The organism is Paenibacillus sp. FSL H7-0940, from assembly GCF_037979415.1.
Lineage (GTDB): Bacteria > Bacillota > Bacilli > Paenibacillales > Paenibacillaceae > Paenibacillus > Paenibacillus amylolyticus.
Genome location: NZ_CP150280.1, coordinates 3,460,286 through 3,690,971, shown reverse-complemented (window position 1 = coordinate 3,690,971; position 230,686 = coordinate 3,460,286). Strand labels below are relative to the sequence as shown.

General features: G+C 45.7%; 203 protein-coding genes, 1 tRNA gene and 1 pseudogene (2 of these 205 cut by a window edge). 164 read left to right on the top strand and 41 right to left on the bottom strand.

Annotation, left to right across the window (positions count from 1 at the left end; translation table 11 throughout):
- From MHB71_RS16160 to MHB71_RS16085, 16 genes are all read left to right on the top strand, one after another.
- On the top strand, window positions 1–607 hold the 3' portion of the coding sequence (locus MHB71_RS16160) for a putative sporulation protein YtxC (RefSeq protein ID WP_051447153.1). It extends 347 nt beyond the left edge of the window; 607 of the gene's 954 nt are visible here — the last part of the coding sequence; the start codon falls outside the window, past its left edge; its stop codon occupies window positions 605–607.
- A 415-nt stretch (window positions 608–1,022) separates the two neighbouring features.
- Window positions 1,023–2,960, top strand: a complete 1,938-nt coding sequence (gene thrS, locus MHB71_RS16155; RefSeq protein WP_036610058.1) for a threonine--tRNA ligase — start codon at window positions 1,023–1,025, stop codon at window positions 2,958–2,960.
- A gap of 437 nt (window positions 2,961–3,397) precedes the next feature.
- Complete coding sequence (locus MHB71_RS16150) at window positions 3,398–3,928, top strand: 3D domain-containing protein (protein ID WP_340030182.1); 531 nt, start codon at window positions 3,398–3,400, stop codon at window positions 3,926–3,928.
- A gap of 112 nt (window positions 3,929–4,040) precedes the next feature.
- On the top strand, window positions 4,041–4,256 hold the full coding sequence (locus MHB71_RS16145; protein WP_036610057.1) for a hypothetical protein: 216 nt from the start codon (window positions 4,041–4,043) through the stop codon (window positions 4,254–4,256).
- A 198-nt stretch (window positions 4,257–4,454) separates the two neighbouring features.
- Window positions 4,455–5,483: a cell wall-active antibiotics response protein LiaF gene (liaF, locus tag MHB71_RS16140; protein ID WP_036610055.1), complete on the top strand. Its 1,029-nt coding sequence runs from the start codon at window positions 4,455–4,457 to the stop codon at window positions 5,481–5,483.
- Window positions 5,484–5,486: 3 nt separating this feature from the next.
- Entirely contained in the window at window positions 5,487–6,512 is a 1,026-nt protein-coding gene (locus tag MHB71_RS16135; protein ID WP_036669825.1) for a sensor histidine kinase, read from the top strand.
- A gap of 18 nt (window positions 6,513–6,530) precedes the next feature.
- Entirely contained in the window at window positions 6,531–7,193 is a 663-nt protein-coding gene (locus tag MHB71_RS16130; protein WP_017689597.1) for a response regulator transcription factor, read from the top strand.
- 148 nt (window positions 7,194–7,341) lie between these two features.
- A complete protein-coding gene (locus MHB71_RS16125; protein WP_100529498.1) occupies window positions 7,342–9,006 on the top strand; it encodes a trypsin-like peptidase domain-containing protein in 1,665 nt (554 codons plus the stop codon).
- Window positions 9,007–9,181: 175 nt separating this feature from the next.
- A complete protein-coding gene (locus tag MHB71_RS16120; protein WP_036610048.1) occupies window positions 9,182–9,871 on the top strand; it encodes a response regulator transcription factor in 690 nt (229 codons plus the stop codon).
- A 1-nt stretch (window position 9,872) separates the two neighbouring features.
- Complete coding sequence (locus MHB71_RS16115; RefSeq protein ID WP_340026912.1) at window positions 9,873–11,333, top strand: HAMP domain-containing sensor histidine kinase; 1,461 nt, start codon at window positions 9,873–9,875, stop codon at window positions 11,331–11,333.
- Between the two features lie 67 nt (window positions 11,334–11,400).
- Complete coding sequence (locus MHB71_RS16110) at window positions 11,401–12,354, top strand: 4-hydroxy-3-methylbut-2-enyl diphosphate reductase (protein ID WP_340026911.1); 954 nt, start codon at window positions 11,401–11,403, stop codon at window positions 12,352–12,354.
- 286 nt (window positions 12,355–12,640) lie between these two features.
- Window positions 12,641–13,705: a 3-deoxy-7-phosphoheptulonate synthase gene (gene aroF, locus MHB71_RS16105; protein ID WP_036610039.1), complete on the top strand. Its 1,065-nt coding sequence runs from the start codon at window positions 12,641–12,643 to the stop codon at window positions 13,703–13,705.
- Window positions 13,706–14,118: 413 nt separating this feature from the next.
- Window positions 14,119–15,543, top strand: a complete 1,425-nt coding sequence (gene glnA / locus MHB71_RS16100) for a type I glutamate--ammonia ligase (protein ID WP_036669830.1) — start codon at window positions 14,119–14,121, stop codon at window positions 15,541–15,543.
- A 362-nt stretch (window positions 15,544–15,905) separates the two neighbouring features.
- Window positions 15,906–16,994, top strand: a complete 1,089-nt coding sequence (gene serC, locus MHB71_RS16095; RefSeq protein WP_076318316.1) for a 3-phosphoserine/phosphohydroxythreonine transaminase — start codon at window positions 15,906–15,908, stop codon at window positions 16,992–16,994.
- A 96-nt stretch (window positions 16,995–17,090) separates the two neighbouring features.
- Complete coding sequence (gene trmL, locus MHB71_RS16090; protein WP_017689589.1) at window positions 17,091–17,558, top strand: tRNA (uridine(34)/cytosine(34)/5-carboxymethylaminomethyluridine(34)-2'-O)-methyltransferase TrmL; 468 nt, start codon at window positions 17,091–17,093, stop codon at window positions 17,556–17,558.
- A 167-nt stretch (window positions 17,559–17,725) separates the two neighbouring features.
- Complete coding sequence (locus MHB71_RS16085; protein WP_036610032.1) at window positions 17,726–17,980, top strand: AbrB/MazE/SpoVT family DNA-binding domain-containing protein; 255 nt, start codon at window positions 17,726–17,728, stop codon at window positions 17,978–17,980.
- Window positions 17,981–18,082: 102 nt separating this feature from the next.
- On the opposite strand, the gene MHB71_RS16080 is transcribed toward MHB71_RS16085, so the two are convergent.
- On the bottom strand, window positions 18,083–19,006 hold the full coding sequence (locus tag MHB71_RS16080; protein ID WP_340026910.1) for a serine hydrolase: 924 nt from the start codon (window positions 19,004–19,006) through the stop codon (window positions 18,083–18,085).
- A gap of 473 nt (window positions 19,007–19,479) precedes the next feature.
- Here MHB71_RS16080 and MHB71_RS16075 point away from each other — a divergent pair, with 473 nt between their 5' ends.
- The 6 genes from MHB71_RS16075 (at window position 19,480) to MHB71_RS16050 (ending at window position 27,143) form a co-directional block, all read left to right on the top strand.
- Window positions 19,480–20,244 (top strand): alpha/beta hydrolase family protein, encoded by a 765-nt coding sequence (locus MHB71_RS16075; protein WP_340026908.1) that lies wholly within the window; start codon window positions 19,480–19,482, stop codon window positions 20,242–20,244.
- Window positions 20,245–20,255: 11 nt separating this feature from the next.
- A complete protein-coding gene (locus tag MHB71_RS16070) occupies window positions 20,256–21,215 on the top strand; it encodes an ABC transporter permease subunit (RefSeq protein ID WP_017689585.1) in 960 nt (319 codons plus the stop codon).
- 18 nt (window positions 21,216–21,233) lie between these two features.
- Window positions 21,234–22,136: a carbohydrate ABC transporter permease gene (locus tag MHB71_RS16065; RefSeq protein ID WP_036610027.1), complete on the top strand. Its 903-nt coding sequence runs from the start codon at window positions 21,234–21,236 to the stop codon at window positions 22,134–22,136.
- 53 nt (window positions 22,137–22,189) lie between these two features.
- Window positions 22,190–23,785, top strand: a complete 1,596-nt coding sequence (locus MHB71_RS16060) for an ABC transporter substrate-binding protein (RefSeq protein ID WP_340026907.1) — start codon at window positions 22,190–22,192, stop codon at window positions 23,783–23,785.
- A gap of 98 nt (window positions 23,786–23,883) precedes the next feature.
- Window positions 23,884–26,049 (top strand): beta-glucosidase BglX, encoded by a 2,166-nt coding sequence (gene bglX / locus MHB71_RS16055; RefSeq protein WP_100529494.1) that lies wholly within the window; start codon window positions 23,884–23,886, stop codon window positions 26,047–26,049.
- Window positions 26,050–26,126: 77 nt separating this feature from the next.
- Window positions 26,127–27,143 (top strand): LacI family DNA-binding transcriptional regulator, encoded by a 1,017-nt coding sequence (locus MHB71_RS16050; RefSeq protein WP_100529493.1) that lies wholly within the window; start codon window positions 26,127–26,129, stop codon window positions 27,141–27,143.
- 298 nt (window positions 27,144–27,441) lie between these two features.
- Here the strand turns inward: MHB71_RS16050 and MHB71_RS16045 are convergent, their stop codons facing one another.
- Both MHB71_RS16045 and MHB71_RS16040 read right to left on the bottom strand, forming a co-directional pair.
- Window positions 27,442–28,506 carry a phosphodiester glycosidase family protein gene (locus tag MHB71_RS16045; RefSeq protein ID WP_036669840.1) on the bottom strand — a complete coding sequence of 355 codons (1,065 nt, stop codon included), beginning with the start codon at window positions 28,504–28,506 and terminating at the stop codon, window positions 27,442–27,444.
- Entirely contained in the window at window positions 28,503–28,913 is a 411-nt protein-coding gene (locus tag MHB71_RS16040; protein ID WP_051447152.1) for a uroporphyrinogen-III C-methyltransferase, read from the bottom strand. The genes MHB71_RS16045 and MHB71_RS16040 overlap by 4 nt, the downstream gene beginning before the upstream one ends.
- Window positions 28,914–29,352: 439 nt before the next feature.
- Here MHB71_RS16040 and MHB71_RS16035 point away from each other — a divergent pair, with 439 nt between their 5' ends.
- From MHB71_RS16035 to MHB71_RS16025, 3 genes are all read left to right on the top strand, one after another.
- A complete protein-coding gene (locus tag MHB71_RS16035) occupies window positions 29,353–30,009 on the top strand; it encodes a response regulator transcription factor (RefSeq protein WP_017689577.1) in 657 nt (218 codons plus the stop codon).
- Window positions 30,010–30,145: 136 nt separating this feature from the next.
- Window positions 30,146–31,369 (top strand): PLP-dependent aminotransferase family protein, encoded by a 1,224-nt coding sequence (locus MHB71_RS16030; protein WP_036610015.1) that lies wholly within the window; start codon window positions 30,146–30,148, stop codon window positions 31,367–31,369.
- A 191-nt stretch (window positions 31,370–31,560) separates the two neighbouring features.
- Window positions 31,561–32,187 carry an FMN-dependent NADH-azoreductase gene (locus MHB71_RS16025; protein WP_036610012.1) on the top strand — a complete coding sequence of 209 codons (627 nt, stop codon included), beginning with the start codon at window positions 31,561–31,563 and terminating at the stop codon, window positions 32,185–32,187.
- Between the two features lie 113 nt (window positions 32,188–32,300).
- Here the strand turns inward: MHB71_RS16025 and MHB71_RS16020 are convergent, their stop codons facing one another.
- Complete coding sequence (locus tag MHB71_RS16020; protein WP_076318322.1) at window positions 32,301–33,146, bottom strand: DUF2161 family putative PD-(D/E)XK-type phosphodiesterase; 846 nt, start codon at window positions 33,144–33,146, stop codon at window positions 32,301–32,303.
- A gap of 361 nt (window positions 33,147–33,507) precedes the next feature.
- On the opposite strand from MHB71_RS16020, the gene MHB71_RS16015 reads away from it, so the two are divergent.
- The 8 genes from MHB71_RS16015 to MHB71_RS15980 all read left to right on the top strand — a co-directional run bounded on the left by MHB71_RS16015 (window position 33,508) and on the right by MHB71_RS15980 (window position 45,156).
- Window positions 33,508–35,403, top strand: a complete 1,896-nt coding sequence (locus MHB71_RS16015) for a PrkA family serine protein kinase (RefSeq protein WP_036669848.1) — start codon at window positions 33,508–33,510, stop codon at window positions 35,401–35,403.
- A gap of 243 nt (window positions 35,404–35,646) precedes the next feature.
- Window positions 35,647–36,654: a globin-coupled sensor protein gene (locus MHB71_RS16010; protein ID WP_076318323.1), complete on the top strand. Its 1,008-nt coding sequence runs from the start codon at window positions 35,647–35,649 to the stop codon at window positions 36,652–36,654.
- A gap of 129 nt (window positions 36,655–36,783) precedes the next feature.
- Window positions 36,784–37,788 carry a LacI family DNA-binding transcriptional regulator gene (locus tag MHB71_RS16005; RefSeq protein ID WP_017689571.1) on the top strand — a complete coding sequence of 335 codons (1,005 nt, stop codon included), beginning with the start codon at window positions 36,784–36,786 and terminating at the stop codon, window positions 37,786–37,788.
- Window positions 37,789–38,085: 297 nt separating this feature from the next.
- Window positions 38,086–40,908, top strand: a complete 2,823-nt coding sequence (locus MHB71_RS16000; RefSeq protein ID WP_076318324.1) for an endo-1,4-beta-xylanase — start codon at window positions 38,086–38,088, stop codon at window positions 40,906–40,908.
- A gap of 265 nt (window positions 40,909–41,173) precedes the next feature.
- Window positions 41,174–43,654, top strand: coding sequence for an EAL domain-containing protein (locus MHB71_RS15995; protein WP_036610003.1), 2,481 nt, complete (start codon window positions 41,174–41,176; stop codon window positions 43,652–43,654).
- A gap of 284 nt (window positions 43,655–43,938) precedes the next feature.
- Window positions 43,939–44,523, top strand: a complete 585-nt coding sequence (locus tag MHB71_RS15990) for a restriction endonuclease (RefSeq protein WP_076318325.1) — start codon at window positions 43,939–43,941, stop codon at window positions 44,521–44,523.
- 117 nt (window positions 44,524–44,640) lie between these two features.
- Window positions 44,641–44,874: a hypothetical protein gene (locus MHB71_RS15985; RefSeq protein ID WP_047842290.1), complete on the top strand. Its 234-nt coding sequence runs from the start codon at window positions 44,641–44,643 to the stop codon at window positions 44,872–44,874.
- Window positions 44,875–44,877: 3 nt separating this feature from the next.
- Complete coding sequence (locus tag MHB71_RS15980) at window positions 44,878–45,156, top strand: type II toxin-antitoxin system RelE/ParE family toxin (RefSeq protein WP_047842291.1); 279 nt, start codon at window positions 44,878–44,880, stop codon at window positions 45,154–45,156.
- Window positions 45,157–45,295: 139 nt separating this feature from the next.
- Here MHB71_RS15980 and MHB71_RS15975 read toward each other — a convergent pair whose 3' ends face one another.
- Window positions 45,296–46,732, bottom strand: a complete 1,437-nt coding sequence (locus tag MHB71_RS15975; RefSeq protein ID WP_076252399.1) for a SpoVR family protein — start codon at window positions 46,730–46,732, stop codon at window positions 45,296–45,298.
- A complete protein-coding gene (gene yhbH / locus MHB71_RS15970) occupies window positions 46,729–47,898 on the bottom strand; it encodes a sporulation protein YhbH (protein ID WP_076318326.1) in 1,170 nt (389 codons plus the stop codon). The genes MHB71_RS15975 and yhbH overlap by 4 nt, the downstream gene beginning before the upstream one ends.
- A 309-nt stretch (window positions 47,899–48,207) precedes the next feature.
- Between yhbH and MHB71_RS15965 the strand changes: the two genes are divergently transcribed.
- The 10 genes from MHB71_RS15965 to MHB71_RS15920 all read left to right on the top strand — a co-directional run bounded on the left by MHB71_RS15965 (window position 48,208) and on the right by MHB71_RS15920 (window position 58,426).
- Entirely contained in the window at window positions 48,208–49,542 is a 1,335-nt protein-coding gene (locus MHB71_RS15965) for an MFS transporter (protein WP_076318327.1), read from the top strand.
- A gap of 424 nt (window positions 49,543–49,966) precedes the next feature.
- Window positions 49,967–51,235, top strand: a complete 1,269-nt coding sequence (locus tag MHB71_RS15960) for a sulfotransferase (RefSeq protein WP_076318328.1) — start codon at window positions 49,967–49,969, stop codon at window positions 51,233–51,235.
- The gene (locus tag MHB71_RS15955; RefSeq protein WP_036609989.1) at window positions 51,232–53,163 is read left to right on the top strand and encodes an asparagine synthase-related protein; all 1,932 of its coding nucleotides are present in this window, start codon (window positions 51,232–51,234) and stop codon (window positions 53,161–53,163) included. The genes MHB71_RS15960 and MHB71_RS15955 overlap by 4 nt, the downstream gene beginning before the upstream one ends.
- Before the next feature lie 65 nt (window positions 53,164–53,228).
- Window positions 53,229–53,363: a paeninodin family lasso peptide gene (locus MHB71_RS15950; RefSeq protein WP_179088635.1), complete on the top strand. Its 135-nt coding sequence runs from the start codon at window positions 53,229–53,231 to the stop codon at window positions 53,361–53,363.
- Window positions 53,364–53,416: 53 nt separating this feature from the next.
- Window positions 53,417–53,554 carry a paeninodin family lasso peptide gene (locus MHB71_RS15945; protein ID WP_174806426.1) on the top strand — a complete coding sequence of 46 codons (138 nt, stop codon included), beginning with the start codon at window positions 53,417–53,419 and terminating at the stop codon, window positions 53,552–53,554.
- Between the two features lie 138 nt (window positions 53,555–53,692).
- Window positions 53,693–54,640: a hypothetical protein gene (locus MHB71_RS15940; protein ID WP_053061507.1), complete on the top strand. Its 948-nt coding sequence runs from the start codon at window positions 53,693–53,695 to the stop codon at window positions 54,638–54,640.
- Window positions 54,637–54,936: a lasso peptide biosynthesis PqqD family chaperone gene (locus MHB71_RS15935; protein WP_017689560.1), complete on the top strand. Its 300-nt coding sequence runs from the start codon at window positions 54,637–54,639 to the stop codon at window positions 54,934–54,936. Before MHB71_RS15940 ends, MHB71_RS15935 begins: the two co-directional genes overlap by 4 nt.
- A gap of 4 nt (window positions 54,937–54,940) precedes the next feature.
- Window positions 54,941–55,423 carry a lasso peptide biosynthesis B2 protein gene (locus tag MHB71_RS15930; RefSeq protein WP_017689559.1) on the top strand — a complete coding sequence of 161 codons (483 nt, stop codon included), beginning with the start codon at window positions 54,941–54,943 and terminating at the stop codon, window positions 55,421–55,423.
- A 52-nt stretch (window positions 55,424–55,475) separates the two neighbouring features.
- Complete coding sequence (locus tag MHB71_RS15925; protein ID WP_256721285.1) at window positions 55,476–56,609, top strand: nucleotidyltransferase family protein; 1,134 nt, start codon at window positions 55,476–55,478, stop codon at window positions 56,607–56,609.
- On the top strand, window positions 56,609–58,426 hold the full coding sequence (locus tag MHB71_RS15920) for an ABC transporter ATP-binding protein (protein WP_179088658.1): 1,818 nt from the start codon (window positions 56,609–56,611) through the stop codon (window positions 58,424–58,426). Before MHB71_RS15925 ends, MHB71_RS15920 begins: the two co-directional genes overlap by 1 nt.
- 79 nt (window positions 58,427–58,505) lie before the next feature.
- Here MHB71_RS15920 and cysC read toward each other — a convergent pair whose 3' ends face one another.
- A complete protein-coding gene (gene cysC, locus MHB71_RS15915) occupies window positions 58,506–59,144 on the bottom strand; it encodes an adenylyl-sulfate kinase (protein ID WP_076318331.1) in 639 nt (212 codons plus the stop codon).
- 207 nt (window positions 59,145–59,351) lie between these two features.
- Between cysC and MHB71_RS15910 the strand changes: the two genes are divergently transcribed.
- Window positions 59,352–59,762, top strand: a complete 411-nt coding sequence (locus MHB71_RS15910) for a hypothetical protein (protein WP_036609973.1) — start codon at window positions 59,352–59,354, stop codon at window positions 59,760–59,762.
- 96 nt (window positions 59,763–59,858) lie between these two features.
- Window positions 59,859–60,638, top strand: a complete 780-nt coding sequence (gene pdaA, locus MHB71_RS15905) for a delta-lactam-biosynthetic de-N-acetylase (RefSeq protein ID WP_076318332.1) — start codon at window positions 59,859–59,861, stop codon at window positions 60,636–60,638.
- A 192-nt stretch (window positions 60,639–60,830) separates the two neighbouring features.
- On the opposite strand, the gene MHB71_RS15900 is transcribed toward pdaA, so the two are convergent.
- Window positions 60,831–61,679: a DegV family protein gene (locus MHB71_RS15900; RefSeq protein ID WP_076318333.1), complete on the bottom strand. Its 849-nt coding sequence runs from the start codon at window positions 61,677–61,679 to the stop codon at window positions 60,831–60,833.
- Window positions 61,680–61,784: 105 nt separating this feature from the next.
- Entirely contained in the window at window positions 61,785–62,255 is a 471-nt protein-coding gene (locus MHB71_RS15895) for a hypothetical protein (RefSeq protein ID WP_083669751.1), read from the bottom strand.
- A gap of 286 nt (window positions 62,256–62,541) precedes the next feature.
- On the opposite strand from MHB71_RS15895, the gene MHB71_RS15890 reads away from it, so the two are divergent.
- The gene (locus tag MHB71_RS15890; RefSeq protein ID WP_017689551.1) at window positions 62,542–62,928 is read left to right on the top strand and encodes a DUF423 domain-containing protein; all 387 of its coding nucleotides are present in this window, start codon (window positions 62,542–62,544) and stop codon (window positions 62,926–62,928) included.
- Between the two features lie 124 nt (window positions 62,929–63,052).
- Here the strand turns inward: MHB71_RS15890 and MHB71_RS15885 are convergent, their stop codons facing one another.
- Window positions 63,053–63,625 (bottom strand): hypothetical protein, encoded by a 573-nt coding sequence (locus MHB71_RS15885; protein ID WP_076318334.1) that lies wholly within the window; start codon window positions 63,623–63,625, stop codon window positions 63,053–63,055.
- A 269-nt stretch (window positions 63,626–63,894) separates the two neighbouring features.
- Here MHB71_RS15885 and MHB71_RS15880 point away from each other — a divergent pair, with 269 nt between their 5' ends.
- From MHB71_RS15880 to MHB71_RS15810, 15 genes are all read left to right on the top strand, one after another.
- A complete protein-coding gene (locus MHB71_RS15880; RefSeq protein ID WP_340026905.1) occupies window positions 63,895–66,615 on the top strand; it encodes a hypothetical protein in 2,721 nt (906 codons plus the stop codon).
- On the top strand, window positions 66,612–67,370 hold the full coding sequence (locus MHB71_RS15875) for a hypothetical protein (RefSeq protein WP_340026904.1): 759 nt from the start codon (window positions 66,612–66,614) through the stop codon (window positions 67,368–67,370). Before MHB71_RS15880 ends, MHB71_RS15875 begins: the two co-directional genes overlap by 4 nt.
- A gap of 146 nt (window positions 67,371–67,516) precedes the next feature.
- Window positions 67,517–68,278, top strand: coding sequence for a hypothetical protein (locus tag MHB71_RS15870; RefSeq protein ID WP_340026903.1), 762 nt, complete (start codon window positions 67,517–67,519; stop codon window positions 68,276–68,278).
- Window positions 68,279–68,297: 19 nt separating this feature from the next.
- Window positions 68,298–68,840: a hypothetical protein gene (locus MHB71_RS15865; RefSeq protein WP_340026902.1), complete on the top strand. Its 543-nt coding sequence runs from the start codon at window positions 68,298–68,300 to the stop codon at window positions 68,838–68,840.
- Window positions 68,841–68,904: 64 nt separating this feature from the next.
- The gene (locus tag MHB71_RS15860; RefSeq protein WP_340026901.1) at window positions 68,905–69,525 is read left to right on the top strand and encodes a hypothetical protein; all 621 of its coding nucleotides are present in this window, start codon (window positions 68,905–68,907) and stop codon (window positions 69,523–69,525) included.
- A 33-nt stretch (window positions 69,526–69,558) separates the two neighbouring features.
- Entirely contained in the window at window positions 69,559–70,131 is a 573-nt protein-coding gene (locus MHB71_RS15855) for a hypothetical protein (protein WP_340026899.1), read from the top strand.
- Window positions 70,132–70,135: 4 nt separating this feature from the next.
- Complete coding sequence (locus MHB71_RS15850; RefSeq protein WP_340026898.1) at window positions 70,136–71,254, top strand: discoidin domain-containing protein; 1,119 nt, start codon at window positions 70,136–70,138, stop codon at window positions 71,252–71,254.
- Complete coding sequence (locus tag MHB71_RS15845; protein WP_340026897.1) at window positions 71,254–73,518, top strand: hypothetical protein; 2,265 nt, start codon at window positions 71,254–71,256, stop codon at window positions 73,516–73,518. Before MHB71_RS15850 ends, MHB71_RS15845 begins: the two co-directional genes overlap by 1 nt.
- A gap of 63 nt (window positions 73,519–73,581) precedes the next feature.
- Entirely contained in the window at window positions 73,582–74,919 is a 1,338-nt protein-coding gene (locus MHB71_RS15840) for a LamG domain-containing protein (protein ID WP_340026896.1), read from the top strand.
- Window positions 74,920–74,979: 60 nt separating this feature from the next.
- On the top strand, window positions 74,980–76,107 hold the full coding sequence (locus MHB71_RS15835; RefSeq protein ID WP_340026895.1) for a hypothetical protein: 1,128 nt from the start codon (window positions 74,980–74,982) through the stop codon (window positions 76,105–76,107).
- Window positions 76,108–76,591: 484 nt separating this feature from the next.
- Window positions 76,592–78,187 carry a hypothetical protein gene (locus tag MHB71_RS15830; protein ID WP_340026894.1) on the top strand — a complete coding sequence of 532 codons (1,596 nt, stop codon included), beginning with the start codon at window positions 76,592–76,594 and terminating at the stop codon, window positions 78,185–78,187.
- A gap of 11 nt (window positions 78,188–78,198) precedes the next feature.
- The gene (locus tag MHB71_RS15825) at window positions 78,199–80,157 is read left to right on the top strand and encodes a DNRLRE domain-containing protein (protein WP_340026893.1); all 1,959 of its coding nucleotides are present in this window, start codon (window positions 78,199–78,201) and stop codon (window positions 80,155–80,157) included.
- Window positions 80,158–80,301: 144 nt separating this feature from the next.
- Window positions 80,302–80,562, top strand: a complete 261-nt coding sequence (locus MHB71_RS15820; RefSeq protein WP_340026892.1) for a hypothetical protein — start codon at window positions 80,302–80,304, stop codon at window positions 80,560–80,562.
- A gap of 635 nt (window positions 80,563–81,197) precedes the next feature.
- Complete coding sequence (locus tag MHB71_RS15815) at window positions 81,198–81,959, top strand: hypothetical protein (protein WP_101313324.1); 762 nt, start codon at window positions 81,198–81,200, stop codon at window positions 81,957–81,959.
- 367 nt (window positions 81,960–82,326) lie between these two features.
- Window positions 82,327–82,629, top strand: a complete 303-nt coding sequence (locus MHB71_RS15810; RefSeq protein WP_017689545.1) for a DUF1805 domain-containing protein — start codon at window positions 82,327–82,329, stop codon at window positions 82,627–82,629.
- A 127-nt stretch (window positions 82,630–82,756) separates the two neighbouring features.
- Here MHB71_RS15810 and mtnA read toward each other — a convergent pair whose 3' ends face one another.
- Window positions 82,757–83,830 carry an S-methyl-5-thioribose-1-phosphate isomerase gene (gene mtnA / locus MHB71_RS15805; RefSeq protein ID WP_036609936.1) on the bottom strand — a complete coding sequence of 358 codons (1,074 nt, stop codon included), beginning with the start codon at window positions 83,828–83,830 and terminating at the stop codon, window positions 82,757–82,759.
- Window positions 83,831–83,853: 23 nt separating this feature from the next.
- On the bottom strand, window positions 83,854–85,071 hold the full coding sequence (gene mtnK / locus MHB71_RS15800) for an S-methyl-5-thioribose kinase (RefSeq protein ID WP_340026891.1): 1,218 nt from the start codon (window positions 85,069–85,071) through the stop codon (window positions 83,854–83,856).
- Between the two features lie 296 nt (window positions 85,072–85,367).
- Here mtnK and MHB71_RS15795 point away from each other — a divergent pair, with 296 nt between their 5' ends.
- From MHB71_RS15795 to MHB71_RS15750, 10 genes are all read left to right on the top strand, one after another.
- The gene (locus MHB71_RS15795) at window positions 85,368–85,829 is read left to right on the top strand and encodes a Dps family protein (protein WP_017689542.1); all 462 of its coding nucleotides are present in this window, start codon (window positions 85,368–85,370) and stop codon (window positions 85,827–85,829) included.
- Between the two features lie 124 nt (window positions 85,830–85,953).
- Complete coding sequence (locus tag MHB71_RS15790) at window positions 85,954–86,529, top strand: DUF1802 family protein (protein WP_340026889.1); 576 nt, start codon at window positions 85,954–85,956, stop codon at window positions 86,527–86,529.
- Between the two features lie 379 nt (window positions 86,530–86,908).
- Window positions 86,909–87,691: a Fe-S cluster assembly ATPase SufC gene (sufC, locus tag MHB71_RS15785; protein ID WP_036609931.1), complete on the top strand. Its 783-nt coding sequence runs from the start codon at window positions 86,909–86,911 to the stop codon at window positions 87,689–87,691.
- 25 nt (window positions 87,692–87,716) lie between these two features.
- The gene (sufD, locus tag MHB71_RS15780; protein WP_036609929.1) at window positions 87,717–89,021 is read left to right on the top strand and encodes a Fe-S cluster assembly protein SufD; all 1,305 of its coding nucleotides are present in this window, start codon (window positions 87,717–87,719) and stop codon (window positions 89,019–89,021) included.
- Window positions 89,018–90,238, top strand: a complete 1,221-nt coding sequence (locus MHB71_RS15775) for a cysteine desulfurase (protein WP_047842300.1) — start codon at window positions 89,018–89,020, stop codon at window positions 90,236–90,238. Before sufD ends, MHB71_RS15775 begins: the two co-directional genes overlap by 4 nt.
- Window positions 90,228–90,659 carry a Fe-S cluster assembly sulfur transfer protein SufU gene (sufU, locus tag MHB71_RS15770; protein ID WP_017689537.1) on the top strand — a complete coding sequence of 144 codons (432 nt, stop codon included), beginning with the start codon at window positions 90,228–90,230 and terminating at the stop codon, window positions 90,657–90,659. Before MHB71_RS15775 ends, sufU begins: the two co-directional genes overlap by 11 nt.
- Window positions 90,660–90,679: 20 nt before the next feature.
- On the top strand, window positions 90,680–92,077 hold the full coding sequence (gene sufB, locus MHB71_RS15765; RefSeq protein ID WP_036669904.1) for a Fe-S cluster assembly protein SufB: 1,398 nt from the start codon (window positions 90,680–90,682) through the stop codon (window positions 92,075–92,077).
- A 301-nt stretch (window positions 92,078–92,378) separates the two neighbouring features.
- Window positions 92,379–93,728 carry a jacalin-like lectin gene (locus MHB71_RS15760; protein ID WP_340026888.1) on the top strand — a complete coding sequence of 450 codons (1,350 nt, stop codon included), beginning with the start codon at window positions 92,379–92,381 and terminating at the stop codon, window positions 93,726–93,728.
- A 209-nt stretch (window positions 93,729–93,937) separates the two neighbouring features.
- Window positions 93,938–94,657, top strand: a complete 720-nt coding sequence (locus MHB71_RS15755; RefSeq protein ID WP_340026887.1) for a M23 family metallopeptidase — start codon at window positions 93,938–93,940, stop codon at window positions 94,655–94,657.
- 150 nt (window positions 94,658–94,807) lie between these two features.
- Window positions 94,808–94,948 carry a hypothetical protein gene (locus MHB71_RS15750; protein WP_017689533.1) on the top strand — a complete coding sequence of 47 codons (141 nt, stop codon included), beginning with the start codon at window positions 94,808–94,810 and terminating at the stop codon, window positions 94,946–94,948.
- 132 nt (window positions 94,949–95,080) lie between these two features.
- Here the strand turns inward: MHB71_RS15750 and MHB71_RS15745 are convergent, their stop codons facing one another.
- Both MHB71_RS15745 and MHB71_RS15740 read right to left on the bottom strand, forming a co-directional pair.
- On the bottom strand, window positions 95,081–96,130 hold the full coding sequence (locus tag MHB71_RS15745; protein ID WP_091014614.1) for an HD-GYP domain-containing protein: 1,050 nt from the start codon (window positions 96,128–96,130) through the stop codon (window positions 95,081–95,083).
- A 123-nt stretch (window positions 96,131–96,253) separates the two neighbouring features.
- The gene (locus MHB71_RS15740; RefSeq protein ID WP_340026886.1) at window positions 96,254–97,000 is read right to left on the bottom strand and encodes a molybdenum cofactor biosynthesis protein MoaE; all 747 of its coding nucleotides are present in this window, start codon (window positions 96,998–97,000) and stop codon (window positions 96,254–96,256) included.
- A gap of 120 nt (window positions 97,001–97,120) precedes the next feature.
- On the opposite strand from MHB71_RS15740, the gene MHB71_RS15735 reads away from it, so the two are divergent.
- The 8 genes from MHB71_RS15735 to MHB71_RS15700 all read left to right on the top strand — a co-directional run bounded on the left by MHB71_RS15735 (window position 97,121) and on the right by MHB71_RS15700 (window position 104,458).
- The gene (locus tag MHB71_RS15735) at window positions 97,121–98,551 is read left to right on the top strand and encodes a 5'-nucleotidase C-terminal domain-containing protein (protein ID WP_340026885.1); all 1,431 of its coding nucleotides are present in this window, start codon (window positions 97,121–97,123) and stop codon (window positions 98,549–98,551) included.
- A gap of 73 nt (window positions 98,552–98,624) precedes the next feature.
- Entirely contained in the window at window positions 98,625–99,746 is a 1,122-nt protein-coding gene (locus MHB71_RS15730) for an HD-GYP domain-containing protein (RefSeq protein ID WP_036669909.1), read from the top strand.
- Between the two features lie 220 nt (window positions 99,747–99,966).
- Window positions 99,967–101,103 (top strand): radical SAM/CxCxxxxC motif protein YfkAB, encoded by a 1,137-nt coding sequence (yfkAB, locus tag MHB71_RS15725; protein ID WP_340026883.1) that lies wholly within the window; start codon window positions 99,967–99,969, stop codon window positions 101,101–101,103.
- A gap of 46 nt (window positions 101,104–101,149) precedes the next feature.
- Window positions 101,150–102,502 carry a hemolysin family protein gene (locus tag MHB71_RS15720; RefSeq protein ID WP_340026882.1) on the top strand — a complete coding sequence of 451 codons (1,353 nt, stop codon included), beginning with the start codon at window positions 101,150–101,152 and terminating at the stop codon, window positions 102,500–102,502.
- A 278-nt stretch (window positions 102,503–102,780) separates the two neighbouring features.
- Window positions 102,781–103,020, top strand: coding sequence for a spore coat associated protein CotJA (locus tag MHB71_RS15715; RefSeq protein WP_036609912.1), 240 nt, complete (start codon window positions 102,781–102,783; stop codon window positions 103,018–103,020).
- A complete protein-coding gene (locus MHB71_RS15710) occupies window positions 103,010–103,285 on the top strand; it encodes a spore coat protein CotJB (RefSeq protein ID WP_036609910.1) in 276 nt (91 codons plus the stop codon). The genes MHB71_RS15715 and MHB71_RS15710 overlap by 11 nt, the downstream gene beginning before the upstream one ends.
- 102 nt (window positions 103,286–103,387) lie before the next feature.
- The gene (locus MHB71_RS15705) at window positions 103,388–103,957 is read left to right on the top strand and encodes a manganese catalase family protein (protein WP_076252342.1); all 570 of its coding nucleotides are present in this window, start codon (window positions 103,388–103,390) and stop codon (window positions 103,955–103,957) included.
- Between the two features lie 192 nt (window positions 103,958–104,149).
- Window positions 104,150–104,458, top strand: a complete 309-nt coding sequence (locus MHB71_RS15700; RefSeq protein WP_076252340.1) for a hypothetical protein — start codon at window positions 104,150–104,152, stop codon at window positions 104,456–104,458.
- A gap of 145 nt (window positions 104,459–104,603) precedes the next feature.
- On the opposite strand, the gene MHB71_RS15695 is transcribed toward MHB71_RS15700, so the two are convergent.
- The 6 genes from MHB71_RS15695 to MHB71_RS15670 form a co-directional block, all read right to left on the bottom strand.
- Window positions 104,604–104,822 carry a hypothetical protein gene (locus tag MHB71_RS15695; protein WP_340026881.1) on the bottom strand — a complete coding sequence of 73 codons (219 nt, stop codon included), beginning with the start codon at window positions 104,820–104,822 and terminating at the stop codon, window positions 104,604–104,606.
- On the bottom strand, window positions 104,819–105,664 hold the full coding sequence (locus tag MHB71_RS15690; protein WP_340026879.1) for a YrpD family protein: 846 nt from the start codon (window positions 105,662–105,664) through the stop codon (window positions 104,819–104,821). Before MHB71_RS15690 ends, MHB71_RS15695 begins: the two co-directional genes overlap by 4 nt.
- A 297-nt stretch (window positions 105,665–105,961) precedes the next feature.
- Window positions 105,962–106,954, bottom strand: coding sequence for a 3-oxoacyl-[acyl-carrier-protein] synthase III C-terminal domain-containing protein (locus MHB71_RS15685; RefSeq protein ID WP_340026878.1), 993 nt, complete (start codon window positions 106,952–106,954; stop codon window positions 105,962–105,964).
- A 54-nt stretch (window positions 106,955–107,008) separates the two neighbouring features.
- The gene (locus MHB71_RS15680; protein ID WP_340026877.1) at window positions 107,009–107,359 is read right to left on the bottom strand and encodes a hypothetical protein; all 351 of its coding nucleotides are present in this window, start codon (window positions 107,357–107,359) and stop codon (window positions 107,009–107,011) included.
- Between the two features lie 186 nt (window positions 107,360–107,545).
- Window positions 107,546–107,914, bottom strand: coding sequence for a carboxymuconolactone decarboxylase family protein (locus MHB71_RS15675; RefSeq protein ID WP_017689521.1), 369 nt, complete (start codon window positions 107,912–107,914; stop codon window positions 107,546–107,548).
- A 12-nt stretch (window positions 107,915–107,926) separates the two neighbouring features.
- Window positions 107,927–109,558: a thiamine pyrophosphate-binding protein gene (locus MHB71_RS15670; protein ID WP_340026876.1), complete on the bottom strand. Its 1,632-nt coding sequence runs from the start codon at window positions 109,556–109,558 to the stop codon at window positions 107,927–107,929.
- 411 nt (window positions 109,559–109,969) lie between these two features.
- Between MHB71_RS15670 and MHB71_RS15665 the strand changes: the two genes are divergently transcribed.
- Window positions 109,970–110,941 carry a Gfo/Idh/MocA family oxidoreductase gene (locus MHB71_RS15665; protein WP_340026875.1) on the top strand — a complete coding sequence of 324 codons (972 nt, stop codon included), beginning with the start codon at window positions 109,970–109,972 and terminating at the stop codon, window positions 110,939–110,941.
- Window positions 110,942–111,120: 179 nt separating this feature from the next.
- Here MHB71_RS15665 and MHB71_RS15660 read toward each other — a convergent pair whose 3' ends face one another.
- Window positions 111,121–112,839, bottom strand: coding sequence for a methyl-accepting chemotaxis protein (locus MHB71_RS15660; RefSeq protein WP_100529464.1), 1,719 nt, complete (start codon window positions 112,837–112,839; stop codon window positions 111,121–111,123).
- Window positions 112,840–113,133: 294 nt separating this feature from the next.
- On the opposite strand from MHB71_RS15660, the gene MHB71_RS15655 reads away from it, so the two are divergent.
- The 8 genes from MHB71_RS15655 (at window position 113,134) to MHB71_RS15620 (ending at window position 123,132) form a co-directional block, all read left to right on the top strand.
- A complete protein-coding gene (locus MHB71_RS15655) occupies window positions 113,134–113,820 on the top strand; it encodes an HAD hydrolase-like protein (RefSeq protein ID WP_036610980.1) in 687 nt (228 codons plus the stop codon).
- A gap of 203 nt (window positions 113,821–114,023) precedes the next feature.
- The gene (locus tag MHB71_RS15650; protein WP_036609885.1) at window positions 114,024–114,914 is read left to right on the top strand and encodes a sugar ABC transporter permease; all 891 of its coding nucleotides are present in this window, start codon (window positions 114,024–114,026) and stop codon (window positions 114,912–114,914) included.
- A 22-nt stretch (window positions 114,915–114,936) separates the two neighbouring features.
- Complete coding sequence (locus tag MHB71_RS15645) at window positions 114,937–115,806, top strand: carbohydrate ABC transporter permease (RefSeq protein WP_051447142.1); 870 nt, start codon at window positions 114,937–114,939, stop codon at window positions 115,804–115,806.
- 104 nt (window positions 115,807–115,910) lie between these two features.
- Complete coding sequence (locus MHB71_RS15640; protein WP_338708282.1) at window positions 115,911–117,662, top strand: sensor histidine kinase; 1,752 nt, start codon at window positions 115,911–115,913, stop codon at window positions 117,660–117,662.
- 11 nt (window positions 117,663–117,673) lie between these two features.
- Complete coding sequence (locus tag MHB71_RS15635) at window positions 117,674–119,278, top strand: helix-turn-helix domain-containing protein (RefSeq protein WP_338708283.1); 1,605 nt, start codon at window positions 117,674–117,676, stop codon at window positions 119,276–119,278.
- 133 nt (window positions 119,279–119,411) lie between these two features.
- The gene (locus MHB71_RS15630) at window positions 119,412–120,809 is read left to right on the top strand and encodes a sugar ABC transporter substrate-binding protein (protein ID WP_338708284.1); all 1,398 of its coding nucleotides are present in this window, start codon (window positions 119,412–119,414) and stop codon (window positions 120,807–120,809) included.
- A 68-nt stretch (window positions 120,810–120,877) separates the two neighbouring features.
- On the top strand, window positions 120,878–121,213 hold the full coding sequence (locus tag MHB71_RS15625; RefSeq protein WP_036669940.1) for a cupin domain-containing protein: 336 nt from the start codon (window positions 120,878–120,880) through the stop codon (window positions 121,211–121,213).
- Window positions 121,210–123,132 carry an alginate lyase family protein gene (locus MHB71_RS15620; RefSeq protein ID WP_340026874.1) on the top strand — a complete coding sequence of 641 codons (1,923 nt, stop codon included), beginning with the start codon at window positions 121,210–121,212 and terminating at the stop codon, window positions 123,130–123,132. Before MHB71_RS15625 ends, MHB71_RS15620 begins: the two co-directional genes overlap by 4 nt.
- A gap of 62 nt (window positions 123,133–123,194) precedes the next feature.
- Here MHB71_RS15620 and MHB71_RS15615 read toward each other — a convergent pair whose 3' ends face one another.
- Genes MHB71_RS15615 through MHB71_RS15595 form a run of 5 tightly spaced genes read right to left on the bottom strand, consistent with a single transcriptional unit; the run spans window position 123,195 to window position 129,557 of the window.
- Window positions 123,195–124,373 (bottom strand): YheC/YheD family protein, encoded by a 1,179-nt coding sequence (locus tag MHB71_RS15615; RefSeq protein ID WP_127544307.1) that lies wholly within the window; start codon window positions 124,371–124,373, stop codon window positions 123,195–123,197.
- A gap of 35 nt (window positions 124,374–124,408) precedes the next feature.
- Window positions 124,409–125,515, bottom strand: coding sequence for a YheC/YheD family protein (locus MHB71_RS15610; RefSeq protein ID WP_338708286.1), 1,107 nt, complete (start codon window positions 125,513–125,515; stop codon window positions 124,409–124,411).
- Complete coding sequence (locus MHB71_RS15605; protein ID WP_036609869.1) at window positions 125,515–126,888, bottom strand: YheC/YheD family protein; 1,374 nt, start codon at window positions 126,886–126,888, stop codon at window positions 125,515–125,517. The genes MHB71_RS15610 and MHB71_RS15605 overlap by 1 nt, the downstream gene beginning before the upstream one ends.
- A 60-nt stretch (window positions 126,889–126,948) precedes the next feature.
- The gene (locus MHB71_RS15600; RefSeq protein ID WP_340026873.1) at window positions 126,949–128,139 is read right to left on the bottom strand and encodes a YheC/YheD family protein; all 1,191 of its coding nucleotides are present in this window, start codon (window positions 128,137–128,139) and stop codon (window positions 126,949–126,951) included.
- 50 nt (window positions 128,140–128,189) lie between these two features.
- On the bottom strand, window positions 128,190–129,557 hold the full coding sequence (locus MHB71_RS15595) for a YheC/YheD family protein (protein ID WP_076318368.1): 1,368 nt from the start codon (window positions 129,555–129,557) through the stop codon (window positions 128,190–128,192).
- Between the two features lie 237 nt (window positions 129,558–129,794).
- On the opposite strand from MHB71_RS15595, the gene MHB71_RS15590 reads away from it, so the two are divergent.
- The 3 genes from MHB71_RS15590 to MHB71_RS15580 all read left to right on the top strand — a co-directional run bounded on the left by MHB71_RS15590 (window position 129,795) and on the right by MHB71_RS15580 (window position 132,170).
- Window positions 129,795–130,142, top strand: a complete 348-nt coding sequence (locus MHB71_RS15590) for a YlbF family regulator (protein ID WP_036609862.1) — start codon at window positions 129,795–129,797, stop codon at window positions 130,140–130,142.
- 196 nt (window positions 130,143–130,338) lie between these two features.
- Complete coding sequence (locus MHB71_RS15585; RefSeq protein ID WP_085981456.1) at window positions 130,339–130,623, top strand: hypothetical protein; 285 nt, start codon at window positions 130,339–130,341, stop codon at window positions 130,621–130,623.
- A 212-nt stretch (window positions 130,624–130,835) separates the two neighbouring features.
- Entirely contained in the window at window positions 130,836–132,170 is a 1,335-nt protein-coding gene (locus MHB71_RS15580) for a DRTGG domain-containing protein (protein ID WP_036609860.1), read from the top strand.
- A gap of 143 nt (window positions 132,171–132,313) precedes the next feature.
- On the opposite strand, the gene MHB71_RS15575 is transcribed toward MHB71_RS15580, so the two are convergent.
- The 3 genes from MHB71_RS15575 to MHB71_RS15565 form a co-directional block, all read right to left on the bottom strand.
- Window positions 132,314–132,655 carry a YtpI family protein gene (locus MHB71_RS15575; protein ID WP_338708288.1) on the bottom strand — a complete coding sequence of 114 codons (342 nt, stop codon included), beginning with the start codon at window positions 132,653–132,655 and terminating at the stop codon, window positions 132,314–132,316.
- A gap of 81 nt (window positions 132,656–132,736) precedes the next feature.
- Entirely contained in the window at window positions 132,737–133,225 is a 489-nt protein-coding gene (locus MHB71_RS15570; protein ID WP_338708289.1) for a hypothetical protein, read from the bottom strand.
- Window positions 133,226–133,246: 21 nt separating this feature from the next.
- Complete coding sequence (locus tag MHB71_RS15565; protein WP_026081169.1) at window positions 133,247–133,576, bottom strand: YtrH family sporulation protein; 330 nt, start codon at window positions 133,574–133,576, stop codon at window positions 133,247–133,249.
- A gap of 171 nt (window positions 133,577–133,747) precedes the next feature.
- Here MHB71_RS15565 and MHB71_RS15560 point away from each other — a divergent pair, with 171 nt between their 5' ends.
- The 12 genes from MHB71_RS15560 to MHB71_RS15505 all read left to right on the top strand — a co-directional run bounded on the left by MHB71_RS15560 (window position 133,748) and on the right by MHB71_RS15505 (window position 147,527).
- Window positions 133,748–135,418, top strand: coding sequence for an AraC family transcriptional regulator (locus tag MHB71_RS15560; protein ID WP_338708290.1), 1,671 nt, complete (start codon window positions 133,748–133,750; stop codon window positions 135,416–135,418).
- Window positions 135,419–135,537: 119 nt separating this feature from the next.
- Complete coding sequence (locus MHB71_RS15555) at window positions 135,538–136,455, top strand: ABC transporter substrate-binding protein (RefSeq protein ID WP_338708291.1); 918 nt, start codon at window positions 135,538–135,540, stop codon at window positions 136,453–136,455.
- A gap of 1 nt (window position 136,456) precedes the next feature.
- Window positions 136,457–137,041 (top strand): nitroreductase, encoded by a 585-nt coding sequence (locus MHB71_RS15550; protein ID WP_076252315.1) that lies wholly within the window; start codon window positions 136,457–136,459, stop codon window positions 137,039–137,041.
- Between the two features lie 162 nt (window positions 137,042–137,203).
- A complete protein-coding gene (locus MHB71_RS15545; protein WP_340026872.1) occupies window positions 137,204–140,980 on the top strand; it encodes a DNA polymerase III subunit alpha in 3,777 nt (1,258 codons plus the stop codon).
- 151 nt (window positions 140,981–141,131) lie between these two features.
- The gene (locus tag MHB71_RS15540; protein ID WP_340026871.1) at window positions 141,132–141,344 is read left to right on the top strand and encodes a hypothetical protein; all 213 of its coding nucleotides are present in this window, start codon (window positions 141,132–141,134) and stop codon (window positions 141,342–141,344) included.
- Window positions 141,345–141,654: 310 nt separating this feature from the next.
- Complete coding sequence (locus MHB71_RS15535) at window positions 141,655–142,146, top strand: phosphatidylglycerophosphatase A (protein WP_036609851.1); 492 nt, start codon at window positions 141,655–141,657, stop codon at window positions 142,144–142,146.
- Window positions 142,147–142,430: 284 nt separating this feature from the next.
- The gene (locus MHB71_RS15530; RefSeq protein WP_017689496.1) at window positions 142,431–142,619 is read left to right on the top strand and encodes a hypothetical protein; all 189 of its coding nucleotides are present in this window, start codon (window positions 142,431–142,433) and stop codon (window positions 142,617–142,619) included.
- Between the two features lie 405 nt (window positions 142,620–143,024).
- Entirely contained in the window at window positions 143,025–143,918 is an 894-nt protein-coding gene (gene accD, locus MHB71_RS15525) for an acetyl-CoA carboxylase, carboxyltransferase subunit beta (RefSeq protein ID WP_036609844.1), read from the top strand.
- Window positions 143,919–144,950 carry an acetyl-CoA carboxylase carboxyltransferase subunit alpha gene (locus MHB71_RS15520; RefSeq protein ID WP_036669951.1) on the top strand — a complete coding sequence of 344 codons (1,032 nt, stop codon included), beginning with the start codon at window positions 143,919–143,921 and terminating at the stop codon, window positions 144,948–144,950.
- 105 nt (window positions 144,951–145,055) lie between these two features.
- A complete protein-coding gene (pyk, locus tag MHB71_RS15515) occupies window positions 145,056–146,483 on the top strand; it encodes a pyruvate kinase (protein WP_017689492.1) in 1,428 nt (475 codons plus the stop codon).
- Window positions 146,484–146,584: 101 nt separating this feature from the next.
- Window positions 146,585–147,121 (top strand): thioesterase family protein, encoded by a 537-nt coding sequence (locus MHB71_RS15510; RefSeq protein WP_076318369.1) that lies wholly within the window; start codon window positions 146,585–146,587, stop codon window positions 147,119–147,121.
- Window positions 147,122–147,128: 7 nt separating this feature from the next.
- Entirely contained in the window at window positions 147,129–147,527 is a 399-nt protein-coding gene (locus MHB71_RS15505) for an FxsA family protein (RefSeq protein WP_036669966.1), read from the top strand.
- 102 nt (window positions 147,528–147,629) lie between these two features.
- Here MHB71_RS15505 and ytvI read toward each other — a convergent pair whose 3' ends face one another.
- Window positions 147,630–148,748, bottom strand: coding sequence for a sporulation integral membrane protein YtvI (ytvI, locus tag MHB71_RS15500; protein WP_036609832.1), 1,119 nt, complete (start codon window positions 148,746–148,748; stop codon window positions 147,630–147,632).
- Between the two features lie 530 nt (window positions 148,749–149,278).
- Between ytvI and citZ the strand changes: the two genes are divergently transcribed.
- The 4 genes from citZ (at window position 149,279) to MHB71_RS15480 (ending at window position 153,349) form a co-directional block, all read left to right on the top strand.
- Window positions 149,279–150,391 (top strand): citrate synthase, encoded by a 1,113-nt coding sequence (citZ, locus tag MHB71_RS15495; protein WP_340030109.1) that lies wholly within the window; start codon window positions 149,279–149,281, stop codon window positions 150,389–150,391.
- 147 nt (window positions 150,392–150,538) lie between these two features.
- On the top strand, window positions 150,539–151,831 hold the full coding sequence (gene icd, locus MHB71_RS15490) for an NADP-dependent isocitrate dehydrogenase (protein ID WP_036609828.1): 1,293 nt from the start codon (window positions 150,539–150,541) through the stop codon (window positions 151,829–151,831).
- 15 nt (window positions 151,832–151,846) lie between these two features.
- Complete coding sequence (gene mdh / locus MHB71_RS15485; protein WP_036609827.1) at window positions 151,847–152,788, top strand: malate dehydrogenase; 942 nt, start codon at window positions 151,847–151,849, stop codon at window positions 152,786–152,788.
- A 141-nt stretch (window positions 152,789–152,929) separates the two neighbouring features.
- Entirely contained in the window at window positions 152,930–153,349 is a 420-nt protein-coding gene (locus MHB71_RS15480; protein WP_036610969.1) for a hypothetical protein, read from the top strand.
- Window positions 153,350–153,616: 267 nt separating this feature from the next.
- Here the strand turns inward: MHB71_RS15480 and MHB71_RS15475 are convergent, their stop codons facing one another.
- Window positions 153,617–155,176, bottom strand: coding sequence for a histidine kinase N-terminal 7TM domain-containing protein (locus MHB71_RS15475; RefSeq protein ID WP_340030108.1), 1,560 nt, complete (start codon window positions 155,174–155,176; stop codon window positions 153,617–153,619).
- A gap of 389 nt (window positions 155,177–155,565) precedes the next feature.
- On the opposite strand from MHB71_RS15475, the gene MHB71_RS15470 reads away from it, so the two are divergent.
- From MHB71_RS15470 to MHB71_RS15415, 12 genes are all read left to right on the top strand, one after another.
- On the top strand, window positions 155,566–156,438 hold the full coding sequence (locus tag MHB71_RS15470; RefSeq protein WP_340030107.1) for an SDR family oxidoreductase: 873 nt from the start codon (window positions 155,566–155,568) through the stop codon (window positions 156,436–156,438).
- 292 nt (window positions 156,439–156,730) lie between these two features.
- Entirely contained in the window at window positions 156,731–157,078 is a 348-nt protein-coding gene (locus MHB71_RS15465; RefSeq protein ID WP_338708294.1) for a cupin domain-containing protein, read from the top strand.
- A 43-nt stretch (window positions 157,079–157,121) separates the two neighbouring features.
- A complete protein-coding gene (locus tag MHB71_RS15460; RefSeq protein WP_036609824.1) occupies window positions 157,122–158,942 on the top strand; it encodes an ATP-binding protein in 1,821 nt (606 codons plus the stop codon).
- A 279-nt stretch (window positions 158,943–159,221) separates the two neighbouring features.
- Complete coding sequence (locus MHB71_RS15455) at window positions 159,222–159,950, top strand: response regulator transcription factor (RefSeq protein WP_091032528.1); 729 nt, start codon at window positions 159,222–159,224, stop codon at window positions 159,948–159,950.
- A gap of 152 nt (window positions 159,951–160,102) precedes the next feature.
- Window positions 160,103–161,284: a methyl-accepting chemotaxis protein gene (locus MHB71_RS15450; protein WP_340030105.1), complete on the top strand. Its 1,182-nt coding sequence runs from the start codon at window positions 160,103–160,105 to the stop codon at window positions 161,282–161,284.
- Between the two features lie 226 nt (window positions 161,285–161,510).
- Complete coding sequence (gene pstB / locus MHB71_RS15445; protein ID WP_036609821.1) at window positions 161,511–162,266, top strand: phosphate ABC transporter ATP-binding protein PstB; 756 nt, start codon at window positions 161,511–161,513, stop codon at window positions 162,264–162,266.
- A 63-nt stretch (window positions 162,267–162,329) separates the two neighbouring features.
- A complete protein-coding gene (phoU, locus tag MHB71_RS15440) occupies window positions 162,330–162,989 on the top strand; it encodes a phosphate signaling complex protein PhoU (RefSeq protein WP_101313351.1) in 660 nt (219 codons plus the stop codon).
- A gap of 233 nt (window positions 162,990–163,222) precedes the next feature.
- Entirely contained in the window at window positions 163,223–165,877 is a 2,655-nt protein-coding gene (polA, locus tag MHB71_RS15435; protein ID WP_340030104.1) for a DNA polymerase I, read from the top strand.
- A 118-nt stretch (window positions 165,878–165,995) separates the two neighbouring features.
- Window positions 165,996–166,823, top strand: a complete 828-nt coding sequence (gene mutM / locus MHB71_RS15430) for a DNA-formamidopyrimidine glycosylase (protein WP_036669994.1) — start codon at window positions 165,996–165,998, stop codon at window positions 166,821–166,823.
- 100 nt (window positions 166,824–166,923) lie between these two features.
- On the top strand, window positions 166,924–167,739 hold the full coding sequence (locus MHB71_RS15425) for a manganese efflux pump (RefSeq protein WP_340030181.1): 816 nt from the start codon (window positions 166,924–166,926) through the stop codon (window positions 167,737–167,739).
- Window positions 167,740–167,748: 9 nt separating this feature from the next.
- The gene (coaE, locus tag MHB71_RS15420; protein ID WP_307414009.1) at window positions 167,749–168,345 is read left to right on the top strand and encodes a dephospho-CoA kinase; all 597 of its coding nucleotides are present in this window, start codon (window positions 167,749–167,751) and stop codon (window positions 168,343–168,345) included.
- Window positions 168,342–168,905, top strand: a complete 564-nt coding sequence (locus MHB71_RS15415) for a lytic transglycosylase domain-containing protein (RefSeq protein ID WP_036609809.1) — start codon at window positions 168,342–168,344, stop codon at window positions 168,903–168,905. Before coaE ends, MHB71_RS15415 begins: the two co-directional genes overlap by 4 nt.
- Window positions 168,906–168,987: 82 nt before the next feature.
- On the opposite strand, the gene MHB71_RS15410 is transcribed toward MHB71_RS15415, so the two are convergent.
- Window positions 168,988–169,209, bottom strand: a complete 222-nt coding sequence (locus MHB71_RS15410) for an alpha/beta-type small acid-soluble spore protein (protein WP_017689472.1) — start codon at window positions 169,207–169,209, stop codon at window positions 168,988–168,990.
- Window positions 169,210–169,325: 116 nt separating this feature from the next.
- Here MHB71_RS15410 and nrdR point away from each other — a divergent pair, with 116 nt between their 5' ends.
- From nrdR to MHB71_RS15375, 7 genes are all read left to right on the top strand, one after another.
- Window positions 169,326–169,793 (top strand): transcriptional regulator NrdR, encoded by a 468-nt coding sequence (nrdR, locus tag MHB71_RS15405; protein ID WP_036609807.1) that lies wholly within the window; start codon window positions 169,326–169,328, stop codon window positions 169,791–169,793.
- Between the two features lie 183 nt (window positions 169,794–169,976).
- Window positions 169,977–170,049 (top strand) — tRNA-Ala (locus MHB71_RS15400).
- A 159-nt stretch (window positions 170,050–170,208) separates the two neighbouring features.
- Window positions 170,209–171,255: a tyrosine-type recombinase/integrase gene (locus MHB71_RS15395; protein WP_340030103.1), complete on the top strand. Its 1,047-nt coding sequence runs from the start codon at window positions 170,209–170,211 to the stop codon at window positions 171,253–171,255.
- Between the two features lie 152 nt (window positions 171,256–171,407).
- On the top strand, window positions 171,408–172,016 hold the full coding sequence (locus MHB71_RS15390) for a hypothetical protein (protein WP_340030102.1): 609 nt from the start codon (window positions 171,408–171,410) through the stop codon (window positions 172,014–172,016).
- 228 nt (window positions 172,017–172,244) lie between these two features.
- Entirely contained in the window at window positions 172,245–172,631 is a 387-nt protein-coding gene (locus tag MHB71_RS15385) for a hypothetical protein (protein ID WP_340030101.1), read from the top strand.
- A gap of 621 nt (window positions 172,632–173,252) precedes the next feature.
- Window positions 173,253–173,393, top strand: a complete 141-nt coding sequence (locus MHB71_RS15380) for a hypothetical protein (protein WP_340030100.1) — start codon at window positions 173,253–173,255, stop codon at window positions 173,391–173,393.
- 76 nt (window positions 173,394–173,469) lie between these two features.
- Window positions 173,470–174,267, top strand: coding sequence for a DUF4393 domain-containing protein (locus MHB71_RS15375; protein ID WP_340030099.1), 798 nt, complete (start codon window positions 173,470–173,472; stop codon window positions 174,265–174,267).
- A 212-nt stretch (window positions 174,268–174,479) separates the two neighbouring features.
- On the opposite strand, the gene MHB71_RS15370 is transcribed toward MHB71_RS15375, so the two are convergent.
- Window positions 174,480–175,265 carry an abortive infection family protein gene (locus tag MHB71_RS15370; protein WP_340030098.1) on the bottom strand — a complete coding sequence of 262 codons (786 nt, stop codon included), beginning with the start codon at window positions 175,263–175,265 and terminating at the stop codon, window positions 174,480–174,482.
- Window positions 175,266–175,296: 31 nt separating this feature from the next.
- Window positions 175,297–175,515: a helix-turn-helix domain-containing protein gene (locus MHB71_RS15365; protein WP_340030097.1), complete on the bottom strand. Its 219-nt coding sequence runs from the start codon at window positions 175,513–175,515 to the stop codon at window positions 175,297–175,299.
- A 231-nt stretch (window positions 175,516–175,746) separates the two neighbouring features.
- On the opposite strand from MHB71_RS15365, the gene MHB71_RS15360 reads away from it, so the two are divergent.
- The 19 genes from MHB71_RS15360 to MHB71_RS15270 all read left to right on the top strand — a co-directional run bounded on the left by MHB71_RS15360 (window position 175,747) and on the right by MHB71_RS15270 (window position 186,349).
- Window positions 175,747–176,049: a hypothetical protein gene (locus MHB71_RS15360; protein ID WP_340030096.1), complete on the top strand. Its 303-nt coding sequence runs from the start codon at window positions 175,747–175,749 to the stop codon at window positions 176,047–176,049.
- A 111-nt stretch (window positions 176,050–176,160) separates the two neighbouring features.
- Window positions 176,161–176,511, top strand: a complete 351-nt coding sequence (locus MHB71_RS15355; RefSeq protein ID WP_340030095.1) for a hypothetical protein — start codon at window positions 176,161–176,163, stop codon at window positions 176,509–176,511.
- A 155-nt stretch (window positions 176,512–176,666) separates the two neighbouring features.
- Complete coding sequence (locus MHB71_RS15350; RefSeq protein WP_340030094.1) at window positions 176,667–177,002, top strand: hypothetical protein; 336 nt, start codon at window positions 176,667–176,669, stop codon at window positions 177,000–177,002.
- A gap of 1,119 nt (window positions 177,003–178,121) precedes the next feature.
- Window positions 178,122–178,577, top strand: coding sequence for a hypothetical protein (locus MHB71_RS15345; protein ID WP_340030093.1), 456 nt, complete (start codon window positions 178,122–178,124; stop codon window positions 178,575–178,577).
- 21 nt (window positions 178,578–178,598) lie between these two features.
- The gene (locus tag MHB71_RS15340; RefSeq protein WP_340030092.1) at window positions 178,599–179,075 is read left to right on the top strand and encodes a hypothetical protein; all 477 of its coding nucleotides are present in this window, start codon (window positions 178,599–178,601) and stop codon (window positions 179,073–179,075) included.
- Window positions 179,076–179,381: 306 nt separating this feature from the next.
- Window positions 179,382–180,164, top strand: a complete 783-nt coding sequence (locus tag MHB71_RS15335) for a hypothetical protein (RefSeq protein ID WP_340030091.1) — start codon at window positions 179,382–179,384, stop codon at window positions 180,162–180,164.
- 107 nt (window positions 180,165–180,271) lie between these two features.
- Window positions 180,272–180,496: a helix-turn-helix domain-containing protein gene (locus MHB71_RS15330; protein WP_094939688.1), complete on the top strand. Its 225-nt coding sequence runs from the start codon at window positions 180,272–180,274 to the stop codon at window positions 180,494–180,496.
- Window positions 180,497–180,563: 67 nt separating this feature from the next.
- Window positions 180,564–180,776, top strand: a complete 213-nt coding sequence (locus MHB71_RS15325; RefSeq protein WP_340030090.1) for a hypothetical protein — start codon at window positions 180,564–180,566, stop codon at window positions 180,774–180,776.
- Window positions 180,777–180,933: 157 nt separating this feature from the next.
- Window positions 180,934–181,236 (top strand): hypothetical protein, encoded by a 303-nt coding sequence (locus tag MHB71_RS15320; RefSeq protein WP_340030089.1) that lies wholly within the window; start codon window positions 180,934–180,936, stop codon window positions 181,234–181,236.
- On the top strand, window positions 181,233–181,589 hold the full coding sequence (locus tag MHB71_RS15315) for a hypothetical protein (protein ID WP_340030088.1): 357 nt from the start codon (window positions 181,233–181,235) through the stop codon (window positions 181,587–181,589). Before MHB71_RS15320 ends, MHB71_RS15315 begins: the two co-directional genes overlap by 4 nt.
- The gene (locus tag MHB71_RS15310; protein ID WP_340030087.1) at window positions 181,589–181,924 is read left to right on the top strand and encodes a cold shock domain-containing protein; all 336 of its coding nucleotides are present in this window, start codon (window positions 181,589–181,591) and stop codon (window positions 181,922–181,924) included. The genes MHB71_RS15315 and MHB71_RS15310 overlap by 1 nt, the downstream gene beginning before the upstream one ends.
- The gene (locus tag MHB71_RS15305) at window positions 181,921–182,244 is read left to right on the top strand and encodes a hypothetical protein (RefSeq protein WP_340030086.1); all 324 of its coding nucleotides are present in this window, start codon (window positions 181,921–181,923) and stop codon (window positions 182,242–182,244) included. The genes MHB71_RS15310 and MHB71_RS15305 overlap by 4 nt, the downstream gene beginning before the upstream one ends.
- Window positions 182,245–182,293: 49 nt before the next feature.
- Window positions 182,294–183,166: a hypothetical protein gene (locus tag MHB71_RS15300; protein ID WP_340030085.1), complete on the top strand. Its 873-nt coding sequence runs from the start codon at window positions 182,294–182,296 to the stop codon at window positions 183,164–183,166.
- Window positions 183,163–183,450, top strand: a complete 288-nt coding sequence (locus MHB71_RS15295) for a hypothetical protein (protein ID WP_340030084.1) — start codon at window positions 183,163–183,165, stop codon at window positions 183,448–183,450. The genes MHB71_RS15300 and MHB71_RS15295 overlap by 4 nt, the downstream gene beginning before the upstream one ends.
- Before the next feature lie 17 nt (window positions 183,451–183,467).
- Entirely contained in the window at window positions 183,468–183,746 is a 279-nt protein-coding gene (locus tag MHB71_RS15290; protein ID WP_340030083.1) for a hypothetical protein, read from the top strand.
- Window positions 183,747–183,792: 46 nt separating this feature from the next.
- Window positions 183,793–184,110, top strand: a complete 318-nt coding sequence (locus MHB71_RS15285; RefSeq protein WP_340030082.1) for a hypothetical protein — start codon at window positions 183,793–183,795, stop codon at window positions 184,108–184,110.
- Window positions 184,100–185,614: a hypothetical protein gene (locus tag MHB71_RS15280; RefSeq protein WP_340030081.1), complete on the top strand. Its 1,515-nt coding sequence runs from the start codon at window positions 184,100–184,102 to the stop codon at window positions 185,612–185,614. The genes MHB71_RS15285 and MHB71_RS15280 overlap by 11 nt, the downstream gene beginning before the upstream one ends.
- 68 nt (window positions 185,615–185,682) lie before the next feature.
- Window positions 185,683–186,072 carry a phBC6A51 family helix-turn-helix protein gene (locus MHB71_RS15275; RefSeq protein ID WP_340030080.1) on the top strand — a complete coding sequence of 130 codons (390 nt, stop codon included), beginning with the start codon at window positions 185,683–185,685 and terminating at the stop codon, window positions 186,070–186,072.
- Window positions 186,059–186,349, top strand: coding sequence for a phBC6A51 family helix-turn-helix protein (locus MHB71_RS15270; protein ID WP_340030079.1), 291 nt, complete (start codon window positions 186,059–186,061; stop codon window positions 186,347–186,349). Before MHB71_RS15275 ends, MHB71_RS15270 begins: the two co-directional genes overlap by 14 nt.
- A gap of 929 nt (window positions 186,350–187,278) precedes the next feature.
- Here MHB71_RS15270 and MHB71_RS15265 read toward each other — a convergent pair.
- Window positions 187,279–190,899, bottom strand: coding sequence for an S-layer homology domain-containing protein (locus tag MHB71_RS15265; protein ID WP_340030078.1), 3,621 nt, complete (start codon window positions 190,897–190,899; stop codon window positions 187,279–187,281).
- A 389-nt stretch (window positions 190,900–191,288) separates the two neighbouring features.
- On the opposite strand from MHB71_RS15265, the gene MHB71_RS15260 reads away from it, so the two are divergent.
- A complete protein-coding gene (locus tag MHB71_RS15260) occupies window positions 191,289–199,337 on the top strand; it encodes an immunoglobulin-like domain-containing protein (protein WP_340030077.1) in 8,049 nt (2,682 codons plus the stop codon).
- A gap of 144 nt (window positions 199,338–199,481) precedes the next feature.
- Here the strand turns inward: MHB71_RS15260 and MHB71_RS15255 are convergent, their stop codons facing one another.
- The gene (locus tag MHB71_RS15255) at window positions 199,482–200,420 is read right to left on the bottom strand and encodes an FAD:protein FMN transferase (protein WP_340030076.1); all 939 of its coding nucleotides are present in this window, start codon (window positions 200,418–200,420) and stop codon (window positions 199,482–199,484) included.
- 9 nt (window positions 200,421–200,429) lie between these two features.
- Complete coding sequence (locus tag MHB71_RS15250) at window positions 200,430–201,359, bottom strand: LysR family transcriptional regulator (protein ID WP_340030075.1); 930 nt, start codon at window positions 201,357–201,359, stop codon at window positions 200,430–200,432.
- A gap of 180 nt (window positions 201,360–201,539) precedes the next feature.
- Between MHB71_RS15250 and MHB71_RS15245 the strand changes: the two genes are divergently transcribed.
- Window positions 201,540–202,154, top strand: a complete 615-nt coding sequence (locus MHB71_RS15245) for an NADPH-dependent FMN reductase (protein WP_340030074.1) — start codon at window positions 201,540–201,542, stop codon at window positions 202,152–202,154.
- A 13-nt stretch (window positions 202,155–202,167) separates the two neighbouring features.
- Window positions 202,168–204,609, top strand: coding sequence for a flavocytochrome c (locus MHB71_RS15240; protein WP_339188497.1), 2,442 nt, complete (start codon window positions 202,168–202,170; stop codon window positions 204,607–204,609).
- Between the two features lie 124 nt (window positions 204,610–204,733).
- Here the strand turns inward: MHB71_RS15240 and MHB71_RS15235 are convergent, their stop codons facing one another.
- The gene (locus MHB71_RS15235; RefSeq protein ID WP_339188495.1) at window positions 204,734–206,149 is read right to left on the bottom strand and encodes a PLP-dependent aminotransferase family protein; all 1,416 of its coding nucleotides are present in this window, start codon (window positions 206,147–206,149) and stop codon (window positions 204,734–204,736) included.
- 151 nt (window positions 206,150–206,300) lie between these two features.
- On the opposite strand from MHB71_RS15235, the gene MHB71_RS15230 reads away from it, so the two are divergent.
- The 4 genes from MHB71_RS15230 (at window position 206,301) to MHB71_RS15215 (ending at window position 210,653) form a co-directional block, all read left to right on the top strand.
- Entirely contained in the window at window positions 206,301–207,350 is a 1,050-nt protein-coding gene (locus tag MHB71_RS15230; protein WP_340030073.1) for an LLM class oxidoreductase, read from the top strand.
- Between the two features lie 463 nt (window positions 207,351–207,813).
- On the top strand, window positions 207,814–208,623 hold the full coding sequence (locus MHB71_RS15225; RefSeq protein ID WP_340030072.1) for a lysophospholipase: 810 nt from the start codon (window positions 207,814–207,816) through the stop codon (window positions 208,621–208,623).
- 46 nt (window positions 208,624–208,669) lie between these two features.
- Entirely contained in the window at window positions 208,670–209,191 is a 522-nt protein-coding gene (locus tag MHB71_RS15220) for a MarR family winged helix-turn-helix transcriptional regulator (protein ID WP_340030071.1), read from the top strand.
- 112 nt (window positions 209,192–209,303) lie between these two features.
- Window positions 209,304–210,653, top strand: coding sequence for an FAD-binding oxidoreductase (locus tag MHB71_RS15215; protein ID WP_253507168.1), 1,350 nt, complete (start codon window positions 209,304–209,306; stop codon window positions 210,651–210,653).
- Window positions 210,654–210,825: 172 nt separating this feature from the next.
- On the opposite strand, the gene MHB71_RS15210 is transcribed toward MHB71_RS15215, so the two are convergent.
- From MHB71_RS15210 to MHB71_RS15200, 3 genes are all read right to left on the bottom strand, one after another.
- On the bottom strand, window positions 210,826–211,122 hold the full coding sequence (locus MHB71_RS15210; protein ID WP_036609783.1) for a putative quinol monooxygenase: 297 nt from the start codon (window positions 211,120–211,122) through the stop codon (window positions 210,826–210,828).
- Between the two features lie 64 nt (window positions 211,123–211,186).
- The gene (locus tag MHB71_RS15205; RefSeq protein ID WP_036670026.1) at window positions 211,187–211,837 is read right to left on the bottom strand and encodes a nitroreductase family protein; all 651 of its coding nucleotides are present in this window, start codon (window positions 211,835–211,837) and stop codon (window positions 211,187–211,189) included.
- Window positions 211,838–211,864: 27 nt separating this feature from the next.
- On the bottom strand, window positions 211,865–212,284 hold the full coding sequence (locus MHB71_RS15200; RefSeq protein WP_036609779.1) for a MarR family transcriptional regulator: 420 nt from the start codon (window positions 212,282–212,284) through the stop codon (window positions 211,865–211,867).
- Window positions 212,285–212,705: 421 nt separating this feature from the next.
- Here MHB71_RS15200 and MHB71_RS15195 point away from each other — a divergent pair, with 421 nt between their 5' ends.
- The 12 genes and pseudogenes from MHB71_RS15195 to pfkB form a co-directional block, all read left to right on the top strand.
- Window positions 212,706–214,727 carry an AraC family transcriptional regulator gene (locus MHB71_RS15195; protein ID WP_340030070.1) on the top strand — a complete coding sequence of 674 codons (2,022 nt, stop codon included), beginning with the start codon at window positions 212,706–212,708 and terminating at the stop codon, window positions 214,725–214,727.
- Window positions 214,728–214,778: 51 nt separating this feature from the next.
- Window positions 214,779–216,380 (top strand): AraC family transcriptional regulator, encoded by a 1,602-nt coding sequence (locus MHB71_RS15190; RefSeq protein ID WP_340030069.1) that lies wholly within the window; start codon window positions 214,779–214,781, stop codon window positions 216,378–216,380.
- A gap of 108 nt (window positions 216,381–216,488) precedes the next feature.
- Window positions 216,489–217,469, top strand: a complete 981-nt coding sequence (locus tag MHB71_RS15185; protein WP_100528702.1) for an ABC transporter substrate-binding protein — start codon at window positions 216,489–216,491, stop codon at window positions 217,467–217,469.
- A complete protein-coding gene (locus MHB71_RS15180) occupies window positions 217,470–218,282 on the top strand; it encodes a (2Fe-2S)-binding protein (protein ID WP_036609771.1) in 813 nt (270 codons plus the stop codon).
- A 235-nt stretch (window positions 218,283–218,517) separates the two neighbouring features.
- Window positions 218,518–219,039, top strand: a complete 522-nt coding sequence (locus MHB71_RS15175; protein WP_340030067.1) for a TetR/AcrR family transcriptional regulator — start codon at window positions 218,518–218,520, stop codon at window positions 219,037–219,039.
- 74 nt (window positions 219,040–219,113) lie between these two features.
- A pseudogene (locus MHB71_RS15170) lies at window positions 219,114–220,073 on the top strand (NAD-dependent epimerase/dehydratase family protein).
- Window positions 220,074–220,424: 351 nt separating this feature from the next.
- Complete coding sequence (locus tag MHB71_RS15165; RefSeq protein ID WP_340030065.1) at window positions 220,425–226,691, top strand: hypothetical protein; 6,267 nt, start codon at window positions 220,425–220,427, stop codon at window positions 226,689–226,691.
- A gap of 111 nt (window positions 226,692–226,802) precedes the next feature.
- Complete coding sequence (locus MHB71_RS15160) at window positions 226,803–227,042, top strand: DUF896 domain-containing protein (protein WP_017689452.1); 240 nt, start codon at window positions 226,803–226,805, stop codon at window positions 227,040–227,042.
- A gap of 323 nt (window positions 227,043–227,365) precedes the next feature.
- Window positions 227,366–228,808 carry an NAD(P)-binding domain-containing protein gene (locus tag MHB71_RS15155; protein WP_340030064.1) on the top strand — a complete coding sequence of 481 codons (1,443 nt, stop codon included), beginning with the start codon at window positions 227,366–227,368 and terminating at the stop codon, window positions 228,806–228,808.
- 121 nt (window positions 228,809–228,929) lie between these two features.
- Window positions 228,930–229,415, top strand: coding sequence for a hypothetical protein (locus MHB71_RS15150; protein WP_340030063.1), 486 nt, complete (start codon window positions 228,930–228,932; stop codon window positions 229,413–229,415).
- Window positions 229,416–229,666: 251 nt separating this feature from the next.
- A complete protein-coding gene (locus MHB71_RS15145) occupies window positions 229,667–230,413 on the top strand; it encodes a DeoR/GlpR family DNA-binding transcription regulator (protein WP_017689448.1) in 747 nt (248 codons plus the stop codon).
- Window positions 230,414–230,415: 2 nt separating this feature from the next.
- A protein-coding gene (pfkB, locus tag MHB71_RS15140) for a 1-phosphofructokinase (RefSeq protein WP_339188464.1) crosses the window boundary here: on the top strand, window positions 230,416–230,686 show its start. Its footprint extends 641 nt past the window's final position; 271 of the gene's 912 nt are visible here — the first part of the coding sequence; its start codon is at window positions 230,416–230,418; its stop codon lies beyond the right edge, outside the window.

Here is a 230,686-nt window from a genome sequence, read left to right as displayed (position 1 = left end):
GCCACTTCTATTAAATGGTGATCTGGATCAGCCTGGACTTCGGGAGCGCCGCCGTACTACGTTAGCCAGTGGACTACGGCAGGACCTGGAGGATGTTCACTTTTTTCACCTTGAAGGCATTATCAACTTCCGCATACGGCCATATAAGCAGGAGCTTCAGGAATTAGTGGAGTATGCGCTGGATGAGTTCTGGATGGATCGGCAGTATGAAGAGTTTATGGGGTTGTTAAAATATTTTGTGTTTTTTCAAGAAGCCAAAGTACCTCTGGTTCATCTTGTACACAAGGGAATGCATGAATTTCAGGTCCTGGATGCTGGACTTAATCTGTTACCCGTGCAAAAGGATGAACAGGTCGTTGTGGAAATGCCGGGTCTGGAACTGGAGATGGATATTGAAGATATGATTGTAAGTACACTCATCTCGATCTCTCCTGAGAAGGTCATGCTCCATACACGTACCCCGGATCTGCCAATCATCTCGACCATATGCCAGATCTTTGAAGACAAAGTGCAAATATGTCATCATTGCCCGGAATGCGAAGTGCTGCGCTCAGGATTGTTGACAGGTCTTGACGCAAGTGATCTCGGCAATTATAATAACTGTTGATCCATGAATTTTTCATGTGAACCATTGAACCAAAAGCGTTGACAAAGACAACAACCACACGCAAGATCGGTGCAGAGAGAGGAACCAAGGCTGAAATTTCCTCCGGATATCACGTATGGTTTACCCCTTTGTAGCTGCAATTTTGAAAGTGGAGTTAGAATATCGCCTTTATTGGGGATTATCCGCGAGTAAGGATCTGCCGGGTCATGCCCGTTATCGTCATGCCAATGAGGGCTGTATTTCCGAATAGGGATGAATCAGCTGAATTAGGGTGGAACCACGAGTATATATCACTCGTCCCTTTGCCGGGACGGGTGTTTTTTGCGTTCCTTTGCAAAATGACTGGAATAGCAATAGATAATCAGTCCATAAATATCTGGACACAAAGGTTACATTAACAGGAGGAATGAGACAAATGGCAGTGAACATTAAATTACCGGATGGTTCGGTACGTGAGTACGCGGATGGCAGCAGCATTGAGGACGTAGCCGCTTCAATTAGCAGCGGATTGCGCAAAAATGCCGTAGCCGGCAAACTGGATGGTATCGTGGTGGACTTGTCCACAACACTTCATGAGGGAGCATTGGTGGAGATCGTAACTCTGGATTCACCAGAAGGACTTGAAGTGATGCGTCATAGTACAGCTCACTTGATGGCTCAAGCAGTGAAACGTTTATATGGTAACAAAGAGGTACGACTCGGTATCGGCCCTGTCATTGAAGATGGTTTCTACTATGATATGGACCTCGAACATGCGCTCAATCCTGAAGATCTGCAAAAGATCGAGAAGGAAATGGAACGTATTGTGAATGAGAACTTGCCAATTGTACGTAAGGAAGTTAGCCGCGAGGACGCGATCAAAACGTTCGAAGAAGTGGGCGATCCTTACAAACTTGAGTTGATTCGTGATTTGCCAGCGGACAGCGTGATTACGATTTATGAGCAAGGTGAATTCTTCGACTTGTGTCGTGGCCCTCACGTACCATCAACTAGCAAAATCAAAGTGTTCAAACTGATGAATGTCGCGGGTGCTTACTGGCGTGGAGATAGCAAAAACAAAATGCTTCAACGTATCTATGGTACGGCTTTTGTGAAAAAAGCACAGCTGGACGAGCATTTGCACTTCCTCGAAGAAGCTAAAAAACGGGATCACCGTAAGTTGGGTAAAGAGCTGGAAATGTTCACATTCTCCCAACTGGTCGGTCAAGGCTTGCCAATCTGGTTGCCTAACGGTGCGAAGCTGCGCCGTACTCTGGAGCGTTATATTGTGGATCTGGAAGAAAGCCTGGGATACCAGCATGTATACACACCAGTTCTGGGTAACGTGGAATTGTACAAAACATCTGGACACTGGGAGCACTACCAGGAAGATATGTTCCCGAAAATGGTAATGGATAACGAGGAACTTGTTCTCCGTCCAATGAACTGTCCTCACCATATGATGGTGTACAAGTCCAGCATGCACAGCTACCGTGATCTGCCAATCCGTATTGCAGAGCTTGGTATGATGCACCGTTATGAAATGTCGGGGGCGTTAACAGGTCTGCACCGTGTACGTGCGATGACACTGAACGACTCACACATTTTTGCACGCCCGGATCAGATCAAAGAAGAGTTCGCTCGTGTTATCGAGTTGATTCAAACAGTCTATAAGGATTTCGGTATCAACGAATACCGTTTCCGTCTGTCCTATCGTGATCCGCAGGATACTGAGAAATACTTCCAGAACGACGAGATGTGGGAAATGTCCCAACGCATGCTGCGTGAAGTTGTGGAAGAGCTTGACCTTCCATTCTATGAAGCAGAAGGTGAAGCGGCGTTCTACGGTCCGAAGCTGGATGTTCAGATCAAAACAGCTCTGGGCAAAGAAGAGACATTGTCTACGGTTCAACTGGACTTCCTGTTGCCTGAGCGCTTTGAACTTGAATATGTGGGCGATGACGGACAGAAACATCGTCCAGTCGTTATTCACCGCGGTGTAATTAGTACAATGGAACGTTTCACAGCATTCTTGCTGGAGAACTTTGCAGGAGCTTTCCCATTGTGGTTGTCTCCGGTACAGGCAAAAGTGATCCCGGTATCCGGAAACTTCGACGATTATGCGCGTGAAGTGGAAGCGAAACTGAAACGTGCGGGAATCTCTGCTGAAGCCGATCTGCGGAACGAGAAGCTTGGATATAAAATCCGTGAGGCGCAGCTTGAGAAAATGCCTTATATGTTTGTTGTTGGTGAGAATGAGCGTAATGCAGAAGCCGTATCCGTGCGTAAGCGTGGAGAAGGCGATCTGGGCATGAAACCGGTCGATGAAATTATCGCTCAATTGAAAGAAGAAATTGCAACACGTTTGGTATAAATGAACAAATGATCTATCAGATAACCAGTGCATAATTTGCGCTGATCACTCTGCATAACGTCTGGATAACATGGGATTGACCTATGTTATTCAGGCGTTTTTTCGTAGTGTTTGCAGTAAAAAGTATAGATTAATTGCTTTTTGGAAAACCTTTGCAGTGAGGGGGAGGTTATACAATGAAAAAGCAATTCTCAATTCAAAAGAAACATATACGGGGTTTATTGGTTGGCTGTGTGATGTTCGCCGGGATGATGATTAACCTGAATCAGGCGGATGCCTATACATTTGAAGAGGAAAGTACAGTACTGCATATCGAGAGTCAGAGCAGCGGCAGTGAAGGTCCGAAAATTGAAACATCGAGCAAGTCTGATCAAGAATTTCCAGAACAGGTTAGCCATCAATACAGCGACGAGGCCCAGCTGACGACCATGGTGTATATGGCTTTATTGTGGTCACCGCAACCGATGGTCATTCCAAGGCCTGAGCTTCCTGAGAAACAAGTGGCAGAACCGTCTATGCCGGTGCTTGCTCCGCGTTCAGAACAAATCCTGGGTACACAAAAGGTTACAGCAACGGGATATACGGCAGGTGTGGAGTCTACAGGAAAAGGACCCAAACATCCTCAATACGGAATTACGTATTCTGGTGTCAAAGTACGTCGTGATAAAGAAACAGTTTCCACGATTGCAGCTGATCCAAAATTGTTCCCAATGGGTTCCATTCTGTATATTCCAGGCTATGGTTACGGAATTGTTGCAGATACTGGTTCAGCGATCAAAGGTAATAAAATCGATCTGTATTTCCCGACAACCAAGCAAGTGTACAAAGAGTGGGGCAAAAAAGATGTGGAGGTACAGGTGATCAGGCAAGGCGCTGGAAAGTGTACAGAAAAGATGCTCAGCGAGTTGGCCGATGCAATCGATGTGTACAAATCTGTACCTGATTCGTGGTTGGACAAGGCCATTTAATTTCACATGTTGAACATGAATAACTGAAGTGCTCTCTTCACATAATACTGACTGGGGACGAACCCCGCGGTGCAGCAATGCATCGTAAATATGAAGAGAGAGGTGATTCGTTGTGGCTAAAAAATCACAAGGGTACCAAACGCCAAACGAGAAGTACAATGCAGAGTTTGGAGAAGAGAATGCAGCAGCAAAAGTGAAGCAATCCGCTCAAAACAAAGTACAAGATAATTTCCAAACACCTGATGAAAAATACAATGCCGAGTTCGGTGTAGAAAACACAGGCCAAACTGGCCAAGGTCAAGGCAAAGCATCAAAATACAAAAAATAATTGAAGATTCATTAATCAAATGATGATTCAGCACCCTGGAGCAGCAGCTCCGGGGTGTTTTACATATGCGAAGTTTTTTACATTAATATCCTCCCATCTCAGTCTCGAGACCGAGATGAATTCCACCTGCCGCCGCTGTTCTCATTGTCTTGTCTGAGTTACACTGATTACATAATACAGACAAAGGAGACATGAGCGATGAAACGATCGACGCGTGACCGCTGGTGGGTTGGCATACCTCTTATTGCTATTGGTGCGATGATCTTGTTCAGACAATTGGGATATGACATTGATGTAGGATATATTTTCAGAACATATTGGCCGTTATTTCTAATCTGGTGGGGGGTCAAAGGAATATCCGAGATTCGTCGCAACGGGGGTTACGCCTTTATTGGACCGGTAATTGTACTGGCGATCGGTGGTTACTTTCTTGCCCGTAACCTGGGATGGATTGATTACTCCATGGGGGAGTTCATTCGTTATCTGATACCGGTTATGCTGATTGGCGGAGGATTGTTTGTACTGATCGGGCCACGACGTCGTGATCGGAAACATCATGACAAGATGCAGCCACCTCCAGCACCTGAGCAACCTTATAAACCGTTGGCTCCGGAGGATCTGGAGATGCCATCGTCGTTTGACGAACAGTTCGAGAAAACATTTGGCAAACCAAAACAGGAACAGAAGAACGATGCGCATGGCCCTCATTTCACAGGATCAACGGATTCATCATCACAAGGGCATCAATATAAGAAGAAACATCAATCGTATAACTCTAACGATACCGGATATGGAGAACATTATGATGATGGCTACGGAAATGGTTATGGGGATTATGGCAGTGGCAATACCATTAATAAATCGGCGTTCATCGGTGATCTGTACATGGGGCAGGAAGTTTTCTCGTTGAAACCAATGAACATCTCGGCTTTTATCGGAGATACCGTAATTGATTTGACCAAAGCACAGATTCCATACGGTGAGACGAAGATTGTCATTTCTTCATTTATTGGGGATGTGAAAGTATTTGTTCCAGAAGATATGGATCTGGGTGTGACGGTGACGACAAATTCCTTCATTGGAGATATGTCACTGTTGAACCAGAAACGCGGCGGATTCCTGAGTAGTGCCCAGGCTGAAACTGCCCATTACCATGAAGCTAGCAAAAAAGTACGGATTATTGTAAGTGTGTTTATCGGAGACGTCAAAGTGAATAAGGTGGGTTAATGCATGATTCGAACAATTCTCAAGGCCAATAAATGGGAACTGATGATGTATTTTGCGCTAACTGGTCTGATTACGCTGGGCGGATTCTATCTATTGTATGGAGAGGTGTTGATGGGGGCTGGTCGTCAGCGGGCATGGACCTATGTTGCTGTTGTTGTGCTGGCCACCGTTATCACCGGATATATCGCTGCATTACGGCTCCAACGCAAGATCGACCTGCTTGATCTCAACATGTTGAAAGTGTCCAAGGGTAATCTGGCAGTGCGCATGCCTGAAGCGGATGACGCTTCGTTTGGTCGTGTCTATCAGGAGTTCAATGTCATGATGGATTCGATTGAGAAAAAGATGAGACTGCTTCAGCGCCTCGGTGAGCAGGAAGTCATTGAGAAGGAGCAAGCCTCGGAGCGGGCTGTGCTTGAAGAGCGCAAACGAATGGCAAGGGACCTCCATGACACGGTTAGCCAGCAGCTGTTTGCCATGCATATGTCGGCTTCGTCTTTACCGCGACTGCTGGAGATGAATCCGGAACATGGTGGTAAAGTACTGGACCAGTTGATCCAGATGTCACATATTGCACAGCGTCAGATGCGAGGATTGATTGCCCAACTTCGACCGGTGGAGCTGGAAGGGCGTGACCTCACCGCAGCACTGGATAGTTGGTTTCCTGATTATTGCAGGCAGAATGGTCTTAAAGGTGTGAAAGAGCTGGAACTGGATGGCGGAATCTCGGATGCCATTGAGCACCAGCTGTTTCTTGTTATTCAGGAGGCGGTTGCCAATGTCGTGAAGCATGCAGAGGCTGGAGTGGTTAGTCTGTCCATACGGGAGAGTGAACATCAGATCAGCATGAGCATCAGCGATGATGGTCAGGGATTTTTACAGCAAGCGGAGCGTCCGGGTTCATACGGGTTATCTACCATGCGTGAACGGGCGGAGAAGCTTGGGGGGCAAGTTCAGATTATATCGAAACCGGGAGCGGGAACGACGGTACGGGTATTGATCCCGAAATTCCCGAACGTTCCTGAGTGAACCAGAGGGGGAGACGCAATGAGTGGTAAAGTAAACGTGATGATTGTGGATGACCATGATATGGTGCGCATGGGGTTGAAAACATATCTGATGCTGGAACCTACTTTTCATGTGATGGGAGAAGCGGGCCACGGGCAGGATGCGCTTGATCAGTTACGTAAGTTAAATGATAGTGAAATGCCGGACCTGATTCTAATGGATCTGATGATGCCTGTAATGAATGGCGCTGAAGCAACAAAAGCCATCATGACTGAATTTCCAGGGATGAAAATTGTGATGCTTACCAGTTTCCTGGAGGATGATCTGGTTGTGCAAGCGATTGAAGCGGGTGCGGTAAGTTATGTACTGAAGACAGTCTCTGCTGAAGAACTGATCTATGCTCTGCAAGGGGCCTATAGAGGCATGCCTGTTATGACAGGTGATGTGTCGCAGGCGTTAACCCGGGGAATCAGACAACGTACAGCGAGAGAGAGTGAATCGGGTCTGACTGAACGGGAGAAGGAAGTGCTGCTGCTTATTGCAGAGGGAAAGACCAACAAAGATATCGGAGAAGAATTACATATCAGTATCAAAACCGTCAAAACACATGTGAGCAACCTGCTGATGAAATGTGAGATGGACGATCGTACACAATTGGCCATCTATGCGCATCGTCAGGGTTGGGTGAAAACGAAAGGGTAAAATGCTGTCGTGACGGGGAAAAGAGTCTATTCTTACGTGCTTTTATCTCCTTTTTAATTGTTTTTAAGGTACGGTTAAGGTTTAAAGTACAAAATAAGGACAGTTAAAGAATATCTCTTGGGAATAAGAGATTGGGAGGTAGAGAGGCATGGATGAACGCAACTATAGATCGAACCGTCAAGACGAGGAAAACGAAACCAAACAAACGGAGAACCGCAATTCTTCCGGAACGGACGAATCCTCCTATTATTATTCTTATGGACCTTTTCAGTCCGTGAATCAGGAAGATACAGCAAATCACATGGGAAGCAATAATCAACGTGAAGAAGGAAATGTAGAGATTACAAAACCTGATCCGGTGAGACCCGTACCTACTTACTATAATAGTGAATCATCTGAACAAGCGAAAAGATCATCATCAGGCGGTGGAAACGGCTCAGGTAACGGTGGAGATCAAGGGAATGGCGGCAAAGGCAACTGGAACTATAATAACCGCAAGCCACGTTCTTCCGTAAGATCACTTCTATTTTCCTTTATTGCCGGGATGCTGGTCATCACCGTTCTCATGTACACAGCTGATAGAACAAACATGTTCACACCGGAGACGGCACTTACGAACACGGACAATCAAAGTTCAGGACAGGAAGCGTCTACAAACACAGGCGGAGGCAACAATGTCACAGCGTCGTTACTGCCAACAGGCAAAGAAGATGTGTCTTCCGTAGTAACAAGTACAAGTCCGGCTGTCGTCAAAATCGAAACACTCGCGAAGCAGTCCTCACGTACAGGATTGGGTCAGGGTGGATCAAATACAAGTGATCCGCTGTACCAATACTTCTTTGGTAATGGCGGCGGAACGGAAGGCAATCAAGGCCAAAGCCAGCAACCACAAAGCGGTAATCAGCTTGTACCTATGGGCATTGGTTCCGGGTTCATTTTTGACAAAGAAGGATATATCCTGACGAATCAACACGTTGTTCAGGGTGCAGATGTAATCCAGGTAACGCTGGAGAACAACAGCAAACCTTATGAAGCTAAATTGCTGGGAAGCAGCTTTGATCTGGATTTGGCTGTATTGAAAATTGAGAAAAACAGTGGTGACGATGCGTTCCCTGTAGCTCCACTGGGCGATTCCAACAGTACTCAAGTCGGTGAATGGCTTGTAGCTATTGGTAACCCTGAAGGATTTGAACACACCGTTACAGCAGGTGTACTGAGTGCCAAAGAACGTACGATCAGCATTCCAGATGAAGAAACAGGAAAAACACGTGAGTACAGCCATTTGCTGCAAACCGATGCTTCGATTAATCCGGGTAACTCCGGTGGTCCGTTGCTTAACCTGAATGGGGAAGTTATCGGAATGAACGTTGCAGTAAGCGCAGATGCACAGGGTATTGGTTTTGCAATCCCGTCGAGCGTCATCTCTGAAGCCGTTAAATATCTTAAAGAGAACAAAGAAGTTCCCAAAGAGCCAGTACCCTTTATCGGTGCGTCTCTGATGGCTCTCACGCCTGAAGTTGCTAAACAAATGGGAACAGACGTTACCGAAGGTTCAGTTGTAGCCAGCACGATCTTCCAATCACCGGCTTACCAAGCAGATCTTCGTGCATATGATATCATCACAGGTGCCAACGGTACGCCTTATGCGACAAGTCAAGACCTGATTGATTTCATCAAGAAACAGAAAATCGGCAGTGAAGTGACATTAAACGTGGTGCGTGACGGTAAGAAAATGGATCTGAAAATCAAAATCGGCAATAAAAATGATTTTGATACTTCACAAACAACAGATACACAACAGCAGCAACCATAAATATAAGGTGAGGATTAACACAACGGAAGGGTTTGAAGGCCCTTCCGTTTTTTTGCCCTGATGAAGCAGGGTTACAATGGACCAGGACGGATTGGAGACGCCTACTTGAAGATGCAGATTGTGCTTCTGCCTGTTACAATGGGATAAAACGTTAGGATAAAGGAGAAAGACCACCATGCGCTCAACTATTTTGATTGTGGATGATGACGAAAAAATTGTATCCATGCTCCGCCGGGGGCTGGCTTTTGAAGGATATGAGGTACAGACGGCTTCCAATGGAGCTGAAGGCCTCAGCAAACTGATGGACAAGGAGCCGGACATCGTTGTGCTGGATGTGATGATGCCGCAGATTGACGGATTTGAGGTATGTCGCAGATTGAGAGAAGCAGGCAGTAAAGTGCCTGTGCTGATGCTGACGGCCAAGGATGAAGTACAGAGCCGGGTGACCGGACTGGACACAGGAGCCGATGACTACCTTGTAAAACCTTTTGCGCTGGAAGAATTATTGGCACGTGTCCGTGCATTGCTGCGCCGCAAGTCAGATAGTGCGGGTACGCCGGACAACCGCTTAATGTATGAAGATATCATTTTGGACAATGACTCACGTGAAGTATTGCGAGATGGGCAGCGTCTGGAGCTGACTGCCAAAGAATTCGAACTGTTGAATCTGTTCATGCAAAATCCAAGACGGGTACTGTCCCGTGATCTGATTATGGATAAAATCTGGGGTTATGATTACAGCGGTGAGTCTAACGTGCTTGAAGTATACATTGCCATGCTCAGACAGAAGACTGAAGAATACGGTGGCAAACGTCTAATCCAGACCATCCGGGGAGCCGGCTACATCCTGAGAGGTGACTCTTGATATGTCCATCCGGTTAAGACTAACCGCATGGTATTCTGGCATTTTGGCGGCTGTTCTTATCTTTTGGGGCGTTGTAATCTATGCCTTTGTTTATTTTAACTCCTATCAGGAAGTCGAACAGCAATTGAAGGTGAAGAGTACCCGGATTACGGAACAGATTGGTGTTAATCCTCTTTCACAGTCGTTGGATCTGGACCCATTTACAGAGAGTCAGCTTCAGGAGGCACAAATTTATATTCAACTCTGGGATTATCAGAGTCGCTCAGGCAGAATCTCGGGTAATATGGAGAAACTGCAGATTCAGTTTCCGGTATTAAAAGCCAATGAGATACTTAAAGACCGAGGCATATCCAAGATCTATGTGGATGGTACACCGTTTCTGGTGAATCAGCTTCCCCTTTCTCTTCAGGGAACCAATGAAGTACGTGGGATTCTTCAGGTTGGTGCGAATGTAAGTTCACAGGAGCGCTTGCTGGAAGCGTTGCTTAATATTTTGGTTTTTGGCTGGCTGGTAGCGATGGCATTGGCTATTACCTCAGGTCTCGTCTTGGCTCGCAAGTCGATGCGTCCGCTCGTGACTGTAATTGATGCCGCCAATCAGATTCAATCTGGAGATGACTTAAGTGTACGTATTCAATATGCCGGGCCGAAGGATGAGATCGGGCGTCTGATTGAAACGGTGAATAATATGCTTGAACGTACAGAATTGTCATTCCGTGGTTTGGAGGAGACGAATGCTGCTCAGCGCCGCTTTGTATCCGATGCATCGCATGAACTGCGTACGCCGCTGACCACCATTCGCGGGAACGTAGACTTCTTGAAGAAGCTGTGGGATCAGGAAGGAAGCGACCGACCGAATCTGGATGAGGAGACTGTCAAACAAATGTCGCTGGAAGCCATTGAAGACATGGCTGACGAGGGAAAACGTATGAGCAGGCTGATCAGCGACATGTTATCGCTGGCGAGAGCGGATACGGGTCAGAAAATTGAACTGAATCCGATCCCGCTGCAGATTCTCGTACAGGAAGTGGCACGCAGAGCACAATTTCTGGATCGTCAGGCAGACTGGCTTCCAGGAGATTTTTCCATCCTGAACGGCATTTATGTGAATGGGAGCAAGGACTATCTGCAACAGATGCTGTTTATTTTCATCGAAAATGCGTTTAAATACACACCTGAAGGCTCTGTGACGCTGGATGCCGTATTATACAAGGGCCAGGTGGGACTACGCATTAGCGACACCGGTATTGGGATGGATCGGGACGAAGTGCCGTTCATATTTGATCGTTTCTATCGGGCAGATGAATCCCGCGGGGCTACACCGGGCATCGGTCTGGGACTTTCGATTGCGAAGTGGATTATTGAGGAACACCATGGATCGGTTGAGGTTGTGACCAGACGTGGAGAAGGAACCACCTTTATTATCTGGTTGCCGGTTGTCTTTGCTCCGCCTATCGAATAAAGGTATAATAGACAGGACTGCAATTACATCGGCAACGTTGCCGAGAAAGAAAGCGGGTGGCAACCAAGTGGAAGTACTACGAATTTCGCCGCGGGGATATTGTTACGGCGTTGTGGATGCGATGGTGCTCGCGCGTCAAGCGGCACGCAATCTGGATTTACCACGACCTATTTATATATTGGGTATGATTGTGCATAACCAACATGTGACGGATTCCTTTGAAGATGAAGGTATTATTACATTGGATGGTCCGAACCGGATGGATATTTTGAGCCAAGTGGAGAGTGGCACGATTATTTTCACAGCTCACGGTGTATCTCCTGAAGTGCGCAAGTTGGCACGGGACAAAGGATTGACAACAGTGGATGCAACATGCCCTGATGTCACTAAGACCCATGATCTCATTCGGGAGAAGACGGCAGAAGGTTATCAGATCATCTATATCGGCAAAAAGAATCACCCTGAACCAGAAGGTGCCGTTGGTGTTGCACCAGATCTCGTTCATCTGATCGAGAAAGAAGAAGAGATCGAAGAGCTGAACGTATCTCCAGGCAAAATCCTTATTACAAATCAGACAACGATGAGCCAGTGGGATATCAAACACATTATGAGCCGTCTGCTGGAGAAGTTTCCGGGCGCAGAGATTCATAATGAGATTTGCCTCGCAACTCAGGTTCGTCAGGAAGCTGTTGCGGAACAGGCAGGTCAATCGGACCTAGTTATCGTGGTGGGTGATCCTCGCAGCAATAACTCTAACCGTCTGGCACAAGTGTCGGAGGAGATTGCAGGTGTTACGGCCTACCGTGTATCCGATGTTTCCGAGATTCAGCAAGAATGGCTGAAAGGTGTAAATAAGGTGGCGGTTACTTCGGGTGCATCAACACCAACACCGATTACGAAGGAAGTCATCCTTTACCTGGAGCAGTATGAACATGACAAGCCGGAGACGTGGGCGATCAAACGTACCGTGAACATGAGCAAACTGTTGCCTCCAGTTAGAGAAAAAACACGTACACCTTAGGAAATGTAAAAGTAAGTCTAAGTGTATGTGAATTAAAAACGAGATGTGAATGAGAAGAATCCTGTTATGCAGATCCGAATGTCGGAGCCTGTGGAGCAGGATTCTTTTTTTGTATATGGATAAGGAATGTGTACCTTGACGCAATCAGATAACTATGGTATATTCACTTTAACGGATAAAAGCTTAAAAGCGAACAAGCGTTTAAGCGCGACAGAGTTTTTATATTTAATCAGACGCACGTTAAGGAAATTATTGTGCTCTCATACAAGGAAGGATGGGAATTAATATGATCGTTATTGCAGGCAAAGCTACACCGGAGGAACAGATTCAGGATATCGTTGCAGTTATTGAAAAAGAAGGGCTTCAGGTGCATATCTCTCGCGGAGAGGATCGTACTATCATTGGTTTGATTGGTAAAGTTGAACCTAAAATGCAAGAGCATCTTCGCCAAATGAAAGGTGTCGAGAATGTCGTTAAAATCTCGAAGTCTTACAAATTGGCAAGTCGCGACTTCCATCCGGAAGATACGGTGATCTCCATCAAAGGTGTAGATATCGGCGGAAAAGAACTTGTTGTCATGGGCGGACCATGTGCGGTTGAATCCGCTGCACAGATTGATGAGATTGCAGGGCTTGTGAAAGCTGCTGGTGGGCAAGTGTTACGTGGTGGTGCATTTAAGCCTCGTACGGGTCCTTACAGCTTCCAGGGAACGGGTGTAGAAGGATTGATCATGATGGCGGAAGCAGGCAAGAAACATGATCTGCTGACCATTACAGAAGTCATGACACCTGAGTATGTGGATATTTGCGCCGAGTACGCAGATATTCTGCAAGTAGGCACACGTAACATGCAGAACTTTGACCTGCTCCGCAAATTGGGCGAGTGTGGTAAACCGGTATTGTTGAAACGTGGCTTCAGTGCGACATACGATGAATTGTTGAATGCGGCTGAATACATTCTTGCGGGTGGTAACCCAAATGTTATGCTGTGTGAACGTGGTATTCGTACGTTTGAATCCTACACACGGAATACGCTGGATCTGTCAGCGATCCCTGTTCTGCAGTCTCTGAGCCATTTGCCGGTTATTTCCGATCCGAGCCATGGTACTGGACGACGTGAACTGGTGGAACCGATGACAAAAGCTTCCGTTGCTGCGGGTGCCAATGGCCTGATCATTGAAATGCATACCGATCCGGATAACTCCATGACAGGAGATGGTGTGCAATCCTTGTTCCCTGACCAATTCGCCAACCTGTTGCAGGATCTGGAGAAACTGGCACCAATCGTGGGTAAATCATTCAGCACAGCCAAACAACCGGCAGAATTTTTCCCGGCACGTGTAGGCGTGTAATAAGAATTTCATAGTCAAGGTCTGGATCATCATCCGGGCATCTCCTCTGATCTCGTTCATTGCAACGGAATCAGATAGATGCTCGGTTTTTTGCATATTTTGCAGTTTTGAACGTATTTATTAATCAATAGTGATAAGAAATATTTATGATGTGAAGTTTTTCCCATGATTTAGGTTAAAATAGGGGTCGCTTTACCGCATTAAACCAGTTAAATGTATATAAAAATAGTTGTTATATGAATTTATGTTATTTATAAAGTGTGAGTATATCTAACATCCCTTCAAAAAATACCTTACATAAGTATTGACGATGTCATGTTTTAAAATTTATAATGACGACAGAAAAAAATTCGAATTTAGACATTTTCTTAGTGGGGTTGTTTAATGTTCGGAATATTTGGGAGGACGAATACATGTCGGTTGAAAACGTATTGAAATCAATTCAAGAGAACAACATCGAGTGGGTAGATTTTCGTTTTGTAGATTTAGCTGGTCGTGCACATCACATCTCGTTGCCAGCTTCGGCTGTTGATGCAGACACGTTCGTAAATGGAGTAGCTTTTGACGGTTCTTCTATCCAAGGTTTCCGCGGAATTGAAGAGTCCGATATGGTTATGATGCCAGACCCTGAAGCGACTTATGTCGATCCGTTCACTGCACACCCTACATTGAATGTTATGTGTGATATCTTCACTCCGGATGGCGAGCGTTATGAGCGTGACCCACGCAGCATCGCTGTTAAAGCAGAAGCTTTCCTGCAAGAAAGCGGCGTAGGTACAACAGCATTCTTCGCACCTGAATCCGAGTTCTTCATCTTCGACGATGTTCGTTATGAGAGCGGCACGAACAGCTCTTCCTACTTCGTAGATTCAGAAGAAGCTTCTTGGAATACCAACCGTCAGGAAGAAGGCGGAAACCTGGGCTTCAAAGTTCGTACTAAAGGCGGATATGTTCCAGTAGCACCAGTGGATACACAACAAGATATTCGTAGCGAAATGTGTCGCCTTTTGGAAGAAGCGGGCCTGTCGATCGAGCGTCATCACCATGAAGTGGCGACAGCGGGTCAAGCCGAAATCAACTTCCGTTTTGATACACTGAAGAAAACAGCAGATAACCTGCTTGCATACAAATACATCGTGCACAACACTGCACGTCAATATGGTAAAGTAGCAACATTCATGCCAAAACCATTGTTCGGTGATAATGGTAGCGGAATGCACGTTCACCAATCCATCTTTGATGGCGATTCCCCATTGTTCTATGACAAAGCGGGATATGCTAACCTGAGTGAAATGGCTCTGCACTACATCGGAGGTATTCTGTACCATGCTCCGGCACTGATCGCTTTGACTAACCCTAGTACAAACTCATTCAAACGTCTTGTACCTGGTTACGAAGCACCAGTTAACTTAGTTTACTCCAAAGGTAACCGTTCCGCAGCAGTTCGTATTCCGGTTGCAGCTGTGACACCAAAAGGTTGTCGTATCGAGTTCCGTACACCAGACTCCACAGCTAACCCATACTTGGCATTCTCCGCAATGTTGATGGCGGGTCTGGATGGAATCAAACGCAAAATTAACCCAACTGAGCTTGGATATGGTCCTCTCGATAAAAACATCTATGACCTGTCTGATGCAGATAAAGAAAACATCCGCAGTGTGCCAGCTTCCCTGGAAGAAGCACTTGATGCTCTGGCAGCTGACAACGAGTTCTTGACTGAAGGCGGCGTATTCACGAAAGACTTCCTTGATAACTACATCAACCTCAAACGTGATGAAGCGAAAGCAGTAGCGATCCGCATTCATCCGCACGAGTACAGCCTCTACTTCGACTGCTAATCGGTCGGGGTCGGAACAGTTCTTGTTCCAACTTAAAGCCTCCGGGACACGCTCTCGGAGGCTTTTCCTTGAATTAAACAATGTAGTGCTTTAACTTTGCAGGGTGATAAAGGAATTTGATGACCTGAATTCAACACTTCAGTGCATATTGCCCTTGAAGCAGATAGAGAATACTGATATCATAGCGATAATATTTACTTTGAGTGCATTTTGCACAAATCCATAGAGCGACTTTCAATAAGTAAGATATAGATCAAAATGTTTCAATTTGTCTATATCTTATACCCGTGAGCGATTCTAATCGAATTGTGCAAAATGCTGTTTGTATGTCAGAGTTACGGATGGAAAGGGCGGGGGATTTTGTGACAAAAAGAGCGTATAACTTTAATGCAGGACCTGCGGCGTTACCACTTGAGGTACTGGAGCGTGCACAGGCGGAATTTGTAGATTTTCGTAATACAGGCATGTCGATTATGGAGATGTCTCACCGTGGAGCGGTGTATGAGTCTGTACATAATGAAGCTCAGGAGCGGTTGTTGTCGCTTCTAGGCAATCCAAAAGGATACAAGGTCCTCTTTCTGCAGGGCGGTGCAAGCACTCAGTTCGCGATGTTGCCAATGAACCTGCTCGGTGCAGGGCAGACTGCAAGTTACGTGATGACTGGCAGCTGGGCGAAGAAGGCTCTGTCTGAGGCGAAGTTGATCGGCGAGACACATGTTGCTGCATCTTCAGAAGCAGAGAAGTTCATGAAATTGCCGGATGTTTCGAATCTGAGTTTGCCGGAACGTACGGCTTATGTACATCTGACTTCCAACGAAACGATTGAAGGTACGCAATTCAAGTCGTTCCCGGATACCGGTTCAGTACCTCTGATTGCGGACATGTCGAGTGATATTTTCTGTAAACCATTTGATCTTAATCAGTTCGGCATGATCTACGCGGGTGCACAGAAGAACCTGGGTCCATCCGGAATTACGGTTGTAATTGCTCGTGAGGAACTGGTGAGCGAATCGCCTAAAACGATTCCAACCATGCTTCGTTACAGCACACATGTAGATAACAATTCCCTGTACAATACGCCACCATCCTTCTCAGTATATATGGTGAATGAAGTATTGAAATGGATTGAAGAACAGGGCGGACTGGCTGGTATTGAGCAAAAAAATACGAAAAAAGCGGAATTGCTCTATAACACAATTGATGGTTCCGGTGATTTCTACCGTGGTTGTGTGGAACAAGAAGATCGATCCCTCATGAATGTAACCTTCCGTCTTGCTTCTGAAGAATTGGAGAAAAAGTTCATCAAGGCTTCGGAGGAAGAAGGATTTGTAGGTTTGAAAGGACATCGCAGTGTGGGTGGTCTCCGTGCCTCCATTTATAATGCTGCTCCTTATGAAAGTGTTAAGGCACTGACAGACTTCATGAGTCACTTCCAGAAGACAAATGGATAATTAAGTATAGGAGCCTTCCACATTGACGTGTGGAGGGCTTTTCTTTAAGATTAGAGGGTTGTCGTCAACATGAAATGAAAAGGAGATTGAACACATATGGCTTTACACATCGTTCTGGTTGAACCAGAAATTCCGGCGAACACAGGCAATATTTCGCGTACTTGTGCGGCAACCGGGACCCATCTGCATCTCGTACGTCCACTTGGATTTCGAACAGATGATGCTACATTGAAACGTGCAGGGCTGGATTACTGGCATGCTGTCCATATTGAATACCACGACTCATTTGCTGAGGTTCAGGAAAAATATCCGGAAGGTCGTTTCTTCTATGCAACTACGAAGGCCAAGAACCGATATAGTGATTTTAATTTTCAGGATGGGGATTTCCTCGTTTTTGGTAAAGAGACTAAAGGCCTGCCGCCTGAATTAATTGCTGCGAATCCCGATACATGCATGAAAATGCCAATGACTGGTGACGTTAGATCATTAAATCTGTCCAATTCGGCAGCAATTATTGTATATGAAGCGTTACGTCAGCTCAATTTCCCGGGGTTAGAAGGATAAATTTTGGTTATAAATGACGGCTAGAATTCGGAAAAAAAACATTTTTCAAAAAAAAGGACAAAAAATGTTTATTTCCAGCAGGATTCGACAAAATCTTGGCGAATCTATAAACATAGTACAAATGTACCTAGAAATTTAGAGTAAGATAGGAGAGGTGTGCCGTAGCTATGAAGCCAGCTGGAGTAGTTCGCAAAGTTGACCAATTAGGTAGGATCGTATTGCCTAAATCTTTGCGTAAAAGGTATCAAATGAATGAGGGAGATCCTGTAGAAATCTTAGTACAAGGGGACCATATTATCTTGGAGAGATATCGTCCAAAATGTATTTTCTGCGGATCCATCGAGGAAGTCAACGAGTTCAAAGAGCGTTACATATGCGCACAATGTTTAGATGAAATGACTCAGCTTCCACAACACGGATAAGAAATAACGTCATGGGGTCCATTGACCCCGTGGCGTTTTTTTTGTTTTATTCTCAATTGGATGGCATAATTGCAAATTGAAAAAAAAGATAAAATAAGTAGACTAACGCTGGGTGTAAAGGGGTAAAACCTCATTCCAGACGGCATTCAGGATGCCTTGCATATTTTCTTCCTCACTATTAATACATATGACAGCTTCCTTTGAGGGAATTACGATACACAACTGACCATAGGCGCCATCGGCGCGGTAAGCATCATGGGAACACATCCAGAACTGATACCCGTAACCTTTTCCCCAATCACCGTCTCCAGTCGTTTCGATCTGCTGGGACGTAGCCTGTCGAATCCAATCCGCAGGTACAAGCTGTCTGCCTTCCCAAAAGCCCTCCTGCAACAGTAACTGTCCAAATCGACTCAGTTCCTCATTGCTTATCCAAAGACCTGCACAGCCAAGCGTTACGCCGAGTGGAGAGGTTTCCCACTCTACATCATGGATGCCAAGCGGATCAAATAACCGTGGAGTCAGGTAATCTTTCACGGTTTGGCCGGTAGCAGCCTGTAGCATGGCTGAGATCATAAATGTATCCCCACTGCTATATGTAAATTGTTCTCCAGGTACCCGGTCCATAGGCAGAGACATATAATATTTCGCCCAGTCCTTTTCGGTCAATGAAGCTCGCTCATCAGCCCAAAGAGGGGGAGAGTCATGACCCGAAGTCATTCGGAGAAGATCACGCAGTCTCAATTCTTGCGGCGATGGGAGATTGCGCTGTGCGGCGGGTACATGATCATGATCATAAGAGAAATAATCACCAAGTGTCGCATCGAGATGTATCAGACCTTCTTCAAGCGCAAGACCAACGGCCATACACGTGAAGGATTTACTGATGGAATGTTGTACTCTGCGCTGATCCTTATCCCGGTCCCAATGGGCAAGCAGATGCCCTTTTTGTAATATGCGAATGGAAAAAACGTTCAATTGTTGCTCCGTAATCGTATGAATGAAACCTTTGAGTTGCTCAGACATATTAACCTCCCTAATATCAGGTGAAACCTGAGTAAAATCGGTTGGTGAAACGTTTCCGTAATTCGAATGCAAAATCAGAACCCATGTTAGTATAAACCTGGTTTGGTGTCAATTAAAGTTGTAATAGTACTTACTAAATTTTCATTTTTTCGTAATAATAGTGTCTTTGGACGCAAATTTAGACTTAAAAGAGCATTTTTTCGAGAAAAAAACGCGAAATTTGTAAAAAGGTTATTGACAGGATTTACTCATCGGGCTTATGATTTATTCGAAACGATTCGAAGAAATCGCTTCCACATTAAAAGTGTTGTAATGAATTCCATGTGAATCAACGTTGGCTATGTTTTGAAACGATTCGAGAAAATCGTTTCGATAACCCATCGTAATACAAGGGAATCTACAACAGCCTGCAATCCAACGCCAGAGAAACGAATGAGTAAAGACAGCAGGCGATGATGAGAGGGGTTACATTTATGGCACATATAACGATCGAAACTGGATCGCCAACCTTATGCATGAATACCAGCATACATGTTGTGTCCAGTGACTCCGGAGAGACTTCAGGCGGTACACTATATCTGTTGCACGGGGCAGGCGATAATGCGAGTACCTGGCAACGGTTAACCACAATTGAGATGTATGCAGCGCAATATGGCTGTACGATCATTATGCCGGAAGCGAATCGAAGCTATTACACCGATATGGAATACGGCCTGAATTACTTCCACTACATCACTCAGGAGTTACCTGAAATATGCAAGCGTCTGCTCAATCTGAATCCTGATCCGGAGAAAACATACGTTGCAGGTTTATCCATGGGTGGATATGGTGCACTGAAATGTGGACTAACTTATCCAGAGCGATATCGCAAAGTAGTGTCTCTATCCGGCGTAACGGATATCCAGACACGGCTTCATGATCCCCATATGCCAGCGATCATGATCAAGGAAATGAAAGCGGTTTTTGGAGAACGTTTACAGGTAAAAGCCGATCAGGATATTTACGCACTGTCGGCCAAGCTGCTGGAACAGGGTGTTCCTTTACCGGATATCCTCAGTTGCTGTGGCGATAGTGACCCCTTTGTAGAGATGAATCGCGACTATGCGAAATACATGCAGGGGACTGCCTTTGATTTTCGGTATGTGGAGACGCCGGGGGCTCATGAATGGAGATTTTGGGAGCACCACCTGAGAACGATGTTTGATTTTCTGTACAACGACAAGACCATAGTAGAGTGAGGAGATGCAATGTGAAACCTGCAGCCGAAGGACCTAGCAAAAAGCTGAAGGGAAACGTGAAGGGCAATTCGCTCTGGACTGAAATCTGGAAGCACCGAATGACATACACCCTGCTTATTCCGGGGCTTGTCTGGCTAATTCTGTTTGCCTACATGCCGATGGGTGGCCTGTCTCTGGCATTCAAAGATTACAAGGCCAACCTGGGCATCTGGGGAAGTCCATGGAGCGGATTCGAGAACTTCAAATATGTTTTCCGTGATCCAACCTTTATCGACGCAGTATGGCGTACGCTGTACATCAATATTCTGAAACTGATTATTCAGTTCCCGTTCCCAATTATTCTGGCGCTGTTGCTGAATGAATTGCGGATGCGCAGAGGGAAAAAATTGTTCCAAACCGTTCTTACGTTCCCGCACTTCCTTTCCTGGATCATCGTATCCGGGGTAGTCATCAATGTGCTGGCATATGACGGACTGGTAAATAGCGCGCTCGGATTACTCGGATTGCCAACGATTAACTTCCTGGGGTCTGAATCCAACTTTGTACCCATGTTGCTGTTGACTGATATTTGGAAATCAAGTGGATGGGGCGCGATTATATTCCTGGCTGCCATTTCCGGTATTGATCAGGATCAGTATGAATCAGCACAGATTGACGGGGCTTCCCGTATGCAACAGATGTTCAAAATTACTTTGCCGAACATCCTTCCAACCATCACAATCATGTTTATTCTCTCGGTTGGTGGATTGATGTCTTCCGGGTTTGACCAGATCTTCAACTTGGCAAATGCCGCTACCAAAAATGTATCGGAAGTACTCGATGTATATATCTATCGGATTACGTTCCAGTCATCTACCGATTTCTCATTCTCGACAGCGGTCAGCTTGTTCCGTTCCCTGGTGAATATGGCCTTGCTGCTTCTTGCTGACAGATTTGCCAAGTGGCTTGGCGGAGACGGATTGTTCCGATAAGAGAGGAGGAAAAATGAGATGAGCAAGAAAGCTAACAAAAAACCGAGAATTGGTACAGAAAAAATGACACTTCTCGATTACATTATTTTCGCCGTATTACTAGTGCTTGCCCTGATGATCCTGATTCCGTTCTGGAATGTCATCATGATTTCGTTTGCAACACAAAAAGAATATGCTGACAATCCATTTTTGATGTTCCCTAAAGAATGGACATTGGATTCCTACAAGGCATTGTTCGCTGACGGAACAATTCTGACGGGGTACAAAAATACAATTATATTGCTAGTCATCGGCTTGCCACTCAGCTTGTTCCTGACAACAAGCATGGCATATGGCCTTAGTCGCAACAAATTTCCGTTTAAGAAATTTCTCTTTTTCCTGGTACTGTTCACCATGATCTTTAATGGTGGTATCGTACCGCTGTACCTGATCATGAAATCACTTCATCTTACAGGTACGCTGTGGTCCGTTATCCTGGCGGGAAGCTTCAGTGCGTTTAACATGATTCTGATGATGAACTACTTCTACACCTTGCCTGAATCGCTGATGGAATCGGCGAGACTGGATGGAGCAGGAGAGTGGAGAATTTTGTTCTCCGTTGTTCTTCCGCTGGCTACACCAATTATGGCTACAATTACGTTGTTCTACGGTGTGGCTTACTGGAACAGTTGGTATGATGCGATGATATTCCTTCGAAAAGCGGATCAGTTACCGCTCCAGAATGTACTCCGAAATATTATCGTGACATCTACGACGAATGCATCCAATGCATCCAGTGTGGATGCTGCCCAGGCAAGCAACTTCTCAATGGGTATGAAGATGGCGGCCGTATTTGTCACCATGGTACCAATTATGTGTTTCTTCCCAATGCTGCAAAAACACTTTGCCAAAGGGGTATTAACAGGGGCAATCAAGACCTGATATACGTATAGGATACTGCAATAAAATTCTACTAAAAAACATGGGGGTAAAACATGAAAACGAAAAAAAAGTTGTCAGTAAGAGCTCTCTTTGCCATCACGCTTAGTGTAGTTATGCTGATGGTGACCGCTTGTTCCAGTCAAGGAGCTTCGGGTGGTAACGAAAAAGATGCAGAGGGAAATTACAAAGACAACCTGACCATCTCTGTAGCTAACCTGACAGAAATCAAAAACGGGAACCTGGATAATGACTTCCACAAGTTCTGGACAGACAAATTTAATTTAACATGGGACTACAACTATATCGATTGGGATTCATGGGGCGAGAAACTTCGTCTGTGGATCAACTCTGGCGACTTGCCGGATGTAGCGGTATGGAACTACGTACATGGCGATGCCATTAACAGCATTGAACAAGGTTTGTTCTACAAATTCCCGGATGACTGGAAAGAACGCTGGCCTAACGTGGCAGCAGCTTACAATTTGACGGGTCTTGGAGACAAGTTGGAAGAATTGACAGGTGGAACATATGTCCTGCCTAGACCAATCTATTTCGAAAACAAACCGGCTGACCCACTCACGAACCAAATTGGTGTCATTGCGCTACGTAAAGACTGGGCTGAAGCGGTTGGTTTTGAACTGAAAGATGCTTATACAACGACCGAATTGAACGAATATGCTGCACTAGTAAAAGAAAAAGATCCAGGCAAAGTGGGTAACAAACTTGTACCTCTGTCCTACAATGCGGCAGATGCCATGACAAACATGATTATGCCAAACAGTGTGCATGCCATGACTGACTCTCCGTTCTACAAAGGTGAAGATGGCCAATTCCACTGGGGACCAGCAGATCCTGAAACGCTGACAGGACTTAAATTGATGCAAAAAGCCTATAAAGATGGACTGCTCAATCCTGAGTTCTACACATGGAAAAACAATGAAGGTCAAAACAACTTCAAAGTAACAGGTACAGCTGCTGTAACAAGTCTGGGCGGACTGGCTTCGTACAGACAAGGTCTGGATTCCGATATGAAAAAAAATCTGGGTGTAGATAGTGATGAACTGGTACACACAGCAATCGTAGTAGGCGATGACGGTAAATACCGTAACATGGAACAAGCCAACTTCTGGTCTGCATTGATCTTCAATCCGGAGATTAGTGACGAGAAATTCGAACGGATCATGGATCTGATCGATTACTCCGCAACAAAAGAAGGACAGTTGCTCATCAACATGGGCTTTGAAGGAAAAGATTGGAAATATGATGAAAACAACGAACTCGTTAGCTTGTTGCCAGAAGGAACGGTATTGGAAGATAAATATCCAGCACGTTTCGAAGGTCTGTATCTGCTTGGTGACGACTTCAGTGTTGTAAACCCTGCAATCAAAAAAGATTACCGTGATAGAGCCGTGAAATTGTTCGAAGAAAAAGCAAAACTTGGTACAGAAGGCAAATCGCTTGCACCATACGATTGGGATGTCAACCTGTACGATTCCAAAGCTAAGAGTCAGGCTTCATTCGACTACCAGAATGAATATGCCAACTTGATCCTCAAAAACGGAGATCTAGAGGCAAACTGGAAAGAATGGGTAAACAGTAAAATGTCCCTGGTTCAACCTTATCTGGATGAGCTAAACGATAAATTCTAGTAATCATTCAGTAATTAATTTTGAACCCGGTGCGCGGTCTCTCCCCGAACGCAGCCGGGTTCTTTATTTCAACAACTTGTAGTGGAGGATACGATCAGATGAATAACGAGCAGTTGTTAGACCTGGTAAAACAGATGACGTTGGAGGAAAAAACAGCTCAGCTTCTTCAGTTGACTGCCAACTTTTATGAAGGAACAAATGTTGAAGGTCAGATCACAGGGCCGATGGAAGAGATGGGGATTACGGAGCAGTCCGTGGATGCCAGTGGGTCCATTCTGGGGTTGTCCGGTGCGCAGGCCATCATTGATGTACAGCAAGCTTATATGCAAAAAAGCCGTTTGGGCATTCCGCTTTTGTTCATGGCTGACGTAGTTCATGGATTCAAAACCATTTTCCCGATTCCACTGGCGATCGGTTGTTCATGGGACACAGAACTGGCTGAGAAAAGTGCTGAAATTGCAGCACGTGAATCAGCTGTATCCGGTTTGCATGTTACCTTTGCACCTATGGTGGATCTGGTTCGTGACCCGCGCTGGGGCCGTGTGATGGAAACGACAGGAGAAGATCCTTATCTGAACAGTTTGTTCGCGGCTGCGTTTGTACGTGGATATCAGGGCGACAGCTTGAAGGATGAGCCAGATCGTCTTGCAGCCTGTGTTAAACACTTTGCGGCTTATGGAGCGGCTGAGGGTGGTCGGGATTACAATACGGTGGACATGTCTGAGCGTAACCTGCGTGAGTACTATTTGCCAGCGTACAAAGCAGCGTTGGATGCGGGCGTGGAAATGGTCATGACTTCGTTCAATACGGTTGACGGTATTCCGGCAAGTGGCAATGAGAAGTTAATGCGCGGCATTTTGCGTGACGAGTGGGGCTTTGATGGTGTATTAATCTCGGATTGGGCTTCCATTCGCGAGATGATTGCGCATGGTGCTGCAGAAGATGATCGTGAAGCGGCATATCGTGCCATTCGCGCAGGAGTAGATATGGAGATGATGACACCTTGTTATGTACATCATTTGCCTGAACTGATTGAGAGTGGTGAAGTGGATGAGAAGCTCATTGATGAAGCCGTTCTGCGAATTCTGCAACTGAAAGAAAAGCTGGGATTGTTCGATAACCCACTTCGTGCAGCTGATCCTGAACGTGAACGTGAGATTGTATTCTCCAAAGAGCACCGTCAGGTATCGTATGAACTGGCAACGAAATCAGCTGTCCTGTTGAAGAATGATGAGAGCGTGCTTCCACTTCAACCTGACGCTAATGTTGCCCTTATTGGTCCTTTTGCACAGAGTCCTGATATTTTGGGCTGGTGGTCCTGCGAAGGAGTTAAGGAAGATGCAGTTAAGTTGGGAACAGCTCTGCAAGAACGCCTGACGGGTGGGAAAGTTCAATTTGCTCAAGGCAGTAATGTTCATACGATTACAGCTGAGCAGATTGCCGAAGCCCTGGAAGTGGCAAGCAAAGCAGATCTGATTGTCCTTGCTCTTGGTGAAGACTCCGAGATGAGTGGTGAAGGTGGCTCACGCACGGATATTCGTCTGCCAGCAGCCCAATTGGAATTGGTTAAACAGCTCAAAGCAGCGGGAAAACCGATTGCCAGCGTTATTTTCAACGGCCGTCCATTGGATCTGCATGGTGTAATCGATGAATCGGATGCGGTTCTTGAAGCCTGGTTCCCAGGCAGTGAAGGCGGAGCGGCGATCGCAGATGTTCTGACAGGTGTAGTGAATCCATCTGCACGTCTGACGATGTCTTTCCCGCAGTCCGTAGGTCAGATTCCGGTCTATTACAACCATTTCAATACAGGTCGTCCACTGAACCCGGAGAAGACGGAAGAACGTTATGTCTCCAAATACATTGACAGCCCGAATGAACCTTTGCTTCCGTTCGGTTATGGTCTCTCATACACTTCGTTCTCTTATGGTGATCTTGAAGTGTCAAGTAACGAGATGACTGCCGAAGAGTCCCTGAGCATTCAAGTACGTGTAACAAACACGGGTGAGCGCGCAGGCGTGGAGACCGTTCAGTTGTACGTTCGTGATGTAACGGGTGAAGTCGTTCGTCCTATGCGTGAGCTGAAAGGATATGTGAAGCTTGCACTGGCGCCAGGCGAGAGTGGTACAGCCACATTTACATTAAATGAAGAACAACTTCGATATCACCATTCCGACTTAAGCCACCGCAGTGATCGAGGTGAGTTCCATATTCTTGTGGGTGCAAACAGTCGGGATACTCAGAAGAAATCATTCAGACTTGTTTAATCCGGTGAATGGAAAGAGTAATGTGTCAGGCCTTTTGTTATGGAAGGCCTGATGAACATAACAGGGGAGCGAAGAATGTGGTCAGTATCAAGGATATCGCCAAACAGGCGGGAGTTTCCATCTCTACTGTGTCATATGCGCTGAATGGCAGCAACAAAGTGACCGATGAGACGAGTTCCAAAATTTTGGCCATTGCCAAAGAACTGAACTATGTTCCAAATGCCGCAGCAAGAACACTGAAGAAGAGGGAATCCAAAATTCTAGGTGTATTCTTGACCGATTTTAGAGGAGATGTGTATGGAGACTTGCTGAGTGGCATGAAAGCCGTATGTAATGCTCAAGGCTATGACCTGATCGTGTGCAGTGGTAAACAATCCCATCGCATGCTTCCAGAGAGAATGATTGATGGTGCGATCATTCTGGATCATACGTTTGCAAGTGAGGAACTAATGCAGTATGCCGATCGTGGGCACAAAATCGTTGTATTGGACCGTGAGATGGATCATCCCAACATTAATCAGGTTCTGCTGGATAATAAAGCCGGGGCGACACTTGCGATGGAACATCTGATTGAACAGGGACATAAGAAAATCTATGTGGTGACAGGACCGGAAGGTTCGTTTGACTCTGTGCAGCGGTTAAAGGCTGTGAGACAGGTTGCGGAACGTGAAGCCGATGTGGAATGGATTGAGATCACGGGAGATTTTGAGAAGAGTAGTGGAGAACAAGCCGCAGATCAGATTGTGCAGGTGTATGATGGACCCGCAGCGGTATTCTGCCTCAATGATGAGATGGCTATTGGCTTGTGTGATCGTCTGGCAGACAGTGCACTTGGCGTTGGTCAAGAGATTGATGTCATCGGATTCGACAATATTGAATTGAGCAAATACGTCCAGCCGAGATTGGCGAGCATTGATTATTCCAAGCGCAAGTGGGGATCACTCGCTGCTGAACAATTGATCAAAATTATTGCTGGAGAACCCGTTGATCATGAACGAATTTATGTGACATTAGTTGAGGGTGGGTCGGTGAGTGGGCCTATTCTGTCTGATTCTGTTATATCTATGCGGAATGACCGGGCGGTTAGCTATTGATCCCGAATACAGCAAGAGACAAGGCTTAGAAGAATCGAATCATTCTTTTAAGCCTTGTCTCTTGTTATTTCGAGGATGAAGCAATAGAAAAAGCCTCTCCGGAGAGAGGCTTGGCCTTTACAAGCCTTTTGTTTTGTCATTGTTGTAGGATGAAGTGAGAATGCCTGTAATGAAGAGAGTCAATACGATTGCAATAATCCAGAATGTCAGTGAAAATGACATGCCCTTCGCACCTCCTGCACAAGCTCATTTTCTTCTATTATAACCATTATAGGTAGAAAAGAAATGCTTCACCCTATTATTTGTAAAATAAAAAGTGTGTGGGCACTGGTCTGAGGCTGCCATCTGAAGGGTTATTCACAACCCGATTATTCAGAATAAGCGAGGATGATCCACCGCCATCCAGATTATAGGCGTCAATCACCCCAAGCTTGTACAACCGCCCTTGCAACTCTTCAAGGGTAGCACCGGAACTTCCGCCCTCATTATATCCGTCGACCACAATGATTAATAACTGATCATCCTTATAATTGCCAATGACTGTACGTGGTGCTCGTTTGGGTGATACTTTCCATTTGGCAGGAATTGTGGTTTTACGCCCATTCTGTAGCAGCACCGGAACAAACGTAGCCCCAAATTGTGGTTGCAGGCGATCCAGTGAGTTTTTGTCGGAGAACTTGCCTCCGACCAGTTTACCGGCATCGTTAAGTCCTACAAAAAACAGATCTTTGAAACTGGCCTGGAAACCATTCACGTATTTCCCGTCCATGACGGTTGTGCTAAGTGGATAACGTTTGCCGCCACTGTCAGCAAATCCACCTGCGTTAATCCCGGCAATTGCGCCGTTACGCTTCACAGCCTGCATGGTCGTCTCAGAACGCCCAGGTTCACTGTCTAGAGCCATCTGCATGGCTGTAGGGTCTTTTAGCTTGATCTTCATGGCATAGCCCTTATAGCTGCCAGGATTCACTCTGTACATTTCAATCGTTAGCCGGTCACTGTCTACCCGTTCAAATGGAACGCCAAGCTTGGATGAAATCCGTTTGTTGTAGATCGTTTCCGGACGATCCGCCTGGGTGGAAGCCTTCTGCACAAGTGTAGACATCGTACTAGTTGTTTTATTATAGAGCTGTGTCGTTCTTTTAATAGAAGAAGAAGTCTGGACAGCAGCATCTTTTGCCCCCGCAAGCTCTTGGCTAATTGCTTGGGTCCGGGGTGTAATCGTATCCTCTGACAGTTCGGTAGGCATCAAACCTCCGGGTTCAAGTGGAGGACGAAGCAGCAGCAGGCATAATATCAATCCAACAAAAGGAGCGAGTGCAAGCATAAAAAAACGATTAACCTGTTTGACGGGTGTAATCATTTGAGCAGGTCCATCTTTTTCTGGAGTGTCTCCAGTTGTTTTTTGACTTCGCTCAGCTGGGTATACAGTTTGTTGCTGTTATCCGTTTTGTCACTTGCATTATCCTTGGTGAAAGTCAGCAATTCATTGAAGGATTGAACCTGTCCCTGCAGGTCTTCTACTTCCTTTGATATCGTTGTTAGCTGATTTTCATAGTCGGTTTTTAGCGCTGCAATCTGCTGCTGATTATGGGCTTGAAGCTGGTTAATCATCTGTTGCTGGAGATGGTTACTATAATAGTAGGTTCCAACGACTCCTAGTGCAATGAGAACAATCCACATTACCAGAAACAGTTTGATTGAAGATCCAGCCTTGCCTTTGGCGCTCCGGGTGTGATGGATGTCAGAGGACGGGTCAGATGGTTTCATATCATCACTCCTGGTCATTTATAGGTACAAAAAAATTTCCAGTCCTCATTCTATCATGCCCCTATTGATTACGCAAAAATGAAATTCTTTACTTAATAGAGTAAAAAGAGATTGCATCGGAAGGAAGTCCTAGGATACAATTTCTTATAGATGCAATAAGTAGGAACTTTGGGCAGGTTTTTCGACTTTTTTAGATAGAAATGCAGGAAATTTATACTATATTTTGACCTTTCCGGGGATGGAAAGATGGACGTCATGGTGTTTTTATAACAAAATACAGTGGAAATAGAGCTTTTTTATCGGCTTCCTCCTGTATTTTTCTGTTTTTCGACATAATCCGACCTATGCTTCTTCTATACTCGGATTGTCGCATAGACGATGAAATCATCATGACAGAATTTAAAAGTTATTTGTCCAATACATAACAGGGGGAACAACAATGAAAAAAGTATGGCAGGTGGTCATCATAGATATCCACCCCACCAGCATGCTCGGTACAAAATTGATTTTGGAAGAGCAGCAAGATCTGACGGTACGTGGCATGACTTCGACCGGAACAGAAGGGCTCGATCTGGTGAATATTCACCAGCCTGATCTGATTCTGATGGATTATCGTCTTCCGGAGGGTCAGGCAGATCAATATATTGCCCAGATGAAGAATCTGTCAGCTCACAGTCACATCATTATTTTGACGGATGAAGACAATGTGAAGCTGTTTCGTCATCTGATGAGCCTTGGTGCAAGCGGCATGTTATCCAAACAGGCTTCCCCTAGCCAGCTGATTCATCTGATCTCTGGATTGCGTGAGGGCCATGTGTCCATTCCATTGTCGTGGTTAAACAGTGCGGAGTGGGCGCAACCTGTGGAGTCTCCGACAGAAGCACGTGTCATTGAATTAACAGAAACCGAAACTTTTATCATGGAAAGAATTGTTCAGGGTGTAACCTATGATAAAATAGCGAATGAGATCAACGTTAGCAGACGTTCCATTGATAATTACCTGCGTAAAATATACGTGAAGCTGGAAGTGAGCAGTAGAGCACAGGCCATTGAACGTTATGCCTTGCATGCAAGACAAGTGAAGACGGGATCCTGACGAAACAGGTCTGTTCTTCCCATGATCACAACAGTTCGGTATGCATCCGGTCATATTCGATGGCGAGCAGGAATAGGTTGTAGGGCTGCGGACTGCGAGTACAGTTTCGGAATAGGGACGAAAGGGGAACGGATCGATGAAATATTTCTTTGCTTCCCGTACCAACAGGCTTTTGTCATCACCACTGAGGGATATACGTGAGATGTCTGGCAGGGATTATTTCATTTCTCTGGCGGAAGAATTGCCTGCGGAGGAGTTGTTTCCTTTCAAATTGTTGGAAGAAGCAGCGGTGTCTGTCTTTAGTTCAGGCCCCTCCGCATTGCAATATGGAGAGCCAGCAGGCTACACACCCCTAAGAGAGTGGTTGAACAAAGACTGGAATGCACGCAAAGGCATACGAACGGTACCCGAGCAGATTCTGTTGACTACTGGTACCCAGCAGGCCATCGATCTGGTGATGCGTCTATTGCTTGAGCCAGGAGATTCTGTACTGGTTGAACATCCCACATCTCCAGGCTGTCTTGAGGTTCTGGAGATGCAAGGAGCCAAGATTGTGCCCGTAATGGGTGATCGGGACGGCATACTGCCAGACCTTTTAGAGCATCACATGCAGCAGGTTAGACCGAAGCTGCTTTTTGCTGCACCCAGTTTCTCGAATCCGACCGGTGCTTTGTGGAGTATGGAGCGGCGGGAGGCAGTCCTTGAGCTGTGTTCGCGCTATGGTGTACTGCTTGTGGAAGATGATTCTTACGGAGAGCTCCATTTCGATGGCCTTGAGCCAACGGAATTCTATCGTAAATATCCTTCACTCTTTGCACTGGATACTGCCGATCAGGGTGGACATGTTCTCTACATTGGTTCATTCAGCAAAACGGTAGCGCCCGCTCTTCGAACCGGATGGGCCGCTGGACATCCTGCGCTGATTCAGGCAATGGCCTCGGTTAAACGAATTGCAGATGGTCAGTCCAGTCCGATGAATCAGCGGCTGTTGTATCAATTGCTTGCCCATTCCCCATTTCGTTGGAGTGATCACCTATCGATGTTGAATCGGGAGTATAAGACAAGACTCAAACTGATGCTTGAACTGTTGAAGAGGCCGGGCTGGAAAGGGTGTCAGTACAACATCCCTGAGGGCGGAATGTATCTGTGGGTACAGTTGCCGGAAGGATTGGATAGTGGCGCTCTGCTTAAGGCGGCTTTGCCCAAAGGTGTATCCTTTCTTCCTGGATCACTATGCTCCACAGGTGTACAGGATCAACGTTACATCCGATTGAACTTTAGCCACCCGGGCCGGGATGAATTGCTGCTTGGCATGAACCTGATCAGTGAAGCCATTTCCGAATTTACGGCTCGTAGCTAAGTCAGATCAAAAATAGATTTTGTAGCAAAAATTAAAATTGGTTCATGACCAAAGTGATTACGTTATTGCATCCACTAACATTTTTATATATAATATGAATTAATGAGTTGTTGGTTTCTTTATATAAGCTACAATGGTGGCCAGTTCAGGAAAAGCACTCATATATTTTATTTAACGGGGGAAAATTCAACATGTCTAATATTTTATTTGTTAAAGCAAATGACCGTCCTGCAGATCAAGCAGTCAGCGTTAAATTGTACGATGCATTCTTGAGCGCATACAAAGAGTCCCACCCAGGTGACACAGTTACTGAGTTGGATCTCTACAATACAGAATTCCCATTCTATGGTAACACTGCTATCACAGGTACTTACAAAGCAGCAAACGGTTTTGAACTGACAGCTGACGAGCAAAAAGCAGCTTCACTTGCAGCACAATTGCAAGATCAATTCCTGGCAGCTGACAAAGTTGTATTTGCATTCCCACTGTGGAACTTCACTGTTCCAGCTCCATTGGTAAACTACATTGCTTACCTGAGCCAAGCTGGTAAAACATTCAAATACACTGCTGAAGGTCCTGTAGGACTTGCTGGCGACAAAAAAGTAGCTTTGCTTAACGCACGTGGTGGCGTTTATTCCGAAGGCCCAATGGCAGCTGCTGAAATGTCCCTGAACTTCCTGAAAACAGTTCTCGGCTTGTGGGGCATTCAAAACCCTGAAGTGGTTATCGTTGAAGGACATAATGCTTCTGCTGATCGTGCTGAAGAAATCGTTACTGCAGGTCTGAAATTGGCTTCCGAAGTAGCAGTAAAATTCTAATAACAATCTTCTATATAGAACACATCAAAACACCTGTAGTCTCCAGTGGAGATTACAGGTGTTTTTTTGCCTTCTCATTTTTTTTCACATCCGTTACTTCAGATGATTCCATATCAGATATGGCCTGTATTTTTTAAGTACTGCTCCGCTGTTTCAGCGATGTGTGCAAGGTCGTCCTTATTTTCACCAGATACAGAATACGTTACATCGAGTTCATTAATGGTTCGTTCAATCATATCATTATCCTCAAGCATGTGTGCATGCTCGGTTAACGCCTGTACTCCCTTAATCGTCAGAATATACTTTCCACGGGAGAGGCGTTCAAACCAGCCATAATAATTTTTTTGCAGAATTGCTGCGGCAGAACCTACGCCTGTCTGTCTGGCAAGGTTGGCTGGAGAGGCTTCTCCGTTCGTCCGTAGAGCGGATGCGACACGCAAAGCCTTCTCACGATATGCTGTGACCAGCTGTCTTCGTGTACTACCTCCCGTATTGTAGTCTCCGCTGCGTTCGTCGAATTCCTTGAGCAATCGCTTCCGCCGAACACCGCTTTTACGGGCAACCTGATTGGGGCCAGTGAGGGGGATCAGGGCGGAGGGCTCGCACAATACATCAATCAGGGGAGCTTTGGTTTTGTAAAATGTGACAGTCAGCAGCCCCAGACCGAGCTGTCTGCATAGTGCGGTCAGTTCGCTCCAGCGTTGGTTCACGGCTCCGCGTTTACTGCGATTGCGCTCGACGGCCAGATACACGAACGGGCTAAGTTTCAAGCGCTGCATGCCCTGCAGCAACAGGGAGAGATTAAATGTTTTTTTCATCTCCACAATGAGTGGTTCGTCCTGGTCTGATCTGACTCCGACGAGGTCACAATGTCTGATTTCCGCCTTGACGTCGAAGCCACGCTGCTCGAAGAAAGCCTTCACAGGCGAATATAATTCGGTTTCGTATTTCACTGCCATCGTCCGTGCTCCTTTCCAGAAGTGGCCTGTCTCTGACCATGTGTTGTCCGGTTTCCTGAATTTAGAACCCTCATTATATCATATTCGTTCTTTTTTTTCTGAAGGCACAAGATGTCTGATAGAACAGGGAAAAGCCAAAATTCGAAGTGGTTGATTGAAAAAAAGAGGTCAACTTATCCGAATTGCCGCATAGGTATGTAATACACTTTTCACAACAAAACAAGACGTTTGGACAGAGGGTGGCGGGACTACACAGGACCGCAAGATTGGTATTCAAGCAGGAGCCGCAATTCTATTGATTTCTTCATACCATTCGGAATGGTTGACAATCACACTAAAGGAGCCATGGGAGGTACCAAGCATGAATATTTTTGAACGCGTTGCGGAACATCGGGCAGAGAGTGACCGTTTGACATGGAACGGAACATTTGAAGATTATATTGCACTGCTGAGAGAGGACCCGACTCCGGCAATGACGGCTCACGCCAGAGTGTATGAGATGATTGAATCGTTTGGGGTGGAAGAAGTAGGTGGGCATAAGCGGTACAAGTTTTTTGAACAGGAGATCTTTGGGCTGGACCGTTCGATTGAAAAGTTGGTTGAAGAATACTTTCACTCGGCAGCACGCCGTCTGGATGTACGGAAGCGGATCTTGCTCCTGATGGGTCCCGTAAGTGGAGGGAAATCGACGCTGGTGACGCTGCTGAAGCGTGGGCTTGAACAGTTCTCGCGGACAGAGAAAGGTGCCATATACGCCATTGATGGATGCCCGATGCATGAGGAACCGCTGCATTTGATTCCGCTGGAGCTTCGTCCTGAAGTGGAAAAGGAAATTGGAGTCCGTATTGAGGGTAACCTTTGCCCATCCTGCCAGATGAGACTCCGTACCGAATATGGTGGTGATATCAGCAAGGTACCGGTGGAACGGGTCATTGTTTCCGAAGATAATCGCGTGGGAATAGGAACGTTCAGTCCATCCGATCCGAAATCACAGGATATTGCCGATCTGACGGGGAGTATCGACTTCTCCACCATTACGGAGTTTGGTTCCGAATCCGATCCACGTGCCTATCGTTTTGATGGGGAGTTGAACAAGGCGAACCGTGGGTTAATGGAGTTCCAGGAGATGTTGAAATGTGATGAGAAATTCCTATGGAATCTCCTGTCGCTCACGCAGGAAGGAAATTTCAAAGCAGGACGTTTTGCCTTAATCAGTGCGGATGAAATGATTGTGGCGCATACGAATGAATCGGAGTATAAGTCTTTTATCTCCAACAAGAAGAATGAGGCACTGCAATCCCGGATGATTGTCATGCCGATTCCGTACAACTTGAAGGTATCCGAGGAAGAGAAAATCTATGCCAAGCTCATTCAGCAAAGTGACATGAAGCATGTTCATATTGCACCGCATGCACTGCGGACTGCAGCCATTTTTTCCATACTTACCCGCTTGAAGGAAACGAAGAAACAAGGCATGGATCTCGTTAAAAAAATGCGCATGTATGATGGTGAAGAAGTGGAAGGATACAAAGAAGCTGATCTGCGCGAGATGCAAAATGAGTATCTGGATGAAGGGATGTCCGGCATTGATCCACGGTATGTCATTAACCGGATCTCCAGTGCTTTGATTAAGCAAAATCTTCAGTGCATTAACGCGCTGGATATTCTGCGGGCGATCAAGGACGGTCTGGACCAGCATGCTTCAATTACAAAGGAAGAGCGGGAGCGTTATCTGAACTTCATTGCTCTTGCACGCAAGGAGTATGATGAACTGGCCAAGAAGGAAGTGCAGAAAGCATTTGTTTACTCATTCGAGGAATCCGCAAGAACGTTATTCGAGAATTACCTCGATAACATTGAAGCATTTTGCAACTGGTCCAAGATGCGTGACCCGCTCACGGATGAAGAGATGGACCCGGATGAGCGTCTGATGCGATCCATAGAGGAACAGATCGGGATCTCCGAGAATGCAAAGAAAGCGTTCAGAGAAGAGATTCTGATCCGAATCTCGGCATACTCCCGCAAGGAGCGCAAGTTCGAATACAGCAGCCATGACCGTTTGCGTGAAGCGATTGAGAAAAAGTTGTTCACCGATCTGAAAGATATTGTCAAGATCACAACCTCAACCAAAACACCGGATGCAACACAATTGAAACGTATGAATGAAGTCATTAAACGTTTAATTGAGGAACATGGATACACCGCAGCCAGCGCGAATGAACTGTTACGTTATGTGGGTAGTCTGCTTAATCGCTAATCGGCAACGAACCATTCCGGATCAGGCTCCTGATGCCTGTTGTGAGGCTCCTTCACAGCAGGGTCAGGGCCTTTTTAATTACATGAAGGTCATATCAGTCTAAAAAGCTGACAAATAAGGTTAATTTTAAAGAGAATTAGTTCTAATGGTATATGTATATTTAGGTATTTTAGTCTATAATCAATACATATATTTACAATTTAAAGTAATTTAGTGTTTATTAAGGAGCTGACTGAACCAGATATGAGCAGTATTTCCGCAACAAGACAGAAGCAACTTGATTACATGGGATTAACCGCAGGGGATCTAAAACTGCTTGCCGATCATCGGCCTGTTTTTAAAAAAGTCGTTAATGAAGTGGTGGATCATTTCTACAATCATGTGGGGAATTATCCTGAATTGGTAGATCTGATCGCTCGATTCTCTACCATTGATCGTCTAAAAGAAACACAGAAGATGTACTGGTTATCAATGACGGATGGAATCGTGGACGACGCATATATTGAGCAACGGATTGCGATTGGACTTGTGCATTCACGGATTGGTCTGTCTGAAGATTATTATCTGGGTACCTATATGGTCTACCTGGATATTGCAACGAGCATATTCCAACAGGTTATCCCTGATTCCTGGCATCTTGTCATTCAAGCGCTCAGCAAAATGTTTAATCTGGATTCACAGCTTGTCCTTGAAGCCTATGAGAAGAAAGAAAAAGAAAAGTTACATCAGCTTGCCGATGACCAACAACATACATTACAGGCAATTACGCAGATTACCCAAGAGCTTACAGGCATGATTAGTGAATTAAATGAAAGTGCAATGGCGATATCAAGTGTAGCCAAAGAAACAGCGGCTTCTCAGGATCAGGCTCAGGTTATGCTTACCGAATTAACAGGAGAGATCCAGCAGATCGGAAAAATGGGTGAACTCATTCGCGAGATATCGGATCAGAGTCATCTTGTCGGCCTGAACGCAGCGATTGAAGCTGCTCATGCAGGAGAGTTTGGACGTGGCTTCGAAGTAGTCGCTAGTGAGGTGCGCAAGCTTGCAGCCAGTTCCCGGGATGCCCAGGGTAAAATTCAGTCTAATCTGGAGCAGATCATGAAGAAACTGAGCAGTGTGCAGCAGGAGTCGGATCATACTTCCAGAGGGGCACGTAGCCAAGCTTCACGCTCGGCTGAACTCGCTGTATTTGCAACAACAATGGAGAAACTGTCTCTGGATTTGAAGAAACTGGAACAGCAGGAATAGAGCTTAAAAGCATTAGGAACCTTCCATACCGTTTCAGGCTGTTTTAAGCTATAATGGGTAGACAAACCTGCCGATGTTATAGAAAATGCAGCCGGAGACAGGGGATTCGAAAGAGGTTGAGGTGATCAGATGGCTTCTATCCATGATGTAGCCAAGGAAGCGGGAGTATCTGTTGCAACCGTTTCCAAAGTGATAAACGATTATCCTGATGTAAGTGAAAAAACACGCAAAAAAGTCAATATAGCCATCGAATTATTGAAATATCAACCCAATGTGGTCGCACGTGGACTTGTCAAACGCCGTTCATGGACGGTGGGAGTACTGTTAACGGTTCCGTTTACGAACCCTTTTGTGTCCGAGTTGCTGGAAGGGATCAAGACAGCGCTGGAGAACAGTGGATATGACCTGGTCCGGTTGTCTACTCGATTCGATGATCCGGCGTACTCGTTCATCAAACATTGCCGCAGTCGTAATGTGGATGGCGTAGTAGTATTCGGGGAAGGCAGAGAAAACGCGAGTATTCAGGAACTGGTGGATGCAGAGATTCCAACGATGTTTGTTGATACGGACATGTTGGGCAAACGTGCCGGTTACATTACTACGGATAACGCGAACGGGATCTCGATGGGTGTCAAACATCTGCATGAGCTTGGGCACCGCAAAATTGCCTATATCTCAGGGACACTTGGACCTGCTGTAGCCAATCTGCGATTGGAAGGATATCGGGAAGGGCTGCGAGAATGCGGCATCCCGTATTCTACGGTATATCTGGAGATCTGCGATTATTCCTTCGACGGGGGAAGCAAGGCTGCCCGACGATTGCTGGCACTTCAGGATCAACCAACGGGAATTGTCTGTGCATCAGACATGTCTGCTTTTGGTGCGATTCATGAAATTGAAAAGCATGGACTGAGTGTACCAGAAGATATCTCGGTTGTCGGGTTCGATAACACGTATTATGCTGAGGTATTCAAACCGGGGTTGACCACGGTGAATCAGAATATCTATTCCATTGGCATTAAGTCCATTGAATATCTGATTGCCATGATCGAGAATCCATCTTATTCTCCTCCTGTGGTGACGGAACCTTCCAATCTGGTTATCCGTCAGACGACAGCACCTTTAAAAGCTTAAAAGCTTAAAAGCTTAAAAGCTTAAAAACGTAAATAGTAAAGATGTTTACACGAAGCACAGCTAATAAGCTGTGCTTTTTGTCGTTATATATCTCATTTGGAAACATATGGATTAGGGAGTGGTACAAGTCCTATAGTTTAACGGGTAAACAAAGTTTACTGGCAATCGTATAATGAAAGTGCTTACAATTTTCTGTCCATTTGCATCTATCCATCCTGTATAACGATCTTGTAAAGGGCTGGCACATGGCAGAGCAAAGGTTATTCTTCACAAACAACGAACCAAGGAGGAGATCGGATGCATTTGAGAAAATGGTGGAGCTTGTGCTTGTCGGCTGTATTGATCTTCAGTTTGTTCCCAAGTGTGGGAACAGGAGGGACACGTGCTTCGGCAGCGGACGTTAAGACTGGCGATGATGAAGTACTGTTCAAGGCTGATTTTGAAGATGGTGTGTTGGGACAATGGCGTCCACGTGCAAGTGAAAAGCTTGATATCGTAACGCAAGTAGGTCATGACAGTACACGCAGCCTGAGAACCTCTTCACGTACCGAAACGTTCCATGGACCCTTAATTGAGATGCTGGATCATGTACAGAAGGGCAGCACAGTTCATATTTCATTTTGGGCCATGTACGATGAAGGGCCGGACAGTCAGGTCCTTAACGGTGCACTCGAGAAAGAATACAATAAAGACGCTTCGAGTCTTGAATATGCTACCTTTGCCTCCGCTACCTTGAATAAAGGACAGTGGAAAAAAGTCGAGGCCGATGTGGTGATTCCCGAAGAAAATAGTGGTATCACCGGATTCCGCATGTATGTGGAGACACCATGGAAGACGTCAGCGGAAGTGACGCCGGCAGATACGATTTCATTTTACGTGGATGATGTTCTGATTACGGCTGCTCAGAAAATTGAAATAGAGAAGGATATTCCGAATCTGGTCGATATGGTGGGACAAAATTACGCAATGGGAGCTGCCATCAACCAGTCTGCACTAGACGCGGAAAACCAGCATTCCCAGTTGTTGACGAAACACTTTAATAGTATTACAGCGGACAATTTTATGAAAATGGATGCGATGCAGCCCAAGGAAGGAGAGTTTGTCTGGTCAGAGACAGATCGCCTGGTGAAGTTTGCCGAAGCAAATGACATGGAAATCAGAGGTCATACGCTGTTATGGCATAGTCAGGTGCCGAATTGGTTCTTTACTGATCCGAATGATGCATCGAAACCTGCCACGCGGGAACAGTTGCTTGCACGGATGAAAACCCATATTCAAACCATCGTGACCCGGTACAAAGGAAAGGTTCATACATGGGATGTCGTCAATGAAGTCATCTCAGACGGAGGCGGCTTGCGGAATGAGGCCAGTAATTCCAAGTGGAGAGATATTATTGGGGATGTGGATGGCGACGGAGATGACAGTGATTACATTGAGTTGGCTTTCCGTTATGCACGTGAGGCTGACCCCGATGCTGTACTGGTGATTAATGACTATGGAATGGAGGGCAATGGAAACAAGGTGAATGATATGGTGAAGCTTGTAGAGAAGTTGCTTGCCAAAGGAACACCGATTGATGCGGTTGGATTCCAGATGCATGTATCCATGTACGGACCGGATGTAAAGCTCATTCGTGAGGCTTTTGAGAAAGTGATCGCTCTTGGTGTGAATGTACAGGTTACAGAGCTGGACGTTTCGATCTATTCAAGTAATTCTGAACTGGAGATGCCTGTCACAGATGAATTAATGCTGCAACAAGCTTACCGTTATCGTGAACTGTTCGACCTGTTCGACGAGTTGGGAAAACGCGGTGTAATGGACAGCGTTACAGTCTGGGGACTTGCGGATGATGGTACATGGCTTGATAATCATCCAGTCAAAGGACGCAAAGATGCACCATTGTTATTTGATCGTAAATTAAAAGCAAAACCGGCATTTTGGGCACTGGTGGACCCTACCACCCTTCCGATCTATCGTAATGAATGGACAGCATTGAAGGCCAGCCCTTCTTTCCCGAATCACAAAGGACAGGAAGATATTCTTTGGGGTGCTGTGAAAGGACTCGAAATTAATCATCTGGCAGATGGTACATCTGCGGTTACGGGTGAGGCTCGTATGATGTGGGATGCCAAAAAGGTGAATTTACGAGTGGAAGTGAAGGATACCACACGTCGCAAAGGGGATCAGGTGCAGGTTTTCCTCGCGGAAGAAGTCAAGGGGACAGGCGCTGCAACTTCTGAAGCTGATCTGTCTGCCAAGAAGAAAAATCCGCCGTCTGCAAATGGTCAATATACATTTAAACGGGATGGCGCTAAAGGCAAAGATAAAAATACTTACAACGTACAGGAGACAAAAACCGGGTATGTTGTATACGCATCACTGCCTATGTCAGCTGCTTTACTTACCGAAGGCCAGGTCTTGTCTCTGGATTTTCGGATTACGGATGAACATGCTGCTGGAAAGACAGCGACCATTGTTTGGAATGATATTTCCAATCAACAGCCCGACAAACCAGCCAACCGGGGCAAACTGAAGCTCGGTTCTGTCTTGAAACAAACCAAGGTCACTTATGGCAAACCTGTCATTGATGCAAAAAAGGATAACGTCTGGAAAAAAGCTGCATCTGTTAAAACGGATGTCTGGGTGGTCGGAAACGCCGGTGCAACGGCGACTGCACAGCTGTTATGGGATGAGAAATACCTGTACGTATTGGCAGATGTGAAAGATCCATTGCGAAGCAAATTAAGTTCTAATGCACATGAGCAGGATTCGATCGAGATTTTTATCGACCCTAGCAAAGATCAGACGACATTCTATCAGGAGGATGATGCCCAGTACCGGGTCAATTTTGATAATGAGGCTTCTTTTGGTGGAAATGCACGGAAAGAAAGTTTCAAATCAGCTACCCGATTAACAAGCGGAGGGTATACAGTTGAAGTGGCAATCCCACTAGACAGCGTTCGTGCTGAAGGGCAAAGATGGATTGGGTTTGATCTTCAAGTTAATGATGATGGCGCGGGAGATGGCAAGCGAAGCAGTGTGTCCATCTGGAGTGATTCATCAGGTAATTCTTATCAAGATACTTCCGGTTTTGGCAGTCTGTTACTGACTCGTAAATAGAATATTTAGTTGTGAATTAGAATATGAGAATGTTAGTTATTCAATATTGTATATCTGGAAATAAGTGTTGATTTTAAAGGCTGGGACGTTTAGACTATATACATTCATATAAACGGGTTCCAATGTATGACAACGGCTTCAACTAAGTCTGTTGTCACGAGTCAAATGATGCGGAGGGAGTGCCTGTCATCCAGACAGCGCACTCGCTTCTTTTTTACATTTTTGCATACATACAAGGCATTTCCCGGTTGAAAGGACAGAGTGAGTGGAGCACCTACATGGCACGTACAACTTAGAACTTGTTATTTTATCCTATATTATTGCATCGTTAGCTTCATACGCTGCCCTTGACCTTGCAGGCCGTGTAAGTCAGGCTAGCGGGATGGCGCGGAATGTATGGCTTACCTGCGGTGCAGTATCGATGGGGCTGGGAATCTGGTCCATGCATTTCGTAGGTATGCTGGCTTTTGTTCTGCCTACGCAAGTCTCCTATTCCACCGGTAAGGTTGTTTTATCTGTTCTACTTGCTATTGTCGCATCGGGGGTGGCCTTGAACATTGCGGGTAGACAATCGGGCAGGATAAGCAAACTCATGATTGCTGGAGTACTGATGACCGCGGGGATCAGCTCGATGCATTATGTGGGAATGGCAGCGATGTCAATTCCGGTTACGTATGAACCAGGCAGAGTGGTGTTATCTATTCTGATTGCAGCGCTTGCTTCATTTGCGGCATTGTGGCTCATGTTTTTCTTCCGTTATCATCAATCAAGACATACTTGGGTTTACAAGATGGGCAGCGGTCTCATTATGGGTATTGGAATCTCTGGCATGCATTATACCGGGATGTCAGCGGCACATTTCCATCATTCACATGGCTCGATGGTAAGTTCAGGTATGCAGATTGAGCCAGGTATTCTCGCCTACTTGATCGCATCGGGCACATTTATTGCTTTGGGTTTGACGTTGTTTGGCATATTTATCAATCAGCGAATGTCACAGAAAGATCGACGGATTCATGAGAATGAGCAATGGTATCAGGCCCTGTATCATAACCATTCGGATGCTATTATTTCAGTGAACAAGGAAGGTATTGTTAAAGGGATTAATGCTGCTGTAACAACAATCACCGGATATCCTGAAAAAGAGGTCATGGATCGTTCCATTGATGAGATCGCTCAGCAAATCGATATAGAGTGGATAAGTGAATTTGATTCCATCGATTGGGATGATCATGGGCTGGAGCAGGCGCACTACATGGCCAAAATGAGAGATGTACAGGGTGAACTTCTGGACCTTAGTATTGTTGTAGTTCCTGTTGTCATTGATGGCAGACATGTGGGAAGTCACATTTTGATCAAAGACGTAACGGAGGAGAAGCAGGCTCAGGAGAAGATTCGTCACCAAGCTTTGCATGATCCGTTGACGGGGCTGCCCAATCGGCGCAAGTTGGATGATGTGCTGGCTTGTACGATTAACGATTCAGCAGAAAAAGGGAACTCTTTTGCCGTTATGGTGATGGATATAGATCGTTTCAAGATGATTAATGACTCGCTGGGACATTCCATTGGAGATGTATTTCTAAGAGAAGTGAGCAACCGGATCATGAAAGCCATAGAAGCTTCTGATCCCTTGGCTATGGAGAATGTCATGCTGGCCCGGATGGGCGGGGACGAGTTCACACTCGTTGTGACCCAGGGTCAAGCGACAGAAGTAAGAGTGGCAGAACTTGCAAAACAGATTGTTGAAGCCATTCAGTTACCTTATCGACTGAAGGAGAATGACTTTTACGTAACCGCCAGCATTGGAATTGCGATGTATCCGGATCATGGAGTGGGCGTGGATGCTTTGTTGAAACATGCGGACTCCGCCATGTATGAAGTGAAGAAAAACGGCAAAAATGGTTTCCAATTCTACACTGCCCAACTGGATTCGGAACTATATGAACGTATTGAGTTGGAGGGTTATCTTCGTAAAGCTTTGGAACGCGATGAGATGGTCCTGTACTATCAACCACAGATTCGTACTGAGGATAGCCGCATGATTGGTGTGGAGGCTCTTATACGTTGGAACCATCCACTCAAAGGTCTGCTCGCACCCAATGTGTTTATCCCGCTTGCAGAAGAGACAGGCATGATCTATGAGATTGGCAATTGGACGCTCCGGGAAGCATGCAGGCAGATGAAACTCTGGCATGCCAGTGGCGGACCACTCATTCCGGTATCGGTTAACTTGTCCAGCCAGCAGTTCCACCAATCCAACTTGGTAGAACAGGTCAAGAATGCACTCTTGGAGACAGGGCTGGATGCTCGATATCTGGAGCTGGAAATAACAGAGAGCATGATGATGGATGCAGCCGTATCCACGGCGATCCTGAATGAACTGACAGCACTGGGTGTCAAGATCAGCCTGGATGATTTTGGTACGGGATACAGTTCACTCAGTTATCTGAAGCATTTCCCGATTCACAAGCTCAAGATTGATCGTTCGTTTGTGACGGACATTACAGAGAGTCACAGCGATCAAGCCATTGTGGCGACCATTATATCGATGGCACAGAATCTCAAGATGGAAGTCATTGCGGAAGGCATTGAGACGAAAGGCCAACTGGATATACTGATGCAGAATGATTGCCGGGAGATTCAGGGCTATTATTTCAGTCGCCCACTGCCGGCAAGTGAAGTGGAGCATGATTTTTTTGTGCCGCTGCGATTGCAGGGTAATGGTACACCACCGGCACCATCCTAATTTTATGTATGCCAAGCAGCAAGTCCCCGTGTATGTCGGGAACTTGCTGCTTTTTTATTTCTTATGTTAGTCAGTTATACTTTTGAGGAAAAGTTAGATCCAATATTTAAGAAAATTCATTATATATTCCGAAAAAAAAGCATTTTAGTTAAATTAAATCGGAGGATGTCAGATGAGTTCCCTCCAATTCTGATAGGGGTTATCTGGTATCATCCCGACAAGAGACAAATTGATTGAAACGACAAAGCGTTGGATATGATGGAAATACAAAGGAGTGACAATAAATGACCATGTTATTCACTATGCTGCTTATTTTTTCGTGCTACCTTGTTTATCTGTGTTACAAACAAAAACAAATGTTAGATGAGTACAGCAGTGATGCCTCTGATACTTTGTCAGTGCATAAACATATGAAGGAGACTCTTCGAATCGGTTTGTATAACCGCTTTAAACGAGACCTGGAAGAGGAGAAAGAAGAAAATCCATTATTGTTCGAACGTTTTGTAGCAGAGATCATGTCATCTGTTCGAGGCGGTAACACATACGTGACGAAGAGCTCAGGAGACTTCGGCATCGATATTGAAGAGCAAACTGACGAAGGACTATACCTAGGTCAAGTGAAATGTTATAACGATATGAATTTAGTCGGTTTTGGTCCGATTGCGATAATTCACTCTCAGATGGTTAAGCAAGATGCTATTGGTGGTTATGTGATAACGACGAGCGACTTTACGAGTAACGCCCGTAACTATGCTGAAGGATTGGATATCGATCTGATTAATGGCACACAGTTGGTGGAGTTATGGTTGGAACATTTGGAGACTAAGAGTGAACGTGTTATAGTGCTGAATCCTGTTCCGCAAATGTAATCGACAAAAAGTAATGGTTTCATGGCTGGGCTGAGATGTCACCTAGTTGTATGCTATAATTCAGGTAAAAGTATGATTCACCAAATTTAGCGATATCATCAAAGGAGGTTGCGAAGGATGAACTTTAGTCTTAAGGCTCCTGATGGCACTGTCATTGAATCCTATGAGAAGGATCATAAGGAATTCATTCGTATTGCCGGTCTGGAATATGAAGTCTATAACCCGGTGGATGAGCTAGACTCCGATCCGGAGATACGGCAAATGATTGAAGCTTCTGAGAAAGACATAAAACAAGGCAAGCTGTATTCAACAGATGACTTGATTGAACTGGTGAAGCGTGGTGAGCTGTAATTGATGGTTCAATGGACCGCCACGGCAATGAACCGACTTCGCCAGATCAAAAGCGAACATTTTACAGATCAAGAAACGATGGAATACAAAATGAATCTCATTCGCCGTGTTGAAGAGAAGATCGTTACTATGGGAACAATGTTGCCGTCTCGTGAGTACCGCAACACGTACTACTGTTTCGTGGATCGATACGTTGTATCTTACAAGCTGTTGGACAACGGTGAGCGATATGTAATCACTTCATTTAAGCATGGTGCAATGAAACGTAATTTTAAATATTAATTATGAAATGCCAAGCGGCAAGTCCCCGTGTATGTCGGGGACTTGCCGCTTTTTTTATGTCTTATCTTTTATTAATCATTAAACTCATCCATGATAAGCACATTTATATTTTCGTTTCCTATAATGATAATCGAAAACCTTACATAAACTTGCGGTGGTGTTTCTTGCCATCATACGTAAACCAGATCGGTTTATCCTCGACACGTGTCTCCACATGCACGGTACGTCCCCAGAGGCGATACAGATAAGGCAGAGTGCGTTCCATATATTTCAGATCCAACTCAATGCCTTCATATTGATGCTTGAGCACGAGTTCCCCTGTCCGCAGATAATCAGCATCTTGCACGACCAAGTAAGGGGAGCCACCGTTGACACGTGAAAATACGAGCTGATCCCGTATGTTCTCCCAGGACTTGTCGGTGATTTTCCAGTCCGGGCCTTTTTTCTCAAATACGTAGAGGTCCAGATCCTCAGTTAATTGCTTGGTCATGTAATTGCGGATAAAGGAGGTATCGGAATCGAATTCACGCACCTCGAACATTTTGGCACGACCTTGGCCTGGTTTGCGGCCCCAACGTTCCTGTTCTTCACGGGTTGGGTTATCCCAGCGCCGTTCAATATCCTCAAAGATCTTCAGTCCCAAATAATATGGATTCAGACTTTGTTTGGATGGCTGCACCACGGAGGAGTTGAGTTTGGCAAATTCGATCGTATCCTCACTGTTCAGATCAAGTTCACGGATAATGCGTTGATGCCAGTAGGATGCCCAGCCTTCGTTCATGATTTTGGTTTCCATCTGTGGCCAGAAATATAACATCTCTTCACGCATCATACTCATGATATCCCGTTGCCAGTCGGTCAACACTTCCGAGAATTCCTGAATAAACCACATGACATCCTTCTCCGGTTCAGGCGGAAAATGATGAACCTGAATACCTTCAGCGGGTGCTTCTTCGGTCTGCACGTCATCAAGTGACCACAGATCATCATAGCGGCCTTCCGGCCGTGGTTTTTTCTCACCGCGCTGCTCCCGCATTTTCATCTCCATGTAGCGTTGTTTGTCCAAATGCCGGGGTTTAATCAGCTGTGGGTCCACATGTTCCTGAATTGCGATCACGGCATCGATAAATGCTTCAACCGCTTCCGTTCCGTATTCCATCTCATAATTGCTGATCCGATCCGCCGTAGCGGCCATGCTTTCGACCATATTACGGTTGGATTTAGAGAAGCGGGCATTGTTTTTGAAAAAATCGCAGTGTGCCAATACGTGGGCTACGATCAATTTGTTCTGAATCAGGGAATTTCCATCCAGCAAGAAGGCATAACAAGGGTTGGAGTTGATGACAAGCTCATAAATTTTGCTGAGTCCAAAATCGTATTGCATTTTCATCTTATGAAATGTTTTGCCAAAGCTCCAGTGGCTGAATCTGGTCGGCATGCCGTAGGCTCCAAATGTATAAATAATATCCGATGGGCAGATTTCGTACCGCATGGGGTAATAGTCCAGACCAAAACCATTGGCAATCTCCATAATCTCGGCAATAGCGTATTCTAGGTCGCGGATCTCATCTGTCATCTAACGCTGCCTCCTTCCCGTTTCTGGAAAAAGCTGCGCAAAGCTTTGTACACTTCGCCTTTTTCTTTGATCACATAATACATGAACTGATCCATCTTGATATGACGGTAAGCCGACATCAGTGTGCTGCTGCGGTTGTACTGATTCACTTCGCCGTATCCAAACATATTGCTACGTTTCATTAACTCGCCGATCAGCTTCACACACCGTTCGTTATCCGAGGTCAGATTATCCCCGTCAGAGAAGTGAAAAGGGTAGATGTTGTAGCTGGAAGGTGGATACCTACTGTCAATAATATCCAGTGCCTTCATATATACAGAGGAGCAGATGGTGCCTCCGCTCTCGCCACGGGTAAAGAACTCTTCTTCGGTTACTTCCTTGGCTTCCGTATGATGGGCGAGGAAAACAATCTCAACTTTCTCATACTGACGGCGTAGAAAACGGGTCATCCAGAAGAAAAAGCTGCGCGCGCAGTATTTCTCAAACGAACCCATGGACCCGGATGTATCCATCATGGCAATGATAACGGCATTGGATTGTGGAATGATTTTGTCTTCCCATGTCTTGTAGCGCAGGTCGTCTGGACTGATGTGGTGGATGCCTGGGTTACCAGTCGTTGCATTGCGACGCAGATTCTCCAGAATGGTACGTTTCTTGTCAATATTGGACTGCATGCCTTTTTTGCGAATATCGTTGAAAACTACCGTATGTGTCTCAATCAGGTCTTTGTCTTTCTGCTTCAGATCGGGTAATTCCAGCTCAGCGAAGAGCATATCTTCCAATTCCTCAATACTAACTTCGGCTTCCACAATATCATGACCAGGCTGATCACCAGCTTTTTCTCCTTTGCCGGGTTTCTGCGAAGCAGAGGGATCCCGACCGATGACGTCTCCGACCTGACTGTCACCGTCTCCTTGACCGACATGTTTTTGCTTCTGGTAGTTATACACAAAACGGTACTCATCCAGACTGCGGATTGGTACCTTGATGATTTGTTTTCCATCAGACATGATGATGTTTTCTTCCGTAATCAGATCAGGCAGATTCTGCTTGATGACATCTTTCACCTTTTGCTGATGGCGCTGTTGGTCCTGGTACCCTTTGCGGTGAAGCGACCAATCTTCCTTCGACACAACGAACGAGTAAGGCTGGTGTGAATTTGACATGTAGGCACCCCCCATTGATTACGCGGCACAGTTTGGCCTGTCGGTAATTAAGTATATTCACGGGCGAGGACGATATGTGATGAGAGTGGATATAAAATGATACAATTACGCAAGTTCACCTCAGAGGTAAGGTGAGTCGTAAGAACAGAACTGCACCATTTTTTACAGAAATAGTGAACAAGTGTGATATCCTTCCTTTACAATAGGAGAAAGACATCGATCTGGCATCTAATAGAGGTTGTTCAAAAAGTCCACTTAGACTTGTTGAACTCGCACTAATATAGAGATGCATGTAAAGGAAGGATTTATGTGAATAAAAAGGCGATCAAGGCTTGGATTATGTATGATTGGGCCAACTCGGCTTATGCAACAACAGTACTGGCCGCAGTACTGCCTGTATTCTATGCTTCGGTGGCTGCAGCAACACTGGATACGGACACCGCCGCCTCCTACCTGGCCTATACACACTCCATTGGCATGTTGTGCGTAGCTCTGCTAACACCGTTGCTAGGCACGCTAGCTGATTTGTCAGGACGGAAGGGCGACTTCCTGCGTGTATTTGCAATTATAGGCGTCCTTGCCACATTGGGATTCAGCGCAATCGGTGAAGGGGACTGGTTCCTTGCTTCCGCGTTGCTGGTCATATCTACGATTGGTTTTGCAGGTGGTAATACCTTTTACGATGCAATGCTGCCAGATCTGGTACCTGTGGAACGAAGAGACATGATATCCTCCAAAGGTTATGCCTATGGTTATATTGGAGGAGGTTTGCTGCTTGCGGTGAACCTGCTGATGATTCAGCAACCGGGCTGGTTCGGGATGAGCAGTACACTGGCAGGCACAAGACTTGCTTTTATCTCCGTCTCGTTGTGGTGGTTGCTGTTCTCGATACCGATCTTCCGCCATGCTCCGAGACGGCCTGCATCACCGGAGCTGCCCGGAACGTGGACAGGGTATGCTGCGGTGGGCGTGCGCAGACTGCGGCAAACCTTTCGTCAGATGCGGCGTTTTCCCCAGTTAATCCGCATGTTGGTGGCTTTCTGGTTTTTTAATGACGGCATTAATACCATCATTCTAATGGCTACGATCTATGGGACAAGTATAGGCATAGGCACAGCCGACCTGATGCTCGCGCTACTGTTAACCCAGTTCATCGGGTTCCCGTGTACATTGTTACTGGGAGCATGGGCACAGCGTTGGGGAGCAAAGCAGGTATTAATCGTTAGCTTATCGGTCTACATATGTATTGTGATTCTCGGTTATTTCATGACACAAGCGATCCACTTCTATGTGCTCGCCGGGCTGGTTGGTGTCGTGCAGGGTGTGAGTCAATCCACAGCGCGTTCCCTGTTTAGCAATCTGATGCCAGCAGGCAGAACAGGAGAGTATTTTGGTTTTGTGAATATTACAGGCAAATTCTCTTCAATCTTTGGTCCATTTGTGTTTGGTTATGTTGGGCAGATCACGGGTTCCACGCGTTGGGGCATTCTGTCGCTGATCTTCTTTTTCATCGCGGGCATTGCTGTATTGTTAACCGTGAAGGTACAGAGGGGGATGCAGGATGTTACACGGGCAGATCAGGAAGAAGAGCGAAATGGGAGCGTCGGAGCTCCTGGGAAAAGTTCGAATGTAAGGTTTACCTGATGGTTGTTCACCCGTTTTCATATTAAGTTTCTCAACGGATTACGTATGGCTTCAGGCATTGTTCCTCACAGAACATGTCTGGAGCTTATTCGCGTTTGTGCAATCAGAACATAATTGATCCATGAATAAGTGCTTAAATGACAGACAGCAGAATACAGTGAAAGAGTATCAATTTATGAAAAGGTGAAAATAAAAGATTGACATGATACATTTTGTATCATAGAGTAAAACTATAAATACATATTGTATCTGAGAGTTGTCGAATGTAATCATGTGTTTTGCTTCATTCCCGGGTGAACTTCCGACGGAATATTGCAAAATGCTGACCTATAGCGTGCATATTACTCGTTTTGCCAAACACAAAGGTAGAGTCTGGTCTATCCCAGCTACACATTTATACTAATGAACAGAGGAGAGGCTGCCATTGATCGATGCTCAAGGTAACGGACTTGTTTTCTTACTATGTGTTCCCCGTAGTGGTAGTTCCTTATCCACCGTAATGCTGCAAAATCATAGTCGTATATTTGCCACCCAGGAAATGTGGTTTCTGATGAATCTTGTCGATTTACCCAAGGCTGATTCACGTGCTTACGGTGGCAGCTCCATCATGCGCCAGTTCTACAATGCCATGGTATCTGAGGATGTCTTCGAGAAGGCGTGCAACAGTTTTGCTCTTGAAATCTACAATGGATTCCTGGAGGGGAGCGGAGCAGACTTCGTCGTTGATAAATCTCCGCGTTATTATTACATGCTGGAATGGCTGGATCGTCTGTTCCCACAGTCCAAGCGCATTCATCTCCAGCGTAATCCTCTGGCCGTAGCAGCATCATTCAAAAAGGTAAACCGCCATACAGGAGAAGGATTCGACCTGATTCATAGTCTGCAGAGTCCCAAATTAAATATGAAATCCGTAGATCTCACACTTGGGATGCTCCGCTTGAATGATTATTTTGCCAAACCCCACTCCAATGCGTATGAATTGCAATATGAACGATTGGTTTCCAATCCGCAAGAAGAACTTGAGAAACTATGTGCGTTTCTGGGAATTCGATATGAACAGGGAATGGAGCAGTATGGACAGTTTCTGGACAGTGCCAAGTCTGACATGTTCTACAGTATGGGCGTGGGTGATCCTTTCCTCTCTTCGCATCAAGAGGCACATCAGGGTTCTGTTAACAACTGGAAAAACATATTAGAACGACATGAAGTTGAACTGTATTGCCGTGTGATGGGGGCAGATCTGTTCCACCAGATGGGATACAGTGAACAGCTCGCAGAAGCCGAACAATGGACGGGTGTACATTATGATGCAAGTCCGGATCAAGAGGTCATTGACCGAATCACGCATCAGTTGACAGCAGCGACCGGTTGCCAGTGGCAACCACAATACCGAATGCAACCGGCAGATTCTGTCGTTCATGATCCGGTTGGGAATCGTAATGACCCAGTTGTCGAAGAACCGGAAAAGACAGACCCGACGCTAGCTGCACTGGTAACGATCAGACAGCTGCAAGCCGCATTACGTGCAGCAGATCATCGTCTGGAACGGGGTTACAGTGAGCGAGAACGCTTGAAAGTCCAGCTGGCTTCTGCTCAAAGCAAAATACAGCGTATCAAATCATGGGTACCATTTGGTCATCAGATCAGCGCATGGGCTTCACAGCGCAAGATTCTACGGGGAGGCAAGTCATGAGCGCCATAGCAGGAATTGTTCACAACGATGGTCAGCAGGCGCTATGGGAAGACAGCTGGCGTCTGTACGCAAGCCTGGGGCATGTCCCTGCGGATACAACAGGAGTGTGGAAAGGCAATGAGGCGTTCCTCAGCTGTCATGCCCAATGGATTACACCAGAATCGGTTAGCGAGAAGTTGCCTTTATATGATGAGGAAAGTGGTCTGACCATCACGGCAGATGCCATTCTGGATAACCGGGAACAACTGGCAGATCAATTACAAATATCTAGAGCTGAACTGGCTATGTTGGCGGATAGTGAATTGATCTTGCGTGCCTATCAGCGCTGGGGAGACGATGTAGCCGTCCGATTGCTGGGGGATTTTGTATTCGCGATATGGGATGAGCGGAATCGAAAACTGTATGCAGCGAGAGACATTACAGGCATGAGAGCTTTTTATTACCGACATGATGGTTCACGTTTTGCTTTCTGCACACTGATGAATCCGTTGCTCGGGCTTGAAGGGGTACATAAAGAACTTGATGAGACCTGGCTGTCCGAATTCCTTGCCATTCCTGACATGCATGATTCAGCAGATATCAATTCAACTGTATATCGGGGAATAAGCCAGCTGCCTTCTGCACATACACTTGTCTTCCGGGATGGGAGACTGGAGCTGAAGCAATATCATCGCTGGAATGAAGTGGAACCTCTAAGGCTTAAATCCGATGGCGAGTATGTAGAAGCGTTTCGGGAGGTCTTTGGGCAGGCGGTTGGATCACGATTGCGAACGCACAGACAGGTGGCTGCTGCATTAAGTGGCGGACTGGACTCGGGAGCCGTGGTTGGTTTTGCTTCCGGAACACTGAGAAGTCAGGGCAAACGGCTGCAGGCCTATAGTTATGTTCCCGTACCCGATTTCACAGATTATACGTCGAAAACGTTGCTCGCAGACGAACGGCCCTTCATACGTTCCACGATTAATCATGTCGGCAATATCACAGAGAACTACCTCGATTTTGAAGGCAGAAGTCCACTCAGTGAAGTAGATACCTGGCTCGACATTATGGAAATGCCCTATAAATACTTTGAAAATTCATTCTGGATTCGCGGATTCTATGAAAAAGCGAGCCAGCAAGATGCAGGCATCCTGCTCACAGGGGCACGTGGTAATTTCACCATCTCCTGGGGACCGGCTCTGGATTATTACGCCAGTCTACTGAAAAGTGGCCGCTGGTACCGCTGGTTCCGTGAGATGCAGCAGTATAGTGAACGAACGGGCATGCCTTTCTCACGTATAGCCAAGATCACCGGGAAAAAGGCATATCCGGATTGGTTCAAGGCTCAGTCCAAAGGAGCCAGCCAGGCCGCATCCGTACAATTGATCCATCCTGACTTTGCGCAGAGAACGGGTGTACTGGAAAGACTCAAATCCATTATTGTTCTGCAGGGCGGTGCCCAGGCTGATGCACTCAAAGTACGTGCCGAGAAATTCAATAACCTGGCCATCGCCAACAAAAACGGTGCTGTAGCTACGAAATGTTCTCTGCGTTACCGCGCTTGGGAACGTGATCCGACAAGTGATGCCAGAGTCATCCGGTTCTGTCTGTCCGTTCCGATTGAACAATATGTGAAACAAGGGACGGATCGTTCATTGATTCGCCGGGCTACTTCACCGGAGTTGCCTGACAAGGTCAGACTGAATCAGCGGGTACGGGGTGTGCAGCCTGCAGATTGGTTACATCGTATCATTCCGAATTGGGATGCCTTTACCGCTGAGTTACGTGCTTTGTGTTCTGACAGCAAGGTCGCTGGCATATTAAACACGGAGCGTATCAAATCCGCCCTGGCCAACTTTCCAAGTCCGAGACCAGAGCTTGCTTCACATCCAGATCTGCGATTGATGATGCATAGTCTGATCGTCTATCGGTTCATTCGGAAATTCTGATATAGCCCGGTGAACTGTGGGCCCGGATTTTTCTTACAATTGACTCATGATAGGAGGTGAATACGATGCAAATGGAAAAAAAGGAATGGCAAGAACCAGCACTGGAAATATTGGAAGTCAACCAAACAATGGCGGGCACAGGTTACAAACATATCGACTGGGTTACGGTTCACGATGCGGATCTCTACGGAACTAGTTAGAAAGCTTTACCATATGCCATCATACTTAGAAGTGCGAAAAGGAGGTGAATACGATGCAAATGGAAAAAAAGGAATGGCAAGCACCAGCTCTTGAAGTGTTGGAAGTCAATCAAACAATGGCCGGTACTGGCTACAGACAAATTGACTGGATCACGGTTCACGATGCGGATCTGTACGATCCAACTTCCTAAGTTGTTTAGTTTTATGAAGTGTCATCATACTTAAAGGGCGGAAATGCAACAAATCCAGCTTTTCGCCTCCGCCCTTATATTGAGCAACATGAATATAAGGGCTTTTTTTACATTTTATTACGAAGGAGGCGTCGTTCATTGTTGCCTGTGCATTATGTGGCGTATGGTCTGCGCTGGTCGAGTCAAATTCGAATGCCTGAACTACAGATCGCACCCAAGGATGCAGAGACTGATTTTGATGTCGTGGATGTGCACATCGAGTCTTCAGATCTGACCCTATTGTGGGAGGGTTGGGATGTAGGCAACGACAACTTTGTGGCACGAGAGGGCAGTCTTTTTTTCAAAATCGAAGATACAGGTCTGTTTCTAATGGAACAAGGAAAGCGCATTGTTGTATCCCCTCAGCCAGGAGCGGATGAGAAAAAGGTCAGATTATTCATCCTGGGCACCTGTATGGCGGTCATTATGATGCAGCGTGGCATCCTTCCATTGCATGGCAGTGCAGTGGTTATTGATGGCTGGGCTTACGCATTTGTCGGACATTCGGGAGCAGGCAAATCGACGTTGTCGGCTGCACTGGCATCACGCGGATATCCGCTTCTCACCGATGATGTTGTTGCACTGACCTGGGATGCCGGAGGAAGAGCTATTGTATCACCTGGTTACCCGCAACAGAAGTTATGGCAACCCAGTCTGGACGGCTTCGGCATGAAGGAGCAGGATTATGCAACGGTTCACGCGGAGATTACAAAGTATGCGATACCTGTTCAGCACTATTTTCATGAGATGGCCGTACCACTAGGTGGAATATTCGAACTTGCTCCACAACCGGAGGCAAACCATACATCTGTTCAACTGGTGGAAGTGACGGGGCTAGAACGACTGCATCTGTTATGCTCGCATACGTTCCGTGGTGGACTCGTTGCAAGACAGGGGCTGGCACAATGGTTGTTTGAGACGGCTTCAAGACTTTCAGCAAGTGTGGAGATTGGCAGATTGGTCAGAACGGGTGCTGAGTTTACAGCATTTGAGATGGTGGATCGGATCACAGATCATATACGTAAAGGAGTGCATACAGGACAATGACAGCGACTACGCCGATGAATGTGGAAGACCGGGTAACCCGGAAGGAAGGCAATCTGGTCAGTGATATGGGCAGTGAGAAAGTCATGATGAGCATTAGCTCTGGAAAATACTATAATCTCGGGAGTACCGGTGGACGAATCTGGGACCTGATCGCAGAAGAACGCACGCTGGGTGAAGTTGTTGAGGTACTTGCTGCGGAGTATGAGATTGAGCCAGATGTATGTCGTGAGCAGGTGGTGCAATTCCTGGAACATCTGTCCCGTGAAGGTTTAATCGACGTTACTCGCGGAGTGTAGAAACATGTTGCGAAAAATAAAGGCTTATCTCTCGCTCCCGCGGTCGATGCGTCGACTGGTATGGGAGGCCTATATCCTCCTTGGCTGGGCACGCATACAGAAGGCTATGCCATTCGCTAAAATCGCGCCAGGGCTGGGTACGCCTATGGTAGAAACACCGATGACAGGACTCGAACGCAGCGAGGTCATCACTATACGGAATATTTCCAAAGCAATTTCGCTCGCCAGCAAATATACGTTATGGGAAAGCCGCTGCCTTGTAATGGCGATTGCCGGGATGAAGATGCTTGAGCGACGCAAGATAGAGAGTACGTTATATATGGGGACTGCACGGAATAAGCAAGGACATATGATGGCTCATGCCTGGCTGCGAAGTGGTAAATTGATCGTGACCGGAGCTGATACTATGGACCAATATACGGTTGTCGGTGTGTTTGGCAAACGGTGTCCGGAGAAGGGATCTGGGGAGATTGTCTATGATACATGAAAGTGAACTCTATTCATCAGGGTTTCCGAAGGAGCTTAAGCTGATTTTGAGCATGATTAGAGGTGATCTGACGGCTCTATCCCCTGAAGAACTCAAGGCGGGTTTGCAAGGAACCGATTGGCAACTTTTTCTGCGGCTTGTCTATCATCACCGTTTATACTCTGTCCTTTATGTGAAAATGAAAGAATTCAACTCTGCAATCATTCCTGCAGATGTTATGGAGAGTCTGAGACAACAATATACGGTCAATACGTTCCGCATGTTACATCTAACAGCTGAAATGGAGCAGGTGTGTGGTGCTTTTCGTGAACGCGGTATCCGCAATATTACACTAAAGGGACCAGCGCTCGCCCATGATCTCTATGGCGATGTATCGATGCGAACCTCCAAAGACCTGGATATCCTGATTCCGTTTGATGATGTGGAAGCGGCTGAAGGCATTCTGGCTACCCTCGGATATGTATCCAAGGAAGGGGAGCGGGCACCTACGGTGCGCAGCTGGAAATGGCGGGAACATCATATCTGTTACATCCATCCGGTCAAAAGGACTCAAGTGGAGATCCATTGGCGCTTGAACCCGGATTCGGGCAAAGAAACCGATTTTGAATTGCTGTGGAAACGCAGCCGGTTCAGTTCATACACACAGACACCTGTCCGTATGCTCGAACAAGAAGACCTATGGGCTTATCTCGTAACCCATGGTGCACGACACGGCTGGTTCAGACTGCGCTGGTTACTGGATATCGACCAGATGATCCGCAGCATGCCACTTGATGTGAAGAAATTAGAGAGACGTCTGAAAGCGGAGGGGCGTTTATCGATCGGTTCGCAGGCTCTTCACTTAGCCTCAGATCTGTTGAATACGCCGCTGGATGTAGAGTACAGGTCCTTGATGTCCTTAAGTGACCGTACAGGCAAGCGATTAGCCAACGAAGGCGCAAAGTTCATGAACGACATGCTGGAAAGTCCGGCTGATATGAAGTCTTATCAATCGTATTTGTTTAAACTTCGAAGTACAAAACAGAAATGGTTTTTCTTTATTGAACGTTTATATCCAAGTACATGGGATGTGGATCAATTGCCACTTCCACGTTCTTTGTTTTTTCTATACTTTCCGTTACGTCCGTTTCTCTGGTTCTGGCGGCGAATTAAAAGGTATACGGTGACGGAAAGGGGTAAAGTATGATCTCGGAATTAAGGTATTTCATGCGAAAGTTGCATCATGTCACGGGGCCCATCTTATATTGGAATCTGCTAGGGATGATCTGTATCAGTCTCATGGAAGGGATCGGTATCTACATGCTTGTTCCGATGCTGAGTCTGATTGGCATATTTGAGATGGGCTCCACAGGCTTAAACATTCCCTGGATTGGCGAAGTACTGAATCGTTTTTCTGAAAATAGCCAATTGTTACTCGTATTGTTCACCTTTGTGTTGATTGTCTCCGGACAGGCCTGGATGCAGCGTCTCCAGACGATCCGTAATACTCGAATCCAACAGCAATTTGTACGAACGCTGCGCATGGAAACCTATGGTGCTATTATTATGGCGCAATGGTCATTTTTTCTCCAAAAACGAAAATCCGATTTTAACCATATATTAACGACTGAACTTGCACGTGTGAGCCAGGGAACGAGCATTATGCTGCAAATGGCAGCCTCTCTGATCTTTACGGGCATTCAGATCGGTCTTGCTTTCTGGTTATCCGCCAAGCTGACGGCACTTGTGCTGGTCTGTGGATTGGTATTATTTATCGTCTTACGAAAATTCGTCAAGCGCGCCAAGCAGATCGGGGACCAGACCTCTGAATTCTCGCAAAGTTATTATAACGGCATTACCGAGCATTTCAACGGCATTAAGGATATTAAGAGCAACATGCTTGAGCGCTCCCACATGAACTGGTTTGAGCGCATGTGCAGACAGATAGAACGCAATGTCATTCAATTTAGCCAATTGAACAGTGGAACACAGCTAATTCACCGGATGTCCGCGGCAATCATTATTGCGGCATTCATCTATCTTTCTCTCCGTGTAATGACGGTGCCACCCGCAAGCCTGCTGCTCATCATCCTAATCTTTTCCCGCTTATGGCCAAGGTTTACGGCAATTCAGTCCAATCTGGAGTACATCAGCTCCATGCTGCCTGCATTTCGGGTAGTCAGAGAATTACAAGCGCAGACGGCGAAGAGTCGTGAGATTAGTGAAGAGATTGCTTCGGCAGGAGACGTTGGAACTGATGGGATTCAACCTATGGAACTGAAGGGATCTATCACCTGTGAGGATGTCTGCTATCGCTATGAGGGAAGTGATGCTTACTCATTGAGAAATGTGCAATCTTCGATTCCAGCAAGGGGTATGACCGCAATTGTGGGGAAATCCGGAGCAGGCAAAAGCACGCTGATAGATCTGATTATGGGCCTTGTGAGGCCTGAAACTGGTCGTATTTTGATTGACGGTGTTCCTCTGTCAGAAGAACGATTATTGAGCTGGCGAAGTTCCATCGGATATGTCTCCCAAGATCCATTCCTGTTTCACACAAGTATTCGTGAGAATCTGCGTCTGGTTGATCCAAATGCAAGTGAAGAACAGATGTGGCAGGCTTTGCAATTTTCCTCCTCTGCGGCATTTGTACGGAAGCTGCCTCAAGGTCTGGATACGATTATTGGTGATCGGGGCATTCGTCTATCCGGGGGCGAACGTCAGCGATTGGTGCTTGCCCGGGCTATGTTGCGTAATCCTTCTGTATTGGTACTGGATGAAGCAACGAGTGCGCTGGATAGTGAGAATGAACAGTACATTCATGAGGCGCTGGAACGGTTAAAAGGACATGTGACCATTATTGTGATTGCACACCGATTGTCTACGATTCGGACGGCAGATCGTGTAATTGTACTTGATGAAGGTCGGGTGATTCAAGAGGGCGGGTACCAGCAGTTATCTACTGATCCGGTAGGGACGTTCAGCAAACTTTTGAACATGCAAGCAGGTGTTGTGGGGCAGTAAGTCGGTTATGACATAACGTAAAGAGGCGCGCCACGATGGGCGCGCCTTTCATGTAAGTAGTTAGTATAATGAGCAAGAATTAATGAACGAGGGCTGTTTTCGTAGGAAGTGGCAGTTGAAGAGCACCGATCTGCTCCAAATGCTGTACGATCTCTTGCACGGCTTCCTCAATGGACCATTGCTCTGTATCGATGATAAATGAAGGAGATTTGGGTACATCATAGGGGGCGGAAATGCCTGTGAAATGCGGGATGTCACCATTGCGTGCTTTTTTGTATAGACCCTTGGGATCACGCCGCTCACATTCTTGAATTGAACAGCGCACATAGATTTCAATGAAATCATCTGGTTCAAATAACTGTCTGACCATCTCCCGATCCTGTTCATGAGGAGAGATAAAAGCCGAAAGTACAAACAACCCGGCATCTACCATTAACTTTGATACTTCACCAATTCGCCGCAGATTTTCTTGACGATCCCCTGCTGTAAAACCGAGATCACGGTTCAGTCCATGACGTACATTATCCCCGTCCAGAACATAACAGCGTACGCCTTGATCGTAGAGATACTGCTCCAGGGCAAATGCAAGGGATGACTTTCCTGCACCTGATAACCCGGTAAACCATATGGCACGACTACGGTGCCCATTATGCTTCTCCCGGTCTTGTCTGTTGATGCTGGATGATTGCCAGGTTATGTTGCGCTCTTCCTTCGACATGAGTATCCCGCCTTTTCCCTACCATGATATGTATAATATTTTAACATATTTACAAGATTATATCACCTTACATATTTCTTCAAAATAAGCGTGAATCGACAAAATATCGGGTATAGATGTAGTACATACATAAGCATTATGCATATATCCAAAGAGTATTTTGAATCGAATGATGCAAAATGCTCACATTGCAGGAGGAACAATGTCATGAACAAAAACATACAAAACATACAAGTTGGATTTAAATGCCCGGATTGCCAGCAGGATATTCGAGCGGAATTTATAGATGAACAGGTCAGCACGGTTCGTTGTAAAGGTTGTGACAGAGCGTATACACTTTTGAAGCCAACCATCGGTGATGAGATTCTACTGGATTGGGAGCAGGAGGCTTTGTATCACAAGCTGAGGGCAGAGCGGTCCGAACTGGATAATCACAATATGTCGGCCTTGATTATCAAAGTTATCGAGTTGCTTACATGGCGTGATCGGGGAGATGGACAGACCCGTGCCATACAGACCGTGAGGGAATGGCTTGCTTCCAGTGGCAAACCTCAGACCTTACTTGAATTGTTCCATCAATCTCCGCCACAACCTGAAAATAAACGTTTCGATCGTTAATGATTTACATACATTAGCCGTTCCTGTGGCATATTACCTGAAGGTGTTCGTGTGTGCAAACGACTAACCGAATTTTCAGGAACAGGAGCGGATAGAATGAAGCGAATGGTTCTATATATACTGTTGGGACTGTTATCCATCAGTATGGTACCGGCACAGACTGAAGCATCACCGGTTACCGGAGCGTATCACTTTGGCTTCAAAAAAAGTCAAAACGGTCAACTGCCCTCCATTGATCAGGAAGGCTTTAAATCAATCTTACAACATAACGATGCCATTTTCCTGGGGGATACAAAACAGAAGGAATTGTATCTCACGTTTGATAACGGGTATGAGAATGGATTCACACCTGCCATACTGGATGTTTTGCGTACCAAGAAGGTGCCGGCGGCTTTCTTTGTGACAGGTCATTATCTAAAAGATCAGCCTGAGTTGGTCAAACGTATGGCGGCTGAAGGTCATATTGTCGGTAATCATTCATGGAGTCATCCGGATATGACCCGCATCTCCAATGAAAAGCTTAGAGAGGAACTTGAGAAGGTCAAGTCGGAGGTCAATCGGCTGACCGGTCAACAAGCGACCTTTTTACGGCCACCGCGCGGGATTTTTAACAATCGAACGCTTGCAGAGAGTCATGCCCAAGGGTATGTGAATGTGTTCTGGTCTGTTGCTTATAAAGATTGGGATACCAATGTGCAGCGTGGCGCACAATATGCTCATCAACAGGTGTTGAAACAACTCCATCCGGGCGCTGTCATTTTGCTTCATTCGGTATCCAAAGATAACACGGAGGCTCTTGGTTCCATTATTGATGAGGCCCGCAAGCAAGGATACGTATTCAAAAGTCTGGATGATCTGCGGACCAAAAGTTATTGATCCATTATTATAATGAGCAATGGACCAAATGTAGGTCATTCAAAAGTTTAGCAAAAATATTAAAGGGCATCCTGAGCGATTAAGCTCGGAATGCCCTTTTTAGTTATAACGGTATGCCAGTCCAACTATTGATGAACCACATACAGATTTAGAAGAAGGATTGGGTAATACGATACGATGTAACGTGTAATACTATAAAACAGTGTTATAGATGATTCCAATCGTTTTCGGGCCGCAATGACTGCATACTACACAACCAGCAGTGGTTAGTTCAACTCGGGCACCCGTCTGTTCCTGTAAAGACTTCTTCAAGTCAAGCGCATCCTCTTCAGCCATGGTGTGCACAACAATCAGCAGGTCTGGATCGATCTGATCCTTCTGGCTGAGCGTATTATTCAGCATTTGTTCCAGAGCTTTCTCCCGTTTGCCGCGCACTTTATAGGCAGGTGCCATCTTGCCATCTGTTACCCGGATGACAGGACGAATCTTCAACAGGCTTCCAATCAGGTTCTGCATGCCCGAACAGCGTCCGCCTTTATGCAGATACTCCAGTGTATCGATGACAAACTCCGTGCGTACATTTGATTTCATTGCCTCAATCAGATGTGTAATCTGAGTCAGGTTTTGCCCTTTATCAGCAGCATGTACAGCTTTCATCACCATCAGTGCAATTCCTGATGAGAGATTCTGTGAGTCAATGACCGATATTCGACCTTCCGGGAACTCGGAACTCGCTAGTCGTGCATTTTGATAGGTAGAGGAAAGTTCAGAAGATAAGCTGATATATAAAATCTCATCCCCTTGATCTATGTAAGGTTGAAATGCCGTTATGAAATCAGCGGGGGAAGGTGCAGCTGTTTTGGGAAGACGCCCATCTTGGCTAACACGTTCATATAGCTGTTCAGGCTTAATCTCAGCACCGTCTTTCAGTGATTCTTCACCGAACACGACATATAAGGGGATGATACCGATATCGTGCTGCTGGATCCATTCTGGAGCCAGATCACTTGTGCTGTCCGCAAAAATTTTGATTCGTGACATGTCAATCTCCTTTGAAAACAATAATTTTGGCAAAAAATATAGATTATCCTTATGTGTAAACCCATTCATTTTAATTATAAGGAAACATGACGCTGATGCAAAGCGTTACATCAGCGTCATGCCTACCAAGATAAGTCCAACGAATAACAGAATCATGATCCCATTTAATAGGGTTCCGATAATGGCAAAAACTTTCTTTCGATTCTTGAGGACAAGACCAATAATTCCGACGATGCCTCCGGCCAGATTGAGAATCAGGCAGACCAGGATGGCTAACGAAGCCAGAACCACTGCTGGATGCAAGGCGATCTCTTCTGTCTGCAACGGGGTTAGAACTCCGATGGACTCGTTTACAGCCATGGTGGCAATAAAGAATATCAGAATATAACCCAAGATTGCAACCAATCCAATGACAAAGCTGGCGATCCCAGGTCCGGAATGTTTCAGTGGTGCCATTGGTTGCCTCTCATGATCTGGCGGGTATGCTTCATACCCATTGTTATTGTATGGATCTGCATGGCCAGGATTCTGATCCGTGTTGTTATAACCTGAATTATAGGAATCGCGATTATCCATAATGTTGACTTGCCTCCCTTAATCATCGTACTGAGTGTTATTAACCTAATCGATGAGTAATGATTCTTTCTTAAAATACAACGATTACATACCTGTTTACTTTTCCATAAATATCGATAAAAATCAAGGATTTACGCTTGTTTCCTACAATTTATAGGGCAGGGATAGGATTGTTAAGTATAAACAGACATATGATCTTTGAAGCTCCGTCCCGACTGGTAAAGGAGGAGTGGATTCGCTACAATAATAGGAGTGAATTGTAGTTGAATTAAGGGAGAGAACTTATATGCAACGAAGATGGATGATGCTTGGAGCTGTAATGACCATGCTATCGGTGGCGATTGGTGCGTTTGGTGCTCATATGCTCAAGGATACGATTGGGCCGGCGGCCATCGCTACATATGAGACGGGTGTGCAATATCACATGATTCATGCATTGGCCTTGCTCATTATTGGTTTGACGGCTGGTCAACTTGGAGCATCGACAAAACTGAAGTGGGCAGCGCGTCTGTTGTTTATCGGAATTATCGTGTTCTCGGGCAGTTTGTATGTGCTTAGTATTTCTGGCATCAAGATTCTGGGTGCCATCACACCGATTGGTGGGGTAGCCTTCATTGCCGGATGGTTGCTATTGGCATTAGATGTATGGCAGCGAGGTAAGGATCGCTCCTGATCGGTCCAAACAAATCTCGGAGGGTTCAATTCTACATGAACCATAGAACTAAAAAAGCAACTTGCGTTAGAATGTCCCGTCATTCTAACGCAAGTTGCTTTTTGTTTTAATCCAGTTAGGTTAGTTACAGAAACTCATCGATTTCATTGGTTCGGAACGTATACACCTGTTTTTCATCGACATGGTAGATGCTCACAATACTGGTATCTCTATCAAAATTCAGAATACGGCAAGGAATGCTCTGATGTTTACCGTTCTTGTTATTGACAACAATACGGGTGAGTTTATTCTCCTTGATGAGCGTGTCAATCCACGCGTCAAACGAGTTTCCATCGGATACATTGGATGTTTGGGTGGCAGGCTTTTTCTCACTAACCGGTTGTTCTTGTAGATTCTGTGTTTTGACTGGAGCAGGTGAGGCAGGTGTCTGAGCTGCAGTGGACGCCTTCTGTGCTGCGTTGGCTTTTTTGCGTTCGTTGTGAAGTGTGACGAAAGAGTCCTTCTTGGACTGGAGTGTCGCTTCAATAATTTTGCCTAGCTCTATGCCGGATTGAATCCGAAAGTCCGCAATTTGTTCTTCATTGTTTATGAACTCCAACAGGGACTGCAGTGCCAATGCATTTGAGCGGCTCTTAATAAGTATATCGACATTAAATAAAAAGCCGATGTCCTCTTGATTGGATAAGGTTTCTTTCATTCATCCCAGCCCCGTTAAAAATTATGTCAGCTCAAAAAAACGCTTCAATTCACTATATCATTAAAAAGGAAATTATCATAGTGCTAGAGACGCAGAAATATGCCGATTCGAAATGAATCTAGTCCCGGAGTGCCCCTTAATTTCTCCCCAGAATAGAACAAATAATCTTCTTTTTTCATCCCCTGATCGTCCTGTTTGCCTGCGCCAGTCGTGCGGGTCTACTCTATAATTTATTTAATCAGGACAGGAAGCAACAGGGGGAATCGGGAATGGGCAATGCATATCAGGATCGATTGAGATACGTTTATAAAATTACATCTTCCAGAATTAGAAAAGCGGATTATGATCTGCATCTTACTTATCAAGAAGCGACAGTAAATGGAGAAGTGGCATCTATTGGAAACCATCAGGTGTTTCGTTTTATAGATCGTATTCGAGGCTACAAAGAGAGGGAACAAGATCTGGCTAGAATCAAGCTGGAAATAGAGCGATTAAAAGCCTTGAAAACCAATGCTGAACATAAAAGAGCAATGAAGAAATTGCATGAAGAACTAAAAAATTTGAAGTTTGCCGATGATTACTTGCTGGTGGTCATTGAAAATAATAAAGACTATGATCGGCTGAATTCATCAAAAGCTTTCTCCATCAACGGCAAGAAATACAAGCGGTTATTGGCTACGACAGGTGGAGCCAAAAGTTCGACGGTCATCTATGTGAGTGAGGATATTCATCCGCTGTTGGAGAAAAGATTGAATAACGGCAGAGATCCCAATAAAGAGCTGGTTCCTGCCAAACTGGAGGCATATAAGGCCTTGGCTTGCAGTACAAGCACGCCTGTGTCACATCCCGAACGGGTATTAGTTGTTCATGATTGTATAACTGAATTTGGCGCAGACATAATTCAGATTGATGATACCGAGACAGAATACCCTCGCATTGAGAGTAGGAAAAATGAGCCTATTCAGATGAACATGAGTGATGGGTTCGGTCTTATCTCTCCTGCACTTAGTGAACGATGGGCAACCGAGCTGGGACATGCATATATCCCGAGTGGATTTTGTATTCGTAATAGCTTCTGTAAAGGGATGGTCTTTACATTTGACTATCACGAATTTGCAGATCGAGTTGCAGGCAATTATATGGTGGACGATGCCTGGGGTAATCCTGTGGATATTCGAGAGGTAGACCTGATCATCACAACGTCCATGCTCAAACTATGGAGCTCGTACAACAGTATCGACGATTATCTGTTATGTTGCGGTTATTATGGCTACACGTTCAGCGTAACGAAGGTTACACCCGAAGAACTGGAGGATGAGCGTCATTTAAACTACCAGTTTATTCAGTCGCTCCAATTGGATGATAACGAGATTGGTGAACTTATTACTCCCACGGTGGACTCGATTAAGGATGTACTGGGTGAAGACTATCGCAAGGCACTGTTATTTCTCAAAGGAATTCACATCCATGAGAACGATTATAGAAATAGTCCAGATGATTATATCAAAGGGCTGATGGTAGACCCGCGACTTATAGATGATCCTTTTGTGCGCAACAAAATTCATACCTTAATACGTAAACGAATGAATGAAGCCAAGATCGGAGTTCTAAGAGTGAAAGGCAATTTCAGCATTATTTCTGGCGATCCCTACACATTGTGTCAGAGCATATTTGGCTTACCTTTAACAGGATTGCTGAGTTCAGGTGAGTTCTACTCCAGCTATTGGAATGAACGCCATGTGGACCGCGTAGCTTGCTTCAGAGCTCCGATGACTTGTCATAACAATATTAAGGTGCTTCGTTTTCGAAATACAGATGAGATGCAGCATTGGTATCGCTATATGAACACGGTCACGATCTTAAATTCATGGGATACGACGACACATTCCTTAAATGGTGCAGATATGGATAGTGATCAGGTCTTAACTACAGACAACCACACAATTCTTGGGGCAATTCAGGAGCTTGATGCGATTGTATGTGTACAGAAAACCTCAGCTCAAAAAATTCCGGATGAAAAGGATATGGTTCAGGCCAACAAAGACAGCTTCGGTGATCTGATCGGTTTTACAACGAACAAAATCACATCGATGTTTGATGTATTAGCCAATTATGAGGAGCATAGTGCAGAATATCAGGAAATGATGTACCGAATTCAATGTGGTCAGCATTATCAACAAAATGCCATTGATCAGGCTAAAGGTATTGAATGTAAAAAAATGCCGAAGCACTGGTATGATATTCGCGCTGCGGTAACGGACGAGTCTGCCTTGAAAATGGTAGCACACAAGAAACCTTATTTTTTTATATACAATGACCCGGAACAGAAAAAAGAATATACCACCTATGTAGAAAAAACGAGTCAGAAGTGCTTGCAGCTCTTTGGCATGACTGTGGACGAGTTGTATTCGAAGAAGGAGCTATCTCCGGATCAGGAACAGTTCCTGGCACAGTATGAACAGAGAATGCCTGTATCCACGGCACCATCTGTGATGAACCGGTTATGCCATCAAGTGGAAGATGAGTTCAACAAGTTAAAGCTAAAACAGTCCGAGAGCCCATTTGATCATACGATATTGATGAGTACCAAAAAATACTCACAAGCTCGTTATAAAGAGATTCAACGTTTATATCAGATGCATAACGAAGAGCTACGTAGCTATATGACTAACTTGCGCAAGAGTAAGGTGAAAAAGGAAGAAAGATCAGCCCGATGGCAGTTGTTTGTTTCACGTTTCAAGGAGCAGGCGCTGGAGATCTGTAATAACGAAGAAGATTTGTGCAATATGATTGTGGACATGTGTTATCGAAATGCGGAGAAATCAAAGCAATTTGTATGGGATGTGTCAGGAGATCAGATTATTCGCAATCTATTGCTCAGCAATGATCACATCATCCATTATCCGGTTAGAGAGCCGGACGGCGATATTGAGTATGCCGGAAGAACCTTTAAAATGACCCAAATGTATGTGAAGGAGCAGCGCCCTTGAAAATCATTCTGAATGAACGTCATCATGCCGAGCAAGCAATTGCACATGGGAAAATGGATAAGAAGCCAACCAAAACGTTGATTTGTTTAGCTAAATACGGGCTTCAACAAGGGAAGAACGCCGAAGATGCATATGCGTTGTTAAATCAGTTTATGACCAAGTATTATCCAGACTACAATGCTGTCCAGTGGGATACATTTCTCAATCGTATCATTAAGCAGTCTCAGAAGTATATCAAGATAAGGGAGGAGGCAAGCAAGAGCACGCTAATCGAGATTGATCATGTACCTGTAACGCACGAAGAACTTCAAAAGATCAAACAACTTAAAAGTAAACGACTCGAGAAATTGGCCTTTGTTTTACTGGTCTACAGCAAGATTAATAATCGAATCAATGAAAATGATACGTACTGGATTAATCATGAATGGAAAGAAATCTACGGTGATAGTCAAATGGCCGTAAGCAAAAAAGATCAGGGGTTATTGGTGCACAAACTTATTCAGTTAGGGTATCTCAAAGAAAGTCAACGTGTCGATTCAACTAACGTACAGGTTTTGTTCGCTGCGGAGCATGGTGAGGTTGCCTTCCAGTTAGTTCGCTTCGATGATTTTGTGTTGGAGTATTCTCGCTGGAAAGGAGAAAACATCAAAAATTGTACCGTATGCGGAAAACGAATGCTTGCAAAATCGAATCGAATGAAATACTGCAAGGAGTGCAAAAAAGCTGGCATTAGTCCAATTAGAAAACTTCTCTAAAGCCAGACACAGCAATGCTTTGCATGGTTGTTCAAGAATTTCTTTAATGATAAGCCAGAGACAGGTTTCCTAGTTATGGGGGAGGTATCAACTTGGAAACAGTCTTATAAAGAAAATATGCTACATAACGCTTAGGTAGGTGAATTATGTCAAATGGGATAACTTTAGCACATGTAGAGTCTTTAATTAGAGAAGCGGTGAAACATAGCGGTCCCGGGCAGCCAGGAGATCCTGGCGAAACTGAACTCGCTATCAAGCGGGCACTGGAGGCTGCTGGCGAAGCCTTACAGGCCGCCGGAAAAGCAAAAGAGGCTTATCAGACGACTCGACTTGTGTATCAGAGTCCAGTTGCTGATTTTGAGGAGTTAAGTATGCAATACCCTTCTCCTGAAATAGGCTGGACGGTGCAGACGTATAAGGATGGTAAAAGATATCGTTTTGATGGACAGACATGGGTAGAGATTGATGTATTTGGTCAAAACCTTCAGGTGGTTAATTCCGATATGGATGGGCTCATGAGTACAGCTGAACACCTGAAATTAAATGAGATTCCGTTGGAAGTACAGGATCGGGTTATAGTCTTTTGCAAAGAATCACGGGTGTACCCGGAAGTACTGGGGATTTTAGCCCCCTTTCCATTCGATGGCGAGATTTTACATGTAAAGGGCTACTGTGGAGTTTCTGGAGATACCGCGACTGAAATAAGAATTGAACGATCCAAGGATCTCATTCACTGGCAGGATGTGATGGGGAGTCCACTGAAATTTGAAGCATTTCAACATCAAGATGATGGTGAGGCTACATTTGAGGTGGGAAAAGTGGAGGCTGGAGATATCTTCAGAATCAACATCATCGAAGCCGGTCCAAACACTCAACATCTTACGATTCAATTAACGATCAGAACATAAAAAAAGGAGATGGATTATAATGACACAACCAATTATTTCATGGATGGATGCTACACATAGTAATGAGATTATTACCCCTTTTGACTACAAGGTTATTGATGCAGATAGCAAAAGTGATATCTTTATTTTCAATGTATGGAACAATAAAAATGGTGCTTCGGACGTATCTAAAATGGAAGATTGCACGATTACAACGCGAGATATGACTGGTGGTACTGGAGACACGGAGGCTCATGATGTAGAAGTGGTGAAGAATAACTGGTTCCACGTTCAGGTTGATTCCTTGGGGGAGACAGACCTGGAAGAGGAAAGTTCACGTATTGGCAGGGATTTTTCCAAACCCATCGGAACAACAGGCAAGACAACCAAAGATCATACAGGAACTGCTTATGCAACACCATTTGCACCGGGACCGAAAGAAATCCTGGGCGTTAGTAACAATGGAAATCCTCAAGATGCGGCTGGTAACTATGTAACGCTATCCATTCAATGTGTAGTGCCGCTGAACGCGAAAAGTGGCAAGCAACAGTTCAAGAAACGTATTTCCTACCGTTACGTGTAAAAAAAGAAACAGTTATGGGGCAGGCTATTGCAGCCTGTCCTTTTTATTAAAAGGGGGAAGTCCTGTGATTCTAGGTAATACACAATTTACGCGCTCACCTGTATCTCAAGCCTATGTATGGATTGCTGATTACTATGATGGTACTTATTTAAGCGAATTCGATTTGCAGACACAACAATCAAACAGTTTTTATAAAATTAACAAGGAAAAGTTGGTCTCTTTTGGATTGATCGGGCAAGGATCTCACGTGTATCACAACGTTGCCAACGGTGTATTTCATATTAATGCAGATAGGTACTCTATATCATACATATGTGAAGAACAAGAATACCCACTAACGGGTAGGACCTTTCTATACAGTGACATCATTCAATTCAAGAATGTTTCTTCAGATGTGAATATGAGTGGACATTCAGGTCCCGGAAATTCGGGGACTATTAATAATACGATTGAATGTTTTAACTTCGGTTACAAAAAAATGATGAATTTGAACGATGTGCAGATTAATTTTCAATGTGTGTGTTCCCTGCCGTTGAAAGAAACTGCGTTTCTCCAAATTAAAATCACCTCAGATCAGGACCTGCCTGGGCAATTAGTTATTCGTAAAAATGGCTTTGTCATAGATCAAATCGTAGCCCCTCTGAAGGCAAATCATGCAGGAATCATAAACTGGGACATTCGTTGAATTGGATTTTGAGATGAGATAGGTGGTGAAAGTATGGCGATTCAAGAAATAGCACTGGATATAGATCTATCCATAGGTGTTTTCAAAGATACGATATATCAGGCCCAGAAGTTGAAACTAAGAGAGTTGAGCCAAGATGCGGACGGGAATTCAATCTATCCTGGTAATGGATCTTGGGAGTCCACTCCCATTCGGATTCAGGATAAGATCACATCATTTAAAGGTGTGGCTGCAAGTGTAGACGTAGTGGGGGGAGCATCATACAAAATCTATTGGAGTACATCTGAGGATGGCTTTGAGTGGGGGGCGTATGAGGAAATTCTAGCAGATGTGACTGCTCCTAAGTCTCCTGCAAAGTATATGAAGGTGAAAATTGAGATTTTTGCAGAAAAGAAATATTCGAATTTCTACATAGACGATTTTAATGAGGATGGGAAATACAACAACTCCTTTGTTGAAAGCGATTCGGGTTCACTAGGCTTGAAGAGAATATATCAATTGAATATGGAAAGAGCATCGGACACTCCAGCAGGGATGGTGCTGAGGCAGAAGATTGAAAATACGAAATTCAAGAAATTAGATAGGATTAGAGTGAGTAAGGGGTGATTTTATGGCAGTTCCAGCGACTATAGGCGTATTGAGATCAAATATAAGTGATATGGAGATTGGCGATTATATTTCATGTAGTGCTATACGTTTAGGAACAATAAGCGCATCAACAGCATTTTATGATCTTGGTTATCCCAATTCAAATGAAGTAGCTTTGACTGGATTTGATGCAACCACTCAACAAACTGGAGTTTTTTATCTTGTCAAAGTTAATAAAGGCATTCTTGTGGCTGACCGAGTTGTTTTTAATATGGTAAGTTGGGATTTGCTTAATGCAAGAGGGCTGATAGAAGGTTATGCGAATTGGAATCCATTCGTTTTAACTCCAAAGATGACTAGCAATATTGCTCCTCATGGGGAAGCAAGTGCAAGTTCAGAAATAAGTACAAGGCAAGCTTACCAAGCTTTTGACAAAGTATATACTGGAAATAAATTTTGGCAAGCAAATGCAGCTACAGGGTGGATTCAATATAAATTTTTAGAAGGAAAAAGAGTGTCTAAGTATAGTTTGACTGGAATTGATACAGGACAATTCTCTTTACAAATCAATCCTAAAGATTGGACGCTTGAAGGTTCAAATGATGGTTCTAATTGGACAGTGTTGGATACAAGAGTTGACGAAAGTTTTACAACATTAGAGAAAAAAATATGCACCTTTAATAACACCGAAAAATTTACTCACTACCGTTTAAATATAACCAAGAATAATGGTATGGCTGGCTATGTTGCTCTAACTGAATTAGAGTTGATGGATAATATTGTTGGAACATTTCGAAGTCTTACAGGTGGAATTGCTTTTGCTGATTCGGATGGTAAAAAGTCTGCTTCAAAAACAGATTTGAATTTTGGCGCTTGGCCTAAAATCAACGAATGGGACAAGTACATTGTTAATTTCCCTATGGGTAAAATTCAAGCTGGCAAAACTCTAGACGATGTTTTTCACTGGAAAAACGTTTATTCATTTACACAGGACACTCCAGAGTTAAATATATCTTTCAGTGTTTCTAATTACAGAATGCCAAGAGGATCGACTACACCTCAAGGTACCTTAATATTACCTGCGGCATCAATCCATACAATATATGGGTATCGTCCTGTATTTGAATATAAGGAGGTGTAATGATGGCAACTGTAGGACAGCAATTACCAAAGCCCCAAACAGGATGGAAAAGATCCAATGCAATTTCCTCAGCAATTTCTTATGTAGGAACTTGGGAGAGATTTGAAACAACTATAGGCTCCTATCAGTTTACTGATAATGTTGGTATGTTCTCTATCACAGCAAACGATACAATGAAATTTAACTTTACTGGTAAAAAACTTATTTTGAAAGCATATGGAAATAATGATACAAGTGGATTTGTACTAATACTTGATGGAGTGAATCAGGGGAACATTAAGACTGCTTACGGAACTCCATCTACTGTGGTCGTTTATGAAAAAGACGATTTGGAAGATCGTGAACATAGCGTTGAAATAAAAGTCTTACCCTATACATCCGTTTCAGGGGCAACTAGGACAAGACTTTTGTTTGACTCCATTGATATTGATCAAGATAGGGATCTTGGATTGGTAAGACCAGTGGTAGGATCTAAATTAACAGCGCCAGAATCAGGATGGAAGAGATATGATGACAATATTTCCTCAATTAAATATGTTGGAAGTTTCACTAACGGTGCTGGTACAGGTGCATACAACGGGTACTCTAATTACACATCAATGATAGGCGACAAAATTGTCTTTGATTTTGAAGGAACTAAGCTAAGAATTATTGGAGCACGTTATACCAATCGAAGTGATTTAATTGATATTTACGTTGATGGAAAGTTGCATGGAACTCATTCACAACTAGGTTCGGAGCTTGCACAAGTACTTCAGGTTGAAATTGTTGGATTACCCGAAGCAAGACATCGAGTAGAAATGGTTAATAAATCCAGTCGATCAACGACAACTTTTATGGCTCTTGATGCAATCGACATCGATTCCGATGGTCGTTTATTTCATCCAGATGAAGTAGAAGATGTCTCTAAGCTCACTATTGGCAAGCGAATCAGGTGTAATTATGCTGTGACTTCAAACGGTGGAGAAGGTGTGTTCAGTGGTCTTGGGAAAGAAACAGACGACTTCATTATAACTTCTCCTACTGTCCCTGCAATCAATAAAGGTGACTTTTACTTTATTATGGCAGATGAATTCAACAACAAGAATATTCTGATTGCGGATAGACACATCCAAAGCTTTGTTTCGTGGGATCAATTAAATAGTTATGGTAGAGTTTTCGGTATTCCAGTTGATATGGGCATGGTAGAATTTAATTTCGTTGCACGTCTTTTGACAGGTAGTATAACATCTAATGATGATTATAGTGAATGGTATAAATACATTGTAACATCTACGTTAAATAACACTATTTCGCCAGGAGATAATAGTGTTTGGAATTGGAACAGTAGTAGTGCGTATAGTTGGACAACAACAACTGCATCAGCCAATTCAACTTATAGGGCAAGGAAAGGTTTAAGTGCAGTCAATGCGTTCAATGCTCCTGCTAGTAGTAATGCAACTTCAAACACTGGATATAGACCTTTGTTTGAAGTTGAAGTGCTTCCAATGAACAGATCGTTTATTAATCATAAAGGGGCGTATAAAAGGTTTTACGCTGGAACTCCTGAAATATCTGAAACGCATGCCACCACGGATAGTATTCCACCAATGATATCAAAATCTTCTCCTTCTGGATTCGCGAGTGCAAGCGCGTATTTTAGTACATATGACGCTTGGCAAGCTTTTAGCGATACACCTTCGGGTAACATGGCGTGGATATGTACTGCAAGGACCGGTTGGATCTGCTATAGATTTGATATACCAAAAGTCATAACAAAATATACTATATTACCACCTTCAGATAATACGTCTGTCCTAACAAGAAGTCCAAAAGATTGGATTATAGAAGGTAGTAATGATAGCACAAACGGTTCTGATGGAACGTGGGTTACAATTGACACTGTAATAGGTGTTACAGGTTGGGAAATGAATAAGAAGAAAAAGTTCACCTGCTCCAATATTAACAGTTATCTTTCCTATCGCATAAGAATTACATTAAATAGTGGAGACACCTCATACGTTTCAATTTGGCAGATCGAATTGATGGAAAGAATAACTGCTGTTCCTGCAATTCCTTCAATGTGGAATACAATTTCCGAAACTCTACCATCAGTAGACACATTTATTAATGACGGAATGGATGATCTATCCGTTGTAGATAGAAAAAACGAAAATTTCGTTCAGATTATGACTGTAAAGGGATCACTAGGATCAGGTAAGTTTTTCAAAGGAAGAATCGAACTGAAAAAATATTATGAAGTAACAAGTGTAAATGTGAAGTAGAGTATGTATACTCTACTTCTTTTGTTTTAAAATAATTATTTTATTTAGAAGGGAGATGATTGAATGGCATACATGACAACCCAAGAATTAATGGATTTATATGGTGTATCATGGTTTAAGATGGATGAAAATACTGGTACTTCATTGATTGATAGTAAGGGCAGTGCAGTAGCTAGTTTTACTGGAACACCATCTGTCATAGATGGTTTTTTAAACAAAGCCAAACAGTTTAGTGGAAGCGCTCAGTATATAAGGTTTAATGCTAGGATTATGCCAGTTGGAGCAAAAAGTATCCGTTTTAAAATAAAAACTACTGCCTTATCTGGAACGATCATCGCCAATCACGATAATAGTGCAAACTCTAGAAATGGTCTAGCAGTTACACTTACCAATGGATCTGTTGTTTTTACACTCCTACATGGAAACAATTCAACTTTTCCATTTCAAGTAAGAACAACAACATTGGTTAATGATGGAAAGTGGCATGATATTTTATTTACTTGGGATGGGACAACATCTAATAATGGTATCAAGTTATATGTAGATAATATGTACACTCCAGAGGTTATAGGAGCTTCTTATTATGTAGAGATCAATACACCACAGGATAACTTATCTATTGCTGGCTCTTATGCGGGTGGCACATTATTAAATGGTTCATTAGATGAAATTGAAATTTATAATCAAGCAATTACCATTTCTCCTCCACCAGTAAGTAAAATCTTACTTTCATCTGGTGATAAGTATTATTCAATTAAAGACAAGAGTGTTATCTACTCGGATAAAGCGGTAATCCCACTTTTAAGTACTAATAATTCTAATGTTACAAGTGACTATACTTTAAGTGCAGGAAGCAATTCAGATTTGGCTTATAGGGCGATACAAGGTGGGACAACTGCCTGGCAAGGTACGGGATGGTTTAGAACTGTTTTTGTTAAAAAATACAGATTGGGTGCATACTCCATTCAGGCTTGGAGTGCACCCAATCAAACCCCTTTAGCTTTTAGGCTTATGGGAAGCAATGACGGTGTAGTTTGGGATGAAATAAATAAACAGAGCGGTTTAAGTTGGACAGCCAACGAAATTAAACTTTTCCCTATCAACGCTTCCGTTGCATATACACATTATGAATTAAGAGACATGGCATCTTTAATCACTCCCTTAACATTAAGATCATTTCAGCTTTTTGAGTATATTGGGAAAAATATTTCAATGCTGATTACCGAAAGTGCTACTGAGGATCAGTTTATAAAATACGGAACAGATACCATAGCATTTAATAGTGAGATTAAAAGGGTTGTAGATGTTTTGTCACATGAAGTATTGTTAGGTTCAGGAAAAACCTTTGAGCACACAATTGACATGTCAAAACGCCGAGTACATAAAATTACGCTTGGCTAATTTTATGAGGAACACATCTATATGGTGTGTTCTATTTTATTTTGAAAGGAGATGCTTGAATTGGCGATTTACATCAAGCTAGAAGTTACGGGATCGCTAGGTGGAAGCCTAACTTATGAAACTTTTGATCTAATACAATTTTTTGACAATAATAACAATTTGATTTCAATGAATAACTCCAATTTAGTTTCTCACAATTATATCAATAGGGCTACAGCTACAGACACAGCAAAGTGGTTTGTTCCCAGTGATGGCTATGTACCTTATGACACTCCAAGTAATAAAGGTGTTATTATACTTAAATTTCCAGATGAAGTGAATGGTATAAAAAAAATTGTTGCCAAATCGTACTCAAATAATGGCGGTGCAACAAATATTGAAGTCTTTCATTCAAGTGATAACGGAACTAACTATACCTCTGTTGGAAAAATTATATTTACATCAATAAGTCAAACAAAAGAAATTGGGACTCGTATAGGTATATATGTTAATAAATTCTTAATTTCATCAGAAGACAAGCACTATAGCATTACAAATAAATACAAAGATAATGCTATTCCTGCAATGACATCTAACACTACTCCATCAGGTGTTGTTGATGCAAGTTCGACTTACACAACATTTTATCCATGGAGAGCATTTGATAGGATTGTTGATCCAAATGGATGGGTTGCCGCTAGTGGAATTTTGCTGGGATGGTTAAGCTATGAGTTTCCTCAGGCCAAATTGATAACTGCATATTCTATTAAATCTGGAACAACCCCAGTCAACAGACCTCCAAAAACCTGGACATTTGAGGGATGGGAAGGTACGAAATGGGTTATCCTTGACACCAGAATAAATGAGCCTAACTTTACTGGAGAAGAGTTCCGTCTCTACGGGTTTAAGAATAAAGTTGGATTCAAGAAATATAGAATTAATGTTACTGCCAACCAAGGGGCTGGAGACTTCTTGGCGATTGGTGATTTTGGCATGTATGAATCCGAAAGGTACATAACTTCCGTGGAAAGTTCAGAAGTAAGTATTCTTGAACATGGGATGAACAAAGGAATGATTATTGATTTGGAGGATGAATTCAGCGAGAGAAGGTCATTGGTTAAAGAAAGTGAAAAAATCGGTTCAGGGAAAGTCTTTAAGAAAAGCATCGACACTAACAAAGTGCCAATCAAGAAAGCATCAATTATTTAAATCAGTTAGATGAAATTGTTTTATTTATATTTAGAAAGGAGATGGGATTATGGCAAAGCTTGTGAATATCGTACCACCTATGACATCGTATACTTCACCTTCAGGGGTAGTAAGCTACAATGGTCAAAATGGTGCATATCACGCTTATAAAGCCTTTGATAGAAGTCAAGGTACGTTCTACGGAACCTATCGTGTCACTAATACATGGGTTTCTTACAGGTTTCCAACCTCTATAAAATTGGCAGGGTACTCGATATATTGCTTGGAAAACAACTCGCCACCTCGATCTTGGGTTCTGGAAGCAAGTAATGATGCAGTTACATGGGATCTAATTGACACAAGAAATGATTATGTAGTCGCATCATGGACAAACAATAGAAAAGTCACTTGCAATATCGCTCCCACTAAAGCCTATCTCAACTATAGAGTACGGGTAACAAGAAATAACACCTCTGAAGTAATCAATATCCATGAGATTGAATTTATGGATTGGGTCTATGACAATAAGTATTTAGTGCAAAATGGCTCAACCTACAAGTATTACGCAAGTGAACAATGGCAAGTAATTTCAGGTTCACCCACCGAGCAGGACTATTTAAACTATGGTATGGACGACATCTCCATCATATCTGAATTCGCATGGTCACAACTTCAAGGTGAAGTAGAACTATGTTACTACACGGACGACCCAACCAAAACAGAAGCATCCTTTAACATAGAAACCGAACCCTTCACCCTAGCCGAAGAATGGGAAGACAAAGAGATCAAAATCATTGAATACACCGATGACCCAAATCAAACCGAATCAACGATTACAATCGAAACCGAACCGTTTACCCTCTACGACGAGTTGGGTGATAGTGTAGACGTTTTATACTACACGGACGATCCAACCAAAACATCAGCGGAACTAAATATCACGGCTAACTACTCCCTATTGGATGAACTTGAGGGAGATTTTGACGTGGTTACGTGGACGAATGATGAAGAGGTTATTGCCGGTAATCGGGACATGATGCTGACGTATAACGCGCTACCGTTTGAGCAATTAATTGTGCAACCAACAGACATAGCGTTATATGGAGACGTGAAAAAGGTTGTCGCTACGAAAGTAACGGAGAACAGTCCGGAAGGTATATTAAGAATGGCTGCTTCGTTCGACTCAGGGCTCACATGGAAGACATACCGTTTCAACAAGTGGCTTGATCTGGATATCCAGGATACAACGTTATTCAAAAGAAAAGGAATGAACCTGGACACACTCAACGCCATCCCTGAAAAGGATCTAATAGCTTTAACTCGAATTGCCTACTACTTCGATAGCAGTAAGCACTATGAAAACAGCTATTCGCTTGACGAAGTGAAAATGGTCGTTGATGCACCGCGACATGCAGTGGAGTTTAGAGATATGTCACTGCAACTGTTAAACACCACAGCCACAATCGACCTGACCTTCTCTGGTAACAAACTTACAGGTGTGCTGGATGATGCAGATCAGGGCAAGGTTAAATACCGCGTCTTGTTGAACGGTAAAACGTATTATCCGGCGGATGGCAATTTTACACGACTAGCAGCATCTCCATTCAATATTGAACTCAATATTGACGAGAGAAATGTTAATTTTGGCGAAGAGAATACATTGAAGGTTGAATTTCAGGATTATTGGGGTGCCGTAGACTCACGGGAAATCAAGTTTATCGGATCGTATTCAGGATTAATGTTTATGGACGAGTCTGGAGATTTTCTTTCAGATACCTTTGGTGGTATTTTGAAAAAACTTGATTATGGGGTGATCATTGCCGGACAGACGACGTTAACAAAGAAAGTCAGAATCAAAAACTTGCTTGGTTATGCTGTGGATCATGTTTACCTGGAGATGGATAAGAAATTCGAAACGGATGGTGTTGAAGTCCAATTATCCAGACAGGCCGACCCGTTTCTTCCGATCGATTATCTGACCTATGGTCTGATTCAACCGGAGGATAGCATCGATTTTTATATTCGTATCGCAACGGATATTCATGCCAAGCCGAATCCTAATGGCAATTTTGAAATGAAAGTCACAGCAGACCGGGTGTAGCTCTCAATACAATGAGACAGGAAGTGAGTGGAATTAATAACGGGGAGACTCTATTAGATAGTTATATACATATTAAAAGTCCGGAAAATCGTTTTGCAGCAAAGTATATCCTGTACAATCAGGTGGATGAAGAACTGTCTTCAACCCTAATAGCTGCTACAAGAAAAGTGTCCGAGATCGTCTCTAGTGTATCCGTACGTGTCAGACGGTCACAGGAATTGAGCAATTCGCTATCGGTGATGTACAGGTCGCAAGGAGATCTGGGCGCAACCATTCAAGCGGCATCCAAAGTTGATCTTGAAGGCATGTTGTACGTTCGCCCACATAACCGTGCACACGGCAAATATGAATTACTGGAAGCACCGCGTGTAACTGTTAATCTTAAGCCTGTTGCTGATGCGACCACACGAAGCCAAACTCACCTGCAGACGCTCAACTTTGGTGATACACAGCGTATGATGATCGGTAGAGACGAGATAGAGCAATTCGAATCGTTTATACATTTCGGTGATTTGGATACTAGAATACCTGATCTGTTATATCTGGAAGACGCTAAATTGAGGTTATATTACACAGGAACCCTGGCACCTGGAGCACACATTGAGCTGCATCAGCCTGATACGTTGTGGCGTGAGTACGGGATTACGTATGCGAACAGACCTCAGTCCATTCAGCTCTTATCGTCCAGTTATATCCTGGATACGACTGAACGTTATGTTGAGTTTGATATGATGGCATTGCTTCGAATGTGGAGAGAAGGTATTCTTTCGAATGTTGGACTGATTATTCAGTCTAGCGGTAACACGCCGATTTATTTCAACACTCGAGAGTCTTCCAAACCACCTGTTTTGCAGATCAAATATATCACTTCTCAAATCTATTCTATCGGTCGAACCGAAATCGAAAGTGAAATTTTTATTTATGGTGCAGGTCACAAGGACATAGCTTCAACGTTAGTTGTACACAGTGATATTGGGCTGGACTGGCTCAAATCTCAGTTGTACGTCCACCGTTATCAGGATCACATGCATCATGATATACCTCAAGTAATCGCGGTCAGCCGTCCGGACGTGGATGTAGATCTGATAGTAGCTAAACGTATAGATGCAGAACTGGATTCGAACATTTCTATTGCTGAAAGTAGGACAGAAGAGAAGGAAACATGGGTTTCTATTTCTAAGCCCGAGCTTCATTCGCAGTTCATTACTGCTATACGAACAACTAAGGGTACAGACGGTAATCTTGCCGTTAGAACAGGTCTGGACGACGAAAAAACTGTAGAAATCGCAGTGTCTCATCCTGACTTACCTTCAGTTATTACGGTAGATAGACAAATGTCTCTAGTCAGTACGTTAACGATATCACAGCTGCTCGATGATGGACGGGATACGAGTTTAATTGTATCCGTACCAGATCTTCATGCTTCATTGGAAGTCTCCAATTATATAAAAGCAACTTCAACGTTGGGGTCTTTGCTTACGGTCATGTACGACGGTGATTCGATTGTGATTTCGGAGATTACGGTTAATAAGCCTGATCTGAATAGTGTTCTTCAAGTCAGAGCATTAAATCATGATGAGAGGGCAGGCAGTCTTGAGATTCCTTATTTGGCAGAACAGCTTGGGCAATTATATATTTCCAGACCTGATGTGCTTTCCAGCATTGAGGTCAAGTATATGGATGTTTTGGATGCACATATTAGTATCAAGGAAAGAGAATACTTGGATAGCTATCTTCAGGTGCGAGAGTGGAAGGATATGCGGTCTACAGTAGATGTGAGACAGATTGTCGATATGGCTACTGAAGTGACAATTTCCAAGCCTGATCTGGCCGCGTATGTCTTACCAAGAGTTATTGCGAATGTAGAGTTAGATTCGATCACAAGTATCCGTAAACGGGATGCCGGTGATTTAGTGACCACAGTAATTGTGAAGAGTCCAGGAAATCAAGCGTATTTTTACATTTTATAAAATGAGTTAATTATCAAAGGGGGCATTGGCCCTCTTTTTTTGCGTTTAGGCTTTGCCCAACTCTATGCATCTGTACTTTATTGTGTAACAGTCATCTTCTCGTTATGATACAATGTGTTCATCATACATTAAGGAATGAAGACCATGCAACAAGGGGACAGTGTATTTGAACAGATTATGAAGCAGAAAAGATTGAAGCCTATCAAGCCTGAAACTACAAAAGTTCTAGTTAAACCAATACATAAAAAGAAACTAGCTCAGGAGCAATTAAGTGATTTGGATGTCCAGTTCAAAAAGTCGGTAGCTGAATCAATAGATAGAAGTGTACTTCATAGACGTGTACTGGGAATTAGAAGAGAGTTAACGGAGATAAGGCGATTAAAGAATGATGAGCATACGTTTTAAGGTAGGCCCAATTCGACTCACCTTAGACGACGCTTTAATCCGTTTTCATATGGTGTGAATTCCATTTATAGTATATTTTAACCAGTTAAATTTATGATAGCAAAGACGTAGAAAAAGATATAGACGCCGATGCGGTTGCTTTTGAATCTAATTGGGTGAGGGTCAAAAATAACCATCTCCACCTCCTGAAACAGAGATAGTTGATTGATGATAGGTGGTGATTATATACTTGCGCCCTCTGTTTTTTATTTTCTTGCGATATATTGATGTATTGATTATTTCTAATAGCTTTATCTGAAAGTGGAGAGGAACGAACAACAGGTTCTCTATTGCTACTACAGTCTTTTTTCGGTGATATCTTTTGTTGTTTTCTACATCCACAACCATGTTTAGTATTGGTCTTCGTGTTCGTACTTAAAGTTGTTAGAGGAGAATCTGCCTGAATCTTATAATAATAGTTATATGGTTTAAAAGAGATAAACGTAAAGAAACAAATTGAATCTAAAATGAAAGATTAATTCTATGCTGGTATTTAAGGCCTATTTCAAGCGGGATGAAATGGCAATTATTTAAAGACATTAGTCATTATTTACTATATAATTAGCAATGTAAATAATACATTAGGAGGTAGTGTTTTGAAGTTGTTAAGAATTTTAGCTTGGTTATTCGTTCCTTTCATTATGATTTTTGTCTCATGGAAGAAGCTTGGCAAGGTTGCGAAAATCGGCGGTGCTATATGGGCTGGCTTTATTTTATTGATAATTGTGATACCAACTGAGGAAAAGCCAAACGTGACAGCAACCGTAGAAACAGATGCAGTGGCCTCACAGGAAAAAGCACCAAAAGTGGAAAAGGCAGTTGCTGTGGTTGATACAAAAACCGAGAAAAAAGATGATCAAAAGGCTAAAGAAGAGGCTAAGCTGAAAAACGAAACTGACGCTGCTGCTAAAAAAGCCAATCAAAAAGAAGTATTAGCATTTGAAAAATCTGTTTATGCATTAGAAGAGACTATGTCTCCAATTATGAATACATATCAAGAAGCTATGACAGGCTTAGGAAATGGTACGGTTGACATCTATACTGTCTATGAAGCAACAGAAAATGCACAGAAGGCCGCCAAACACTTGCAGAGCAAATTCTATAATTTAGATGTTCCAGAAAATCTCCCTAAAGATGTGAAACAAATGTTGAATGCAACGGCTTCGAACTTGAGTACAGCCTATTATTCTAAAGGTAAAGCATTCGATGCAGTTCTTGAGTTCTTGGACGATCAGAAGCCCAGTCATATGTCCAAATTTAAAGAAGAAATCTCTATGGCAGATTCATTTGTTATGAAGGGTATTTTGAAATTAATGGAAGCGAAAACTGCTGTTGGATTAGAGGTAGATTCAAAATAGGTTAATATTAGAATAAAAATGAGATGCCCGTTATAGGGCATTTTTTCATTTTTAAAAGATTAATTTTAACAGTAACTAAGCAGTCCTAATAGATCTCTTTTTTTATTTTATGAGAAATTAAAAAGAAGTCCAGTTCGTACTATATCGCATTTTTTGTCCTGTTAAAAAGCTGCCTCATTTCTGAGGTGGCTTTTCATATTCCAATGAAAGTGTATATCTATATCTAAGTCTGCGAGGAGAATTACCAACAGTATATTTGAACTGTAAGTACCTACATTTTCTCAAACACGGCTGGTGTCCACACGACAATCCAGAATGAGGCATACAATTATCGTGACCTGTGGAAGAGGAGGTGGATCGGGAAATTATGGTGACGATGGAGCCCATTGTAGTTGGAGAGCATGTATTGGTAGGGGTAGAAGTCAAGCTGCCCAAAACAACGTTGTTGACTATTAACACATCCAAAGGATATATCATGTGCGGAGCACTCGACGTGGGATTACTTAATGAGAAGCTCGGGGATCGCAAAATTATTGCGGCTCGGGCGGTTGGTGTGCGTACACTGGAGCAATTGTTGCATGCACCTATGGAGTCGGTGACAACAGAAGCCGAGGCCATGGGCATTACGGTTGGCATGACGGGTGTAGAGGCTTTGTTGAAAATGATCTAAGACGCTAAAGAAGGGCTCCCCATATGGGAAGCCCTTCTTTAGCGTCTTAGCGTTCTAATACAGAGCCTGGCACATCGTAAGTACTAACGCTATACACGACAATCTCTTCTTGAATACTCTTATTAAATTAAGCTTCTTCCTTTGCGAACAAGGCAGCCAGGTTTTCTTGGAAAGGAGCGCGAACAACGCCTTTTTCCGTGATAATAGCTGTTACATATTCGTTAGGCGTTACGTCAAATGCTGGGTTGTATACTTTAACACCCTGCGGTGCTGTACGTTTGCCAAATCCTTCAGTGACTTCTTCCGCAGCGCGTTCCTCAATCGGAATGAGGTCCCCGGATGGAGTGGACAAGTCGATAGTCGACAATGGGCTGGCTACATAGAACGGAATATTGTGAGCTTTGGCAAGCACAGCCACGCTGTATGTTCCGATTTTGTTAGCTACATCGCCATTGGCAGCAACACGATCTGTTCCGACGATAACGGCTTGAATCCAGCCTTTGGACATCACCATGCCTGCCATGTTATCACAGAGCAGCGTAACGTCAATGCCGGCTTGCTGTAACTCAAATGCAGTCAGGCGTGCACCCTGAAGTACAGGACGAGTTTCGTCTGCAAATACTTTCAGGTGAATGCCACGTTCCTGTGCGAGATACATTGGAGCAGTTGCCGTACCATATTTCGCCGTAGCTAGTCCGCCTGCGTTACAGTGAGTGAGTACACCCATACCATCTTCGAACAATGGCAGTGCATTCTCACCGATCATGCGGCATACTTCTTCGTCTTCTTTCTGAATCAACAGAGCTTCTACTTCAAGAGCATCATTGCCCTCATCCAGGCTCAGGCCGGATTCAACGACCTCATTTGCTTTTTGCATCATGCGATCCAGTGCCCAGAAAAGGTTCACCGCTGTTGGTCGGGAAGTAGCCAGATGAGCACATATGGATTTTACGTGATCCAACCAACCTTGAACGGTTGTTCCGTCATATGATTTGGCACCCAATACAACACCAAATGCAGCAGCAATACCAATCGCCGGAGCACCGCGCACTTTCATGGAGTGGATGGATTCCCATACTTCCTCGGGTGTATACAATTTCAACATGAGGATCGTTTCGGGCAGCAGACGCTGGTCAAGCATTTCAAGCTTGTCCTTTTTCCAGATGAGAGAGGACAGAGGCTGATATTCAGGGGTTGTCATGGGTGGTTCCTCCGTTCCTTATGTTAAGCCTTAGTAGTAGAGACAGCTGTAGATACAATATCCAGCACTTCACCGATGGTATTCAAGCGACGGTTGTTCTTGATCAACGCTTTACCAATGGACAATGCTTTACGCTGAGCATGTTCACGTTCAGTTGCATTTGGAATGGTATCTATATCCGCCACGTGAGCGAGTCCCACGATACGACGAACCATTTTGGCACCTGCAAAGCCAATGGAATCTCTGAACAATTTTTGCACATACAGATCCTGATACCCTGGCGTTTTTGCCATCGGATCAACGAGGTCATTAACCCAGAGGGCACGGAAACGAGATTCGAATTCAGTCCATACATCACGAACTATATTCAGCAAAAGCGTCTCACGCTCACGCAAAGCAGTCTCATTCTGAATCCATCCTGGCAGGGATGCGTAATTCAAGAGCAGGTTCGCAAGGACTGCACCGACATCAAATCCCATGGGGCCGTAATATGCAAATTCGGGATCGATGACCTTGGTTGATTCAGGTGTAACAAAAATACTGCCTGTATGCAGATCTCCATGAAGCAATGCCTGCCCATGTGTTAGGAATTTTTCCCGCAGTAAGGCCACTTCAAGGTGAAGTTCTCCATCTGTGCGGAGGGCTTCAGCCTCGTCCTCAATGGAAACATCATAATTATTTTTCTCAGCGATCCGGTAGGGTTCATCAAAGATCAGATCCTCCGTTATTTTGCATTGGTCCGGATTAATGAATCTGCCCTGTTGTTCCTTCTTCAATTGCTGATCCATGCCCAAGTCGGATGTGAAGAACAGCGTTCTTGCCATGAATTCCCCAATATGCTGTGCAAAAAGAGGATAGGAAACACCTTCGATCAGGCCTTTACGCATGATCACATGATCACTCAGATCTTCCATAACCGTTAACGCAAGGTCATCATCGTAATGATACACTTCGGGTACCATCCCTGGACACAGACGATACTCTTCCTGAAGAATCTCACGTTCAATGCGGGCACGTACCAGAGAGAGCGGCCATGATTCTCCAACCACTTTCGCATAAGGAAGCGCCTGTTTGATAATGATACTTTTATCGGAGTTCTGATCCGTGATGTGGAATACCAAATTCAGATTGCCGTCGCCGATCTCGTGACAATCCAGATTTGCATCTGCCGCAAATGGACCCGGTAATGTTTTGGCCAGTTCAATTGCATCCTGGGGGGTAAACGGGCGATATTGGGACAAAGGTGCCACCTCCATATATATGAAGAAACAGGAAAACCCACTTCTTTGCTTGGTATATGTCAGTATATCGGAAATAACGCGGTTTTTGAACTTTTTTTTGAGACAAGTCAAGTCGATCCTGATTCGAACTTCCGGTTCAAGGGTAAAGACAAATAGGCCGGACGGTTGAGAGAACCGCCCTTAACAAGCCTCTCCACTACATGTGGTGACACATTATTAACTCTCTGTTATGCATTGTGGGACAACCTGCTTATCATGGCATGACAGACTAATTTTAAATAAAGGATGGGATTAATATGGCTACAAAAAACAAAACAGATCAAGCGAAATCGGTGGAACAAGTACTTAATCGTCAGGTAGCTAACCTGAACGTATTGTATGTTAAAATCCATAACTATCACTGGTATGTTAAAGGACCTAACTTCTTCACGTTGCATGTGAAATTCGAAGAGTTCTACAACGAAGTTACGGTGCAAATGGATGAAATCGCAGAGCGTATCCTTACGTTGAAAGGTAGCCCAGCGGCTACAATGAAAGAGTATCTGGAGCTTTCCTCTATCCAGGAAGCAGCAGGCGGAGAAGACGCAAAAACAATGGTGCAAAACCTGATCGAGGACTTTGCTACACTTTCGAATGAATATCAGGAAGGTATCGAAGTTGCAGATGCAGCTGAAGATCAACCAACATCCGATATGCTGACAGGTTTCAAGGCTGACCTGGAGAAACACATGTGGATGCTTCGCTCTTTCCTGGGTTAATATAGCTAAGATTTTGCCTAATACAATTGGTCTCTTACGTAAGCTTTCTGAGCCCGGATCATGTTGTCAGAAACGCCCTGAGCGTCTATACTGCTGACAAGAACGATTGGGGAGGGAACCGCTTATGTTAGAACCAACGACACCGGCTTTAAAAGAATGGGCTTCTGCAATCAAAGCGCTGGAAACGGGTCGCCAGATTATGGTGATGCGCAAAGGTGGGATTGTAGAGGAAACCCGACATTTTGAGCTGAAAAGTCCGGCGTTTTACCTGTATCCGACTTATGAACATCAGCGTAAAGAACTGATTAAGTCCTCGGATCAATCCTATGTTGAAGAATCACTGGCCGAATGGGTGCCCGAAGCTTCGACAATCCGTATTACTGCATATGCCGAAGTAACGCAGGATCTGGAGATACGAGATCAGGAGATGCTGGATCGACTTCTTGACTTTCATATGTGGACAGCGGATTTTGCCGAAGACCGTTTGAAATGGAAACGCAAAGATCCGCTCCATGTATTGATTTTACGTGTGTACCTTTTGAAAGAACCGATGGAAATCCCCGTACTGCCTGAATATAATGGTTGCCGTTCATGGATTTCTATTCCGAATGGTCCGATGCCGCGCGAAATGACGCCGGTGGTGGACGTTGCGGATTTTGACGAACAGGTACAGAAGATTAACGAGATGCTCAAATTGTAAATGGTAACGTTATTTAACGGAGGGACTTGTCCATAATATGGATGAGTCCTTTTTTTAGATTAGTGTACAGCAGATGGCATAAAAGCTTGAATTACTGTGATTTTTCTCACTGTGTATTTGTGCTTAAGATGTTTTCTGATTTGATTCAATTTGTCTTTTACTATAGAATCAGAAAGAATAAGGTTTCATGCAAGGGACAAAGGTTCTTAGGAAATGACTTGATTATCATTGAGAATCAGTTTAGAATTATTCTAAAGTGTTCTTGCTTTGAAGATTCGAGTACAGGAGAAATTCAGGGGAAGCCCTGTTCAGATATAATAGGCGCTTTTTCTTTTTCGACAGTAAACATCAATTTAATCAATGGAGGGAAACAATACACATGGCTACGAATTTCGTCATTGAAGGTCTGAAAGCGACGATCGAAGGTAAGGAAATCCTGAAAGGCATCAACCTGGAAATGAAAGGTGGAGAAATCCACGCAATCATGGGACCAAACGGAACAGGTAAATCCACTCTGGCTTCTGCATTGATGGGTCACCCTAAATATGAAGTAACAGACGGTAAAATTACACTTGATGGTGAAGATGTATTGGATATGGCTGTAGATGAGCGCGCACGTGCAGGTCTCTTCCTGGCTATGCAATACCCAAGTGAAATTGCAGGTGTTACTAACTCCGACTTCTTGCGTAGTGCAATTAACGCACGTCGTGGCGAAGGTAACGAGATCTCTCTGATCAAGTTCATTCGTCAAATGGAAGGTAAAATGAAAGAACTTGACATGAACCCTGAGTTCGCTCACCGTTACCTGAATGAAGGTTTCTCCGGTGGTGAGAAAAAACGTAACGAGATTCTGCAAATGATGCTGCTTGATCCGAAAATCGTAGTACTTGATGAAATTGACTCTGGTCTGGACATCGATGCTTTGAAAATCGTGGCTGACGGTGTGAACGCTATGAAGAGCGAAGACCGTGGCTTCCTGATCATCACTCACTACCAGCGTCTGTTGAACTACATTACGCCTGACTATGTTCACGTAATGATGCAAGGTCGTATCGTGAAATCCGGCGGACCTGAATTGGCTCACCGTCTGGAAGCGGAAGGGTATGACTGGGTAAAGGCAGAGCTGGGAATTACAGACGAAACTGTAGGCCAAGAAGCGTAAAGACAAAACGGAGGAGGATTAATTAATGACTACACAAACAATTCTTCCGGTTGAATCTGAAGCGCTTCGCGCCTTGTCGGAAAGCAACAATGAACCCGGCTGGTTGACCGAACAGCGGCTCGAAGCTTTAAAGCTTGCGAGCGGGCTTGCGCTTCCTAAACTGGAAAAACAAAAAATCGAACGCTGGAATGTCAGCGAGTACGGAACATATAAAACAAGTGAAGCTATTTCTTCTTTGACAGAAGTACCTGCTTCTATCAAAGATCTGGTTCAGGATCAAGCTGAGGGCAGTCTGGTTATCCAGCGCAATTCCGGTACGGTATACTCCAAGGTGTCTGCTGATTTGGCAGCAAAAGGAGTTATCTTCACGGATCTGGCTACAGCGGTTCGCGAACATGGCGATCTGGTAAAACAATATCTGAACACAGCAGTGAAAGCGGATGAGCATTCCCTCGCTGCATTGCATGCGGCACTTTGGAATGGCGGGGTCTTCCTGTATGTTCCGAAAAATGTCGAAATCGAAGTACCACTGCAAGCAGTGTTGCTTACGGACGACGCATCTGCAACGTTCGCACCTCACGTGCTTGTAGTTGCAGAAGCAAACAGTTCAGTAACTTATGTTGATAACTATGTATCTGGCGAATTGTCCGCACCTGTTTTCCATAATGGAGTTGTGGAAGTATTCGCAAAATCTGGTGCTAAAGTACGTTTCGCATCGGTTCATCAACTGAGTGTGAATGTAACTGATGTTTCATTCCGTCGTGCAGTGTTGGAGAATGATGCTTCCATCGAGTGGATTGTAGGCGAAATGAACAATGGCGACACAGCGAGCAACACGATGACCGTGCTGAAAGGCAATGGATCAAGTTCTGATTCCAAAGTCATCGCTGTAGGTTCCGGTTCGCAGAAAATCAACTACACCACAGAAGCTCGTCACTTCGGTAAGAATACGCCAAGCCAGATGATTACACGTGCAGTTATGCGTGAAGAAGCTTCTGCAATCATCAACGGCATCACGAAGATTGAGAAAGGCGCTACCAAAGCTGATGGACAGCAGACAGAGAAAGTGTTGATGCTGAGCCCTAAAGCACGTGGAGACGCCAACCCAATCCTTCTTATTGACGAGGATGATGTAACAGCAGGTCACGCGGCTTCTGTTGGTCAAGTCAATGCCGAGCAGATTCATTACTTGATGTCGCGCGGAATTAACCGTACGGACGCCGAACGCCTGATCATCTATGGCTTCCTGGCTCCGGTGGTGGCGGATATTCCTCTGGAAGCACTGCGCACCCAATTGCAGTCCCTGATTGAGAAGAAGCTGGGACAATGAACCCGTCCATTCGCGAGCAGTTCCCGATCCTCCACCAGGAAATTAACGGACACCCGCTCGTATATTTAGATAGTGCTGCAACTTCACAGAAGCCTCATGCTGTGATCGAAGCAGTCAAACATTATTATGAGTATGAGAACTCCAACGTACACCGTGGTGTTCATACCCTTGGAAGCCGTGCAACGGACGCTTACGAAGGCGCACGGGAGAAGGTAGCCAAGTTTATCAATGCCCGCAGTACACAGGAGATTATCTTTACTCGCGGGACAACGACAGCCCTCAATCTGGTGGCTTCATCGTACGCCCGCGCCAATTGCAAAGAAGGCGATGAAATTGTTATCACGCAAATGGAGCACCATAGTAATCTGATTCCTTGGCAGCAGGTTGCCAAGGAGACAGGTGCAACATTGAAATACATTCCGCTTCAGCCTGACGGTCATATTGAATTGGCTGATGTTGAGAAGACGATTACGAACAATACTAAAATTGTAGCAATCGCTTATGTATCCAATGTTATGGGTCTGATCCATCCAGTGAAACAAATTGCTGAAATTGCACACCGCAATGGTGCTGTCATCGTTGTTGATGGCGCACAAAGCACACCTCACATGAAGGTGGACGTTCAGGATCTGGACTGTGATTTCTATGCATTATCCGGTCATAAAATGTGCGGACCAACCGGAATCGGTGCACTCTACGGCAAAAAGGCGCTGCTGGAGTCCATGGAACCCATTGAGTTCGGTGGTGAAATGATTGATGATGTGGGTCTGTACGAATCCAACTGGAAAGAGCTTCCCTGGAAGTTCGAAGGTGGAACCCCGATTATCGCAGGTGCGGTAGGGTTGGGAGCTGCCATTGATTTTCTGGAGCAGATTGGTATGGATGAGATCGCACATCATGAGAGTGTGCTGGCAGCTTATGCAACAGAACGACTGGCCGAGATCGATGGGTTAACCATCTATGGCCCAGCCAAGCGGCATGTGGGTGTTGTTACCTTTAATCTGGGGGATGTTCATCCGCATGATGTGGCAACCGTGCTGGATGCGAGTGGCGTAGCCATTCGTGCCGGACACCATTGCTGTCAACCGCTAATGCGCTGGCTTGAAGTTAGCTCAACAGCTCGTGCCAGCTTCTATCTATACAATAACGAACAAGATGTAGATCGGCTTGTCAGCGCCTTAATCCAGACAAAGGAGTATTTTGGCGATGCAACTTGATGATCTGTACAGACGTGTTATAATGGACCACTACAAAAACCCGCGTAACCGCGGAACATTTGATAATGACGCTGTCACGGTGAATTTGAACAATCCAACGTGCGGCGACCGGATTTCACTGCAAATTTTGCTGAAAGACGGAATCGTCCAGGAAGCCAAATATACGGGTGAAGGCTGCTCCATCAGCATGTCCTCTGCATCGATGATGACAGAGGCCGTCAAAGGCAAAACGATGGAACAAGCACTCGATATCGCTAACCGTTTTTCCTCACTGATGAAAGGTGAAGAAGTCGATTTCGACGATTATGAAGATCTCGAAGCCCTATCCGGTGTGAACAAGTTCCCTGCACGCATCAAATGTGCCACTCTGGCCTGGAATGCATTACGCAAAGGGATTGACGAAGAGAACAAAGTACAATAACGATAGGGAGGTAGAGCAAGATGGCTAAAAAAGCACCAGAAATGGAAGAGTACAAATATGGTTTTCGCGACGAGCACAAATCCATCTTTCAAACCGGTAAAGGTCTGACTGCAGAAGTGGTTACCGAGATTTCCAAGATTAAGAATGAACCGGAATGGATGTTGGAATTCCGTTTGAAATCCCTGAAACAATTCGAAAAGATGCCAATGCCGAAATGGGGCGGAGATCTCGACGGATTGGATTTCAATGAAATTCAGTATTATGTGCGTGCTTCTGAAAAACAAGGTAAAACATGGGAGGAAGTTCCTTCCGAAATCAAGGAAACCTTTGATAAATTGGGTATCCCTGAAGCAGAGCAAAAGTTCCTTGCAGGTGTATCGGCTCAGTATGAGTCCGAGGTTGTATATCACAACATGCAAAAGGAATTGGAAGACCAAGGTGTAATCTTCATGGATACGGACACGGCTCTCAGAGAGCATCCGGAAATCCTGCGTGAATATTTTGCAACAGTTATTCCACCAGCAGATAACAAATTTGCTGCATTGAATAGTGCGGTATGGTCTGGAGGAAGCTTCATCTACGTGCCTAAGGGCGTTAAATGTGAAGTGCCTCTGCAAGCCTACTTCCGAATTAACTCCGAGAATATGGGACAATTCGAGCGTACACTCATCATTGCGGACGAAGACAGCTTCGTTCACTATGTAGAGGGTTGTACAGCTCCAATCTACAGCACGAACTCACTGCATAGTGCGGTTGTTGAGATCATCTGTAAGAAAAATGCTCGTGTTCGTTACACAACGATTCAAAACTGGGCACCAAACATCTACAACCTCGTTACAAAACGTGCGGTTGCAGAAGAAAATGCAACGATGGAATGGGTCGATGGTAACATTGGTTCCAAACTGACGATGAAATATCCAGCGGTTGTACTGAAAGGCCGTGGAGCTAAAGGTTCCGTACTCTCCATCGCTGTAGCTGGTAAAAACCAGCATCAGGATGCAGGTGCGAAAATGATTCACTTGGCTCCGGATACAACATCTACGATCGTTTCCAAATCCATCAGTAAACATGGTGGTAAAGTAACGTACCGTGGTTTGGCTTCCTTTGGGCGTCAAGCTGAGGGCGCGAAATCCAACATCAAGTGTGATACACTCATTCTCGATAATGAGTCCACATCGGATACAATTCCTTACAATGAAATCATGAATGATAACATCATGCTGGAGCATGAAGCTACAGTATCCAAAGTGTCTGAGGATCAACTCTTCTACCTGATGAGCCGTGGTCTGACTGATGCAGAAGCAACACAGATGATTATCATGGGCTTCATTGAGCCATTCACGAAGGAATTGCCAATGGAATACGCCGTTGAGATGAATAGATTGATCAAGTTCGAAATGGAAGGTTCCATTGGTTAATCCAATGCAGCGCCTTTCGAAGCCGTAAAGCCGAAGCTAGTTGCTGATGTTAAGCGGTAGATATCGTTTTATGTGATCGAATACCCTCTAGAACAGACTTTTTAAAAAGTCTCTCTAGGGGGTATTTTTATTCAAAAAATCTGGGGATAACAGTGATCAGAAGGTTATTCTGTTATCGGAGTGGCAAGCGGAAATATTCTTTAGTTCAATTTGTATATTTACAAATGAATAGACCAGCGTTATTCTTCCATTAACGAATATTACATATATTTGAATAGATTCTAATATGAGGAGGGTTATGATGCGAAGAAGTATAGTTAAAAAAGGAGCAGCCTTGGTATTGTCTGCTGTTGTTGCCTTTACGAGCTCACCGTTATTTTTATCAACGGCGAGTGCAGCAGAAGATGGATCGGTATCGGGTTCATTCAACGTACTTAGTTACAATGTAGGTGGTCTTCCAGACCTGGTATCCAGCTCCAATCCCAAGGAGTACACCGTTCAGATTTCCCCAAAATTAAATGACTATGACATCATTAATGTGCAAGAGGATTTTAATTATCATAATGAGCTGATATCTCAGGTCACTCTGCCGTATTTGACGACAACAAGCGGAATTGCGGGTTTTGGTAGTGGGTTGAACAGTCTGTCCAAATATCCATTCCGTGACTTGAAACGTATTACCTGGGATAAGCGATCTGGTCTTTTTGACAATGGAAGTGATGAATTGACTCCAAAAGGATTTACAGCAGCTACATATGAGATCACACCTCAGGTAAAATTGGACGTGTACAACTTGCATGCGGACGCAGGTAGCGATGATAAATCGCTTGAGGCCAGACGAGATAATATCAGACAACTCTCCAATTACATAAAGGAGCACTCGGACGGGAACGCAGTTATCGTATTTGGGGATACCAATACACGGTACACCCGTGCCGCTGACAATATAGAGTTGCTCATGTCTGAGAATGGTTTAAGCGATCCGTGGATCGATTTGATTCGAGGTGGGAGTATTCCTGCTGATGGAGAAGCACTTATGGATGCAACCAATTTAAATGGACCCAACTATGAAATTGTCGACAAAATTTTGTATCGCGGAAGTAAAGCGTTGTCCCTTAATGCACAGAGCTTTCGGTTAGAAAATCAAACATTTGTTGACCCGAGTGGGAAGCAGCTCTCCGATCATTATCCGATTACAGCGGAATTTGTGTACAGCACATCTTCTCAGTACCAACTAAGTTCAACAATCGGAGGATCTGGAGGAAGTGGGTTTAATGATCTAAATCATATTCCGGAGTCCAGACCTAGTTCAGTGGTACTTAACTCGGGCAACCGTGTAGACGGCATTTCAATGCTGTACAGGGATGGAACGAACCTGGTACATGGTGGTCAATCCAACATTGCCACACTGAACCTGGCAGACGGAGAGTACTTAACCGAGGCAACAATTGGTCAGGGGACACGTAATGGAGATAAACGGATCTTTTACGTGGAGTTGTCCACCAATCTTGGAAATAAAGTTGAAGGCGGACAAAAGACCTCGGATCAAATCAAACTTGAGGCACCAGCGGGGTGGTACATTGCCGGATTTTATGGAAGAGCAGGACAGGAATTGGATCAGCTAGGCGTCATATACAGACCTCTGAATTAGAAGTGAGCAGTGGTTAAAATGGAATAATAATATATACATCTCATAGAGTGTTCATATTAGCACAGCACCGCTTGGAATATACGTTGGAGAGAGACCATAAGGTTTCCCTAATGATATTCTGAGCGGTATTTTTGTGGAATAAAATAAGACCAATAGCACAAGCCATTTCATAGATTTAAGCATTTAATGATAGAAAAGGATGTGAGTGTATGAGCGTGAACCCTTTCGAGGGATATCGGATTACAAGTTCATTCGGCTATCGAATTCATCCTATTCATGGTGGACAGACATTTCACCGCGGAATTGATCTCGTGACAGAGCCCTGGAATGGCCCCGTCTATGCCTTTATGGAAGGCAGGGTACGTTTTGCTTCCGAAGGAGTTACAGGCTCCGGATTCGGCGGTTACGGGCTTACAGTTGCCCTTCAAGATCATCGTGGCTACTTGCATTGTTATGCTCACCTTTCGCGGATTGCCGTAACCGTTGGGCAGCGGGTGAAGCGAGGCCAGCTTATCGGTAATCAGGGAAGCACGGGTCAGAGTACTGGCCCGCATGTACATTATGAGATTCGTAAAACAAGTACACCATCTTACGGGTATACAGCCAGCGAAGATGGTGTGACGGAACCGGGTGCGTATCTACAGGCCGAATACGGAACTGGATCTCAGGAACAGGAGGCTCCGCCGATGACCACTGAGCAGAAGAAAATGTTTGAAGCTATGCAGAAAACGCTGGAGATTCAAGGGGGATGGATTCAGCAACAGGAGCAACTTTCCAATATGGATTGTCCCGCATGGGCGCAGCAAGCATTTGATTATTATCGACCGTTTATTATGAATGACAAAGGCAGTTATGAATTTTGGAGATTACTTGTTATCATGTACCGCAAGGAAAAAAGCATCCAGGTTCATTCGGAGTCCGATATATAGATCCCTGCAAAGAACAGGGAGTAGCAAAAGGCTGATCCACTCAGGTAGATGCAGGCAGACAACCATTTATCGAATGTTGCCTGTTCGCCCGGTTCATTCCACCGGAAACGTCATATGTTAGGGTATACCTGATGAAGAGGAGGCAATCACATGAGCGAAGTAGGATATGGTTGTGGTGGCAACGTAGGCGGAGTAGGCGGCGTTGGTGGATACAATATGTTCACAAACACTGGTGCAATCTTGGTACTGTTCATTCTGTTGGTTATCATCACAAAAGCATTCTGTGTGTAATCCAACATGATCGAATCGGAATAGACAAAAGGGAAGCCGATTACGGCTTCCCTTTTGTCATATGCCAACCTATAAGTTGGTTATTTCAGTTACTATGGGGTTCATTGTAAACATGCTGTGTACAATGAACAGTTACTGTACATAAATCTCAACGATAGCAATATCTCTTTCTTTCGCTAAATCGATAAAGGCCGTAGAGGTCTGAACGAGTGGTCGGAAATAATCCGCAGGATTATTCATGACAATGAGTCCCGTCTGACCCGTGGTGAGCAGAACCCTTTTACCGATAAAATTAGGCAGCATGTGCTTGATCAGTTCCTGTGTTGCTTCAGCATTTAACTGACCAAAGCTGAGGCTGTACAGCTCACACAGAACAGAGATCAGTTCCTGTTTGGTCTGGTATACCCGATTCGTCGTCATGGCGCTGTAAACGTCTGCTACAGCAGTTATACGGGCATATGGGTGGATCTCGTCTCCTCGCAGTCCATGAGGATAACCACTTCCATCCTCGCGCTCATGATGTTGAAGTGCAACCATTGCCAGAATTTCATCCTGCGTGGATTCTTTAATGATATCGTACCCATAGAATGTGTGTTTCTTCATTTCGTCAAATTCTTCCGTAGTCAATTTACCAGGTTTATGTAAAATCTCAGAAGGAATCTTGGACTTGCCGATATCATGAAGATATCCTGCTTTGGCTACAGTTAGACATTCCTCGGGGTTGTAACCCATCCAGCCGGCGATATAAAAAGCGAGCATTCCGACTTGCAATGAATGGTTGTACGTATAATCGCTATCCCCGTCAAGCATAAGCAACAAGGAGACAACATCTTTTTGTTTTTCCAACTGTTCTGTTAGGGTAAACAAAATCTCATCGACCTGTGTCTCATCAATAAAACCCTTCTCCATCGCTTGTTGAAATAGAGATTCAGTACCTTTGATCGTATCGTTAAACAAGTTAGTTAACAGACGGGATTGATCGGAAGGTAAGGTTTGTGCATCAGAGTGTAGGTCGGATGTTGTGTGTTCTACATCTGCGTACTCGATTCCATGTTGCAACAGTTTGGATAGGTCATCTTCACTGAGGGTGGAACCTTTCATCAGCATGTGGAGACCCGAACTGTTGTATACATCATTTTTTAACAGGTCACCCGGTTTAAGATCAGTAACATGCACTCTCACGTATAAACCACCTTTTCTCGACTAATATCGACACATATAATTATAATAACAAGAAAAAAATGGGTTGACAACGACTTATTTACTATTAACCCACTCTATCTAAAAGGTGTAAAGGCTCATTATTTAGTTCTCCATGGGGTTCCATGGTCCTAATTGATGTCCCTTCCATTCAGATCCATCTTCCCAAATTTCCTTTTTCCAGATCGGAACGGTCTGTTTCAGTCTCTCTATGGCGTAACGGCTTGCATCATAACAGTCGTTGCGATGAGGCGAGGAAACAGCAATGACTACACTAATCTCTGCCACATCTACTTTGCCGATTCGGTGACTGATTGCACATAACACACCAGGCCAGCGATCCGAGATTTCCACACCAATGGCTGCCATCTGAGAAAGAGCCATCGGCACATAGGCCTCGTATTCAAGATGAACGGTGCGCTGTTCACCGGTCATTTCACGAGTCGTACCTACAAAAGTAAGAGCTGCCCCGTGATTCGGGGTAATCACTAGCTCCGTTGTTGCTTCCACGGACAAAGTGGATTCTGTAATTAGAAATAAGCCATCTTCAGTCCGATGCTCTGGAACGGTAGAGCGAAGCTGTTCATCGGAAATATCCGTACCATCACCTCCAGAGACGGGAGGGATCAACGCAAGTTCATCTTCTGAGCTAAGTATAGTATCGGCAGGAGCGTACTGCTGGTTAACTGCCAAAAAAGATGTCCTTATCTGAGAAGCTGCCTCCGGGTAGGCCAGTCCCAATTTTTCTTTTAAATCGGCAGCGGTTGGAATGTCTCCAATGTACTCAAACTCCAGAAGGGATGTATTTAAACGTTCTGCAATGCCTGCAAATAGTTGAATTGTCAATTTCATAGATATGACTCACCTCTTTTTGATCTCTAAACCCTATAAATATATCATAACGACGCGGAAAATGTTATGCTTATCCATTAGAAGAATGAACGTTTATTGAAGAGCAGGGGAGGCGGTGTGATGAGCACCAGGGAGAAGCAAACGTTAACGATTCTGCACACCAACGACATTCATAGCCACTTCGGCTCCATGAGCACCATCGCCGCTATGATCAATGAGGAACGTGACCAAGGTGGCAACTTCCTTGTATTGGATATCGGCGATCATATGGACCGGATGGCCGTTGAGACAGAAGGGACGCTGGGGACGGCTAATGTTGATGTTATTAACCTGACGGGCTACGATGCCATTACAATCGGTAACAACGAAGGACTAACCTTTACGCCAGATCAGCTCTCACAGTCCTACGCTGGACTTCTGTGTCCTGTGGTATGCAGCAATGTTGTGGAGCAAGATACTGGACTTGCGCCAGTGTGGATGAAACCTTCTCTGATTGTGGAGAAAGGTCCATTTCGCGTTGGTCTGCTGGGGGCAACGGCCCCTTTTACCACGTTCTACGAATTGCTCGGGTGGGATGTTCTGGACCCTGTGGAGTCATTAAGAGCTCAAGTGGAAGCATTACGTGATGAAGTGGATGTGGTGGTTATTCTTTCACATCTGGGGCTTTCGACAGATCGGAGACTGGCAGAGCAGATTACTGGAATTGATGTTATTCTCGGTGGACATACCCATCATGTTCTCGAAGAACCTTTAGTCATTGGTCAGACCGTGCTGGGTGCAGCTGGGAAATTTGGCCAATGGCTTGGGAAAGTGATTCTGGAACGAACAAGTGTGGGAGAACCTCTCCAACTGGTAAGTAGCGGTTGTATGGCTGCCAAGAGTATATTACTGGATGATCAGGTCGCACTGGCAATCGCTACGAATCGTACGGAGGCTGAAAGGACACTCAATCAGACGGCAGTGATAACGGATCGGGTGCTGCCCATCGCGTATGACCGGGAATCCTCGTTTGCTACCTTGCTTGCACAAGCTGTTCGTCATTTCACGGGGGCACAGCTGTCTCTGGTGAATGCTGGTCAGCTTCTCGGAGAGCTTCCACAAGGTAATATTACAAAAGGAATGTTGCATTCCCTATGTCCATCTCCTATAAATGCTTGTACAATATGCTTGAGTGGAAGTCATATTCGTGAAGCACTTGAGCAGTCCTTGTTGGACGAGTTTTCAGGTAAGCCCATTGTGGGATTTGGTTTTCGTGGTCATATTCTAGGCACGTTATGTATGGACGGAATGGAAGTTCAATACAATCCAGATGCGCCAGCCTATGAGAAGATCCAGGCCATATCCATCAATGGAGAGCCTATGGACGAACAATGTGAGTATATCGTTGGAACACTGGACATGTTTACGTTCAATGTGGGGTATCCTCCTCTTGCTCATGGAACCCGTACGCTCTATCATCTTCCGGAATTCATACGAGATTTGCTGGAAACGGAAATAAAACGACCAGGGGCTCTGGACGACAGCCTGCGAGCCCGCTGGCATCAAAGCTAAATTTAAAGTGCTCGCCTTCTGCTGAAGCGGCGGCTAGTGGTAATTACATCTACGGAGCGGGAGAGGATAGGCTGTGCGTTTAGTACATATAAACTTATTGCAGCCTGGCATGAAGCTGGGGAAACGTATTTATAGTGAAGAAGGCCTTGTATTACTTAGTGAGGATGTAGAGCTAACCAGTCGATTGATTGGACGCCTTAAGGATCTCGGAGTCGGTTATGTGTATATTAAAGATGCTGCGACAGAGGACATCATTGTTCCTGAAATGTTGCAGGAAGAGACCCGAAGGAAGGCACTGGTAGAGATCAAACAGCAATTTCAGAGCATGTCGGGAATGAAAACGAAGAATCGGATTCCTCATTTCGGTAAAGCGCTTAGTGGTGTGATGAATGCGATTCTGGAAGACATCGGCAGTCAGAAGGAAGCCATGATTATGCTGATGGACATGAACTCCAGTGATTTTGACCTGTATAATCATTCGCTGAATGTATGTGTGTATACACTGGTTCTTGGTGTCGCTTCGGGTTACACACGCCAGCAATTAATGGAGATTGGTCTGGGTGCCTTATTGCATGATATTGGCAAGACACAGATTGCACCAGAAATTCTGCATAAGCCTTCCAGATTAAGTGACGAGGAATTTAAAATCATTCAGCAGCACACTACATATGGACATCGTATTCTCAAAGACGAACCAGGTATACCGCTTCTATCTGCACATTGTGCATTGCAGCACCATGAGCGAATTGATGGCAGCGGATATCCCTTTGGGCTGAAGGATAAAGAGATTCATGAGTATGCCAAGTGGATTGCGCTTGCTGATTCGTATGATGCCATGACAACGAATCGAGTCTACAAGCAAGCCTTGCTGCCACATCAGGCCGTAGAGGTGCTGTATACGGGCTCAGGAACACTTTATGAACAACGAATGCTGGAGAGATTCAGGGATTGTGTAGCGATCTACCCCGTGGGTCTATCGGTCACGCTCAGTACGGGAGAGGTTGGGGTGGTCGCAGCGATTCATCCACGTGTTCCTCAACGTCCACTTATCCGGGTGCTCAAGGATGCCGACGGCCAGACCTTATCTTCGCCCTACGAAATTAACCTGTCTACAGCACTGTCTGTGATGATCACAGGTGTAGAGGGTCTGGAGGATACACCTTCATCTGCCCAAAGTGAACGGTTGGAAAGCTGAACAAGCTTAGAAATGATTAGCGCTCATGTCGTAATATCGGGGCCGTTTCGTGATTCGGCCCGGAGTTACCTGAGTGTTTTTTGTCATGTAATGGACAGGGTCTACGTATGCCGGAGCATTCAAAATTGTGCTATGATAAAAGATAACTCCAAAAAGAGAAACACAAGGTATGATGTAAATAAAACTTTTTAGGTTAATAAAAGGAATAAGGTGAAGAACAATGACCATGCTAAACTCAGGATCGGTACAACCGATGCCTTTATCTCCGACGAATGATCCGTGGGATCCGATTGGCTCTCTGCGTACATATGGACGCCATGTGTTGACCAGTGTAGAAATGACTGTGACACATCTGTGCAACATGCGGTGTGAGCACTGTGCCGTAGGAGATATGCTTACGATGCGTGAAGCGCCGGCTCTTCCATTACCGCTGATGCTGAAACGATTGGATGAAGTGGAGCATCTGCAGACGATTAGTCTGACGGGTGGCGAGCCAAGCTTTAGCCAGAAAACAGTAGATGAGATGATCATCCCGCTGCTCAAATATGCCAAGGAACGTGGAATTCGTTCCCAGATCAATTCGAATTTAACGCTGGATATCAGCCGATATGAGCAACTTTTGCCGTATCTGGACGTTATGCATATCTCATTCAACTACCTGAATGCTGACGATTTCCATCAAGTCGGATTTGCGAATAGTGGCAGAACTGTGAAACGTGAAGTCGCGGTGAAGATGTATGAGAAAATGATTGAAAATTCCCGCAAATTAAGTGAAGCAGGCATGTTTATCTCTGCCGAGTCCATGATTAACTTCCGTACACACGACAAGCTGGATGGTATTCATCAATTGATTCGTGAGATGGGCTGTGTTCGTCACGAAGTGCATCCAATGTATAATTCGAACTTTGCTTCGTCGTTGCCCGTGTTATCACTGGACCATATGAGAGCAGCGATACATCGTTTGCTTGATGCACGTGACAAAGATATGTGGATGCTCTTTGGTACTCTTCCATTCTTCGCGTGCAGTGCTGCAGAGCAGGATCGAGAACTGATCAATCGACTATACAGCGAACCAAATGTGACGGTGCGTAATGATCCGGACGGACGCAATCGCGTTAACGTCAACATGTTTACGGGCAATGTATATGTGACGGATTTTGCGGACATCCCGGCGTTTGGCAACATTCGTGATCGTAAACTGGATGATGTGTTCCATGAATGGTCAGCTGAACATCCGTTGAATCAAACGGTCAATTGCCATTGCGATATCGCATCCTGTTGCGGACCAAACCTGCTGGTGGCAGATATGTATTACAAGGGTGTGGATTTCAAATCGAGAAAGGCAATCACACGTTGATATTCCAGGTGTATTCCTGAAATAGATAGAAAAGGGGAGTTTCAACTTGGATATTCATACCGAATTTCATCTTGGGCAGCTGGTATTTAATCTGGTCTGTGTCTTTTTGCTCGTATTTTTGAATGGCGTATTTGTCGCAGCGGAATTTTCGCTTGTGAAAGTAAGGCAGACACGCTTAACTCAATTGCAGAGTGAAGGAAATCGTATGGCGGGTTATGCACTGAAGGTGAATAGTAAACTGGATTCCTATCTATCGGCAACTCAGTTCGGGATTACGCTGACATCGCTTGGACTCGGGTGGCTGGGAGAACCGGCCATCTCCGAATTGCTCGTTGAGCCACTCATGTTTAAACTTGGTGTAGGAGATACAGGGCTTATTTCGACCGTGTCGGTCATTATCGGTTTTTGTATCATTACGTTTCTGCATATTGTGCTGGGTGAGCTTGCACCTAAATCGTTGGCAATTCAAAAAACAGACGGAGTGGCATTGTTTTTATCTGCGCCCTTGCTGTTGTTCTACAAAATCTTTTTCCCGTTCATCTGGGTACTGAATGTATCGGCCAATGCATTGCTGCGTCTGGCGGGTATCGAACCTGCCAGTGAAGGCGAAGCTCACTCGGAAGATGAACTTCGTATTCTGATGAAGCAGAGTGCCAAAAGTGGTGTCATCGATAAAGATGAGATCAAACTGATGGACAACATCTTTGATTTCTCCGATATGCTGGCACGTGAAGTGATGCTGCCACGTACAGACATGGATTGTCTGTACACACATATGTCTTTGGAAGAGAACCTGGAGATTATTAATGCAACCAAACATTCCCGGTATCCCGTAGCAGTAGAAGACAAGGATGAGATCATTGGATTTATACACATCACCGATCTGTTGCTGGCTAAACCGGAGCAACAACATGATCTGGCTTCACTTGTCCGTCCAATCTTAAACGTTCCTGAATCGATGGAAATCAGCCATGTGCTGCGTCTCATGCAGAAGAAACATTCACAGATGACGCTGGTTGTGGATGAATATGGTGGCACAGCTGGATTGTTAACTGCGGAAGAAATTCTGGAAGAGATCGTTGGAGACTTGTATGACGAGTTTGAGGACGAGCGTCCGCATATGGAACGGAGTGGAGATTCATTTTCCGTTGATGGTCGTTCGCTTATTGAAGAAGTTCATAAGTGGACCGGAGCCATCATTGAGGATGAAGAAGTGGATACCATTGGCGGATGGCTGTTTAAAGAGCTTGGAGGTAGTCCAGCCAAGGGCAAAACTCGGGAGCTGAATGGATACGTCTTTGAAGTGGAGGAGTCCACTCGTTTGCGAATTACCCGGGTTCGAGTGTACAAGAAATCTGTCCCTCAAGACATGAATTCGGAAGAAAATCCAGCAGAATAGAACTCGTTGCAGGAGTAAGATAAGACGAGCAAAAGTATGAAATGATGCAGATTACGAAGATCTGCCAGGATGTAAGACCTTTGGACGTTACCTGAAAGGGGAACGAACCGAAGGTCTTTTTTTATTTTAAAGAAGAATTTGGAGAAATTCTGCACATAGTTGAAACGAATTTCGGATTAACTTCGGGGACAGCGTCATATGGATATAGAGACGGGAAGCGGGAAAGAACTCAGTGTTATTCAATATGCACCAACGATGTAATAAGGAGGCGTTGTTTTGTGAAAGATCCGCAGCTTCGTGCTTACGCCCCTTTTGTGGGGCCGTTTGATCCTTGTCCGCCGGTAGCGATTCGGACGTATCTGGTACCTCCGCAGTTATTTATTCCATTTCAGCCCATGGGCTGGCCGCAGTACAGCCCGGCAGAAGCGTTGAGATTGGGAACCTTATGGCCTGCATTATACAGCCCTTATACACCAGCTAGATCAAAGGGAAGGAAGGTGGAAGTGGATGGAACCTGAAGTGCCGAAACCCTGTGACGCTAAATACTACGAATTGCTTGAAGAACTTCAGGCGCTGGATTTCGTGTTAGTGGAACTGAATCTGTACCTGGACACCCATCCGGGAGACTTCCAAAGCATTGAGCAGTACAACAAGTTCAGCCAGGAGCGAATGCGGGTAGCCCATGAATTTCAGCAGTTGTACGGACCGTTGATGAACTTTGGGCATGCCTTCTCCAAGTATCCGTGGGAATGGTCTCAGACACCTTGGCCATGGCAAGTGTGACAACAGCAGCAGCCTCGGGTTTCCTTGCAAGACTATAAAGTTCGGGAAGCTCGGGGGCTGAAGAAGGGGCATTTTTTGATAACATAGAGGGAGGCGTCTGGCATGTGGGTGTATGAGAAAAAACTGCAATACCCCGTAAGGGTTAGTAAATGTGATCCTCATATGGCGAAATTGCTGGCGGAGCAATACGGAGGAGCGGATGGGGAACTCGCGGCGGCACTGCGGTATTTGAACCAGCGATATACGATTCCGGACAAAATTATCGGGCTATTGACAGATATAGGAACTGAGGAATTCGCTCATCTCGAAATGATTGCCACCATGATCTATAAGCTGACAAAGGACGCTTCGGTAGAACAGTTGCAAGAAGCGGGACTTGGGCCGAACTATGCGCAGCGTGACTCTGCCTTGTTTTATACGAATTCATCAGGAGTACCATTTACAGCAGCTTATATCGCTTCAAAGGGTGACCCGATCGCAGATTTGTACGAGGACATTGCAGCAGAAGAGAAAGCCAGGGCTACATATCAATGGTTGATTGACCTGACCGATGACGTGGATCTGCAGGATAGTCTGAAGTTTCTGCGGGAACGGGAGATTGTGCATTCCTTACGTTTCCGGGAGGCCGTGGAGATTCTGAAAGACGATCGGGATACGAAGAAGATATTTTGAACGTTTGGTATAAGGCAGAAGTCTGGCAGTCCATAAGGGCTGCCTTTTTGTATGAAAGGATCATATTATGAAAGGATTAATTTTAAAATAAAATTACATATAATTATATAATTTACAAATATTGTTGTAAAATACACTCGAATACTATACAATGAAATAGTAGTTAAAAATTCTATTTAGGAGATGATCATTTTGAGACTTAGTAAAGTTCTTATGTTGACTGCATGTTCCTTTATTCTGACCACTTCCATTTCAAGTGCAGGCGTGTCTGCGGCAAATATTCAACCGAATACTAGTGCAAGTGTATCAAACGTAGTAGCTGCTAAGCTTGAAAGCAGATTTGTATCTGTAGTGAATTATTACGCTGTAGGTTCTGGAGTACCGCAATATCTTACGAATTATCAGACGAGTGACGGTTATGTTGGAACCTTGGTGTTGGTTAGTTATAATACTGTGAATGGAACAGTTGCTGCAAGATACGAAGGGACCGTTTATAGATAATCAGAAATCGTAGATTAAACTTACAGGTAAAGTTCGTATAACAACGTTTTAAAATTTTTATTTAAAAAAAGTAGCAGTTCCGAAGATTGAATAATCTTGGAACTGCTACTTTTCTCTTTAGATTTTCCCCGAATTCAATGGATAACTAAAGTTGTATGCTGACTGTTTCTTCACCAGGGCTAATATAATTTACACTTACTTTACTGGAAGGTACAGAGTGATACCCTCCGGTTTGTCCACTGCCCCAGTTATTATAGATGAGATTGCTTCCTGAATAATATCCTATAGTAATATCGTGCCAGCGCACATTTTTAATGGTTGATCCTGTATTCATGTTCTCGGGTTTTTGGCCGATAGTGGTCAACTTTTTACTCTCATCCCAGTGCCACTTTTATCCCAGCCGCTTACTCCGCTTCTTACAATCGTCGTTGTTAGTTGTTCGCCAGTTGTCGTGATTCCTGATACAGCCAACGTACATTCATTGGGATTCGTCACATAAAATTTCATATAAATATCCTGACCTGATCGATAGCGCGTATTGCTAGGTACCATGGCTCCGTTGGCCAACGTCGTAGGTGACCAGTTATCAAACGCTGTGCTGTATTGCAAACCTGCATCTATCCCATTTCCGTTAGATCCCCAGCCTCCCAGGTATACATAAGGAACATCCGTCGAAACATTACCTTTTACGTATGGGGCACCTGGAATGGTTACATAAGTACTTAACCAGTTATATCCATTATTTGAGAAAACTCTTCGATAAGGACCGGAACCTCCGCTTGGATTAGGCACTTCGGCAGTGGGCGAAATTTGTGTATCATCTTTAACGGCAGATGCTGAAAAATCATTCGTGGATATTCCAGGACCGATAAGTTCTTTTCCGGATGCACTTTGATAGATGTTGTTCTCAACCAGATCATATACTTCTGTCGTCTCTTTGAGTTCCGTCTTGTTAGAGTAAATGGCACCGTCTTCTGCGACATAGATGACATTTCCTCGATCTTCTTCGTCAAGCCGGGCCATCACGTCAGCAATTACTTCTCGCTCATTTCCCGTGATTGATGAATCGATGTTGACTTCGATCCTTTTTTTAAGTTCATTGTTCATGGTGATCGTGTCCATATTACCATCTGCGAATACAAGATTTAATGGAGTTAATAACAAAGCTAAGGATAATAAAGAAGTTAGCGATTTTCTTATCTTCAATCTAAAAACTCCCTCTCTTAAATGGAATGTGTGTTGAATAATTACCAATGCAATGTCTAACTCCGTTTAATGCAGCAGCAACTCATGATAATAGATAGCATTTGAACATAAACATCTCCTTTTATGGGTTTTAATTACTTCTAAATCATAGTTTTTGTGTAATAATATGTAAGTGACTATTTTCACAATGAAAGGTAATAAATTTTCAATGAACGTTATAGGTGGAAAATGTAGAAACAAAAAACCATCTCCAGTAGTGGTACCAGAGATGGTTTTATTGGATTTTGAAGTGTATACCTAATATTCAACCACCATGGCAACATTTTGCCATCCGGCTCCAACGGTCCAGAACAGAACTTTGTCACCACGCTGAATCTGACCGGTTGTAACCGCTCGGTGTAATGCGATGAATGGACTGCTGGTTGAGGTGTATCCGAACTCATCTCCGATATAGACGGCAATATCGTCACCAATGCCGACGTTCTCGGATACAGCCCGAATGTTACTAATGGATAGTTGGGAGAAGCAGGCGGCTTTGATCTCGTCTGGTCCAATTTCGTTACGTGCCAACAACGTACGAATGGACTCGGAAGCGGCATCCACACAGATGGAATCATCAAATGGGATGAATTTCACATGAAAGGCACCCGCATCTACACCCGTTTTGCCCAATTTCGCCAAGCCTTCTGCAGGAAAAAGAGAATTACCATACACACAGGTATCCGTCTGATAGATGGAATCAATGAAACCGACAGCATGTTCATCCCGCTCTACAATAACCGCCGCTGCTGCATCACCGAAATTGGCGAAGTATACGGGATCATCGGGACTGGCGTGAGGAGCTACGTAATCTGAGCCGATGATTAATGCCCGGCGAATTCGAGGATTGCCCAGCATCTGCCGGCTAACCTGTTCGAAAGCAGCGGTCATGCCTGCACAGTTCGCGTTACTGTCAATACAGATCGTGTGAGAAGCTCCGTTAATCAGGCGATGAATCATCAGGGAATTCGTAGGAAAGATGTATTCTGGCGTTTGGCTTGCATAAGCAATCAGATCAATATCTGCACCGGTGAGTCCGGTTTTCTCCAGTAAGTTACTGGCTGCCTCAAAGGCCATGCTTAGTGAATTTTCGTCATCGTTGTCAATTTTATAACGTGTATCACGACCAAGTGCCTGTAACAATCCACGAATATCGACACCTCTTGCATCAAAATGTTCAATATAAAAATCATTGTGCACCTTGGTTGCTGGATGATAGATATCGATATCTACAATACGAATTCCGGCCATCTTCATTCTCCTCTTGAGCGGAAGGGTGAATTCACAGCTTGTCCGCCTGGTTTATTAAGTGGTAACGATAGATATGATTTCGAGATTGTCCAGACCGACTGACCGGCCGAGCCGGGACAATTGCATTTTTAGAATCGCGTTGTTCTCGAGGGTCAACACAACTTTTTTATATTCATCTTTTTTGAACAATTGAAGGCAGCCTTCCAGAAGAGGAACAATCTCCGGAGCAGTAACATTCAACTTTTTGCAATCGATGTTCAGGTCATACTCCTTCGTGTTAATAGAAGCGATCGTATCCTGATAGGCCGAGATGGAACGCAAACCGTCTTCTTGAGAGAAAGAACCCTCCAGTTCAATGTTTAACACCTTGTTTGGAACGTCAGTCTTCAGAATGAAATTTCCCATGCTTGATCTCTCTCCTTTAAATGAGTTAAGGCTATCCTGTTAGTGGATACACAGCCCATTGGGCCTCTGCCGAAAGCTTCTAAGATGCGAGCTGGTTCGAAGGATAATTTAACCATATTATAAAGGTAGGAATGTAAAAAGATCAATAAAAAAGTCGAATCGTGTATAAAAATGTAGAAAAGTGAATTACTGTATTTCGTCCAAGGTGGCAAGCAAAATATTAAATGCACTTATAATGCGTGGAGCACCCACACAGGGTGCCAGATGTAGCAATATTCCCTTGAGCTGATCCACCGTCACTCCCACGCTCAGCGCCATTGTGTAATGAACTCCCAGTTGTTCATACTGTCCTTGGGTGATCAACGAAGAGATGATAGCAACTTCCTTCCATTGATCTGTAATCGTGGTGCGCTGAAAAATATCCCCGTACGCCGTCCCCATAATAAATTCCGACAATTCGGGAAAATGTTCTTTGATGGGGGCGAGGGCTCTTGCACCGTACTCACCAGATAGTTTCGCGAAACGGTCTAGTCCCTGAGCTACATGTTCACTCATGATATGCTCCTCCTAATTCAAATTTACGGTGCGGTGAGCTGTGGGTGGAATTTCATCTCGATCGGTCAGAAGCTCAATAACAGTTACCCGATTCAACGTCTGGGCTGTGTTCAACGCAGATGAGAATTCAGCAAGAGTTTCTGCTCGAAACGCAACCGCACCGAGAGATTCGGCAAATTTGGCAGCATCCATAGGAACTTCATATAATGTGCCATCAATTCTGCCTGTTGTTTTTTCCATTCCTTTGAGTGCCATGTCCAGTTGTTTGTTGTTAACGACAATGAAAATGACGTTCAGATTGTTGCATACCGCGGTATTGATCTCCGTCCCCAGCATCATGAAACATCCATCCCCGGTGATACATATAACGGTCTCTTCAGGTGAAGCTGCCTTTGCACCTATCGCCATACCAATGGCGTTCCCCATGCAGGCAAAGTAAGCGTCAAACACAAAGCTGCCTGGTTTCTTGACTTTATATCGCTGAACTGCATGAAATCCATGGCTGCCATCATCAACAAACAGCTTATGATCGTACGGAAGCAGATCGCTCATTCCATCTAGCACAGAAGCCAGAGACAGTTGGGGGATATCTGGTAAAGGGACAGTGTAATCCATGGGTGCCGTGGTTCTCACAGGAGTAGGGAGGTCTTCTAATGTGCCCAGCCAATATTGCAGGTTGTCCTTCAAATCACCGGTGATATGTAAGGTTTGAGCGCTCAGAATCTTGCCTACAAATGTAGGATCAGCGTCAAATTGAATGAGGTGTGCCGGGTGATGTTCAGGCTTCAGATTGCAGAGGGTCATGTCACTTAGACGTGAACCGAGTACGATATAAAGGTCACTTTGGTTCAACATGTCGTCTGCATGCGGGAAACCTCCAACACCACAAGGTCCATGGTACAAGGGATGGTCCCACGCAATCGCTCCTTTTCCACCAGGAGTAGTAATGACGGGAATGTTGAACGATTCGGCCAATTGAAGCAATTCATCATGGGCTCTGGCGCGACTTACACCTTTACCAGCAATAATTAAAGGGCGGTTGGATTGTTGAATGAGAGGAAAAATGCGATTCAGATTAGATACGCTAAGCAGAGGTTCCGGTTCGGGAATGACAATCCGGCATTGGGATAACAATTCGGTCTGTACGTCAAAAGGAATACAGAGGTGAACAGGGCCTTTATTAGGGCCGAGTGCAATGGAAAGGGCATGATTCAGCAGTGTGCCGAAGTGATCTCCACGCTCAACCAGTTTGCTGAATAGCGTAGCAGGCCTGAACATTTCGGCCAGATCAGCCAGATAAGAAGTAGAATCCTGACACTGGGGGAGCCCCAGTTCCTGAATGGATTGATGACCCGTAATAAACAGTACAGGCAGATTGTTGGCCTTTGCATGAGCTGCTGCAGTAAGCAGATTGGTTCCGCCTGGGCCGGATGTGGCAAAGGCAACGCCGAGTTTACCTGTCTGTAATGCATAACCGGATGCGGCAAAACCTGAGCTGGATTCATGACGGCCTGGAATGAACTCTAATCCGTAATCCACCATTTTCAGTACAGCAGGACAGATGGATTTACCAATAATACCAAAGACATGAGTAACGCCTAGATTACGCAGAGTTTCTGCCAAATAGTCCGCAACTGTTCTCATGCGGGACACCTCGCTTCATGAAATAGGTTATTAGAACCATACGCATATTCCATTTATTGAATGCAAGTTACTGTCTAAGGTTGTAATAGGAAATATTCATTGTTATTAGGAAGAGTATCTTTTTTTGTGGTTTTTTGTCAACCTGTTTTTGTGAGTCTAAATTCCTGATTCTTAAGTTGGTAACGCTTTAAGTATTGCTGGATAAAGTAAAAATAATTGGTTATATATCCCTGCAACAAATTACCCAATCACAACGAAGTTACAAATAATGTAAAAAAATGACTGTAAATGATGAATTTCAGCCTCTAATAGCGACTTGAAAGCTAGAGGTTTATTTTTTTTCGTATCAATGCATCGCATTCGCAATTCTTTGCTTTCTGCTATACTGGAAAGGAATTGGGAGGGGATGGAATGACAGTCATCAAGATGGCTCTGATTGGGCTGGGTAAAATGGGATTACATATGGTTCATCTAATCGAGAATACCAAGATGGACACGGAGATTGAGATTGTAGCGGTGTGTGATGCGAATGAGGACGGTTTGTCGTCTTTTGCAGCTTCTCATCGGGGAGTTAGGACGTATACGGATTACAAGCAATTGATGAATGAACATCAGATTGATCTGTTGTATATTGCAGTTCCGCCGAAATTTCATTATCCGGTTGTCATGGAAGCACTGGAGCGCAAAATTCATGTGTTCTGTGAGAAACCGCTTGCCAATAGTGTAGAAGAAGCCAAAAAGATGCTGGAGGCAGCAGAGCAGGCGGGCGTTGTTCATGCCATCCACTTCTCTATGCCGCATGAACCTTCCGTGCTGAAGTTGCAAGAGATGATTGAGCAGGGTAATGTGGGGGCCATTCGCAAAATAGATCTCATTTTGCAATTCCCGCAGTGGCCACGATCATGGCAACAGAATGCATGGATTACGAGTCGGGAACAGGGTGGATTTATTCTTGAAGTGGGGATTCACTGGATTCATATGATTCAAAAGGTGTTTGGTGCCATCCAGGTTGTTAGCACTCAGGTTCAATATCCTGAGAATGGTGACTGTGAACTAGAAGTACAGGCTGCAATGGAACTGGAAGACGGAACCCGAATTCAGCTAAACGGCATCTCTCAATTTGCCGGGGAAGAACGTGTATCCATGGTGGTGTACGGTGCGAAGGGCACGATTGCCTTGGAAAATTGGGAAGAATTGAAGACGGGCCTGGTGGGACAGCCACTTTCTCCAGTGGAAGTGCTTGAATCCGCCAGTGAATTGCCGGTTCTTAAACATGTCATTGCCCGTATACAAGGCAAACCAGCTAAGATATATGATTTTAACGATGGGTATCAGGCACAATTGGTACTGGAAGCACTACGGAACACAGAACAATCGAGATAAGAAAAGGAGTGCTTAGGTTTTTTCATATGAGGTGCCCGGTGCACCTTTTCCTGATTCAGCTCTCCTTAACACAAAGAAGCATCGCAGAGGCTCGGGTGAGTCTGTCTGCGATGCTTTTTTCCTTTGATATATGCTCATGATACAGCTATTTAGATACTCGATCAGTATGTTGATTCAGTTCAAGCCAGCTTGAATTGCTTAACCAGCTGATCAAGTGCATCAGACATTTCATTCAACTGCTTGGACGTGTCAGACATTTCCTGCAGAGAAGCAAGTTGTTCCTCCGTCATCGCAGATACTTCTTCTGTAGCTGATGCAGTATCTTCCACAACAGCCGATACTTCATTAATGGACTTCATCACAGCCTCACTACCGGAAGTTAACTCCTCGACAACAGCAGATACCTCCAGAACTTCACCACTGAGGTTATGAATATGCTGAGTAATGGTTGAAAAAGCATTACCTGCATCCTCAATGGTCCGCAACCCTTCATTCACATGTAGAGTGCTCTCATCAACCACCTGCACTGTACTTTGAACACCTGCTACCACGGTTTCCAATATACTTGTAATCTCTTTGGCTGATGTTGCACTTTGGTCTGCAAGATTACGGATTTCCGCGGCAACGACAGCGAAGCCACGTCCATTTTCCCCAGCGCGGGCAGCTTCGATTCCGGCGTTAAGTGCAAGCAGATTGGTTTGTCTCGCAATACCTGACATTGAATCTGCAATGTTGATCACTTGATCAGACATCTTCGAAATTTCATTAATGGCTTCCTGTACAGAGAGGAAGGATTGCTCAATGGAACTCATTTTACCTACAGCATTATCAATGCGCTGTTGCCCATCCACAGCAATGGATTCGGTACGAACTGCACGGCCTGCCACATCACTTGCCGAGGAGGCGACACGATTAAGCCCGTTGAGGGATTGCTGCATCGCAGCTACCATGGTTTGCGTAAGAGCAACCTGTTCATCAGCGCCTTCAGCGACACGTTCCATGGCAGTGGCAACTTCTTTTCCTGCAAGATGGCTATCAGCAACCCCTTTATCCAATCGATCCGAAGCTGTGCTCAGAATCATGGCATTGCTTTGTACGTCCAGCATCATTTGCTGCAAACCAGTGAGCATTGTATTGGCTGCCTCCGCGAGTTCACGAGTTTCGTCTTTCATTGGCGTAGCGATTCTCAGTGTCAGGTCACCATTGGAAGAACCGATGTCATTTAATGCCTGCTTTACGGTACGAATGTTTCTAACAATGGCACGTGACAGGACCAAAGCAGTGATGAACGAGATAATGGCCACAACGATAAGTGCCCCATACAGTTCCAAGTTCAGTAGTGTGTTTTTTTGCTTCAGTGCTTCTGTACGGTTATCGGTTAACGTATGCTCGTTGGTTCGAAACGTATCGAGAGCAGTCCGAATCTGGTCCATGTCTCTTTTACCTGGATCATCTGCGAAAAAATCTCGAATGGCCTGTGTATTATTGGCTTGGCGAAGGGCGACCATAGGTTCACCAGCGACCTGGACCCAGTTCTCCATATTAGTATGTATGTCTTCCAAAAGTGCAAGTTGAGCCGGATTATCCGAAATTAAAGCAGCAAGTTCATCTCTGAGTGTAATAAGTTGCTCTTTTCCTTGGGTGTAGGGATCGAGATAGTTGTCCTGACCCGTGATGATGTATCCGCGTTGACCTGTTTCCATATCTACCATGTTTCTTTCGAGTTCATAGGTGAGGGCGTGTACCCTCATATCGTGATCGACCAGAAAATCCAGTTCCCGTTGGAGCTGACTTGTGCTGTTCTGAATCAGCAGGATGCAACCAGCCAGTACAGCCAGTACGAGTAAATATCCTAATCCGATCTTATAAAAAATCTTAAAGGTCTTTCGCTTTTTCATGTTTGTTATTCCTCTCTATGGGGTATATGTAGTTGTCGAAAAAACCGGAAATTTGATAATTGTAGGTCTTTAGATTAGGTGTCTAAAGCACTATTTTTTAGTATTATACGTAAATAAACTTCTTTTGTATATAGTTTGTTTAACTATAATATAACGTTTGGTTAATGCTGTATAAGGTTGGGGTTGATGATGTTTTACAATCGTTGGTTTACACGTTCAAACGTTATGTTTATCATGGGAAGGGAACGATTCCAATTACATATACAATATCCCAATCCGAAAGGAACATTGGACATGAATAAAGAGAAGGTATTGCTCAAACCGGAAGCGATGATTTTTGACATGGATGGTACGCTGTTCCAGACAGAGACCCTGTTGTTGCCAGCTTACCAGCAACTATTTGATACATTGCGTGCCGAAGGGCACTTTGAAGGAGAAACTCCACCCGAGGAACGGATGCTGGGAAGTTTGGGCATGTTGCTCGAAGATATATGGAAAGTGGTTATGCCTGAGGCGTCGGAAGCGGCACATCGCCGTGCAGACGAACTGTTGCTTCAACTGGAGATTGAGGGGCTTGATCAAGGAGGTTCCCAATTGTATCCTGGGGTGAAAGAAACGCTGCAAGCATTAAAACAACAAGGAGTGCGTCTTTTTGTTGCAAGTAACGGGCTGGAGGACTATGTGAAGGGTGTGGCGTTTGCACACGAGATTATGCCTTTCTTTGAAGGGGTATACAGTGCAGGCCAGTACAAGACTCCTTCCAAAATTAATCTGGTGCAGATCCTGCTTGAGAAACATCGTATTCAGGACGCATGGATGGTAGGGGATCGCTCTTCTGATGTGGAAGCGGGTAAAATGAACGGTCAGGCGGTCATCGGCTGTGCCTATGCCGGGTTTGGTCGTGATGAGGAGCTTGCAGGCTCAGATGTGCTCATCTCTGATTTTACAGAACTGCTGCGTCTGTATGATGAAGCAGAGTAGCTTCTACGTTGCATACGTATCCTGAGATTTAAGATTACGAACCACATGAAATGAACCTGTATTCAACGGAAATTCGTTGAATACAGTTTTTTTTGTATGGTCATGCAGTCACATTCTCCCCTGTAGAAAGTTGATTTCCCTATCCCGCCTTCCTCCATATTCCCTCTATACTTCATTCAAAAGCTATAGGGGGTCCGATTCTGGTGAAACCATCCAAAATACATGCCTATATATTCATCTTTCCAAGTCTTTTTTTAACTGTTGTATTCGGGATCTATCCGCTGTTATGGGCGCTGCGTTACATGTTCTATGATTATCAAGGCATTGGGACGCCGGTCTTTATCGGGCTTGATAATTTTGGACGCATTTTGCGTGACGGCCAATTCTGGGATTCTGTAGGCAACACGGGTGTGTATGCCCTGGGCAAACTCGTCGTTACAATTCCATTATCGTTAACTCTGGCGATTATTCTGAATCGTAAATGGAGAGGGCGATCCCTCTTTAGGGCGATCTATTATCTTCCCACTATTTTTAGCGCTTCGGTCATGGCGATTGTATTTTTTATTATTTTCAACTCCTATAACGGAATATTGAATCAATTGCTGCTTAAGTATCATGTGATCTCCGAATCCATTAGCTGGCTGGGGGCTGAACATGCCATGTTAACAACCATCATCATCGCCATCTGGGGGGCTGTGGGCAACTATATGTTGTTGTTCATTGCAGGTCTACAGAGCATTCCTGAAGAGTTATATGAGGCGGCATCGCTGGATGGAGCGAGTGAGTTTCAGAAACTGCGAAATGTAACGATTCCGTTGCTGGGTCCTGTCTTGCAGATGATCATCATGCTGGCAATTACCACGGCGCTGAAAGGTTACGAGAGTATTATGGTGCTGACCGAAGGGGGGCCGTATGGCAAAACAGAGGTGATGTATCTGTATTTGTTCAAACTGTTGTTTCCCGTGTCGGCTGACACCCAATCACTCCAGCAGCTCGGTTATGGCAGTGCAGTCGGTTTCACAACGGCTCTCATCGTAGGGGCTGTGACGCTCATTTACTTCCGTATATCCAAAAAGCTCAATGATGTCTATTAATCCCTATCAGGAGGAAACGATGATGACTCAAAACGTGCTTGCGCCCTCAGGGTCTCCCCAACTCATTCGCTGGACCAAACGAACGGTACTTTGGTTGTTTTTGATCGCAATCGCTCTGCTGTCGCTGTTCCCCATCATACTTGTATTGCTCGGTTCCTTCAAAACAAACCAGGAATTGACCGGAGGAGCTACCATCTGGCCGAAGATTTGGCAGTTCTCCAACTATGCTCAGGCTTGGAAAACCGCCAATTTTTCGGGTTTTACCATTAACAGCGTGTTTGTTAGCATCAGTACAACAGTTGGCACACTGCTGGTAGCTTCGATGTCAGCCTACGCTGTGGATCGAGTGAATTTCAAAGGGAAAAAGGGGTACACCCTGCTCATGGCATCTACTCTGTTTATTTCCATAGGCGCGGTTGTGCTGCGTCCGCAATTTGACCTCATGGTCAAGCTGGGGCTGAATACCACGTTGTGGGGCGTTATTATTATATTGATCAGCGCACACGCTGCCACATACTTTATTCTGATTGGTTTCTTCAAGAGCATCCCGCGCGAACTGGATGAAGCGGCGATGATTGATGGCTGTAATTTCTTCACCACCTACTGGCGAATTATTCTTCCGCTCCTGCGGCCTGGACTCGCCGTTGCAGGTCTGGGTGTATTCCAGAGTTCATGGAATGAATATATTCTTCCTTTTGTGTTCACCATGAGCAATCCGGACTTGCAGACTTTGCCGGTTGGGTTGGCTAATCTGCGATATGGCATCGGAGCTGCTGCTGAGGTCCAACTGATGATGGCCGGAGCCTGTCTGTCCATTTTGCCGCTGCTCATCGTTTATATTTTTGCCAACAAATCATTCATGCAGGTGACCTTGGGAGCTGTGAAAGGATAGGCGTGAGCACAATCATGGAAACGGTTTTACGGGTTATTCCACTGTGCTATACTCATTTTAATTCACAGCGGATGGGCCAAGCCGTGTTCAAGGAGCGAGCGCCGATGATATTCAACTTTTATAAAATGTCCCTGAAAAAAAGAATACAGCTGCTGTACATTTTTCTCGTTGTCTTGTGCATCAGTGTGACCGGGATATGCTCTTATCTCTTTGCTGCACGAAGCATTGAGCAGAATGCACTTGAACTGAAACAAAGCATTCTGAACAAATCAGTGCAGGTTATGGATGAACATCTGAGGCACATTGTTGTATCCTCTTTTTCTTTTATGCTCAATGAAACGTTCACCCAGGTCATGAAGGACGTGGGAAAAAATAACACATCTCATTATTATCAGAATCTCTCGCTGCTGCAAACATCGTTTGCTCAATTGAAGCTCGTAGAGCCACTGATTGATACCGCATATCTGACAACACCCATCGGTGATTTTTTCTCGACCAAAGATTTTCCGAATCACAATAACTCATTCAACAAGGAATACGGACGCTACGTGAAGCTGCAAGGCTGGAATACGATGTGGTTTGGTTCACATCAGAGTGAATTGTTCCAATCCCAAGGAAATGTGTTATCTCTGTTGCTCAAACCTATTGTGATCGATAATCATACCTATTCGAATGTATATATGGTCGTCAATATGAAGGAAGAGGCGATGCGAGACATTCTCACGCAGGATCTCATGAATAACCAGATTCAACTGTTTTTGCTGCACAAAAACGGAAATGAAGTCATTCGGCCCAGGTCCCGAAATTACGATTTCATTATGGAGCCTGACTTTACCCAACAGTTTAGCCGTGGCGATGCTGGGGATTTTACCTACAGGAACGCTCAGGGGGAGGACATGCTTGTTAACTATTCGGCATTGTCGATGAACGAGGATTGGGTCATGGTAAGTGTACAGTCCAAGGCTGACTTGTTGTCCCCCCTCCAAAAGATACGCTGGCTGATCATCCTGATCATGTTGTTTTGCATTTTGCTCGCACTCGGGTTGTCCAAGCTGCTGGCCTCCGCTCTGTTGAAGCCACTGAACAAACTGCGACGCTTGATGGTTGAGGTGGAGTCCAATGATCTGGATGTACGGTTTCGCAGCAAGTATGACGATGAAGTCAGCGCTGTAGGGCATCGTTTCAATCGGATGTTGGACCAGATTCAGATTCTGTTTGGAGAAGTACGGACAACGGAGCAAGACAAACGGCGGTTTGAAGTCAAGGCGCTTCAGGCGCAGGTTGATCCTCATTTCCTCTACAATACGCTTAATACGATGTTCTGGAAAAGTGAGAGCGGAGAGAAGAAGGATGTAAGTGAGATGATCGTCTCCTTATCCTTGTTATTCCGTCTGGGCCTGAATGATGGGAAAGACATCACCAGTGTGGAGCAGGAGATCAAACATGTCGAACAATACATGCAGCTTCAGCAAAAATGTTACGAGGATCTGTTCGTTTATCGGATTGAAGTGGGGGACCCGTCTTGTTACGCTGTTGATATTTTAAAAATATTGCTCCAGCCCTTGGTCGAGAATTCCATCCTGCATGGATTCAATGACAAAGAAGATTTGGGTGTTATCCTGATCCGCATTGATCGTCAGGGTGACACACTACGGCTGGAGGTGGCTGACAATGGATGTGGTATGGATGTAGCCAGCATCTATGCTGAGGATGTTCCTGACGGGGGACGCAAAGGTTATGCCCTATCCAATCTCCATGGCAGATTAAGCCTGCACTATGGGGATGTGGCCTCAATTGTATTTCATAGCAGTACAGATGTGGGAACAACGGTTGTTATCACGATTCCGATCACCTGAGGAGGGGCAGTATGGGCCAATTGACGATGTGTGTTATGGATGATATCCAGGCAGTTGTAAAGGGCATATCTTCGACTATTCCGTGGGAAGATCATCAGGTTCGGATTGTAGGCACGGCGGGCAATGGAGAGCGCGGTTGGTCCTTGTTGCTGGAGCAGCAACCCGACATCGTGATTAGTGATATCAGGATGCCCAAGCTGAGCGGGCTGGAGCTAATGAAGCGGGCATTGGATGCCGGACTGCGAGCCAAATTTATTTTCATCAGTGGTTATTCGGATTTCCAATATGCACAGGAGGCCATTAAGCTTGGTGCATCCGATTATTTACTCAAACCGTTTACCCCTGAAGAAATACTCGGTGCGGTGTTGAAGGTAAGACAGGTAATTACGGAAGAGCAGGCACAGTGCAAGCAGTTGGAACAGTTGGAGCAGAAGGTGGAGAGCAGCAGCCAGTATGAGCGTCACAGCTATCTACTGGGCTTGTTGCGTCATGAAATCGGGGGTTTCCTGAATGAAAGTCGCTGGAACGAACTGCATATTGATCTCGATTCCTCCAATCTTCTCGTCATGGTTATCGAGGTGGATGGTTATACGCGATATGGATACACGATGCATCTGGATGCCGAAATCGTTCCTTTTGCGGTTCAAAATATTGTTGGAGAAACCATAAACCGCTATACCAAAGGCGTTGTTTTACGGGAAAACCGATACCGGCTCGCAGCCATATTGAACACACCAAGCCAGATCGACGTCTCCGAGCTACTGGAGCAATGCCGCCAAAATGTGGAGCGATTCAGCAAAAAAACAGTCTCGATTGGTGTCGGTACGATTGCACGCAGACCACAGGAAATCTGGACGTCCTACGCACATGCAGATCAGGCGATTTCCTATCGCTTTTACAGTGAAGGCAATTGCATTCTCCAGTATGCTGAACTGGAGAATCAGGCATGTGTGGCTCCGATATATCCTCTGGAGAAGGAGAAAGAGCTTTTTTATGCCCTGAAATGTGGTAATGAGAGCACCTGTCACCGCATCATTGATGAAATTCTCGAAGAATGGCAGGTCTCCGAAGGTTTTCCCGAGCCACTCACGATGATTCGTTTACTGTCTGGACTGGCTTTTGCCATCTACCGTGCCTTTTGTGATGAGATTACAGCAGAGGAACGCTTGCGTCTGGAGGCCGACCTGACAGTGCTTGAGGCGATGCGTTCCTTGACGTTTGAGGGCTGGAGGGGATATATCAAACATTTTAGCAGTATGGGTTGCGAGATTATGGACAAAAAACGACTCACTGATGTCAAACAGGCGATTAGCAAAGCGCAGGAATATATCAGTCTGAATCTTGCAGAAAATCTCACGCTGCATGCCTGTGCCCAATCCGTGCATTTAAGTCCGAGTTACTTTGCCAATGCCTTCAAAAAGGAAACGGGCATAACGCCGATTCAATATATTACTAAGATGAGGATGGAAAAAGCCAAAGAGTTGCTGGTTGCAGGTGTACAGGTGCAAGAGATCTGCCAGAGGCTGGGTTATGAGGACAGGCCTTATTTCAGCGGTTTGTTCAAGAAATATTGCGGCATGACGCCAACCTGCTTCAGGCAAATGTATGAGAATTGAAACCGATACGGATCGTCATTTTTCCCACCATGCAAAGTCAGAATGTCCCTCACCTCCATGAAAGCGTAGCGATTATCATTACGTTAACGGATAACCAAACGGGTTGTCCAGACAAGCATAAGGGGGCATATCAATGGTTAAAAAGTGGATGGTGACTACGCTAAGTGCATTGCTGGCGCTAAGTTTAGCAGGTTGTTCTGCTGACAGTGGTACTTCGGCAAATAGCGAATCGGGGACCAGCGGGGAGAATGCCGGAGGGAAAACCAAAATCATATATTGGACACCGGACCGCCATGATGCTGATTTTATGAAATCCAAGATCGATGAGTTCAACCGGACGAACAAGGACAACATTGAAGTGGAGATGACCGTGATGGGGGACAACTATCCACAGGCGGTCGATATTGCTTTTGCCAGCAAGCAGGCACCCGATGTGCTGCAAGTTAATGATTTTCAGACGTATTATCAGAAGGGGTATCTCGCCCCGATCGATGGATACATGAGTGATGAGATGAAGGCCGTATTTAAAGACAGCTTGATTGAAAATAAAAACACGATTGATGGAAAAATATATTCCCTCCCCAATACAGGGCAGGTCTGGCGGCTTGTGTATAACAAAGATATTTTCAAAAAGGCAGGGATCGAGAGTCCGCCAAAAACGTTGGCTGAGATGGTTGCGGATGCCAAAAAAATTACCGAAGTTGGTAAAAGTGAAGGCATCTATGGCTTTGCCAGCCCATTCAAGAGCAGCAGCGGCTTCTGGAGAGCAGCCAATACGATTGCAGGTGCAAGCAATAATGTGGGTATTGATGGTTACAACTACAAGACTGGTCAATTTGATTTTGGGATGTACAAGGATATCGCAATGGCGCTTCGTCAGATGAATCAGGATGGCAGCATGCTGCCAGGGGTTGAAAGTCTGGACATCGATCCACTCAGAGCCCAGTTTGCTCAAGGCAAAATCGGAATGTACATTAACCACTCCGGTGAACCAGGTGTATATAAAGATCAGTTTCCTACAAAAGAAAATTGGGCAGCCGCTCCTGTACCAACTAATGATGGAACGATCAAGGGCGCTTCACAAGTCATCGGGGGCTCCTACATCGGCATCAATGCAGATTCTGCCAACAAGGAAGCGGCATGGAAGTTTATGGAGTATGTGTACAGCACAGATCTTCAGAGTGAGTATTACGAAAAAGGATACGGAATCTCACTGATTCCTGCTGTACTAAGCTCTGACAAAAAACCAAGCATTCCGGGCATTGAAGGTTTCCTGCCCAAACGATATGATGCCATTTTCCCGGCAAATCCAAGTGTGGTGACCGAGAGTTCACTGGAAGGCACCAAATGGGGTGAGGCTTTTTCAATCTTTGTATTCACGGGTGGCGATCTCGATGCTGTGATCAAGGATCTGGATACAAGGTATAATGCAGCTCTGGAGAAAACCAAAGCGGCAGGGCTGACCAACATAACTGCTGATCCTTCGTTTGATTCTTCCAAACTTCAGGGTAAATTGTCCACAGAAGACTAATAAACGTTCATAGCGGCCGTGGTTTAACTACTTCGGTCGCTTATTCACAAGGAAAGGGGAAAAGCAAAATGATTATTAATCATGCGTCTATCGATGCACATATCGTGAACGAAACGAGTTCCCGGAAGATCTTGGGTATGGGCGGTACATTAATGATGGTGGAGGTTACCTTTGCTAAAGGTGGTATTGGAGAAGTTCACTCCCATGATGCGCACGAGCAGGTCAGCTATATCGTCAAAGGCAGCTTTGAGGTACAGGTCGGTGAAGAAACTCGCATCTTAAAAGCAGGGGACAGCTTTTATGCCGGTTTTAACGTCCCGCATGGGGTCAAGGCACTGGAGGACTCCGTCATTCTGGATGTGTTTACCCCGTTCCGTCAGGATTTTCTTGAGGCATCCCAATGAGCGATTTTTACCTTTCGGCAACGGATATGCAACGGGCTGCCCAATATTATGAAAAACATTTTCCGGAAGAAGCCCGAAATTCGCTCGCGATTGCCAATCGTGCCATCCTGAATGAATTTATCGTTCCTTATACCAACGATCTGAATCGCTGGATTCCGATGGGGACACCTGTGGACTGGCTTCACAACCCGACAAATGATCTGGAGTTCACATGGGGCATCAATCGACACTGGCATATGCTCGATCTGGGCAAGGCGTATCTGATGAAGGGCAATCCGCTATATGTAACAGCATTTATTGACCACTTCCGTAGCTGGAGACAGCAAAACCCGGTACCTGTAAATCTGGTTTACGACGAGGCTGTGTTCTTTCAAAAACCCGGTCCGTGGCGCCTGCTGGAGACGGGACTACGTGTGCAGTCCTGGATATCGGCATATAAATATATGGAAGCGAGTTCACTGATAGACGAAGGCTTTCAGGCGGAGTTTCGACAAGGTCTGGACGAGCACGCCGAGTTTTTGACCCGTTACCTCGGCAGCACGGAAATCAATCATGCCATTATGCATATGCAAGGGTTGTTCATGATTGCTACGTTCTACCACCAGCACCCGCGAAGTCCACACTGGCGTCAAGTGGCGATGGAACGTCTTGAGCTGTGTTTGCTGCATCAGTTGGGTGAAGAGGGAATACAGGTTGAACTGACAACACATTACCACAATGCCAGCATCGAAATGTTTGGCACCCCTTATCGGTTGGGTGAGATTTCAGGACATCCTTTCTCGGCATGGTATGCCCGCTGTCTACGCCAAATGGCCGCATTTACTGAGGCGCTGATCCGACCAGATCATCAGTCTACCGGTATTGGTGATTCGGATTGGGTTGGAGATGGACGACAACGACTGACCCTGCTTGGTGCGATCCTGGACGATGATGATTTGATGGCTCGCGGAACGGATAGCTCGGAGTGTCTCTGGTTGCTGGGTGTGGAAAAATATGAGCGCTGCCTCAGACTACAGGCTTCTTCTTCTCCGGTGTTGTCGAGCCGAGCCTTTCCGCAGACAGGATATTATGTCATGAGGGACAAGTATCAATATCTTTTTTTTGATGCGGCTGCCATGGGCGGAGCACACGGACATGCGGATGCGCTGAATGTGGAGTGGATGTGGAAGAACCAGCTTTTCTTCACGGACACCGGACGTTATACGTATGAAGAAGGGAAATGGCGTCGGTATTTCAAAAGTACGCGGGCGCACAATACCGTCACGGTGGATGGTCTGGATCAGACACCTTATCTCTCCACACAGCAATGGGGTGAACCGGAGGCTCAGGCCACAACGCTACGTTGGGAGAGCAATGACAGCTATCACTTCATTGATGCTTCACAGGATGGATATACACATTTGCCAGATCCAGTTACACATCGTCGGTGGATGCTGGCAGGGGTGGAGATCCCTATACTATTAATTGTGGATTGGCTGGAGGCAGAAGCAGAGCATACTCTGGAGCAACGTTTTCACCTGCATCCGCAAGCGGATATTGCGTTGAGAATGAATGAAGCTGGAGAAATGACGGCGGATATGAGCTATGAGGCATCTTCCATAACGCTGACGATGCAATGGGTTACGGCAGGCATCGGGAAGGGAGCCTTCGCGTTGACGGAGCAGCCCGGCTGGGTATCTGAGGTGTATGGTTCCAAGTCGGAAACATCGGTCATCCAGGGCAAGACTGATTTCTCGGGTAAAGTGGGTATTCTGACGTTGTGCCTCCCCGCGGATCATACAGACCAGGTTACACGTGTAACCACATGCCAACTGGAACCTGACCTGATGAGATTGGCATTATCTTATGTGCAAGGTGAGGAAAAAAGGTATATTGTGATTGACAACGACACGCTGCAATGGTCGAAAGAACAGAAATAAAAACAGTGAAGCAGGAGCAGATGCTCGCACTTGGCGAACATAGACTCCTGCTTTTTCTTCACTCACTTGGCTTTATTTTTTCTTTTTACTCTGGGTGATTTTTGCGTAACGGGCTTGGGACTGGCTGGCTTTCTGGCCGTTCCGGGAGGTCTGTTGCGATATACCCATAAGGCATACTCCAGCGGCTGAGTGATGGCTTTATAATAGATTTCCCGCTCCCCGATGCGAGCGAATACTTCACGTGCAGGTTTGGGGTTAACTTCAAGCAGGTAGATACGCCCGCTTCTGTCAATCGCCAAATCCAGTGCCAACTCACATAGGTCCCCATACGTATCTTCCAGAAACGAAGCAACATCAATGCCGAATTTCTCTGCAGTTGTGTTAATTTCTGCCCGGAGGTCGTCATCTTCGATCCATTGCTTCATGAGTCGGTCCATCGCTATTGCCTGACCGCCGCCATGCAGATTGGAGGTTACGCTTTTTTCTGCACCCATGCGTCCAGCACATCCAGTAAGCTCCCATTGTCCTTCTCCGTTCTTCTGAACGAGCATGCGATAATCATGCACACGTCCATTCGGAAGCTGAAGTTGAATGCCCTTTTGTACAAGATACTTGTCTTTCATGTTCCAGTGCTGGAGCAACGCGCCAAGTCGTGATAAATGAACTTTACGTGGAGTGATGATACGACGCTTCTGATCCCGCCCTTGAACAAGCACTGTATTAGCCTCGCTACTGCTGCGTTCAATGCGCAGAATACCACGTCCGCCTGTTCCATTAATGGGTTTGAGATAGACCAGAGAAGAAACTTTAAGCATCCGGTTTACATCGGACATATCCTGAAATAGAGCGGTTTCCGGCAGGTGTTCACGAAAGTTAGCTTTTTGCAAAAGGGTCTGGTGGATGGTCCATTTATTGCGCAGTGGCCTGTTCAGAAAGAGCAGATGCCCATATTTCTCACGAAAAGCAAGCAATTGCTGAAACCTTCGGTTACGCTGTATCCGGCAGCGATCAAAGATCAGGTCCGGGAATGATCGCCACTCCCTGGACCAGCCTTTTCCTTCATGAAAAACCATGGCTTCAATTTGTTTGCCGCCGGGGTGTACGTCGGCTGGTGTGAATACATAGATATCGAGTCCCCGCTTGCGCCCTTCAAGAATCATTCTGCGATAAACGCTTCGTTCTTCAAGAGCGCGATGTTCATTTAAGTACAACGTCATAATGCCCAGAACAGGTGAGGACACAAACAATCACCTTCTTTTTGCAGTATTCCTGTCTATCATCGTTTGGACTGACGGGCAAGATAAGCGCTGTAGTGAAATATACGTTCCAATGACCGCCGTCTGATCTGTGGTTCATCAAACTTCATGGGCTTTGCATTGGCTTCGAAGAACCAGAGTTCCCCCAGGTCATCAATGCCCAGATCCATGGACATTTCTCCGAGCGTGTAACCTGATCCCCGTTCTACCTGTCTTGCGATCATTAATGAAGTGGATTTCACACGTTTCATCAGGGTTGTTGACATTTCTTCGCCAAAAAGATCGGTTAGCAGCTTCTCAGGGTCTTCTACGCTCCCGCCGCGCGGCACATGAGTTGTAATGCTGCGGGAGCCAGCAAGTCTCGCTCCTACACCGGTTACGCTCCATTGGCCCTTGGTGTTCTTTTGTACAAGAACACGCAAATCGAAGGGGCGTTTACGAGAGGATGCCAGTTCAATGCCTTGTTGCATGATATAAGGCGTATGTCCGGTTTCTTTGCGAATTCGTGCCCATAACTTGGCAAGTGTAGATGCTTTATAGGTCGTGCTTCTACGTGTGGTTTGTATTTTGAGACGATAGGGAAGCCGTTCTTTTTCCTGAAATTTAAGCATCATGATTCCTTTGCCAGCTTTGCCGCTCTCGGGCTTAAGGTACAGATAGGGATACGCCCGTAGAACGGCACCCAGAGAAGAAGCACTTCTCATCCGCCGAGTATAAGGGATCAGTTGCTGAGTCGATTTGGATTTCCTGAGCCATTCGAACAGATCCCATTTGTTGAAAAAGAATGGGTTATACAGTTCGATTCCTGATTGCATGCATTCGTCAATTTTACGCTGCACGGAAGGTTTTCCTTCGTCTTCCCGGTTGGGAATACGATTGTACAGAACATGGGGAAGGGGGAAAGGTTGTGAAACCCACTTTCCACTCCCCTTGTTGTACGTATATCCTTTCACGGTGGGGCCACTCACGTTCAGATCCCGTACAGTTACAATGTACACCACGTATCCCATGCTCTCGCCTGTCTGTAAGATATCTTGAAAATTTTGATGATTTCCCCTGAACATACGCTGTTTATCATGCATGGTCAAAACAGCAATAACAGGTTTGAAATCATCATGAAGGGTCATCAAATCTCTTCCTTCTTCCGGAACTTGCTCAAATACAGGCAGTGTTCCAAGATGTGCTCCACCGACGATTTGCCCTCCACCCGGAGTGAAGGGTGACGGAAAATGGAGCGCCCGGGTTTGGCGTTCGCTTCGAACATCCATACATGTTCCTCCTGATCAATGCCCAGATCAAAGCCAATCTCACCAATCAGATGCTGGTGCTGGGTTTCAATCGCCTGGGCCAGTGTAATAGCGACGGATTTGGCATGCTGAAGAACTTCTCCCGCACGATCGCCGAAGTTGCGACTGAGCGCCTGCTCAGGAGTCATTAGGGAGCCGCCATTTTTGATGTGTGTTGTGACGCTGCCACGTCCTGCCTTTTTGGCTCCAATTCCGACAACAACCCATTGATTGTTACCATTTTTGTGCATGTGAAAACGGAAATCAATTGGACATTCATCAATCTCAATTAGGCGTATTCCCTGCTGAACTACATATCCGCGTAACTGTTTACCATGTCTTCCCTGAAGCATGCGCATCAGACTATTGAAGGACCCAAAACGCAGGAGTGCATTACCGCCTTTTTTGCGATAACGTGCGAAATATCCACGTTTGGGCGAATAAGTCAGGCGGTAGATCCCGTTCCCCAGACTTCCTGCAGTAGGCTTATAGTAGACGAACTGATGGCGTTCCAACATTTCCTTCATCTGTTCAACAGAAGGATTGGTAATCGATTCAGGGATATACCGTCCTGCTGCCGGCTCGTTCTCCAGCAACGTATAGATATCCGATTTGTTGAAGAAGCTCCAGTTGAAGAACGGAATTTTTCGGCGAACAAATCGTTCCCGCAGCTGGTTGATGGCTGGTGAAAAGTCTGAACGACGGCTTGGTAACCGGTTGTAGACAACATCGGGCAGAGGTACCGTTCTGCGGGTAAAGCTTCCGTTATCATTCAGGAAAAAACCCGATACCGTCTCGTTCTGCCAATTGATATCCCGAGGAGTAAATGCGTAAATGTAGGATTTACGGCTGCCTTCACGGAGTAACTGTTTGATGAAACCAGTACGGGAACCGAATGGATTCGTGCTCGTCGCAGGCCCATCAGAGAGTACGCCGATCAGTGGACCTAACTGGACCTCATCATTTTGCAAATTCCGGAGATAAATACTGCCCCGTTTGGGAACGTTCATCATATTACGGATACCTGAAGCGAGATACAGATGTTTACCTGCTTTTTTAATTGGTTTGATCGTTGCAGGTACCCGGTCACGCCCGAAGCGAAGGTGCACCGTTTTTTTGCCGGACAGGTTGAGGCTCTTCATTAAAGCGTTGGATACATAAACCACTTTATCCGGTTGCTTGGTGAAATGCAGATTGCAAAAGGTCAAACTCATGATTTATCCTCCTATCCTGAAAAGATCCTTGGGCTCCATGGCAAGCGGGCGCTGCGGGCCTCAGCCGCCGTGAATCGGGATGGGTTTCAGGCCAGCTTTGCTGGATGTATTCGGCAATTTCATTGGACGAAAGACGTCCGTGAGAACATGTTGTTGCAACAGATAACGGGCATAGGCAAGCGGCCGGGTATAAGTCAGGGTATGCATGCGTCGGTCGCCCGCTTCTGCAAATGAGGTGCGGCCTGGTTTGGAGTTGACTTCAATTAGCCAGAGTTGGCCCTCTGCATCTGCTCCGAAATCAAGCCCCAATTCGGCTAACCTGCCAAAACGGCTTTCCAGCAGGGTGGGGATAAGAGTAGCAGTCTGCCGGATGCTCTTCAGCAGAGTTTCCGTGCGGATCGTTCCATATCGCTGGAGCAGATATGCGTGGGCAGGATATGCTTTACCCCCACCGTGAAGATTGGACGTGAGTGAACCTTCGGGTCCTTCCCGTACCATACATCCGGTAAGTGTCCAGCGACCTTGCCCATTCTTTTGCATTAGAGCCCGTATGTCGAATGCTCTTCCATGATGGCTAAGATCCAGATATGGCTGCACGATCATCTTACGCTCAGCCTGATGTAATGCTAGCCAGGAAGATACAGCCTGGGTATGGTTGAATGTAAGAAAAAAGGTTTCATTGTCCTCGTTACGCCCCTCCACGATCCATGTTGATGGAGTCGTTCCCCGAGACAGGCGAAAGGTATTTTTGCCATGAGTCCCGGATACCGGTTTGAAGAACAGTCCTTTGGGCCAACGGTCCAGCCATGTTTCCCAAGGAATATGCGATCCGATCCGGGTTGTGGGAGCAAGTTGTGACCTCAATTCAGGATTTCGGGACAACACACGATGTACCTCCCATTTTCCTGGAAGGGAAGCAGACCAATAACGGTGTTGATCTGTGCCGTTGGTTGGTATCCATTCCTTAAGCTGTTGTCTGGCGTACCTGGAGATAGGGCGAAGACAACGATCCATAATGAGATCGACTGCAGGAACAGGTACCGAATTCCACTTCCCTTGATGATAGACATATCCCCATTGAAGAGGGAGATGGACTGCATCATTTGATATCGGGATCACAATAATCTGAAGGGCGTATTTCATGCTCCCCAAACTGAGACGACGGCAGAAAAGTTCATCTGTAAAGGGAGGTGAGCCTTCGGTTGCACGTACCAGAATGGCCAGTGTCTTGGTCTGAGATGATGGAAACATTACGCTGCACCTCTCCTCTATCAGATTTGTTTCCCATAGGGAATAACTTTTCAAAAACCCGCCAGGTACGTAGAATATTCGAGCATGGCTTTGACGGAAGGGCGGATCTTGCTCTCACTCAGTGGTGTATTATCATTCTTGGATGGTTTGGAGTTGACTTCGAGCAGCCATACGCGCCCAGTGGTGTCCAAGGCCAGATCAATACCAAGTTCACCAAAATGAGCAGGGATGGCACTCTCGATCCCTTTGGCGATATCCAGTGCTGCGGTGTGCAATCCTGCATACGCGGAAGCTTTGGCTGATCCAGTCAACTGTGTTTTGGCAACAGCATCCTTGACGGTGCTGAGACTTCCACCCCGTGCCAGATTGGATACGTAGTGACTCCCGCCCGCAATCCGGGCGACGATGGAGGTTACACTCCATTTACCTGTACGGTTCTTTTGCACGAGCGCACGGAAATCCACGGGTCTGCCACTGTTGTCAATGAGAGTCAGCCCTTGTTGGATCTGATAACGCGTTGTTTTCATTTTCCCAGACATACTGGCATACAGTTTATCCAGAGAAGTATACGTTTGTTTCCGGGTACCCCCGACGCCAGTCGCCAGAGTCAGGAAGCTTCCGTCAATCTGACGTGAGACCCGGATGATCCCTTTGCCCAAAGAACCGCGGACGGGCTTCAGAAATACAACCGGATGTCGGTTGCACATCGTCTTGAGCATGGCGGACGTCTTGAGCAAATGAGACTCGGGAAGAACTCGTTTAAGCGTTGAAATGGACTTGAGTGCGTCAAACACTTCGTTTTTGTCCAGAAACTTTTCATTGAAGGTTTGCGTGCCGTAGAGCGATTTTACTTCTTTCATAAAATGCTGTACGCTAGGTTTGTTCTCAAGCTTGCGGGACGTTAGCCGGTTATTGACGACGTCTGCTACAGGCAGAACAGTCTTTTTCCAGCCGTCATCATACACCCAGCCTTTCATATAACCCGTTACCGCTCCAATATCCTCCGGTGTGAAAAAGGATACATAGGCGCCTTGCTTACGGCAGGCGTTCACCAGTTCTTGACAGAACATCGTGATGGAGCCAAAGGGCCGATCTGGCTGATCGGGATAATCCTGGCTAACCAGTACACTGATGTAGGGTCCAAGGCGAAGCGTACGGCTGGCTGAACGATAGGATACCCTCAGGACCGAACGTGGAACGAGACCGGTCTTGCTGGCAACTGTCTGATTGATGCGCAGCCCGTCATACCTTGGTACCGGAATAACAGTGACTTCGCGGCGGAAAGAGCCAAATTGCAGCTGAAGCGGCCTTCCTGAAGGGATTTTAAGCGCCTTAAGCACCCCTTCGCCCAGCATGATGACGTCGTCCTGCAGGATGCCCGAGCCGGTAACCTGAATCGTTACTTTTTTAGTGGACATCACGGATCTCCTTCCGGGCGGCAACTTGATGTCTGATCTCGAAGTTGAACGGCATCTGAACATGGCATGTGCTTCATCATATGAGGACATATAACCCTTGGTGATTGACCCATATGGATTAAATGCATTTGATTTCGAGGCAGGTTATGGATGGCCTGTTTCAGAGCGCCCTTGTTTGACAGGAGAGAAAAGCGTGTATTAACACGGATGAACAAACCAATCTGAGGAGGAATAATAGTGAACATTTATGACAAAGCCAATGATTTGGCCAAAGCACTGAGAGAAAGCAGCGAGGTGGAAGAGATTACTTCCGCGATGAAGCTGATTGAAGCTGATCCGGATGCAAAAGCAATGCTGGATAACTTCCGTGATCAACAAATGGAATTGCAACAACGTATGATGAGCGGGGATATGCCAGCTCCGGATGAGATGGAGAAAATGGAGAAGCTGTTTGAAGTACTGAGTTTGAATCTGAACATCCGTCGTTTGTTTGATGCGGAGCGTCGCCTCAGTGTCATCATTGAAGACGTGAATAAAATTATTGCTGACAGCCTGGGTCATCTGTACGGTGGCGCTGAAGCGTAAAAAGGTAGTTCAAAAAGTCCACTTTTGATTACGAAGGATGCCTAGCTTCATTCCATCTTCTCGGTACTGAAAACTGATCTTTTTGAACACGTACTAAACGCTTGTCTTGTTTTTTTACCTGAACCTTTCATATTAGCTCCTTATCGTTCATAGACTAGACATATAGAGTCGATCAAGAACGAAGGAGCTGTGAATGGTGAAGAGGTTGAAAAAAGCAAAACATGTGATCTATCTGCTTATTGCGTTGTCGATGCTGGTCATTGCACTGCCGCGGATTTCCTTTGCTGGAGGAATGGACTGGGTTAATATTTTTGGCATCGTATGGGTGCTGTTCTCCTTATTAATCGTTGGTGCACATCTGCATTTTATTCTCGGTGTAGATGAAGAGAAGAAGCGTGCACTGGAAGCCGTTCGCCGGGCGAAGTTGCGGCAGTGGGAGATGAAACTGCTGGACAAGCAGGAGCGGAGCGAGTCTGTATAAGGTACAGAATGAGATCCAACATGGAAGACCGGAATCCCTTGGTACAAAGGGGCCCCGGTCTTTTTTGGTACATACAGAATTAGAGGTTAATGGGATGATTAAATTCAGATGGCGAACTTGCCTGTGAGAATGGGTAGGGGTGGGGTTATTTTCCTAAAGCCGTGTTATAATAGATACAGTATAGTACAGATGCATCTTCGGGGGTGGTACAGTTGGACGGACAGGAAGAGAACGTCACGAAGCATGAACAGTTACTTCAACATATTGAACAACTGAAGGTTGGTAGCAAAATATCAGTACGTGGACTTGCGCGGGAGCTGGGTGTAAGTGAAGGGACAGCGTATCGTGCGGTGAAAGAGGCGGAGAACTTCGGGCTGGTCGTGACCAAGGAACGAATTGGAACGGTGCGGATCGAGAAGAGACCTCGGGGCATGTCGGAACAGTTGACCTTTGCTGATGTTGTGACCATTGTGGAAGGCCATGTGCTGGGGGGGAACGAAGGTCTCGCCAAACCGCTGCACAAGTATGTGATTGGTGCGATGAAAGAACAGGCAATGGCCCGTTATATTGACGCTGGGAGTCTACTGATTGTAGGTAACCGTGAAGATGCTCACTCGCTTGCCCTCGAACAGGGAGCGGGCGTGTTGATTACGGGAGGTTTTGGGACAAGTCGTGAAGTAAGAATTATGGCTGACGAGCTTGGGCTACCAATTATTTCATCCAGACATGATACATTCACGGTGGCTTCGATGATTAACCGTGCGATCTTCGACCGGCTGATTAAGAAAAAAATTATGCTTGTTGAGGATATCATTGGTCAGAAACCTCGCTTGCAGGTATTGAAGGTGACCAGTTCAGCCGCAGATTTTCATATGTTGGTTTCAGAGACGGGTGAACATCGCTTCCCGGTGGTGGATGAATGGAACCGGGTCATCGGGATTGTGAGTCTGAAGGATGTCAGTGAGCTGAAAGAAGATCAAAGTATTGAGAAATGTGTGATACGCCGCCCGATTACGGCCTCATTGCAGACATCTCTTGCTTCTGCTGCCCAGATTATGACCTGGGAAGGTATCGATTTTCTGCCAATCGTGGATCGGAATCGCAAACTGATTGCGTCCGTCACACGCAAGGAAGTACTTCAGGCCATGCGGGATGCACAGAAGCAGCCACAACTGGGAGAGACGTTTGATCATCTGATCTGGAACGGGTTTGCAGAGGAGCGCGGTGAACAGAACGAATTGTTATTTCACGGATTCATCATTCCTCAGATGGCAACGGATCTGGGTACGATCTCCGAAGGTGTTCTGTTGAATGTGATGACACAGGCTGGCCGGCGGGCAGCGTGGGATGTTACAGGGAACGACCATGTGGTAGATAATGTAACAACTTATTTTGTTCGACCGGTACAGATTGAGGATCAGATCCTGGTTCGCCCGTTAATTCTGGAAACCAGTCGTCGAACGTGCAAAATGGACATTGTGGTTACCCGTGAAGGCAGTGTGGTATGCAAAGCAGTAATGACATTGCAGTCGATTGACCATGCCTAGCAGGCTACGTTGCCTCGGGCATAGACAAAGAGAGTACTCCCTGATCAAGAAGCTCTGCCGGGTTGCGCTGTCGCGCGGTTCTGGCTTCGCTTAACGAAGGGGAAGTACTCTCTTTTTGCAGACAACGATAGCGCTTCAATGAATCATGCAGATTGTCCGGAGGTTTTACCTGATCCATTACTGGACCGTTGTTGAAGCCGCGCATAATAACTGCGGTTACGTATTCCGGCAAATACATTATACGCACCCATAATCAGAAATAGCGCTTCCACAATCACAGATAAAGTGGAGCCCGTGAAGACAAACATCAGAATCAGTGCAAGATCAACAAGCATGCCACCCATCCAGATATTTGTCCACGAACGGTACAGACCGGCGCTGGTAGCATCCGAACTTCTGTGTGAACGAATACTGTTCAACGCTGCAAAAACCATGGCAACAGCAAAGATCGCGATTAGTGCATATTTGAGTACATCAATGAACACAAAGACGCAGCTCCTTTTCTGGAAAGCATTTACTGCCCTTATTGTACCATGCAGAGATGCAGACAAGGGCAGTTTTTGCTGTTACGCAGGAACGTGCATGCGAATCTGTACCCAAACTTGCAGTACGCCTTCCATAACCAGCATCGTTTTGACCTGAACGGTGTATTCCTTTTCCCTGACTGAGTAAACTTTCTGATTCAGCATGATTCGCGTCATTTTGCTATACTCATCGATGTTGAATACATCTCTGCCCCGAAGTACCTCAAGTTCGTCTCCGAGCTTTTGTAACATCACTTTCAGAGAAGCCTCGTCTGGCCCCTTATCCGATTCTTCTGCACGGACTTTGATTTCCTTGATAACGGTTTGGCGTTTACTGTATTTTTTCAGCGTTTTGATATCCTCCTCATTCTGATGCAGCTGAAGCTGCAGCTCCTGATTGTTCAGCCACAACGCATTGTAACTCAGGTGAAATACGCCGTTGTAGACGACACATCCAGCGATCATTCCCAGAACAAACACAGCGGTCAATCGCATCAGCGGGCGGTAACGAGAAAATGGCGGAACTCTCATGAACGCTGTTCCTGTCTCATATTAGCTCCGGCCTCCGCCGCACACCCATTTCACCAGCTCGGTTCCCATATGCGCGCCCATAAAAGCAGAGATCAAATACAGGATTTGTTTGACTGCCGGAGACAGGTTACCATCCAGGAAATTGCTCTCGATGACACGCATGGGATCTATTGTGCCGCCAACAGCGGCTGCGAGTGCCCATATCTTTATTTTTCCAGAAATATCGAGCATCGTCTGTGTCGGAGGCTGAAGAGAGATCACGGCTCCAATACCTCCGATCATCGCGCCGCCCAGCACGATTCCAAACGCAATAAAGAAATCAAGAATGGCTTTGGACAAAAATGTGCTCACTGGCAACACCCCTTTCAGACCTAGCAGCACACCTCCTGTCTTCGGTCTGTCACAGGGGGAGCGGCTTGTACTTCTATTGTATGGGCGTGCCCCCAAACGTTATGATAGAATGTCGATAAAAATGTATCGAGCGATTAAAGTTACTCACAGTCTGGCAGGGGAGATAAAGATATGAACTTGGAGACGAAATACGGATTGTTATTCAGAGACTGGACCATGGTGCTGAAAGATGCCGTGCAGGTCAGCTTGCTCGCAGGGGAAAAGTATAACTTCGGCACAGGTGTAGCTGTGAGGTCTGCTGCCGTATCTGGCGTGGAGTTGGTTCTTGGAGTTAGCGGCGATGGAGAGGTTGAACTGGAAGAGGGCATCCAATCCATTCGTCCCCATGACTTGTTTCTAATCGAAAAAGGGCAGTCGCCCTTTCTGGTCAACCGGGGTTCAACTCCACTGGTCTGTTATATCATTCAATGTCATAGGGTTCGGCTGACGCAGGAGCTGGCGCCCACGGAAGACCCATGGGACAAGCAGAATGATGAGGACGATCACGAGCTTGAGCCAAGCAGCTTCGTTGCTCTTCAACATGCTGCTGTGGAGGATATTAAGAAGATCGTGGAGGCATTTCAACATACTGACTTGCATGATCCGATGTGGTGTCATCTTCTTTTTCAACAATGGATATGTAAATTGGTCGAGCATATAAGAAGGGAAGCTGAACCCGAAGTTCACTCGCAACAGCCCGATCAGGCTGTACAAAGAACGATTGACTACCTAGATGAACATTACGACGAACCTGTCACGGTCCAGCAACTGGCGCAGATGGCTAATGTCAGCCGCAAATGGTACACCGTAAGGTTCAGGGAAATCACGAATCAAAATCCAAGTGATTATATCACCGAATTACGCATGAAACGGGCCAAGGAGTTATTGAATCTTACTGGAGACAGTGTCTATGAGATTGCCCGTAAGGTCGGTTATGAAGATGAGCATTATTTCAGCCGAAGATTCAAGCAAAAAGTAGGACGTTCCCCCCGTCTGTATCTGCATAATCGTCGATATTTAGGAACCACGATGACTGCACCTGAGCTGTTATATACACTTGGGATGACTCCAATAGCTGCCCAAGCGCCGTTTTGTGAATTTCCGCATTACCTGAAAGAATCGTTCAAGCAAGTTCGCAAGTGGGAGAGAAGTCATGTACTCAACCTGGAAGAAATTCGGAGGATGAAACCCGATCTGATCATTGCGTCCGCATGGCAGGACAGCATGAATTATGAGCAACTTAACCGAATTGCAACAACGGTGCTTCTACCTGAGCGCAGCAACTGGAGAGAGGAACTAAGAGATCTGGGAGAATTATTAGGAAAAAGCAAACAGGCGCTGCAAGTGATCAGCAATTTTGATGAGGGGCTGTACCAGGCAAGAGAACAGTTACAGACGCTTATTCCTGGTGAGACTATCGTCTACATTCGTCTGACCCGTGAGGGAATAACGCTTTATGGGGAACAGTCTTCAAGGGGGAGTATGCTGTACCGGGAGCTGGATTTGAACATGCCCAAGGCATCTCTTTTTTCTGGGGAGGGAACGCTGGTTGCCGTTGAACATCTCGCTGAAATTCAGCCTGATCATATTCTGCTTCAGATGGAGGATGGGGTAGATGCCCGGCTTCATCTTTATGATCACCCGATGTGGGATCGGCTTCTGGCTGTGCAGAATCATCGGGTGTATGTGCTTAGCAATACGGAGTGGTATAATTTCTCGTTTTCCCCACTTGCCACTCAATATGCCATTCATGAGATGTTAGATCTTTTGAAGAGGAAGAGACTGATAAGACGTATGACCTGAACTTGCCGACTTCGCAAAAATCCAAATTGGGACGCCCAAATATCCATTCATTAATATCTGGGTGTGTATATAATGAGAATGAGAATCGTTATTATTTAAACACCGAAGGGGATAAACAGATGAAACATTCGAACAAATGGTTTGGATTAGGAATGATCCTTACCTTGCTACTGGCTACAGCTTGCGCGGGGACGAATGGAGAGAAGGCGGAACCCAATGCGGGAACCGAACCTCAGACACAAGCACAGCGCGTGGTTGCGACTTCGGTGACATATCCTGATTTTTTGTATGTTCTTGGTGTGACTCCTGTGGCTGCAGAGAACTATCATTCGGATTATCCGGATTATTTGGAAGGCAAATTCGACAGCGTGCCTAAGTTAGGTAATGGTTCCAACATGGAGGGCATTCTCGCAACCGATCCGGATATCATTATCGCGCCGAAATGGCGGGATGAGAAATTATATGACCAGTACGCCAAGATTGCCAAAACAGTTCTTCTTCCCGATAGGGACAATTGGCGGGATGAATTGAAGGATATGGGTGAGGCGCTGGGCAAGCAGAAGGAAGCGGAGCAGGCTATACAGGATTATGATAAGAAAATTGCGACTGCTCGCGATGAGCTAAAAGCTCTTGTAGGAGACGAGACGTTTATTTACTTAAGAATCATGCCCAAAGAAAGCTATGTTATGGGTGAACTGTCCAACAGAGGTATGGTGATTCATAAAGAGCTTGGATTGAAAACGGTAGCAGCCTATCCTAAAAATGAAGGGAGTGTGCCGGTCTCGCTGGAACTGCTTACCGAATATCAGGCTGATCACATCATTCTCCAAATTGATGGTGGCGATGACAACACGAATGCCCAGAAATTATACGATGAAATGAAAGAAAGTAACATCTGGAAAGGAATGAAGGCAGTCAAGGAAGATCAGGTATATCTGGTTGGGGACAAGGAGTGGATGAACTTTGGGTACTCATCCGTCGCTACTTTGAATGCAGTCGAGGATATTGTTTCTGTAATTAGGGAGAGAAATCACTAAGATGAAGAATACACAATCTAATTCGGTGGAGCGCGTTATTCGTGAGCGAAGAACAGTACGGTCATTCAGCAACAGACCCGTATCTGAGGATAAGCTACTTGAATTGCTTGAGGCTGCGGTGTGGGCTCCGTATCATTCCAAACAAGAACCATGGCGCTTTATCGTTTTTATGAACGAGGGTCGTAAAATGTTCAGCAATGCTGTGCTATCGACATATACACCACAAGAACTCGAACAGTTTGGGCAGAGTGCAGCGAAGGACTATTGTGAAGACACGCCAGTGCATGTGTGCGTTGTGGTTCGACAGGGTACGGATCGTTGGAAAAATGAAGAGGCTTTGCTCGCAGCTGCTGGGCTGATTCAGAATTTGCAATTGCTCGCCTGGGAAGAACGCATCGGACTGGTATGGAAAACAAACGAATACAACCGGGAGGATACGTTTGCCGCGAAAATAGGCCTGAATTCCGGCGAACGGTTGGTGGGGACACTTCATCTTGGGTACCTTCGAGAAGATGCTGTTTCACGACCTGTAAGCAGAAAACCGGCAGAGCAACTCATTACCTGGATTCGTCATGAAGAGGGATAAGAAGGTTACACAGACTTGTAAAAAGAGATGTACAGATATTATGATATATCTGTTACCTCTCTTTTTTTGTTCCCAGTCACACGTTTTTGCAAAGTTTAGCATACGTCTTTTATTTATAGATTTTTAATGGAATGTCTTTAGTGGGGAAAGGAAGAAAAAAACATGAGTTCTTTTGTGCATTTGCACGTTCACAGCGAATACAGTTTGCTGGACGGCGCTGCGCGTATTCCGGATCTCGTGGGCAAAGCCGCAGATCTCGGAATGACAACACTGGCGCTGACCGACCATGGCGTGATGTATGGTGCTATTCCTTTCTATAAAGCCTGCGTTGAACGAGGCATCAAGCCGATTATAGGGTGCGAGGCATACATGACAGCAGGGTCCCGCAAAGAGCGGGGAAGCCGCAAGGATCAACCGATTCATCATTTGATTTTGTTAGCCAAAAATATGACGGGTTACCGAAATCTGATGAAATTGTGCTCGATTGGACATCTCGAAGGTTTTCATTACAAACCCCGTGTAGATATGGAAAGTCTGGCTGCCCATCACGAGGGCATTATCTGTCTAAGTGCGTGTCTTGGTGGTGAAGTACCACAACATTTACTGCATGGACGAGAAGAAGAGGCGAGACGTGCGGCGTTACGCTACAAAAATATTTTTGGTGACGACTTCTATCTGGAACTTCAGGATCACGGGCTGTCGGAGCAAAAAAGGGTAAATCCACATTTGATCAAACTGGCTGCCGAGCTGGAGATTCCGCTTGTAGCCACCAATGATGCTCATTATCTGTCCGAAGAGGATGCGGAGCTTCAGGATGTATTGATCTGTATCGGAACGGGCAAGACCGTGGATGATGAGAATCGGCTCCGAATTGGAACCAATCAGCTCTATTTGAAAAGTGAAGAAGAGATGGCTCGTTTGTTTCCTCATGTACAGGAAGCTCTGGCAAACACCGTCCGCATTGCGGATTCCTGTGAGTTGAAGCTGGAATTTGGCAAATCGATTTTGCCGGAATACAGACCGCTTCCTGATGGACTCAGCCCTTCGGTGTATCTGCGTCAGCTGTGCGAAGAAGGAATGGAGGAGCGTTATGCGCAGTCCACACGTTGGACAGATGCAGAGCTTCGATCCGAACTCGAACAACGATTGGCGTATGAGCTGGGTATAATCGACAGCATGGGATTCTCGGATTATTTTTTGATTGTTTGGGATTTTATCGCCTATGCGCATAAACAAGGCATTGTTACTGGACCGGGCCGGGGCTCCTCGGCAGGTAGTCTGGTAGCGTACACTTTGCATATTACCGATGTTGATCCGATGAAATACAACCTGCTCTTCGAACGATTCCTGAATCCCGAGCGGATCTCTATGCCGGATATTGATATTGACTTCAGCGATGAGCGGCGGGATGAGGTCATTGATTATGTCGCGCATAAATATGGCAAAGCCCATGTCGCCCAGATCATTACGTTTGGAACGATGGCTGCCCGTGCAGCCGTACGTGATGTTGGGCGGGCCCTGAATGTGCCTTATGGCGAAGTGGACAAGGCTGCAAAGCTGATTCCGGCTCAACTTGGTATTAACATCGAGCGGGCCATGGAAGCTACACCTGAGCTGAAGGCGCTCTATGAAACCAAGCCTAAGACACGTGAGCTGTTGGATATGGCGATGAAGGTCGAGGGCATGCCACGTCATGCTTCGACCCATGCTGCGGGAGTGGTTATCTCCCGTGACCCGCTGACCGATGCAGTGCCACTTCAGGAGGGCAGTGAAGGGACAGCGTTAACCCAGTATTCCATGGAAAACCTGGAGTCTATTGGGCTGCTTAAGATGGACTTTCTTGGTTTGCGTACCCTCTCAATCATTGAGCGGTGTGTACGCTGGATTGGGGAACATGGAGAAATTCCGGATTTCCGCCTTATCCCCGATGATGATCCGTTAACGTACGAGATGCTTGGGCGAGGGGACACGATGGGCATATTCCAACTGGAATCTGCCGGGGTACGCCGTGTGCTGAAAGAGATGAAGCCAAGTAGTTTTGAAGATGTAATCTCTGTACTTGCCTTGTACCGTCCGGGTCCGATGGAGTTCATATCCAAATACATTCAGGGCAAGCATGGACAGATTGAAGTGGATTACCCCCATGTGGATCTGGAGCCTATCCTGAAAGATACGTACGGGATCATCGTGTATCAGGAACAGATCATGCAGATAGCCTCCCGGATGGCGGGTTTCTCGCTGGGTGAGGCAGATTTGCTCCGCAGAGCGGTCTCCAAGAAGAAACGGGAAGTGCTGGATCTGGAGCGTGGACACTTTGTACAAGGCAGCCTGAAACAAGGGTATAGCGAAGAAGAGGCAGACCTGGTCTATGATATGATCGTCAAGTTTGCCAACTATGGCTTCCCGCGTGCTCATGCCGCGGCATATGGTGTGCTTGCGTTCCAGACGGCGTATCTGAAGGCGCATTATCCGGTTCATTTTATGGCATCCATGTTAACAGCCGTAATGGGCAGTCATCGGAAAGTGGCAGAGTACGTGGTGGAATGTCGGCGTATGGACATGGAGGTGCTTCCGCCGGATGTGAATGAGAGCGGTATTCTGTTTACACCTGTATTTGTGCCGTCCGGCAGCGCAGGAACCGGGGATCAGAGCAATGCATCGCAGCAGACTGCGGGAGCAGATGCAGAGAATGACGCTGGAAGCCCTGCCGAAGAACATGCCACGAATGTTAACGTGGGTTCCTTCAGGGAAGATCGCGTTCATGAGCATGATGGGCATTCGGGACAAACCGAATATGGTGAAGCACCTCTACCGGATGATCCCGGTCCTGGACCGGAAGAGGACGGTGGTGGATATGAGTGGCAGGCAGCGACATCCATGCCTGAGGCATCCGACAACCGGAAGGAACCGGGATTGGTGACGGCTTCTTCAATGGAAAATGGTAATGACGAGGGACAAGAGGCCTCTTCCTCGCGCGCGGAGCAAGGGGAACTGTCCTCTGTGGAGAAGAACGTTGCAGTGTCTGATGATAATTCGGATGAGGAAAAATTAACGGGTGCAATACGATTTGGTCTGGCCGCTGTGAAAAATGTCGGTACCCAGGCAATGGAAAGCATTATGATCGTAAGGCAGGAGAGACCGTTCGACAGTTTGCTCGATTTTTGTCGTCGTGTGGATTTGCGTGTATGCAACAAACGTGTGATTGAATCGCTGATCCAGGCCGGAGCTTTTGACACATTACCTGGGCACCGGGCCCAATTGCTGGCGATGCTGGATGAGACTGTTGAAGCAGCGTTGAAATGGCGCAAGGAACGTGAGGATCTGCAGATTCAATTGTTCGACTTTGTTGAGACGCCAAACTGGGAGATTGAATATCCGGAAATTCCTCCTTATTCCTCAGGGCAACAACTGGAGCTGGAGCGTGAGTTGTTAGGTTTGTATCTCTCCGGGCATCCGCTGGATGACTATGAAGATGTGCTGGAATCGAGTGGGGCTGACCGGATCATGGAGTTGACCGAGGCGGCAGACGACACGATGACCGTCGCCGCGGGTATGGTTGTGTCTGTGAAGTCGATTACGACGAAACAGGGCAAGGCTATGGCGTTCATGGAGCTGGAAGACCAGATTGAACGCTGTGAAGTGGTTCTCTTTCCCGAGGTATGGCGGCGTAGCCAGCAACATGTCGGGAAAGGTGAACTGCTCGTCGTGCGTGCCAAAGTGCAGCAGCAGGACGAAGGGTTTAAGCTGCTGGCTGAGGAAGTGGTGCCGTTGTCACCGGCGGCACTGGAGCAGCAGCTGCGCAGCCGTGACCGGCGCGTCAAGCCCGGCAGCGGCAGGCTCTTCGCGCCCGGCGCAGGCGGCTTCGCCGCGGCGACCAGCGGGCGCAGGAGCCGAAGCGCAGCGCAGCAGCGCAGGCGGGGATGTTTCCGCTGCGCGTAGCAGCGGGAGCCAAGGCTCAGCAGCGACGCGCAGCGATGCGGCGGGTACGGGCGCAGCCACGGCGGCGGCTTCCCGGCCTGGCGGTGCCGCAGAGGCGGCAGGCAGCCCGGCGCAGAGCCGCGAACCGCGGGCCGTGGAGCAACGGGTGTTCGTGAAGATTGCCCCGCATGCGGAGAAGCCTGAGCTTCTGGCACGTCTGAAGCAGCTGCTTCAGGAGCATCCCGGACCTGTGGCGACAGTGCTCTTCTATGAGCAGCAGCAGAAGCTGCTTGCGCTGAGTGATGCCTACCGGATTAAGCCATCACCAACCTTGTTCTCCGAGATGGAGAAAATGCTGGGTGAAGGCACGGTCAAAATTAAATAAGAGGCTGTCCCGTAAGTGATAGCACTTATCCATAGTATGAAACCTGTTTGGCTCAATGCTGAACAGGTTTTTTTTTGATTATTTTAGTGCGAGCTCGGTTCCCTGACGACAGGGTTTAAACAAACAAATTGCAGACTTGTCATAGGCCAGCTACAGACCAGAGCGGAATGTACAATCCTGCAACAGGTCCAGGGTGCGACTGGTCTTAACCATCCGCACATTTTATGAACATTTTAACAGGTTGCTGCATACACTTGAGAACACCGAAGGACCTCGTGGTCCTCGGGGGATTGATGCGGGAGGTCGAGATATGTCATATGAAATCGTAGAAGCCATGCTGGCCCGGCGGGGTGTACGGATTGATGCAATCGCAGCAATTGTATACCGTCTGCAAAAAGGGTACCACCCCGAACTGACCTTGGACGACTGTGTAACCAGCGTGAAATCCGTTCTGCAGAAACGAGAGGTGCAATATACGCTCTATACGGGTATTGCTCTCGACGAACTTGCGGAGAAAAAACTCTTGCCCCAACCGTTACAGGCTATTATGGAAGCGGATGAATCCCTGTATGGAGTGGACGAGACTCTGGCCCTCGGCATTACTCATGTGTATGGTATGATTGGTTTAACCAGCTTTGGTTACCTGGATAAAGAAAAAATAGGTGTAATTCATGATTTGAACGAACACACAACAGCCATTCATGTCTTTTTGGATGATCTGGTCGCAGGGGTGGCTGCTGCGGCTTCTGCCCGGATTGCACACAAAAATATTAAAGCCAAAAAATACCCCTCAGACCTTTAACCCCCTGTATTTCCATGCTTGTCTGTTATGGTCAATCTAATGGCTCATATGAAGGTCTTCAAGGGCGGCTGACGCTGCCCTGATAAGCTTGCGGCTACTTATGGAAGAGGTATGAACAAGAAGATTTCGTCAACCATATGAGTTATTCGTGGGGGACTAATGTCCCTCATGATCCCAAATTCTCCCCAAAGGTCCCGAACCCTTTCTTGCAGAAAAAAAGTGAGGTATGTTATCATTAGTCCAATATACGGGCTCTGAACATTAGCTTAGGGGGCGGACAAGGCATGTGGACGGTGATTTACATTGCACCGACAGCAAAGGTTGCGGACAAGATCAAGACCAAGCTTTCGGAAGAAGGTTTTCTGGTACAGACCCGTCCCATCAGTTTATCCAAGCAGCAATTTGAGATTCGCGTCCCTTCTGGGGAATTGGAAGAGGTCCAGGAAGTGCTGAATTCCATTCTGCATTCCTGATTTGTTCGACATCAACGTGCCTTGGCAGATGAAGAAGTACCATCGGTACATAAGGGACTAATCGCGTAAGCGGAGAGAGGAATCGACTTGCATGTATTGTATGCTGCTGTCCTTCCTTCTTTTTTTGTTAGGACAAGGACCGACCTGGTTGCTCCCGGAGACCCTACCAAGATAGATTCAAACATCGGCGCAACAATCTTTCGGTTTTTGCAGGTAACATCAATCGTGCTGACAGAAGCCGGTGATCCTTGCCCTGTACCGGCGGATTTTTTTGTTGTGAATGCTGGACAAGGCCCATGGCAGCGTGTGGGTCGTAAGCGGTTTACCGTAACACGCGGATGAAGCTGCCACAAGCAGCGCTTTGCAGGTTGCGGCCATCAAATCAACGGCTGGAGAGGTGTAGTTGTGTTCAAAGATATATTCCAGAAGAAACGGAAGTACGCTACCATACCTTCCGAGCGTGCACTTCCCGGCGAAGGCCAGGAAGTCCTAGAACGCCCAAAACGTGAAATACCTGAAGGGCTTATGAACAAGTGCAGCAAATGCGGCACGATTCAATATAGCAAGGAATTGGAGAAAAATCTGAAAGTATGTCCTGCCTGCGGTTATCATATGCGTCTTAACGCTATGGAGCGCATTGCTATGGTACTTGATGATCAAGGATTTGTTGAGTTTGATGCTGATATGATATCGGTTGATCCACTTGGCTTTCCTGGATATAGCAACAAATTGGAACAACAGCGTCTGAAATCGGGCCTGAAGGAAGCGGTAATTACAGGGGAAGGAACCATTGATGGCCTGCCTGTAGTTGTTGCTGTCATGAGCTTTGATTTCTTCACAGGCAGCATGGGTTCTGTTGTAGGGGAGAAAATTACCCGTGCCATTGAGCATGCCACAGAGAAACGGTTACCATTGATTATTTTCTCAACATCAGGTGGTGCCCGGATGCAAGAGAGTATTCTCAGCCTCATGCAAATGGCCAAAACAAGCGCAGCTTTATCCCGTTTAGATGAACAGGGCGGGTTGTACATTTCGGTCATTACGGACCCAACAACAGGTGGAGTCTCGGCAAGTTTTGCGAGCCTGGGCGATATTAACATTGCCGAACCTGGCGCTGTATTTGGTTTTGCCGGCAGAATCGTTATCGAACAGACGATCCGTCAGAAGTTACCTGATGATTTCCAAACGGCTGAATTTAATATGCAACACGGTCAGTTGGACATGGTTGTGCACCGGAAAGAGCTTCGGGCCACTCTTGGCAAGCTTTTGGATATGCATAGTGAAAAAGGAGGGGTCTAAATGGCGGGTGAGTTGCCATATGAAGCGCCTCTGGTTGAGATGCGCAAAAAGATTGATGAACTCGTACAGTTTGGACAGGAAAAAGGGATCGACTTCACGGACGAGATTGCCCGCCTGGAAGAACGTTACCATAGACTTGAAGAAGAGATCTACACTGGCATAACAGCAGCTCAGAAGATGCATCTGGCCCGTCATCAGCAGCGCCCAACGGCGCTGGACCTGATCCAGCTGATATTTACGGACTTCATTGAGCTGCACGGTGATCGCATGTTCGGAGACGATCTTGCGGTTGTTGGCGGACTTGCCAAGTTGAATGGAAAGACAGTAACGGTAATCGGACAACAGCGGGGGAAAGACACGAAGGATAATATCGCCCGCTTTTTCGGCAGCGCTCATCCAGAAGGTTTCCGAAAAGGACTTCGTCTGATGAAACAAGCGAACAAATTTGGCCGTCCTATTATTACGTTTATTGATACTAAAGGGGCGTATCCGGGTAATACTGCAGAAGAGAGAGGTCAATCGGAAGCGATTGCTCGCAACCTGATGGAAATGGCGAAGCTATCGGTTCCTGTTATTGTTGTGGTCATCGGCGAAGGTGGAAGCGGCGGTGCCCTCGCTATGGCTGTGGGTAATCGTGTGTTGATGCTGGAACATGCGATCTATTCTGCAATCTCTCCGAACGGCGCTGCTTCGATTCTCTGGAAGGATGCATCCAAGGCAGATCAGGCGGCTGAAGCAATGAAAATAACAGCCAAAGACCTGTTGGAGATGGAAGTCATTGAAGAGATTGTCCCTGAGCCACGCGGCGGTGCTCATCGGGATTATGAAGCATCTGCTGCTTTCATCAGTGAAGCTTTGGTCCGTCATCTCGACGATATGAAGGGTTGGAGCGGGGATCAACTGAAACAGGATCGTTATGAGAAATTCCGTAAAATTGGATCGGTCACGTTTGAACCTCAAGCATCCAATGAAGCCCCTCAAGAGCTTGTAAAAGTCGATGTTGCGAGTAATTTGTCGGGAAATGCTGAATAATGTGACGAATTTCCTATACAAATGAGCAAAAGTATAGTAAATTTAATAGTTGGAAAAAGAAAAATAGATAAAGAGTAATACCTTTAAAATCGGAGGAAACCCAAAATGCGTAAAACGAAAATTGTATGTACCATTGGTCCATCCAGTGAATCTCTGGAGAACACCAAAAAATTGATTATGGCCGGTATGAATGTGGCCCGTCTGAACTTCTCCCACGGTGATTTCGATGAGCACGGCGGACGGATCATTGCGATTCGCCAAGCATGCGAAGAGTTGAACAAAACAGTAGCAATCCTGCTGGACACCAAAGGACCGGAAATTCGGACAGGTAAACTCGAAGTTGAACCGATCGAATTGGTTCAAGACGAGTACATCACTTTGACAACAGAAGAAATTCTGGGAACCAAAGAACGTCTTTCCATTACGTATACAGATCTTCCGAATGATGTTGAACCGGGATCTACAATTCTGATCGACGACGGTCTGATCGGACTGACTGTGGTGGAAGTGCAAGGCACCGAGATCAAATGCCGTATCGTTAACGGCGGATCGATCAAAAGCAAAAAAGGTGTTAACGTTCCGGGCGTTGCCATTTCTCTACCGGGTATCACCGAAAAAGACGCTAACGATATCGTATTTGGTATCGAACAAGGTGTCGATTTCATCGCGGCTTCTTTTGTACGTAAAGCAAGTGACGTACTTGAGATTCGTGAATTGCTTGAAAAACACAATGCTGGACATATCCAAATCATCTCCAAAATCGAAAACCAACAAGGTGTCGATAACCTCGACGAAATCCTTGAAGTGTCTGACGGCCTGATGGTTGCTCGTGGAGACCTGGGTGTTGAGATTCCTGCGGAAGAAGTACCATTGGTACAAAAACGCATGATCCAAAAATGTAACGTTGCAGGTAAACCGGTTATCACAGCTACACAAATGCTGGATTCCATGCAGCGTAACCCGCGTCCAACACGTGCGGAAGCAAGTGACGTGGCGAATGCGATCTTCGACGGTACGGATGCAATCATGTTGTCCGGTGAGACAGCTGCGGGTAAATACCCAGTTGAATCTGTTCTGACCATGTCCCGTATTGCTGAAAAAGCAGAATCTGCTCTGCCATACCAAGAGTTGTACCTGAAACAACGTGTTGCTCAACAAACAACAGTTACAGAAGCAATCAGCCAATCGGTTGCTCTCCAAGCTCAAGATTTGAACGCAAAAGCGATCATTACTTCGACTGAATCAGGACATACTGCACGCATGATTTCCAAGTATCGTCCAGAATCTCCAATCATCGCTGTGACAACGGAAGACAGAACTTCCCGTCGTTTGGCTCTGGCTTGGGGTGTAACTCCTGTCAAAGGAAGACTGGTTGATTCCACGGATGCTTTGTTCGAAAATGCAATTGAAGGCGGCGTAAAATCCGGACTTGTTAAAGAAGGAGACCTGGTTGTGATCACAGCAGGTGTACCTTTGGGTCGTTCCGGTTCTACCAACCTGATTAAAGTAAGCCAAATTCCAAACAACGCTTAATAGCGTCTTGGATGGAGAAGCAACAGGAAAGAAGCAATGGGGCTTTATTGTCCCGTTGCTTTTTTTCCATCTTATTGACACTTTACAACGAGGTAACACGTATGAATGATAGAGCGAAGGAGGCCGATAACGTGCGTGAACAGAGCAATGGTAACTGGTATGCGGCACGTCTTCGTGTACGCTATCAAGAAAGTGACCAGATGGGCGTGGTCTACCACGCGAACTATTTGAATTGGTTTGAAATCGGTCGAACTGAGATGATTCGCCAAATGGGGTATACATATCGTAAAATGGAGGAACAGGGGTTACTGCTTCCCGTAACCGGACTGGATGTGAAGTATCACAAGCCTGCCCGATATGATGATGAGATTATCATTTTCACCCGTATTGCTGCATTTAGTGGTCTGCGACTGAATTATGAGTATGACGTAAGACGCATGTCTGAAGAACCTGATGAGCATATGGCGATTGGAGAACGGGTATGGTCAACTGATGAATCACTCCCCGGTGAACGGCTAGTTACAGGTTCTACCCAGCATGTATGGGTGAATGGGGACTGGAAGCCAGTTCGGCTGGATAAGGCAGCCTCTGAGTTATACAGCGCGCTTGAAAAGGTGTGGCTTTCGGGAAAGGGGTAATACGTCAATGCGAAAATGGATGTGGGCTTTACTCTTAATCATTCCGGTGATTGAATTATTTGGTTTTGTTCTGATGAGTGACTGGATCGGAGCCGGAAAGACATTGCTTCTCATGATTCTCACGTCCTTGATTGGTATAGCAATGTTGCAGTTTGAAGGGCGAAAAGTACTTGTGGACGCCAAATCCGAGATGGAGCGTGGCAAGGTACCTGGAAGAAAAATGGTCGATGGTCTTTTTATTTTTGTCGGTGGTTTCTTGCTTTTGATTCCAGGCTTTGTAACGGATCTGATCGGCTTTACACTGGTATTTCCATTAACACGTCCGGTGTACCGTCTGTTCTTCCTGGGGTGGCTGGAGAAAAAAATGAAAAGTGGCAAAATTACGTTTTATCGTCGTCCGAAATGAAACACCAGTTGTTTTGCATAATGGAAAAGGCTCCGCTCAACAGATGATTTCTGTTGAACGAAGCCTTTTTCTATTTTTCCTGCGTGCTCATAAGGTCATGCCTCATCGGACACGTCCGTTGATGATATACGTTCTGAGGTCGCGTAATACGTTAGCCCGATTGAACGCATCGAGAATCACGAGACTGACAGGGCCAATAATCAAGCCCAGAACACCAAACAACTTCAAACCCACAAACATGCCAACCAGCGTGGCGAGTGGGTCGAGCCCTACACTGCTTGCAAGTACCTTCGGTTCAATAATCTGACGGGCGATCAATAAGATCAGATAGATAATACTAATGCCAATACCCAGATACAGATCCCCATTCATAAAGAGGTACGCTGCCCAAGGCACCATGATAAGGCCAACACCCAGATAAGGAAGCAGATCGACCAAACCAATCATCAGAGCGATGGTGAAGGCTGAATTGACTTGCAATATAAGCAGTCCAATCATGACGAATAGTGCTGTAATCGAGATCATGATCAATTGTGCTCTTGCGTATCCGAACAGTGCCTTCTTAAGGTCGGTCCAGATGTCGGATATCGGCTTGCGAATGGAAGAGGGTACCCATCCCGATACGGTGATGTTGTGCCTGGTCCAGCTTTTGCTAATGAAGAATGTAGACAACAGAACAACGATTAATACCGCGCCCATGTTCGGCAGGGAAGTCAGCAGACTCAGAATCATGTTGAAAAATCCGGTGACCAGATCTGTGACGGCTGTACCCACCGTTTCAGTTGTTTTACTAATATTGCTGTTGATGGTTTCCTGGTAGTTGGGATTTTCCTTGTAAAATTCATTGATCTGCGCAGTCAAACTTTGAATGGTGTCATTCTGGGTCCAGCGCACAAACGTGTCCTTGATCTCATCAACATGAAGATCAAAGCTTGTCGTAAGTGAAATGACTTCTTTTACCATGCGGGTAATCGCCGCAGACAGCACCACCGCAATGGCTCCAAAATAAAGGATCAATGAAAGAGTCACAGCCAGCCAGCGCGGGAATCGTGCTCGATGCTGAAGCAGTTTCACTAAAGGATTCATGGCATAGGCGATAATCCAAGCAATCGCAAAAGGGTACAAAAGCGGGAACAACAAGTATATGGCAACGGCGATCAGAACGGCCGCAATGATAACCCATAAGCCACGGAGCAGGCGTTTCATTATTATTCTATCCAAGCATCAACTCTCCTTATTTCAATTAAGCCGACCTATGTATGATCCATGAAGCAGTATTAAAAATAGATGGCTATCTTAATTAATATAGAGCATTTACAAGGTTTTGAAACGCCGGGATGTTACCAGATCTTGTTCAAGAGTGGACTTTTGAACAAGATGTATGGGGATTCTTTCTTTTGCCTAGAGTATGCCTTAGTATTACAGAATATAGCAATAGAAAGTTCTCATACGACAGGATTGGTTAAAAAACATTAAATGTCAACCTTGTTTTTGTAAAGGCTTTCAAAAATGCTTTATCGGACCGATAAAGAAGTTTGATGTGCGAATGAACTCTCATCATGTTCACATAAACGACAAAATCCAGTATGATGTTATAAGTAAATACCGATTGACAGATAGGAAAACCTTAGTTTGAAATATTTGTTAATTTTAAAATGAAAATGTTTACAAAAAGAGAATAGGTGCATTTTGGCACTTATATGACACTCTGGAATGGTTCCTGATTTCGCTTATTAAAGGAGAGATGTAATATGACAGCTACCAAAGGTCTGGAAGGCATCGTTGCGACAACCTCTTCGATCAGTTCTATTGTAGACGGTGTGCTCACATACCGTGGTTACGATATCGACGATTTGGCTGAACATGCCAGCTTTGAAGAAGTTGCCTATTTGTTGTGGTTTGGTAAATTGCCAACAACGGATGAACTGAAATCCCTTCGTAAAAGCCTGAGCGATTACGCGCCGATTCCGAGCGAGTTGATTGCACAAATCCAATTGTATCCGAAAAACGTCAGTACCATGGCAGCACTTCGTTCCGCTGTCTCTGCACTTGCACTGTACGACGAGCAAGCAGATGAGATGACAACGGAAGCGAATGAGAACAAAGCGGTTAAGTTGCAAGCACAGTTGCCAACGATTGTGGCAGCCATCGCCCGTATCCGTCAGGGCAAAGAACCTGTGGCTCCAAAAGAAGGCGCTTCCATCGCAGAGAACTTTTTATATATGATGACTGGGGAACAACCATCCGAGACCGCAGTGAAAGCATTGGATCAAGCCCTTGTCCTGCATGCGGATCACGAGTTAAACGCTTCGACATTTGCAGCCCGTGTAACGGTTGCTACGCTGTCAGATATCTATTCCGGTGTAACTTCCGCCATTGGCGCACTGAAGGGACCACTGCATGGCGGTGCTAATGAAGCCGTTATGAAAATGTTGAATGAGATCGGTACGCCAGATCGTCTTGAAGCGGCAATTCAGGAAAAACTGAATAATCGTGAAAAAATCATGGGTTTTGGACATCGGGTGTACAAAAACGGTGATCCACGCGCCAAACATCTACAGAAGATGTCCAAGGAACTTGGCGAGATGAACAATGATACGCGTTTGTATGATATGTCTGTGAAGATCGAGGAACTGGTAACAGGACAAAAAGGACTGAAGCCTAACGTAGACTTCTATTCTGCTTCTGTATATACCCAACTGGAGATCGAACAGGAATTGTTCACTCCGATCTTTGCCATCAGCCGGGTGTCTGGATGGACAGCGCATATTCTGGAACAGCTTGCGGACAATCGCATCATTCGTCCACGTGCGGAGTACACTGGCCCTACAGAACAGAAATACGTTTCTATTGAACTTCGCTAATAGCCGCAAAAACAGTATAATAATATGGACGAGGTGAAGGGTTGGAAAGCAGAGGCTTTACTGGCTTAAGCTCTCAGGACCCTTCTCTCAACAAGACTAGTGGTATGATGAATACTGCATATACGAAACTTAGGAGGAATTTTAACTATGAAATTAGAAAAATTTGCTCACCCAACTGAAGGCGAAAAAATCCAAATTGATAACGGTACACTTCAAGTACCTAGTAATCCAATCATTCCATTTATCGAAGGTGACGGTACAGGCCGTGATATCTGGAAAGCTTCCAAACGTGTATTGGATGCAGCTGTTGAAAAAGCTTATGATGGCAACAAAAAAATCGCATGGTATGAAGTGTTTGCTGGACAAAAAGCATTCGATACATACGGTGAGTGGTTGCCGAATGATACACTGGAAGCCATTCGTGAGTATATCGTAGCGATCAAAGGACCATTGACTACGCCAATTGGTGGCGGTATTCGTTCCCTGAACGTAGCCCTGCGTCAAGAGCTTGACCTGTACACATGCTTACGTCCTGTTCGTTATTTCGACGGTGTACCTTCTCCGGTTAAACGTCCTGAGTTGGTAGACATGGTCATTTTCCGTGAGAACACGGAAGATATCTATGCAGGAATCGAGTATGCTGAAGGTTCTGAAGAAGTGAAAAAAGTGATCCAGTTCCTGCAACAGGAGATGGGTGCTAACAAAATCCGTTTCCCTGAGACTTCCGGTATTGGTATCAAACCAGTTTCTTCCGAAGGTTCGAAACGTCTGGTACGTGCAGCAGTGCAGTACGCAATTGACCATAACCGTAAGACGGTTACATTGGTACACAAAGGTAATATCATGAAATTCACAGAAGGTGCCTTCAAAAACTGGGGATATGAAGTGGCTGAAGAAGAGTTTGCTGACAAAGTATTCACATGGGCACAATACGACATCATCAAAGAAAACGAAGGTACAGATGCAGCGAATGCGGCACAAAAAGCTGCTGAAGATGCTGGTAAAATCATCGTAAAAGATGCGATTGCCGATATCGCTCTGCAACAAGTATTGACTCGTCCAGGCGAATTTGATGTTATCGCAACATTGAACCTGAACGGTGACTATCTGTCCGATGCACTTGCAGCGCAAGTTGGCGGAATTGGTATCGCTCCTGGAGCGAACATCAACTACGTAACAGGACATGCTATCTTCGAAGCAACTCACGGTACTGCACCTAAATACGCGGACAAAGATGTCGTGAACCCTGGTTCCGTTATTCTGTCCGGAGTAATGTTGCTTGAGCACTTGGGATGGCAAGAAGCAGCTAACCTGATCTACAAAGGTATGGAAACATCCATTAACAATAAAACAGTAACGTATGACTTTGCACGTCTGATGGACGGCGCTACTGAAGTGAAATGTTCTGAATTCGCGGATCAAATCATTAAAAACCTGTAAGGGGAGATGTGAATCTTGACTATTCAGCGCAAAAAAATCACAGTAGTCGGCGCCGGTTTTACCGGTGCTACGACCGCATTAATGCTTGCCCAAAAAGAACTCGGGGATGTTGTGCTGGTTGATATTCCTCAACTGGAGAACCCGACGAAGGGGAAAGCACTCGATATGATGGAAGCAAGTCCTGTTCAAGGATTTGACAGTCATATCGTCGGCACTTCCAACTACGAAGATACTGCAGGTTCTGAGATTGTAATCATCACCGCTGGTATCGCCCGTAAACCGGGTATGAGCCGCGACGATCTGGTCAATACGAATGCGGGTATCGTGAAGTCCGTTTGTGAAAATGTGAAAAAATATTGCCCTGATTCCATCGTCATTATTCTAAGCAACCCGGTGGATGCGATGACTTATGCAGCTTATCAGACCCTTGGTTTTCCTAAAAACCGTGTTATCGGTCAGTCAGGTGTTCTGGATACAGCACGTTATTGTACCTTCATTGCGCAAGAGTTGAACGTATCTGTTGAAGATGTTCGTGGATTCGTTCTTGGTGGTCACGGAGACGATATGGTGCCCCTCGTTCGTTATTCGAGCGTGGGAGGCATTCCGATCGATACGCTGATTCCGGCTGACCGGATCGAATCCATCGTTCAGCGTACACGTGTTGGCGGTGGTGAGATTGTGAATCTGCTCGGTAACGGCAGTGCATATTACGCACCGGCGGCTTCACTTGTTCAGATGACCGAAGCCATTTTGAAGGACAAGAAACGTATCATTCCAGTGATCGCTTATCTTGAAGGTGAATATGGCTATAATGATCTGTTCCTCGGTGTACCAACCATTTTGGGTGGTAATGGCATTGAGAAAATATTCGAACTTGACCTGACAGCGGAAGAAAAAGCAGGATTGGATAAATCTGCTGATTCGGTTCGCAACGTCATTTCGGTAGTAAACCTGTAAGTTTGAAAACTTTTTGAACAGAAGCTAAAAGAAAACCTCCGGTAAACCCGGAGGTTTTCTTTTCTTTGGATAAGTTCCCCAGTATAATGGGATGTGATGTATAGCACACCGAAAATGTTGAGGAGGATGAAAATTTTGACAATGATTATGTATTTGCTCCATATTGTTGGAGCACTGGCGATGGGATTCTATTTGATTCTGCCATTTGTGGTCGGTAAAATCCGTACTTTGAATGCCGCAGCACAAGAGGGAGCCTTTGCATCACTTCGTTCTTTGAACAAAGTCGCGCAGTATGGACTTGTAATCCAACTTCTTACTGGTGGTTACCTGATGACCAAAGGTGAGTATTCTCATGTCTGGATGGCTGTCGTTGTTGTTCTGCTCTTGGCTATTGCGGCTATTGGAGGAATCATGGGTAAACCGCTGCGACTCGCTGCAGAAGGTGTGAAAAACAAACGTGATGTGGGTCCTGAGCAAAGCAAGATCCGTATGTTCAGTACACTTCTGGCTGTATTCTTGCTAATCATGGTGTACCTGATGGTGAATAATCAGGTGATCTAAATGCGTTGCGGACGGTTAATCCACCTTACGAAGATGTATTGTTAGTCGTTGGTTAAGCGTTTGCAGACGTACTTAGGACAAGCGGGATGAGATGTAAGATGGTGTTTCGTTGGAACAAACAAAAAATAGACAGCCTCATTGGCTGTCTATTTTTTGTTATTATCAAGATAAAATCAGTAGTCCTCGGTTTATTTGAACTGAAACTAGAGGGAATCACTACCATACACATAACAGCATGCATATTCCATCAGACGCGATCTACATTGATTAGGTTGTACTCACAGTATACGCCCGCACTGCATTTCGACCATTACGCTTGGATTCGTACAAGGCAGTATCAGCATCGCGTAACAAGGACTCCAGCGAATCTGACCCTCCATTGTACTGGGCAATACCAAAGCTTGAGGTGAGCGTAATAGGCACTCCCTTAACATCCAGGGGGTCATTCAACAAGGCAACTCTCAGTTGTTCGGCAAGTTTCTCGGCTTCTTGAAGCGAGGTATTCGGAAGAGCGATGACAAACTCTTCTCCTCCATAACGGGCAAATAACATCTCAGGGCTTAAATATCGATTACAGACAGAGACCACATGAATGATGGCCTGATCGCCAACATCATGCCCGTACGTATCGTTGATACGTTTGAAGTAATCAATATCAAATAAAATAAATGAAACAGGTTGCGGATTAAGCTGAGCTTCACTCAAAATCTCCCGTCCTCTATGCAAAAATTGAGTGCGATTATAGATTTTGGTCAAACCATCGAAATAAGCCAGTTGTTTCAGCTGTTCTTGCAAGAAGCGTTGTTCCGTTATATCGATTAACATAATTAGACTGCCCACAGTCTGTGCATCCTTGTTATACACGTAAGATGTCCTGACCTGATAACAGACGGTCTCTCCGTTTAACTGCCAGTACAGATCGGTTTGCAATCCTTCTCTTCCGTATTCAACGGGAAATGTCTTTCCAGCAAGATTAAGCCAGATATCATCCAAGGGTTGGCCAATCATGGTTGTATTAAGCTCTGGCAACATGTCACGCAGAGATCTGTTGTAATCGACCAGTCGATTGAAACTATCCAGTACAATTACACCTTCACGCATACTCTCGAAAATACTGTCTTTGGCGATGGGTACGATGGTCAGTAGACGTGAGGATAGAATCGCCCAGATATACATGGCAGATGTGATACACATGAGTACGGGTACGGGGTCCATCCCGCCGGGGGTCAAACCAAGCAAATACAGAAAAGCTGCGACCATAGGAATAATCTGTGAAGTAATGAGAGTAAGTAATTGACGACGATACATCTTCTTGGTGTGTCTCCATTGTCCAATCAGAATAAGGCAGGCACATAACAGACAGGAGAAGGTGAATGCACCATGTACAACATACCATTGACCCACTGCGATATCCATCAGAGGGACGGGACTATCTTCTCTTAGCCATACTTTTTTATAAAATAGATGATGAAAGTCATTGGTTGCAACCATACCTAGTGTAATGGAAGGGATTACAAACAGCGCGGCAGTTACCTTTTTGGATAACGTTTTTCCAGTGTACTTTATCATCAACATGAGGCCAAGAGATGCGGAGAAGGGCATGCCTATATACTCCACGGTGGTCCAAAACATCATCTGCTCCAGCGTGTTGCTGGTCAGCTCAATCGCATAACCAAAAGTATATATGGAGAGTGCTGCTGTGTAGAGAATGAATATTTTGGAACTTGGAATCTCGGATCTTCTGAAATAGGTATATAAACACAAAAAGACATTCAGCACGGCTGAAGTAGCGACGAGTGTTATATATGAATTAATATGCGATTCCATTGTCAGGTCTCCATGTTAGGTTAGAATGATTAAACCAATAAAGATGAGAGTTAAAGCACATCAGTATACTGTACATTGTACATCAGCCCAAGCAGCATAGGAATACACTTTGTATCATGAAACAGTCTAATTTCGAATAAATTTCGAATTTTGGCCAAACAGGCATTGAAGCAAATTGGTTGTTTGATATCTAAAGAGAGTGGTAAATAACGATTATAGACAGCACGCTGAGGCTTAAGTTGCTGTTCATCGCAGAAGAATAATCTGAACTGTTCATGCCATCCTACAGAATGAGACTTTTTCAGAGAACGAAAGACAAGGAAGTATACAGTTAGGGTCCATGTCTTCTGTAATCCAATCATGTTCACATTTTGAGAGGAGAATGTTAGATGTCAACCAACACACAACAAAATCAAAAAACAATGCCAGCACAGCATCAGGATCAACGCCCCGGTATTGAATCGGAGATGCATCCCAGACCGGAATTTGAGAAGCCTGAATACAAGGCAGCAGGTAAACTGACGGGTAAGGTGGCCCTTATTACAGGGGGTGACAGCGGAATTGGACGTGCTGTTGCTGTTACGTATGCCAAGGAAGGCGCGGATGTAGCCATTGTATACCTGAGCGAGCACGAAGATGCCAAGGAAACGAAACGTCAGGTCGAACAAGAAGGACGCAAGTGTATCTTGATTGCAGGGGACATTGGTGATGATGCCTTTGCGAAGAAATCGGTTAAGCAGACAGTAGATGAACTGGGCAAACTGGACATTGTCGTGAATAACGCAGCAGAACAGCATCCACAGCAGAATCTGGAGGATATTACGCCAGAACAGCTGGAGCGTACATTCCGTACCAATATCTTTGGCATGTTCTATGTGACACAGGCAGCCCTGCCACATCTGAAGAAGGGCAGCACGATTATTAATACAACCTCTATCACAGCCTATCGCGGAAGCCCGACCCTGCTTGACTATTCATCTACCAAAGGAGCAATCACTTCGTTCACTCGTTCGTTATCGATGAATGTGATTGAGAAGGGAATTCGTGTCAATGCCGTTGCACCAGGGCCGATCTGGACACCACTCATTCCATCCACATTTGATGAGAAAAAAGTAAGTGAGTTCGGCGCAACGCAGCCAATGAAGCGGCCAGGACAACCGGATGAACTGGCTCCCGCTTACGTATACCTTGCTTCGGATGACTCTTCGTATGTAAGCGGACAGGTGATGCATGTGAATGGTGGCGAAGTGGTGAACGGATAATACGTTAAGAACGTTTAGATTCAGGATAGGATTGATTATATAGAGAGGCGTATCGCTTTCAGCATGGCTGAGCGGTGCGTCTTTTTTATACCAGGTGAATATGTATGTCAAAGATGCGGATAGCACCTGTTTACAAAAGTCGGCATCTCTGTTGATACAACTATGATATTTTATTATTAGCCTTGTCTCACTGCAGTTGATAACGTATTGCAAAGTACTGACTGAAAAGATTGGGAGTCCCCTAATCTGTGATATGATAGATCGAGCAATTATACTCGGAGGGACAAGTCATATGAAAATGAGCAAACAGAATGCAACACATTATATATGGGGTGCACAGTGCGATGGTTGGCATCTCGTTCAAAATGAAACACTGAGCATTATTCATGAACGAATGCCCGCAGGAACGGCTGAAATACGACATTATCATTCGGTAAGCCGTCAGTTTTTTTTCATCCTCAGCGGTGAAGCATGTATGGAACTTAATGGAGAGACGTTTGTGCTGGAAACCCATGAAGGAATAGAGATTGCACCCGGAATGCCGCATCAGATGAAGAATCGGAGCGACGAAGAAGTGGAGTTTCTTGTGATTTCCAATCCGGGTACCCGTGGGGACCGAATTGAACTGGATTCAATGTAGAGCAATTCATAAGATATTAATCTGATCATAAAGGAAGAGATAGATGAGACCGTTCCGAATTCGCCTTGCCATCATTATGATGGTGCTGATCGGCGTATCCGTCATTGTGGCTGGATATACGATGGGCAGAGTGTTTAAGACTACGCATATAGCCGCATTGGAGCAAACCATGGTGCGTGAAATTAATTTGCTCAAAGCAACTTTTCCATTCCATGATGCAAGTGATCCAACCTCGGAAGCCACACGAAAGTATTATTCAGATCGGGCGTTGGAACTGGATCGTCTGACGGATTCCCGGGTAACCTTCATCAATAAAGACGGCATGGTCATTGGAGATTCCGAGAGTGATCCGGCATCCATGGATAATCACTTGAACCGTGAGGAGATTAAGGGTGCCGTCGGAGATGGATACGGGCAATCCATACGTTACAGTGAGACATTGGGACAAGACATGCTGTATGTAGCACTACCTGTGAATTCGGATCAAAGTGACATGATTGAAATACCTAGCGGCAAATTTGATGGCTACATTCGTCTATCCATGAGTCTACAGGCTGTGGATCAAGGGCTTCAGCGTGGTTGGATGATTATGTTTGCTGCACTTGGGCTATTGTTCTTAATTGTCGCGTTTGTCAGTTATCGGGTTGCACGTGGATTAACCTCCCCGATTGAGCATATTACAAAAGTGGCCCATCGGATCACCAAGCTGGAATACGATGCCAGAGTTGATGTAACGCGTAGAGATGAGATCGGACAGCTGGGGCTTGCCATAAACGGAATGGCAGACAGCTTGCAGTCCCAACTGAAGACGATTCGTGACAATGAAGCGTTGTTACAGAGTGTCCTCGCGAACATGACCGGAGGTATTGTCATGATCGACGCAGGGCAATCTATTGCACTGGTCAATCGGGAAGCGGAGCGTATGCTTGGTATTCAAGCAGGAAAGGTTACGGGTAAGCCTTATACTGAATTGAAAAGACACTACGAATTAACTCGCACCATTGAAGAGAGTGTTGCACTGAAAGAACGGATGCATGAAGAAGTGAGTGTGTTCAACCCGGAGGAAAAACTGATCCGTATTGATGGAGTACCGATGTCCGAAGATGATGGTGGGTATCGAGGCATGTTGTTCCTGTTGCAGGACGTGACGGCGATTCGCCGATTGGAGTCCATGCGCAGTGAGTTTGTTGCAAATGTCTCTCATGAGCTCAAGACACCAGTTGCTGCGGTCAAAGGGTTTGCCGAAACGTTGCTCAGTGGCGGGGTACAGGATAAGGAGACAGAGCGATCATTCCTGAAAATCATCTATGATGAAGGAGATCGACTTAACCGATTAATCGGGGATATTCTGGAGTTATCCAAAATTGAATCGAAACGCGCACCGTTGCAATGCTCACCTGTGCATGTACACTCTTTCTTCGAAATGGTGCTGGGCACCTTGTCCAAGGTGGCGGAGAAAAAGCAAATTCGTCTGGAAATGCATGTTCCGGAGGAACTGTACATTGAAGCGGATGAGGACAAGATGAAGCAGATTTTCATCAATCTGTTATCCAACGGCATCAACTATACCCCCGATGGTGGACGAGTGAAGTTACAGGTGACGATGGATAATGATGATGAAGTTGTCTTTGCGGTGTCAGATACAGGAATTGGCATACCGAAAAAAGATTTGCCGCGAATCTTCGAGCGGTTCTATCGTGTTGATAAAGGCAGATCCCGTAATTCAGGGGGCACAGGCCTTGGACTATCCATCGTTAAACATCTGGTGGAATTGCATCATGGCAAATTGTCTGTAGAGAGTGAACTGGGCATGGGGACAACGTTCCGTGTGATCCTTCCATTCATTCAGGAAGAAGAGATGTAGGCGTCTGGTTAGGGCGTGTCTCAAAATTCGCTGAAGTGCATCTTTTACCGCCTTTTCGCCCCCTGCTGCGTCACTTTCCCTTGACGTGCCCCGGCACGCCTGCGGAAAACTTCCTGGCTTGGAACGAAAATTCGGAAAAATCTGCTTCCTTCAGAATTTTCAGACACGCCCTATCAAAATGTAAAAAGTGTGTATTGTTTTACACCGCGTTAACAAATTAGTGCTATGATAGAAAAAGTGTTGTGGCAACAGACAACCTATGAAGAGAGAAGGGGTATCATGGCACAGCGTTTACTAGTTATTGAAGATGAACCTACATTATCAAGATTACTCACGTATAACCTGACACAGGAAGGTTACGACGTTACAGCAGAGGATCACGGATCTGCAGGATATGATCGGGCCTTGTCCCAGGAATTTGATCTCATTTTGCTGGATCTGATGCTTCCGGGCATGAATGGTCTGGACATTCTGAACAAGTTAAGAATACAGGGTGTCAGTACACCGGTTATCATTCTGACGGCCAAGAACGGTGAAGCCGAGGTTGTACAGGGACTGAAATCAGGTGCCGATGATTATATTACCAAACCGTTTGGTGTATCTGAGTTATTAGCCCGAGTGGATGCGGTATTAAGACGTTATTCCAATGGTGAAGATTTACCACAGCTTGAGGACAAGGATGGCTCACGAATTATTCTGGGAGAGCTGGAGATTTATCCTTTGAAATATGAAGTGACACTGGGTGGACAATCCATCAGTCTGCGTCCGAAAGAGTTCGAAGTACTTCTATATTTGGCCAAAAAGCCGGGTGTGGTACTGACAAGGGATGATCTGATGAACGCTGTGTGGGGCTTCGATTATATTGGAGGTCAACGAACCGTGGATGTTCACGTCAGTTCATTACGTAAAAAGCTGGAGCTGGACCCGGAATCGGTTCACATTGATTCGATTCGTGGTGTAGGTTATAAATTGGTTGTCAAAAGAAAAACTCCCCATCATTCAAGTTAGCAATGATCGGGGAGTTTTATTTTACGTTCATTTAACATAAAGGAAGATTTTTCTTTACGTAGAGGGAGTAGCATGGACTTATCTGAGTGATACTTTGTACCTACACAACCCACCTCAAGACGGAGGTATTACGTAAAGGAGATTGCGCATTTATGCCCATGTTGCTCGAAGTGAAACCTGACCAGCCTCATGTTGTTTTACATAATGAAGAATTAACTACACTCATAATGGAGCAAACTGAAGTAGCACTAGTTGCTGAAGAATCTGTGATCCATTTGCATGACTATTACCGTCAAGTACCTGTCGCCGGAGTCCATACCACCTGTGGAGAAGCAGCGACGATGATGAATCAGGATCAGGAGCACCCATGTATTGTATTGTGTGATGAGCAGATGAAACCTACTGGATTGTTAATGCGAGAGACGTTATATCGGATGTTAAATGGCCGTTTTGCCGCAGATCTATTCTACCGTAAGCCGGTCATACAAGTAGTGAATACATCTCCCGTTATTGCAGATATTCATATGGAAGCCGCAACGATTATTGATATCGCACTTGGACGGAATGAACAGCATTTCTACGATTGTCTGTTGGTTACGGACCAAGGCAGACTGCTTGGTGTGTTGACCATGCGGGACGTAATGTCGCTATCTCGCAGATTGCAACAGGCTGTTACGGAAGAGCGCATACGTACAGTAACCGAGAGCAGACAGGAGATATCCAGAATCAACAATGCGGTCACCAAGCTGGTGAATGCAGCGAATCAGACCGTTCATGAGGCCCGTGAGATCATGGCATTGTCCAAGCAGGGCGAAGAGAGTTTGAAACACGTTGATGCTTCCTATAACCGGGTACATCAGCATATGGAGAGTCAAGGACAACATGCGGATCACATGCTGAATTCGATCAAAACAGGCTCAGGGATGGCACAATCCATTCGCTCCCTGGCAGATCAGAGTGGTCTCCTCGCCCTGAATGCTTCCATCGAAGCAGCTCATGCCGGTGAATATGGACGAGGTTTTCAGATTGTTGCAGGCGAGATTCGAGCGCTCGCAAAACAGACCCGTGAGGTTGCGGGGAACATGTCTTCATTGTTAGAGAATATTGGTGGATTGACCCTTCAGACTGTTGAACTGGTTAAGGCAAGCGGAGCGGAGATTGACGACAGTTCGGTGCATGTCACCGCAGGGGGAGCAACGTTCCGACAACTGAACAGTGCGGTGAGAGATTTGTCTCGTATAGCAGAGGAGATCGCCATGGAAGGCGGGAAAGCTGGAGAAGTCGCAGAGCACATTCGTACGAAGCTGGATGAGATGGTTACGAATAGTGAGTAATATAAAGTAGTCAATAAGGCAGGCATCAGCAACAGATTGATCCATCAAGCAGATCATGAAGGTTAAGGATGTCTTTTTTACATTCCGTTAACATGAAAGTGATACTGTTTTTACAATGAAAGGGTAGGATATTAAAGATGGCCGAGCAGCGATGAAAGATTATCAGTATCGGTCTCAATGTAAAGGGAGTTTCCGTGTCCCTGCAGCGAAGGAGAAGTGAACATCCATGAAGGACCTCATTCACATTGAAAATCTTAATTTATATTATGATACGCATCACGCGCTTAAAAATATATCGATGGATCTGCCGGAAAAAACCGTTACTGCGTTCATCGGGCCGTCAGGTTGTGGTAAATCGACATTGCTTCGCACGTTAAACCGGATGAATGACATGATTCCGGGTGTTCGTGTGGAAGGACAGGTTATGCTGAATGGCTCTGACATTTACAGTAATGAGATTGAAGTGGAGACACTGCGCAAACGAGTTGGCATGGTGTTTCAACAACCGAACCCTTTTCCAAAATCCATATACGATAACGTGGCTTATGGACCGCGCTTGCACGGGGTAACCCAAAAGGCTGAACTGGATCAGTTGGTGGAACAAAGTCTTGTCCATGCTGCCCTATGGGATGAAGTGAAGGATGTATTGAAAAAGTCGGCACTTAGTTTGTCTGGGGGACAACAACAGCGTCTCTGTATTGCACGGGCGCTGGCTGTACAGCCTGACGTTCTGCTGATGGATGAAGCAACGTCTGCACTCGACCCGATCTCCACATTGAAGATTGAGGAACTGGTGAAAGAATTGCATCACAAGTACACGATCGTTATGGTTACCCACAATATGCACCAAGCGGCACGGGTATCTGGACGCACGGTATTTTTCCTGAATGGTGAAGTGGTGGAGGCAGCTGATACGGAGACGTTATTCTCCACACCGCAAGATTCCCGGACCGAGGATTATATATCTGGAAGGTTCGGTTAAGCGAGCTGAATTGGAATGATCCCGGCATACCCGGAGATGATGGATAAGGAGGACATGAAATCTATGATTCGCAGAAAAGAATTTGATCAGGAGCTTGAAGAGCTGCGTACCTTGCTCAAACAAATGGGTGAACATGTAGGAGCAGCATTGGATGGTGCTATTGAGAGTTTACAAACGATGAACGCGGAGAAAGCTCAGGTCATCATCAAGAATGATGCGAATCTGAATGCCCTTGAAGACAAAATTATGGAACTTGGCTCCAAACTGATCATCACACAACAGCCGGTGGCAAAGGATCTCAGACGTATTATCGTGGCATTCAAAATCTCCAGTGATCTGGAGCGTATGGGAGATCTTGCGCTCGATGTGGCGAAGGTAACACTCCGGATGGATGGACAGAAGCTGATTAAACCTCTGGTGGATATCCCGCAAATGGCAGAAATCGTGAAATCTATGGTCGATGAATCCATCGAATCTTTCCTGAAAGAAAACACAGACCTGGCCTATAAAATGGCTCAGACAGACGATCAGGTGGACCAACTGTATAGCCACATGATCAGTGATCTCTACACGTTAATGACGGAGCATCCTAATCAGGCTTCACAGGCTATGCTGCTGATGATGGTTGGGCGTTACATTGAACGTATTGGCGATCATGCAACCAACATTGGTGAGAGCACGGTGTACCTGGTGACAGGTAAACGTCCGGATCTGAATCAATAGAAGAGCATTACTTTGGAATTGGGGAATCAGTACTGATTAAGTAATGCAATCATATGAATGGAAAAGGACTTTCTCTCAGGTAGGCTGTGTACAGCTGTCTGTGGAGAAGGTTCTTTTTTGCGATTAAATGTGAAGTGAAAGAGGCTATTCTTTTTGATGTGACAGGTGGGTATGGTATCATGAGAGTAGATGTAATTTGAAGAGGTTGACCATATAATACGCGAGGTGCTGGAATGGACAAGTTTATTCTCATAGATGGAAATAGCATTATTTACAGGGCGTTTTTTGCAATGCCGCCTCTGACCAACTCGAAAGGTCTGCATACCAATGCGGTATATGGCTTCACTACGATGCTGCTGAGATTGCTTGAAGAGCATAAGCCTACACATGTCATGGTTGCATTTGATGCAGGCAAAATCACGTTCCGCCATGAAGGGTACCAGGAATACAAGGGCGGACGGGAGAAAACACCACCAGAGTTGTCAGAGCAATTTCCTTTGCTCAAAGAACTGCTGAAAGGACTTGGCATTGCTCAGTTTGAGCTGGCTGGATTCGAAGCGGATGACATCATCGGAACGTTAACCAAACGCGCAGATGAAGCGGGCAGACAGGTGCTTGTTGTATCGGGTGACAAAGATATGCTGCAGCTTGCTTCCGAACATGTACATATCGGGCTGACACGTAAAGGGGTAACCGATATTGAGCTGTATGATCCTGCTCAGATTAAAGAGCGTTATGGTCTGACGCCGCTGCAAATCATTGATCTCAAGGGTCTGATGGGCGATGCGTCCGATAACATTCCAGGCATTCCCGGGGTTGGAGAGAAAACAGCGTTGAAACTGCTGCACCAGTTCGGATCGGTAGAGGATGTGCTGAACGGCACAAGTGAACTGAAAGGCAAGATGAAAGAAAAGATCGAGGCCCATGCCGAAGATGCCCGGATGAGCAAACAACTCGCAACGATTCACCGGGAAGTTCCGCTGGAGCAGACGTGGGAGGATATGCAATTCGCTGGATTAAAAGAAGAACATGCTGGCCCTGCACTTGCTAAGCTGGAATTCAAATCTCTGCTCGAACGCCTGTCGTTCAGTGGCAGCATCGGTTCTGAACAGGAAGCGGTCCCTGCTGCCGAGGTGGAGTCTTCCATTGCAACAGAGGACAACATCAGTGAGCTGTTCAGTTCACTGGATTCCATTGATGTCCTCCACGTGGAGACACATGGGGATAACCCGCACCAAGCGAAATTGATTGGACTTGCTGTAGGTTCCGCTGGAACGTATACGTTCATATCTCCCGAATTGCTTCATTCCGAGGCTGCGGCTCCAGTGCGGGCATGGCTTGGTGATTCAGAGCAGCCGAAGCGCGGTTATGATCTTCATCGTGTGGACCTGGCCCTGCATGCGCATGACATTGAATTCGCTGGTGCGTCATTTGATGTACAACTGGCAGCGTATTTGCTTGATCCAACGGAATCCAATCAGACGATTAGTGGACTCACGACCAAGTATGGTCTGCCGTCGCTCGTAGAGGATGACACGGTTATGGGCAAAGGGGCCAAGTACAAGGTACCGGAAGTGGAGATCTTGGGTGATTTCCTATGTCGGAAGGCTGCTGCAGTAGCAGCCATTATTCCACTTCAGGAGCAGGTGCTGGAAACCGATGAGATGAATTCACTGTTCCATGAACTGGAGATGCCGTTGTCACGTATATTGGCGGACATGGAGAAACAGGGCATCAAGGCCAATACAGCCGATCTACAGGCTTTGGGCAGTGAGTTTGAAGAACAGATCAGCAGGTTGATGGCTGAGATCTACAAGCTGTCAGGAACGGAATTTAATCTGAATTCACCGAAGCAACTGGGTGAGATTTTATTTGATAGACTGGGCTTGCCAGTGGTGAAGAAAACAAAAACGGGTTATTCCACAGATGCGGAAGTATTGGAGAAATTGGCTCCTTATAATGATGTGGTCAAGCATATTCTGCAATATCGTCAGCTTGCCAAGCTGCAATCCACTTATGTGGAAGGATTGCTCAAAGAGATATCCAATCGGGATGGCAAGGTGCATACGTATTATCGTCAGACCATTGCTGCAACGGGACGACTTAGCAGTCAATTCCCGAACTTGCAGAACATTCCGATTCGGATGGAAGAAGGTCGCAAAATCCGGAAGGTATTTGTTCCTTCCGAACCTGGATGGTCCATTTTGGCAGCAGACTATTCCCAGATTGAACTGCGTGTACTGGCCCACATTTCGGACGATGAGCGCTTGAAGGAAGCGTTTGTCAACGATATGGATATTCATACAAAGACAGCTTCGGATGTATTCGGTGTGAAGCCTGAGGATGTGGATGGGGATATGCGTCGTTCCGCGAAGGCAGTTAACTTTGGTATCGTGTATGGCATAAGTGATTATGGCTTATCACAGAACCTGCACATTACACGTAAAGAGGCCGCGCAGTTTATAGATCAGTATTTTGAAGTATTCCAGGGTGTGCGCCGATATATGGATGATATTGTGAAGGAAGCTCGCCAGGATGGTTACGTCAAAACGCTGTTGGAACGTCGTCGCTACCTGCCAGAGATTAATGCCAGCAACTTCAATCTGCGTTCCTTCGCAGAGCGTACGGCGATGAATACACCGATTCAGGGAACAGCGGCAGATATCATCAAGCTGGCCATGGTACAGATGGATGAAGCGTTGCGGGAACGCAAGTTGAAGAGCCGCATGTTGCTTCAGGTGCACGATGAACTTGTATTCGAAGTGCCTTCGGATGAATTGGAACTGATGAAAGAGTTAGTACCTTCTGTTATGGAAAAAGCATTGGAACTGTCGGTTCCGCTGAAAGCTGAAGTCAGCTTTGGTGATAACTGGTACGAAGCGAAATAATTCAAGCGCTACGCGGTTTTTCCGGTATTTTACAATAGGCCCTTCCATGTCCGAGATATAAGAAAAGGGTCCCGCTGAACGCCATCTTCCGTTATACTATAGGGGAGGTGAGAACATCATGCCGGAATTACCGGAAGTCGAAACAGTCAGAAGAACATTGAATCAACTTATTGTGGGCAAAACGATTGATCATGTTACCGTTAGCTTGCCGCGGATTATTCAGCGGCCGGACGACATAGATGCATTTGCAATGGAACTCGCGGGACATACCGTCATTGGCGTGGAGCGCCGCGGCAAGTTTTTGCGTATTTTGCTGGACGGGCTGGTGCTTGTCTCCCATCTGCGGATGGAAGGAAGGTACGGTGTGTACGAGCAGCATGAAGATGTGGAGAAACATACACATGTGATCTTCCATTTTAATGATGGTACGGAATTGCGTTATAAGGATGTGCGTCAATTTGGTACGATGCATCTGTTCAATGCAGGTGAGGAACTGGTGTCCAAACCTCTGCTGAAGCTGGGACTGGAGCCGCTTGATCCCGCCTTTACGGTAACTGCATTCCGCGAGGCGGTTGGCAAGCGTACAACCAAAATCAAGGCTGTACTTTTAAATCAGGCATATGTGGTTGGTATCGGGAATATTTATGTGGACGAGGCTCTATTTCGGGCAGGTATCCATCCCGAGACCATCGCCAAGACACTGACCGAAGCTCAGTTAACGGTGCTTCATGAAGCGATTGTGGCTACGTTGCAAGATGCAGTGAATGCAGGTGGATCTTCCATCAAGTCCTATGTGAATGGACAGGGTGAGATGGGGATGTTCCAGCATCAACTGAAAATCTATGGACGCAAATCAGAACCTTGTACAACTTGTGGTACGTTAATTGAAAAAACGGTGGTTGGTGGCCGTGGAACGCATTTTTGTCCGAACTGTCAGCTGTTGTAACATGAACTGAATGAACGAAATGATGAAATCATAGCACCCTTGGATTCCTCCCTCCATATACTGATATGGCAGAAATAAGCGGGCGTATACCCATACTGGCATCTTCAGTTGGCACGAGTACCGCACAGAGGAGGAGTCCGGGGTGCTGCATCATTTTATTTCATTGCTGGCGCTTGCTTTGGCGCTTAGTTTAGATGGTTTTGGAGTCGGGATTACATATGGGTTACGGAGGACTAAGATTCCCCTGTTATCTATCGCTGTTATTTCGATCTGTTCGGGATTGGTTATTGCCTTGTCGATGCAAGTAGGTGTGTTGTTGTCCCATGTGGTGTCACCGGATATCGCTTCGATCGTGGGAGCCGTTATATTGATAGGTATTGGTGCGTGGTCACTGTTGCAACTAATTCGAAAGCAAGGCAAAGAACAGCTGGAGACAGATACTGGAATGGGTGAGGGAACAGAAGCAAAGGTAACTGGAGTGGGAGAAGCACAAGAGAGACTGTCGGCTTCAAAGGGCAGGAATCAGGTGCTCGCACTGGATCTGGAGCAGTCGGCTTCAAATGGATCACTGGAACGAATGGTATTTACACTGGAGCTGCGCAAGCTGGGCGTTGTCATTCAGATCCTTCGCAGTCCCTCCAAGGCGGATATGGATAACTCGGGGAGTATATCTGCTCAAGAAGCGATGTGGCTGGGTATTGCCCTGTCTCTGGATGCGTTTGGAGCAGGTTTGGGAGCGGCACTTCTGGGATTCCCTACACTATGGACAGCACTCATTATTGCACTGTTTAGTGGGGCTTTTCTGTCACTCGGCATGAAGGTTGGCCTACGATTCTCAGCTCTGCGCTGGATGCGAAGACTGTCTGTATTGCCAGCGCTATTGTTAATGATTATGGGAATAATGAAGTTGTTATGAGGTGAAACGATGAATATAGGCTTAACCGGCGGGATCGCGACAGGCAAAAGCAGTGTTTCCGCCTATCTCGCCAGTAAGGGAGCGTTGCTCATCGATGCAGACGTTATTGCCCGGGAAGTTATGATGCCCGGGCATCCCGTGTTGGCCGCCGCTGTTAAGCGGTTTGGACAAGCCATACTGAACGAAGATGGAACACTGGATCGAAAAAAGCTTGGGAGTATTGTTTTTCAACAACCAGAGGAACGAAAGGCATTGGAGGCTATCACACATCCGGCGATCCGAAGAGAGATGCGCGAACGGGCTGCTGCATACGCGTTGCAACATCCGGATAAACTTGTGGTATCTGATATTCCTTTGCTCTACGAATCAGGTCTGGAGGACGGTTTCGAGGAAGTCATGGTTGTATATGTCCCGAGATCGGTGCAACGAGATCGCTTGATGAGTCGGGATGGAATGACTGCAGCACAGGCTGAGGCTCGAATGGATGTACAGATGGATATTGAGCGCAAAAAACAGCTGGCAGACATTGTCATCGATAACAGCGGCTTATGGCCTGCGACGGAACAGCAAATTGACTCATATCTACAGCGTAAGGGTTTGTTATGAGAATATTGCGTAAGAAACGTGTATTGCTGTTGATGTTTGTTTCCTTTGTACTGGTGTTATTTCTGAATACAAACTGGATGGCATGGTTCTATCCCATACATTATAAGGAAGAGATCCGTGCCCAATCTCAGAGCTATGAGGTTGATCCGTTTCTAATTGCTTCCATTATCAAGGTGGAGACCAATTTTAAGACAAGCAAGGAATCCAAACGAGGTGCCATTGGGCTCATGCAACTGATGCCGGACACGGCGAATTGGATACTGGAACAAGCCAAAATTCCCGACACTTCGCTGGAGGAATTGAAGCACGAGCCTGAACGAAATATTCAATTAGGCACATGGTATCTGCGGAATCTATCCGATCAATTCGATGGCAATGAAGCAGTTATGATCGCTGCCTATAATGCGGGACCAGGCAAAGTAAACAGTTGGCTTAGAGATGGTGTATGGGATGGCTCGTTCGATACAGTGAAAGATATTCCGTTTGGTGAGACGCGTCACTATGTACAAAGAGTCATTTACTATTATAATCAGTATGTAAAGATCTATAATACGTTCTAAGTATATAAGTAGAAGCACAGAGCAGGCCGGTTATTCACCGGCCGCTCCATGCTCCTCTGTGTAGCGTATTACGATGCAGATATTATTGGTATTGACCTGCCAATTGCTGTTCTGCAATTGTTACCAGACGCTTCGTGATGTATCCACCGATCGAACCGTTCTCGTAAGAAGTCATGTTACCTTGGTATCCGTCTTGTGGGATGCTGATTCCGAGTTCTTGAGCAACTTCATATTTCATTTGCTCGAGTGCTGCGGAAGCTTTAGTTACCACCAAGTTGTTGGAGTTACCATTGCTTTGTGCCATTGCTGTTCACCTCCTCGCGGGTTGGTAAAAGTATTATGTGTCGGCAATGCGTTTTTCATTACAAAATCAGTACAGGGAATATGTGGTAAAAAGTAAAACGTGGGAAGTGATCTGTTTTGAAGTGTCCTTATTGCGGTTATATGGGTACCAAAGTGCTTGATTCGCGTCCGGCCAACGAAGCAAAATCCATTCGTCGTCGCCGTGAGTGTGAGCAGTGTGCCCGAAGATTTACAACGTTTGAGATGATTGAGGAGACTCCACTGATTGTCATTAAGAAAGATGGCAGCCGGGAAGAGTTCAGCCGGGACAAAATTCTCCGCGGGCTTATTCGTGCCTGTGAGAAACGTCCAGTCTCCGTAGAGACCCTGGAGATGATGGTATCTGAAGTGGAGAAATCTCTGCGTAATACAGCTGATGCTGAAGTGGAGAGTCGCCAGATTGGTGAGTTATTGATGGAACAGTTGTTTCCGGTCGATGAAGTGGCGTATGTCCGTTTTGCGTCGGTATATCGCCAGTTCAAAGATATCAATATGTTCATGAAAGAACTGAAATCCCTGTTGTCCAAAGACGATCTGGAGGATTAGTGAAGTTGGTAAAGGGAGAAGAGCAGTCTGGAGTTCAGTCCGTGTGTACCAGAGAAATCGGTTGTTCTTCTCCAATCACTTTGGATCTTAAAAAGTGATTGACAGCGAAAGCTGGATTTTATATGATATAGGAGTCGCCTGTGGAACGTAGCAGTGTTGGACAAGTTATCTATTTCATATCCTGGGGCCTTAGCTCAGCTGGGAGAGCGCATCGCTGGCAGCGATGAGGTCAGGGGTTCGATCCCCCTAGGCTCCATACTCGTAGAGAATCCGCTAATATAGCGGGTTTTTTCGTTTGTCTAGACGTTGACTGTTAACGTGGACAACTCGCAGATATGCGCTCCACGCATTGCAGATATACGCGCCTAATCCCTCGTTTTCTTACCGTACTTATTATCGAAGGAGACGGTGTGGAATGGATAAACGTAAAGGAAGAACAATTAAGAGTGAGCGCACATCAACACGCTTACAACATTCGTTAGACTATTTGTTCGATTATTACTACCAGGCGAAGAAGTCGGAAGGTCGAGCGGAGAATACGCTAAAGACATACGTACAAAATTACAATTACTTCTGCGAATTTCTGGACGAGCGTACGATCATTCGTGACATCCGGAATATCAACGTTGAAGTAGGGCGTGATTACATAATTTGGTTACGCGATGAAAAGCGGAGATTTAGTGATAACTGTAACGTTCCGGAATCTGTTCGCACTGTAGGACTACTGCCTAAGTCCATTAACACGCGGATAAAGAATATGAAGACGATGTTTAAGTTCCTTAAAGAGGAGGACGTTATTGAGGCAGATCCGTTTACGTATTTAAAGAACGTGCAGGATATCGGGCAGGATATTGACGTGCTGACCGCGGAAGAGATGAGCGACCTTCTCAAAGCGCCAAATCAACGCAAGTACAGCGACTTTCGAGATTTCGTTGTAATAAATCTCCTAATTGACGGGATGTTACGCGTAGACGAGGCGTTAACATTACGTAAGACTGACGTAGACTTTACCGCATGTTGTGCAACTTTACGACGGGAAGTGACCAAAACGCGTAAGCCTCGAATTGTACCGATCACAAAACGAACTGCTAAGCTGATGCAAGAGTTAATCCGCGAATCAACGGAGTTCGGAAGTGAATATATATTCCTTAATAATTACGGGGAACGTTTGGTTCCGAATCACTTCCGTCACCAATTAAAGAAATATGCCGATAGGGCCGGAATTGAGAAACGCGTATATCCGCATTTGCTGAGACATTCGGGGGCAACGCTCTTCTTAGAGGAAGGCGGCTCACAACGTCATTTGCAAGTGATTCTTGGTCACGCGGACGGTCGTATGACCGCTCATTATACGCATCTATCCGATAAGAACGTGAAGAAGAATCACGATGAGTTTTCCCCGCTGAACGCTGTTATTGGGAAACTTGAAAAGCCCCGCAAGACGAACCGACAGTCTAAGTGACCCACCAGGCGAGCAAGTGAAGAATAAAAGAGGCGCAGTTCTCGCGGGTAAAAGTTCCGTTGAGGGCTGCGTTTTTTTGTCGTTTCTATATAGTAATATTTTCCTGTACATAGTAGAATAGAACTACGAAAATACAGGGAAGAAGGTACATAATGGACGAATTAACTTTATCAGAAAGCAAACCCAAGCCGCGGCTTAACGTATTAGCTGCGATAGCATTAGGAATATCGGTTATAGCCGTCTCTGCATCCATTTATCTATTTGCTCAGAATTCAGAACTATCAAGCAAGACTGATAATCTTTCCGAACAGATTGTGTCACTCTCGAAAAAGAATGATGAATTACAAAAAACTGCAGACGCGCAAGCAGTTATTAATGGGGAACAAGAGACGTATCGAAAACTAACTTACTTAACGGCGATGGCCCATGATATCGAGGACGGAATTGTTACGGATGATTTCGTTGTAAATAAAGTTAGGTTCAGTTGGGGAGATGACGGTAATTTAAGCGATGTTGTTATTGACGTCGAGAACCAGCCTTCCCTCGCATTATCGTACAAAAGTAAGGGAGCCTACGAACTGTCTGATCGTGAATTGCGCGCTAAGTCTGACGCAATTATCAAAGCAGTGAGCGATTACTATACTAAATCCCCTAACGCGCCAGCCTGGAACGATTCCACTTTCGTACAGCTCACGGTTCAAAATTATAACATTGGTGAGTCGACGGGCGGGGCATTTAAGCTCGTAGGTGAGACAAAGTAATAGGCAATCTGTACACACAGGCCCGCAGCGGATCAGCTCTCCGTTCGCGGGCTTGTTTGTCGTTACGGGTGCGCATCGCTGCAACTATTTATTTCGGATAGCTGCGCATGATTGCTGATTCTCCAAATTCCACGACATCGTGGAATCTCGTTATCAACGCGCTTGTATAATCCGCCACTCCCGCGCTATACTAAGAACAAACGTTCTGTAAACGGAGGCATCACGCAAATGATCGATATCACCTCGGAAGACCACACGCTTATCAAATCGCATATCATACTGCCGCGCGTCCTCACCGCATTCGAACGTGACATCGCGCTAATCAACGCTACATTAAAGACGCCGGGCCCGTATGTCGACGTAATAGCGGAGGCCCAACGCAAACTCACCGCAGACCTCTACGAAGTACGCAAAGGGTTCCGTCAGCGCGGCATCAAGGTCCACGAAGAGGTAACGGATAATGACGGCGTTACAGCGCGCTACAAATGCCGCGGCTACGAGTCGCAGATGCGGATTAGGTGGACGATGATGGCTGCGGATGCGAGCGTAGCTATGCGGAAATATCTCGGGCTGAATACAGAAGCGCGACCGGTTGCAACGGTGCCTCCGAAGTAAACAGAGAAAAGACGCAGCCTATTCCAAAGCTACGTCCTGGGTATTGCGTGTGTTGGCGGTAAGGTTTATGATAATTACATAAAGTAGATTGCGGTAGCAGCTCTTGGCGGGGAGGCTATCGCTTTTTTGCGTTCAAAAAGAAAATTAATGATGTAATAAAGGCTAACATTGTGAAAATTAAAATTCCGAAGTTTAGCATGATGTCTAGTGTTTCATATGTACTAATTCTATTACCTCCTTTTGGTTTTGCCCCTACCTGTTTGCTTATATTGAAATTATAATCAATATGTCTAGTTCAGCAAAATTGGACAAGTCCGATATTTAAGCATTTAGCGATTTGCAGTAAATGGAATAAAATAGTATTAAATCCTGAAGTAGGGTCTCTATCAGGTATATAATTTATTTTATGTAACTGATAGCTATCGCAATTTAAGTGGAAATTTATTAAGCACCAAATACATAAACTTCTGTTTTCTCACTATTTCGCACATCTATCTCACTTTTTCGTATTGCCATCGTATCAATAATTAAAGCTATGTTTCGTTCGCTGTGAAAGTGCAGGAAAATTGCGCCAATTTGTCGAAGTATTAACGTAACCCACAACGAAAGGACTACGTCTATATGCGCACTAACAAACGCTTTATGAAACCGCTGACTTCCGATATCCAACTTTATACCGCGCAACTGAACCGGACGCCCATCGTGATATTTATCGGCGCGGAGCTCGTTGGCAGCGGTGTGATCGAGGTATATCGGAACTGAGCGTTGCGGTGAAGGGCGAACGTTATATGCGCGGAGTCTGTACGTTTAAATATGCGGGATGAGAGGGAAGGTTAGCATGGACGAGCCAAGTTTATTTTCGGAAGCTTTAAATAGCGCAGGAGATGTAGTAAAGAATCTACCTGAGGAAGTTAAAAATGATGTCATGCGTGGGCCAGCCCAAGAAATTGGTACAGGTCTTAGTAATTTGATGTATGTAGTTTTCAGCCCTATTTTGAAATCTAGAGTACGAATCGAGCACAGTGTCAAGAAGATGAAAGCGGAGCTAGATATTTCAATTAGTAACATCCCAACAAACAAATTAGTTGAGCCTGCCTTAAACATTGTAGGACCTGCAATAGAAGGGAGTAAGTATCACATTGAGGATGACAACGTACGGAGTCTATTTGTTAACTTAATTTCCTCCGCTTCGAATGTAGACAAACTCGGACGAGTACACCCTTCTTTTGTTGAGATTATTAAGCAACTAGCACCTTTTGATGCTATGTGTATAAATTTTCTAGCGGATAAACAATTACTTGTAGGATGTGGCATTATACATATTGTTTATGGTGGGGGCCGTGGTTACAATGAGATTAAGTATTTATTTCCATTCAATGATATAAATGTAGGAAATATGACCGCGTATTTGTCCTCTATTGATAATCTGATCAGGTTAGGATTAATACAGTTTTTTGAAGAAGAATTTTATGACGAGAGAATGTATAGTTCTCTTGACGTTCTTGATGACATAGTCACATACCACAAAGAGAGACTTCTTCCGGATTACCCTCTCTCAGTAGTTACACTAAAAAAATGTTCTTGGAGTTTTACTATGTTGGGCTTAAATTTTATTAAGTCATGTGTTACTGACTAAATTAACACGAAACAATTTTTCCATATAATTTGAACCGCAGCCCATACGCAGGGTTAGCGGTTTTTTCACGTTCTCTCCGTCAAATCGCCGTACATATAGTGCGCCTGGCCCGCCCGGGTACGTTTCCCTTACCGAAGCCATAATGCGCTGATTCCACGGTAAAACTACGCAAAAAAAGACGCAGTATCAATTGCTGCGTCTAAAGAATATTTCTATGTAACTTTATTTTCTATAATCCGTCCTCTAGTTTTTTGGTATTCATAGGTACTAAATAAAAAAGAGGAGAGAGTTTTGGCAGAATTCACTGCTAAAATAGCATGATGCGCGCTTGGTTCGTAAACTCTGGAGTGGGAGTCTCCTACAGCATTTCGCAGTGAGCCTAAACCTTGGACGACACTTGCTAGTCCGGTTATTATTTGTTTTAAAGGAAGAATAATTTCTGGTTTTGAGGGGTCTAGATTTAATAGATTGCGAGCCTCATTGTGAAGTTTTACTAAATCATTCTTGGGGTCCGGATGATTCCCACTGACTTGATATACAATTTCTTTCAGTACACCTTCAAGAAGACTTCTTGCATTAGTAATGGCTCCTGCAAAATCTTGTTCAACAATTTTTCGATCGCATTTCTCAATCTCTTCGTAAATGTGCCTGTAAGTTAAATTTTCAGGAGGGTCAAATTCTACAGGAATAAATTGAACCATGACTGATTTACTTTTTAAAATATTTATAAATGGGTTAAACGTAGCCTGGATAAAAAGTAACGCTTCTGAGTTTTCTCTTATCCCATCGTAAGCATATGTTAAAAATTCGTCTGGGTCCAGACAGCTTTCCAATACATCGGGTACATTGAGCCCATCCTCATTGCATAACTTTGTGATGATAGATCTACTCTTATCGAAATCCTCAGTCGAAATTTCATCTAGCCTGTCATGATTCCCTACACACTTTTTTAAACCATCCTTAACTCTAGTTAATATCTCGTGTGGATACTCAGCCATTATCTTTCCTCCCTCAGAAAATATAAGCTTTTTAGATATTAGTATCCTCAATGAACTCAATAACATCCTCAATACGACAATCAAGATCCTCGCAGATACGCGCAATTACACTCAATGCTACAAACTCACCGTTTGACATCTTGGCAATAGTGGATGGTGAAATGCCGAGCTGTGTACGAAGGTACGTTTTGGATTTATCTCGTTTAATTAAAGTGATCTCCATTGGTTTGTAACTAGGTTTTAATTTCATAATTAAGCCCCCAGGCAGAGTATGTATATAAGTATATTTTATTGAATAAGTAGCGGAAATACAAGAAGTCGAACATTTTGTATAATTAATTGTTGACACCACATCTGCTTTATCGTAATCTATGTATAACAAGTCGAACATTTAATACGCAATAACGTACTAACAGTTTCAAGATTTTACGCAGATACATCGTATTGGTCCGCATTAAATCACGCAAGGAGGAACGCAATTATGTCTAACATTACCGTAGTCACAAAGGTCGACGACTTTGACGGACCATTCCGTATTGAGTACGCCGGCACACTTATAGATGATAATCACGCGATTTACATTGACCCTGATTACAATATCGCTGTTATGGAACGGGTTGATTTCGACGGTACCGAGTACGTTACTTCATATGGCGAGCCTACTATTTTCGACCTGACGGTTGAGGACCTAGGCTTCATTGATAACATCCACAATATGAGCGCGATCGAACTACTATCTAAATTTATCCGTAAAGGGGATACGCAACATGCAACTAACCGTTAATAATACTCAAACTACGTCTAACAACATTAAATCAAACGCATATGGTCGGAGGTTCCTGAAACTACTTCGCGCAGTATATTGCCTAATTATTATAACGAAGGAAATCGTAGCATGAGCGGCCGGGCGGATTTGGAATTAGCTTCTATGGTCCTTGGTCCATTTGATAATGAGTGGGAATTTGCTCTGTACACAGGTTACGTTCTCAATGGAAGATTCATCTTTATCGTGGACGACTCTCAACTATGGCTTAGACATGTACATAAAACTAACATGGATCACTTATACGTCGATGGTCAGTCAGGAGGGATGGTTATCGCGAATGTTGAAGGTGATGGCCGCGAACTTTTAGACGTTATCATAGAGCGGCTGCAGGGTATGTCGGCGTTGGATTTTCTATTGAACACGTTGCTTTGGACGGCAGACCTAGGCGATATTAATTTGAAGCTTGAACGATTACGTTAACATACCGCCTGACGAGTCTGTGCGCGGAGCCAGACGAAACCTACGGACTATGTCCGGACGGTCGCGGTCATCCGCATGTATCACGTAACAACGTACTGTAACGGTGAAACAACCAAATTATAGCCGCGCGGGCTTAAAACGCTAGGAGGTTATTCATGGCACAAACGACGCCGTATCCAACTTGCACGGTAAACCACATCATTATCCCCGAAGATCCTTACACGTTTCCCGCAATTCTCGCCACTCCTGACACTGCCGTTCTTTTTGACCCTGAAAGACCCGGTTTCGTAGAAATAGCCCGCGTCAAGCCAACGCAGGCACCAAACGTATATCTTTGCAACGACGCTACGGTCACATTTGAATGGACGGGAACTCTTGCCGAATTTGTTGATAAAATCCGCAATATGAGCGCCTTCGACTATATGACCTATGTATTCTATACCTCACGCGATGTCCCGCCCGTTATGCCGTCACCTTCTGCGGTGGCCTAATGACGCGCTATATCTGTGGTAAACGGCATCGACAAACGTCTCTACGTCCGTACAGCGGGCGGTAATTGGATTGATATACGACTGCTAATCGCTTAATTTGTTGTGTCCGTACCATCAGCGCTAACTGACGGATCGCTATGCGGATAGTCTGAACTTTCTGACGCCAATCGGAAAGCTACATTTCAACGCTGAGTAACGCCAATTGCTCGGTACATTACGCCGGTCTAGCGCCAACTATTCCGGCTTTCCTTTGAACATTCCGCGTCACGAGGCGGCAACCTCGTTCAGGCAGGCGCGTTCACATATATCGAGTGTAAGCGGAGGGAGCGGCGATTGGCTATTGCATGGCGCGCTCTTTTCCGTTGTTATATCCAGTAATACGCAAGATAATGGACAAGGTTTCAATTTTTCAGAAAAAGATTTAATTGTGATGTCCCACTTTTGCAGAAAAAATGTGCCTTTATTAAGTATAGACAGCTTCCAGAAAAAGTGAGTCGGAAAGGGCGCAGATAAAATAAAATTCACAATTTAGACACATATTTCGTAAAAAGCATGCCCCAACTATTCAAAATAACGTCCTTATAAAATATAGAAGGATTTTACGAATGGAGGTGTACGACATTCTCTCGGTCGTCGTCAAAACTCATAAGAGCATATTTTTTCGGAATGTGCCCGAGATATCAAACGGCCGGCATTTATAAAGTAACGGATATTTTTCATAGAGCGTGTCAGAAGAGATTGGGAATCGTTAAATCAAGTATAGGCTGCGCGTCGTATACCCGAGATTGGAGGTGAGCGGAGTTAATACGTTTATAGAGAAATTTTTTCGTAAAGTGTGCGAAGGACGATCGGTAGTTGTCAATATAAGTATAACGTTAACTACCCGAAACTTCATCCGATCGGGAACAAAGTAGTAGAGCGGGTGTGCGAGGACCCGTCGACCGGCAGCAAAGTAATATTACGAAATTTCACGGTTGACTGTGTGAATGTACTTTTCACTGTAGATAAAAGATTAAGCGAAAGTGTGCCAAACGTCATTGGCCGGCAACAAGGAAGTATATGCTTTCCGCGGATCATTCCGCATCTAATAAAACCAAAACGAAAAGGGAGCGATTTACTATGACAAACCAATTGATGACGCGTAAGCAAAAAAGTATCGGCGAGATTAAAATGAGTAAATATTTAAGCTGGATTGGGGAAGATGAGGCCGAACTTGACGGAGAATTCTATTTGCCCCACGGAGAAGTTTTGCACGAATCAGAATTTTTAAGAGTAGTGATGCGGCAAATAGAGGAAATCCATCTATGTGAACAATCAAATGGCATCGGGTCAGAATTCCTAGCCAGTGTAACAGGAATCGAGGAGAGTGTCTTTTCTCATTTAATAGAAAATCAGGATGATTTGGCACTTAGATCAATAATCAAAGCTACTGTAGGGATGTACGATTTCTCCAAAAAAGCACTTGATTATTATGGAGTGGCGCATTTTATGACCACATCAGGAAGCCTAGCAGAGATACACCCGTTAGGCGATGGGTTCTATTACTTTAAACAAGACTGGTCTACGGAGATTTAATCACACGAAAGGAGCATCGCAATGACAATCGACGTATCAAAACCGCTCGCCCACGATGACGGATTTGCGCGCATGCCGAATATCTTATTCCGGATGTACCCGTTACTTGACGGGTTCTCTCTGGAAACGGTGGGCCTATACGGGTATCTTCTGTCCTGGCGCCAGAATAAGTCGGGCCACGCGATGTACGGTAAAGTGTGGCTCAATCAGTCGGATATAACCGCTCAAACCGGGCTGTCCGCGCACAAAATACGAGCTCATATCGGTATTCTCGAAAAATACGGCCTATTGAAAGCCACTAAATCGAGGATGATTCCTAATAAACGGATATATGAGCCGCTCGATCCGCTTACCGAAGCTGAGTTTCAAGCCTTATACCCCCTTGAGATAAGCGCATTTGTTGAGAGAGTCGACGAAGCAGCTCGCGAAATTGAGGAGGATCAGGAACGGCTTCGGGAAAAACAGGCGGGATTTGCACGGGGTTCTCAGGCTTCATAACCGGTAGTTAAATACATTAATATCCGTTACTTAATCATTCACTTTCCGATGTTGACTCATTTAACCAGAGAAAGAATAAAGAGAAAGAATAACGAGAAAGAAAAATAAAACATTACCGGAGTTGAGAAGCAAGGCTTTCGGAATAGAAGAACACTATTCCTCACGTGTCGTCACTTCGTTCCTAACGGATAAATTGTATCGCGCAGAAAGGTATGGAGGGATATGAGAGCGCGGAAGGACTTTACAGAAAGAACATACGATACCCGGAAGCTTAATTATTCAACATCCATAAAGGGGGAAACGACCATGATGAGCAAAACCGACGTTCTCAAGAAGATCCAAGAGTTTGTAATTGAACACAAGGACGCACCCACCGCCTGGCGCCCCGAACTGGTACGTCAGCTTACGGATGAACTTCAACAGGGTGGCGTTGAGCAGCGGCTATATTGGATGTGGAAAATGCGCCATCCATCGCTTCTCAAAAAAAGCGCAGCCTATCAGACGATCGGCGATATCCTCGCGGACTTCATTATGAATATCGGAGAAGTAGCGGAAAGAGGGGAGGAATATCCCGTACGCGGCGCGGAGAAGACATATCGGGAGGAGGTCCGTAGTAACGAGCACGAGGTTGTGTTGCGGTTTGAACGTTCTGAGCTTAACCCCGATTTTCAACCGCGCGGCACCGTATTTGAAGACGCAATCCCGCATACGAACTCGGTAGAGGAAGCGTTATACGGAGAGCGTACGGACATGTCGGAGGAAGAGTTGGCCGGCATTTTGACATCCGTTAAGCAGCATCCGCGTGAGTTTATCGGTCAGTATGCAGACGGTAGCCCGTGGAACAGGGAAACGGTTGATAAGCGCAGGTCAGCGGAGAACATTGGTGAAGCCCTAGCGCGGATCGACATGCGGAGAGTCCGAGTTTGCAAAGTATGTGGGAACGCGTTCTATTCTCATAGCGCGCAGCCAGGACGGGTTAAGGTGTGCGATATCCTTCCTCACCATAAGCAAAAGCCGAAGTCTATTTGCCAGGTAGAGCGCGACAGATTACTGGCTAAAATACGAAGAGTTAAGGCGAAAACGGCCTAGTGTAATCGAACTTTATTCCAGTAGTATGTATAGGCGGTATTCCGCCAACGGGTTATTTTATTTGAAGCAAAAGTAACAAGAAGAATATTGAAGGGAGGTTTGTAACGATGGATGCACAATCAGTTAGAGCGATCCGAATATCACGGAATATGCGCCAGACGGATTTCGCTGAAGCATTGTCTGTTTCACGTTCCTGTATAGCTGCGGTAGAAGGTGGACATCGTCCGGTATCCCATAATCTTCGTATCCGGATTGCTCAAGTGTTCGGAACGGGTGACGACGTATTAACCGCGATTCAACGGGCAAAGGATTCGGGAAAGTTGGCGCTGTAATAGGCGTCTTTTATTTTGCACTTTCACTTTCATGCTTTAAAACATTAATTCTAAGGAGCGAAACGAATTGTCCAACGCAATATGGCGCTTGAATGCCGACAATCTCGCAGCTTACACGGAAGATCGCGAAGTCATACGTAAGATCGGCCGCAGCTTTCCGGACTTTATCGTCATGGCAACGTATCAGCGCGAGGGCAAAGTAACCGGTATTCAGTATCGCGTACCATCCGCTAGGAAACGGTCAATCAGGCGCCTGCTCGGCGTAAATGTCAGCGAATAGTAGTGGTACACAATACGTGAGAATAGCGCGGAATTAGCGCATGGAACAGGCGGAGGAACTAGCACCCTCAGCGCCTTTTTGGTGCGCTTAAATCATGCGAAAGTCACGTAGTAGCGTACCGATTATGCACGTATTTAACGGGAGGTAGGGGAACGGAATGAGTGAAGAGACTAAGCGCGAGTTATACACCCAAATTAAACATACGCAAGAGGACGGAATAGATATCGTTGTCATTACGGCGGGTGACGGATGGGTTACCTACACGGCTAAAGAACCGATTATCACCGATATGACTCCGTTCGAAAGCGCGGTGTCTTCGTTGTGGAGCGGATACTTTCACGCTACGGATAAAAGCCGCGAGTTAGGCGGATTCCCATTAGCGCTTGTGTCGACAGTGCCTGGCGCGGTGGATATGTTTTTTAACGAACTTCATGAGACCCCGGAGGAGGCTGCAGAATGAATATGACCGTGTACCAGCAAGTGTATGTAAGCGCAGATAAGACGAAGGTTCTCGTCATCTTAGTCGACGGAGAGGGCAGCGTTATCGATCGCCACTTCTTTACGTACGATGCGTACCCACTCGCCAAGGTAGCGCGGGAAGCTTTTGAACACGTTACGAAGGTGCTACGCCGCTGTTTTGACGCGGACACAATCGATTACCACTGCAACGTACTCGGCCGTTACCAACTTACGAAGCAGGAACGCGGCTATGCGCGGCAGTTACTTGAAAGTAGATTGACTGGTAAGAAATCAGACAAAAAAGTCTCGTGGGTAGAACCTGCGGAAGAAAATTTAGAGGAGAGTGTTGAGTAATGGGATACGCAAATAGGGTTTGGGACGGTCTTTTTGGAGAAGAGCAGGAAGAGGTGAACGCCCTGATCGGTGTTAGCCTGGGGAAATCGCCTACCAAAGCGCCTAAGCAACCGAAAGTTAAGCGAAGTTCCGGCGTAGTGACTCACTTTAATGACGAGCGCGGTTTTGGATTTATCCGGTTCGGATCATCGCGAATCTTCTTTCACATTAGCAACCTTCATGACGATATGGATACAGCAATTATTCCGGCCGGAACGCGTGTTACCTTCGAAGAGAGTACGGACAAATCAGGAAGACCTTGTGCTGTTAGCGTGATGTTGGAGATGTCGCGATGATTACCTCATACGACATCTCGGATAGGTCGCCGCAGGATGAGAGTCCGGATGGTAGCGCCACACCACACAGGGAAGATGTGCTATCGCCAAGTGACGAAAAGTCAGAGGCAGTCAGGGTTAAGCACAAGGTAACTACTTCCTATAGTGGGGTAACTTCTTCGGTCACAGTAGAAGCAGTAAACGCCAGTGGAAACGTTATTCGTGCGGAGTCCTTTAGACTTCCTACTGTATCCTCGCGAGTGGCGATGACCAGTCGTTTATATGAGTTTGAGCAAGCTCTAATTCAAGATGGATATCAAGTTGCGGTCGACGGAGTTTAGTTGGCTTCTTCTTGTTCTATAAAACTAATACAAAAAGGGGAAATGAAAAATGAGTCAGCAAAAAGCGAAGGAAAGTATTTTGAAAGCACACGAATTGAAACATGCAAACACGGGTGTCTATCGACAGTTTAATGACAAACTCCGAGAGGAAATCAATGCAATTAAAGAGGATCGTGATCTATCGGAAGAGGGACGCGCTAAGCGACTTGCCCAAGTTCGTGAGACACGTGGTAAAGAATTGCTTGAAATGGCATACAGACGTCACAGTGAGTTTAAGTCGCTATTAGCGGACGCTCGCAAAAACGCGGAAGCAGTAATCTACTCCGACATCCCGAAGCCTGACCAAACGAAAATTGATAGATTCGACGAGTCATTCCGGAAGTTAAAAACCGAATTAATGCTCGCGCGAGATGGCAAATCAGCCGCGCAGAAACTTACTCAATTCATTGAAGGGGTGGACGAACGTTATTTCCATCACAAAATCTCAGAGGCATACGCGGAGTTATCTTCGTCAGTCCTTGCCTTGGATAATAACTCGGGCATGCGATTAGCCTTATCACAGCAATACGATAACTTAAACGCAAGCTACGAGTCTCCAGATGCGGCGGCTGCTCGTACTTCACTGGACACAGCCAACGATATGGATCAGTCGCAATTCTTCCTTAAGGTAGTTGAAGACTCTGCCCGTGAGGGATTAGGCGTAAAATACAGCTCGTTTATTAACAATACTGAAAGTTACTATTCCTATCATGAGGATGAACGTCCAGTAATAGAGAAACCTCAAGAGCCGAAAAAGAAGTCGTCTCTATTTGATGAGGAAGAGGCAGAAGGAAGAGCTCTTATCGGAAGGTTAAACCGGGAGATGCGAGAAAGACAGGCAAGAGAAGCGGCAGAGGCAGCAACAGGAGGCGACTCCGAGTGACATCAGTAACAGTAAGGTCATTCAACGGCGTAACGTCTGACACGTACGAGTATCCGATGATTTTGCATGAGTTGGCGGTTTTTAATAGCGGACAGGAGCCTTTGACTGTTACTGTATGCACTCAAAAAAGGGAGCTTGATACGTTTCACTTACCTCCTGGCGGAGCACTGGATGAGCGGGTACAGCGGTTCTGCAAGATCAAAGTTACCGCGAAAGGTCCGTACAGTGGATATGTAAGACGAGGGAAAGACGTGTTTTGGGATGCTCAGTATTTAGACAACTAATATTAGGAGGAAACAGAATGAACAAATACCCGATTGCATTTTCACCATTTAAGAGTGACAAGCCTGATATTTTCAAGTTTGGGAGAACGGCTTCTCAACTTTACATCTCAAACGACAGTAAATACACGCTCAAGATTAAGCCCGGAATCGATGGCCGTTATTTTAACGAGTTCGTACTCCCACCTGGATACGCGTTTGACGAAGCACTTGACCCATTTACGGAACTACTGGTAACGGTTGACTCAGTTAGTACGACTGACGTCAGTTATCACGGATGGCCCCGTCGGAATCCATAATTCGAGACCCTTCGGGGTCTTTTTCTATTATAAAGGAGGAGATTCGGTGAATACGCATCAATCTGATTTAGAGACGGTTAATAAGACCCTCGCGCTCATTGAACAAATACTCACGTATATAAAGCCGCATGACTGGACGTTCACTGCGCGTTTCCCCGGACAATTCAAAGAATTCCGCCTAGCCGCCGGCAGACTCTCGCGCTCCAAAGACCGTAAAGTTAAAGCCTATGGCCGCGCACTGCTTGCGTATAACCGGTGCCTGGCCGACTTCGACAAGGGATTTACGCAAGCAAAGGCCGCTAAGGCCGCGGAGACAGGAGCGCGCGTAGTTGTGGCGATGAAGGAGGTTCAACATGAGCTTTGACATAGTTGGTCATATGCGTATTATCGACAATGCTACGCGGCCCCTGCGGAACATGAGCTCGGGCCTTTTGAGTTTCGGAGCATCTGCAGCAAAGGCTGCGGGGGCAGTTACCGGCATTGGAGCCGCGATTGCAGCAATAAACACCGCAGACAAAATCCTCTCAAAAACGATTGGAGCGGCTGCTCAGTTCGAGATGCGGGAGATCACCGTCAACGCAATGTTTGGTAAGAGCGCGGAAAAGAACGTCGATAAATTTATGGACTACATCGGTTCGCGCGCAGACGTAAGTCAATTTTCAATGGACGATTTTATGGACGCAGGGAAATCATTTATACCAACAACGAAGGATAACAAGCAGTTAGAGAAGATGATTAACCTTGCGGAGCGTTTGGGAGCGATTGACCCTGAGCAGGGGATCACAGGAGCTGCGTACGCGTTGAAAGAGATGTTTTCCGGCGACGGAGTCTCACTCGTGGAACGGTTCGAGCTACCAAGGTCGGCGATCAACGAAATCAAGAAGCTTCCGTTAAAGGAACAGCTTGTTCAACTCGATAAATTCCTTAACAAGATCGGCGCAACAAACGAATTGATCGATGCGCAGGCCGGAACCACAATGGGGCAGTGGCGGACAGCGGTCGGCGGAGTTAACCGGGCATTACGTCAAATGGGTACAGACGCGTTAACGAGCCTTAAGCCGGTTCTAGCGGATTTCAACGCATGGTTGAAGGGGCCTCAATTTGCCGCGCTTAAAGCATGGGGCGTGGATGCTTTCGGTGGACTGGTAAAGGGCGCGGTGAATGCGGTTCGTAACGCTACTTCATTCGTTCAGAAGAATTTCATAAACAACCCTGTGTTTAATCAACTTCCCACATTTGAGCAAAAAGTTGCTTTCATATTTGACTCAATCGGAGAGTCATTCAATAAGTGGTGGGACGCGGGAGGGAAGGACCAAACAACAAAGGTTACTTCCGACTTAATAGGGTACTTGACCGATGCAATAGAAGGGTCCGGCAAGCAGCTTACATCAATTGGCGTAAAGTTGGGGAAAGGAATCGCTGAGGGTATTATGCAGGGGATCAGGGACCATCTCAATGTCGCCTCTCTCCTTAATCCAGCTAAGCAGCAGATGGAAGAGTTTAATCGTCAATATAACTCTGCCGAAAAGCTAAAGAAAGAACTCGACTCTTGGAGTAAGGATAATCCAGGTAAGCCGAAGGTAGAGGGTGGTTCAATTGGAGCGCCTGCGAAGCCGGATAGCCTGTGGGACAAAGCCACGAACGCCCTTGGATTCTCATCTGGACTTGATCGCGTTCCTTACAACAATTATCCCGCGCGTTTGCACCAGGACGAGATGGTCCTCAATTCTCAAGAGGCGCGTGACTACCGTAATAGTGGCGCAGGTGGTAAAACTCCACCAAGTATCGTTATACAGAACGTCACTATCTCGAACGGAATGGACTACGATACATTCGTTGGCAGATTAGCGCGTGATTTGGCGATGTAATACACCAGGCGGGCTTCGGCTCGTCTTTTTGTTGTGTACTTTATGAAGAGAAAGGGGAAGAAAGACATATGAGAGCACTAACAGCAGGCCAGATCACAGTCATTCAACACTTATCACTTCCGAAAGCGGAGCGTCCTTCCGTTGACCAAATTGCCGAAGAGGTAGGCGTAAGCCGCAGTACTATCTATGCGTGGCAGAAAGATCCGGACTTCATCGCTGAACTCAAGGCGCAGATCGTGCGCAACAATGTCGGAGAGCTGCCGGAGCTCGTTGGCGCGCTTACACGGATGGCGCTCGAGGACAAGTCCGCGGCCATGGCGAAGTTAGCGCTGCAGGTACACGGCATGTTAACGGATAAAGTCGAAGTACAGACGCAGGCAAGTCCGCAGACTACCGACGTCGAGGCGTTGAGACTACGTATCGAAGCGATGAAGGCGCGCCAGCATGAGAAGGACTAAGCGGAAAGGGCGGCCCGTCGCTGAGCTTGATGCGCGCCATTACCGGGCAATTACGTTGCTTACGGATGGCCGTTTAAGCTACGGTGAGATTGCGGATAGCGTCGGGATAGACCGTCGTACGCTACACCGTTGGCGTATACGTAAGGACTTCGATCGGGAGCTGCGTAAGGTGATGACGCGGAATGAACGGGAGTGGAGGAGGACAACGCGTGATCGACTACGCCTGAGATCCGCGCATGATATGACGTGGTTCTTTGACGCAGTCGGACGAGTGTAAACTTACGTGCAATTAACGAATTGGCCGTGTCATCGTGGTTAAACGCTACGGTGGCGCGGCCTTTTCTGCGTTTGTGGCGGAGTACTTAACGTCCTATTGCTGGACAAAGGGCGACATTACCTGCACGGCGCGCCTGGCGGACGGCCTCTACGAAAACTCACGGGGTAGGCGGATACTTACGTCTAAATCCGCGCTATTATACCGGTGAATATGCGGAATAGTGCAAACGTAGGTCGGCGGACGACAGGCGATATAGGCGCACGGGAGCCGCAACACCGCGCCAGAACTGCGTTCAGGGCGAGTTGTAACTGCGCCAGAGATATTCGCCATATGAGCATTTTGTGTAAAAGTCTACGCGTTAATTCGGTAAAGTATGCGACCCCCAAGGCCCCCGTCGCGGGCGGCCGCATCAGGTGCCCGAACAATCCGCGCAGCAAAAATAACTCCGGGGGTTTATGATTAGTCGACGTCGACCAAATTGCGCAGATATACGCTCTACAATTTGCAGATATACGCTCCTAATCGGTATAATAAAGGTATCGGTAAGGGAATAGCGCGGGAGTTCGTAGTCTGTACGATGGATAACACGCTATTTTGCGGGGTTTTTAGTCTAGCGTTGACTGAACGTTGGACAGAGCGGAGACAATTGCGAGCTGGCAGCGATGAGGTCAGGGGTTCGATCCCCCTAGGCTCCATAATCAAGAACGCCATCACATTATTGTGATGGCGTTCTTTTGTGGTGAAATAAGTCAGAACATGCATTAATTAATTAGAATTTTTGGACTTGGGGACTAATATTCTAGATGCAAAAATCGAGGGTTTAGTTCCTGACCGTGGAGTTTTCAAAAAAAGTGCAGTTTGAAACCAAGGAGCCCCTTCCGGCAGGATATTGTCCAACCGGAAGGGTCTGCATTTATCTGTATACGCTTTCAGTTAACCGGATATTCGACGAATCTTACAAAGATCGTGGCTACTTCGGCGCGGGTGGCGGTGGCTTTGGGAGCAAAAAAGTTGTCCGGCTTGCCTAATACAATGCCGACGTCCCGCAGTGCCTGAACGGCCTCCAATGCCCAGGAGCTGATCTCACCCTCGTCCGTGAAGGACTTAGAATGGCTTTCAGGGAGCTCATAGCCCTTGTACTTCATGTAGTTGTACAGTATCACCAGCATCTGCTCACGCGTCATCGGTGAATTGGGATTAAACAGGTCTGCGTTTGTACCTTTAACTATGCCTTTTTCGGCTGCCCACTCGGCTGCCGCGGTGTACCATTGTCCGTCCGTCACGTCGTTAAAGCGTGAACTCGTATAGCTGGACAGGTTTACGTTCTCAAGATTAGACAGTACCTGCACGAACATTGCACGCGTCATTGCGGTTCTAGGTGAGAACGTCGTGGATGTCGTGCCGTTGAAAAGATCGTATGTGTAGGCGAAATTTATATCGTTGTAGAACCAGTCGTCCATGTTGGCATCCCTGAAAGAATTGCCTGATATCACGAGGAAGCCCAGTGGGGTGGCGTCATCAACCGCCAGCTCCGTACCCTCACGGATGTTCAGCGACATGCCGTTATCTAAGCTAACTTTTGCGCCGCTCGGTCCTATCACAACCGCTCCGCCGCTCCGTATCTTCGATCCGCCATGGATATCCACACGGTTGCCGTTTGGCAGGTTCACATGCGCGTCTTTGCCGCCTACTGTAACCGTACCGTCGCTCGCGATCGTCGAGCCTCCCGAAATGGTCACTGTGCTGTTGCCGCCGGGTAGTGTCACTTCGGCGCTCTTGTCTGCCGGAATGGCTACCTTACCGTTTGAGTCTATCGTTGTGCCTTCAGGTACCTTAATCTTCGTCCCGCCTTTGGTCGCAATCTCGCCGCCACCGGGGAGGGTGGTGTTGCCGTTTTTGTCTGTGACCGCGGGCTTATCCTTCGGTGTATTCACTGTGTAGGTCGACTTCAACGTTCCAGCGTCTGTCCCGGTGCCCGTATTGTCGGTGTTGCCCGTATTACCGATGTTGCCGGTATTTCCGGTGTTGCCCGTATTGCCGCCAGAATCAGGCACAGTGGGAGTCGTCGTCTTCATCGGCGTCGTCGTTGCACTGATCTCCGCGCCGTCGCCCTTCGCGTTCACCGCGATGATGGTGAAGTTGTAGCCTTGGCCGTTTGTCAGGTTCTTAAAGGTATATTTGGTCTCCGTCGCATCCAGTGTGACCGGCGTCACGTTGCCATACCATACCTTGTAGCCCAATATCGCACTGCCACCGTCGTCAGCAGGGGCGGTCCAGCTCAATGTGACCTGTCCGTCACCCGCTGTCGCCTTGAAGCTGCTCGGAGCACCTGGCACGACCGGTTTTCTCTGCGCGAACATCCAATCAAAGACGTCTGTGTAGTCATTGTTCCAAGCCGGCAAGTTAGAGGACTGCGCCGTGGGAGCTATGCTCCAATTCCCCATAGTTATCTGGTTGTAAAGAACCGCCGCTTCAACTTCGTGCGCTATGTAATCAGCCAGAACAGGTGTGTTGGCCGGATTCGGCCTCAGGTTCGGCTGATCAAATTGATTGTAGGGCCACGTAAGGACCTCATTACTCTCAAAGCGCGAAGCCCTCGCGTTGATCATTTTCGGCATATTGTTATTGATGAAGTTATTGAGGTTAGTCTGGTAGCCTCCAACATTATGAGTATTTAAAAACATCCAATAGGCCAAGGTGTTGTGAGCGTCATTGTCCTTAGCATTCGGTGAACCGCTTACCGGGGCCATAGGTGCGGCGGCGGCGAAGAAGCCCGGGTGGCTGTTAACTAAGTTGTTTGTATACTGGCCGCCCCATGAGAAGCCCGCCGCGTAAACACGATTAGGGTCTACTTCGCCGCTGGCAATCAGGGCGTCTATGACCTTCTTAACATTCTCTGTTGAGGGAACAGATACGCCATTATAGGAAATGTTCAGTACATGGCTGGCGTACTTATCGGGATTTTGTTCCATCTTTTTCATTAGAGCGACCGAGCCGTTGGCGGATTTCATGGCCGCTTTTTGGTCTGTCGCAGCGTTTGTGCCGCCGCGTGACATGCCGTGGGTATAAACATACAGCGGCAATCCTTTGATCACTTTACCGTCTTCATCCTTGTGAAGGTAGAGCGAGCGATTGACCGAATTGTCCGTGAATGTTGTAAACTTGTCAAGGATCGGATTCACAACTTTTTCCTGTTCAAAAACCACGTTGCGAAGTGGACTCCCTTCTGTCAGTACGATCTCTCCGTTTGGGACGATGTTGTAAACCTGCTTTGTCGAGTTACTGCTGCCATCCAGCGTTGTTTTGCCGCCGCTCGCTGAATAAAACTCAGACTCAACTACGATGTAACGGCCACTTGCCAGTCCGTCCTGATAATCCGGTGAATTGCTTACCGGCCCCAGATAGCCGCGTACCTTCGGTTCGTCATTAGCGTATACCCTTGTGATCTTGCGCGTTCCTTCAAAGGTCACCGCTTCGCCGTTCAGGGTTGTGTTCCTGGCTGACAAGGTAAACAAGCCCGAATTAAGCTCGGAGCCTAACGCTGCCTTCCCCTCGCCTAAGTCAATGATGACAGCCGTTGTGTACTCGCCACTGGCGAAGTTGTCATTCCATACAACAAAGGGAAGTAGCCCCGCGTCCGGGTCGTTTTTGAATGTTACGTGAATTGTATGGTCAGCCTCAATATTCGAAAAGGTATAAGTGCCAGCAGATAGAGTCACGGTCTCGCCGTCTACCGTTACGGTATCCACCATTTTGCCGGAATCGGGGGTAAACGTAAATTCTTTGTTAGAGTCCCGATCTACTCTCAGAACATCGCCGGGTGGGTTCGGCGTTATTCGGCCGCCCGGTCCCGCAGTGGCGGTGATTGAGAATCTGGTGTCCACTTCATTGGCTAGAGAGAGCTGCAGGCTGTCTGTAAAAGAAGCAGCGCTGGTGTAAGCCGCGTCCGGATCTCCGAAACTGGAAACGACTTCATAGCGGTCACCGCCCTTTTCCGTTGAGTTATTAATATAAACCTCAAAGGTAAGCTTGCCCTCCTCCAAGGTCAAGGTTCTTTTGGGTATTCTCATCTCCACGATATATCCTGTTTCCGTGATCTGGGTCCATGCAGCTCTGCCCGGAGCGGCCTGCCCTGAGAACACGCCCGTCGCGCTGACGCGCCATTGGTTTGAGCCTCCGGTTCCGGTGCCGACATAAAACTCCAGGCTGTCGTACTGGTGATCTCCGCCAGCTCCCTGATATAGATTACTGTCATTCACAACTACTCTGGAATACAGGTAGTCATGGTCCCAAAGGATTCTGGCTATGCCCGTGGCATGGGGTCTGGGATCGGCGGGCACAGTGCTTTTGTTGATGTGGTGCTCCATGGTCTGGTCCCAGAGTGGGTCGTTTGACCCGAGTTCGGGAGTTCCAAAAATGGCGGTGGGTGTTTCATTCGCTTCTGCGTTCTCGATGTTGTCAGTGGCGGCGGCATAGCTGGTAGGCATTAGCGACGCAACCATTACCAAGCAACAGAGGAACGCGAGCATTCTGCTAAATCGTTTTGGCATAAATGAAAATCCTCCTTATTTTTCGATCCGGTGCGCCCATGGCTTACCGCATCGTATTCGGACACGTTGTCCATATGACAAGCGCCCAACTATATATATTATGTTTATCAGGCGTTCAATCCTTTAATTTACCCATAGAGTATATTTAGAATGAAAACGATTACTTCGAAGTATAGGGATAGTGTTGAAGTTTGCGTGAATCAATAAAAAAATCCACCTTATTAACAAGATACTACATTGAATTGGAAGTGTTGAAGACGTAATATGAGAAGAAATGTAAGCGCATTCTTTTTAAGGAGTATCTCTTTTCCTTGAGCGAGGTGGTCTGGTTTTAAAGGTGAGAGATATGGGTTGTATGCTTCTGAAAATTAATCGAAGGGAAGAATGCTATGCGGAAGCAAATTACTATCCTAATGTTAGTTTTACTTATGACCTTCAGTAACTGGTTTAATCTTGTTCTGCCATTTAGCAATCAAGCTTCAGCGGACACAATAACACCAATGATGTTGGCGCATTATCCATTGCTTGAGGATGTACAGGATATATCAGGTAATGAAAAGCATGGAACGGCCGTAGGAGACATTACGTACACCGATGGTCTCACTCTGCCTGGGGGAACAGATAGTAATACAAACTACGTTCAGCTTCCTACGGGTTTGTTTGATAATCAAGAAAATACAACGATATCTGTATGGATCAAGAGCAACACTGGAAGTGGGAACTACTCAGCATTATTCTACGGTACTCCAGCAGCTGGCAATAACTTGCCAACGAATTACTGGATGTTTAATCCATCGAATCCAAGTGGTGATTTTAAGTCAGTATTTACGAATAACAATAATGTTGACCAGCCTTGGACGACTGAGGTAGGGGTATCAGGCACTTCTACGACACCGTACGAAGGTCAATGGGTGCACTATACGACGGTCATTACAGAACGCTCTATTACAGGTTACATTAACGGTGTAAGTATAGGCACGACCGCCAAAGAGAAAACAACAGCAAGTTTTGGTACTGATTTGCATGCTTACATCGGTCGCTCCAATTATTTAGGGGATGCTACTTTTGCAGGCAGCTTTCAAGATTTAAGAATTTACGGAGAGGCACTAAATAATGAAGATATCGCTGTAGTATTTGAACAATCGTTTAATGAAAAACAAGTACAACAAGGCAAAATAGAGCTAACGTTAGGTGATATATCGGCAGTTACAGAATCTCTTGAACTGCCTACTCAAGATAAGAATGGCGCAATGATCTCATGGACTTCTAGTGATGAGAGTGCGATTAGTCCAACCGGGGAAGTGTTCTTACGAGAAATGGAGCAACAAGTGACGTTAACTGCAACCATTTCTTTAGGTGGAAGCCAGGCAACGAAAGAGTTTATTGTTACCTTACTACCTAAGGATGACTCTATTGAGCAGATTGCCGTTAAGAGTGTCTTGCTTAATGAATCTACATTTATTTTATCAGTGGGGGACAGCGAGACATTAGTAGCTACTATTTCACCTTCAAATGCAACGAATAAAAGAGTTATCTGGACATCTAGTGACTCCAGTGTAGCGATTGTCAATTCAACGGGTAAAGTTACAGCTGTTAGTGAAGGTACAGCCACAATTACGGTACAGACGGAAGATGGAGAGTTTACAGCTACATCAGCCCTTACCGTTAAGGGAAAATCGCTAAAAGATGATCTTATTCTTCATTACAACATGAAGACGACTGAAGAAGTAGACGGTCAACTCGTACTGAAGGATGTTGCCAATAAGGCAGTTACATTTGACGGAATATTTAGAAATCCAAACAATGGACAATTCATTTCAAACAGTGAGGTTGGCTTTGTTTCCTTCAATGGTGGAAGCTCTACATCTAATAGTGGGCATGTTGAGATTCCTAAGGGCTCAAATGGACTAGATCTACTACACGGTCTGAATGAGATTACAGTATCTTCAATCGTGAACTGGACGAATGATGGGACGAATCGCTGGATCTTCGGTTTGGGTACTGTATTAACACCAGAAACGAACAAATATTTCTTCGTAACACCACGTCACGGTAGTGGATCAGGTAATATGATTGCCACAGGTATCTCTAAAAATGGCTGGCCGAACGAAGCATTAGTTACAGGTAGCGCAAACTCAAACCTTATCGGTGGGCAGTGGAAGCATGTAACGGTGTCCTTGTCCGAAGCTAGCAATAGGATAACGTTATTCGTGGATGGAGTTAAGGTTGCTTCGGGTAATGCAAAGGGACTAAAGCTGTCAGAAATTATTAATCCGGATGCTACTTTCTCTGGCTTTATCGGTAAATCAATCTTCTCAAACGATCCATACCTTCAAGGTAGCGTAGCTGATTTTCGAGTATATGATCGCGCGTTGACAGAGCAAGAAGTAGGAGAGTTATATCAACAAGAAGCAGCAACTCACATCTCCAAAATACGTCAGCTCACTGTTGATGATGCAGCGAATCAACTTGACATCAGTCGTTACTTAGGTGAAGGCGATAAGAGTACCGATAAGATAACGAGAAACGTTGCATTACCAACAAGCGGTAAAAACGGCGTGAGTATTACTTGGAGTTCTAGTCATCCTACTGTCATTTCTAACCATGGCACTGTACAACGTCCAGTTGTTCAAGCAGGTAATGTTCAGGCAGAGCTTACGGCTACTTTAACGTATCAAGGCGTATCAACTACAGCTGTATTCCCTGTTACGATCTTGAAGCAATTCGATGATCAGCAGAAGGTTGATCTGGACGCTGAACAAATAGAGATCTACAATGCTGACAACGTTAAAGGTAACTTACGTCTTGTTGCTACAGGTGAACAAGGCTCCACAATTACATGGGTATCTAGCAGACCGGCGGTTGTGAAAGGAACGGCTGAAGCGGCTGGTGACGCTACACAGCTAGGCTGGGTAAGCCGTCAAGCTACGGATACGCCCGTTACTCTAATAGCTACAATTACGAATGGTGCAGCTTCTAAACAGCTTACGTTTAACGTTACGATTAAACAAGCAATTGCGCCAGTGCAGCATGATGCTTACTTCTTTGCGTATTTTACAGGTGAATATGAGGGTGGTGAAGAGATATCCTTTGCTACAGCAGAAGATCCATTGTTCTGGAAAGGCTTGAATAACGGTAAGTCGATCCTTCAATCTGATATGGGTGAAAAAGGACTTCGAGATCCATTTGTTATTCGGTCACCAGAAGGGGATAAATTCTATATGCTGGCAACCGATTTGAAAATGGGCGAAAGTACAAATTTCGACCAAGCTCAAATTACAGGTAGTCATTACATGATGATTTGGGAGTCGGAGGATCTCGTTCATTGGAGCGAGCAGCGTATGATCGAGGTTGCTCCTAAGACTGGAGGAAATACGTGGGCACCAGAAGCTATCTATGATCCAGTAACTGGAGAGTATATCGTATTTTGGGCATCATCGATGAAAAACACAGAGACATATGGTGATTATAACGGAAGACCGGCAGGTCAGTACAATGTGATGTACTACGCAACAACAAGAGACTTCTACAACTTCTCTGAGCCAAAGGTCATGATTGATGAGTCACTTCCAACAATTGATACGACGTTTATTGAGCATAATGATATGTTGTACCGATTCACCAAATCAGAAGTGAATACTAAAGTGTATGTGGAGAAAGCACCAACTTTTTATTATGACAAGGACGGTATTGCAGCCAACGGCCTTCAATACGATGCTGTTCCGGGTACACGTGATAATAAACTTGGCTTGATCGGAAATAATGGAAACAACGAAGGGCAAACGATTTTTAAAGATAACAATAAAGACAAATGGTATCTGTTCCTTGATTCATGGCCATATCATGTTCGATATACAACAGATCTGGATAGTAGCACGCAATATATGAACAATGTATTAAGTAGTGATAAATATGCACTGCCGCCAGGACCACGACACGGGACGGTAATTCCAATCTCACGTGCAGAGTATGATGCTTTGCAAGAGAAGTATGCATGGAAAGGTCCGGCACCATCAACAGACCCGGTTGTACATTACTCATTCGATGCAAATACAGTGAATGGTACAACGGTGAATGACATTTCTGGCAACGGTCATCACGCAACACTAGTAGGTGGAGCAACGATTAATGAAGAGGATCGCATCGGTAAAACGGGTGGTGCACTAGAGCTTAATGGATCAACAGGATATGTGAAGCTGCCAGATAACTTGATTCAATCCTTGAATCTTGAGAAGGCTACGTTCTCTACATGGGTTCAAATGGACAGAAATCAAGCGAATCAAAGAATATTTGATTTTGCTTCCGAAACAGGCAGACAGGTTAACCGCAACACCATGTACTTGAGCACACAAGGTGATACAGGTAGTCTAGAGTTTGCTGTCGTAACACCTTTTACAGAGAAATTTAGCAATGACAGCACGCGACTGGGATCAGAATATAAATATGCGGTGAGAAATTCCGGGTTATTACCAACGAAGACTTGGCAGCATGTTGCAATTACAATGGATGAATTTGATGCCGTATTGTATGTGAATGGTCAAGAGGTTAAACGTAGCTCGACATTTAACGTTGAGCCGAGAATGTTACTGGAAACAACGATGAATTATATTGGTAAATCGAGAAACAGCTCTCATAGTTTATTTGATGGTAAATTTGATGATTTCCGTATTTATAATCGTGCATTATCCGTTGAAGAGATTGCAACATTAGCTGATGAAGACGTTACTCCTCCAGTAGAGCAGCCATCTGGGGCAGAGCTCATTCTTCACTACGATATGAATGATATCGATGGTGCAACGGTTATTGACCAAACAGGAAACTTCAATGGAAAATGGATGAATCCGTCTAAAGCAGAATGGATTCGTACACAAGATGCTGGTGTACTAAGCTTTACTGGTGGCACAACTAACTCTTATGTAGAACTGCCACAAGGAGTTCTCGATGGATTAACGGATATGACCGTTTCATCCATTGTGAACTGGAGCGGTAAAAACGCTGCCGAGTGGTTATATGCATTAGGAAGACCAAACAATAATACGCACTATACGTATTTCACACCACGTTATAACGCTAACGGTCTAGCTCGTTTAGGTATCGCGACGAATGCTTGGAATAATGAGTCTTCAACTTCTACCACGGGCTTAAAGAATAATGAATGGAAAGTAGTTACGACTGTTGTTTCAGGCACGGATGGTACACTAACGCTTTATATCGATGGTGTTGCTGTTGCATCAGGCTCAACGAATGGAATGACACTAGAACAAATAAAAAATACTTCAGGCAGTAGTGGAACCATCGGTAAGTCATTCTATACAGCTGATCCATACTTCGGCGGTATGATTGCAGACTTCCAAATCTATGATGGTGCGATGACTGCGGCAGATATTACATCACTTAAGGCCCATGCAGATCAGAAGATTGCTTTGATGGAGGGCATGCTTGTATCGGCTGCGACAGAGAAATTAACGATTCATGATCTTCTTGCTTCTAATGCATCAAAAGATGCGATTATAAGCAATGTAACATTGCCAACATCAGGTGTTTATGGCACAACAATAAGCTGGACTTCAGATAAGGGGAATGTCATCTCAACTACAGGTGCCGTAACCAGACCAGCTAACGCAACAGGTGATCAAGTTGTAACGTTAACAGCAGTATTTACAGATGGTACAGAGACAGTTAACAAAACTTTTCAGTTGACGGTTAAGGCATTGCCAAACGATGTCACTTCTGTAGATGAAGCAAAAGCAGCACTAGTCGTTCATAACATTAATGATGTAAGAGGTCATATGGCATTACCAACATCTGGACTATATGGAGCAACGATTACTTGGGCTTCTGTACAACCAAACGTCGTTTCAGTTACTGGAGAAGTAAAACGTCCGGCACACGGTAGTGGAAATGTAGACGTGAAGCTTACAGCTACGATTACATTAAATTCAGCATCCACTACGAAGGAATTCATTGCGAAGGTGAAGGAATTGCCTGCTGATGAAAAATATGCGGGATACTTTTTCACATATTTCACTGGAGAAGGTACCGCAACAGGGGAGCAAGTTTACTTTGCACTAAGTAACGGTAATGATCCGTTGAACTGGCGAGAATTGAATAATGGTAAACCTGTATTGACCTCTACCTTAGGGGAGAAGGGTGTACGTGATCCGTTCATTATTCGTTCGCCTGAAGGTGATAAGTTCTACATGATCGCTACCGATCTGAAAATTAACGGCAATGGTAACTGGGGCAGAGCACACACATGGGGCAGTCGTTCCATTATGGTTTGGGAATCGAATGATCTAGTCAATTGGACAGATCAACGCATGGTAGAGGTTGCACCGGAAGAAGCGGGTAATACATGGGCACCAGAAATTATGTACGACAACACAACAGGTGAATATATCGTATTTTGGGCATCAAGAATGTTTGATGACGCATCCCATACAGGCGATGCTTATCAAAAAATGATGTATAGCAAGACAAGAGATTTCTATACGTTTACTGAACCGCAAGTATATTTGGATTATGGATATTCAATCATTGACACAACGATGATTGAGCATGAAGGAAAAGTGTATCGCTTTACGAAAGATGAGCAAAACAACGGAGCTTCTGCTCCATTTGGCAAGATGATCTTCCAAGAGGTGGGTGACTCGATCTTAGATCCAACCTTCAAGATGAGTAATCAAGGCGTTGGTAACATCAAATGGATTGAGGGTCCAACGATCTTCAAATCGAATACAGATGAAAAATGGTATTTATTCGTAGATGAGTTTGGTGGAAGAGGTTATGTTCCATTCGAGACAACAAATCTTGCATCAGGTGTCTGGACATTATCTTCTAACTACAACTTACCAGCTAGTCCGCGTCACGGAACGGTAATTCCAATTACACAAAGTGAGTATGATGCACTCAACGGGAAGAACGTACCCGTTAGCGGAATTAGCTTGGACAAAACGACGTTGTCAATCGTAGAAGGTCAATCAGGGCAATTGACAGCTACGGTAACACCAGCTAATGCAACGAAAAAAGCAGTAACATGGAGCTCTAGCAATACAGCTGTAGCGACTGTAAGTGCGACAGGTCAAGTAACAGCGGTGGCACCAGGAACAGCAAGGATTACAGTAACTACAGTGGATGGTGGTTTTTCATCTAGCGCTACGGTAACGGTAACACCATCGGTTGATGGAACACCACAAGCACCAAGCAGTGGTAATGGAAATGGTGGCGGTGACGGTAACATTCCTGCACCTACAGTACCAACAGCTCCAGGTGGAAATGAGCCAGTGGTCATGGACAACGGCCAAATAAACATTAAACCAGTTGTAAATGAGAGCGGTGCTTCTAAAGTGAAGTTAAGTGCGGATACAATGAAGCGTGCGCTTGATCAAACGACAGGCGGTAAGTTACACATGCAAGTTGAAGCTGATGCAAGCTTGAATGGGCTAACGATTGAGCTAGCAGTAGATGCGCGTTTAACAAGTGGAGCTTCTATGGTAGATCGCATCGAGATCAACACAGGCTCTGCAGTCGTAACCGTGGCAACCGAACTGCTTGGAACAGGAACAAGTGCAGGGAAAACGTTAGGATTGTCGATTAAGAAAATTGCAGCTAATCAACTGCCAGCTGGCGCACAAGCTCAGCTGAACGGTGAGGTCGTATACGATATCGAGCTAACGATTGATGGTAAGAAACTTACACAGTTTGATGGCAGAGATGATCTCGTGATTGAATTGCCATACACACTAAAGGCTGGCGAAAATCCAAACAACGTCGTTGTATACGATGTGAAGGACAACGGAGAGCTAAGAGTGGTGACGAATGGTAAATACAATGCAGCGACAGGAAAAGTAGAGTTCAAGCCAACGTATCTAAGCAAGTATACGGTAGCGTATGTTGCAACGAGTTTTAAGGATGTGACCCAAGACTGGGCGAAGGATGCGATCTCAGCATTGGGAGCAAGAGGCATTGTGAAGGGTGTAGGTGACGGCGAGTTTAATCCGAATGGTCAAGTGACAAGAGCAGAATTCATCACCATGCTGATGAAGTTGTTTGAGCTATCGGATGAAAGCGCAACGACAAGTTTTAGTGATGTGAAGCAAGGAGAATGGTACCATGGAAATATCGCAACCGCGCAGAAGTTGGGGATTGTGAACGGGAAACCAAATGGACGATTCGGAGTTCATGAGAACATTACGCGAGAAGATATGGCGGTTATGGTATACAAGGCTGTCCAAATTAAGCAACTAGCATTAACAAGTGGTGAAGCTACAGCCTTCAAGGATGAAGCAAACATCGCAAGTTATGCGAAGCAAGCGGTAGAGGCAATACAGGGAGCAGGCATAATAAACGGTGTAGGTAACGATGAGTTTGCACCGAAGAAGAATGCTAGCCGTGCAGAAGCAGCAGTGATGATCTATAATTTGTTGGGTTTGATGTAGACACGTTAATTATAAGGCAGTTGCTATTGATTCACTCAGATAATAAAGTTGGGCGGAAGAACTTGTTCCGTCCACTTTATTATCTGTTTAATCAGTGAGCAGGAAAAGCCGTTAGATCCTGGCTTAATGAAGTAGTTGTTAACTTTACCTTAATACGGGCTCAATTCTTCCTCTAAGATTATCTGTATAGGCCAGATTTCCATCCGTCGTGATTACGGCAGCCTCGATATCCTTCATTTTATTAACTTTATGAATAATGGAGACCGCATCTAACCCAAATAATTCTGTAGTATATATATCACAGTCGAGCGATCGCTCCGCAATAATCGTTAAAGAAGCGATATTACTTTCGATTGGATAGCCTGTTCTGCTGTTAAATATATGATGGTAATGACTCCCTTCCTTCTCTAAAACTCTCTCGTATATTCCTGATGTAACAACGGATTGCTCCCGTATACTAACGAGTGCTGCTGCATTCTCTCTAGGTAAAAAGGGATTTTGAATTCCAACTTTCCAGTGACTGGACCCGGTGGGAGAATCGCCATGAACCAGAACATTGCCGCCCATATCGACCATAGCTGATGCAACTCCGTTTTTCTTGAAAAATGACATAACTTGATCAGCAAAATAACCTTTAGCGATCGCTCCAAGGTCGATTTCCATGCCTTTTTTGAATAAATGAACTGTATGCTGCTCATCGTCAAGCTGTATATGCTCCGGATTCAAGAGTTCCAGCACCGCTTTAATCTCTGTATCCTCCGGCACATGTGCCTCGCGGAAACCAATTCTCCACAATTTGATCAAAGGCCCTATCGCAATATTTAAAAATGAATCTTTATTCAGGCTGTGTTCTTTGCCTATCTTAATAAGATCATACAGTTCCTTGTCTACTCTAAGCGGATGTGATGCGGCTTCTTTTTTTAGCATGGCAAGCTGCGATTGCTCACTGTTGGCACTAAACACTTGTTCATAATGGACAAGCATATTCACGGCTTCCTCGGCAAGCTCTTCAGCATCTGTCCCCTTGATATAGAGGGATATGTTAGTTCCCATAAGCGGTATCGTTCTCGTAAAAGGTTTCATGATAGCCTCCTATATTGCACATTGTTGTCCGTGATTGAGAAAAGTATGGATGAGGTCATGATCCACGCTATTCAGCTTTTTTGCTCCATGATGGGCTATAAAATAATCCAGACTCATCTTCTCTAGAGGGATTGGATAGATGTTATATTCCGAAGGGCACTCCTTGATATGGATGCTTTCAGGCACAAAAGTCAGACCTAAATTATGCTTTGCAAGCTTGAGTACAGTGTAGATTTCATTACTTTCCATAACGATATTAGGCTGTACCTTGTAGACACTGAGCAATTGATCAATCTGTTTTCGGATTGCCGAACCCTTGGACGTTAGAATAAGCTTTTGATTCAAAATGGTGCTGATCTCAATTGTGCCCTCCGGGATGACTGCAACATTCTCTTGATATAATTCGCAGCAACGCGGAATGATGGCCTGGTAACTATGCCTGCCCCAGTTAAACGAGTTCAAGTTAGGGGAGATACTGCTTGAATTTTGCCCGATCCAGAAGTCCAGCTCATTATTTTGGAGACGTTTCTCATTTTTTTCAGGTAAATCCTCGACAAGATTAATTTTATAAGCAGGATGAAGCTCGAGAAAATCTGGTAAAAAAAGGGGCGTTAAGTACACACCGAGGCTCGGAAGAATGCCGATCCGTATCACCTTATTGCCAATATCCGATACATATGAGATTTCCCTAATAAGCTTGGCGTAGCTGTTTTCGAGTGAAGTTAAGTATTGATAATATATTTTCCCCTGCTCGGTTAATCGGTACGGAAGTTTGTTGCGAGTGATTAGCTCACAGCCCAACTCAATTTCGATTTTTTTGATAACCTTTGTGAGGTAGGGCTGAGATATGAAAAGGGATTGTGCGGCCCTGCTATAGTTGCTGTATTTTAATAGGCTGTCAATGTAACACAAGATATCTTGAGATTCTAACTTAGACATGTTCCTCACCCCTTGTGAAAAAAGTAACAAACTTTGAATTTGAGGTGATTATAACAAATTAGTTATCAAACTGCAATGAATAACTATTAGATCATTTGAGCTTTGATATGTTAGAGTTAGGCCGAAAGATTGAGCCTGACAGTTACGAACATCATCTCGAATGACAGAGAGGGGATTACGATGAACTATTTAGCTATCGTGGGCACGAATTCGGATGTGTCAACTAACCGCATGCTGCTTCAATTTATGCAAAAGCATTTTGCTAGTGAAGCCAAGATTGACTTGTTTGAAATTAAGGATTTGCCTGCCTTTATTGAAAAAGATGAATTAGAGGATGCTGAAGTTGATATTCCTGTGAAGGTACAAGACTTATTAGATCAAATCTCTAAAGCGAAAGGTGTCATTATCGCTACTCCCGAGTATGACCATGCGATCCCTGCCGTGTTGAAAAGTGCTCTGGAATGGATCAGCTACACGACTCAAACCTTGAAAGACAAACCTGTTCTAATTGTAGGTGCTTCACATGGTGCACTCGGTTCTTCCAGGGCACAAGCGCATCTTAGACAAATCCTGGACTCACCTGAGCTTGGTGCGAGAATGATGCCTAGTAGCGAGTTTCTTTTGGGAAAATCCCAGAGTGCATTTGATAGCAGTGGTAATCTCATTGACGCTGACAAAGTAGCGGAGCTTGACGAAATCTTCAATGAGTTTATTTTGTTTACTGAGATCACTACGGAACTGTTATCAAAAAGGACGTTGAAGAAAAAAACGAAAAAATTTTCCTGGCAAGAGTAGGGGGCCAATCACAATGAAAATCATAGCGATCGTTGGCACAAATGCAAAGAAATCGTATAATCGCAAGCTGCTTCAATTCATACAAAAGCATTTTGAGTCCAGAGCAGCCATTGAAATCCTCGATATTACAGATGTTCCGATGTTTAATCAGTCCGATAACCAAACAAACAGTGCAATTATACAATCGTTTAATGAAAAAATTATGGCAAGTGATGGTGTCATTATTGCGACTCCAGAATATAACCATTCCATCCCTTCATCCCTTAAAAGCCTGCTGGAATGGTTGAGCTTTGAAATCCATCCGCTGGCTGGAAAACCCGTGATGATCATAGGTGCGTCACAGGGAACACAAGGTTCCTCGCGTGCACAGCTGCATCTTCGTCAAATCCTGGATGCACCAGGTGTCGAAGCTAACGTGATGCCAGGGTATGAGTTTTTGCTTGGAAGTGCACATAAAGCATTTGACGAATCAGGTAACCTGAACAATGAAGGAACGATCGATTTCCTGGAAACATGTTTCCTGCGGTTCCTTCGGTTTGCCAAAATTTCAAATCAGCTCAACGAAGAAGAGGAGTTTACCTATAGACCCGGTGTGTATAAGATCAATGCCATAGGTCACAGTGGCAATCTGCCGATGAAGGTTTCCTTTAGTGAAAATAGAATTGAAAGTATCGATATCGATTCGAAGGGTGAAACCGAAGGCATCGCGGATGTTGTTTTTATAAGAATTCCGAATAAAATTATTGAGGGACAGACGCTGAATGTAGATGCTCTCTCAGGTGCTTCTGAAACCAGTAATGCTGTCATCAATGGTGTAGCCAAAGCGGTTAAGCTTGCCGGAGTTAACCCGGATATTCTGAAAAGACGTCCAAAACCTGCTAGCAGCCAGATGAAAGATGACGAAGAATACACTTGCGATGTGGTCGTTGTAGGTGGAGGTGGCGCAGGACTCAGTGCTGCTGCTACAGCTTTACAACAAGGAGCAAGTGTGATTGTACTTGAGAAATATCCTGCTGTTGGGGGAAATACGATCCGCTCAGGTGGTCCTGTCAATGCTGCAGATCCTGTATGGCAACAACAGTTCACTGAGAATCCAGGGGAAAGACAGACGATTGAGAATTTATTAAATACCGATGAGAGCTTGATCCATCCAGAATATGTAGATGATTTTCATGCACTCAAAGAAGAGTTTACTGCGTATCAGGATAAGTTCGGCACAGAAAAGGCTTATTTATTCGACTCCCCACTTCTTCACAGAATGCAAACGTATTTTGGGGGCAAACGTGCAGACCTGAATGGGAGCATGATCTATGGACAATACGATCTGGTCAAAGTACTTACAGACCGTGCCTTGGAAAGTGTGCAATGGCTTGAGGAAATCGGTGTTGAATACGATAAAAGCATCGTGTTTGCTCCAGTGGGTGCCCTTTGGCGCCGTGGTCATAAACCTGTGAAAAGTTATGGCTCTGCATTTATCATTGCACTTAGCAAATATGTAGAAGAGAATAAGGGGAAAATTATTACAGATAGCCCGGTCAAACAACTGATCATCGAAGATGGAGAAATAACAGGTGTCATCGCAACCGGAGTTAACGGACAGAAAATTACTATTCATGCAAAAGCGGTTGTTCTTGCTAGTGGCGGTTTTGGTGCAAATACTCAGATGCTCAAGGAATATAACACATACTGGAGCCATATTGACGATGATATCAAAACAACAAATTCCTATGCGATGACTGGTGATGGAATATCGCTTGGTAAGAGTGCAGGAGCAGCACTGACAGGCATGGGCTTCACTCAAATGATGCCGGTAGCCGATCCGGATACGGGCGAACTCTTCAGTGGACTGCAAGTACCTCCTGAAAACTTTGTCATTGTTAACAAAAAGGGAGAACGATTTGTTAATGAATTCTCTGGAAGAGATGTCTTAACCAAAGCTGCTATCGAGCAGGGAAGTTTATTTTACCTGATCGCGGATGACGAGATCAAGAAAACCGCAGCGAACACAAGCCAGGAAAAGATAGACCGTCAAGTCGAAGCAGGTACCTTGTTCAGAGCCGACACCATAGAAGAATTGGCAGTGAAAATCAATATGGACCCTGAAGTTCTTAGAAATACGATTGATAAGTATAACTTATATGTGGATGCGGGCTTTGATCCGGAGTTCCATAAGGATACGTTTAGCTTAAAAGTCGAACAAGCTCCATTTTATGCCACACCTAGAAAACCGGCGGTTCACCATACCATGGGCGGAATTAAGATCGACACCCAAACCCGCGTATTGGATGAAAACGGTCAGCCGATTGCACATCTGTATGCCGCTGGGGAAGTTGCAGGAGGTATACATGCAGGCAACCGTTTAGGCGGTAATGCCTTGACGGATATCTTTACATTTGGACGAATCGCAGGTAAGACTGCTGTTGATGAAATGAATGATGTAGAGAATGTAAAATAAGAAATATGGATCACTCCAAGTTCCATAGTAAAGAACCCGCTTAACACAAGGATTTTCGAGTGTACAGCGGGTTTTTTCGATGTGGAAATGGTTTGGTTTTGTGGTCGTGGTCACACGAATGTTCTCAGACCCCAAACCAAGCCCGGTGAAGGGCGGATACGCCTTCTGTAATATCCTCAATACTCAATCCACCAAATCCAATCTGAACCATGGATTGCTCCGCTTGAGCTGGTTGTGCCCAAAAGGGGGATACCGGGTAGACCTGGACACCTTCCTTCTCAGCAGTAGCAATCAGCTTGTGTTCATCCATTCCGTTATGTACACGCAATAAAATATGAAGTCCTGCATCCTCACCAATGATGGTAACTTGAGTACCCATCATCTTTTGAATTATTGAAATGAGTGTGAATTGCTTCTGTCGATATACCTTCCTCATCTTGCGAATATGGGCTTCCCAATGTCCATTACTCATAAACAGCTCTAGGGTGTTCTGCTGAAAATGAGAGACCGTTTGATCATATAATCGGTAGTCTTGTTTACGGTGTAGCTCTACCATGGCCTGTGGTAGAACCATATACGCAATTCGTAATGAAGGAAGAAGGCACTTTGAAAATGTCCCCAGGTAAACGGTTCGCTGTTGAGTATCCAGGCTTTGCAAGGAAGGTATCGGTTTGCCGACATATCTGAACTCACTATCATAATCGTCCTCAATAATGATCCCATTCTGGTCTGTTGCCCATTTCAGTAATTGCATTCTCTTGGCGAGCGGCATGACCATTCCATAGGGGAACTGATGTGACGGTGTAATGTAGACGATGCGGGAATTGCTTTTGTATAACTTATGGATATGAAGTCCATCTGCTTCTAGCGGAATCGGGTGAATGTTTAGACCTTTATGTTGAAAAACCGTCCGAACACCGTCATATCCCGGGTCTTCCATCGCGATACCATGACTAACATCACCTAGTAATCCAGATAACACACCGAGTAGGTATTGAACACCAGCTCCAATTATAATTTGATCAGGTGAACAATTTACTCCCCTAGAACTGTGCAGGTAATTTGCAATTTCAGATCGAAGTCCCGGTTCTCCAAGAGGATCGCCATAAGAGAACAACTTCATTTGGTTTTGGAGCAAGCTCTGATTGGATAACTTGCGCCAAGTGGCAAATGGAAAATGCTCAGCATCTACGTCACCATAACGAAAATTGTATCGAATCTCTGGGCTATCCTGAATACTGTTTTCCAACCAATCCTTACTGACTACATTGGACAGGGGCAATGCTTCCAGCTTCAAATCCATTATGTATAAGCCACTTCTAGGTCTGCTCAGGACATAACCTTCGGCTAATAACTGTTGATACGCCATATCCACTGTATTACGGCTAATGTGGAGGTGGCTGGATAGTGAGCGAATAGAGGGAAGTCGAGAATCGGCTGGTAACTTTCCGTTCAAAATCTCTTTCTTAATATAGTGATAAAGCTGAGCGTATAACGGTTCTCCAGACTCTCTGTTCAACAATAATGTTAAATCAATCATGCGAACCCTCCTCGTTGCCAGAACTGACCCTGTTATTTTGTTGAGAGTTGTCACTACTTATGGGGTCAATCGATGGTTACAATTATATCAGTTCCAGTCGAATTGAAAAGATACCAGTACACTGGATTACTTTGTTGTAGGAGGAGAAGGAATGAACAAACCTATAGATGTTATGGAACGAATAGAAAATCCGTCAACACAAGCGGAGGAAAAGTTCAATCAACACCCTGGTTTCCGCCGTATGTTTGCCCCAGACCAATTAACAATAGGGCTGTTTTTACCACTTAAATTCTATAAAGGACACATGGATGTTCTAAAAGGTCAAGCTGACCTCGTGGAAAGCATTGATCAACGAAACTTTGCAGCCGTATGGGTGCGAGATGTCCCTTTATTTGATCCTGGCTTTGGAGATGCTGGACAAGTATTTGATCCATTTGTCTATCTAGCCTATCTTGCTGCAAGAACCCAAAACGTCTCCCTAGTAACAGGAAGCGCGATCTTCACGCTTCGCCATCCGATTGATTTAGCCAAGGCAGCTGCATCCATTGATGTACTTTCGGGCGGACGACTTGTGTTAGGGATTGCTTCAGGCGACCGACCTGCCGAGTTTCCGGCTTATGGGATAGATGGGGAGCATCGTGATGTGCGATTCCGGGAGACGGTGGAGTTTTTTCGTGAGCTTATACAGGATAGAACTGACGCAATTCAATCTTCTCTTGGTCAATTGAAAGGACTTGAATTGCTCCCGAAACCAGCAGCTGGTGGTATTCCGCTCGTTGTGACGGGCTCAAGCAGGCAGTCTTTAGATTGGATTGCGGAGAACAGTGACGGCTGGCTCACGTATCCCGAAGCAACGGCAAACGAATCCGGTCCTCAGATGCTTGGCCATAAGATTAGTGCCTGGCGTGAAAAAATACCTAATGGCATGTTCAAGCCGCATATGACCAACGAATGGATTGATCTTGTGGAAGATGTCAATTATCCTCGAACACCGCTTCGTGGCGGGTACATATTACGTACAGGTCGGGCAGGTTTGATTCAGCTTTTGGAGGAATGGCGAGCGGTGGGAGTTAATCATGCTGCACTAGGCATTCATTTTTCGAGTCGGCCTCCTGCTGAGGTGATTCAGGAGTTGGCAGAGGAAGTATTGCCTCTCTTTCCTACGCATGTTAGTCCGAAGCCATTGTTTACAGGGTGGTAGAGCATAAAATTATTGCCTGATGACACAGATGGCTTTTCTCCGCATTTCTGTTAACGATCAGAAGAGGATCGATCCGCTGGCAGCGATAAGGTCAGGGGTTCGATCCCCTAGGTACCATAACGAAAAAGACGTCATTACGAAATATATTATGGCGTTTTTTTCGTTATGGATTGTTCAGGTAACGAATGCGTAGCTTAATTTGCGTGCGTGCAAGTAGCTGTAAATCGACTCGATACAGCAGATCAGGGATGATGCCAAAGGTATGACATGCTCTTTGTGTAAACGCTTTAATTAAATATAGACAAGGGATGCCGACGGTGATAATATTGTTTCTATAAGAAACAATATTGTTCTTATCAAATATAATTATAAGGACTTCATTCTTAAGTATACGAATAACGCCCTGTGCTAAAGAATTTTAATTGTTTGGTGCTTGAGCGTAACGAGAGGGATGGGAAATATTATGAGTATAATTGAAACAACAATCGAATCTTTTGACGGTACTAGGCTGTATTCTAGTAAAAATTTAGTTAGTGATGCAAAAGCAGCTGTAGTTATTGTTCACGGACTAGCTGAGCATGCAGGGCGCTACGACTATTTGACAGAGAAGCTGAATCAGCGTGGGTTTAGCGTGTATCGCTTCGACCATCGGGGTCATGCCAGATCCGAGGGACAGCGTACGTTCTATAAAAAGTTTGATCATCTTATTGAAGATGTCCATGTCATTGTCGAGGCGGCATTGCAAGAGAGCGGTGATCTTCCGCTGTTTGTCATCGGACATAGTATGGGCGGTTTTGCAACCTCGTCCTTTGGAACGAAATATCCAGGCAAGGTCAAAGGCATCGTACTATCCGGAGCGCTCACTCGTTACAATACAAAAGTTGCCGGAGAACTGCCGATGGAACTTCCTACAGGCACGTATTTCCCGAATGAGCTGGGCAGCGGCGTATGCAGTGATCCCGCAGTTGTATCCGCTTACGCAAATGACCCACTGGTTGAAAAGCAGATCTCTGTAGATTTATTTAACTGTCTGGGAAATGGAATAACATGGCTCAAGGAGAACGCCAAGCAATTTACAGATCCCGTACTTGTTCTGCATGGAGCAAATGATGGACTGGTCAGCGAAAAGGATTCCCGTGACTTTTACGGCGATATCGCTTCAACGGATAAAACACTCAAAATTTATGCTCATCTGATGCATGAGATATTTAATGAACCGACTCGTGATGACGTTATTGAAGAAGCGATTACATGGATTGAAAAACGGATCTGATTTCAGTAGAGTAAGAGAGAGAATCTGAATATGAAAGGGATTACGCATGAAATTAGATTGGATGGGTGACCATCGGGAACTGATTGAGAAAATTATCAAATACGGTAATGCGTACTCGAACACCTATAAGCTGCAGCGAAGTTATGGTACAGACATGATGTTCTCGGCTTCACAGATTCAGACGCTGGAATACATCCTGGAAGCCGAGGACAAGGAAGAGAAGATGTCGGAGATGGCCGCACGCCTGGGCGTAAGCCGCAGTACATTTTCCAAGAACGTGAAGAATCTGACGGAAAAAGGTCTACTCGAAAAATTTCATTTAAGCGGCAACCGCAAAGACATATACGTCAAACCTTCGACGAAAGGTCGCGAGGTATATGCGAAGTACACTGAATTTGTAAGGGAGCTTTGCTTTGATGAGATTTTCAAGTATGCAGATCAGATTTCAGAGGCGGATAAGCAGAACTTTATTCGCATCATGGATTTGTTTGCTGACGTGCTCGTCTGGTATGGTGAAAAAGAAGAGGAAGCGCGCAAGTTAATCAGAATTGATTCCTCTGAAACATGAACCTTGAAATTAAGGGCAACAGCCCATTCCCTCCGCGAATGTCCGTCATACAGTATAAAGTGCTTGATGCAGCAGAGGCTGTAGGACAATTATTCAGCAGGGAGTGGGACGTGTGAAATCATCAACAAAGCTTACCGGACGGGTTATTTATAAAGGAGATCCGGGATATGAAGCGGCGCGCAAGAACTGGGACCCGCATACGGACAAATTTCCCAAAGTGTTTGTATTTGCCCAACGGACGAAGGATGTATCCAATGCTATCCGATGGGCTCGTGAAAACAATGTACCGATCAGGCCGCGGAGCGGCAGACATGCGCTTGAAGTGAATCTTTCACAGGTGAATGGCGGTATCGTGATTGATGTGAGTGATCTGAATTCCATCAAGCTTGATAAAAAAAATGGAACGGTTGTTGTTGGAACAGGAAACCGAGTGGGAAGAATTGCAAATACCCTTGCCAAGCAAGGTTTCATAGCTCCTTTTGGTGACAGCCCTACTGTAGGGATCGGTGGAATTACGTTAGGTGGGGGAATTGGGCCTCTCCAGCGTACCATCGGTCTCATCAGTGATAACCTGCTTGAGGTAGAGATGGTGGACGCCAAAGGAAAAGTGATTCGGGCTAATAAAAATCGTAATTCGGATCTCTTTTGGGCCTCGCGGGGAGGAGGCGGCGGTAACTTCGGAGTATACACCCGTTACAAATTCAAAGTGCGCCGTGCTCCAGCGAAGGCGACTGTATTTAAAATCACCTGGCCATGGGCTCAATTCGAAAAGGTGCTCAAAGTATGGCAGAGGTGGGCTCCCTCTGTGGATACAAGACTGGGTAGCGAGTTGTCCATCGGACCGAAAAAGGGTGGCAATGTCGTCATGGAGGGGCTTTTCCTAGGGTCAAAAACAGAGGCTCTCCGTCTATTGCAGCCGATTACGAGTGTTGGCACACCGACAAGTTCCATTGTTCGTTTGTTACCTTACACGGAAGTTGTGAAGTTTTTATTACAACCTGATCCAACCGAGACTCAACGGTATAGCAACCAGTTCTCGTCCGGTTTTGGACGAAAACCATTCCCCGACAAAGCCATTAAATCGATGCGAACATTCTTGGAGAACCTGGAAGAGGGGCCAGGCGGATTCTATTTCCTCAACTGGGGCGGAGCAGTAAGTCGCAAATCACCTAGATCAACCGCCTTCTTCTGGCGTAAAGAGAAGTTCTATGTGGAATGGACCAGTACGTGGCTCAAACCATCCCATGCCGCCAAAAATATCGCACTCGCTCGTAATACTCGCAAGAAATTGCAACCATACATTGTGGGTTCCTACATCAACGTTCCAGACCAAGGGATCAAGAATTCCGGTCCAGTGTACTATGGAGCCAACTATGCCAGACTGCGGAGAGTCAAAGCCAAGTATGACCCGAAAAATGTGTTTAACAATCCGCAAAGCATTACTCCGGCTCGGATAGTGTAGTCCATGTTCACTTGTTTAATACCTCTTCAATGAGTGAAGAAAACACGCCTTAATTGGCGTGTTTTTTGTTGAAGTGAACTTATTTTCAAAAGGAAACTAAAAAGCCGCCCTCGGTCATATGACCAAGAGCGGCTTCTTCACATGTTAAATACGCACGGCAGTTAAAGCGCTATTAAGCTTTAACTTGTTCTCCAGCAAATACTTCAACGTTCATTGGAGCGGCCATGAATGCTGCTGCTTGTTGAACAAAAGCTTGGAAATGCGCGCTTGTGTTGTGGGAAGCTGTAGCAGCTTCATCTTTCCACAGCTCGATCATCGTGTATTGTTGTTCGCGTTCTGTGCTTTTCGCCAAATCGTAGCTGATGTTACCTTCTTCTTGACGTGTAGCAGCCATCAGTTCTTTCGCAGCTGCGAGGAATGCTTGCTCTTGGTCCGGTTTAACTTGCAGATGAGCGTGAATGATAATCATAATGTATAACCTCCATATTGTGTTTGTTTGGAATGTGTTAAGAAAGGGGAAACCGTCCCTGATATTATGCCCAAGTTGTGATGGTTTCTACAGGCAGGCGGTAGGATGGGTGACCTTCTTTGGCCGATTTACCGATCGAGATCAACATAACCGCTTGATAACGCTCTTTGTCCATGCCAAATGCTTCTGCGATTTGGTCTTTTTCGTAACCACCGATTGGGTTAGTATCATAACCGTGAGCACGTGCTACAAGCATTAATTGCATGGAAGCAAGTCCAGCGTCGATCATATTAACTTCGCGAATAGCGGAAGCAGGCATATTTTCATAATAAGGTAATACTTTTGATAGTTGCATATCTTTAACTTCTTGTGGCATATAACCGAGTTCTACAGCTTTTCCAAAAATTTCTTCCATATGTTCCGCGTTTTTCATGTCAATGAATACGCCAATGACTGCGGAGGAAGTCAACACTTGATTTTGATTAAATCTCGCAAGTGGAGCAAGCTTTTCTTTACCTTCAGTCGTATCTACAACCAGAAAACGCCAAGGCTGCAAATTGATCGAAGATGGTGCACGGGAAGCTTCTGACAGAATTTCAGTCATTTCTTCACGGCTAATTTTCACTTCAGGATCGTAAAGTTTAACAGAACGACGACCGTAGGTGATTTCGTTAAAATCATTGGTTTTTTGGAATTTGCTTTGAATTGTACTCATGCATGGATCTCTCCTCTATATATGGGTTTAGAAATTGTTCTGCATACGTTCCAGGAAATCGGCGAGTGATTGAACTTCGTCTTCACTGAAATCCTGTAAAATCTGGTTGATAAAATTGGTCTTCTCAGCTTTGTAGCCTTCAATCTGCTTCCGACCGTGGTCCGTCAAACGAACAAAAGTGACCCGATTATCATCGGGATTCTTACGTCTTGTAACCATCAGGTCCGCCTCAAGCTGTTTCAAGTGGCGTGTAATCGCAGCACTATCAATGTTAATGATTTTCTGCAGCATGGATTGATTAATCTCATCGACCTGATCCAGCTCATGCAGAATTTCAAAGCGAGAGGAACTGATACCTGTACAGCGTTCGAACTTGGGACTGAGTTTGTTACCCAACACGTTCAACAGATTGATGATTTGTTCTTCTTTGGAAACAATACGTGTCATGACTAGACCTCCCGGGTGAATCTGAATCATGAACAACGGCGTATGTTAACCAATGATTAATGTTGCAGTATACAATGCCATTGCCTAATGATTATTTGGATGCTCTCGAATCATTGATGTATCAATATTTGATGCGTCAATCATTGATGGCTCAATTAATATATCATGCCTTTTATGATTTTGCAACAGGTTAGAAAATGTTGCTGATTCTAGCGTTATTATCCCGCTACGTATACATTGCAGTCCATATATGTTGTCCAAATGGGTAAGTTAATATTGATTGTGCATGTTATTGAGAATTGTTATCAATTGATTTATAATGAAATGAAATATACATACTGAGCGAAAATTACAGGCTCTTCATAAAGAGTAGCAAGAAGGTATGTCGATGTAATATGGCGGGAGGGAAAGTACAGCGGATATGAATTTGAATGATCACATCAGGTTGTGGAATCATGTTTTTGTCAAAATACTGGATGTACGCCAAAACGCTTTGCATCCTGGGGAGAAGTTGAAGAATTATCAACTACCAGCAAGTACCTATCTATATATCACCGACGGAAGTGCACGGATACGAATGGATCAACACAGATACATCGTGGAGGGATTCCACATCATTCATGGAGGCAAGCAGGCGTATTTAAATATGGAGACGGATTCGGGCGTGGCGTATTATATGATTTTGTACAAAGCCATCCTAGCCTTGCCCTGTGGGATGGAAATTCAGTATCTGATGGACCATGAACGTCCGTTTCAGGACCAATATGCACTTGTACCAACCCGTCCGCTACACATGTATCAGTGTATGGAGGAATTGAAGCAGGAGTGGGAGCAGTCTACTAAGCTTGCAAAGTTACATGCCAAAACCTTATTTCATCAATGGGTATATCTTTTATTGACAGACTTACACGAACAATCCATTCTGCCACATAAACCGGATACGGTCACACAGGCTATTGAATATATGAATGCTCATCTCCATGAGCCCATAGCTCTTGACGTAATGGCAGAAGCAATGGAATGCAGTGTGGGGCACTTGTCGAGGCTGTTCAAACAAAAGTTAAACATCAGTCCCATCCAGTATCTTGGACAGATTCGAATGGAGAGGGCGGCACATCTTCTGGTGCATACCAGTGCAACGCTGCAACAGATTGCAGAACAGATCGGCTATCCGGATGCACATTCACTGAGCCGCAGCTTCAAAAAAATAAAAGGGCTTTCTCCAATTCGCTACAAAACAGGAGTAAGCCAACGGTTAAACAAGTCGAAACACCCATTGGTATTGAACAACAAGCAAGATTTGCCCAGTGTAATGCAAGAAAATGCCCTTCATTCGTTACATTCCCATCTATATAATGATATTGATTATCAATATCAAAAGAATGTTGGAGGGGAATTAATAATGCAAGGAAAATTCAAAATGACAGCACTAAGCATGTTGTTGTGTTTCACGCTATTGCTCACGGCCTGTTCCAGTCCAGCACCGTCTGCAAGTGGTACGCAAACAGAGACCAATGCGACTACTACACAATCGGGTAACCAGGCAACGGAGGCAGGGAAATCGACTGCACAGCCGGAGACGCGTACCGTCTCTACAATGAGGGGAGATGTGGTAATCCCGGCCAATCCGCAGCGTGTTGCTTCAGATCAATATATGGGGTATTTGCTGAAACTGGGCATTGTACCGGTTGGTGTAAGAACATTTATGCTGAACGAAGGATGGATTGAAAAGTCTGGCATTGCTGCTGATCTTATAGCGGGTATTGAGGATTTGGGAGGAGAGTTCCCAATGAATCTGGAGAAGTTAGTGTCACTTGAGCCGGATCTCATCATCGGTTCCATTGATAAAAATATTGAGGATTACGAAAAAATTGCAACGACCGTCTTTTTACCTTATTGGGAAGGCGATAAAACTTCTGGCCCACTGGAAAAGCTGCGCCGGATTGCTGGTGTTTTTGGAAAAGAGAAGGAAGCAGAGCAATGGATCACGACATATGAAGAGAATATCGAAGAGACTAAGAAGCAGATTGATGGTGTAATTAAAGAAGGCGAGACTGTATCCATCATACAAATAGGGTACAAAGCGTTGTATGTACTTGGTGCAGAAGGCGGGAACTATGGTAGTTCCACGATCTATGAGATGCTGAAACTGCCTCCAACTCAGCAAGCACTCGAAATGAAGGATGGATTCGAGACGATCTCCCTTGAAGTACTGCCTGAGTATATGGGAGATCATATCTTCTTATATGGTTCGGGTAGTGAGGACGCCAAAGAGATCCTGAACAGCGAGGTTTGGAAACGTCTGCCTGCTGTGCAGAAAGGACAAGTCTACACCTATGGTTCCTTGGATGGTACAGAGGATGAGTTCGTCATGGAAGATCCCTATTCACTGGAGTTGCAGTTGGATAGTATAAAGAATTTACTATTGGGAGCTGAAAAATAGAGTGTAATCAGTTCACATAGAATCGGATCAGAACAGGGAGGGGACGTGAGCATGAAGGAAAATGATTGGATCAAACAACTGGAGCAACTACATTTCTCTGCTGTCCACGTCTGCCATTACTCTAGCAATCCGGGGGCTGTTCAGCGTCGGATCTGGAAAAGGTTCGCCATTTGCAGGGTCATCGCTGGCAAAGGATCTTTGTCTATGGATAACATTGTACATACGGTATCTCAAGACGAGTGGTTTTTGTTGAAGCCAGGAATGCATGTGGAGTTTCAGACGGATATGGAAGCACCTGTCCGATATCAGATCATTTTATTTTCCTGTGTTACACTTACCCGGCGTCGGAATGCTTGGCATACCGAGGCATTTGATCTCCCTGTGACGGGCAAGCTTAATGTTCCTTCCAATACACGTGATATTCAGGAGATGATGGATACCCTGATGAGTGGAAAACACTCGTTTACGAGTCTGGAAAAGACGCGCAGGAAACATCTTTTGCATCAGTTGTTGATTCAGTTAATGATGCACGTGAATGAAGCAACACCCCCTGTAGCGGGGATGGATTTGGCACTTGATTATATGACGCATCAGTATAGGGAAGACATTCGAATTGATCAGATGGCCCGCATGGCAGGGCTCAGTGTGAATCATTTTATAAGAACATTCAAACGACAATTAAATATGACCCCGATTGAATATATCCTGAAACTACGTATGGCAAAGGCCAAGCAGCTGTTATTTTCTTCAGATAAAATCAAGGAAATTGCGGAGCAAGTGGGTTATAAGGACGAGCACTATTTCAGCAGAGTTTTCAAGAAAAACGAAGGAATCGCCCCAACGTTGTATATGAAAAATAAAGTGAATCGCATTGCCACCTTGTATTACGGGTTGGACGATTATGTGATAACGCTCGGTTTGAGGCCAGTATCCGCTTTATCCTATGGTCAGAGGGTGGCTCGTCATGTTGCCATACCTGCGCTTCAAGCACACAATCATCAGGGACTTATTCTGGATAGCTTCAATCAGAACTATGATGATTTGAGGCGAGTCCAACCGGACCTGATCATTACAAGTGATCGTTTGGAGCCAAATGACTCCCTGAATCGTATCGCGCCTACCACCATGCTGGAGCATACCAACCATTTTGGCGAGAGGCTTCTGTATATGGCGGACATTATGGGTCGCACCGAACAGGCCGTACAGTGGATAGAACAACATGCTGAACTGAGCCGGGTTCTTCGAGGACGCATTCAATCGAGGTGGGGGAAACAGAGTGCCATGTTCATCCGGGTGACTTCTCATTTCTACCGAATGTATGGATTGAACAACCAGACAGGGGCGCTATTGTATGATGATCTGGGATTTTATTTGCCTCGTGATTTTCCGGAACAACAGTGGGCTGTAGAGAGCAAAGTTTGCGATTTGCAGTTATACGACGCGGATCATGTGTTTGTAATGGTCGATCCCACAGAAGACGCACGTGCTCAACTGAGGCAATTACAGCAATCCAGTGCATGGTTGGCATTAAAGGCTGTTCAAGAAGGCCATGTATATAATGCAGGAGATATTTTTTTCAAAACGCTGGGTCCCACCGGACGCATGTGGGCCATGCGATATGTGGCAGAGCAACTTGGGGTTACCTTACGGTGATATTGTGCAAGAGAAGAGAGTGGAATAATCCATGGTAAGCCTGTATGCTTTTCCCTACTATAGTGATAATGATTATTATTATTAAATAGTAGAGGGGATTTACTACAAATGGTAAGACAGAGAGCAACAACGATGATACTGTTGGCCCTGCTTGTGCTCGTTCTGACGGCATGTAGCAAGGCATCAGAAGTAACAGAAGCAACGCCTCCGCAACAGGATACGCCTGTGGAAGAGAGTGGTACGCAAACGATTGAGCATCTTAAAGGAACAACGGTTGTACCGCAAAAAATAGAGCGTATGGTGGTATTATCTGCTGCTTACATCGATCACATGTTGACGATTGGTGAGAAACCAGCAGGCGTTAATGTAGAAGTTCGTTACGGAGGAGATTATTTGCCTTACTTTGCAGATCAGCTTGCCGGCATTCCAACGGTAGGGTCTGCAGACAGTCCTAACCTGGAGGCTATCCTTCAGATTGATCCGGATGTCATCGTTATTGAGAGTCGAACTGCGGAGAGTACGTATGATCAGTTGGAGAAAATCGCTCCGACGATTGTACTGGGTACTGAATGGCTGGATTTTGTTGATGATTCAACATATTGGACACAGGATCTGTTGACCATTGCCGGGATGTACAACAAAGTGGATCTGGCAAAAGAAAAGATAGCCGAGGTAGAGCAGCAGGCGAAGCAATTAAAAGCGAAGATCGAACAACTGGATCAAAAAAAGTTGGCTTATCTGCGTGTAAGAGAGAAGACCTTACAAATTTACGCGGCAAAAGGACATCCAACCAACACACTTTTGTATCATGATCTTGGATTTGTGCCAACGACTGTGACACCTGCCGAACAACGTGAGGACCTGTCCATGGAGAAAATTGCAGATGTGGATGCTGATTTCGTAGTTCTGGAGATTGACCCGAATGCCGATGAGTATGTAAACAACATCAACGCAAGCTCACTCTGGAAGGCAGTGCCGGCTGTCGGTGCAGATCAGGTCTATACGACAGACTCGTTCTGGTTGTTTAAGGGCTGGGGAGCGATTGGGCGAAGCGAGATTATCAACGAAGTTGAAGAGATGATTCAATAGATGAGACATTATCCAAGACATGATTATTCAGAGATGTCGGAAGTGTTACAGCAATTTTTTGTGACGACGATCCAAGTGGACTGCGATGATTCCAAGTATCCTTTCCGTGTGAAGGATCTGCTGAATGAAGAGAAACGAAACTTGATATTGCGTGAACAGGCTATGCAGCAAGGGCTTCAATTGGGCGGAAGAGGAAGTGCGGCCGTCGGTACACTTTTTGCCAAACGTTACTCCGTATTCGTGATGTCCGTAATTTCAGCATTCAGTCTATACGATACTATACTTAGCGTTGCAGACGATGATGTGCGGTTTGAATTGAATGGTGCAGGTGGCATGCGATATGAGACTCTGCTGGAGAGAACCTCTCTGGAGGGTGAAGATCCTGTTCAGCGCAGGTCAGAGAGTGGCTTGCTCAAGAAAAGAGTGCTGCTACATCTGGAACCTGTCCTGCGAGCGGTAGCCGTCGCTACAAGAGCGAGCGATAAGGTCATGTGGTCTCTGGTTGCCCATAATGTGCAACAATTGTATGCACGTATGATCAATGATCAGAGCATTTGGAAGACAGATGAACGGCTTGCAAAGATTCAAGAAGATCAAAGCCTCTGGCTGGATCGGCAAAACGATAATGCATGTACATTTGCCAATGAGCTGCAGCGCTTCGAACATTCCGGGTGGCAGGGACCTCCGTTCCTGCTACGCCGATATTGTTGTTTGGCTTATCTGGTTGGAGACGGAAGTCATACACATGGGTATTGTGACAGTTGTCCGAAGCTGGATTCGGAATCCCGATTGCGTAAACTTCTTCAGCAGTGAACAGACACTCTTGTACCGCATGGTACGAATCTGTTTCAGACAAACCATGTTCTCTTCGGTTTCCAGTGGATAGAATCTATGATCGACAAGTTACACAACCTGCAGCGGCTTGAGCCAGCGTCTGCGGGTTTGTTGGCTTTGTACAAGGTCACGATACCTTTGCATCGAGGGATAGTATTCGTTATACTTCAAGCTATTGATCAATTAATCACTAATTATTGGAGGGCGGATTATCATGGCAAAGGATACAGCAGCGTCGGTTAACCGGCGAAATGATATTATCTCTGCAGCAATTGATGTCTTCGCGGAAATTGGCTATTATCGTGCAACTACAGCCCAGGTGGCTGAACGGGCACAGATCTCACAGCCGTATATATTTCGTTTTTTCAAAACAAAAGAAGCTTTATTATTAACTGCAATTGAGGTCTCATGGACACGGGTGATTGATTCGTTTCGAATTGTGATGGAGACGGCGACACCAGATCAGTTAGAGAATGATCTCATTGAAGCCTATGATAAGATTCTGGAATCGCACAAGAGCGAGATCTTGCTTCAGATGCAGGCGCAAACGATCCGGGAGGAAGTCATTCGTCAGGCTATGCAAAAAGGCATTAGTGATGTAAGAGCCATGGTACTGGAAGCTTTCACCGTTGCAGGAATTGCTGAACCGCTAAAAAGAACTATGATTTTTCTGGCAATTGGGATGTTGTGTAATGTATCTAATGCACTGGATATGCCAGAGTTGAAGGAACGATAGAGAGGGAGGTAAAGTCCCTTTTTATATTTTAGTTATTGATCAATCACTAAATGGATGAAAGAGGTCGATCCACGATGAAAAGAGCTATTGTGATTGGAGCCACAGGTGGAACAGGTGCAGCAATTACGGAAGAATTGATTAGATGGGGTATTTTTACGATTGCATTTGGGCGATCCCGTCAAGAGTTGGAGCAACTTGCGGTAAAATTGGGATATCCGGATCACCTGCTAATTGCAGTTGGAGATGCATTTCGGTCGGAGGATATTATTGCTGCTTCCCAGGGTGCCGATGTCATATTTCATTGTGCGAATGTCCCGTATAACGAGATGGAAAGCAGGCTAATTCCGCTGGGCAAATCCGTGATGGCGGCGGCAGAACACTTGGGTCTGAACGTGGTTGTAATAGACGGAATCTACCCCTATGGCAGAAGACAAATGAACGAGGTAACGGAAGAACATCCGAAGCAGCCACATACCCGAAAAGGCAAGACACGACTTGCCTATGAACAGATGTCATTCAGCACAAGATGGAGTAGAGCTCAGGTGATGATCGTTCGTTTGCCAGATTATTATGGCCCATCGGCTAATCAAGCTTCCTATCTGGGTTCAACCCTTGAAGCGATAGCAAAAGGTAAGATGGCTTTTTTTATCGGAAATATGAACGTGCCGAGAGAGTATATTTATTTGCCGGATGCTGCGGTCATGGTGGTGGAGCTGGCAAGCAGAGAGACGACGTATGGACAGAACTGGAACATTCCTGGATCGGGGATCATCTCGGGTCATGACATCGTGCGATTGGCACAGAAGGCTGCGGGAAGAAGCAAACCTGTGCCGGCGCTAGGAAAAGTAGGATTGTCGGTGATTGGACTAGGTGTACCCGTTATGAAAGAAATTGTAGAAATGTTATATCTGACTGAGGAACCCCTGATCCTGAGTAGATAGAAGTATGAGGAACGGATTGGCCCGGTTGTGGCAACATCTTTTGAGGAAGGAATTGCGTTGACGATTAAGGAGTTGGAGTTGCAGGGGGAGTAGAGGGGAATATATTTTTTGGAGAAAAGTAATTGATTGATCACTAACTTCGAAGGTTTTATAGGTATATTGAATAGGGGGCGCACAAAGCTAGTCCCGGGCATAGAGTGTACTATTGTAAAATGCGGGGATTTGACGTGGTGTACAAGGAGGGGGGATTCTCTTGTGAGCGGTATATCCAAAAGGAAACGCAAAATTTCCTCAATCAGTACAGGTAAACGGAAAGCAAAAAAATCAAAAAAACACTCTATCCCAAAGAAGAAGAGTAAGTCTTGTAAGAAAAGCAGACGTAAATGCAAAAAAAAGAAAAGTCACAGGATTCCTTTCCTTCGCGGCCCACGGGGTTATCAGGGAATGAGAGGATTCACTGGAGCAACAGGTGCTACTGGGTTAACTGGAGACCCTGGGTATCCCGGCATATGGGGAGCAACCATTTTAACAGGACGGACCGGAGTAACCGGAACCACGGGAAGTACCGGAATAACTGGAGTCACAGGTGCAACAGGAGCTACCGGACTGATGGGCACCACAGGTGTGGATGGAACTACAGGAGCTACAGGTGCAACTGGCACTGGATCAACTGGAGTCACAGGAACAACCGGCGCAACTGGAATTACCGGATTTGGTGTGACAGGCGTGACCGGTGCTACAGGAAATACCGGTATAACCGGCTTTACAGGTCCAACTGGAATTGGTGCGATGGGACTAACAGGATCTACTGGTGAAACAGGATTCACGGGAGTTACAGGTTCGATTGGCCCAACCGGAGCGACGGGTCTAATAGGTATTACGGGTGCGACTGGATTAACGGGAAGTACTGGCGAAATTGGAATCACAGGCCCGTCCGGAGCAACAGGAACAACTGGTATTACTGGAACCACAGGTATCACAGGAGTCAGTGGCGTAACTGGAACGACAGGTACTACGGGTGCGACCGGCCCAACCGGTGAGACAGGTATCACCGGAGTTACAGGCGCTACAGGATTTACTGGGGCGATAGGAGCAACGGGAAGTACGGGTCCAACTGGAAATACTGGCATAACCGGCACGACAGGGATAACAGGTGCGATCGGCGCAACTGGTGCAACTGGGGGGATCGGGTCTACGGGAGTTACTGGTGTTACGGGTACAGCAGGTACGACTGGACTAACTGGAGCAACTGGTACTACTGGAGAAACAGGCAACACAGGAACTACAGGAAGTACTGGTGCGACCGGAGCGACTGGCGTCACTGGAGAGACGGGTCTAACAGGTATTACGGGTGAGACTGGAGTTACAGGAAGCACTGGTACTTCTGGAACAACAGGCACTACGGGGGCAACTGGATTTACGGGCAGTACAGGTGCGACCGGCACGACTGGTTTGACAGGATTCACCGGAGCGACAGGAAGTACTGGTGAGGCGGGGCTAAGAGGAGTTACAGGCACGACTGGTCTAACGGGACCCACCGGGGTCACTGGCGAAACAGGAACTACCGGAACAACCGGAACAACCGGAACTACAGGAAGTACTGGAATAACAGGTAATACTGGTGAAACAGGATCAACAGGTACTACCGGATTACCTGGCGTTACGGGTACCACGGGTGTAACCGGTTCTACTGGAATTACAGGCCTCACGGGAATTACTGGAGCAACTGGTGCTACTGGCACTACCGGTGTCACAGGTACGACTGGTGTGACAGGACTCACTGGGGCCACTGGTATAAGTGGTGTCACTGGTGAAACAGGACCAACAGGTACAACCGGAGTAACTGGCGTTACTGGAATTGCGGGCACAACAGGAACGACTGGAATAACAGGTGCAACAGGTATTACTGGATTTACAGGCAGTACAGGTGCGATCGGAGCAACTGGTGCCACTGGCACAACCGGAGTCACAGGTACGACTGGTGTGTCAGGACCCACCGGGGATACAGGAGTAACGGGAACTACCGGTACCACAGGAATAACTGGCGTTACCGGAGCAACTGGCGCCACTGGAGAGACGGGTCTAACTGGGAACACCGGCACTACTGGAGAAACGGGTACCACCGGAGTTACAGGTGCTACAGGATCTGCTGGGGCGATAGGGGCAACGGGAAGTACAGGTACAACCGGCGTTACAGGCATAACCGGCAATACTGGTGTAACAGGAGCCACAGGAATTACTGGAGCCACAGGAATTACTGGAGCAACTGGAACTACTGGAGCAACTGGAACTACTGGAGATACAGGTCAAACAGGGGTAACCGGAATCACCGGTGAGACTGGAGCCACAGGGATTACAGGTACAACTGGACTAACTGGCATTACTGGAACCACGGGTATCACAGGCGTGACCGGAGTTACCGGACTGACTGGTGTCACTGGGGAAACGGGTCTAACAGGATTCACAGGCACGACAGGAGCGACGGGACCGACTGGGGCGACTGGAGCAACCGGAATTACAGGTATCTCGGGAGTGACTGGCGTAACCGGAATGACGGGAATTACGGGAGCGACCGGGGCCACTGGTGTCACTGGAGAGACGGGTCTAACAGGAGGTACAGGTGCAACTGGTATTACAGGTCTTACGGGTGCGACTGGGATCACAGGAATCACGGGTACAGCTGGTGTAACTGGCCCAACAGGTGCGACTGGAGCAACAGGCGTCACTGGAGAGACCGGAGCTACAGGTCTGACGGGAAATACAGGACCAACGGGTGACACCGGATTTACGGGTCCAACAGGTGAAACAGGAATAACTGGAGTTACAGGCCCTACTGGAGCAACTGGCTCAATCGGAACTACTGGAGATACAGGTTCAACAGGGGTCACAGGTACGACTGGTGTGACGGGACCGACCGGTGCAACTGGAGAAACGGGAATTACAGGTGCGGCTGGACTAACTGGCATTACCGGAACCACTGGTGTCACAGGAGGTACCGGAGCTACAGGAATTACGGGAGCGACCGGAACCACGGGCGTTACTGGGGAGACTGGTCTAACAGGGAACACAGGTGTAACGGGACTTACTGGTGTGACCGGAACTACTGGCACTAGTGGCATAACGGGAACAACTGGTATTACGGGAGTAACCGGAGCAACAGGTGTCACTGGAGAGACGGGTCTAACAGGAGGTACAGGTGCAACTGGTATTACAGGTGCTATGGGTGCGACTGGACTAACTGGTATTACCGGAACCACGGGTACAGCTGGGGTAACGGGCCCAACAGGTGCCACTGGAGCAACAGGAAGTATAGGTGCCACGGGAGTAACCGGAACAACTGGTGTAACTGGAGAGTCGGGTCTAACAGGAGTCACTGGTGTCACCGGGGAAACGGGTATAACTGGGGCCACAGGTGTAACGGGCCCTACCGGATCGACTGGCCCTACAGGAGAGACGGGGTTAACCGGGGTCACAGGTCCGACTGGTGTGACGGGACTGAACGGTGCAACTGGAGAAACTGGAATTACAGGTACAACTGGACTAACTGGCATTACTGGAACCACGGGTATCACAGGCGTGACCGGAGTTACCGGACTGACTGGTGTCACTGGGGAAACGGGTCTAACAGGATTCACAGGCGCGACGGGACCGACGGGATCGACTGGGGCGACAGGAGCAACCGGAATTAGAGGTATCTCGGGAGTGACTGGCGTAACCGGAACGACAGGTGTTACTGGAGAAACAGGGTTCACAGGACTGACGGGAGTGACCGGGGCCACTGGTGTTACTGGGGAGACCGGTCTAACAGGAAACACAGGTGTAACGGGCCCTACCGGTTCGACTGGCCAAACTGGTGAAACAGGACCAACAGGCACAACGGGTGCAACTGGTATTACAGGACCAACCGGAGCCACTGGTGTGACTGGCATAACCGGAGTCACAGGTACGACTGGAGTTACAGGAGCAACGGGGAGTACGGGTTCCACAGGAATAACTGGCGTATCCGGGCCGACTGGTGCTACTGGAATTACTGGCCAAACTGGTGTGACAGGATCAACCGGAGTTACGGGAGTAACTGGACTTACTGGATTAACTGGGGAGACGGGTCTAACCGGGATTACAGGTGCGACTGGTGCTACTGGAATTACTGGCGCCACCGGCACAACTGGCCAAACTGGTGAGACGGGAGTAACTGGACTTACTGGACTTACTGGGGTTACAGGTAATACTGGAATTTCTGGAACGACGGGAGCAACTGGAGCCACTGGAGAGACGGGTCTAACTGGGGTCACAGGTACGACTGGTGTGACGGGGCCCACCGGGACTACTGGAGCAACAGGAACCACGGGCATTACAGGAGAGACGGGTGTAACAGGCGCTACCGGTACGACAGGTGTAACGGGACCAACCGGTGCCACTGGCATAACCGGCACGGCAGGACCAACAGGTGCGACCGGAGCCACTGGGGAAACAGGTACAACAGGGGTTGCAGGAACGACTGGGGCAACCGGAACTACGGGAGTTACTGGCGTAACCGGCTCGACTGGAGAGACGGGTGCAACAGGCGTTACCGGCACGACAGGTACAACAGGACCAACCGGAGCCACTGGTGCGATTGGCATAACCGGAGTTACAGGTACGACTGGTACTACAGGGGCAATCGGTCCAACGGGTATTACTGGTGAAACAGGAGCAACCGGCACGACCGGCGTAACTGGCATTACGGGTGTGACTGGAGCTACTGGAATTACCGGCGCCACCGGCATAACTGGCCAAACTGGAGAGACGGGTGTAACAGGGTTCACAGGTACGACTGGTGTGACGGGACCCACCGGGGCTACTGGAGCAACGGGAACTACGGGTATCACAGGTGTGACTGGAGCAACAGGAACCACGGGTATTACGGGAGAGACGGGTGCAACAGGCGTTACCGGCACGACAGGTACAACCGGTCCAACGGGTATTACTGGTGAAACAGGGCCAACCGGCACGACTGGCTTAACTGGTGTTACGGGCACAATTGGTGCGACCGGAGCAACAGGCGTCACTGGAGAGACGGGTCTAACTGGGAGCACAGGAGCCACAGGAATTACTGGTGCTACAGGTCCAACAGGGGTCACAGGAACGACAGGTGAGACGGGTCTAACCGGGATTACAGGTGCGACTGGTGCTACTGGAATTACTGGGGTAACTGGATTTACAGGTGTTACAGGAGGCACTGGTGCCACTGGAGAGACGGGTCTAACAGGGGTCACAGGTACGACTGGTGTGACGGGGCCCACCGGGGCTACTGGAGCAACAGGAACCACGGGCATTACAGGAGAGACGGGCGTAACAGGCGCCACCGGTACAACAGGTGTAACGGGACCAACCGGTGTTACAGGAGCCACTGGGGCAACCGGAACTACGGGAGTTACTGGCGTAACCGGCACGACTGGAGAGACGGGTGCAACAGGCGTTACCGGCACGACAGGTACAACAGGACCAACCGGAGCTACTGGTGCGACTGGCATAACCGGAGTCACAGGTACGACTGGTGCTACAGGGGCAACCGGTCCAACGGGTATTACTGGTGAAACAGGAGCAACCGGCACGACCGGCGTAACTGGCATTACGGGTGTGACTGGAGCTACTGGAATTACAGGTGCCACCGGCACAACTGGTCAAACTGGAGAGACGGGTCTAACAGGGGGCACAGGTACGACTGGTGTGACGGGACCAACCGGGGCTACTGGACCAACCGGGGCTACTGGAGCAACGGGAACTACGGGAGTTACAGGCGTAACCGGAGTGACAGGAACTACGGGTGCGACTGGTGCCACTGGCACAACTGGCGTAACTGGTGTTACGGGTACAACAGGTACAACGGGTGTAACAGGTGCCACCGGAAGTACTGGTTCAACAGGAGTTACAGGTATAACTGGCGCGACCGGAACAACTGGAGAAACAGGAATAACGGGAGCTACAGGACTAACTGGTGTAACTGGGACAACAGGAACTACAGGTGCAACTGGGGTTGCCGGAGTTACGGGAACTACTGGGGTTACAGGCATCACAGGAGCCACCGGCCCGACTGGACCAACTGGGGCTAATGGAATTACGGGGGCAACCGGTGTAACGAGTGCAACCGGAGCTACGGGTGCCACTGGAGCAACAGGCATAACAGGAACTACCGGTGCGACTGGGGCAACGGGGCTGACAGGAGCCACGGGCCCAACCGGCCCCAATTTTGCAACACAAGGGTTCTCGGCATTCCTGGCTACACTTTCGACAGCAACCAGCACTCAGTTAACCAACTGGACGACTACGGCTCCCTATTACGGTAATGCCAACTTCAATGCAACCACAGGAAACTATACCGTCCCGGTAACCGGAAGATACTCTATTGTGGCCACGATCAATTATGCAACGACTGCAGCGATTGCTCTATCTCTGGGTGCAGGCGTTAACCCAGCCTTTCTCGTACAGAGAACATCCCCTACGGTAACGACACTTGTCAGTGGTTTGTTGCCCGTCCTAAATGTCGCGATTACGCTACTCACACTGCGGGCAGTGCTGGGAAGTGGTTCAGTGACTTTGGCAGTAGAAGTCGCGTTGAATGCGGGAGATGTGATTGGACTGTTCTATGCTGCAAACGGGTTGACGATTACATTGAACCTGGGCAGTGGTGCTACAAATGGCATTGTGTGGTCTGTGCATGAGATCACCTAAACACTTCTCAACGGATTGCGCCTATGGACAAATTCGTAAAGTTGTAATAAGTTAGTTTGAAGATATTCGAAATATCTTTTGGCAAGTGGACTAACAAGTGAGGTGGATTTCATGATTCCTATTTTGGGACGCATTAACGAATTAAGTCGAAAACAACGCAGTAGCGTCGGTTTGACAAAAGCAGAACAAAGCGAGCAGCAGGAGCTTAGAAAACAATATTTGCAGGCTATTCGAGGTCAGGTGCTGACAACCATGCTGGCAGTATCCGTTGTGGACCCACTGGGTCATGATGTGACCCCTGAGAAATTAACCAACGAAAAATTGCAACGCCGTGAACAAGCCGGCCAATAGCATTCCTTTAATAAGACAGACCAAGGTTACATCTTGGTCTGTCTTTTTTTTTTTCTGCAAATCATCCGTTCAGCAGGAACTGCATTAATAATCCAGTTAGAGTTTCGTAGGAATTAACAAGCATGTTAGATATTTTTAGCATTGATGACAATAAAGCTACCGCGAACTTCAAATGATCTCTGATAACTCATATAATAAAGGTAATATATTTCAGAAAAACAAAGAGAAAGCACAATTACTCTCAATATAACTGACAACAAACTTACATCAAATAATCAAAGAAAGACTAGTTCATATATGTATCTCGAAAGGGTTGATGAATCATGAGCCTGGAAGCTTTGAATGAACGTGTGAAGAATGATCTGGTGTATTTGTCATTTGGTGGCGCGAATTGGGTACGTCCAAGAGAACATGCGGATGGTCATGTCTATGATGTCGTCATTGTGGGTGGAGGCCAGAGTGGATTAGGAGCGGCATTTGGACTTCTTCGGGAACGGATCTCCAATATTGTGGTCATTGACGAGAATGCATCGGGGCTTGAAGGACCTTGGGAGACTTATGCACGTATGGTTACTTTGCGCACACCCAAGCATCTGACTTCCATCGATCTGGGTATCCCCTCGTTAACCTTTCGCTCATGGTGGGAAGCACAGGTAGGGCCCGAAGGTTGGGAACAAGTAGATAAAATCCCGCGTGGAGACTGGATGAATTATTTACGCTGGTATCGGAAAGTGCTGAATCTGCCTGTGCTTAATGAGGTAGAATTGACGCTGGTTGAGCCTATGGAGAACGGAATACATCGACTTCATGTGAACAAGGCTGGATCTCAGATGGATGTTATACTTGCTCGCAAAGTAGTGTTTGCTACGGGAATACAAGGTGGTGGAGAGTGGCATGTGCCATCCATGATTGCGGATAGATTACCTCGGGATCGGTATGCACATACGTCGGAAGCGATTGATTTTGATCAATTAAAAGGTAAAAGGGTTGCTGTGCTTGGCGGCGGCGCTTCTGCATTCGATAATGCGAGCTATGCGCTTGCCACAGGTGTGGCGGAAGCTCATGTATTTGTACGGCGGGAACAACTGCCTAGTGTTAATCCCATTCGTCAGATGGAACAATCCGGTATGATCGAGCGATACCACGCTCTTCCGGTTGCTGATAAATATGAAGTGATCTCTCATTTCTTCAAATTCAATCAACCCCCAACCAATGATACGTTTAATCGTGCGGCAGCCTGGCCTGGATTCGAACTGCATTTGAATTCGCCTTGGCTGAGTGTAGAAGCAACAGACCAAGGCGCGATTGTGCATACCGCACAGGGTGCATATGAGTTTGATTTTCTGATTATTAGCACAGGTCTTCTCAGTGATCCGGCACTCCGTCCTGAACTGAAGCTTGTGGAGCCATACATCGCACGCTGGGAGGACTGTTACCAGGCTCCGCCAGAGCTTCGCAATGCGTTGCTGGACGCACATCCATACCTGAGTTCCGGGTTTGCAATGACAAGCAGGAGTGAACAGAGTGAGAGACCGTTGCATGGACTGTTTGTATTCAACTACTCTGCACTTGCCAGCTGTGGTCTGTCGGCATCGGCCATATCGGGAACCAAGAGCGCGGTGCCCAAACTGGTCACTGCCATAGCGGATCAGTTGTTCCTCGATGATCGGGAGGTTATTTTACAACAATTCTATGCGTATGAAGAACAGGAATTTACGGCTACGTGGGCGAAAAGTGGTGCCCTCGCTGAGAATCGCATTCTATAATATTGTGAACGTGTGGCATCTGATGCTGCACGTTTTTTTGTTTTTCATATGATGGAGGTTACACTTGCCTTTAATTTGTTGTAAAATGTCGGTTGGAACATGTTAAAGGCAGGGATAATAGATGAATGAAATGAACTATGAACAATTTAGAGCCCATTTGAAGAAAGCGTCGCGTAAACGAAATGTACCTTTGATTAAGATCGTTGCATTTCAAGAGAAATACATGAAGATTGAAGAAGTTCAATTTTACGATGTGGAACAAAATCATATGAGTGTTCGGGCCTGCAATACGTTGTGGATGCATCTGGAGAATAAATCTTTCCGTAATATGGTGTCCCAACATTTGCAGTTTTATAGAGATATGGAGAATCTGGGTCGGCATTCCTTTGAAAATCTGATCAAAGAACTATATGATACGTCTGTTCCTGTACTGCTCGATTACAATCCCGCTCATTATTACACCTCGGGGCAACTCGCTGAGATTCTGGTCATGGATGAGGAGAGGCTGATTGAACAATTGGAGATGGGCCGCTTCAAGGGGGCATTTATTAATGAGGATGGCAAATGGCTTAAACCTAAACCGGATGTAATGCTTGTAGAGTCATAAACGTCATAAAGTTCCCATGAACAGAAAAATCCTGCAACGCCGCGCATCCAGCGCTGGAGGCTGCAGGATTTTTAATGATGATTTGAAGGGCACGGAATTCCAACTTTAAGAACATGAAGTAAGAAAGGGACAATTGGACAAGAAAATAAGTCGAAAGATGCGGGTTTTTGAATGTTTTTAAATTATTTTGAATGAAAGTGGTTGTTTTTTGAGTGAATTATGATACTATAGAAGCAGTTGGAGGAATGAAGATGCTGACTGAAGAACGATATGCTGCAATTATAGAGCGCTTACATTTACAGGGAATTGTGAAATTGCAAGAGCTTGTTGATGTGTTGGGTGCTTCTGAATCAACGATTAGGCGTGACTTGATCGATCTGGAGAGTCGTCAGATGCTCAAACGCATCCACGGCGGTGCCGCACTGGTGAATGAAAAAACGCTGGAACCGGGCATGGAAGAAAAAACGTTCAAAAACATCCAACAAAAAACGACGATTGCCCGTTTGGCTGCACAGGAGATCGAAAATGGCGAATGCATTTATCTGGATGCAGGAACGACAACGTTAGCCATGATTCCTTTTATTGAAGCTAAAGACGTAACGGTTGTTACCAATGGACTTTCACATGTTGAGGCTTTGGTAAGCAAGCGTATTCGCAGTTATTTGCTCGGAGGTATGATGAAAATTCATACAAAAGCAGTCATTGGCAGTATCGCATTACAGAACATGGATAATTTCCGTTTTGATAAATGTTTTCTTGGAAGCAACGGAGTTGATCCCGAAATGGGGTATACAACACCGGATCCGGAGGAAGCCTTGATTAAAAGGCGTGCACATCAATTGTCGGGAAAATCTTATGTGCTGGCTGATTCCAGCAAAATAGGGGAAATTACTTTTGCCAAATTGTTTGATTTGGAGGAGGCCGATTTGATTACCGAGCAGATGCCAGAACATTGGCGGCCTGGAATCGCCCAGAAAACTAAAATAATTGAGGGATAACGATGATATATACGATAACACTTAACCCGTCCATTGATTACATCGTGGAAGTGGATGAGCTGAAGCTTGGCGGATTGAATCGAATGAATCGGGATTTGAAGCTCCCTGGCGGCAAAGGCATTAATGTCTCTCGCATACTGAATCAACTTGGAGCAGATAACACGGCTATTGGTTTCCTTGGTGGATTCACGGGACGTTTCATTAATGACAAGTTGCAAGAAGATAACATTCGGACAGACTTTGTTACGATTGCAGACGATACTCGCATTAACA

What these genes read in the sequence shown, in the direction of transcription:
- MHB71_RS16120 (WP_036610048.1), top strand. Translation starts at nt 9,182, where the DNA reads ATGCGCTCAACTATTTTGATTGTGGATGATGACGAAAAAATTGTATCC.
- MHB71_RS15530 (WP_017689496.1), top strand. Translation starts at nt 142,431, where the DNA reads ATGTGGACGGTGATTTACATTGCACCGACAGCAAAGGTTGCGGACAAG.
- MHB71_RS16045 (WP_036669840.1), bottom strand. Translation starts at nt 28,506, where the DNA reads ATGATTACACCCGTCAAACAGGTTAATCGTTTTTTTATGCTTGCACTC.
- phoU (WP_101313351.1), top strand. Translation starts at nt 162,330, where the DNA reads ATGATTCGCAGAAAAGAATTTGATCAGGAGCTTGAAGAGCTGCGTACC.
- MHB71_RS15175 (WP_340030067.1), top strand. Translation starts at nt 218,518, where the DNA reads ATGGCAAAGGATACAGCAGCGTCGGTTAACCGGCGAAATGATATTATC.
- cysC (WP_076318331.1), bottom strand. Translation starts at nt 59,144, where the DNA reads ATGTCGAAGGAAGAGCGCAACATAACCTGGCAATCATCCAGCATCAAC.
- MHB71_RS15250 (WP_340030075.1), bottom strand. Translation starts at nt 201,359, where the DNA reads ATGTCTAAGTTAGAATCTCAAGATATCTTGTGTTACATTGACAGCCTA.
- MHB71_RS15350 (WP_340030094.1), top strand. Translation starts at nt 176,667, where the DNA reads ATGGCACAAACGACGCCGTATCCAACTTGCACGGTAAACCACATCATT.
- pstB (WP_036609821.1), top strand. Translation starts at nt 161,511, where the DNA reads ATGAAGGACCTCATTCACATTGAAAATCTTAATTTATATTATGATACG.
- MHB71_RS15760 (WP_340026888.1), top strand. Translation starts at nt 92,379, where the DNA reads ATGCGAAGAAGTATAGTTAAAAAAGGAGCAGCCTTGGTATTGTCTGCT.
- MHB71_RS15305 (WP_340030086.1), top strand. Translation starts at nt 181,921, where the DNA reads ATGATTACCTCATACGACATCTCGGATAGGTCGCCGCAGGATGAGAGT.
- MHB71_RS15330 (WP_094939688.1), top strand. Translation starts at nt 180,272, where the DNA reads ATGGATGCACAATCAGTTAGAGCGATCCGAATATCACGGAATATGCGC.
- MHB71_RS15150 (WP_340030063.1), top strand. Translation starts at nt 228,930, where the DNA reads ATGAATGAAATGAACTATGAACAATTTAGAGCCCATTTGAAGAAAGCG.
- MHB71_RS15520 (WP_036669951.1), top strand. Translation starts at nt 143,919, where the DNA reads ATGGCGGGTGAGTTGCCATATGAAGCGCCTCTGGTTGAGATGCGCAAA.
- MHB71_RS15670 (WP_340026876.1), bottom strand. Translation starts at nt 109,558, where the DNA reads ATGAGAACAGTTGCGGACTATTTGGCAGAAACTCTGCGTAATCTAGGC.
- MHB71_RS15185 (WP_100528702.1), top strand. Translation starts at nt 216,489, where the DNA reads ATGGTAAGACAGAGAGCAACAACGATGATACTGTTGGCCCTGCTTGTG.
- MHB71_RS15270 (WP_340030079.1), top strand. Translation starts at nt 186,059, where the DNA reads ATGAGAAGGACTAAGCGGAAAGGGCGGCCCGTCGCTGAGCTTGATGCG.
- yhbH (WP_076318326.1), bottom strand. Translation starts at nt 47,898, where the DNA reads ATGTCAAATTCACACCAGCCTTACTCGTTCGTTGTGTCGAAGGAAGAT.
- MHB71_RS15655 (WP_036610980.1), top strand. Translation starts at nt 113,134, where the DNA reads ATGAATAAAGAGAAGGTATTGCTCAAACCGGAAGCGATGATTTTTGAC.
- MHB71_RS15345 (WP_340030093.1), top strand. Translation starts at nt 178,122, where the DNA reads ATGACAAACCAATTGATGACGCGTAAGCAAAAAAGTATCGGCGAGATT.
- MHB71_RS15370 (WP_340030098.1), bottom strand. Translation starts at nt 175,265, where the DNA reads ATGGCTGAGTATCCACACGAGATATTAACTAGAGTTAAGGATGGTTTA.
- MHB71_RS15260 (WP_340030077.1), top strand. Translation starts at nt 191,289, where the DNA reads ATGCGGAAGCAAATTACTATCCTAATGTTAGTTTTACTTATGACCTTC.
- mutM (WP_036669994.1), top strand. Translation starts at nt 165,996, where the DNA reads ATGCCGGAATTACCGGAAGTCGAAACAGTCAGAAGAACATTGAATCAA.
- MHB71_RS15855 (WP_340026899.1), top strand. Translation starts at nt 69,559, where the DNA reads ATGGCGATTCAAGAAATAGCACTGGATATAGATCTATCCATAGGTGTT.
- MHB71_RS16000 (WP_076318324.1), top strand. Translation starts at nt 38,086, where the DNA reads ATGCATTTGAGAAAATGGTGGAGCTTGTGCTTGTCGGCTGTATTGATC.
- MHB71_RS15320 (WP_340030089.1), top strand. Translation starts at nt 180,934, where the DNA reads ATGAGTGAAGAGACTAAGCGCGAGTTATACACCCAAATTAAACATACG.
- MHB71_RS15660 (WP_100529464.1), bottom strand. Translation starts at nt 112,839, where the DNA reads ATGAAAAAGCGAAAGACCTTTAAGATTTTTTATAAGATCGGATTAGGA.
- MHB71_RS16150 (WP_340030182.1), top strand. Translation starts at nt 3,398, where the DNA reads ATGGCTTTATTGTGGTCACCGCAACCGATGGTCATTCCAAGGCCTGAG.
- MHB71_RS15955 (WP_036609989.1), top strand. Translation starts at nt 51,232, where the DNA reads ATGAGCGCCATAGCAGGAATTGTTCACAACGATGGTCAGCAGGCGCTA.
- sufC (WP_036609931.1), top strand. Translation starts at nt 86,909, where the DNA reads ATGGCTACGAATTTCGTCATTGAAGGTCTGAAAGCGACGATCGAAGGT.
- bglX (WP_100529494.1), top strand. Translation starts at nt 23,884, where the DNA reads ATGAATAACGAGCAGTTGTTAGACCTGGTAAAACAGATGACGTTGGAG.
- MHB71_RS15890 (WP_017689551.1), top strand. Translation starts at nt 62,542, where the DNA reads ATGCAACGAAGATGGATGATGCTTGGAGCTGTAATGACCATGCTATCG.
- MHB71_RS15450 (WP_340030105.1), top strand. Translation starts at nt 160,103, where the DNA reads ATGCCCATGTTGCTCGAAGTGAAACCTGACCAGCCTCATGTTGTTTTA.
- MHB71_RS15280 (WP_340030081.1), top strand. Translation starts at nt 184,100, where the DNA reads ATGAGCTTTGACATAGTTGGTCATATGCGTATTATCGACAATGCTACG.
- MHB71_RS15255 (WP_340030076.1), bottom strand. Translation starts at nt 200,420, where the DNA reads ATGAAACCTTTTACGAGAACGATACCGCTTATGGGAACTAACATATCC.
- MHB71_RS15870 (WP_340026903.1), top strand. Translation starts at nt 67,517, where the DNA reads ATGTCAAATGGGATAACTTTAGCACATGTAGAGTCTTTAATTAGAGAA.
- MHB71_RS15210 (WP_036609783.1), bottom strand. Translation starts at nt 211,122, where the DNA reads ATGATTATCATTCACGCTCATCTGCAAGTTAAACCGGACCAAGAGCAA.
- MHB71_RS15220 (WP_340030071.1), top strand. Translation starts at nt 208,670, where the DNA reads ATGAAATTAGATTGGATGGGTGACCATCGGGAACTGATTGAGAAAATT.
- MHB71_RS15685 (WP_340026878.1), bottom strand. Translation starts at nt 106,954, where the DNA reads ATGGCCGGAATTCGTATTGTAGATATCGATATCTATCATCCAGCAACC.
- sufB (WP_036669904.1), top strand. Translation starts at nt 90,680, where the DNA reads ATGGCTAAAAAAGCACCAGAAATGGAAGAGTACAAATATGGTTTTCGC.
- MHB71_RS15570 (WP_338708289.1), bottom strand. Translation starts at nt 133,225, where the DNA reads ATGAGAGTTCCGCCATTTTCTCGTTACCGCCCGCTGATGCGATTGACC.
- MHB71_RS15555 (WP_338708291.1), top strand. Translation starts at nt 135,538, where the DNA reads ATGAAACATTCGAACAAATGGTTTGGATTAGGAATGATCCTTACCTTG.
- MHB71_RS16075 (WP_340026908.1), top strand. Translation starts at nt 19,480, where the DNA reads ATGGCACATATAACGATCGAAACTGGATCGCCAACCTTATGCATGAAT.
- MHB71_RS15620 (WP_340026874.1), top strand. Translation starts at nt 121,210, where the DNA reads ATGAGCGATTTTTACCTTTCGGCAACGGATATGCAACGGGCTGCCCAA.
- MHB71_RS16030 (WP_036610015.1), top strand. Translation starts at nt 30,146, where the DNA reads ATGAAATATTTCTTTGCTTCCCGTACCAACAGGCTTTTGTCATCACCA.
- MHB71_RS15335 (WP_340030091.1), top strand. Translation starts at nt 179,382, where the DNA reads ATGATGAGCAAAACCGACGTTCTCAAGAAGATCCAAGAGTTTGTAATT.
- MHB71_RS15680 (WP_340026877.1), bottom strand. Translation starts at nt 107,359, where the DNA reads ATGGGAAATTTCATTCTGAAGACTGACGTTCCAAACAAGGTGTTAAAC.
- MHB71_RS16130 (WP_017689597.1), top strand. Translation starts at nt 6,531, where the DNA reads ATGAGTGGTAAAGTAAACGTGATGATTGTGGATGACCATGATATGGTG.
- MHB71_RS15605 (WP_036609869.1), bottom strand. Translation starts at nt 126,888, where the DNA reads ATGAGTTTGACCTTTTGCAATCTGCATTTCACCAAGCAACCGGATAAA.
- MHB71_RS15205 (WP_036670026.1), bottom strand. Translation starts at nt 211,837, where the DNA reads ATGAGTACAATTCAAAGCAAATTCCAAAAAACCAATGATTTTAACGAA.
- MHB71_RS15705 (WP_076252342.1), top strand. Translation starts at nt 103,388, where the DNA reads ATGTGGGTGTATGAGAAAAAACTGCAATACCCCGTAAGGGTTAGTAAA.
- MHB71_RS15925 (WP_256721285.1), top strand. Translation starts at nt 55,476, where the DNA reads ATGATTAGAGGTGATCTGACGGCTCTATCCCCTGAAGAACTCAAGGCG.
- sufD (WP_036609929.1), top strand. Translation starts at nt 87,717, where the DNA reads ATGACTACACAAACAATTCTTCCGGTTGAATCTGAAGCGCTTCGCGCC.
- MHB71_RS15990 (WP_076318325.1), top strand. Translation starts at nt 43,939, where the DNA reads ATGACCATGTTATTCACTATGCTGCTTATTTTTTCGTGCTACCTTGTT.
- MHB71_RS15355 (WP_340030095.1), top strand. Translation starts at nt 176,161, where the DNA reads ATGAGCGGCCGGGCGGATTTGGAATTAGCTTCTATGGTCCTTGGTCCA.
- MHB71_RS15560 (WP_338708290.1), top strand. Translation starts at nt 133,748, where the DNA reads ATGAACTTGGAGACGAAATACGGATTGTTATTCAGAGACTGGACCATG.
- MHB71_RS15755 (WP_340026887.1), top strand. Translation starts at nt 93,938, where the DNA reads ATGAGCGTGAACCCTTTCGAGGGATATCGGATTACAAGTTCATTCGGC.
- MHB71_RS15340 (WP_340030092.1), top strand. Translation starts at nt 178,599, where the DNA reads ATGACAATCGACGTATCAAAACCGCTCGCCCACGATGACGGATTTGCG.
- MHB71_RS15950 (WP_179088635.1), top strand. Translation starts at nt 53,229, where the DNA reads ATGCAAATGGAAAAAAAGGAATGGCAAGAACCAGCACTGGAAATATTG.
- MHB71_RS15840 (WP_340026896.1), top strand. Translation starts at nt 73,582, where the DNA reads ATGGCATACATGACAACCCAAGAATTAATGGATTTATATGGTGTATCA.
- MHB71_RS15310 (WP_340030087.1), top strand. Translation starts at nt 181,589, where the DNA reads ATGGGATACGCAAATAGGGTTTGGGACGGTCTTTTTGGAGAAGAGCAG.
- MHB71_RS15365 (WP_340030097.1), bottom strand. Translation starts at nt 175,515, where the DNA reads ATGAAATTAAAACCTAGTTACAAACCAATGGAGATCACTTTAATTAAA.
- MHB71_RS15845 (WP_340026897.1), top strand. Translation starts at nt 71,254, where the DNA reads ATGATGGCAACTGTAGGACAGCAATTACCAAAGCCCCAAACAGGATGG.
- MHB71_RS16005 (WP_017689571.1), top strand. Translation starts at nt 36,784, where the DNA reads ATGGCTTCTATCCATGATGTAGCCAAGGAAGCGGGAGTATCTGTTGCA.
- MHB71_RS15630 (WP_338708284.1), top strand. Translation starts at nt 119,412, where the DNA reads ATGGTTAAAAAGTGGATGGTGACTACGCTAAGTGCATTGCTGGCGCTA.
- MHB71_RS15910 (WP_036609973.1), top strand. Translation starts at nt 59,352, where the DNA reads ATGAACAAAAACATACAAAACATACAAGTTGGATTTAAATGCCCGGAT.
- MHB71_RS15535 (WP_036609851.1), top strand. Translation starts at nt 141,655, where the DNA reads ATGTCATATGAAATCGTAGAAGCCATGCTGGCCCGGCGGGGTGTACGG.
- trmL (WP_017689589.1), top strand. Translation starts at nt 17,091, where the DNA reads ATGGCTTTACACATCGTTCTGGTTGAACCAGAAATTCCGGCGAACACA.
- MHB71_RS16135 (WP_036669825.1), top strand. Translation starts at nt 5,487, where the DNA reads ATGATTCGAACAATTCTCAAGGCCAATAAATGGGAACTGATGATGTAT.
- MHB71_RS15665 (WP_340026875.1), top strand. Translation starts at nt 109,970, where the DNA reads ATGACAGTCATCAAGATGGCTCTGATTGGGCTGGGTAAAATGGGATTA.
- MHB71_RS15265 (WP_340030078.1), bottom strand. Translation starts at nt 190,899, where the DNA reads ATGCCAAAACGATTTAGCAGAATGCTCGCGTTCCTCTGTTGCTTGGTA.
- aroF (WP_036610039.1), top strand. Translation starts at nt 12,641, where the DNA reads ATGATCGTTATTGCAGGCAAAGCTACACCGGAGGAACAGATTCAGGAT.
- MHB71_RS15985 (WP_047842290.1), top strand. Translation starts at nt 44,641, where the DNA reads ATGAACTTTAGTCTTAAGGCTCCTGATGGCACTGTCATTGAATCCTAT.
- thrS (WP_036610058.1), top strand. Translation starts at nt 1,023, where the DNA reads ATGGCAGTGAACATTAAATTACCGGATGGTTCGGTACGTGAGTACGCG.
- MHB71_RS15230 (WP_340030073.1), top strand. Translation starts at nt 206,301, where the DNA reads ATGAACAAACCTATAGATGTTATGGAACGAATAGAAAATCCGTCAACA.
- MHB71_RS15825 (WP_340026893.1), top strand. Translation starts at nt 78,199, where the DNA reads ATGAGACAGGAAGTGAGTGGAATTAATAACGGGGAGACTCTATTAGAT.
- MHB71_RS15640 (WP_338708282.1), top strand. Translation starts at nt 115,911, where the DNA reads ATGATATTCAACTTTTATAAAATGTCCCTGAAAAAAAGAATACAGCTG.
- MHB71_RS15595 (WP_076318368.1), bottom strand. Translation starts at nt 129,557, where the DNA reads ATGTCCACTAAAAAAGTAACGATTCAGGTTACCGGCTCGGGCATCCTG.
- MHB71_RS15465 (WP_338708294.1), top strand. Translation starts at nt 156,731, where the DNA reads ATGAAAATGAGCAAACAGAATGCAACACATTATATATGGGGTGCACAG.
- MHB71_RS15830 (WP_340026894.1), top strand. Translation starts at nt 76,592, where the DNA reads ATGGATTGGGTCTATGACAATAAGTATTTAGTGCAAAATGGCTCAACC.
- MHB71_RS15895 (WP_083669751.1), bottom strand. Translation starts at nt 62,255, where the DNA reads ATGGATAATCGCGATTCCTATAATTCAGGTTATAACAACACGGATCAG.
- MHB71_RS15415 (WP_036609809.1), top strand. Translation starts at nt 168,342, where the DNA reads ATGAGAATATTGCGTAAGAAACGTGTATTGCTGTTGATGTTTGTTTCC.
- yfkAB (WP_340026883.1), top strand. Translation starts at nt 99,967, where the DNA reads ATGACCATGCTAAACTCAGGATCGGTACAACCGATGCCTTTATCTCCG.
- MHB71_RS15390 (WP_340030102.1), top strand. Translation starts at nt 171,408, where the DNA reads ATGGACGAATTAACTTTATCAGAAAGCAAACCCAAGCCGCGGCTTAAC.
- MHB71_RS16065 (WP_036610027.1), top strand. Translation starts at nt 21,234, where the DNA reads ATGAGCAAGAAAGCTAACAAAAAACCGAGAATTGGTACAGAAAAAATG.
- MHB71_RS15850 (WP_340026898.1), top strand. Translation starts at nt 70,136, where the DNA reads ATGGCAGTTCCAGCGACTATAGGCGTATTGAGATCAAATATAAGTGAT.
- MHB71_RS15165 (WP_340030065.1), top strand. Translation starts at nt 220,425, where the DNA reads ATGAGAGGATTCACTGGAGCAACAGGTGCTACTGGGTTAACTGGAGAC.
- MHB71_RS15360 (WP_340030096.1), top strand. Translation starts at nt 175,747, where the DNA reads ATGTCTAACATTACCGTAGTCACAAAGGTCGACGACTTTGACGGACCA.
- MHB71_RS15820 (WP_340026892.1), top strand. Translation starts at nt 80,302, where the DNA reads ATGCAACAAGGGGACAGTGTATTTGAACAGATTATGAAGCAGAAAAGA.
- MHB71_RS16010 (WP_076318323.1), top strand. Translation starts at nt 35,647, where the DNA reads ATGAGCAGTATTTCCGCAACAAGACAGAAGCAACTTGATTACATGGGA.
- MHB71_RS15795 (WP_017689542.1), top strand. Translation starts at nt 85,368, where the DNA reads ATGGCTACAAAAAACAAAACAGATCAAGCGAAATCGGTGGAACAAGTA.
- MHB71_RS15190 (WP_340030069.1), top strand. Translation starts at nt 214,779, where the DNA reads ATGAAGGAAAATGATTGGATCAAACAACTGGAGCAACTACATTTCTCT.
- MHB71_RS15945 (WP_174806426.1), top strand. Translation starts at nt 53,417, where the DNA reads ATGCAAATGGAAAAAAAGGAATGGCAAGCACCAGCTCTTGAAGTGTTG.
- MHB71_RS15470 (WP_340030107.1), top strand. Translation starts at nt 155,566, where the DNA reads ATGTCAACCAACACACAACAAAATCAAAAAACAATGCCAGCACAGCAT.
- MHB71_RS15980 (WP_047842291.1), top strand. Translation starts at nt 44,878, where the DNA reads ATGGTTCAATGGACCGCCACGGCAATGAACCGACTTCGCCAGATCAAA.
- glnA (WP_036669830.1), top strand. Translation starts at nt 14,119, where the DNA reads ATGTCGGTTGAAAACGTATTGAAATCAATTCAAGAGAACAACATCGAG.
- MHB71_RS15710 (WP_036609910.1), top strand. Translation starts at nt 103,010, where the DNA reads ATGGAACCTGAAGTGCCGAAACCCTGTGACGCTAAATACTACGAATTG.
- mtnA (WP_036609936.1), bottom strand. Translation starts at nt 83,830, where the DNA reads ATGACAACCCCTGAATATCAGCCTCTGTCCTCTCTCATCTGGAAAAAG.
- MHB71_RS15245 (WP_340030074.1), top strand. Translation starts at nt 201,540, where the DNA reads ATGAACTATTTAGCTATCGTGGGCACGAATTCGGATGTGTCAACTAAC.
- polA (WP_340030104.1), top strand. Translation starts at nt 163,223, where the DNA reads ATGGACAAGTTTATTCTCATAGATGGAAATAGCATTATTTACAGGGCG.
- MHB71_RS15410 (WP_017689472.1), bottom strand. Translation starts at nt 169,209, where the DNA reads ATGGCACAAAGCAATGGTAACTCCAACAACTTGGTGGTAACTAAAGCT.
- MHB71_RS15545 (WP_340026872.1), top strand. Translation starts at nt 137,204, where the DNA reads ATGAGTTCTTTTGTGCATTTGCACGTTCACAGCGAATACAGTTTGCTG.
- MHB71_RS15475 (WP_340030108.1), bottom strand. Translation starts at nt 155,176, where the DNA reads ATGGAATCGCATATTAATTCATATATAACACTCGTCGCTACTTCAGCC.
- MHB71_RS15810 (WP_017689545.1), top strand. Translation starts at nt 82,327, where the DNA reads ATGGTGACGATGGAGCCCATTGTAGTTGGAGAGCATGTATTGGTAGGG.
- MHB71_RS15395 (WP_340030103.1), top strand. Translation starts at nt 170,209, where the DNA reads ATGGATAAACGTAAAGGAAGAACAATTAAGAGTGAGCGCACATCAACA.
- MHB71_RS15610 (WP_338708286.1), bottom strand. Translation starts at nt 125,515, where the DNA reads ATGACCCTTCATGATGATTTCAAACCTGTTATTGCTGTTTTGACCATG.
- citZ (WP_340030109.1), top strand. Translation starts at nt 149,279, where the DNA reads ATGACAGCTACCAAAGGTCTGGAAGGCATCGTTGCGACAACCTCTTCG.
- pdaA (WP_076318332.1), top strand. Translation starts at nt 59,859, where the DNA reads ATGAAGCGAATGGTTCTATATATACTGTTGGGACTGTTATCCATCAGT.
- MHB71_RS15240 (WP_339188497.1), top strand. Translation starts at nt 202,168, where the DNA reads ATGAAAATCATAGCGATCGTTGGCACAAATGCAAAGAAATCGTATAAT.
- MHB71_RS16085 (WP_036610032.1), top strand. Translation starts at nt 17,726, where the DNA reads ATGAAGCCAGCTGGAGTAGTTCGCAAAGTTGACCAATTAGGTAGGATC.
- MHB71_RS15275 (WP_340030080.1), top strand. Translation starts at nt 185,683, where the DNA reads ATGAGAGCACTAACAGCAGGCCAGATCACAGTCATTCAACACTTATCA.
- MHB71_RS16035 (WP_017689577.1), top strand. Translation starts at nt 29,353, where the DNA reads ATGAAAAAAGTATGGCAGGTGGTCATCATAGATATCCACCCCACCAGC.
- MHB71_RS15750 (WP_017689533.1), top strand. Translation starts at nt 94,808, where the DNA reads ATGAGCGAAGTAGGATATGGTTGTGGTGGCAACGTAGGCGGAGTAGGC.
- MHB71_RS15550 (WP_076252315.1), top strand. Translation starts at nt 136,457, where the DNA reads ATGAAGAATACACAATCTAATTCGGTGGAGCGCGTTATTCGTGAGCGA.
- MHB71_RS15200 (WP_036609779.1), bottom strand. Translation starts at nt 212,284, where the DNA reads ATGACACGTATTGTTTCCAAAGAAGAACAAATCATCAATCTGTTGAAC.
- coaE (WP_307414009.1), top strand. Translation starts at nt 167,749, where the DNA reads ATGAATATAGGCTTAACCGGCGGGATCGCGACAGGCAAAAGCAGTGTT.
- MHB71_RS16080 (WP_340026910.1), bottom strand. Translation starts at nt 19,006, where the DNA reads ATGTCTGAGCAACTCAAAGGTTTCATTCATACGATTACGGAGCAACAA.
- MHB71_RS15155 (WP_340030064.1), top strand. Translation starts at nt 227,366, where the DNA reads ATGAGCCTGGAAGCTTTGAATGAACGTGTGAAGAATGATCTGGTGTAT.
- MHB71_RS15380 (WP_340030100.1), top strand. Translation starts at nt 173,253, where the DNA reads ATGCGCACTAACAAACGCTTTATGAAACCGCTGACTTCCGATATCCAA.
- MHB71_RS15455 (WP_091032528.1), top strand. Translation starts at nt 159,222, where the DNA reads ATGGCACAGCGTTTACTAGTTATTGAAGATGAACCTACATTATCAAGA.
- MHB71_RS15775 (WP_047842300.1), top strand. Translation starts at nt 89,018, where the DNA reads ATGAACCCGTCCATTCGCGAGCAGTTCCCGATCCTCCACCAGGAAATT.
- MHB71_RS16125 (WP_100529498.1), top strand. Translation starts at nt 7,342, where the DNA reads ATGGATGAACGCAACTATAGATCGAACCGTCAAGACGAGGAAAACGAA.
- MHB71_RS15480 (WP_036610969.1), top strand. Translation starts at nt 152,930, where the DNA reads ATGATTATGTATTTGCTCCATATTGTTGGAGCACTGGCGATGGGATTC.
- MHB71_RS16040 (WP_051447152.1), bottom strand. Translation starts at nt 28,913, where the DNA reads ATGAAACCATCTGACCCGTCCTCTGACATCCATCACACCCGGAGCGCC.
- icd (WP_036609828.1), top strand. Translation starts at nt 150,539, where the DNA reads ATGAAATTAGAAAAATTTGCTCACCCAACTGAAGGCGAAAAAATCCAA.
- MHB71_RS15930 (WP_017689559.1), top strand. Translation starts at nt 54,941, where the DNA reads ATGTTGCGAAAAATAAAGGCTTATCTCTCGCTCCCGCGGTCGATGCGT.
- MHB71_RS15195 (WP_340030070.1), top strand. Translation starts at nt 212,706, where the DNA reads ATGAATTTGAATGATCACATCAGGTTGTGGAATCATGTTTTTGTCAAA.
- MHB71_RS15735 (WP_340026885.1), top strand. Translation starts at nt 97,121, where the DNA reads ATGAGCACCAGGGAGAAGCAAACGTTAACGATTCTGCACACCAACGAC.
- MHB71_RS15880 (WP_340026905.1), top strand. Translation starts at nt 63,895, where the DNA reads ATGGGCAATGCATATCAGGATCGATTGAGATACGTTTATAAAATTACA.
- MHB71_RS15675 (WP_017689521.1), bottom strand. Translation starts at nt 107,914, where the DNA reads ATGAGTGAACATGTAGCTCAGGGACTAGACCGTTTCGCGAAACTATCT.
- MHB71_RS15600 (WP_340026873.1), bottom strand. Translation starts at nt 128,139, where the DNA reads ATGTTTCCATCATCTCAGACCAAGACACTGGCCATTCTGGTACGTGCA.
- MHB71_RS15300 (WP_340030085.1), top strand. Translation starts at nt 182,294, where the DNA reads ATGAGTCAGCAAAAAGCGAAGGAAAGTATTTTGAAAGCACACGAATTG.
- MHB71_RS15625 (WP_036669940.1), top strand. Translation starts at nt 120,878, where the DNA reads ATGATTATTAATCATGCGTCTATCGATGCACATATCGTGAACGAAACG.
- MHB71_RS15900 (WP_076318333.1), bottom strand. Translation starts at nt 61,679, where the DNA reads ATGTCACGAATCAAAATTTTTGCGGACAGCACAAGTGATCTGGCTCCA.
- MHB71_RS15975 (WP_076252399.1), bottom strand. Translation starts at nt 46,732, where the DNA reads ATGACAGATGAGATCCGCGACCTAGAATACGCTATTGCCGAGATTATG.
- MHB71_RS15935 (WP_017689560.1), top strand. Translation starts at nt 54,637, where the DNA reads ATGACAGCGACTACGCCGATGAATGTGGAAGACCGGGTAACCCGGAAG.
- MHB71_RS15235 (WP_339188495.1), bottom strand. Translation starts at nt 206,149, where the DNA reads ATGATTGATTTAACATTATTGTTGAACAGAGAGTCTGGAGAACCGTTA.
- MHB71_RS15160 (WP_017689452.1), top strand. Translation starts at nt 226,803, where the DNA reads ATGATTCCTATTTTGGGACGCATTAACGAATTAAGTCGAAAACAACGC.
- MHB71_RS15505 (WP_036669966.1), top strand. Translation starts at nt 147,129, where the DNA reads ATGCGAAAATGGATGTGGGCTTTACTCTTAATCATTCCGGTGATTGAA.
- MHB71_RS15375 (WP_340030099.1), top strand. Translation starts at nt 173,470, where the DNA reads ATGGACGAGCCAAGTTTATTTTCGGAAGCTTTAAATAGCGCAGGAGAT.
- MHB71_RS15790 (WP_340026889.1), top strand. Translation starts at nt 85,954, where the DNA reads ATGTTAGAACCAACGACACCGGCTTTAAAAGAATGGGCTTCTGCAATC.
- MHB71_RS15510 (WP_076318369.1), top strand. Translation starts at nt 146,585, where the DNA reads ATGAATGATAGAGCGAAGGAGGCCGATAACGTGCGTGAACAGAGCAAT.
- MHB71_RS16060 (WP_340026907.1), top strand. Translation starts at nt 22,190, where the DNA reads ATGAAAACGAAAAAAAAGTTGTCAGTAAGAGCTCTCTTTGCCATCACG.
- MHB71_RS15180 (WP_036609771.1), top strand. Translation starts at nt 217,470, where the DNA reads ATGAGACATTATCCAAGACATGATTATTCAGAGATGTCGGAAGTGTTA.
- MHB71_RS15645 (WP_051447142.1), top strand. Translation starts at nt 114,937, where the DNA reads ATGACTCAAAACGTGCTTGCGCCCTCAGGGTCTCCCCAACTCATTCGC.
- pyk (WP_017689492.1), top strand. Translation starts at nt 145,056, where the DNA reads ATGCGTAAAACGAAAATTGTATGTACCATTGGTCCATCCAGTGAATCT.
- MHB71_RS15460 (WP_036609824.1), top strand. Translation starts at nt 157,122, where the DNA reads ATGAGACCGTTCCGAATTCGCCTTGCCATCATTATGATGGTGCTGATC.
- MHB71_RS15290 (WP_340030083.1), top strand. Translation starts at nt 183,468, where the DNA reads ATGAACAAATACCCGATTGCATTTTCACCATTTAAGAGTGACAAGCCT.
- MHB71_RS15885 (WP_076318334.1), bottom strand. Translation starts at nt 63,625, where the DNA reads ATGAAAGAAACCTTATCCAATCAAGAGGACATCGGCTTTTTATTTAAT.
- MHB71_RS16015 (WP_036669848.1), top strand. Translation starts at nt 33,508, where the DNA reads ATGAATATTTTTGAACGCGTTGCGGAACATCGGGCAGAGAGTGACCGT.
- MHB71_RS15145 (WP_017689448.1), top strand. Translation starts at nt 229,667, where the DNA reads ATGCTGACTGAAGAACGATATGCTGCAATTATAGAGCGCTTACATTTA.
- MHB71_RS15315 (WP_340030088.1), top strand. Translation starts at nt 181,233, where the DNA reads ATGAATATGACCGTGTACCAGCAAGTGTATGTAAGCGCAGATAAGACG.
- MHB71_RS16020 (WP_076318322.1), bottom strand. Translation starts at nt 33,146, where the DNA reads ATGGCAGTGAAATACGAAACCGAATTATATTCGCCTGTGAAGGCTTTC.
- MHB71_RS15225 (WP_340030072.1), top strand. Translation starts at nt 207,814, where the DNA reads ATGAGTATAATTGAAACAACAATCGAATCTTTTGACGGTACTAGGCTG.
- MHB71_RS15635 (WP_338708283.1), top strand. Translation starts at nt 117,674, where the DNA reads ATGGGCCAATTGACGATGTGTGTTATGGATGATATCCAGGCAGTTGTA.
- MHB71_RS15740 (WP_340026886.1), bottom strand. Translation starts at nt 97,000, where the DNA reads ATGAAATTGACAATTCAACTATTTGCAGGCATTGCAGAACGTTTAAAT.
- MHB71_RS15865 (WP_340026902.1), top strand. Translation starts at nt 68,298, where the DNA reads ATGACACAACCAATTATTTCATGGATGGATGCTACACATAGTAATGAG.
- MHB71_RS15385 (WP_340030101.1), top strand. Translation starts at nt 172,245, where the DNA reads ATGATCGATATCACCTCGGAAGACCACACGCTTATCAAATCGCATATC.
- liaF (WP_036610055.1), top strand. Translation starts at nt 4,455, where the DNA reads ATGAAACGATCGACGCGTGACCGCTGGTGGGTTGGCATACCTCTTATT.
- MHB71_RS16025 (WP_036610012.1), top strand. Translation starts at nt 31,561, where the DNA reads ATGTCTAATATTTTATTTGTTAAAGCAAATGACCGTCCTGCAGATCAA.
- MHB71_RS16115 (WP_340026912.1), top strand. Translation starts at nt 9,873, where the DNA reads ATGTCCATCCGGTTAAGACTAACCGCATGGTATTCTGGCATTTTGGCG.
- sufU (WP_017689537.1), top strand. Translation starts at nt 90,228, where the DNA reads ATGCAACTTGATGATCTGTACAGACGTGTTATAATGGACCACTACAAA.